The sequence below is a fragment of the Pseudomonas sp. 02C 26 genome, from assembly GCF_002843585.1.
Taxonomy (GTDB): Bacteria; Pseudomonadota; Gammaproteobacteria; order Pseudomonadales; family Pseudomonadaceae; genus Aquipseudomonas; species Aquipseudomonas shirazensis.
In genome coordinates, this window is sequence record NZ_CP025262.1 from 4,912,597 (window position 1) to 5,100,000 (window position 187,404).

At 62.6% G+C, this 187,404-nt stretch carries 151 protein-coding genes, 1 tRNA gene and 3 rRNA genes (2 of these 155 cut by a window edge); 75 read left to right on the forward strand and 80 right to left on the reverse strand.

Going from position 1 to position 187,404, the window contains the following annotated elements:
* Window positions 1-632: the 3' portion of a TonB-dependent siderophore receptor gene (locus CXQ80_RS22450; protein ID WP_101322527.1), read on the forward strand. The gene continues 1,471 nt to the left of window position 1, outside the view; the window shows 632 of its 2,103 coding nt (coding positions 1,472-2,103); its start codon lies beyond the left edge, outside the window; it ends in the stop codon at window positions 630-632.
* 456 nt (window positions 633-1,088) lie between these two features.
* On the opposite strand, the gene aguA is transcribed toward CXQ80_RS22450, so the two are convergent.
* A complete protein-coding gene (gene aguA / locus CXQ80_RS22460) occupies window positions 1,089-2,195 on the reverse strand; it encodes an agmatine deiminase (RefSeq protein WP_101322529.1) in 1,107 nt (368 codons plus the stop codon).
* 175 nt (window positions 2,196-2,370) lie between these two features.
* Window positions 2,371-5,271: an aminotransferase gene (locus tag CXQ80_RS22465; protein ID WP_101323131.1), complete on the reverse strand. Its 2,901-nt coding sequence runs from the start codon at window positions 5,269-5,271 to the stop codon at window positions 2,371-2,373.
* Between the two features lie 178 nt (window positions 5,272-5,449).
* Between CXQ80_RS22465 and rfbB the strand changes: the two genes are divergently transcribed.
* The 7 genes from rfbB to CXQ80_RS22500 are packed head-to-tail and all read left to right on the forward strand — an operon-like array spanning window position 5,450 to window position 12,521.
* The gene (rfbB, locus tag CXQ80_RS22470; RefSeq protein WP_101322530.1) at window positions 5,450-6,532 is read left to right on the forward strand and encodes a dTDP-glucose 4,6-dehydratase; all 1,083 of its coding nucleotides are present in this window, start codon (window positions 5,450-5,452) and stop codon (window positions 6,530-6,532) included.
* On the forward strand, window positions 6,529-7,404 hold the full coding sequence (gene rfbA / locus CXQ80_RS22475) for a glucose-1-phosphate thymidylyltransferase RfbA (protein WP_101322531.1): 876 nt from the start codon (window positions 6,529-6,531) through the stop codon (window positions 7,402-7,404). The genes rfbB and rfbA overlap by 4 nt, the downstream gene beginning before the upstream one ends.
* Complete coding sequence (gene rfbC, locus CXQ80_RS22480) at window positions 7,401-7,940, forward strand: dTDP-4-dehydrorhamnose 3,5-epimerase (RefSeq protein ID WP_101322532.1); 540 nt, start codon at window positions 7,401-7,403, stop codon at window positions 7,938-7,940. Before rfbA ends, rfbC begins: the two co-directional genes overlap by 4 nt.
* A 5-nt stretch (window positions 7,941-7,945) precedes the next feature.
* The gene (gene rfbD, locus CXQ80_RS22485) at window positions 7,946-8,806 is read left to right on the forward strand and encodes a dTDP-4-dehydrorhamnose reductase (RefSeq protein WP_101323132.1); all 861 of its coding nucleotides are present in this window, start codon (window positions 7,946-7,948) and stop codon (window positions 8,804-8,806) included.
* Window positions 8,807-8,845: 39 nt separating this feature from the next.
* Complete coding sequence (locus CXQ80_RS22490; RefSeq protein WP_101322533.1) at window positions 8,846-10,660, forward strand: ATP-binding protein; 1,815 nt, start codon at window positions 8,846-8,848, stop codon at window positions 10,658-10,660.
* A complete protein-coding gene (locus CXQ80_RS22495) occupies window positions 10,657-12,069 on the forward strand; it encodes a sigma-54 dependent transcriptional regulator (protein WP_101322534.1) in 1,413 nt (470 codons plus the stop codon). The genes CXQ80_RS22490 and CXQ80_RS22495 overlap by 4 nt, the downstream gene beginning before the upstream one ends.
* Window positions 12,066-12,521, forward strand: a complete 456-nt coding sequence (locus tag CXQ80_RS22500) for a YiiD C-terminal domain-containing protein (RefSeq protein ID WP_101322535.1) — start codon at window positions 12,066-12,068, stop codon at window positions 12,519-12,521. The genes CXQ80_RS22495 and CXQ80_RS22500 overlap by 4 nt, the downstream gene beginning before the upstream one ends.
* On the opposite strand, the gene cysQ is transcribed toward CXQ80_RS22500, so the two are convergent.
* A complete protein-coding gene (gene cysQ, locus CXQ80_RS22505; protein WP_101322536.1) occupies window positions 12,510-13,337 on the reverse strand; it encodes a 3'(2'),5'-bisphosphate nucleotidase CysQ in 828 nt (275 codons plus the stop codon). The genes CXQ80_RS22500 and cysQ overlap by 12 nt on opposite strands.
* Entirely contained in the window at window positions 13,334-13,900 is a 567-nt protein-coding gene (gene nudE, locus CXQ80_RS22510; RefSeq protein WP_101322537.1) for an ADP compounds hydrolase NudE, read from the reverse strand. The genes cysQ and nudE overlap by 4 nt, the downstream gene beginning before the upstream one ends.
* A gap of 64 nt (window positions 13,901-13,964) precedes the next feature.
* On the opposite strand from nudE, the gene yrfG reads away from it, so the two are divergent.
* From yrfG to CXQ80_RS22525, 3 genes are all read left to right on the forward strand, one after another.
* Window positions 13,965-14,627 (forward strand): GMP/IMP nucleotidase, encoded by a 663-nt coding sequence (gene yrfG, locus CXQ80_RS22515; protein ID WP_101322538.1) that lies wholly within the window; start codon window positions 13,965-13,967, stop codon window positions 14,625-14,627.
* Window positions 14,628-15,062: 435 nt separating this feature from the next.
* On the forward strand, window positions 15,063-15,326 hold the full coding sequence (locus CXQ80_RS22520; protein WP_101322539.1) for a hypothetical protein: 264 nt from the start codon (window positions 15,063-15,065) through the stop codon (window positions 15,324-15,326).
* Window positions 15,323-15,595, forward strand: a complete 273-nt coding sequence (locus CXQ80_RS22525) for a DUF3077 domain-containing protein (RefSeq protein ID WP_101322540.1) — start codon at window positions 15,323-15,325, stop codon at window positions 15,593-15,595. Before CXQ80_RS22520 ends, CXQ80_RS22525 begins: the two co-directional genes overlap by 4 nt.
* 165 nt (window positions 15,596-15,760) lie before the next feature.
* Here CXQ80_RS22525 and lysM read toward each other — a convergent pair whose 3' ends face one another.
* A complete protein-coding gene (gene lysM, locus CXQ80_RS22530; protein WP_101322541.1) occupies window positions 15,761-16,201 on the reverse strand; it encodes a peptidoglycan-binding protein LysM in 441 nt (146 codons plus the stop codon).
* A gap of 173 nt (window positions 16,202-16,374) precedes the next feature.
* Between lysM and fdhD the strand changes: the two genes are divergently transcribed.
* The 3 genes from fdhD to CXQ80_RS22545 all read left to right on the forward strand — a co-directional run bounded on the left by fdhD (window position 16,375) and on the right by CXQ80_RS22545 (window position 20,255).
* Window positions 16,375-17,214 (forward strand): formate dehydrogenase accessory sulfurtransferase FdhD, encoded by an 840-nt coding sequence (gene fdhD / locus CXQ80_RS22535; protein WP_101323133.1) that lies wholly within the window; start codon window positions 16,375-16,377, stop codon window positions 17,212-17,214.
* Window positions 17,211-19,550, forward strand: coding sequence for an FdhF/YdeP family oxidoreductase (locus tag CXQ80_RS22540; RefSeq protein WP_101322542.1), 2,340 nt, complete (start codon window positions 17,211-17,213; stop codon window positions 19,548-19,550). The genes fdhD and CXQ80_RS22540 overlap by 4 nt, the downstream gene beginning before the upstream one ends.
* Window positions 19,551-19,772: 222 nt before the next feature.
* Entirely contained in the window at window positions 19,773-20,255 is a 483-nt protein-coding gene (locus tag CXQ80_RS22545) for a glycine zipper domain-containing protein (protein ID WP_101322543.1), read from the forward strand.
* Window positions 20,256-20,324: 69 nt separating this feature from the next.
* Here the strand turns inward: CXQ80_RS22545 and CXQ80_RS22550 are convergent, their stop codons facing one another.
* The 4 genes from CXQ80_RS22550 to CXQ80_RS22565 form a co-directional block, all read right to left on the reverse strand.
* Window positions 20,325-20,759 carry a thioesterase family protein gene (locus tag CXQ80_RS22550; RefSeq protein WP_101322544.1) on the reverse strand — a complete coding sequence of 145 codons (435 nt, stop codon included), beginning with the start codon at window positions 20,757-20,759 and terminating at the stop codon, window positions 20,325-20,327.
* A 123-nt stretch (window positions 20,760-20,882) separates the two neighbouring features.
* Window positions 20,883-22,427 carry a phosphoenolpyruvate carboxykinase gene (locus CXQ80_RS22555; RefSeq protein WP_101322545.1) on the reverse strand — a complete coding sequence of 515 codons (1,545 nt, stop codon included), beginning with the start codon at window positions 22,425-22,427 and terminating at the stop codon, window positions 20,883-20,885.
* A 179-nt stretch (window positions 22,428-22,606) separates the two neighbouring features.
* Window positions 22,607-23,509: an Hsp33 family molecular chaperone HslO gene (gene hslO / locus CXQ80_RS22560; RefSeq protein WP_101322546.1), complete on the reverse strand. Its 903-nt coding sequence runs from the start codon at window positions 23,507-23,509 to the stop codon at window positions 22,607-22,609.
* A 101-nt stretch (window positions 23,510-23,610) separates the two neighbouring features.
* A complete protein-coding gene (locus CXQ80_RS22565; RefSeq protein ID WP_101322547.1) occupies window positions 23,611-24,012 on the reverse strand; it encodes an RNA-binding S4 domain-containing protein in 402 nt (133 codons plus the stop codon).
* A gap of 142 nt (window positions 24,013-24,154) precedes the next feature.
* Between CXQ80_RS22565 and CXQ80_RS22570 the strand changes: the two genes are divergently transcribed.
* Both CXQ80_RS22570 and rimK read left to right on the forward strand, forming a co-directional pair.
* The gene (locus CXQ80_RS22570; RefSeq protein ID WP_224785582.1) at window positions 24,155-24,604 is read left to right on the forward strand and encodes an ATP-dependent zinc protease; all 450 of its coding nucleotides are present in this window, start codon (window positions 24,155-24,157) and stop codon (window positions 24,602-24,604) included.
* Window positions 24,601-25,506, forward strand: coding sequence for a 30S ribosomal protein S6--L-glutamate ligase (gene rimK, locus CXQ80_RS22575; protein ID WP_101322549.1), 906 nt, complete (start codon window positions 24,601-24,603; stop codon window positions 25,504-25,506). The genes CXQ80_RS22570 and rimK overlap by 4 nt, the downstream gene beginning before the upstream one ends.
* Before the next feature lie 31 nt (window positions 25,507-25,537).
* Here rimK and CXQ80_RS22580 read toward each other — a convergent pair whose 3' ends face one another.
* Together CXQ80_RS22580 and ompR are read right to left on the reverse strand one after the other, a co-directional pair.
* Entirely contained in the window at window positions 25,538-26,851 is a 1,314-nt protein-coding gene (locus tag CXQ80_RS22580; protein WP_178080802.1) for an ATP-binding protein, read from the reverse strand.
* Between the two features lie 118 nt (window positions 26,852-26,969).
* Entirely contained in the window at window positions 26,970-27,710 is a 741-nt protein-coding gene (gene ompR / locus CXQ80_RS22585) for a two-component system response regulator OmpR (protein WP_101322551.1), read from the reverse strand.
* 230 nt (window positions 27,711-27,940) lie between these two features.
* Between ompR and CXQ80_RS22590 the strand changes: the two genes are divergently transcribed.
* From CXQ80_RS22590 to CXQ80_RS22605, 4 genes are all read left to right on the forward strand, one after another.
* Window positions 27,941-30,265 carry a Tex family protein gene (locus CXQ80_RS22590; RefSeq protein WP_101322552.1) on the forward strand — a complete coding sequence of 775 codons (2,325 nt, stop codon included), beginning with the start codon at window positions 27,941-27,943 and terminating at the stop codon, window positions 30,263-30,265.
* Window positions 30,262-30,648 carry a PaaI family thioesterase gene (locus tag CXQ80_RS22595; protein ID WP_101322553.1) on the forward strand — a complete coding sequence of 129 codons (387 nt, stop codon included), beginning with the start codon at window positions 30,262-30,264 and terminating at the stop codon, window positions 30,646-30,648. Before CXQ80_RS22590 ends, CXQ80_RS22595 begins: the two co-directional genes overlap by 4 nt.
* 153 nt (window positions 30,649-30,801) lie before the next feature.
* Window positions 30,802-32,379 (forward strand): glutamate--cysteine ligase, encoded by a 1,578-nt coding sequence (gshA, locus tag CXQ80_RS22600; RefSeq protein WP_371918888.1) that lies wholly within the window; start codon window positions 30,802-30,804, stop codon window positions 32,377-32,379.
* Window positions 32,379-33,005, forward strand: a complete 627-nt coding sequence (locus CXQ80_RS22605; protein WP_101322555.1) for a TetR/AcrR family transcriptional regulator — start codon at window positions 32,379-32,381, stop codon at window positions 33,003-33,005. Before gshA ends, CXQ80_RS22605 begins: the two co-directional genes overlap by 1 nt.
* A 114-nt stretch (window positions 33,006-33,119) precedes the next feature.
* On the opposite strand, the gene CXQ80_RS22610 is transcribed toward CXQ80_RS22605, so the two are convergent.
* From CXQ80_RS22610 to CXQ80_RS22645, 8 genes are all read right to left on the reverse strand, one after another.
* Window positions 33,120-33,335: a molybdopterin-binding protein gene (locus tag CXQ80_RS22610; RefSeq protein ID WP_101322556.1), complete on the reverse strand. Its 216-nt coding sequence runs from the start codon at window positions 33,333-33,335 to the stop codon at window positions 33,120-33,122.
* 30 nt (window positions 33,336-33,365) lie between these two features.
* Window positions 33,366-34,178, reverse strand: coding sequence for an aliphatic sulfonates ABC transporter ATP-binding protein (gene ssuB / locus CXQ80_RS22615; protein WP_101322557.1), 813 nt, complete (start codon window positions 34,176-34,178; stop codon window positions 33,366-33,368).
* Window positions 34,175-34,972, reverse strand: a complete 798-nt coding sequence (gene ssuC, locus CXQ80_RS22620) for an aliphatic sulfonate ABC transporter permease SsuC (RefSeq protein ID WP_101322558.1) — start codon at window positions 34,970-34,972, stop codon at window positions 34,175-34,177. Before ssuC ends, ssuB begins: the two co-directional genes overlap by 4 nt.
* A gap of 10 nt (window positions 34,973-34,982) precedes the next feature.
* Window positions 34,983-36,131, reverse strand: a complete 1,149-nt coding sequence (ssuD, locus tag CXQ80_RS22625; RefSeq protein WP_101322559.1) for an FMNH2-dependent alkanesulfonate monooxygenase — start codon at window positions 36,129-36,131, stop codon at window positions 34,983-34,985.
* Window positions 36,132-36,191: 60 nt separating this feature from the next.
* Window positions 36,192-37,157, reverse strand: a complete 966-nt coding sequence (locus CXQ80_RS22630) for a sulfonate ABC transporter substrate-binding protein (RefSeq protein WP_101322560.1) — start codon at window positions 37,155-37,157, stop codon at window positions 36,192-36,194.
* An 81-nt stretch (window positions 37,158-37,238) separates the two neighbouring features.
* Window positions 37,239-37,832 carry an NADPH-dependent FMN reductase gene (gene ssuE / locus CXQ80_RS22635; RefSeq protein ID WP_101322561.1) on the reverse strand — a complete coding sequence of 198 codons (594 nt, stop codon included), beginning with the start codon at window positions 37,830-37,832 and terminating at the stop codon, window positions 37,239-37,241.
* Between the two features lie 361 nt (window positions 37,833-38,193).
* Window positions 38,194-38,832, reverse strand: a complete 639-nt coding sequence (locus CXQ80_RS22640; RefSeq protein WP_101322562.1) for a peroxiredoxin — start codon at window positions 38,830-38,832, stop codon at window positions 38,194-38,196.
* Window positions 38,833-38,990: 158 nt separating this feature from the next.
* Entirely contained in the window at window positions 38,991-40,337 is a 1,347-nt protein-coding gene (locus tag CXQ80_RS22645; protein WP_101322563.1) for an OprD family porin, read from the reverse strand.
* A gap of 553 nt (window positions 40,338-40,890) precedes the next feature.
* Between CXQ80_RS22645 and tauA the strand changes: the two genes are divergently transcribed.
* From tauA to tauD, 4 genes are read left to right on the forward strand one after another with little or no spacing between them, the layout of a single operon-like run.
* Window positions 40,891-41,862 carry a taurine ABC transporter substrate-binding protein gene (gene tauA / locus CXQ80_RS22650; RefSeq protein ID WP_101322564.1) on the forward strand — a complete coding sequence of 324 codons (972 nt, stop codon included), beginning with the start codon at window positions 40,891-40,893 and terminating at the stop codon, window positions 41,860-41,862.
* 13 nt (window positions 41,863-41,875) lie between these two features.
* Window positions 41,876-42,670, forward strand: coding sequence for a taurine ABC transporter ATP-binding subunit (gene tauB / locus CXQ80_RS22655; protein WP_101322565.1), 795 nt, complete (start codon window positions 41,876-41,878; stop codon window positions 42,668-42,670).
* Complete coding sequence (gene tauC, locus CXQ80_RS22660) at window positions 42,667-43,497, forward strand: taurine ABC transporter permease TauC (RefSeq protein ID WP_101322566.1); 831 nt, start codon at window positions 42,667-42,669, stop codon at window positions 43,495-43,497. Before tauB ends, tauC begins: the two co-directional genes overlap by 4 nt.
* Window positions 43,498-43,544: 47 nt before the next feature.
* Complete coding sequence (gene tauD / locus CXQ80_RS22665) at window positions 43,545-44,378, forward strand: taurine dioxygenase (RefSeq protein ID WP_101322567.1); 834 nt, start codon at window positions 43,545-43,547, stop codon at window positions 44,376-44,378.
* Window positions 44,379-44,414: 36 nt separating this feature from the next.
* Here tauD and betT read toward each other — a convergent pair whose 3' ends face one another.
* Window positions 44,415-46,418 carry a choline transporter BetT gene (gene betT, locus CXQ80_RS22670; protein WP_101322568.1) on the reverse strand — a complete coding sequence of 668 codons (2,004 nt, stop codon included), beginning with the start codon at window positions 46,416-46,418 and terminating at the stop codon, window positions 44,415-44,417.
* Between the two features lie 207 nt (window positions 46,419-46,625).
* Window positions 46,626-47,558: a serine O-acetyltransferase EpsC gene (gene epsC / locus CXQ80_RS22675; RefSeq protein ID WP_101322569.1), complete on the reverse strand. Its 933-nt coding sequence runs from the start codon at window positions 47,556-47,558 to the stop codon at window positions 46,626-46,628.
* Between the two features lie 247 nt (window positions 47,559-47,805).
* Between epsC and tcyJ the strand changes: the two genes are divergently transcribed.
* The 9 genes from tcyJ (at window position 47,806) to CXQ80_RS22720 (ending at window position 56,933) form a co-directional block, all read left to right on the forward strand.
* On the forward strand, window positions 47,806-48,600 hold the full coding sequence (gene tcyJ / locus CXQ80_RS22680) for a cystine ABC transporter substrate-binding protein (RefSeq protein ID WP_101322570.1): 795 nt from the start codon (window positions 47,806-47,808) through the stop codon (window positions 48,598-48,600).
* Entirely contained in the window at window positions 48,597-49,265 is a 669-nt protein-coding gene (gene tcyL / locus CXQ80_RS22685) for a cystine ABC transporter permease (protein WP_101322571.1), read from the forward strand. Before tcyJ ends, tcyL begins: the two co-directional genes overlap by 4 nt.
* A 2-nt stretch (window positions 49,266-49,267) precedes the next feature.
* Window positions 49,268-50,023 carry an L-cystine ABC transporter ATP-binding protein TcyN gene (tcyN, locus tag CXQ80_RS22690; protein ID WP_101322572.1) on the forward strand — a complete coding sequence of 252 codons (756 nt, stop codon included), beginning with the start codon at window positions 49,268-49,270 and terminating at the stop codon, window positions 50,021-50,023.
* Between the two features lie 417 nt (window positions 50,024-50,440).
* The gene (locus CXQ80_RS22695; RefSeq protein ID WP_101322573.1) at window positions 50,441-51,682 is read left to right on the forward strand and encodes an SfnB family sulfur acquisition oxidoreductase; all 1,242 of its coding nucleotides are present in this window, start codon (window positions 50,441-50,443) and stop codon (window positions 51,680-51,682) included.
* 128 nt (window positions 51,683-51,810) lie between these two features.
* Complete coding sequence (locus tag CXQ80_RS22700) at window positions 51,811-53,001, forward strand: SfnB family sulfur acquisition oxidoreductase (protein ID WP_101322574.1); 1,191 nt, start codon at window positions 51,811-51,813, stop codon at window positions 52,999-53,001.
* Window positions 53,001-54,395, forward strand: a complete 1,395-nt coding sequence (locus CXQ80_RS22705) for an LLM class flavin-dependent oxidoreductase (RefSeq protein WP_101322575.1) — start codon at window positions 53,001-53,003, stop codon at window positions 54,393-54,395. Before CXQ80_RS22700 ends, CXQ80_RS22705 begins: the two co-directional genes overlap by 1 nt.
* Window positions 54,388-55,188, forward strand: coding sequence for a MetQ/NlpA family ABC transporter substrate-binding protein (locus CXQ80_RS22710; protein WP_101322576.1), 801 nt, complete (start codon window positions 54,388-54,390; stop codon window positions 55,186-55,188). Before CXQ80_RS22705 ends, CXQ80_RS22710 begins: the two co-directional genes overlap by 8 nt.
* Window position 55,189: 1 nt before the next feature.
* Complete coding sequence (locus CXQ80_RS22715) at window positions 55,190-56,299, forward strand: methionine ABC transporter ATP-binding protein (RefSeq protein WP_101322577.1); 1,110 nt, start codon at window positions 55,190-55,192, stop codon at window positions 56,297-56,299.
* Window positions 56,289-56,933, forward strand: a complete 645-nt coding sequence (locus CXQ80_RS22720; protein WP_101322578.1) for a methionine ABC transporter permease — start codon at window positions 56,289-56,291, stop codon at window positions 56,931-56,933. Before CXQ80_RS22715 ends, CXQ80_RS22720 begins: the two co-directional genes overlap by 11 nt.
* Window positions 56,934-57,081: 148 nt before the next feature.
* On the opposite strand, the gene dibA is transcribed toward CXQ80_RS22720, so the two are convergent.
* Entirely contained in the window at window positions 57,082-58,977 is a 1,896-nt protein-coding gene (dibA, locus tag CXQ80_RS22725; protein WP_101322579.1) for a phosphodiesterase DibA, read from the reverse strand.
* Window positions 58,978-59,122: 145 nt separating this feature from the next.
* On the opposite strand from dibA, the gene desA reads away from it, so the two are divergent.
* Both desA and CXQ80_RS22735 read left to right on the forward strand, forming a co-directional pair.
* Window positions 59,123-60,304 carry a delta-9 fatty acid desaturase DesA gene (gene desA / locus CXQ80_RS22730; RefSeq protein ID WP_101322580.1) on the forward strand — a complete coding sequence of 394 codons (1,182 nt, stop codon included), beginning with the start codon at window positions 59,123-59,125 and terminating at the stop codon, window positions 60,302-60,304.
* A gap of 139 nt (window positions 60,305-60,443) precedes the next feature.
* Window positions 60,444-61,421: a sensor domain-containing diguanylate cyclase gene (locus CXQ80_RS22735; RefSeq protein ID WP_101322581.1), complete on the forward strand. Its 978-nt coding sequence runs from the start codon at window positions 60,444-60,446 to the stop codon at window positions 61,419-61,421.
* Here CXQ80_RS22735 and CXQ80_RS22740 read toward each other — a convergent pair.
* The 17 genes from CXQ80_RS22740 to CXQ80_RS22820 form a co-directional block, all read right to left on the reverse strand.
* The gene (locus CXQ80_RS22740) at window positions 61,408-61,623 is read right to left on the reverse strand and encodes a DUF3077 domain-containing protein (RefSeq protein ID WP_101323134.1); all 216 of its coding nucleotides are present in this window, start codon (window positions 61,621-61,623) and stop codon (window positions 61,408-61,410) included. The genes CXQ80_RS22735 and CXQ80_RS22740 overlap by 14 nt on opposite strands.
* A gap of 188 nt (window positions 61,624-61,811) precedes the next feature.
* Window positions 61,812-62,051, reverse strand: coding sequence for a hypothetical protein (locus tag CXQ80_RS22745; RefSeq protein ID WP_101322582.1), 240 nt, complete (start codon window positions 62,049-62,051; stop codon window positions 61,812-61,814).
* A gap of 513 nt (window positions 62,052-62,564) precedes the next feature.
* Complete coding sequence (locus CXQ80_RS22750; protein WP_101322583.1) at window positions 62,565-63,155, reverse strand: GAD-like domain-containing protein; 591 nt, start codon at window positions 63,153-63,155, stop codon at window positions 62,565-62,567.
* A 74-nt stretch (window positions 63,156-63,229) separates the two neighbouring features.
* Window positions 63,230-63,532, reverse strand: coding sequence for a hypothetical protein (locus CXQ80_RS22755; RefSeq protein ID WP_101322584.1), 303 nt, complete (start codon window positions 63,530-63,532; stop codon window positions 63,230-63,232).
* Between the two features lie 196 nt (window positions 63,533-63,728).
* Window positions 63,729-64,607 (reverse strand): PoNe immunity protein domain-containing protein, encoded by an 879-nt coding sequence (locus CXQ80_RS22760; RefSeq protein WP_101322585.1) that lies wholly within the window; start codon window positions 64,605-64,607, stop codon window positions 63,729-63,731.
* A gap of 139 nt (window positions 64,608-64,746) precedes the next feature.
* On the reverse strand, window positions 64,747-65,124 hold the full coding sequence (locus CXQ80_RS22765; protein ID WP_256585618.1) for a hypothetical protein: 378 nt from the start codon (window positions 65,122-65,124) through the stop codon (window positions 64,747-64,749).
* A gap of 17 nt (window positions 65,125-65,141) precedes the next feature.
* Window positions 65,142-65,438 (reverse strand): hypothetical protein, encoded by a 297-nt coding sequence (locus CXQ80_RS24880; protein WP_178080803.1) that lies wholly within the window; start codon window positions 65,436-65,438, stop codon window positions 65,142-65,144.
* A 154-nt stretch (window positions 65,439-65,592) separates the two neighbouring features.
* Window positions 65,593-66,258 (reverse strand): hypothetical protein, encoded by a 666-nt coding sequence (locus tag CXQ80_RS22775; RefSeq protein ID WP_101322586.1) that lies wholly within the window; start codon window positions 66,256-66,258, stop codon window positions 65,593-65,595.
* Between the two features lie 357 nt (window positions 66,259-66,615).
* Entirely contained in the window at window positions 66,616-67,233 is a 618-nt protein-coding gene (locus CXQ80_RS22780; RefSeq protein ID WP_101322587.1) for a GAD-like domain-containing protein, read from the reverse strand.
* Window positions 67,230-76,388 (reverse strand): hemagglutinin repeat-containing protein, encoded by a 9,159-nt coding sequence (locus CXQ80_RS22785; RefSeq protein ID WP_101322588.1) that lies wholly within the window; start codon window positions 76,386-76,388, stop codon window positions 67,230-67,232. Before CXQ80_RS22785 ends, CXQ80_RS22780 begins: the two co-directional genes overlap by 4 nt.
* A gap of 16 nt (window positions 76,389-76,404) precedes the next feature.
* A complete protein-coding gene (locus CXQ80_RS22790; RefSeq protein WP_101322589.1) occupies window positions 76,405-76,923 on the reverse strand; it encodes a toxin-activating lysine-acyltransferase in 519 nt (172 codons plus the stop codon).
* Window positions 76,924-76,933: 10 nt separating this feature from the next.
* A complete protein-coding gene (locus CXQ80_RS22795; protein ID WP_101322590.1) occupies window positions 76,934-78,682 on the reverse strand; it encodes a ShlB/FhaC/HecB family hemolysin secretion/activation protein in 1,749 nt (582 codons plus the stop codon).
* Window positions 78,683-78,873: 191 nt separating this feature from the next.
* Window positions 78,874-80,157, reverse strand: a complete 1,284-nt coding sequence (locus tag CXQ80_RS22800) for a response regulator (RefSeq protein WP_101322591.1) — start codon at window positions 80,155-80,157, stop codon at window positions 78,874-78,876.
* Between the two features lie 317 nt (window positions 80,158-80,474).
* The gene (gabT, locus tag CXQ80_RS22805; protein ID WP_101322592.1) at window positions 80,475-81,755 is read right to left on the reverse strand and encodes a 4-aminobutyrate--2-oxoglutarate transaminase; all 1,281 of its coding nucleotides are present in this window, start codon (window positions 81,753-81,755) and stop codon (window positions 80,475-80,477) included.
* Between the two features lie 177 nt (window positions 81,756-81,932).
* Window positions 81,933-83,375: an NADP-dependent succinate-semialdehyde dehydrogenase gene (gabD, locus tag CXQ80_RS22810; protein ID WP_101322593.1), complete on the reverse strand. Its 1,443-nt coding sequence runs from the start codon at window positions 83,373-83,375 to the stop codon at window positions 81,933-81,935.
* Between the two features lie 428 nt (window positions 83,376-83,803).
* A complete protein-coding gene (locus CXQ80_RS22815) occupies window positions 83,804-85,480 on the reverse strand; it encodes an aryl-sulfate sulfotransferase (protein WP_101322594.1) in 1,677 nt (558 codons plus the stop codon).
* A gap of 17 nt (window positions 85,481-85,497) precedes the next feature.
* On the reverse strand, window positions 85,498-87,870 hold the full coding sequence (locus tag CXQ80_RS22820; protein WP_371918889.1) for a TonB-dependent receptor: 2,373 nt from the start codon (window positions 87,868-87,870) through the stop codon (window positions 85,498-85,500).
* A gap of 156 nt (window positions 87,871-88,026) precedes the next feature.
* On the opposite strand from CXQ80_RS22820, the gene CXQ80_RS22825 reads away from it, so the two are divergent.
* The gene (locus CXQ80_RS22825; RefSeq protein WP_101322596.1) at window positions 88,027-88,941 is read left to right on the forward strand and encodes a LysR family transcriptional regulator; all 915 of its coding nucleotides are present in this window, start codon (window positions 88,027-88,029) and stop codon (window positions 88,939-88,941) included.
* A 133-nt stretch (window positions 88,942-89,074) separates the two neighbouring features.
* Here the strand turns inward: CXQ80_RS22825 and CXQ80_RS22830 are convergent, their stop codons facing one another.
* Window positions 89,075-89,980 (reverse strand): TauD/TfdA family dioxygenase, encoded by a 906-nt coding sequence (locus CXQ80_RS22830; RefSeq protein ID WP_101322597.1) that lies wholly within the window; start codon window positions 89,978-89,980, stop codon window positions 89,075-89,077.
* A gap of 41 nt (window positions 89,981-90,021) precedes the next feature.
* The gene (locus tag CXQ80_RS22835; protein WP_101322598.1) at window positions 90,022-91,074 is read right to left on the reverse strand and encodes an ABC transporter substrate-binding protein; all 1,053 of its coding nucleotides are present in this window, start codon (window positions 91,072-91,074) and stop codon (window positions 90,022-90,024) included.
* A 298-nt stretch (window positions 91,075-91,372) separates the two neighbouring features.
* Here CXQ80_RS22835 and CXQ80_RS22840 point away from each other — a divergent pair, with 298 nt between their 5' ends.
* The 4 genes from CXQ80_RS22840 to CXQ80_RS22855 all read left to right on the forward strand — a co-directional run bounded on the left by CXQ80_RS22840 (window position 91,373) and on the right by CXQ80_RS22855 (window position 94,357).
* Window positions 91,373-92,977 carry an ABC transporter permease gene (locus CXQ80_RS22840; protein WP_101322599.1) on the forward strand — a complete coding sequence of 535 codons (1,605 nt, stop codon included), beginning with the start codon at window positions 91,373-91,375 and terminating at the stop codon, window positions 92,975-92,977.
* Entirely contained in the window at window positions 92,974-93,837 is an 864-nt protein-coding gene (locus CXQ80_RS22845; RefSeq protein ID WP_101322600.1) for an ABC transporter ATP-binding protein, read from the forward strand. Before CXQ80_RS22840 ends, CXQ80_RS22845 begins: the two co-directional genes overlap by 4 nt.
* A 119-nt stretch (window positions 93,838-93,956) precedes the next feature.
* Window positions 93,957-94,033: transfer RNA gene (locus CXQ80_RS22850), tRNA-Arg, on the forward strand.
* 42 nt (window positions 94,034-94,075) lie between these two features.
* A complete protein-coding gene (locus CXQ80_RS22855) occupies window positions 94,076-94,357 on the forward strand; it encodes a hypothetical protein (RefSeq protein ID WP_157831770.1) in 282 nt (93 codons plus the stop codon).
* A 17-nt stretch (window positions 94,358-94,374) separates the two neighbouring features.
* On the opposite strand, the gene CXQ80_RS22860 is transcribed toward CXQ80_RS22855, so the two are convergent.
* Both CXQ80_RS22860 and CXQ80_RS22865 read right to left on the reverse strand, forming a co-directional pair.
* Window positions 94,375-94,953 (reverse strand): LppP/LprE family lipoprotein, encoded by a 579-nt coding sequence (locus CXQ80_RS22860; protein WP_101322602.1) that lies wholly within the window; start codon window positions 94,951-94,953, stop codon window positions 94,375-94,377.
* Between the two features lie 35 nt (window positions 94,954-94,988).
* On the reverse strand, window positions 94,989-95,894 hold the full coding sequence (locus tag CXQ80_RS22865) for a hypothetical protein (protein WP_101322603.1): 906 nt from the start codon (window positions 95,892-95,894) through the stop codon (window positions 94,989-94,991).
* Window positions 95,895-96,104: 210 nt separating this feature from the next.
* Here CXQ80_RS22865 and CXQ80_RS22870 point away from each other — a divergent pair, with 210 nt between their 5' ends.
* From CXQ80_RS22870 to CXQ80_RS22930, 13 genes are all read left to right on the forward strand, one after another.
* Entirely contained in the window at window positions 96,105-97,568 is a 1,464-nt protein-coding gene (locus CXQ80_RS22870) for an SrfA family protein (protein ID WP_101322604.1), read from the forward strand.
* A gap of 15 nt (window positions 97,569-97,583) precedes the next feature.
* The gene (locus tag CXQ80_RS22875) at window positions 97,584-100,664 is read left to right on the forward strand and encodes a virulence factor SrfB (RefSeq protein WP_101322605.1); all 3,081 of its coding nucleotides are present in this window, start codon (window positions 97,584-97,586) and stop codon (window positions 100,662-100,664) included.
* Window positions 100,661-103,372 carry a virulence factor SrfC family protein gene (locus CXQ80_RS22880; protein ID WP_101322606.1) on the forward strand — a complete coding sequence of 904 codons (2,712 nt, stop codon included), beginning with the start codon at window positions 100,661-100,663 and terminating at the stop codon, window positions 103,370-103,372. Before CXQ80_RS22875 ends, CXQ80_RS22880 begins: the two co-directional genes overlap by 4 nt.
* Before the next feature lie 5 nt (window positions 103,373-103,377).
* The gene (locus tag CXQ80_RS22885; protein WP_101322607.1) at window positions 103,378-104,418 is read left to right on the forward strand and encodes a hypothetical protein; all 1,041 of its coding nucleotides are present in this window, start codon (window positions 103,378-103,380) and stop codon (window positions 104,416-104,418) included.
* Window positions 104,415-106,373: a vWA domain-containing protein gene (locus CXQ80_RS22890; protein ID WP_101322608.1), complete on the forward strand. Its 1,959-nt coding sequence runs from the start codon at window positions 104,415-104,417 to the stop codon at window positions 106,371-106,373. Before CXQ80_RS22885 ends, CXQ80_RS22890 begins: the two co-directional genes overlap by 4 nt.
* 6 nt (window positions 106,374-106,379) lie before the next feature.
* Window positions 106,380-107,078, forward strand: a complete 699-nt coding sequence (locus tag CXQ80_RS22895) for an ABC transporter ATP-binding protein (protein WP_101322609.1) — start codon at window positions 106,380-106,382, stop codon at window positions 107,076-107,078.
* Window positions 107,062-108,285, forward strand: coding sequence for an ABC transporter permease (locus CXQ80_RS22900; protein ID WP_101322610.1), 1,224 nt, complete (start codon window positions 107,062-107,064; stop codon window positions 108,283-108,285). Before CXQ80_RS22895 ends, CXQ80_RS22900 begins: the two co-directional genes overlap by 17 nt.
* Window positions 108,286-108,376: 91 nt before the next feature.
* Entirely contained in the window at window positions 108,377-109,825 is a 1,449-nt protein-coding gene (locus CXQ80_RS22905) for a formylglycine-generating enzyme family protein (protein WP_262500185.1), read from the forward strand.
* A 20-nt stretch (window positions 109,826-109,845) separates the two neighbouring features.
* A complete protein-coding gene (locus CXQ80_RS22910; RefSeq protein ID WP_371918890.1) occupies window positions 109,846-110,586 on the forward strand; it encodes a hypothetical protein in 741 nt (246 codons plus the stop codon).
* Window positions 110,587-110,596: 10 nt separating this feature from the next.
* Window positions 110,597-111,100 (forward strand): hypothetical protein, encoded by a 504-nt coding sequence (locus CXQ80_RS22915; RefSeq protein WP_101322613.1) that lies wholly within the window; start codon window positions 110,597-110,599, stop codon window positions 111,098-111,100.
* 45 nt (window positions 111,101-111,145) lie between these two features.
* Entirely contained in the window at window positions 111,146-112,375 is a 1,230-nt protein-coding gene (locus CXQ80_RS22920) for a hypothetical protein (protein WP_101322614.1), read from the forward strand.
* Between the two features lie 8 nt (window positions 112,376-112,383).
* Window positions 112,384-113,667 (forward strand): VWA domain-containing protein, encoded by a 1,284-nt coding sequence (locus CXQ80_RS22925; protein ID WP_101322615.1) that lies wholly within the window; start codon window positions 112,384-112,386, stop codon window positions 113,665-113,667.
* Window positions 113,668-113,813: 146 nt separating this feature from the next.
* On the forward strand, window positions 113,814-114,251 hold the full coding sequence (locus tag CXQ80_RS22930) for a CBS domain-containing protein (RefSeq protein ID WP_101322616.1): 438 nt from the start codon (window positions 113,814-113,816) through the stop codon (window positions 114,249-114,251).
* An 8-nt stretch (window positions 114,252-114,259) separates the two neighbouring features.
* Here the strand turns inward: CXQ80_RS22930 and CXQ80_RS22935 are convergent, their stop codons facing one another.
* The 5 genes from CXQ80_RS22935 to CXQ80_RS22955 all read right to left on the reverse strand — a co-directional run bounded on the left by CXQ80_RS22935 (window position 114,260) and on the right by CXQ80_RS22955 (window position 118,591).
* Window positions 114,260-114,898: an NADH:ubiquinone oxidoreductase subunit N gene (locus CXQ80_RS22935; RefSeq protein ID WP_101322617.1), complete on the reverse strand. Its 639-nt coding sequence runs from the start codon at window positions 114,896-114,898 to the stop codon at window positions 114,260-114,262.
* Window positions 114,899-114,968: 70 nt separating this feature from the next.
* Window positions 114,969-115,211: a DUF2789 domain-containing protein gene (locus CXQ80_RS22940; RefSeq protein WP_101322618.1), complete on the reverse strand. Its 243-nt coding sequence runs from the start codon at window positions 115,209-115,211 to the stop codon at window positions 114,969-114,971.
* A gap of 149 nt (window positions 115,212-115,360) precedes the next feature.
* Complete coding sequence (locus tag CXQ80_RS22945) at window positions 115,361-115,993, reverse strand: LysE family transporter (protein WP_101322619.1); 633 nt, start codon at window positions 115,991-115,993, stop codon at window positions 115,361-115,363.
* Between the two features lie 100 nt (window positions 115,994-116,093).
* Entirely contained in the window at window positions 116,094-116,681 is a 588-nt protein-coding gene (locus CXQ80_RS22950) for a mechanosensitive ion channel family protein (RefSeq protein WP_101322620.1), read from the reverse strand.
* Entirely contained in the window at window positions 116,681-118,591 is a 1,911-nt protein-coding gene (locus CXQ80_RS22955) for an ATP-binding cassette domain-containing protein (RefSeq protein WP_101322621.1), read from the reverse strand. The genes CXQ80_RS22950 and CXQ80_RS22955 overlap by 1 nt, the downstream gene beginning before the upstream one ends.
* Window positions 118,592-118,641: 50 nt before the next feature.
* Between CXQ80_RS22955 and CXQ80_RS22960 the strand changes: the two genes are divergently transcribed.
* A complete protein-coding gene (locus CXQ80_RS22960) occupies window positions 118,642-119,124 on the forward strand; it encodes a TIGR02444 family protein (protein WP_101322622.1) in 483 nt (160 codons plus the stop codon).
* Here the strand turns inward: CXQ80_RS22960 and CXQ80_RS22965 are convergent.
* Window positions 119,100-120,089: an AlgP family protein gene (locus CXQ80_RS22965; protein WP_101322623.1), complete on the reverse strand. Its 990-nt coding sequence runs from the start codon at window positions 120,087-120,089 to the stop codon at window positions 119,100-119,102. The two genes, CXQ80_RS22960 and CXQ80_RS22965, sit on opposite strands and share 25 nt — an antisense overlap.
* 188 nt (window positions 120,090-120,277) lie before the next feature.
* On the opposite strand from CXQ80_RS22965, the gene CXQ80_RS22970 reads away from it, so the two are divergent.
* Entirely contained in the window at window positions 120,278-120,916 is a 639-nt protein-coding gene (locus tag CXQ80_RS22970) for an FKBP-type peptidyl-prolyl cis-trans isomerase (protein ID WP_101322624.1), read from the forward strand.
* A gap of 9 nt (window positions 120,917-120,925) precedes the next feature.
* Here the strand turns inward: CXQ80_RS22970 and rsd are convergent, their stop codons facing one another.
* The 7 genes from rsd to CXQ80_RS23000 form a co-directional block, all read right to left on the reverse strand.
* On the reverse strand, window positions 120,926-121,396 hold the full coding sequence (rsd, locus tag CXQ80_RS22975) for a sigma D regulator (protein WP_101322625.1): 471 nt from the start codon (window positions 121,394-121,396) through the stop codon (window positions 120,926-120,928).
* A gap of 228 nt (window positions 121,397-121,624) precedes the next feature.
* On the reverse strand, window positions 121,625-122,131 hold the full coding sequence (locus tag CXQ80_RS22980; RefSeq protein ID WP_101322626.1) for a disulfide bond formation protein B: 507 nt from the start codon (window positions 122,129-122,131) through the stop codon (window positions 121,625-121,627).
* Between the two features lie 222 nt (window positions 122,132-122,353).
* Window positions 122,354-123,592 carry a heme biosynthesis protein HemY gene (locus CXQ80_RS22985; protein ID WP_101322627.1) on the reverse strand — a complete coding sequence of 413 codons (1,239 nt, stop codon included), beginning with the start codon at window positions 123,590-123,592 and terminating at the stop codon, window positions 122,354-122,356.
* Window positions 123,589-124,689, reverse strand: coding sequence for a uroporphyrinogen-III C-methyltransferase (locus CXQ80_RS25105; RefSeq protein ID WP_224785570.1), 1,101 nt, complete (start codon window positions 124,687-124,689; stop codon window positions 123,589-123,591). Before CXQ80_RS25105 ends, CXQ80_RS22985 begins: the two co-directional genes overlap by 4 nt.
* 45 nt (window positions 124,690-124,734) lie before the next feature.
* Window positions 124,735-125,502: a uroporphyrinogen-III synthase gene (locus CXQ80_RS25110; protein ID WP_224785571.1), complete on the reverse strand. Its 768-nt coding sequence runs from the start codon at window positions 125,500-125,502 to the stop codon at window positions 124,735-124,737.
* Window positions 125,499-126,440: a hydroxymethylbilane synthase gene (gene hemC, locus CXQ80_RS22995; RefSeq protein ID WP_101322628.1), complete on the reverse strand. Its 942-nt coding sequence runs from the start codon at window positions 126,438-126,440 to the stop codon at window positions 125,499-125,501. Before hemC ends, CXQ80_RS25110 begins: the two co-directional genes overlap by 4 nt.
* A 127-nt stretch (window positions 126,441-126,567) precedes the next feature.
* Window positions 126,568-127,317: a LytTR family DNA-binding domain-containing protein gene (locus CXQ80_RS23000; RefSeq protein ID WP_101322629.1), complete on the reverse strand. Its 750-nt coding sequence runs from the start codon at window positions 127,315-127,317 to the stop codon at window positions 126,568-126,570.
* A 313-nt stretch (window positions 127,318-127,630) separates the two neighbouring features.
* Here CXQ80_RS23000 and argH point away from each other — a divergent pair, with 313 nt between their 5' ends.
* Complete coding sequence (argH, locus tag CXQ80_RS23005) at window positions 127,631-129,025, forward strand: argininosuccinate lyase (RefSeq protein ID WP_101322630.1); 1,395 nt, start codon at window positions 127,631-127,633, stop codon at window positions 129,023-129,025.
* Window positions 129,026-129,064: 39 nt separating this feature from the next.
* Here the strand turns inward: argH and CXQ80_RS23010 are convergent, their stop codons facing one another.
* A complete protein-coding gene (locus CXQ80_RS23010) occupies window positions 129,065-129,724 on the reverse strand; it encodes a glutathione S-transferase (protein ID WP_101322631.1) in 660 nt (219 codons plus the stop codon).
* 145 nt (window positions 129,725-129,869) lie between these two features.
* Between CXQ80_RS23010 and CXQ80_RS23015 the strand changes: the two genes are divergently transcribed.
* The 3 genes from CXQ80_RS23015 (at window position 129,870) to CXQ80_RS23025 (ending at window position 133,495) form a co-directional block, all read left to right on the forward strand.
* Window positions 129,870-130,169: a hypothetical protein gene (locus CXQ80_RS23015; RefSeq protein WP_101322632.1), complete on the forward strand. Its 300-nt coding sequence runs from the start codon at window positions 129,870-129,872 to the stop codon at window positions 130,167-130,169.
* A gap of 73 nt (window positions 130,170-130,242) precedes the next feature.
* Window positions 130,243-130,488: a TIGR02647 family protein gene (locus CXQ80_RS23020; RefSeq protein WP_101322633.1), complete on the forward strand. Its 246-nt coding sequence runs from the start codon at window positions 130,243-130,245 to the stop codon at window positions 130,486-130,488.
* Window positions 130,489-130,639: 151 nt separating this feature from the next.
* On the forward strand, window positions 130,640-133,495 hold the full coding sequence (locus tag CXQ80_RS23025) for a class I adenylate cyclase (RefSeq protein ID WP_101322634.1): 2,856 nt from the start codon (window positions 130,640-130,642) through the stop codon (window positions 133,493-133,495).
* A gap of 15 nt (window positions 133,496-133,510) precedes the next feature.
* On the opposite strand, the gene rnk is transcribed toward CXQ80_RS23025, so the two are convergent.
* The 3 genes from rnk to cyaY form a co-directional block, all read right to left on the reverse strand.
* Window positions 133,511-133,921, reverse strand: coding sequence for a nucleoside diphosphate kinase regulator (gene rnk, locus CXQ80_RS23030; RefSeq protein ID WP_101322635.1), 411 nt, complete (start codon window positions 133,919-133,921; stop codon window positions 133,511-133,513).
* A 135-nt stretch (window positions 133,922-134,056) separates the two neighbouring features.
* On the reverse strand, window positions 134,057-134,269 hold the full coding sequence (locus CXQ80_RS23035) for a DUF1289 domain-containing protein (RefSeq protein ID WP_101322636.1): 213 nt from the start codon (window positions 134,267-134,269) through the stop codon (window positions 134,057-134,059).
* Between the two features lies 1 nt (window position 134,270).
* Window positions 134,271-134,603: an iron donor protein CyaY gene (cyaY, locus tag CXQ80_RS23040; protein ID WP_101322637.1), complete on the reverse strand. Its 333-nt coding sequence runs from the start codon at window positions 134,601-134,603 to the stop codon at window positions 134,271-134,273.
* A gap of 221 nt (window positions 134,604-134,824) precedes the next feature.
* On the opposite strand from cyaY, the gene CXQ80_RS23045 reads away from it, so the two are divergent.
* From CXQ80_RS23045 to CXQ80_RS23070, 6 genes are read left to right on the forward strand one after another with little or no spacing between them, the layout of a single operon-like run.
* The gene (locus CXQ80_RS23045) at window positions 134,825-135,028 is read left to right on the forward strand and encodes a lipoprotein (protein ID WP_101322638.1); all 204 of its coding nucleotides are present in this window, start codon (window positions 134,825-134,827) and stop codon (window positions 135,026-135,028) included.
* 9 nt (window positions 135,029-135,037) lie between these two features.
* The gene (gene lysA / locus CXQ80_RS23050; RefSeq protein ID WP_101322639.1) at window positions 135,038-136,285 is read left to right on the forward strand and encodes a diaminopimelate decarboxylase; all 1,248 of its coding nucleotides are present in this window, start codon (window positions 135,038-135,040) and stop codon (window positions 136,283-136,285) included.
* 4 nt (window positions 136,286-136,289) lie between these two features.
* Complete coding sequence (dapF, locus tag CXQ80_RS23055; protein ID WP_101322640.1) at window positions 136,290-137,120, forward strand: diaminopimelate epimerase; 831 nt, start codon at window positions 136,290-136,292, stop codon at window positions 137,118-137,120.
* 13 nt (window positions 137,121-137,133) lie between these two features.
* Window positions 137,134-137,844 (forward strand): DUF484 family protein, encoded by a 711-nt coding sequence (locus tag CXQ80_RS23060; protein ID WP_101322641.1) that lies wholly within the window; start codon window positions 137,134-137,136, stop codon window positions 137,842-137,844.
* Entirely contained in the window at window positions 137,844-138,743 is a 900-nt protein-coding gene (gene xerC, locus CXQ80_RS23065) for a tyrosine recombinase XerC (protein ID WP_101322642.1), read from the forward strand. The genes CXQ80_RS23060 and xerC overlap by 1 nt, the downstream gene beginning before the upstream one ends.
* On the forward strand, window positions 138,740-139,435 hold the full coding sequence (locus CXQ80_RS23070; protein ID WP_101322643.1) for an HAD family hydrolase: 696 nt from the start codon (window positions 138,740-138,742) through the stop codon (window positions 139,433-139,435). The genes xerC and CXQ80_RS23070 overlap by 4 nt, the downstream gene beginning before the upstream one ends.
* 54 nt (window positions 139,436-139,489) lie before the next feature.
* Here CXQ80_RS23070 and sutA read toward each other — a convergent pair whose 3' ends face one another.
* The 3 genes from sutA to glnK all read right to left on the reverse strand — a co-directional run bounded on the left by sutA (window position 139,490) and on the right by glnK (window position 141,951).
* Complete coding sequence (sutA, locus tag CXQ80_RS23075; protein ID WP_101322644.1) at window positions 139,490-139,813, reverse strand: transcriptional regulator SutA; 324 nt, start codon at window positions 139,811-139,813, stop codon at window positions 139,490-139,492.
* A 428-nt stretch (window positions 139,814-140,241) separates the two neighbouring features.
* Entirely contained in the window at window positions 140,242-141,564 is a 1,323-nt protein-coding gene (locus CXQ80_RS23080) for an ammonium transporter (RefSeq protein WP_101322645.1), read from the reverse strand.
* Window positions 141,565-141,612: 48 nt separating this feature from the next.
* Window positions 141,613-141,951, reverse strand: coding sequence for a P-II family nitrogen regulator (gene glnK / locus CXQ80_RS23085; protein ID WP_002555808.1), 339 nt, complete (start codon window positions 141,949-141,951; stop codon window positions 141,613-141,615).
* Between the two features lie 404 nt (window positions 141,952-142,355).
* Here glnK and CXQ80_RS23090 point away from each other — a divergent pair, with 404 nt between their 5' ends.
* Together CXQ80_RS23090 and CXQ80_RS23095 are read left to right on the forward strand one after the other, a co-directional pair.
* Window positions 142,356-142,655 (forward strand): accessory factor UbiK family protein, encoded by a 300-nt coding sequence (locus tag CXQ80_RS23090; RefSeq protein ID WP_101322646.1) that lies wholly within the window; start codon window positions 142,356-142,358, stop codon window positions 142,653-142,655.
* 110 nt (window positions 142,656-142,765) lie between these two features.
* A complete protein-coding gene (locus tag CXQ80_RS23095; protein ID WP_101322647.1) occupies window positions 142,766-144,253 on the forward strand; it encodes a YifB family Mg chelatase-like AAA ATPase in 1,488 nt (495 codons plus the stop codon).
* A 20-nt stretch (window positions 144,254-144,273) separates the two neighbouring features.
* On the opposite strand, the gene CXQ80_RS23100 is transcribed toward CXQ80_RS23095, so the two are convergent.
* The 6 genes from CXQ80_RS23100 to CXQ80_RS23125 form a co-directional block, all read right to left on the reverse strand.
* Window positions 144,274-145,692: an efflux transporter outer membrane subunit gene (locus tag CXQ80_RS23100; protein WP_101322648.1), complete on the reverse strand. Its 1,419-nt coding sequence runs from the start codon at window positions 145,690-145,692 to the stop codon at window positions 144,274-144,276.
* A complete protein-coding gene (locus CXQ80_RS23105) occupies window positions 145,689-146,564 on the reverse strand; it encodes an HlyD family secretion protein (protein ID WP_101322649.1) in 876 nt (291 codons plus the stop codon). The genes CXQ80_RS23100 and CXQ80_RS23105 overlap by 4 nt, the downstream gene beginning before the upstream one ends.
* Window positions 146,561-146,773, reverse strand: coding sequence for a DUF1656 domain-containing protein (locus tag CXQ80_RS23110; protein WP_101322650.1), 213 nt, complete (start codon window positions 146,771-146,773; stop codon window positions 146,561-146,563). Before CXQ80_RS23110 ends, CXQ80_RS23105 begins: the two co-directional genes overlap by 4 nt.
* Complete coding sequence (locus tag CXQ80_RS23115) at window positions 146,770-148,857, reverse strand: FUSC family protein (protein ID WP_101322651.1); 2,088 nt, start codon at window positions 148,855-148,857, stop codon at window positions 146,770-146,772. The genes CXQ80_RS23110 and CXQ80_RS23115 overlap by 4 nt, the downstream gene beginning before the upstream one ends.
* Window positions 148,854-149,306: a MarR family winged helix-turn-helix transcriptional regulator gene (locus CXQ80_RS23120; protein ID WP_101322652.1), complete on the reverse strand. Its 453-nt coding sequence runs from the start codon at window positions 149,304-149,306 to the stop codon at window positions 148,854-148,856. The genes CXQ80_RS23115 and CXQ80_RS23120 overlap by 4 nt, the downstream gene beginning before the upstream one ends.
* A 112-nt stretch (window positions 149,307-149,418) precedes the next feature.
* Complete coding sequence (locus tag CXQ80_RS23125; protein WP_101322653.1) at window positions 149,419-150,231, reverse strand: tetratricopeptide repeat protein; 813 nt, start codon at window positions 150,229-150,231, stop codon at window positions 149,419-149,421.
* A gap of 205 nt (window positions 150,232-150,436) precedes the next feature.
* On the opposite strand from CXQ80_RS23125, the gene CXQ80_RS23130 reads away from it, so the two are divergent.
* Window positions 150,437-150,994 carry a WYL domain-containing protein gene (locus CXQ80_RS23130; RefSeq protein ID WP_101322654.1) on the forward strand — a complete coding sequence of 186 codons (558 nt, stop codon included), beginning with the start codon at window positions 150,437-150,439 and terminating at the stop codon, window positions 150,992-150,994.
* Between the two features lie 22 nt (window positions 150,995-151,016).
* On the opposite strand, the gene CXQ80_RS23135 is transcribed toward CXQ80_RS23130, so the two are convergent.
* The 6 genes from CXQ80_RS23135 to CXQ80_RS23160 all read right to left on the reverse strand — a co-directional run bounded on the left by CXQ80_RS23135 (window position 151,017) and on the right by CXQ80_RS23160 (window position 172,552).
* On the reverse strand, window positions 151,017-151,880 hold the full coding sequence (locus CXQ80_RS23135; RefSeq protein WP_101322655.1) for an ABC transporter permease: 864 nt from the start codon (window positions 151,878-151,880) through the stop codon (window positions 151,017-151,019).
* A gap of 13 nt (window positions 151,881-151,893) precedes the next feature.
* Window positions 151,894-152,757: an ABC transporter ATP-binding protein gene (locus CXQ80_RS23140; RefSeq protein ID WP_101322656.1), complete on the reverse strand. Its 864-nt coding sequence runs from the start codon at window positions 152,755-152,757 to the stop codon at window positions 151,894-151,896.
* A gap of 6 nt (window positions 152,758-152,763) precedes the next feature.
* Window positions 152,764-153,783: an ABC transporter substrate-binding protein gene (locus CXQ80_RS23145; protein ID WP_101322657.1), complete on the reverse strand. Its 1,020-nt coding sequence runs from the start codon at window positions 153,781-153,783 to the stop codon at window positions 152,764-152,766.
* 18 nt (window positions 153,784-153,801) lie between these two features.
* Entirely contained in the window at window positions 153,802-154,701 is a 900-nt protein-coding gene (locus CXQ80_RS23150; protein ID WP_101322658.1) for a TauD/TfdA family dioxygenase, read from the reverse strand.
* Between the two features lie 183 nt (window positions 154,702-154,884).
* Window positions 154,885-155,226 (reverse strand): tryptophan synthase subunit beta, encoded by a 342-nt coding sequence (locus tag CXQ80_RS23155; RefSeq protein WP_101323136.1) that lies wholly within the window; start codon window positions 155,224-155,226, stop codon window positions 154,885-154,887.
* 166 nt (window positions 155,227-155,392) lie between these two features.
* Window positions 155,393-172,552: a retention module-containing protein gene (locus tag CXQ80_RS23160; RefSeq protein ID WP_101322659.1), complete on the reverse strand. Its 17,160-nt coding sequence runs from the start codon at window positions 172,550-172,552 to the stop codon at window positions 155,393-155,395.
* Window positions 172,553-173,248: 696 nt separating this feature from the next.
* Between CXQ80_RS23160 and CXQ80_RS23165 the strand changes: the two genes are divergently transcribed.
* From CXQ80_RS23165 to CXQ80_RS23175, 3 genes are all read left to right on the forward strand, one after another.
* The gene (locus CXQ80_RS23165; RefSeq protein ID WP_101322660.1) at window positions 173,249-175,405 is read left to right on the forward strand and encodes a type I secretion system permease/ATPase; all 2,157 of its coding nucleotides are present in this window, start codon (window positions 173,249-173,251) and stop codon (window positions 175,403-175,405) included.
* Window positions 175,395-176,771, forward strand: coding sequence for an HlyD family type I secretion periplasmic adaptor subunit (locus CXQ80_RS23170; RefSeq protein ID WP_101322661.1), 1,377 nt, complete (start codon window positions 175,395-175,397; stop codon window positions 176,769-176,771). The genes CXQ80_RS23165 and CXQ80_RS23170 overlap by 11 nt, the downstream gene beginning before the upstream one ends.
* A gap of 106 nt (window positions 176,772-176,877) precedes the next feature.
* The gene (locus tag CXQ80_RS23175) at window positions 176,878-177,219 is read left to right on the forward strand and encodes a tryptophan synthase subunit beta (protein WP_101322662.1); all 342 of its coding nucleotides are present in this window, start codon (window positions 176,878-176,880) and stop codon (window positions 177,217-177,219) included.
* A 25-nt stretch (window positions 177,220-177,244) separates the two neighbouring features.
* On the opposite strand, the gene lapD is transcribed toward CXQ80_RS23175, so the two are convergent.
* Together lapD and lapG are read right to left on the reverse strand one after the other, a co-directional pair.
* Window positions 177,245-179,191: a cyclic di-GMP receptor LapD gene (gene lapD, locus CXQ80_RS23180; RefSeq protein ID WP_101322663.1), complete on the reverse strand. Its 1,947-nt coding sequence runs from the start codon at window positions 179,189-179,191 to the stop codon at window positions 177,245-177,247.
* A gap of 10 nt (window positions 179,192-179,201) precedes the next feature.
* On the reverse strand, window positions 179,202-179,963 hold the full coding sequence (gene lapG / locus CXQ80_RS23185; RefSeq protein WP_224785603.1) for a cysteine protease LapG: 762 nt from the start codon (window positions 179,961-179,963) through the stop codon (window positions 179,202-179,204).
* A gap of 195 nt (window positions 179,964-180,158) precedes the next feature.
* Between lapG and CXQ80_RS23190 the strand changes: the two genes are divergently transcribed.
* The 4 genes from CXQ80_RS23190 to CXQ80_RS23205 all read left to right on the forward strand — a co-directional run bounded on the left by CXQ80_RS23190 (window position 180,159) and on the right by CXQ80_RS23205 (window position 184,977).
* On the forward strand, window positions 180,159-180,848 hold the full coding sequence (locus tag CXQ80_RS23190) for a GntR family transcriptional regulator (protein ID WP_101322665.1): 690 nt from the start codon (window positions 180,159-180,161) through the stop codon (window positions 180,846-180,848).
* An 81-nt stretch (window positions 180,849-180,929) separates the two neighbouring features.
* Window positions 180,930-181,433, forward strand: coding sequence for a sigma-70 family RNA polymerase sigma factor (locus CXQ80_RS23195; RefSeq protein ID WP_101323137.1), 504 nt, complete (start codon window positions 180,930-180,932; stop codon window positions 181,431-181,433).
* 4 nt (window positions 181,434-181,437) lie between these two features.
* A complete protein-coding gene (locus tag CXQ80_RS23200; protein ID WP_101322666.1) occupies window positions 181,438-182,406 on the forward strand; it encodes a FecR domain-containing protein in 969 nt (322 codons plus the stop codon).
* 201 nt (window positions 182,407-182,607) lie between these two features.
* Window positions 182,608-184,977, forward strand: coding sequence for a TonB-dependent siderophore receptor (locus CXQ80_RS23205; protein ID WP_256585622.1), 2,370 nt, complete (start codon window positions 182,608-182,610; stop codon window positions 184,975-184,977).
* Between the two features lie 152 nt (window positions 184,978-185,129).
* Here the strand turns inward: CXQ80_RS23205 and rrf (CXQ80_RS23210) are convergent.
* The 3 genes from rrf (CXQ80_RS23210) to CXQ80_RS23220 all read right to left on the reverse strand — a co-directional run.
* Window positions 185,130-185,245 (reverse strand): 5S ribosomal RNA (rrf, locus tag CXQ80_RS23210).
* 108 nt (window positions 185,246-185,353) lie between these two features.
* Window positions 185,354-185,469, reverse strand: a 5S ribosomal RNA gene (rrf, locus tag CXQ80_RS23215).
* 126 nt (window positions 185,470-185,595) lie between these two features.
* Window positions 185,596-187,404: ribosomal RNA gene (locus CXQ80_RS23220) — 23S ribosomal RNA — on the reverse strand; it runs 1,084 nt beyond the window's last position.

Here is a 187,404-nt window from a genome sequence, read left to right on the forward strand (position 1 = left end):
GCGGCCTGATCGGCATCACGCCGGGCGCCGCCGGCAATACCAACAAAACCGACCCTGAGCTGAGCCGGCAGAAGGAAATCGGGGTCAAGAGCGACTGGTTCGACGAGCGCCTGAGCACCACCCTGGCCATCTATGAACTGGAGCTGTACAACCGTCGTACCCGCGATGCCGATAACCCTGAACTGTTCCTGCTCAGCGGCCTGCAACGCTCACGCGGCATCGAGCTGACCGCGACCGGCAACATCGTTGGCAACTGGTATGTGCGCGGTGGCATCGGCCTTCAGGATGCGACCATCGTCAAGGACAACAGCAACCAGCAAGGCAACCGCATCAACGATGTAGCCAAGCGCAACGGCAGTCTGTTCATCAGCTGGAAACCGCAACTGGGCTGGTACGCCGAAACCGGCCTGACAATGGTTGGCGAGCGCTTTGCCGACAACCAGAACACCATCCTGCTGCCAGGCTATGGCCGCTGGGACGCGCTGGTCGGCCTGCGCACCACGGACTGGGATGTGCGCGCCGCACTGAACAACCTGACCGACAAGACTTACTACGCCTCCGCCACCAGCGCCGCACAGATCCAGCTGGGCGACCCGCGCAGCCTGGTCGTGACCGGCACCTACAACTTCTGATTCACTCGCCCAATAAAAACGCCACCGCAATCAGCGGTGGCGTTCTTGTTCAACAGCTCGGGAGCACTGCCTGCTCAATGCCAGATGGCTACCAGCGCCTCAAGCTCAGCATCGCTGATCAGTCCTCGTGGATAGCGCTCATGCAACAGACGTCGGGTATCGGTCGTCCTGACCCGCTTGCTTCCATGGTGCTTCAACCACTGCGTCAGCATTTTGAGCGATTGGTGATTTACTGCCGATGGGTGCAAAACCGACTCACTTGCTGCATTCATTTCAACACGTACTCCCTGGGCCCGTGAGCGGCTAACTTACGTTGAGTTTGTGACAGATCGGTTTAAATCTATCTGCTTGAAACACAATGGGAAACGATACAAGAGGTGTGCCATTTACCGCGTCTGCCGTCGGCCGCGCATAAAAAAAGCCCGTCAATCGACGGGCTTCTCTTCTATCAGGGAGTTAGCGCTTATGCGGCGCCGGTTGTTGCTGAGTCAGGCAGTGGATGTTACCGCCACCGAGCAGCAGCTCGCGGCCGGGGATCATCACCACCTCATGGTTGGGGAAGATCTTCGCCAGGATGGCTCTAGCTTCGGCATCTGCCGGGTCATCGAAGCTCGGCGCGATGATGCCGCCGTTGACGATCAGGAAGTTCACGTACGAGCCCGCCAGGCGCTCGGCAGGGCTGCGCTCCTGGCTACCGGCCACCTGGTCGACGCCTGCGCACTCTTCTTCGGTTGCGTAGAGCGGGCCTGGGATCGGCATCTTGTGCACTACAAAGGTGCGGCCTTTGGCGTCACGGGTGTTTTCCAGTACTTCCAATGCGGCGTGGCAGCGCGCGTAGTTGGGGTCGTTGGAATCATCGGTCCAGGCCAGTAACACCTCACCTGGGGCGACGTAACAGCAGAAGTTGTCGACGTGGCCATCGGTCTCGTCGTTGAACAGGCCGTCAGGCAGCCAGACAATGGTGTCCACCGCCAACTGGTCGCGCAGGATCTGTTCGATCTGCTCGCGGCTCAGGTGCGGGTTGCGGTTACGGTTGAGCAGGCACTCTTCGGTGGTGATCAGCGTGCCTTCACCGTCGACGTGGATCGAGCCGCCTTCAAGCACGAAGCCTTCAGTCTGATACCGCTGGCAGCGTTCCATTTCGAGAATTTTGGTGGCGACGTCTTCGTCACGGTTCCACGGTGCATACAAGCCACCATCAAAACCGCCCCAGGCGTTGAAAGCCCAATCGACACCGCGCACTTCGCCGTGGTCGTTGATCACGAAGGTCGGGCCGGTGTCACGCACCCAGGCGTCGTCGTTGCTCAGCTCGACCACGCGGATGTTAGGCAGGTCGAGCTGGCGCCGGGCGTTCTGGTATTGAGCAGCAGACACCCCAACCGTCACCGGCTCAAAGCGAGCGATTGCCTTGGCCAGGGTCACGTGCGCCGCCTGCACCGGCTTGCCACCGAGGCGCCAGTTGTCCGGGCGCTCGGGCCAGATCATCCAGGCCTGGGTCTGTGGCGCCCACTCGGCAGGCATATGGAAGCCATCGGCGCGGGGAGTCGAGGTGAGGGTTTTCATCGGTGTCCTCTGCATTACAGTTGAGGTATGTGCGGGCGTACAGGGTAGCCCGGCAGCACTGAGATCAGTTATAGCCGATAATTATCTGTAATTATAGTAAAGAAGAAGAAAATACAGACGAAGGGCCGTCTCAATAACCGATAACAATCGAGTATTGAGACAGCCCAGTTCGCTGCTAGAGGCCTTCTTGCAGGATGCGATCCACACAATCGACGAAGTAATCGACGCTGGCCCGGGTGGTGCACATCGGTGGTTTGATCTTGAGAATGTTCAGGTAATCGCCGGTTGGCTGCATGAAGATGCCCAGATCGCGCAGGCGATTGCACAAGGTAGTGGTTTCTTCAGTGGCCGGTTCAAGGGTGTGCCGATCACGCACCAGCTCCAGCCCCAGATAGAACCCTGAGCCATGGGTAGCACCCGCCAGCGGATGTTTATCGACCAATGCCTGCAAGCGCGCCTTGAAGTAGCCGCCGACCTTGCGGGTGTTGTCCCACAGGCCCTCCTCCTGCATCACGTCGAGCACGGCCAGGCCGATCCGGCAACTGACCGGGCTGCCGCCGGCGGAAGAGAAGAAGTACCCCTCGGCTTCCAGCGCCTCGGCGATCTCACGACGGGTGATCACCGCACCCAGCGGCTGGCCGTTGCCCATGCCTTTGGCCATGGTGATGATGTCCGGGGCAACACCCTGTTGCTCGAAGCCCCAGAAGTAATCACCGAGGCGGCCATAACCGACCTGCACCTCATCGGCGATGCACACCCCACCACGGGCACGGACCTTGGCGTAGGCCGCGCGCAGGTAGCCCGGCGGCAGCGAAATACCGCCGGCGTTGCCGTACACCGGCTCGCAGATCATTCCCGCCAGCTGACGGCCGCGGGCGTCGAGGTCAGCCAGCTTGGCATCGACGTCACGCAGGTAGTCAGCGGTGCTGTCATCGCCGCGATAGCGACCGCGGAAGGTGTTCGGCGCCTCGACCGGATGCACCCAGTCCGGGCGGGTTTGCAGCGCTTGCGGGTTGTCGGCGATCGAGGTGGAAATCGCATCGGTAGCCACCGACCAGCCGTGATAAGCCTCCAGCACGCTGATCAGGTCACGCCCGCCACTGTAGGCCCAGGCCAGGCGGATGGCGAGGTCGTTGGCCTCGGTGCCGCTGTTGACCAGAAACACCCGATCAAAGCCTTCCGGCGCCAGCGCCAGCAAGCGCTCGGAGAACTCCGCGACAGCGGCGTAGTGGAAGCGCGAGTTAGTGTTGAGCAGCGACCACTGCCGCGCCGACTCGGCGGCCATGCGCGGGTGGCCGTGGCCAAGCACGGCGACGTTGTTGAGCATGTCCAGGTACGAGCGGCCCTGCATGTCGATCAAGTAGTTGCGCCAGCCGCGCTCGATATGCGGCGGCTGTGCGTAGTAGTGTTTCTGCGAGCGGGCGAAGCTGGCATCACGGCGCGCCAGCAGCGCTTGCGCATCGGGCAGCGGCTCGGCGTCGCAGGCAAACCCCAGCAAGGCTTGCGGTGACGGGCACAGCGCCAGCCAGGCGGCTGCCGCTGAAGGCGTGGCGAAGAACGGCGGCTGCACGCTGCTATCGCGGCACAGCTGCACGCTGAGCAGGCTGCCAGTAGTGCCGAGCGTCTCACCCAGATTCAGCGCTTGGCCATCCTCCGGCATGCTCTGCAAGCCTTGCAGCCACAGGCTGAAATGCTCGCTGCGCAGGCAGCCATGGTTGGCGCTCACACGCTGCCATACACCAGCATGCGGCGCTTGCAGCGGGCTGCCCTCAGGTAGCTTCAGCTCGACACCGAGGGCACAGGTGGCCGGCTCGTCGGGACGGTCGATGTGGGTTTGCGACAGCCGATATTGCCCATGCAGGCTGCAAGCCACGCCAGGTTCGGCGGCCAGCACAGCCTGATCAAAACCAGGCTGCTGCCAGTTGCCCGCCTCGCAGTGCCTGCTGAGCACGCCGAGGTCGACGCGGGTGACTGCCTGGCCTGCCAGCGCCGGCAGTAAAGGTGCGCAGTCGGTCAATGCAAGCGCCGGCAATTGCTGGCCAGCGGCTTGCAGAATCGCCGCTTCCATCAATGCTGCTGGCACACGGGTGGCGGTCTCGAAGATCTCCCACTCGTGGGCGATGTTGTCGCGGATGTATTGATTGTCCGGATCGACCGTCAGTTGCTGCTCGCTGCTCAGCACCAGCACCGCAGCACGCATCAACACCAGCGGCCACAGCGCCAGCAACTCGGCCTCGCTGAGCAGATTGACCTCGTGATAGGCGCTGACCACCGGCAGAATCCGCAGCGGATCACCTTCGGCATGGTGCAGTAGCGCAGCACAGGTCACCGACAAGTCAGCGATGCGCCAGGTGCGTACCAGGTCGCCAAAGTCGATCACACCTTGCAACTGCCACTCGCGCTGGGCATCGCGCTGCCAGACCACATTGTCATCGGTGATATCCAGATGCACCGCCTGGCTCGGCAGTTGCGCCTGCACCTTGGCCAACACCTCAACTGCCTGCGCAACCACCGCCTGCAGCTGGGCGCGGCGCGGCGTATCGCCCAGCACCGGCAACAGGTGCTCGATCAACGCCTGGGCATGTTGCGGGTCCCACTGCAGGGTGCGCGCAAGGCCCGGATGGTCGAAGTCGACCAGGGCCAGGTCAACCTTCGCGCACAAGGCGCCGAGCTCGGCCATCAAACTGGCCGGCATATGCTTGAGGCGGGTCAGCGATTGCCCTTCGATATACTCGAGCACGCGCACGCGCAGAGGCTGGCCGTCGACGTCCAGCGTTAGCAGCGTCTCGCCGTTGCGCGCAGCGCGCACACCCGGCACCGGCACGCCCTGCTCGGCCAGATAGGCCAGCGCCGCATGCTGCGCCCGGAGCTCGATCTCGGCATAGCTGCCGTGGCAGGCCTTGAGCACGAAGCGGCCTTGGTCGCTGTCCAGACGCAGGTTCAGGTCCTGTTGGCTGCCCAGCGCCTGCAGGTTGCCGTCGAGGTCAAAATGCGCCCTGAGCAAAGCATGTGCCTGCGCTTCGCTGAGCGAAGGGCTTGGCTGGCTGGAACGCTGAATCAGGGTGCTGAGGGGCATTTTGCGTGTGACCTCGGTTTTTTTGTCGCTTATATCGCCACTGCTGCGGCCGATATACAAGGGGCAGCTGCAAACAAGCCGACAGAACAGCTGCGCAAATCAATGCGCTTGTCAGTACCGGCGGCAATCGACAAGCTACGCTCCATCCGACGTCAACCGGTTTTACAGAGGCAGACTGATGCGCATACTCGTCACCGGCGGTGCCGGCTTTATCGGCTCGGCGCTGATCCGCCACCTGATCACCCACACCGAACACGATGTGCTCAACCTCGACAAGCTGACCTACGCCGGCAACCTTGAGTCGTTGCAGCCGATCGCCAGCAACACCCGTTACGAGTTCGTCCAGGCCGATATCGCCGACCAGCCGCTGGTCAGCGCCGTGCTCGAGCGGTTCCAGCCAGACGCGATCATGCACCTGGCGGCCGAGTCGCACGTGGACCGTTCGATTGACGGCCCGGCAGCGTTCATCCAGACCAACATCGTTGGCACCTACGCCCTGCTCGAGGCCACCCGCGCCTGGTGGAGCAAGCTGCCGGCGGCGCGGCGCGAAGCGTTTCGCTTTCATCACATCTCTACCGACGAGGTCTACGGCGACCTGCACGGTGTCGATGACCTGTTCAGCGAAACCACCCCCTACGCGCCCAGCTCGCCCTATTCGGCCAGCAAGGCGGCGTCCGACCACCTGGTCCGCGCCTGGCAGCGTACCTATGGCCTGCCGGTGCTGCTGACCAACTGCTCGAACAACTACGGCCCGTATCACTTCCCGGAAAAACTGATTCCACTGGTGATCCTCAACGCCCTCGCCGGCAAGCCGCTGCCGGTATATGGCAACGGCCAGCAAGTGCGCGACTGGCTGTTTGTCGAGGATCATGCCCGCGCCTTGCTCACTGTGGTCAGCCAGGGTCAGGTCGGCGAGACCTACAACATCGGTGGCCACAACGAGCAGACCAACCTCGACGTGGTCCGCGCCATCTGCGCCCTGCTCGATGAGCTGGCACCCCAACATCCGGCCGGGGTCAGCCAGTACGCCGACTTGATCACCTTTGTCCAGGACCGCCCAGGCCACGACCTGCGCTATGCCATCGACGCCAGCAAGATCGAGCGCGAACTCGGCTGGGTGCCGGCCGAGACCTTCGCCAGCGGCCTGCGCAAGACCGTGCAGTGGTACCTCGACAACCGCGAGTGGTGCCGTAACGTCCAGGATGGCAGTTACCAGGGCGAGCGGCTGGGCAACACCCAATTCAAGGATCTGATCTCATGACCAAAGGCATTGTCCTGGCGGGCGGCTCCGGCACCCGTCTGCACCCGATCACCCTCGGCGTGTCCAAGCAGCTGCTGCCGATCTACGACAAACCGATGATCTACTACCCGATCTCGGTACTGATGCTCGCCGGCATCCGCGACATCCTGCTGATTTCCACCCCGCAGGACTTGCCGCAGTACCGCCAGCTGTTCGGCGACGGCAGCCAGTTCGGCATCCACCTGAGCTATGCCGAGCAGCCTTCGCCGGATGGCCTCGCCCAGGCGTTCATTATCGGCGAAGAATTCATCGGCAAAGACCCGGTGTGCCTGATCCTCGGCGACAACATCTTCCACGGCCAAGGCTTCAGCGAGCAGCTGCTGCGCGCAGTCAGCCAGCCGTCCGGAGCAACGGTGTTCGGCTACCTGGTGAAAGATCCGGAGCGCTTTGGCGTGGTCGAGTTCGACGAGCAGGGGCGCGCCCTGTCGATCGAAGAAAAACCCGCTGTGGCCAAGTCCAACTACGCCGTCACCGGGCTGTATTTCTACGACAACGATGTGGTCGAGATCGCCAAGGCCGTGCGCCCCTCGGCACGCGGCGAGCTGGAAATCACCGACATCACCAATGCCTACCTGCAACGCGGCGACCTGCGCGTCGAGCGCTTTGGCCGTGGTTTCGCCTGGCTCGACACCGGCACCCACGAGAGCCTGCTGGAAGCGTCGCAATATGTGCAGACCATCGAAAACCGCCAAGGCCTGAAGGTCGCCTGCCTGGAAGAAATCGCCTTCCAGAAGGGCTGGATCTGCCGTGAGCAACTGCTGGCCAAGGCTGAAGGCTTGAAGAAAACCGGCTACGGCCAGTACCTGCGCAAACTGGCTGAAGAGTACCCATGAACGTCATCGCTACCGACATCCCTGATGTATTGATCATCGAGCCAAAGCTGTTTGGCGACAGCCGTGGCTTTTTCTTCGAAAGCTTCAATGAGCGCGCCTTCAAGGAGCAGACCGGGGTCAGCATCAACTTCGTTCAGGACAACCACTCGCGCTCGCAAAAAAACGTGCTGCGCGGCTTGCACTATCAAGTGGAAAACCCACAAGGCAAACTGGTGCGCGTGGTCCAGGGCGAAGTGCTCGACGTTGCGGTAGACGTGCGCGTTGATTCGCCGACGTTTGGCCGCTGGGTGGCCACCCGGTTGAGCGCCGAAAGCCATCGCCAGTTCTGGATTCCACCGGGCCTGGCCCACGGCTTTTTGGTGCTGAGCGACTCGGCCGACTTCCTCTACAAGACCACCGACTACTTCAACCCGACTGCCGAGCGCTGCATCCGCTGGGACGACCCGGACCTGGCAATCGACTGGGGGCTGGTCGAAGCGCCGTTGCTTTCGGCCAAAGACCAGCAAGGGCTGAGCTTTCGTGAGCTGTTCCCATGAAGCCACTGAAGATTCTCATCTGCGGCCACAACGGTCAGGTCGCCCAGGCCCTACAGGCACAATTCAAAGGCCGAGCTGACGTGCACGCCCTGGGTCGCGATCGGCTCGATCTGGCCCGTCCCGAACAGCTGCGCACGCCGCTGCGCGAGCTGGCTCCGGACTTGATCATCAATGCCGCCGCCCACACTGCCGTCGACCAGGCCGAAAGCGAGCCGGAGCTGGCTTTCGCGATCAATGCCCAAGCCCCGCAGGTGCTGGCTGAAGAAGCCGCCCAGCTCGGTGTGCCGTTGATCCACTACTCCACCGATTACGTCTTCGACGGCAGCAAAGCCACGCCCTACACCGAGCAGGACGCGCCCAACCCTTTGGGCGTGTACGGCAGCAGCAAGCTGGCCGGTGAACAGGCGATCACCGCTGTTGGCGGCCAGCACCTGATCCTGCGCACCAGCTGGGTCTACTCGCAGCACGGGCGCAACTTCCTCCTGACCATGCAACGCCTGTTGCAGGAGAAACCGCAACTGCGGGTGGTCGCCGACCAGATCGGCGCGCCCACCTGGGCCGGCACCATTGCCGCCAGCACCCTGGCCTTGTTCGAGCGCTGGCAGGCCGGCGATGCGGGCGCCTGGGGCACTTACCACCTGAGCGCCCAAGGTGAAACCTCGTGGTTCGGCTTTGCCGAGGCGATCGCCGCGCAGCTCAAGGCGCGCGGCCTGCCTTGCGCCGAGCTGATCCCGATCAGCTCCAGTGAGTACCCAACCCCTGCGCAGCGCCCAGCCAATTCGCGGCTGGACTGCTCGCTTCTGGCGCAACAGTGGCACGTCAGCCAGGCGCATTGGCGGGACGCGCTCAACGACTGCCTGAACTAGCGCATAATTGCGCCAGACTCTTTCTGGCGCAGTTGGCACATGATGCACACCCCGACCTCCCCGCGACGCCCCCGCTGGCGCAGCCTGGCCCTTCTGGCAGTGTGCCTGGCGCCGCTGCTGTGGCCGCTGCATCACCTGGCCGAACGCTATTACCAGGACCAGCTCGCCTCGCAGAATCGCCAGACCCTCGACCTGTACGTGGCCAACCTGCTCGGCACCCTGCACCGCTACGAAACCTTGCCGCAGATCCTCGGCGAGCTGCCGGCGCTACGCCAGGCCTTGGCCGATCCGTTCAAGATCGAAGCAATCACCAACGCCAACCGCCTGCTCAAGGACATCACCCGCCAGACCGGCGCCGAGGTGATGTACCTGATGGACGTCAGCGGCAACACCCTGGCCGGCTCCAACTGGGATAAACGCGACAGTTTCGTCGGTCGTAACTTCGCCTTCCGGCCGTATTTCATCGAAGCCATGGAAGGCCGCCTGGGGCGCTTCTTTGGCCAAGGCACGACCTCAGCCAAGCGCGGCTACTTCTTCGCGGCTGCGGTGCGCGATGGCGAGCGGGTGATCGGCGTGCTGGTGGTCAAGGTCGACCTCGACCACACCGAAACGCTCTGGGGCAATACCCCCGAGCAACTGCTGCTGACCGATCAGAACGGCGTAGTGGTGCTGACCTCGCGCCCGGACTGGCGCTTCCGTGCCACCCGCCCGCTGACTCCGGCGGAGCGCTCGGCGATGCTCGCCATCCAGCCCTACCCGACCCAGGCACCGCAGCCGCTCAACCTCAACCCCGAGGCCTGGCTGATCCAGACCCGCGACATCAAGGAAACCGGCTGGCAGGTGAGCATCCTTGCCCCGCACATCCTCATCGACCGCTCGGTGCAGACGGTCATGGCGATTGGCGCCGGCGCACTGCTGGTGTTGATCCTGCTGACCGGTTTGGTGATGCAGCGCCGGCGCCACTATATCGACCGCATCGACCTCGAAGCCCGCGGCCGGCAAGACCTGGAAAACCGCGTGGTGGCCCGGACCGCCGACCTCGAAGGCCTTAATACCCTGCTGAAAAGCGCCGTGCTCGAGCGCGAGAGCGCCCAGCAGGAACTGGTCCGCGCTCAGGACGAGTTGGTCCAGGCCGGCAAGCTGTCGGTGCTCGGCACCATGTCGGCAAGCATCAGCCACGAGCTCAACCAGCCGCTGGCGGCGATCCGCAGCTACGCCGAAAACGCCGAAGTGCTGCTCGACCATGAACGTACCGAAGACGCCCGCGGCAACCTCAAGCTGATCGGCGAGCTGACCGGGCGCATGGCCTCGATCATCGCCCACCTGCGCGCCTTTGCCCGGCGTGATCGCCATGCGCCGGAAAGCGTCGCCCTGCAACCGGCGCTGGACGACGCCCTGGCCCTGCTGGCCAAGCGTCGCCGGGCGATGGCGGTGGAGCTGGTTCGCGACCTGCCGGACGCGCCGCTGTGGGTTCAGGCCGGCGAAACGCGCCTGCGCCAGGTGCTCGGCAACCTGCTCGCCAACGCCCTCGATGCGCTCACCGAAAAAGCCAACCCGCGCAAGCTGTGGCTGAGTGCCGAACGGCGCGACGAGCACGTCTATCTGTACATTCGCGACAACGGCCCAGGCTTTACCCGCCAGGCGCTGGAGCGCGCCAAGGAGCCGTTCTTCACCACCAAGACCCGCACCCAAGGCCTCGGCCTGGGCCTGGCGATCTGCGAGAGCCTGATGCTCGCGCTGGACGGTGAACTGCTGCTCGGCAACCACCCTGAAGGTGGCGCCCTGCTGACCTTGCGCATGCGCGTGGCCAAGCCCGGCGCGACCCTGCCCACTTCGGAGGACCCCTCGGCATGACGCCCGAGACGACACTGATCGACAGCCGTACCCAGGTGATCCTGGTCGACGATGATCCGCACCTGCGTCAGGCCCTGGGCCAGACCCTCGACCTGGCCGGGCTCAAGGTAGTCACCCTGGCCGATGCCCAGGGCCTGGCCGAGCGCATCGAGCCAGACTGGCCGGGCGTCGTCGTCAGCGATATCCGCATGCCCGGGATCGACGGCCTGCAACTGCTCGAGCACCTGCGTGGCCGCGATCAGGAGCTGCCGGTGCTGCTGATCACCGGCCACGGCGACGTGCCGCTGGCGGTGCAGGCGATGCGCGCCGGGGCTTACGACTTCCTTGAAAAACCCTTCGCCAGCGACGCCCTGCTCGACAGCGTGCGCCGCGCCCTGGCTCTGCGCCGGTTGGTGCTGGACAACCGCAGCCTGCGTCTGGCCTTGAGTGATCGCCAGCAACTGTCGACCCGCCTGGTGGGCCAGTCGCCGTCGATGCAGCGCCTGCGCGACCAGATCGGCGCCCTCGCCGGCACCCGCGCCGATGTGCTGATTCTCGGTGAGACCGGTGCCGGCAAAGAGGTCGTCGCCCGCGCCCTGCATGATCTGTCGAGCCGCCGCGATGGCCCGTTTGTGGCAATCAACGCCGGCGCCCTGGCAGAGTCAGTGGTCGAGAGCGAGCTGTTCGGCCACGAGCCCGGCGCGTTCACCGGCGCGCAGAAGCGCCGCATCGGCAAGTTCGAATTCGCCAATGGCGGGACGCTGTTCCTCGACGAGATCGAGAGCATGAGCCTGGATGTGCAGGTGAAACTGCTACGCATGCTGCAGGAGCGGGTGGTCGAACGCCTGGGCGGCAATCAGCTGATCCCGCTGGATATCCGCGTGATCGCCGCCACCAAGGAAGACCTGCGCCAGGCTGCTGACCAGGGCCGGTTCCGTGCTGACCTGTATTACCGGCTGAACGTCGCACCGCTGCGCATCCCTGCACTACGCGAGCGCGGCGACGATATCCTGGTGTTGTTCCAGCACTTCGCCGATGCCGCCAGCCAGCGCCACGGCCTCGCCCCGCACAGCCTGCAACCGGCGCAACGGGCACTGCTGCTGCGCCATGACTGGCCGGGTAACGTCCGTGAGCTGCAGAACGCTGCGGAACGCTTTGCCCTCGGCCTGGAACTGGCCCTCGACGGCCAGCAGCCGCCCGCCACCGCCAGCGCCACGCCGCTGCTCAGCGGCAACCTCAGCGATCAGGTCGAGCAGTTCGAGCGCTCATTGATTGCCGCCGAACTGACCCAGCCACACAGCTCCATGCGCAGCCTCGCCGAAGCGCTGGGCGTGCCGCGCAAAACCCTGCACGACAAGTTGCGCAAGCACGGCCTGAGCTTTGCTGATCATGCCGGCGGCGCTGACGATCACGAGGACTCGCGCCCATGAGCGACGACCGCCGATATCTGCAAGAAGTACTGCACAGCGACATCCCGTTGACCCGCGAGATGGGCCTGCAAGTGCTCAGCTGGCAAGACCAGTGCCTGCAACTGCAGCTGCCGTTGGAGGCCAACGTCAATCACAAGAGCACCATGTTTGGCGGCAGCCTGTACTGCGCGGCGGTGCTGGTGGGTTGGGGCTGGCTGCACCTGCGCTTGCGCGAGGCGGGCATCGATGATGGCCATATCGTCATTCAGGAAGGCCAGATCAGCTATCCGCTGCCGGTCACCGGCGCCGCGGTTGCCCGGTGCCAGCCGCCGCAAGAAAAGGCCTGGGAGCGCTTCGTGACGATGTACCAGCGCCGAGGGCGAGCGCGCCTGACGCTGGACACGGTGGTCAGCAACAGTGGCAGTACTGAGCCCGCCGTCACGTTCAGCGGGCAGTACGTGCTACATCGCTGAAGCGAGCTTGATCAGTGCCTGGCGCCACGGGGCGGCGCTGGGCAAGGCCAGGAAGAATGGGTTGAGCAGCGACTCCCGCGCCGGGTACCGGAACGGCTGGCCGTCCAGGCCGATCACCTCACCGCCAGCGCCTTCGAGCACGCCTTGTGCAGCAGCAGTGTCCCACTGCGAGGTCGGTGCCAGGCGCGGATAACAATCGGCTTCACCCTCTGCCAGCAGGCAGAACTTCAGCGAGCTGCCGACGCTGACCAAGTCCAGCTCACCCACTGCACCGCTCAAGCCAGCCAGCAGCGCTTCCTGCTGTGGGCTGGAATGACGGCGGCTGGCGACCACCGTGAATTGGGCGTCAGCAGGCGGCGCAGTGCGCACCCGGATTGGCGCAGCTGGCGCGTCCTGATCGGCGCGCCAGGCGCCCAGCTCGCGGCCACCGAAGTAGCAGCGGTTGTTGGTCGGCATGCTGACCACGCCAAATACCACTTCGCCCTGCTCGATCAGGGCAATGTTGACGGTGAACTCTTCGCTGCCGGCAATGAATTCCTTGGTCCCGTCCAGCGGATCAACCAGCCACCAGCGGCTCCAGCCGGCACGTTCGGCAAGGGCAATGTCGCAGTCTTCTTCCGACAGCACCGGGATCTGCGGCGCCAGCGTCTGCAAGCCTGCAGCGATGACGTGATGGGCTGCCAGATCGGCAGCGGTGACCGGCGAATCATCCGCCTTGGACATCACCGCCACATCCGCGCGCCAGTGCGGCAGGATCGCTTCGCCGGCAGCCAGCGCCAGCTTGACCACTTCGTGCATCAGTTGTTGATCGTTCATACGCTGAGCAACCCGCGCTGGGTGAGCATGTCACGTACCAGGTACAGCGCCGCCAGGGCGCGGCCTTCGCTGAACTGCGGGTGCATCGCCAGGGCCGACAGCTCGCGCAGGTTTACCTTGTCGACACCCATCGGCTCCGGCTCGTCGCCTTCGAGGCGTTCCTCATAGAGGTCGGTCGCCAGCACCACCTGGATCTTCTGGCTCATGTAGCCCGGCGACAGCGACAGCTCGGTCAAGTGTTCCAGCTGGCGTGCGCCAAAACCGGCTTCTTCCTTGAGCTCGCGGTTGGCCGCCGCCAGCACATCCTCGCCCGGCTCGATCAGGCCCTTGGGCAGCGACAGCTCGTATTCGTCGGTGCCGCCGCAGTATTCCTCGACCAGCACTGCATGCTCGGCGTCGAGCATCGCCACGATCATCACCGCGCCATAGCCATTACCGCGCCCGACCAGCCGTTCGTAGGTCCGCTCGACACCGTTGGAAAAGCGCAGCTCGACGGATTCGACCCGGAACAAACGGCTATTGGCGACGATTTCGCGGCTGAGGACGGTGGGTTTCTGGCGCATGGGGCAGCTCCTTGGCGTGAACGGGTTACTATACCGTGGCTAGCCGACTGATCGAGAGTTTCCCATGCCTGTTCTTCCCTGGTCTGCCATCGACACCGTTCTGCTCGACATGGACGGCACCCTGCTCGACCTGCACTACGACAACCAGTTCTGGCTGCAACACCTGCCCCAGCGCTACGCCGAGCTGCACGGTATCAGCCGGGCGATGGCCGAGCTCGAGCTGCAGCCGCTGTTCGAGCGTAACGCCGGCACGCTGAACTGGTACTGCCTGGACTTCTGGAGCCAGGAGCTGAACCTGCCGATCCGCGAGCTGAAGCAAGAGATCGCCGACCTGATTGCCCTGCGCCCGGATGCCGATACGTTTTTGGCGGCGATTCGCAAAGCGGGCAAGCGTGTAGTGATGATCACCAATGCCCATCGTGATTCGTTGTCGTTGAAGTTGGAGCGGGTGGAGCTGGCGGGGTATTTCGAGCGTTTGATCAGCTCGCATGATTACGGCTATCCCAAGGAAAGCCCGCTGTTCTGGGATGCCTTGCAGGCCGACATCGGTTTCGATCCGGCGCGCAGCTTGTTCATTGATGACACCCTGGCGATTTTGCGCAGTGCGCAGCGGTATGGGGTCGGGCATTTGCTCGCGGTGCGGCAGCCAGACAGCAAGGCAGCGCCGCGGGATACTCAGGAGTTTGCGGCGGTTGATGATTATCGGGAGTTGTTGGCGGGATTGTGAGCAAGGCGCGAGATTGCCGGGGCCGCGCAGGTCGACACGACGCGGTCACTGTAGGAGCGGCCTTGTGTCGCGAAAGGGCCGCAAAGCGGCCCCAATCCACCGATCCAAAGCCGTAAGACATTTCCCAAACTGCAACCAAATGCTTCAAATCGACCTCGCTTCGGAACTATCCTACGCGCCTTGCCGAACCTTCGCTGTTGTCGGGGAAATGGCTCAGGGATAACGTCCTTGGGTTGCCGTTTTCCGGTGACCGGGTGTGAGAACCCGTTGAATGAATCACGCGGCAAGCCGTTATGGCGGCCGTGCGCGGGCGGACTTCGGTCCGGCCGAGTTTTCCTTGATTCCCTCGGTTTCTCACCCCGCGCACGGCTGCCACCCTCGATCCCTGAGAAAGTCGAGCGGCAGCCTCCGTCAATGGAATTGAGGAGTTTTGCCATGAAAAAAATCGTCCCCGACCCACCCACCGCCAGCGTCTTCTACGCCTCCATCCAACCCGACCTGTACCCACCCGACGCCCTCGCCCACGCCAGCGAACTATTGCGCGGAGTTTCAGCAACCCTGGAGCAACACTGCCGCACCCATACCGGTGAGCCAGGTAGCCACTTGCTGATCAATGCCGGCCACTGTACCGATACCGCACGCGGGTTGGTCGAGCACGTATTCCATCGGCTACAGGCACGTCAGGAGGCAAGGGCATGAGCGACCTCCCACGCACAGACGTCACCGTTGGCGTAGAGACGTTTTTCGAGGCAGGCGACAAGCCCTGTCATATTTTTCGGGTGATGCCGGGGGTGCCGTTTGAGCATGCCTATGAGCAGGTGTCGGTATTGCTTGGTTATATCAAGCACCTGGTCCGCGAGGGCGACATGGAAAATGATCACAAGCTGTTGGGGGCAGCGGATTATCTGAGTGCGTTTGCCAAGGCGATCATGGATGACATCGAGATAGCGCGGAACAGGATGCACTGATAGAGGGTGTGATATTCGGGATTTTGGGGGCGCTCTGCGCCCCTTTCGCGACACAAGGCCGCTCCTACATCGACCGCGTCGTCTAGACGTGCGCGGCCCCCTGTAGGAGCGGCCTTGTGTCGCGAAAGGGCTGCAAGGCAGGCCCAATACGCGGACCTGAATTCCTTACTCAGGAATCCGCAAAACCTGCCCCACATAAATCTTGTCCGGATGCGACAACATCGGCTTGTTAGCCTCAAAAATCTTGTTGTACTTGTTCGCGTCACCATAAACCCGCTTGGAGATCGCGCTCAGCGTGTCACCCTTCACTACAGTGACGAAAACAGCCGCCTTAACCACCGGCCCGGTCACGGTAATCTGGTCGTCAACGCTGGCCACACCCTCGATGTTGCCCGCCGCGAGAATGATCTTTTCCTTCTCCTCCTGGCTGGCCACGTCGCCCGTGAGGGTAATCTTGTCCCCATCAACCGTAGCGGTGATATTGGGGTTACCCAGCCCCACCTTGCTCACGTGCTCCTTGATCTGCTCTTCGGCCTTGGCATTGCCAGGCGTGAGCAGGTCGATCAACTTCTCGCCGGCTTCCTTCACGAAACTGAATAGGCTCATTGCGCGCTCCTTGTTGATAAATCCTCGGAACGGCAAGTCTAGGACAGGTTTGCCCAACCCGCCCGGGTGCGACCAATCGACGCGCTCTATCACGGCATAGAACCTTGCGATTAGACGTCGCCGACGCACAAGCCTAGGCTTGTGCACTAATGAGCCAGACGGTACTGCGCCCGATGAACAGCAAACCTCCGGTCTGCGCGGCGTCCACTGCACTGTCCCTGCCTGCCGCCAGCAACAACTACGACTACGTCCAACTCAGCGATGCCGAGCGTGCCAGCACGCCGCTTGCCGAAGAAGTCGCGCTGGCGATCGCCTACAACGGCTTGAGCCAGGCCGTGATGCTGGTCAGCCCGACCGATCTGGAAGATTTTGCCGTCGGTTTCAGTGTCGGCAGCGGCATCGTCGAAAGCACCGATGAAATCTACGACGTAAAGCTTTCTGGCAGTGGCTCGGCGCTGTATGCCGACCTGGAGATTGCCAGCCGGGCGTTCTGGAACCTGAAAAACCAGCGCCGCCAGTTGGCCGGTACCAGTGGCTGCGGCCTGTGCGGTGTCGAGGCGTTGGAGCAAGCGCTGCCAGAACTGGCCAGCCTGCCCGGCGCGCCGCTGCCGCCGGTCGAGTGGCTGCACGACCTGCGCCGGCGCATCGATCAGTTTCAACCGCTGGGCCAGCACTGCGGTGCAGTCCATGCGGCGTTGTTCATGAATAGCCAAGGTGAGCTGTTGCTGGGCCGTGAAGACATCGGCCGGCACAACGCGCTGGACAAGTTGATCGGCGCCTTGCTGCGCGAGCAGATCGACACCCAGGGCGGCCTGGCCATCGTCACCAGCCGCTGCAGCCTGGAACTGATCCAGAAGGTGCTGCGCGCAGGCATCCAGACCCTGGTCAGTTTGTCGGCGCCCACCGGCCTTGCCCTGCAATGGGCGCGCAAGCATCAGCTCAACCTTATTCATTTGCCCAAACACAGTGCACCACGGGTGTTCAGCCCCGTGGCGGAGTCGAAATCGCCGTGACCTCCCATCAGAAGCTTCCGCAAGAACAAACCCCACCTCGCTACAAGCCCTACAACGGCGCCGCCGGCGGCTGGGGTGCGCTGCGCAGTGTGGCCAAGGCCTGGGTCGGCAGCGACAACGCACTGAAGAACATCCGCGCCCTGCTCAAGACCAACCAGAACGGCGGTTTCGACTGCCCGGGCTGTGCCTGGGGCGACTCGCCTGAAAGCGGCATGGTCAAGTTCTGCGAGAACGGCGCCAAGGCAGTCAACTGGGAAGCCACCAAACGCCGTGTCGATGCGGCCTTCTTCGCTCGCCACAGCGTGACCTCGCTGCTTGAGCAGAGCGATTACTGGCTCGAGTACCAGGGTCGCCTGACCGAGCCGATGCTGTACAACCCGGCCAGCGACCGTTACCAGCCGATCGACTGGGACAGCGCCTTCGCCCTGATCGCCCAGCACCTGAACGGCCTCACCAGCCCGGACCAGGCCGAGTTCTACACCTCGGGCCGGGCCAGCAACGAAGCGGCCTACCTGTATCAGCTGTTTGTCCGCGCGTTTGGCACCAACAACTTCCCGGACTGCTCGAACATGTGCCACGAAGCCAGCGGCGTGGCCCTGGGCCAGAGCGTCGGGGTCGGCAAGGGCACGGTGACCTTCGATGATTTCGAGCACGCCGATGCGATCTTCGTCTGGGGCCAGAACCCCGGCACCAACCACCCACGCATGCTCGACCCGCTGCGCGATGCGGTCAAACGCGGCGCACAGGTGATCTGCGTCAACCCGCTCAAGGAGCGTGGCCTGGAGCGCTTCCAGCACCCGCAGAATGCGCTGGAGATGCTCACCAACAGCGACCGCCCAACCAACTCGGCGTATTTCCGCCCGGCCCTGGGCGGCGACATGGCCCTGCTGCGCGGTATGGCCAAGTTCCTCCTGCAGTGGGAGCGCGAGGCCCAGGCCAAGGGCGAGCCGGCGATCTTCGATCATGTGTTCATTGCCGAGCACGGCCACGGCATCAACGAGTACCTGGCGGTGGTCGATGCCACCCCGTGGGATCAGCTGCAGGCACAGTCGGGTCTGGAGCTGGCCGAGATCGAACAGGCTGCGCGCATGTACTGCAAGGGCAAGCGCGTGATCATGTGCTGGGCGATGGGCATCACCCAGCATCGCCACTCGGTGCCGACCATTCAGGAAATGGTCAACGTGATGCTGCTGCGCGGCAACATCGGCCAGCCCGGTGCCGGCCTGTGCCCGGTGCGCGGCCACAGTAACGTGCAGGGCGACCGCACCATGGGCATCAACGAGCGGCCGCCAGCAGCGCTGCTCAATGCCCTGCAACAACGCTTCGCCTTTCCGGTGCCGCGCGCCAACGGCCACAACACCGTCGAGGCGATCCACGCCATGCTCGATGGCCGTTCCAAGGTATTCATCGGCCTGGGTGGCAACTTCGCCCAAGCCACGCCAGACACCGCGCGCACCGCTCAGGCGCTGCGCAACTGCGACCTGACCGTGCAGATCAGTACCAAGCTCAACCGCAGCCATCTGATGCATGGCAAGCAGGCGTTGATCCTGCCGTGCCTGGGCCGTACCGATATCGACATGCAGGCCGATGGCCCGCAGGCGGTCACGGTGGAAGACTCGTTCAGCATGGTCCACGCCTCCAATGGCCAGCTCAAGCCGCTGTCGAAACAGATGCGTTCCGAGCCTGCAGTGATTGCCGGTATTGCCGCCGCAACGCTGGGCAAACGCCCGGTCGACTGGCACTGGCTGGTGGCTGACTACGACCGCATTCGCCAGCTGATCGCCGACACCATCCCCGGTTTTGCCGACTTCAATCAGCGCTTGAAACACCCGGGCGGTTTCTATCTGGGCAACAGCGCTGGCAGCCGCAAGTGGCAAACCGCGAACGGGCGCGCCAATTTCAAGGCCAACCTGCTGCCCGACTCGCTGCTCGATGAGCGCGTACGCGCCAGCGGCCAGTTGCCGGACCTGATCATGCAATCGATGCGCTCGCACGATCAGTACAACACCACCATCTATGGCCTGGATGACCGTTACCGCGGGGTCAAGGCGCAGCGCGACGTGCTGTTCGTCAACGAAGCCGACATCATTCGTCTGGGCTTCGCGCCTGGGCAGAAGGCCGATATCGTGTCGCTGTGGGACGATGGCATCGAGCGCCGGGTACGTGGCTTCACTCTGCTGGCCTACGATATTCCGGCTGGGCAGGCGGCGGCCTACTATCCAGAGGTGAACCCGCTGGTGCCGCTGGAGAGCATTGGCGACGGCAGCCACACGCCGACTTCCAAGTTCATCGCGATCAAGCTGGAACGTGCCAGCGACACCGGTCGAATCCTCTGACGGCATAGCCTCATCGGCTTTCTGGAGACCAAAAAAAGCCCTGTCCGCAATGGTCAGGGCTTTGTCTCAAGTAGCGTATGACAGGCAAAAAACGATTAAGTTTCATATTGAAAACAGTAACTTAGAGAATTGTGTACAACTCGTGTTACTCGTCGGATTTCAATTGCCAGAGTGCTCGCCGAGCCTCAAATTCGCCCTCGTCATCCCTCTGAGGCTCTCTTGATGAAGAAGTACTCCTCGATTCTGTTGTTGTCTTTTGGCTTGCTCAGCGGCGTTGCCATGGCAGGCGGCACAACTGAAGCAGGTATTGGCGGCGCACTGGGTGGGGTACTCGGCTCAGTGGTCGGCCAGCAGCTTGGCGGCAGCACCGGCGGCGCGATTGGCGCAGGCCTGGGCGGCGCAGCCGGCAGTGCGGTCGGTGCCGATAAACGTCAACGCGGTGAAGCCGCAATCGGTGGTGCCTTGGGCGCAGCCGGCGGTAACGTGATTGGCCGCAGCGTAGGCGGCACCAACGGCAGCTACATCGGTGCAGCCGCAGGCGGCGGCGCAGGTGGCGCGCTGGGTAACTACATGGGCAACAAGGCCGATGAAGACGAGCGCGACGACCGTCGTTACCGTCGCGGCTACGATGACCGTCGTCACTACGACCGCGGCCACCACTATGGCCATCGCAAGCACAAGCCGAAACGCCACTGGCGTCACTGACAGCCAAGGGCTTAGCCCAGGCATCAAAAGGCCCCGCCCCTCCCGGTGGGGCCTTTGCATTTGCGCCCTTTAAAGGTTGGGCCGCAGGCCTGCGAGGGTCGCCTGCATGGCCTCAGGCAGCACGGCAGGCTGGCCTGAGCTGCGCTCGATAAACACCTGCACCAGGCTGCCCGCCGCACACGCCTGGGTCTCGCCTGGGCGGAACAGCGCCAAACGGTACTCAACGGTACTGCCAGCCAGCCGCGTCACGCCCAGGCCCACCTCGAGCACATCCGGAAACGCCGGCAAGGCGTAGAAGTCGGCTGCCGAGCTGATCACCAGGCCCGCCAGCGCGCCGTCGCGCAGGTCGAGCTCGGCCTGCTCTACCAGAAATGCCTGGATCGCGGTTTCAAAAAAGCCATGCACAGTAGCGCCAGCGATGTGGCCGTTGACGTCGTTGTCTTGCGGACGGGTGAGGATTGGGTGGAAGTGATTGAAGTCGGAGCGCAGGGGGGATTCGGTCATGGATTACCACACAGGTTGATTACATGAAGCCGCTTCAGTCATCGTAGTGCGCAGACACTTGGCAATCAACGCAAAAAAAAGCCGCCCCTAAGGGCGGCTTCTATCCAGCGTACCGGTTAAAGCTTACAGCTTCGGCCCAGCAGCCTTGATTGCGTCGGAAACTTCAAACTTCTTGAAGTTCTCGATGAACAGCTTGGCCAGACCTTTGGCAGCCTCGTCGTAGGCAGCCTTGTCTTCCCAGTTGGTGCGTGGGTTGAGCAGGTTGGTATCAACACCTTCAACGGCTTTCGGCACGTCGAGGTTGATGATGTCCAGGTGTTCGGTTTCGGCACCCACCAGCGCGCCGCTCTGGATCGCAGCGATCACAGCACGGGTGGTCGGGATGCTGAAGCGCTTGCCAACGCCGTAGCCGCCGCCGGTCCAGCCGGTGTTGACCAGGTAGACCTTGGAGCCGAAGCCGTTGATGCGCTTGATCAGCAGCTCAGCGTATTCGCCAGCAGGACGCGGGAAGAACGGCGCGCCGAAGCAGGTGGAGAAGGTCGACTTGATGCCGCCGCCCGAACCCATCTCAGTCGAACCGACCAGCGCGGTGTAACCCGACAGGAAGTGGTAGGCCGCTTGCTCGTTGTTCAGGATCGACACTGGCGGCAGCACGCCGGTCAGGTCGCAGGTCAGGAAGATAACGGCATTTGGCTCGCCGCCCAGGTTCTTCTCGGAACGCTTGGCAACGTGCTCCAGCGGATAGGCCGCGCGGCTGTTCTGGGTCAGGCTGACATCGGCGTAGTCGGCGTGCTTGGAGGCGTCGTCGATGACCACGTTTTCCAGAACTGCGCCGTGCTTGATGGCTTTCCAGATGACCGGTTCGTTCTTCTCGGACAGGTCGATGCACTTGGCGTAGCAGCCGCCTTCGATGTTGAAGACAACGCCTTCGCCCCAGCCGTGTTCGTCGTCACCGATCAGGTAACGGCTTTCATCGGCCGACAGAGTGGTCTTGCCAGTGCCGGACAGGCCGAAGAACAAGGTGACATCGCCTTCTTCGCCGATGTTGGCTGCGCAGTGCATAGGCAGTACGTCAGCGGCCGGCAGCAGGAAGTTCTGCACCGAGAACATGGCTTTCTTCATTTCGCCGGCGTAACGCATGCCCGCGATCAGCACCTTCTTCTGGGCGAAGTTGATGATCACGCAACCGTCGGAGTTGGTGCCATCGCGCTCAGGCGAGCATTCGAAGTTGGCAACGTTGAGCACTTGCCACTCATCACGACCGGCCGGGTTGTACTGCGCCGGGTTGATGAACAGGCAACGACCGAACAGGTTCTGCCAGGCAGTCTGGGTGGTCATGCGCACTGGCAGGTAGTGCTCGGCGGCAGCACCTACATGAACGTAGGACACAAAATGGTCCTGGGCGTTGTTGAACGCTTCAACGCGAGCCCACAAGGCATCGAACTTGTCGGCCGGGAACTTGCGGTTGATCGGGCCCCAGGCAATTGCCTCGGTGGTGCTGGGTTCGTCGACGATGAAACGGTCAGCTGGCGAACGGCCGGTGCGGTGACCGGTTTTCACGACCAGCGCGCCAGTATCGGCCAGCTCGCCTTCACCGCGGGACAGCGCTTCTTTTACCAGCTCATCGACGCTCAGGTCGGTGTACACGGTGTTGTTGGCTTGCGTCATGAGATACCCCATCCGGCCCGAGGCCGAGTGCTCCAAACGTTTTGTAGTGGTCCGAAAAAAACGACTACAGCGAAAAAAGTGGCCGGATTATGCCAGAAAAGCCCAAAAAAAGTAGACCCCTCCTGTCAGAACTGCGGTTTATCGCAGAACGACAGGAGAATCCACTGCAATTAAACGTTTCAGTGACGTGTTTCTGCTGCGCCGCTTGTGCCGCCGCCAGCAAACAATTGCGTAACGTCGGTCGCATCAAACAGATAACGCTGATTGCAGAACTGGCAATCGACCTCGATTTGGCCACCATGTTCGACTACCAGCTGCTGAGCGTCTTCCTGACCGAGACTGACCAAGGCATTGCCTGAACGTTCCCGTGAGCAGCTGCAGCGGAACTGCAACGGCTGCAGGTCGAACAGGCGCACAGCCTCTTCGTGGTACAGGCGATGGAGCATGGTTTCGTTGTCCAGGCCCAGTAATTCCTCGGCTTTGACAGTGTTCGCCAAAGCCTTGACGTGGTTCCAGCTTTCATCGCGCTCATCGCTGTCTTTCTGACGGTCGGCAGGCAACTGCTGCACCAGCAAGCCACGGGCACGCGAGCCGTCGGCAGCGAGGGTGATGGTGGTGTTGATCTGCTGCGACATGACGAAGTAGTTGGTGAAGCACTCCGACAGGTCCTTGCCGTGCAGGTCGACCATGCCCTGGTAGCGCTGACCGTTGATCGGGTCGACGGTCAAGGCCAGCACGCCGTCTGGCATCAGGTCGGTGAGGGTTGCATCGGCGGCAATCTGGTCCGCCTCATAACGGGCCAGGCCACGGATGTCATGCTCGCTGGAGCATTCGATCATCAGCAACGGCACTGGGCCTTCAGAGCGCGCCTGCAGGATCAACAGGCCGTCGAACTTGAGGGTGCCCACCAGTAGCGCGGCGGCGGCCATCAACTCACCGAGCAGGAGCGCGACCGGCTGCGGGTAGGGGTGCTTGGCCAGCACTTCGGCATAACTGCGCTCCAGCCCGACCATCTCGCCACGCACGTCGCGGTCGTCGAACAGGAAACGTTGAGTGAAATCGGTAGCAGGGAGGTCGCTCATAAGGTTCTGGCTATCTGGAAAAATAATGTCCACATATTAACAGGCCTAGTACGGCCCACGCATGAGGCGCTCCCTGTCTCATCCTCTTACAACAGCACAGATCAGTCGAAGCTGCCGTGCAGCTGGTGGATCTGCCGGCGCTGTTTCTTGTTGGGCCGACCATCGGTCGTCATCCCCAGGGCGCCATCCTTGCGCTGCTGCGCGGCCTGCTCGCGGCGGCGGATGCTCTCTTCGGTTTCGCCATACAGCAGCTGCGCCTCAGGCGCGCCACGGCGTACCACCGACAGCGCCTTGACGACGATGGTGCGCTCGTCAAAGCCGGTACGCAGGACGAACTCGTCGCCCACCCGTGGCTCCTTGCCGGGCTTGCAGCGCTCGCCGCGGCAGTGCACCTTGCCGCTTTCGATGGCCGCCTTGGCCAGGGCGCGGGTCTTGTAGAACCGCGCGGCCCACAGCCATTTGTCCAGGCGTACCTTGTCGTCTTCTTCCGACTTTTGTGCCATCTCTTTACCTCGAATTCTGTCTTTAACCGAACTGTACTACCGTCACTGACGGATGCAAAAATTCTGCGCGGTGCTTAAAGTTCACCACCTTATCCCCAGGGTGTGATTAGTGAAGACATTTGACCATCTGAGTGTGATCGGCCTGCGCGAGTGGGTGGCGCTGCCCGAGCTCGGGCTGGCCGGCCTGCGCGCCAAGATCGACACCGGCGCCAGCACCTCGAGCCTGCACGCCACCGATGTCGAGCCGTTTGAACGCGACGGTGAGCAGTGGGTCCGATTTACTGCACACCTCGGCTCCGTGGTGCAGCTGCGCCATCGCCGCTGTGAAGCCCCACTGGTGACCATGAAAAGCATCAAGAGCTCCAACGGCCATGCCCAGGTCCGCTATGTGATCCGCACGCCGCTGGCGCTGGGAGACCGGGTCTGGGAGGTCGAATTCACCCTGGCCTGTCGCAAGGCCATGCGCTACCGCTTGCTGCTCGGTTCCAAGGCATTGATCCACGGCCAACTGGTGGTGGACCCAAGCTCGAAATACGTTCAGGAAAAACCGGCCTTTCCGGTCAACCCTCTCCCTGTCACAGGTGCTGCATGAAGATCGCTGTGCTGTCGCGGAACCCGCGTCTGTATTCCACCCGCCGCCTGGTTGAAGCCGGTACCCAGCGTGGCCACGAGATGGTTGTGATCGATACCCTGCGTGCCTACATGAACATCGCCAGCCACAAGCCGCAGATCCACTACCGTGGGCGACCGCTGGAGGGCTTTGATGCGGTGATCCCGCGGATCGGCGCGTCCGTTACCTTCTATGGCTGCGCAGTGCTGCGCCAGTTCGAGATGATGGGCGTGAATCCGCTCAACGAATCGGTGGCAATCGCCCGCTCGCGGGACAAGCTGCGCTCGTTGCAACTGCTGTCGCGGCGCGGTATCGGCTTGCCGATTACCGGCTTTGCCCACTCGCCGGACGATATCCCCGACCTGATCCAGATGGTCAACGGCGCGCCCCTGGTGATCAAGGTGCTGGAAGGCACCCAGGGCATTGGTGTGGTGCTGTGCGAGACCACCCAGGCCGCCGAATCGGTGATCGAGGCGTTCATGGGCCTGAAGCAGAACATCATGGTTCAGGAATACATCAAGGAAGCCGGCGGCGCCGATATCCGCTGCTTCGTGGTTGGCGACAAGGTAATTGCCTCGATGAAGCGTCAGGCCAAGCCGGGTGAATTCCGTTCCAACCTGCATCGTGGCGGCGTTGCCAGCCTGATCAAGATCACCCCGGAAGAGCGCATCACCGCCATTCGCGCGGCGAAGGTCATGGGTTTGAGCGTGGCCGGCGTCGACATCCTGCGCTCCAACCACGGCCCACTGGTGATGGAGGTCAACTCATCGCCAGGCCTGGAAGGCATCGAGGTCACCACCAGCAAGGACGTTGCCGGGATGATCATCGAGCACCTGGAGAAGAACGGCGGGCCGAATCAGACCCGCACCAAGGGTAAGGGCTGACATTGTCGGGGCCGCTGAGCGGCCCCGACAATCACACTGCGTTGCGCGGTAGCAGCAAGCCCAACGGCAAACGCACCCGCGCTTCAATGCCGCCGCCAGAGCGATTACGCAACTCGACATTGCCGCCATGCTGCGCCGCAATCCGTTTGACGATGGCCAGGCCCAGCCCCGTACCCTTGCCACCGCGCGCACGGTCGCCCCGGATGAACGGGTTGAAGATGGTTTCCAGCTCCGACTCGTCGATCCCCGCGCCGCGGTCGAGCACGCTCAACACCACATACGGCGCGCTGTCGTCGCCCGATACATAAGCTGCTACTTCAACGCCCTGCCCCGCATGGTGCAAGGCATTGCCGATCAGGTTGCCGAGCATACGCTTGAGCGAAACACGGCGCAGCGGGAACGGCGGAATAGGCTCCAGGCACAAGCGCACGCGTTCTTCCGGCTGGTTGTACGGCGCAACCACCTCACGCACCAGGTCGGAGAAGTCGATTTCTTCCAACGGCTCGTCACGGCCATCACGGATAAACGCCAGAAACTGATCGAGAATCGCGTCCATGTCTTCGATGTCGCGGACCATGTCGTCGGTCAGGTCGTTGTCGTTGTCCATCAGTGACAGCGACAGGCGCAAGCGCGTCAGCGGCGTGCGCAGGTCATGCGAAACCCCCGCCAGCATCAGCTCACGCTCGCGCCCGGCCTGTTCGACGTCTTCAGCCATCTGGTTGAACGAGCGGTACACCTCGGCCATCTCGCTTGGCGTGTCGCTGACCGGCAAGCGCACACTGCGCCCCTGGCCAAGCTGACGCGCGGCAAACACCAGGCGCTTGAGCGGCTGGTTGAGCTGACGGACGAAGATCCACGCCGACGCTGTCGACAGCAAACCAATGGCCAGGAACCAACCGAGTACGTTCCAGATTTTTTGCCCGCGCAACGGGTGCGGGTACAGCGGCACCTTCAGCCAGCCTGGGCCCAGGCTCGGCGCATTGACCCACAGCGCCGGCGGCGCATGCACGCGCAGGCGCACTTCGGTGTCCTCGCCCAGCTCGGCCTGCATCTGCCGCTGATAAATTTCGCTGTACGGCCAGTGCTGTTCGCCTTCCGGCACGCCGGCCCCGGTTACCCGGATCAGGCCGGCCGCTTCGGCGATCTTCTCGCGGTTTTCTTCATCGGCTGCCCAATAGGCGCGCAAGGTCAGGGCCACGCCATGGCTGTACTGACGGTCGACCAGCACGTCTTCGTTCATCAGCAGGTAGACCAGGGTCAGCGCCTTGGAGAACAGCACGACGATAAGCACCAGCCACAGGGTGCGGGCGAAGAAGCTTTGCGGGAACCAAACAGGGGTTTTCATCGAGGACATCTACTGCAGAACAGGCGCGAGCAGGGCCCGCCAGATTGCCGGCTGGCCACAGACGCAAACAGGGCGGCCCGTTCGGGTCGCCCTGCAGCGTAGTGGCAAGCCTGCAGACTCATTTGCCGGAGTTTCCGTCCGGCACGAACACGTAGCCCACGCCCCAGACCGTCTGGATATAGCGCGGCTTGGACGGGTCCGGTTCAATCATGCGGCGCAAGCGCGAGATCTGCACATCGATGGAGCGCTCCAGCGCATCCCACTCGCGGCCACGGGCGAGGTTCATCAGCTTGTCGCGGGTGAGCGGCTCGCGGGCGTGCATGACCAGCGCCTTGAGCACGGCGAATTCGCCGGTGGTGAGCATGTGCACTTCATTGCCACGCTTGAGCTCGCGGGTGGCCAGCGACAGCTCGTAGTCACCGAAGGTCACGGTCTCGTCTTCGCTGCCAGGCGCACCAGGCACCGGCGCCGACTGGCGGCGCAGCACGGCCTTGACCCGCGCCATCAGCTCGTCGGGGTTGAACGGCTTGGCCAGGTAATCGTCGGCGCCCAGTTCCAGGCCCTTGATCCGGCTCAACTCGTCGCCCTTGGCGGTAAGCATGATGATCGGGATCTGGTTGTTCGCTGCGCGCAGGCGGCGGCAGGCAGACAAGCCATCTTCGCCAGGCAGCATCAGGTCGAGTACAACCAGGTTGAACACCTCACGGGCCAGCAGCCGGTCCATCTGTTCGACATTGGGTACTGCCCGGGTGCGGTAGCCCTTGCTGGTGAAAAAACGCTCCAGCAGGCTGCTGAGCCCCGGATCGTCGTCGACGATGAGAATCTTGTCACCTTCAACTGTGTTAGGCGTGCTGGTCATCAATAACTCCTCTGAGATCGCTGCGCATTATGGCGTAGCCATTGCAGCGCGTGCCGTGTGCATTGTTAGCAGATTTTTCCCCGGGCGCCACTTCCACGCGGCCGCCGATGGCGCGGCGCTATCACCGCAAGCCCGGCGCGATGGGTATAATGCGCGCCTTTCACCCAGCGCCGCCGGGCACGAATGCCCACCTGCGGCCTCCAGTATTCACATATTGTCAGGTGGTTTTCATGGACAGCATCAACAGCCGTATTGCCGCAGAACTCGGCGTTCGCCCGCAACAGGTCGAGGCGGCCGTGGCCCTGTTGGACGAAGGCTCGACGGTGCCCTTCATCGCCCGTTACCGCAAGGAAGTCACCGGCAGCCTCGACGACACCCAGCTGCGCCACCTGGATGAGCGCCTGCGCTACCTGCGCGAGCTGGATGACCGTCGCGCGAGCATCCTTGCCAGCATCGACGAGCAAGGCAAGCTGACCCCGGAGCTGGCCCGCGAGATCAAGCTGGCCGACACCAAGACCCGCCTCGAAGACCTGTACCTGCCGTACAAGCAAAAGCGCCGCACCAAGGGCCAGATCGCCCTCGAAGCCGGCCTCGGCGAGCTGGCCGACGGCCTGTTCAACGACCCGCAACTGACCCCGGAAAGCGAAGCCGCGCGCTTCGTTGACGCCGACAAAGGCGTAGCTGACGTCAAGGCCGCGCTGGAAGGCGCCAAGTACATCCTCATGGAGCGCTTCGCCGAAGACGCCGGCCTGCTGGAAAAACTGCGCAACTTCCTCAAGCAGGAAGCCGTACTCAGTGCCCGCCTGGTACCGGGCAAGGAAGAGGAAGGCGCCAAGTTCCGCGATTACTTCGCCCATGACGAGCTGCTGCGCAGCGCGCCGTCGCACCGTGCGCTGGCAATCTTCCGTGGCCGCAACGAAGGCGTACTCAGCGCAGCGCTGAAAGTCGGCGAAGAGCTGCCGGGCACCCTGCACCCGTGCGAGCTGATGATCGGCCAGCACTTCGGCGTGGAAAACCGCGCCCGCCCGGCCGACAAATGGCTCGGCGAAGTGGTGCGCTGGACCTGGAAGGTCAAGCTCTACACCCACCTTGAAACCGACCTGTTCGGCGAGCTGCGTGAAGCCGCCGAGAGCGAAGCGATCAACGTCTTCGCGCATAACCTGCACGACCTGCTGCTCGCCGCCCCGGCAGGCCCACGCGCTACCCTGGGCCTCGACCCGGGCCTGCGTACCGGCTGCAAGGTTGCCGTGGTGGATGCCACCGGCAAACTGCTCGACACCGCCACGGTCTACCCGCACGTGCCACGCAATGACTGGGACCGCACCATCGCCGTGCTGGCCGCACTGTGCGCCAAGCATTCGGTGGAGCTGATCGCGATCGGCAACGGCACCGCCAGCCGCGAAACCGACAAGCTTGCCGCTGAACTGATCAAAAAATACCCAGCATTGAAGATGACCAAGGTGATGGTCTCCGAAGCCGGCGCTTCGGTGTACTCCGCCTCGGAGTTGGCAGCACGCGAGTTCCCGGACCTGGACGTATCGATCCGTGGCGCGGTGTCGATTGCCCGACGCCTGCAGGACCCGCTCGCCGAGCTGGTCAAGATCGACCCGAAATCGATCGGCGTCGGCCAGTACCAGCATGATGTCTCCCAGTTGAAGCTTGCCCGCGGCCTGGACGCGGTAGTGGAAGACTGCGTGAACGCCGTTGGCGTCGACGTCAACACCGCCTCGGTGGCGCTGCTGACGCGCATCTCTGGGCTGAACGCGACCCTGGCGCAGAATATCGTCGCCCACCGCGACGCCAATGGCCCCTTCGCCACCCGCGCAGCACTGAAAAAGGTCAGCCGCCTCGGCGAAAAAACCTTCGAACAGGCCGCCGGCTTCCTCCGTGTGATGAACGGCGACAACCCGCTGGACGCCTCCGCCGTGCACCCGGAAGCCTACCCACTGGTGCAGCGAATTGCCGCCGGCACCGACCGCGACATCCGCTCGCTGATCGGCGACAGCGCCTTTCTCAAGCGCCTCGACCCGAAAAACTTCACCGACGAGACCTTCGGCCTGCCGACCGTCACCGACATCCTGCAAGAGCTGGACAAGCCCGGCCGTGACCCGCGCCCGGAGTTCAAGACCGCCTCGTTCCAGGACGGCGTCGAAGAGCTCAAGGACCTCGAGCCTGGGATGATCCTCGAAGGCGTGGTCACCAACGTCACCAACTTCGGTGCCTTCGTCGATATCGGCGTGCATCAGGATGGCCTGGTGCACATCTCGTCGCTGTCGGAGAAGTTCATCAAGGACCCACGTGAAGCGGTCAAGGCCGGCGATGTGGTCAAGGTCAAGGTGATGGAGGTGGACATCCCGCGCAAACGTATCGCCCTGTCGATGCGCATGGGCGACACCCCGGGCGAGAAGGTCGAAGGCAACCGCGGTGGTGGCCGGGCCAATGGCGGCAACCGCCCGCAGCAGCCAGCGCGCCCGCGTGAAACTGCCACGGCCGCGCCAGCCAACAACGCCATGGCCTCGCTGTTCGCCAACGCCAAGCAGTTGAAGAAGAAATGACCAACCTGCCCAGCGAATACGTCGAAAGCGCCTTCAGCCAGTTGCTTGGCTGCCGCCTGCAGCGCCTTGAAGAGGGTGTTGCGACGGTGGCCCTGACACTGACGCCACAGCTGCGTAATCGCGGCCAGAAGCTGCACGGCGGGGCGATCTTCAGCCTGGTCGACATCGCCATGGGCCTGGCCTGCTCGGCCAGCCATGGCTTTGACCAGCAAAGCGTGACCATCGAATGCAAGATCAACTACATGCGCGCCGTCAGCGACGGCGAGGTGCTATGCACCGCGCGCGTGCTGCACGCGGGCCGGCGCACACTGGTGGTCGACGCCGACGTAGTCCAAGACGACAAGCTGGTTGCGAAAGCTCAGGGAACCTTCGCGGTTCTCTAGCTCACAAAGCGCTATCTGCGGTATTTTTCGGCAGTGTGATGGCACTGCCGAAACCGCGTAACCAGGCGACAACGCCAGTTCCTTTGTCCCTACCCTTGTAGACCGTTATTTCTACCCCCATATTGGGGCGACTGACGCGTGAAGGAATACATCTTGAGCGAACTCCTCAACAGCCGCCTGAGCCTGCTCAGTGCCAATCTCCCCTTGCTCAAGCAGTGCCTGCACGGTATTGAGCGCGAATGCCTGCGCGTGACCGATCAAGGTCGCCTGGCCCAGACCCCGCATCCCGAGGCTCTGGGATCGGCGCTGACCAACGAGCAGATCACCACCGATTATTCAGAATCGCTGCTGGAGTTCATTACTCCGGCCCTGGCCGACCCGGCAGCGGTGCTGGATAACCTCGAAGAGGTGCATCGCTTCGTCCAGTCCAAGGTGGGTAACGAATACCTGTGGAGCCCGTCGATGCCCTGTGCATTGCCGGCCGAAGAGGATATTCCGATCGGCTATTACGGCACCTCCAATATCGGCCAGCTCAAGTATGTCTACCGCAAGGGCCTGGCCCTGCGTTACGGCCGTACCATGCAGTGCATTGCCGGTATTCACTACAACTTCTCGCTGCCCGAGGCCCTCTGGCCTCTGCTGCGCGAAAAGGAAGGCGGCGCCGATAGCGACCGTGACTTCCAGTCGGCGGCGTACATCGCCCTGATTCGTAACTTCCGCCGCTACAGCTGGCTGCTGATGTACCTGTTCGGCGCGTCTCCTGCGCTGGATGCAGGCTTCATGCGTGGCCGTGCGCACCAGCTCGAACAGCTCGACCCCGACACCCTGTACCTGCCCTACGCGACCAGCCTGCGCATGAGCGACCTGGGTTACCAGAGCAACGCCCAGGCCGGCCTGACGCCGTGCTACAACGACCTCGCCAGCTACACCGACAGCCTGCGCAAGGCGGTCGGCACGCCGTACCCGCCGTACGTCGAGATCGGTACGCACAAGGATGGCGAGTGGGTTCAGCTCAACACCAATATCCTGCAGATCGAAAACGAGTACTACTCGAACATCCGCCCCAAGCGCGTGACCTACACCGGCGAGCGGCCGATCCAGGCGCTGGCCTCGCGCGGCGTGCAGTACGTCGAAGTGCGCTGCCTGGACATCAACCCGTTCCTGCCGGTCGGTATCGACCTGCAGCAGTCGCGCTTCCTCGATGCATTCCTGCTGCTGTGCGCGCTGGACGACAGCCCGCAGCTGAGCAACGGCGAATGCGGCCAGTGCACCAGCAACTTCCTCAGCGTGGTCAAGCAAGGCCGCAAGCCGGGCCTGGAGCTGCAGCGCAATGGCCAACCGGTGACGCTCAAGGAGTGGGCCGGCGAGCTGATCGAGCGTATCGCGCCGCTGGCCGCGTTGCTCGATCAAGCCAACGGCGGCGACGCCCACGCCAAAGCGGTTGAAGCGCAGCAGGCCAAGGTCGATGATCCCGAACTGACACCGTCGGCGCAGGTGCTGGCGCGCATGACCGAGCACGATGAGAGCTTTGTCGAATTCTCCATGCGTCAGAGCCGTCTGCATGCCGAAACCTTCCGTGAGCAGCCGTTGAGCCCCGAGCGCCAGCAAGCTTTCGAGACGCTGGCACGTGACTCGCTGGCCGAGCAGGCGCGCCTGGAGCAGGACGAGGTGGGTGACTTCGACCTGTTCGTCGGTGCCTACCAGGCCAGCATCCTGGCCATCAGCAACTGATGACCCGCACGCCCACACCACGCAAGCCGCGCGCCAGCAGCCAGGCCAGGATCGTCACGATCCTGGCGGCAGCCCGCGAGTTGCTTGCGGCGCACGGTGTGGCCGGGCTGTCGATCTACAGCGTGGCTGAACACGCGCAGATCCCGCCGTCGTCGGTGTACCACTTCTTTGCCAGCGTGCCGGCCCTGCTCGAAGCGCTGACGGCAGATGTGCACCGGGCCTTTCGTGAGGCACTGCGCGCGCCGATCGACAGCAGCGCGCTGACCACCTGGCATGACCTGTCGCGGCTGATCGAGCAACGTATGTTGGAGATCTATCAGGAGGATGCCGCAGCGCGGCAGTTGATTCTGGCCCAGCATGGCTTGAGCGAAGTGACCCAGGCGGATCGCAAGCATGATCTGGAGTTGGGCGAGCTGATGCACAAGCTGTTCGATCAGCATTTCCAGCTACCGGCAATGCCGCACGACGTCGATGTGTTTGCCCTGGCGATGGAGCTGAGCGACCGGGTCTATGCCCGTTCGGTGCAGCTGCACGAGCAGATCACCCCGCGCATGGCCGAGGAAGGCAAGCGGGTGTGTGAGGCGTATCTGGGGTTGTATTTGCCGCTGTTCCTGCCTAAACGCTGATAGTTTTGGGGCGCTTTGCGATCCTTCGCGGGCAAGCCCGCTCTCACAACGATCCCTGTGGGAGCGGGCTTGCCCGCGAAGGGCCGCAAAACGGCCCCGACACACCAAACGCCATCACAGCTTGGCGATAGAGACTTCGGTCGATTTGACGAAGGCAATCACTTCACTGCCCACCTGCAATTCCAACTCTTTTACCGAACGCGTGGTGATCACCGAGGTGACCACACCGGAGGCGGTCTGCACGTCGATTTCCGACAATACCGGGCCTTCGAGGATTTCTTTCACAGTGCCTTTGAACTGGTTGCGGACGTTGATCGCTTTGATAGTCATGGTGTGATTCCTTTGTGCTGGTTTCAGGGTTCAGTGAGCCCAACGCAACTGCGTGGGCAAAGGTGCTACAGGGTCCGGCTCGGGCGCAGCGCCCGGTACAGACAAAACTCGGTTGAGAACTTCGCTTTCCAGTGCGGCCAGACGGTGCGAGCCGCGCACCCGGGGCCGCGCCAGCTCGACGTTGAGGTCGAGGCCGACCGCACCGTCTTCGATCAGGATCACCCGGTCGGCCACGGCAACCGCCTCACTGACGTCATGGGTGACCAGCAGCACGGTGAAGCCATGCTGGCGCCACAGGCGTTCGATCAGTTGCTGCATCTCGATCCGGGTCAGCGCATCCAGCGCGCCAAGTGGCTCGTCGAGCAGCAGCAGGCGTGGCTGGTGAATCAGTGCGCGGGCCAGGGCCACACGCTGCTTCTGCCCGCCAGATAACGCCGCTGGCCACTCATTGGCGCGGTCGGCCAGGCCAACGGCTTCCAGTGCGTCCAGCGCCTTTTGCCGCCAGTCGCCCTTGAGGCCGAGGCCGACGTTGTCGATGACCTTTTTCCACGGCAGCAGGCGCGCGTCCTGGAACATCAAGCGGGTTTCTTCGCGGGCCTCGGCCAGCGGCGCAGCGCCGGCCAGCAACTGGCCGCCGGTGGGCTGGTCGAGGCCCGCCAGCAAGCGCAGCAAGGTGCTCTTGCCGCAGCCACTGCGGCCCACGATGGCGACGAACTGCCCGGCCGGAATATGCAGATCAATGCCGCGCAGCACTTCGCGCTGGCCAAAGTTCTTGCGCACACCCTGGGTGGCCAGCGGGATGCCACGCAGCAAGCGCGGCGGTTGTTCCTTGAGCACGGTCATGCGCCCTCCTTCTTGGCCACTTGATAGGCCGGGTGCCAGCGCAGCCAGGCGCGTTCCAGGCCGCGGGCGGCGAGGTCAGCCAGCTTGCCGAGCACGGCGTAGAGCACGATTGCCAGCACCACCACGTCGGTCTGCAGAAACTCCCGGGCGTTCATCGCCAGGTAACCGATACCGGCGTTGGCCGAGATGGTTTCGGCGACGATCAAGGTCAGCCACATGAAGCCCAGAGCAAAGCGCACACCGACCAGAATCGATGGCAGCGCACCCGGCAGGATCACCTGGCGGAACAGGCTGAAGCCGGACAGGCCGTAGCTGCGGGCCATTTCCACCAGGGCCGGGTCAACGTTGCGGATACCGTGGTAGGTGTTCAGGTAGATCGGGAACAGCGTGCCCAGCGCGACCAGAAAGATCTTCGCCGACTCATCGATACCGAACCACAGGATCACCAGTGGGATCAGCGCCAGGTGCGGCACGTTACGAATCATCTGCACCGAGCTGTCGAGCAGGCGTTCACCCCAGTTCGACAGGCCGGTGATAAAGCCCAGCACCAGGCCGATGCTGCCGCCGATGGCAAAACCCAGCCCCGCACGCCAGCCGCTGATGGCCAGGTGAGTCCAGATCTCGCCGCTGCGTACCAGCTCGACACCAGCGCTGACCACTGCGCTGGGGGCGGGCAGGATGCGCGTCGACAGCCAGCCAGCGCTGACCGCCAGTTGCCAGATCGCCAGCAGCAGTACCGGCAGTGCCCAAGGGGCCAGGCGCTGAGCCAGGGTGGATGAGGTTGCACGACTCATGGTCCGGTCCTCAGCTCTGCGACACGGACTTGGGCAGGATGTCGTTGGCGACCATCTCGCCAAACGGGCTGACGTAGCCACCCGCTTTCGGTTGCTCCGGGCGCTGTACATCCAGGTGCGGGAACAGCAGCTCGGCCACGCGGTATGACTCTTCCAGGTGCGGGTAGCCAGAGAAGATGAAGGTGTCGATGCCCAGCGCTGCGTATTCCTTGACCCGCGCTGCCACGGTCGGGCCATCGCCGACCAGCGCGGTGCCAGCACCGCCGCGCACCAGGCCAACCCCGGCCCACAGGTTGGGGCTGACTTCAAGGTTGTCGCGGCTGCCGCCGTGCAGAGCGGCCATGCGTTGCTGGCCAACCGAGTCGAAGCGCGCCAGCGAGGCCTGGGCACGGGCAATGGTGGCGTCGTCCAGGTGCGAGATCAGCTTGTCGGCGGCGGCCCAGGCTTCTTCGTTGGTTTCCCGCACGATCACATGCAGGCGGATGCCGAAGCGCACTTCGCGGCCTTGCGCGGCGGCCTTCTCGCGCACCTGGGCGATCTTCTCGGCCACTGCTGCAGGCGGTTCGCCCCAGGTCAGGTACAGCTCGACCTGCTCGGCAGCCAGGTCCTGCGCGGCCTCCGAAGAGCCGCCGAAGTACAGCGGCGGACGTGGTTGCTGGATCGGTGGGTAGAGCAGCTTGGCGCCCTTGACCTGAATGTGTTTGCCTTCGTAGTCGACGTTTTCGCCTTCGAGCACTTTGCGCCAGATACGGGTGAACTCGACCGAGGCTTCGTAACGCTCCTGGTGGTTGAGGTGCAGGCCATCGCCGGCCAGCTCGTCCGGATCACCGCCAGTGACCAGGTTGAACAGCGCCCGGCCATTGGACAGCCGATCCAGCGTGGCTGCCTGGCGCGCCGCCACGGTCGGCGAAATGATGCCGGGACGCAGCGCGACCAGAAACTTCAGGTTCTGCGTGACCGGGATCAGCGACGCGGCCACCAGCCAAGAGTCTTCGCAGGAGCGTCCGGTCGGGATCAGCACGCCGCCGAAACCAAGGCGGTCCGCCGCCTGGGCAATCTGTTGCAGGTAACCGTGGTCGACCGCACGGGCGCCATCGGAAGTACCCAGGTACTTGCCGTCACCGTGGGTTGGAAGGAACCAGAAAATATTAAGGCTCACTGGAGTTGTCTCCTCAAGGGTGGCTCAAGCCGGAGCGGCGCCCCGGCGCAGGCAGATCAATCAAGGCGCAGTTGCGACCTTGGCCGGGGGTGTCCAGATCACGTCCTTGATGCTCAGCGGCTTGGGGATCAGCTTGAGCGCCTGGAAGGTGTCGGCAATTTTCTGTTGTGCCGCGACCACTTCGGGGGTCAGCGGCGCTGCGCCGTAGCCCTGACGTTTGACCGAGGTCAGGGTGATGTCGGCCGGCAGGCCCAGCAGCGGTGCGACCTGATCGGTGACCTCCTGCGGATTGGCCTGGGACCACTGGCCAACCGCGCGGACTTCTTCGATCAAGGTGTTGATCACCGCCGGGTGCTGGGTCGCATAGTCGCGAGTCGCCAGGTAGAACTGGTGGTTGTCGACCAGGCCCTGGCCGTCACGCAGGGTACGCGCCTGCAGCTGCTTTTCGGCGGCGGCCTGGTACGGGTCCCAGATCACCCAGGCGTCGACGCTGCCACGCTCGAACGCGGCGCGGGCATCTGAGGGCGGCAGGTAAACCGGTTGGATATCGCTGTACTTGAGGCCGGCATCTTCCAGCGCACGCACCAGCAGGTAGTGCACGTTGGAGCCTTTGTTGAGGGCGACTTTCTTGCCCTTGAGGTCTTTTACCGACTGCACCGTGGAGCCCTTCGGCACCAGGATCGCTTCGCTGTGCGGCGCTGGCGGCTCGTAGGCGACGTAGAGCAGATCGGCGCCGGCGGCCTGGGCAAACACCGGCGGCGTTTCGCCAGTGACGCCAAAGTCGATCGAGCCGACGTTGAGCCCTTCAAGCAGCTGCGGGCCGCCGGGGAATTCGGTCCACTGCACCTGAATGCCTTGCTCGGCCAGGCGCTTTTCCAACGTGCCCTTGGCCTTGAGCAGCACCAGCGTGCCGTATTTCTGATAACCGATGCGCAGGCTCTCGGCCTGGGCTTGAGTAATGGCGCCGAAGGATACAGCCGCCGCAAACAGGGCGACCAGACCGCGACGCAAGAAGACTGTGCGCATGGCGCTCTCCAAGACGTATAGGGTTCGGGTTGCACCTGCTTGCCTCGTTGACGGGCGAGTAAGGTGGAAAAACGTGTGGCTTCAGATGCTCCAGCGAGCACTGATCAAGCGTTCATTGAGCACGCCTGGGGCGACCGGTTGTGGCCGGCGAACCAAGGCGCTGTGAAACGTGTCGAGCGAGTCCAGCAGGCGCGCTTCGAGGCTGGCCGCGAGCTGCGCCGGGGCGCTACCTTCGCCATAGGCGATCTGGCTGTCGTCGGCGAAGATCCCCTGCAGGGTCTCTTGCGCCTTGAGTGCCGACAGCACGGGCTTGAGGGCGTAGTCCACCGCCAGCATGTGGGCGATGCTGCCGCCGGTTGCGATTGGCAGCACCACCTTGTGTTCCAGAGCGCGCTCGGGCAGCAGATCGAGCAGGGTTTTCAGGGCGCCGGCAAACGACGCCTTGTACACCGGGGTGGCGACGATAAGGCCATCGGCCTGCGCTACCAGCTGCTGAAAGTGCTGCACCTGCGGGCTGTCGAAGCGCGCATGGAGGAGGTCTTCGGCGGCAAACTCGCGGACCTGAAAGGTCACGACCTCGACCCCACGCTCTTGCAGCCACTGGCGTGAACGCTCCAGCAACACGCCGGAGCGGGAACGGGTACTTGGGCTACCACCTACCGAGACAACCAACATGAGCAACGCTTCCTTCGATTCGTGGCGGGGCCTGTTCAGTAGTGCTCCCGCTTGATGTAAGTGACCTTAACAGCAGTTCGTATATATCTATAAATCATATTTTTTCATTTGTTTATTCTTTTAATGCATATAAAGCCAAGCCTTGCACAATCCTCTGTAGGAGCGGCCTTGTGTCGCGAAAGGGTCGCGTAGCGGCCCCAAGATTTATGCAGCAGCACAGATTGCTGGGGCCGCTACGCAGCCCTTTCGCGACACAAGGCCGCTCCTACAGGGGCCGTGGGGGGGGCGAATAAAAAAGGGCCGCGTGAGCGGCCCGAATATCCCTGCTTGGCTAAGAGCATGTGCAACGAGGATTCTGTATTCAGCGGTTGGGCTGCGGTGTCAGGCGCAGGTAGGGCTTCACGGCGCGGTAGCCTTTGGGGAAGCGTTCCTTGATCTCGGCTTCATCCTTGAGCGAGGGCACGATCACTACCTCGTCGCCGTCCTGCCAGTTGCCTGGCGTGGCGACCTTGTAGTTGTCGGTCAGCTGCAGCGAGTCGATCACCCGCAGGATTTCATTGAAGTTGCGCCCGGTGCTGGCCGGATAGGTAATGGTCAGGCGCACCTTCTTGTTCGGGTCAATGACGAACAGCGAGCGCACGGTGAGGGTGTCGTTGGCGTTGGGGTGGATCAGGTCGTACAGGTCGGAGACCTTGCGATCGGCATCGGCAATGATCGGGAAGTTGACCACGGTGTTCTGGGTTTCATTGATGTCATCGATCCACTTGTGGTGCGAATCGACCGGGTCGACCGACAGCGCGATGGCCTTGACCCCGCGCTTGGCGAAGTCGTCCTTGAGCTTGGCGGTCAGGCCCAGTTCGGTGGTGCACACCGGGGTGAAGTCGGCAGGGTGCGAGAACAGCACGCCCCAGCTATTGCCCAACCACTCGTGGAAGCGAATCTTGCCTTCGCTGGAATCCTGTTCGAAATCGGGGGCGATGTCGCCGAGTTTGAGGCTCATGGTGCGGCTCCTGTGTCTGCGTTATGGGTCCAATGTGCCTGCAATCGAAAGAGATTAAAAAGAATAAATATCGATTTATTTATAACCAGAATGCATTACAAATTGCAGGCATAAAAAAGCCTCGCACTAGGCGAGGCTTTTTGGCGTGCAGCTACGACTTACTTGAAAGCGTAAGTGTAGTTGACGATGAAGCGGGTCTGGTCCTGGTCAGCCAGCGAGCTGGTGCCGGTGCCGCGGTACATACCATGGCGCAGGGTAGCGCCCAGGCCTTTCAGGGTACCTTGCTGGATCACGTAGTCAATCCGGGCATCGCGTTCCCACTCGGAGAAGGTGCCGTTGCCGTTGGCATTGCGGCCATCTTCACCGCGCAGGTACGAAACCGACGCCTTCAGACCCGGCACGCCAAGGCGAGCGAAGTCGTAGGAGTACTGACCGAAGGTGGTGTTTTCACCGGCCTTGGCAAACTGGTTGATCATGCTGTCGGTGAACAGGTAGAAGCTCGCGCCGCCTGCGCCTTCCGGACGGCCATTGCCATCACGTACCGAACCCTGGTTCAACCAGACGAAACCGCCGTCATCGCTGACGCGCTGGTGACCGAGCAAGAAGGCATGACCACCCAGGGTGTAGGTGAACATGGCAGACCAGGTCTTGTTGTCGACCTCGCCCAGGTTCTTGGCGTAGCCACCGTTGTTGTTGAAGTTGTAACCACCGCCGTTGCCGTTTTTACCGTCGCTGCTGCTGTCGAAGTAGCGCAGGTCGGTTTTGAACGACTGGTCGTCAGCGATCTTGAAGACGTGAGTCGCGCCCAGGAAGTGCTGCTTGTAGAAGTCTTCCAGGTTCGAGTAGTAGTACTGCAGGGTCAGGTCTGGGGTGAGCTTGTAGTCCAGACCACCGTAGCGGAACTTGTTGCTGTCAGCGGTAGCACCGTTGACCGACAGACCAGTCCGGTTGCTGGACGCACGGCCCATGGCGTGAGTCATCTGACCGGCGTTGATGGTCAGGTTGTCGATTTCCTTGGAGGAAATGGTGGCACCTTCGAAGGTCTGCGGCAGCAGACGGCCATCGTTGGCAACCAGGATCGGCAAGGCTGGCGACAGCGCGCTACCGAAGTGAGCTTCGGTCTTGGAGAAACGAGCCTTGGCGTTGGCGCCAAAGCGTGCCCATTGCTTCTCGGACGAACCGTCGGAGTCGCTTGGGAAGAAGCTGCTGCCATCAGGGTGGTAGCCCTTGCCGCCGTCAAGGTGGATGCCCCACAGCGCCTGAGCATCTACACCAAAACCAACGGTGCCTTCGGTGAAGCCGGAAATGAAGTCAAGCTTGAAGCCCTGACCCGACTCGCGGTTGTCAGGACGTGGCTTGTTGCCGCCGGCTTCACGGTTGTCGTTGTTGAAGTACATGGTACGCGAGCTGACGGACAGCTTGCTGTCTTCGACGAAGCCAGCAGCACCTGCTTGTTGGGCGAGAACCCCCAGTGCCACGGCCAGAGCCAGGCTTGACTTGTACATGTTTTGCTCCTCTACGTTCTAATTTTTGTATATCAGTGGCGGCGAGGTCTATTGCCTCACTCACCATGGACTGGCGATTTAGTCGCAGAGCGTGACCGTCCAGTCAATCATTTCCGAACGTTTCACGACTAAGGTCTAAGCCACCACCCTGGGCTACAGGATAATGACAATCCTATAAATCCAAAATGACTGTTTTATGAATTGCTAAGACTATTGCGGCATATCATAGGAACCTTTACTACCATTTGCGGTATCGGCAGGGCCCCTTAAGAGCTTTAGGTTATTTGCAAACGTTTGCTCATAACCTTATTTCCTTTTGCTCTAGGCCGGGGGAGCGTAGCAGCGAACGGTCATTACGCCAGCCCGCTCCTACGCCGACCGCGCAACGTGCAGGCAACGCGGTCCCTGTAGGAGCGGCCTTGTGTCGCGAAAGGGGCGCGCAGCGCCCCCAAAAGGCACCTAAGCTAATACCAAAAAGTTATTTATTTGAAGATTCTTAGATCATTTAGTCTCTCGCCATCAACTACCCAGATTGCTGACGAGAGGCAAACCCATGATCCCGCACGCTCCGCTGCGCCTGTTCGCCGCCCTGACCCTCGCCAGCAGCAGCTGGTTGGCCCAGGCCGCTGACCTTACCGTGGCCTACCAGACCACCGTCGACCCAGCCAAGGTTGCCCAAGTCGATGGCGCCTACGAAAAAGCCAGCAAGGCCGATATCGACTGGCGCAAATTCGATAACGGCGCCGACGTGATCACGGCCGTGGCCTCGGGCGATGCACAGATCGGCTACCTCGGCTCCAGCCCGCTGGCCGCAGCCGCGACCCGCAAGCTGCCGGTCGAAACCTTTTTGATCGCCACCCAGATCGGCGCCGGTGAAGCGCTGGTTGCCCGCGACAGCATCAAGACCCCGCAGGACCTGATCGGCAAAAAGGTCGCCGTACCGTTCGTTTCGACCGGCCACTACAGCCTGCTCGCTGCGCTCAAAGCGTGGAACATCGATGCGTCCAAGGTGCAGATCCTCAACCTCGCCCCGCCGGCCATCATCGCCGCCTGGAAGCGTGGCGATATCGACGCGACCTATGTCTGGGACCCAGCGCTGGGCGTCGCCAAGGAGAACGGCAAGGTGCTGATCACCTCCGGTGAGCTGGCACAAAAAGGCGCACCGACCTTCGACGCCTGGATCGTACGCAAAGACTTTGCCGCCAAGCACCCGGACGTAGTCAAGGCCTTCGCCAAGGTCACCCTGGATGCCTACGCCGACTACCGCAAGGACCCGGCAGCCTGGCTGGCCAACCCGGACAACGTCGCCAAACTGGCCAAGCTCTCGGGCGCCAAGAGCAGCGATATCCCGGTGCTGCTGCAAGGCAACGTCTACCCGCTGGCCGCCGACCAGGCCAGCGCTCTCGGCGCGCCGACCACCCAGGCCCTGAGCAACACCGCAGCCTTCCTCAAGGAGCAAGGCAAGGTCGACGCCGTGCTGCCTGACTACGCCCCATACGTCACCGCCAAATACCTGCCCAACTGATCCGGAGCCCGTCATGGCCTTGCTCGAGCTGGAGCGCATCAGCGCACAGTACCCCGGTGCCGACACCCCGGTGCTGGCCGATATCAACCTGAGCCTGGGCCCGCGCCAGCTGCTGGTGGCCCTTGGGCCATCGGGCAGCGGCAAGACCTCGCTGCTCAACCTGATCGCCGGCTTCGTGCCTCCCAGTGCTGGCCGTATCAGCCTCGACGGCGTGCCGGTGCAAGGCCCGAGTGCCGAGCGCGGCGTGGTGTTTCAGGACGACGCCCTGCTGCCCTGGCAAAACGTGCTCGGTAACGTCGCCTTCGGCCTGGAGCTGGCCGGCGTAAGCCGTGCCGAGCGCGAAGCCAAAGCGCGCGAAATGCTCGCACTGGTCGACCTCGCAGGTTTCGCCGAGCGGCGCATCTGGCAGCTTTCGGGCGGCCAGAAGCAGCGCGTCGGCCTGGCCCGCGCCCTGGCCGCCAACCCGCGTGTGCTGTTGATGGACGAGCCGTTCGGCGCCCTCGATGCGTTTACCCGCGAGCAGATGCAGGAGTTGTTGCTGCAGGTGTGGCAACGCACAGCCAAACCAGTATTCCTGATTACCCATGACATCGAAGAAGCGGTGTTTCTCGCCAGCGAACTGGTGCTGCTTGCGCCCAACCCAGGGCGTGTCGTCGAACGGCTGCAACTGGACTTCGGCCAACGCTACGCCGCCGGTGAATCGGCGCGGGCGATCAAGTCCGACCCGCGCTTTATCGAAACCCGCGAACACGTGCTGGCGAGAGTCTTCTCGCAACGCGAAGACGCCCGCCGGGAGCACTCAGCATGAGCACTGTCGAACTGCCGCTGGCCGCCAAACCGGCCAACCTCAAACCGCTGCCGCGCAAACCACTGTCGACCCGCTGGATCAGCGCCCTGACCCTGGCCAGCCTGTTACTGCTGTGGTGGGCGGTCACCGCCGCCGAGCTGGTCGAGCCGCTGTTTCTGCCACCCCCGGCAGACATCCTCGGCAAAGCCTGGGTGCTGCTGACCCAGGGCTACATGGACGCCAGCCTGTGGCAGCACCTGGGCGCAAGCCTTGGGCGGATTGGCCTGGCGCTCGGCGCAGCCATCCTCACGGCGATCCCGATCGGCATTGCCATCGGCTCAAACCGCATTGCCCGGGGCATTTTCGACCCACTGATCGAGTTCTACCGGCCAATTCCGCCGCTGGCCTACCTGCCGCTGATCGTGATCTGGTGCGGCATCGGTGAGCTGTCCAAGGTCCTGCTGATCTACCTGGCGATCTTCGCCCCGATTGCCATCGCCACCGCCACCGGCGTGCGCACCGTCGACCCGGCCAAATTGCGCGCCGCGCAGTCGCTGGGCGCCACCAAGGCCCAGCTGATTCGCCATGTGGTATTGCCCAGCGCCCTGCCCGACATCCTCACCGGCGTGCGTATCGGCCTGGGCGTCGGCTGGTCGACCCTGGTTGCAGCGGAATTGATCGCCGCCACCAGCGGCCTCGGCTTCATGGTCCAGTCAGCGGCGCAGTTTCTGGTCACTGACGTGGTGGTGCTGGGGATCCTGCTGATTGCCCTGATCGCCTTCGCCCTGGAAATGGGCCTGCGCACCCTGCAACGCAAGCTGGTGCCTTGGCACGGCCAGACCCACTGACCACGACTGACCACGCCGGCACTCCGGCGCCCGACAAAGAGACTGCCATGAGCCTGACCATCACTCCGTTAAGCCCGGCCCTCGGCGCGCAGATCACTGGCGTCGACATCAGCCGTGAAATCACAGCCGAACAACGCGACGCCATCGAGCAGGCGCTGCTCAAGCATCAAGTGCTGTTCTTCCGCGAGCAGCCGCTCAACCCGCAGCAGCAAGCCCGCTTCGCCGCACGTTTTGGTGATCTGCATATCCACCCGATCTACCCCAATGTGCCGCAAACGCCACAAGTGCTGATCCTCGATACCGCCGTCACCGACGTGCGCGACAATGCCGTGTGGCACACCGACGTGACCTTCCTACCGACCCCGGCGCTGGGCGCGGTACTGAGTGCCAAGCAGTTGCCGGCCTACGGCGGCGATACCTTGTGGGCCAGTGGCGTAGCGGCATTCGAAGGCTTGTCGGCGCCCCTGCGGACGATGCTCGACGGCCTCACCGCCACCCATGACTTCACCAAGTCATTCCCGCTGGAGCGCTTCGGCACCACCGCCGAAGACCTCGCCCGCTGGGAAGCGACCCGGCGCAACAACCCGCCGCTGACGCACCCGGTGGTGCGTACGCATCCGGTCAGCGGGCGTAAGGCGTTGTTCGTCAATGAAGGGTTTACCACGCGCATCAACGAGCTCAACGAGCAGGAAAGCGAGGCCCTGCTCAAGCTGCTGTTTGCCCATGCGACGCGGCCGGAGTACAGCATCCGCTGGCGCTGGCAGGAAAACGACGTGGCCTTTTGGGACAACCGCGTCACCCAGCATTACGCCGTCGATGACTACCGCCCGCAGCGGCGGGTCATGCACCGCGCCACCATCCTTGGCGACGCGCCGTTCTAGCGCAGGCGAGGGGCTGCCCAGCAGCCCCTCACGCAACTACCTGACCATGTGCAGGAACTGCATGTGCCGTTCGTACTGGTCGAGGATGTCGTTGATGATCTGCTCCTTGCTGTAGCCGACCAGATCGTAATCCTGGCTACCTTCTGACAGATGCACCTCGGCGCGGTAATAGCGACGGTTTTTCAGCTCTTGCGCGCCCAACCCACCCAAGGCGAAGGACGGCGTGAAATAACCGCGCATCTGCACCTGGTAGATGAACGGCTGCTCTTCACCATGGCCGACTTTCAAGCTGACGTTGTCGTGGCTCGGGTCGTCCTGGGTGATCAGCACAAGGCCTTTCTGCTCGAACACCTCGCGCACCTCATTGATCGCCGGGCGCACCACATCATCCATGAAGCGGTACACCTCATCGCGCGATGGGAAGTGCACAGCCTGGCTCAAACGCTGACGCCAGCCGCCGCGACCACGGCGGCTCTGGGCGACCGGTGCCAGTGAGTGCAACTGGGCAATCCGCCGCTGCGACTCTAGGTAGAACGCCTTGTGCAGGCCCCACATCATGCACAGCAGGATCAGCGAGAACGGCAATGAGGTCAGCACCACCGCCGACTTCAGCGAATCGATGCTGCCAGCGAACAGCAAGGCACTGGTGATCAACGCAGTCATCGCTCCCCAGAAGATCCTCAGCCAGTTCGGGCCGTCTTCGTCAGGGCTGCCGCCCTTGGCCGACAAGGTCGACAACACCACGGTGCCGGAGTCGGCCGAGGTGACGAAGAAGACGAAGCTGATGAACACCGTCACGGCGATCACCGCCTTGCTCCACGGATAGGTTTCGAGCAGCAGGTACAGGCTCATCGACGGGTTTTCCAGCGCCGACTGGCCGAGCGCGACCAGGCCGTGGTTGAGCACCTGGTCCATCGCGCTGTTGGCGAAGATCGACATCCACGCCAGGGTGAAACCAAGCGGGATCAACAGCACGCCGAAGACGAATTCACGAATGGTCCGGCCACGGGAAATCCGCGCGATGAACAAGCCCACGAACGGCGCCCAGGCAATCCACCAGGCCCAGTAGAACACTGTCCAGCCACCCAACCAGTCGCGGTTCTCGCCGTAGGCATAGACGTCGAAGCTCTTGCCTGGCAAGGCGCCAAGGTAGTCACCGAGGTTCTGGATCAGGGTATTGAACAAGTGCTGGGTCGGGCCGGCAAACAGTACGAACAGCAGCAAGGCGCAGGCCAGGAACAGGTTGATGTCGGACATCACCCGCACGCCCTTCTCGACCCCGGCCACGGCTACCGCGACTGCGGCGCCCATCATCAGCGTGATCAGCGCGACCTGTACCCATTGGCTGTGCGGGATGCCGAACAGGTAATCGAGGCCGGAGTTGAGGTGCAGCACGCCAAAGCCCATGTCAGCGCCCAGGCCGAACACAGTGGCGATGATGCCGAAGCCATCCACCGCGTAACCGATCGGGCCGTTGATACGCTTGCCGATCAGCGGGTACAGCGCCGAACGCAGCGCCAGCGGCAGGTTGTGCCGGTAGGCGAAGTAGGCCAGCGCCATGCCGACAAAGGCAAACACGCCCCAGCCATGCAGGCCCCAGTGCAGAAACAGCAGCTTCATCGCCTCGCGCCCGGCCTCGGCGGTGCCGCCCTCGCCCTGGGGCGGTTGCAGCATGTGCGTCAGCGGCTCGGAGACGCAGAAGAAGAACAGCGTGATGCTGATACCGGCGGCGAACAGCATGCCGGCCCAGGACAGGTAACTGAACTCGGGTTCGTCATGATCGGCACCGAGTTTGATCTTGCCATAGCCCGACAAGGCGGTGACCACCACGAACACCAGATACAGGGTCATGGCCAGCATGTAGTACCAGCCCACCGTGTTGGCAGCCCAGTTTTGCGCGGCCAGCAACCAGGCACCGGAGGCCTCAGGGTTGACGATCACCACCAGCCCGAAGAGCAGGATAAAACTGGCGGCGAAGTAGAACACCGGGGCGTTCATGCGCATCTTGCTGTCAGCAAGTTCAGGGATGGGAGTACTCATGCAACCTGCACCCCGCTGTGGGAATCAGGCATAGGATTTAACGGGTTCAGCAAAGGCATATCCTCCTGTTGAACACCGGCAGCGACCAGCGTTTTTATGTTGAACAAGCGTTCAAGTTAAACATGGATCGGCCTTCGATGCGACCTGCCCCGCTGAGCGGGGCAGGTATATAGAGGAGCTGACAACGGCTTTTGCTCGGCGCTTTTGCTATTTTTTTGCCTGGCAGTCGAGCTGCAGATTGGCCTGGGTGATGTTGCTGTCGGCCGGCACGCTGCGGGTCAGCCAGACGTTGCCGCCGATGGTCGAGCCCTTGCCGATGGTGATCCGGCCGAGGATGGTTGCGCCGGCATAGATCACCACATCGTCTTCGACGATCGGGTGGCGCGGCTGGCCCTTGTGCAGGCTGCCGGTTTCGTCGGCGGTGAAGCGTTTGGCGCCCAGGGTCACGGCCTGATAGATGCGCACGCGCTCGCCGATGATCGCGGTTTCGCCGATCACCACGCCGGTACCGTGGTCGATGAAGAAGCTCGGGCCAATCCGTGCGCCGGGGTGGATATCGATACCGGTGGCCGAATGCGCCAGCTCCGAGCTGATCCGCGCCAGCAATGGCAAGCCGGCCAGGTACAGGTGGTGAGCCAGGCGGTGGTGGATGATCGCCAGGATTCCTGGGTAGCACAGCAGCACTTCATCCACGCTGCGCGCGGCCGGGTCGCCGTGGTAGGCGGCGAGCACGTCGGTGTCGAGCAGCACGCGCATCTCTGGCAGGGCCGCAGCGAAGCCCTGGATCAGGCGCAAGGCCTCGCTGTCGGCGTTGGCCTGGTCAGTCTGGCTCTGGCGTGCGGCGTAGCGCAGCTCCAGCCGTGCTTGCGCGAGCAGTGCAGTGAGGGCGGTGTCGAGGGTGTGGCCGACGTAGAAATCCTCGCTCTCTTCACGTAGGTCGACCGGGCCCAGGCGCATCGGGAACAAAGCCCCACACAGTTGCTCGAGAATGCGCTGCATTGCTTCACGCGACGGCAGCTCGCGGCCGCCCTTCTCGCCGCTGCTGCGGCCATTTTGCGTGCGCCATTGCTCACGGGCGCCGCGCAGGCCGGTCACGATCGACTGCAACTGCCATTTGCCGGGGGATGATTGTTCGCTCACGATGTGCTCCTGACTGTCGTATAGATCCACTCTACGTCAAATCCAGCCCTTGGAAAAAACAACGCTTTATTCCATCCTGCGCTAAGTCGGGCATAAGCCACGCTGACGGGCTACCCTCAACGCAGCCGGCCAACGGCTCAATGCACAAAAATGGAATAACAAAATACTTTTTTAGTATTTCATGAGCTAAACAGCCCACCCTTATAGTCGCCACCCACTACTTCCACCAAAAGCGCGGGGCCCTGCCATGTCGATCTTTGCCAAACCGCTACTCAATGCCAGCCTTGCCATCGTGCTTGGCACCGGTCTGTTCAGCCAGGCGTTTGCCGGCGAGCAGCTGCAGACTATCAAGGACAAGGGCGTGCTCAACGTCGGCGTCGAAGGCACTTACCCGCCGTTCAGCTTTGTCGATGACAGCGGCAAGCTGTCGGGCTTTGAGGTAGAGCTGTCGGAGCTGATCGCCAAAGAGCTTGGGGTCAAGGCCAAGGTCCAGCCGACCAAATGGGACGGCATCCTCGCGGCGCTGGAGTCCAAGCGCCTGGACGTGGTCGTCAACCAGGTGACCATCTCCGACGAACGCAAGAAGAAGTACGACTTCTCCGAGCCGTACACCGTCTCCGGCATTCAGGCACTGGTGCTGAAGAAGAAAGAAAAAGATCTGAACATCAAGTCTGCAGCTGACCTGGCCGGCAAGAAGGTCGGTGTCGGTCTGGGCACCAACTACGAGCAATGGGTCAAGGCCAACGTGCCGACCGCCGACGTACGCACCTATGAAGACGACCCGACCAAGTTCCAGGACCTGCGCGTGGGCCGCACCGACGCTATCCTGATCGACCGCCTGGCTGCGCTTGAGTATGCCAAAAAAGCCCAGGATACCGTTGCCGCTGGGGACGCCTTCTCGCGTCTCGAGTCGGGCATTGCCCTGCGCAAGGGTGAGCCCGAACTGCTCGCGGCCATCAATCAGGCCCTGGACAAGCTGCGCGCCGACGGCAGCCTGGCCAAGCTGTCCGAGAAGTACTTCGGCGCTGACGTGACTAAATGATTGAAGAAAGCCTGCAACTGGTAGCCGACTCCGCGCCCTTTCTGCTCAAGGGCGCCGGCTACACCATCCTGCTCAGTGTCGGCGGTATGTTCTTTGGCTTGCTGCTGGGCTTTGCCCTGGCGTTGATGCGCTTGTCCAAGGTGCTGCCGCTGGACTGGCTGGCGCGTATTTACGTGTCGTTCTTCCGCGGCACGCCGCTGTTGGTGCAGCTGTTCGTGATCTACTTCGGCCTGCCGCAGATCGGCCTTGAGCTTGACCCGATCCCGGCAGCGCTGATTGGCCTGTCGCTGAACATGGCAGCCTACGTTTGCGAAATCCTGCGGGCGGCGATCTCGTCGATCGAGCGCGGCCAGTGGGAAGCCTGCGCCAGCATCGGCATGACCCGCGCCCAGGCCATGCGCCGGGCGATCCTGCCGCAAGCCATGCGCACCGCCCTGCCGCCGCTGGGCAACAGTTTTATCTCGCTGGTCAAGGACACCGCGCTGGCGGCCACCATTCAGGTGCCGGAGCTGTTCCGCCAGGCGCAGCTGGTAACGGCGCGGACCTTCGAAGTGTTCACCATGTACCTGGCCGTTGCGGTTATCTACTGGATCCTGGCGAGCATCCTCGCCCACTTCCAGAACCGCCTGGAAGCACGGGTCAACCAGCATGACCAGGAGCGTTGAGCATGATCGTAGTTGAAGGCCTGACCAAGCGGTTCAACGGCCAGACCGTACTCGACGGCATCAACCTGACCGTCCAGCCCGGTGAAGTGATCGCCATCATCGGCCCCAGCGGTTCGGGCAAGACTACCTTTCTGCGCTGCCTCAACCTGCTCGAGACCCCCGACGCCGGACGCATCCAGATCGGCGACATCAGCATCGACGCCAACCGCTCGCTGGGTAACCAGCAGAGCGCCATCCGCCGCTTGCGCCAGCAGGCCGGGTTTGTCTTCCAGAACTTCAACCTGTTCCCCCATCGCACGGCGTTGGATAACGTCATCGAAGGGCCGCTGGTGGTCAAGAAGACCCCGCGCGCCACAGCCCTGGAGCTGGGCCGACGTTTGCTGGCCAAGGTCGGCCTGGCCGGCAAAGAAGACGCCTACCCACGACGCTTGTCCGGTGGCCAGCAACAGCGCGTGGCGATTGCTCGGGCGTTGGCCATGGAGCCGGATGTGATCCTGTTCGACGAGCCGACTTCAGCGCTGGACCCGGAACTGGTGGGTGAAGTGCTGGAGACCATTCGTGGCCTGGCCGAAGAGCAGCGCACGATGATCATCGTTACCCACGAGATGAGCTTTGCCCGGGATGTCGCCAATCGGGTGATCTTCTTCGACAAAGGGGTGATTGTTGAGCAGGGTGAGGCCAAGGCGTTGTTTGCCAATCCGAAGGAAGAGCGGACTCGGCAGTTTTTGCGCAAGTTTCTTGGGACTGCCGCCTCCTAGCGCCCTGCCTTTCGCGGCACTGGTCAGAATTGCTGGGGGCGCTGCGCACCCCCGCCCCGGCAAGGCCGCTCCTACAGTGACCGCGCATGTCGATGGTACGCGGTCACTGTAGGAGCGGCCTTGCCGGGGCGCCGGACCGGTCGGAAAGGGCTGCAAAGCAGCCCCGATGTACTAAAACCAGCCGCAGTATTCAAACCCCCGCCGCCCGCCTAAGCACTTCTATCAATATTCCTAAATGATCGTTCTAAATTATTTGATAAGCCTTTAGGGTATATACACCGGACCACCGGACCAGCACATGCGCAGCGCAACCACCAAGCGCCGCCGCCACTTTTTTGTGAGGTCAGGAATGGTCAGGAATGCAATCACCCCAGTGCATAACGCCAGGGCATTGAGTACAGCCAAGGAGCGGTACTAATGTCCAGCCAGGCACAAACCCTTCACGCCAGCGACCTCGACAGCCCGCCAGCACTGCTGCCGGCCAAGGTCCTGCGCAACGACGCCGAAGCCCTGCAAGCCGCCCATGAGCTGGCCGCAGTCGCTCGCGCAAACGCCTCCAAACGCGACCAGCAGCGCAAGCTGCCGTGGGCCGAGATCGAGCTGTTCACCCGCAGCGGGCTGGGCAGCATCAGCATCCCCAAAGCCTTCGGTGGTGCCGACGTGTCCTTTGTCACGGTCGCCGAGGTGTTTCGCGTCATCAGCGCTGCCGACCCGGCGCTGGGGCAGATCCCGCAGAACCAGTTCGGCATGCTGCAACTGCTGCGCCTGACCGCCAGCGAAGCCCAGCAGGCGCTGATTTTCGGCTCGGTGCTGAACGGCTGGCGGATCGGCAATGCCGGCCCCGAGCGCGGCAGCAAAGACACCCTCACCCTGAAGGCGCGGATCAGCCGTGACGGCGACGCCTATCGCATCAGCGGCGAGAAGTTCTATTCCACTGGCGCACTGTTCGCCCACTGGGTTGCGGTCAAGGCGCTGGATGATGAAGGCCGCCAACGCCTGGCTTTTGTCCGCCGTGGCAGCCCGGGCCTGCGCATCGTTGACGACTGGTCAGGCTTTGGCCAGCGCACCACCGCCAGCGGCACCGTGCTGCTCGACCAAGTACCGGTGGAGGCTGAGCTGGTGATCGACAACTGGCGCCAGCGCGATCTGCCCAACATCCAGGGCGCGGCGTCGCAGTTGATTCAGGCAGCCATCGACGCCGGTATCGCCGAAGCAGCTATCGATGACGCGATCAGCTTTGTGCGCGAGAAGTCCCGGCCGTTTATCGACGCCAACGTCGAGCGCGCCAGCGATGACCCTTATGTGATCGCCGACATCGGCCGGCTCAAGCTCGAGCTGCACGCCGCCGAGGCGCTGCTGCGCAAGGCAGCGCGGGTGCTGGACGAGGTCAACGCGGGGGCCATCGATGCTGACGCCGCCGCGCGCGCTTCGATTGCAGTGGCCGAAGCCAAGGTGCTCACCACCGAGATCGCCCTGCAGGCCAGCGAGAAGCTGTTCGAACTGGCCGGCAGCCGCGCCACCCTCGCCGAGTTCAACCTCGACCGGCACTGGCGCAATGCCCGCGTGCACACCCTGCACGACCCGGTGCGCTGGAAATACCACGCTGTGGGCGCCTGGCATCTGAACGGCACCCGGCCTGCCCGACATTCCTGGATTTGAGGGCCTCTGGGGCTGTTTTGCAGCCCTTCGCGGGTAAACCCGCTCCCACAGGTGACTGAGCTGAACCTTGTGGGAGCAGGTTTACCCGCGAAGGGGCGCGAAGCGGCCCCAAGGCCCCGGAGAACACAATGAACGCAACTGTCATCCGCACTGACGGCGAGGCCCTGGCCGTCGCTGACGAACTCGCCAGGCAACTGCGCCGCGACAGCGCCCTGCGCGACCGCGAGCGGCGCCTGCCGCACGCCGAGCTGGAGCTGTTCAGCCGCTCCGGGCTGTGGGCCATCAGCGTGCCCAAAGCCTTTGGTGGCGCCGGCGTGTCGTATGTCACCCTGGCCAAGATCATCGCCCGGATTGCCCAGGCCGACGGCTCGCTGGGGCAGATCCCGCAGAACCACTTCTACGCCCTGGAAGTGCTGCGGGTAAACGGCACGCCCGAGCAACAGCAGCGGCTGTACGCCGAAGTGCTGGCCGGGCGGCGCTTCGGCAACGCCCTGGCCGAACTCGGTACCAAGACCGCCCACGACCGCACCACCCGGCTCAGCCGCGAGGGCGACGGTTATCGCATCAATGGCCGCAAGTTCTACTCCACCGGCGCGCTGTATGCGCAGCGCATCCCCACTTCGGTGATCGATGACGACGGCGTTCAGCGGCTGGCCTTCGTGCCGGCCGATGCGCCGGGCCTGCAAGTGATCGACGACTGGAGCGGCTTTGGCCAGCGCACCACCGGTAGCGGCTCGGTGGTGTTCGATAACGTCTGGGTAGCCGCTGCCGACGTGGTGGCGTTCCAGAGCGCATTCGAGCGGCCGACACCGGTCGGCCCACTGGCGCAGATCCTCCACGCTGCAATCGATACCGGCATCGCCCGCGCTGCCTTCGAAGACGCGCTGCACTTCGTGCGTACCCGCAGCCGGCCATGGGTCGATTCGGGCCACGACAAGGCCGTCGACGACCCGCTGACCCTGAAGAGCTTCGGCCAGCTGTCGATCCGCCTGCATGCCAGCGAAGCACTGCTGGAACGCGCCGGCGAATTCCTCGACCAGGCCGCGGCAGCCACGCCGGAGACAGCCGCCGAGCGAGTGGCCGCAGCCTCGATCGCCGTCGCCGAGGCCCGTGCCATCAGCACCGAAATCGCCCTCGCCGCCGGCACCACGCTGTTCGAGCTGGCCGGCAGCCAGGCCACCCTGGCCGAGCACAACCTCGACCGCCACTGGCGCAACGCCCGCGTGCACACCCTGCACGACCCGGTGCGCTGGAAGTATCACGCCATCGGCAACTACTACCTCAACGACATCAACCCACCGCGGCGGGGGACGATCTGATGAGCAAGCAAATCCTCCTCAACGCCTTCAACATGAACTGCGTCGGCCACATCAACCATGGCCTGTGGACCCACCCACGCGACACCTCGACCCAGTACAAGACGCTGGACTACTGGACCGACCTGGCCAAGCTGCTTGAGCGCGGGTTGTTCGATGGCCTGTTCATCGCCGATATCGTCGGCACCTACGACGTCTATGGCCAGTCGGTCGATGTAACGCTGAAGGAGTCGATCCAGCTGCCGGTCAACGACCCGCTGCTGCTGGTCTCGGCCATGGCTGCCGTCACCCGCCACCTGGGTTTTGGCCTGACCGCCAACCTCACCTACGAGGCGCCGTATCTGTTCGCCCGCCGGCTGTCGACCCTTGACCACCTGAGCAACGGCCGGGTCGGTTGGAACATCGTCACCGGCTACCTCGACAGCGCTGCCCGCGCCATGGGCCTGGAGCAACAGCCCGAGCACGACCGCCGTTACGACCAGGCCGACGAATACCTGCAAGTGCTGTACAAGCTGCTCGAAGGCAGCTGGGATGACGACGCAGTGGTCGCCGACCGCGAGCAGCGGGTCTACGCCCGCCCCGACAAAGTGCGCAAGGTCGAGCACCACGGCGAGTTCTACAAGGTCGAGGGCTACCACCTCTGCGAACCCTCGCCGCAGCGCACGCCGGTGCTATTCCAGGCTGGCAGCTCGCCACGCGGCCTGAGCTTTGCCGGCAACCACGCCGAATGCGTATTCATCAGCGGCCAGGACAAAGCCTCCACCCGTATTCAAGTCGACAAGGTGCGTGCCGCCGCCAAGGCGGCCGGGCGTGATCCGCAGGCAATCAAGGTATTCATGGGCATTACCGTGATCGTCGCCGCCAGCGAAGCCGAAGCCCAGGCCAGGCATGCCGAATATGTGCGCTACGCCAGCCCTGAGGCCGGCGTCGCCCACTTCGCCAGCTCGACCGGGATCGACTTCGCCGCCTTCGAGCTGGACGAGCCGATCGGCTTCGCCAAAGGCAACGCCATCCAGTCCGCGACCCGCCAGTTGCAGGACAGCGCCTGGACCCGCCGCCGCCTGCTCGACCAGCACAGCCTCGGCGGCCGCTACGTGACCCTGATCGGCACCGCCGCGCAGGTCGCCGATGAGCTGATCGCCTGGATCGACGAAACCGGCCTCGACGGCTTCAACCTGACCCGCACCGTAACCCCGGAAAGCTACGAAGACTTCATCGACATGGTCGTCCCCGAACTGCAACGCCGCGGCCGCTACAAGACCGCTTACCAGGACGGCAGCCTGCGCGAAAAACTGTTCGCCAGCGACCTGCCGCACCTGCCTGCCGACCATCCCGGTGCCCGCTACCGCAACAACACCCCAATCCCTGCCCCGACTGGAGCCCTGCACCATGCTTGATAAACTGTTCCGGCCCGTCGCGGCCGCCGTACTGTCACTGGCCATCAGCGCCAACGTGTTCGCTGCCGAGCCGCTTAAAGTCGGCACCACCGCAGCCTTTGCCATTCCCCTTGAAGCCGCTGTCGAAGAGGCGCACAAGCAAGGCCTGGAAGTGAAGCTGATCGAGTTCAGCGACTGGATCGCGCCGAACGTCAGCCTCAACAGCGGCGATATCGACGTCAATTACTTCCAGCACATCCCGTTCCTGGAAAACGCCAAGGCCGCTGCCGGCTTTGACCTGGTGCCGTACAAGCCGGGGATCATCAACAACGTTGGTCTGTACTCGAAAAAGTACAAAAGCTTTGCCGAGCTGCCGACCGGCGCCAGCGTGGCCATCGCCAACGACCCGATCAACAGCGGCCGTGGCTTGCAGCTGCTGGCCAAGGCCGGGCTGATCACGCTCAAACCCGGCGTTGGCTACAAGGCCACCGAAGAAGACATCGTCGCCAACCCGAAAAAACTGAAGATTCTGCAGGTTGAAGCAGTGCAGCTGGTGCGCGCCTACGACGATGCCGATCTGGTCCAGGGCTACCCGGCCTATATCCGCCTGGCGAACACCTTCGATGCCACCTCGGCACTGCTGTTCGACGGCCTGGAAAACAAGGAATACGTGATCCAGTTCGTTATCCGCCCACAGGAAAAGGACGATCCACGCCTGGCCAAGTTCGTCGACATCTACCAGCACTCGCCTGCGGTAAAGGCTGCGTTGGACAAGGCACACGGCAGCCTCTACCAGGCCGGCTGGGAAGGCTGACATGAGCAGCGCCAGCGCCCTCAGGGTGTCCACTGCCCCAGCCGTCCCGGCGCCCGCCCGCGAGCAGGCGTTGCGGCCCGAGGTCAATCAGGCCCATGTGCGCTTCATCGGCCTGGGCAAGACCTACCCCGGCCAGGCCCAGCCTGCTCTGCAAGGTATCGACCTGAACATCCGCCGGGGCGAGATCTTTGGCATCATTGGCCGCAGCGGCGCCGGCAAGTCGTCGCTGCTGCGTACCATCAACCGCCTGGAACAGCCGAGCCAGGGCCGGGTGCTGATCGATCAGGTCGACATCGCCCCGTTCGACGAAGACCGCTTGGTGGCCCTGCGTCGGCGCATCGGCATGATCTTCCAGCACTTCAACCTGATGTCGGCGAAGACCGTGTGGGACAACGTCGAGCTGCCGCTCAAGGTTGCCGGCGTAGCCAAGGCCGAGCGCCAGCAAAAGGTTCGCGCGCTGCTTGATCTGGTCGGCCTGGCCGACAAGCATCAGGTGTACCCGGCGCAACTCTCCGGCGGGCAGAAGCAGCGCGTCGGCATCGCCCGGGCGCTGGTGCATGACCCGGAAATTCTGCTCTGTGATGAAGCCACCTCGGCCCTCGACCCGGAAACCACCGCGTCGATCCTCGAACTGCTGCGCGACATCAACCAGCGTCTCGGCCTGACCGTGGTGCTGATCACCCATGAAATGGCGGTGATCCGCGATATCTGCCAGCGCGTGGTGGTGCTGGAGCGCGGTCAGGTAGTCGAGCAAGGCGAGGTCTGGCAGGTGTTCGGCAGCCCGCAGCATGCAGTGACCCGCACCTTGCTCGCGCCGTTGCAGGGCAAGTTGCCGGCAGCGTTGCAGAGCAGTTTGCTGCCGACTGCAAGCAACCGCGATGCGGCCCTGGTGCTCAAATTGGTGGTGTTTGGCGAGCCGCAGTTATCCGGCTTGTTTGACGACCTTGGCGGTCAGGTCAGCCTGCTCCAGGGCGGCGTCGAAACCATCGGTGAACATGCGCTGGGGCGGTTGATCGTGTCAGTGCGGGGTTCAGCGCATGACACCCATGGCGTACTCGAACGTGCACGGCGTTGGGCAGATGATGTGGAGGTGTTGGGCTATGTGGACTGAGCGATTGCTGCAAGGCTTGTGGGACACCTTGCTGATGGTCGGCGTGTCATCGCTGGTGGCGCTGCTGTTGGGCATCCCGATGGCGGTGCTGCTGGTCACCAGCGACAAGGGCGGGATTTACCAGGCGCCGTTGCTCAACCGGGTGGTGGGCGCTTTCGTTAACCTGTTCCGCTCGATCCCGTTTCTGATTCTGATGGTGGCGCTGATCCCCTTCACCCGGCTGGTGGTTGGCACCACCTATGGCGTGTGGGCTGCCGTGGTGCCGCTGACCATCGCCGCCACGCCGTTCTTTGCGCGGATAGCCGAGGTCAGTTTGCGCGAGGTTGACCATGGCTTGATCGAAGCGGCGCAGGCGATGGGGTGCCGGCGCTGGCATATCGTTTGGCATGTGTTGCTGCCCGAAGCGCTGCCGGGGATTGTTGGCGGGTTCACCATTACCGTGGTAGCGCTGATCAACTCATCGGCCATGGCAGGCGCGATTGGTGCTGGCGGCTTGGGCGATATTGCCTACCGCTATGGCTATCAGCGGTTTGACAGCCAGGTGATGTTGACTGTGATTGCCATGCTGGTGGTGTTGGTGGCGGTGATTCAGTTGGGTGGGGATCGGTTGGCGCGGGGGTTGAATAAGCGGTGACCGGATTGGGCCCGCTGCGCGCGCCTTTCGCGACACAAGGCCGCTCCTACAGGTGACCGCGTCCGGCCAGGCTACGCGGTCCCTGTAGGAGCGGCCTTGCCGGGGCGCCGGACCGGTCGGAAAGGGCTGCAAAGCAGCCCCAAAAATCTCACCCCCACCCCAGATCCGCAGCGGGCACCGGCCGCCCAAACCAGTAGCCCTGCCCTAACTGACACTCCTGCGCCAACAAGAACAGCGCCTGCTCCGCCTGTTCGACCCCTTCGGCATGCACCTGCATGCCCATGCTCCGAGCCAGGGCGATGATCACCCGTACAATCGCCACATCATCCTCATCCTGCGGCAACCCCGAAACGAACCCCTTGTCGATCTTCAGCTTCTGCACTGGCAAGCGCTTGAGCCGCAGCAGCGACGAATAGCCCGTACCGAAATCATCGATGGCCAGGCGCAAGCCCAGCTCGCGCAAGCGATGCAGCTGCTCCAGCGCCACCTCGGGGTCCTCCATCACCGCGCTTTCGGTCACTTCCAACTCCAGCAGCGCCGGGTTCAAGCCGGTGTCGTGCAGCACCTTGGCCACCTGCAGATACAAATCCCGCTGAGCAAACAGCCGGCTGGAGATATTCACCGCAATGAAGTCCAGCAAATGCCCCGCGGCCTGCCATTCGACCATCTGCCGACACGCCTGGCGCAGCACCCAGCCATCGATCTCGGCAATCAGCCCGCTGGCCTCGGCAATCGGGATGAACTCACCCGGCGGCACCAGCTCGCGCTCGGGGTGCTGCCAGCGCACCAGCGCTTCAACTCCAACCATCTTGCCGCTGGCCAGGTCATGCACCGGCTGGAAGAACAGCCGCAGTTCCTCCTGCTCCAGTGCCCGGCGCAGCTCGGTGGCAATTTCCACCCGCTGCTGGGCATGCGCAGTCAGCTCTTCGGTGTACAACGCATAACCACCGCGACCGTTGCTCTTGGCCTTGAACAGCGCGGCATCGGCATTGCGCAGCAGCTGCGCGGCGCTGAGGGCATCGCTGGGGAACAGGCTGATGCCCACGCTCACCCCAATGAACAGGCTGTGCCCCTCGCAACTGAACGGCTCGCGCATCTGCTCGATCAGCGTCTGCGCCAGGGTTGCCGCCTGGCCGACCTGCTGGCAGTTCTCCAGCAGCACGGCGAATTCGTCGCCGCCGAGCCGGGCCAAGGTCAAGCCCTTGTCCAAGGCCGCACGCAGGCGTTCGCCAACCAATTTGAGCAATTGGTCGCCAACCGGGTGGCCAAGGCCATCGTTGATGCTTTGAAAATGATCCAGGTCGAGCAGCAACAGCGCACAGCCGCGCTTGTGGCTCTGCGCCGCGGCCAGGGCCTGCTCGGCGCGATCATTGAACAGCAGCCGGTTGGGCAAGCCGGTCAGCGGGTCGTGGTGGGCGAGGTAAGCCAGCTCCTGCTCGGAATGCTTGATCGCACTGATGTCGCTGAATACCGCCACGTAATGGCTGAGCTCGCCGCTGTCGTCGCGTACGGCGCAAATCGTCTGCCATTGCGGGTAGATTTCGCCGCTTTTGCGCCGGTTCCAGATTTCGCCGCTCCACTGCCCCTGCTCGCGCAAGGTGGCGTAAATCTGCTGATAGAAGTCCGCCCCATGGCGCCCCGACTTGAACTTGCTCGGGCGCTGGCCGAGCACTTCGTCCTGCTGATAGCCGGTAATACGCATGAACGCGCGGTTAACGTGCACGATCAGGCCCTGCCGGTCCGTCACCAGCACGCCCTCCAGGGTGCTGTCGAACACCGCCGCCGCCATGCGCAGGCGCTCGCGGTCCTCACTGCGCAGGCGCGCGCCGATACCGATGAAGTTGAGCAGGCGCGCCCGTGAGATAAAAATCACCAGCGCACTGAGCAGCACCCACACCAGCACATTGATGCAGCGCCCCAGGTACAGCGCCAACGGATCCTCGGACAACTGTTGCAACAGCTGCTCACTGAGCACCAGCCACAGGATCGATAACACCACGTACAGCGCGGCCATGCGCAAGGCGTCGCGAACAGAACCAGTCATGTCGGGTACTAATGCCCTTAAAAAAAATTGGGGCATTATAGGGCCCGAAACATGTCTTGATGCATTCCTGCTCTGGTTTTATTTCCCGGTCAATGGATAATGCAAAGCGCAGTTCCCCCCCGCGTTTCCGAGGGCTTTTACATTTATGTGGTACTACGGCTTACTCGACCTGTCGGCCTGGCAACTGGTCGCGGTCACCCTGCTGATGACCCACGTGACCATCATCAGCGTCACGATCTACCTGCATCGCTATTCGGCGCACCGCTCGCTCGAGCTGAACGCCGGCCTCAAACACTTCTTCCGCTTCTGGCTGTGGTTGACCACGGCGCAGAACACCCGCGAGTGGACCGCCATCCACCGCAAACACCACGCCAAGTGCGAAACCGTCGATGACCCGCACAGCCCGGTCATCAAAGGCCTGAGCACCGTGCTGCGCAAAGGCGCCGAGCTCTACCGCGAAGAGGCGCAAAACCCCGAAACCCTGCGCATCTACGGCAAGAACTGCCCGGATGACTGGATCGAGCGCAACCTCTACTCGCGCTACAAGCTGGGCGGCATTGCCTTGATGGCAGTGCTCGACCTGCTGCTGTTCGGCACCATCGGCATCACCATCTGGGCGATCCAGATGATGTGGATCCCGTTCTGGGCCGCAGGCGTGGTCAACGGTCTTGGCCATGCCGTTGGCTACCGCAACTTCGAGTGCCGCGACGCCGCCACCAACCTGGTGCCGTGGGGCATCATCATTGGCGGCGAAGAGCTGCACAACAATCACCACACCTACCCCAACTCGGCCAAGCTGTCGGTCAAGCGCTGGGAGTTCGACATGGGCTGGGCCTGGATACGGGTGCTGAGCCTGCTGCGCCTGGCCAAGGTGCAACGGGTCGCGCCAATCGCTCACCGCGTCGAGGGCAAGGCCAGCCTGGACATGGACACGGCCATGGCGATCCTCAACAACCGCTTCCAGATCATGGCCCAGTACCGCAAGCTGGTCATCGCGCCGCTGGTCAAGCAGGAGCTGGATGTAGTCGATGCCTCGCTGCGCCACCGCTTCCGCCGCGCCAAGCGCCTGCTCTCGCGGGAAACCAGCCTGCTGCAGGACCGCCACCACGTGCGGATCGAGTCGATGCTCGCCCACAGCCAGGCGCTCAAAACCATCTACGAGAAGCGCCTGGCGCTGCAACAGATCTGGGCGCGAACCAGCGCCAATGGCCACGACATGCTCGCGGCCATGAAAGACTGGGTCCACGAAGCCGAGGCCAGCGGCATCCAATCGCTGCGCGATTTCGCCAGCCAGCTGAAAACCTACTCGCTGCGCCCAACCGCCTGATCCCCGTTGATCGGCATGCCCTGTTCTGGGGCGTGCCGAGCGGAACTTCACCCCACCTCCTTACTCAAATCCGGCACATCGCCCGCGTGGCGGGCCGGATCGTGGCCGCACGCCCTCAGCCGAGAATCGCTCCGTGCACATGGCCAAACACATACAGCCCCGCGACCCGCCACCTGCCGCTGCGCAAACCCTGCTCGCGCTGTTTCATGCGCAAGGTGAAGTGGCGCGCCTGAGCGAGCGCGAGCAGCTGTTCAGTTCCCTGCTCGAAACCGTCAACGCAGTGCTCTGGGCGTTCGACTGGAAAACCCGCCAGGTGCTCTATGTCAGCCCCGCCTTCGAGCGCATCTTCGGCCGCCAGGTCAGCCGGGTGCTGGCGGACTTCAACGAATGGCGCGACAGCATCTACCCCGACGACCTCGAGTACGCCGAGCGCAGCCTGGCCCAGGTGCTGCTGCAGGGCGCTGTGGAAGACCGCGAGTACCGCATCATCAACGCTGCCGGCGAAATCCGCTGGCTGAGCGACAAGTGCTATATCAACCAGCAGCAGAACGGCGACCGCGTGATCGTGGTCGGCATCGCCGAAGACATCACCGAAAAGAAGCAGCTCGAAGGCGAACTGCAGCGTCTGGCCACCACTGACGTGCTGACCCAAAGCAGCAACCGCCGGCACTTCTTCGAGTGCGCCAACCAAGCCTTTACCGCCGCCCGCGAAGACGGCACGCCGTTGTCGTTTCTGCTGCTCGACATCGATGACTTCAAGCTGATCAACGACACCTACGGCCACCAGCAAGGTGACGAGGTGCTGCAGCACATCGCCGACAGCGGCAAGGCCGTACTGCGCCGCGGCGATGTGTTCGGGCGGATTGGTGGTGAAGAGTTTGCTGCCGTGTTCCCCGGCTGCGAGGCCGAGGTCGCCGAGCAGATCGCCGAACGCCTGCAGCGCGAGATCCAGCGCCTGAGCTTCAGCCATGGTCAGGAACGTTTCGGCGTGACCATCAGCCAGGGCCTGACCAGCCTGCACGACGACGACCTCAGCCTGGACAGCCTGTTCGCCCGTGCTGACGCGGCGATGTATCAGGCCAAGCGTCTGGGCAAGAATCAGATTATTTGTGGCTGACCAGAGCCTTGCGCAGTCCCAACTCCATATCGTCGATCAGTGCTTTGGCCAAACCGCTGAGAATGCGCGCCGCACTCCCCGCCTGCCGGTCATTTTCCATCTCTGCCTCGGTGGTCAGATGGCGGATGCAACCGAGCATGACCGACAACTCCGAGAACGCCTGCTCGAACGGCACATCGCCCTGCACGGCAAACAACGCCAGACATTGATCTTGCGCGCCCTCCTGTAGGAGCGGCCTTGCGTCGCGAAAGGCCCGCGAAGCGGGCCCGGCGATATCAGCGGCGGAGCTGAAATCTGGGGCCGCTACGCGACCCTTTCGCGACACAAGGCCGCTCCTACACAGATCGCAGCACATGCTTTCAGCGTTGGTGGATTGAGTGGGTTCGTCCGTCATGGCGCCACCTGCTTGGCCACGGCGTGGTCGATCAAGGCCCGCATCAGCTGGTTGAGGATATCGACGTTTTCCAGCAGGTAACTGTCGACGCCGATGGGCTCGGTGCCGAGGTAAGCTTCGAGGGTGCGGTTCATGCAGTCCATCAACTTGGAAACCTGGGTGAGAGCCTCTTCGCGGCTCAGGTCGCTGATGACTGAGAAGTAGGAAATTGGGGGGTCGGGGACGATCTTTTTCATAGTCGATTTCCAGTACGTAAACGGAAGCGACCACTCGAACCTTTCTCACGGATTTGGGTGGCAGCCGTACACGGGGTGAGAAAACCGAGGTACTGGAAACCCGGCCAGACCGAAGTCTGCCCGCGCACGGCTGCCGTGAAGCATTGCCTAACAGTACTGGTCGGGTTTCTCACACCCGGTCACCAAACCTGGCGACCCCGTGACGTTATCCCTGAGGCATTTCCCCGACAACAGAGCTGCTTCCGCAAGTCGCGTAGGATAATTCCCAAGCTACCCCGATTAGAAGCATTTGGTTTCAAGTTCGGAAACGTCTTACGCAAACACCCGCAAATCTATCGTGTAGGAGCGGCCTTGTGTCGCGAAAGGGGTGCGCAGCGCCCCCAAAAATTCCAGCTCCGCCGCTGCCATCGCCGGGCCAGCTACGCTGGCCTTTCGCGACACAAGGCCGCTCCTACAAAGGCCTTGCCGCCACTGATATCCGCACCCGACATCACAACGCTCGCAGCCATCACCTCACCGACGCAACTGATCCAGAATCATCAGTTGCTCAACCATATTCACCTTCACCATTTGCTCAAGGTCAGCCTTGCCGCCGATGCACAGCGCCGGCTCGAAGGCATACATTTCGTCCTCGGCAACCATCCCCAACTTGGCAAGTGCGCGCTGGAACAGCGGCTTGCCTTGGTTATCATCAAAGTCCAGGCTGTCACGACTGGTAGAACCGAGGAAAATGCCGAGGCTGCGGTCTGGTTGCGGGTTAGGTTTTCGCAGCTGATTCTTCAGCGCAACGATACCGCCAGCCAAACTAGACACCGTGATCTTGCGCTGATAACGCTCGCCCCAGGCATACAGCGAGCCGAACGCATCCCTGGCGATCACGTGGTAATTGTCGATCTCCGCCAGGCCGCTGCCTTGCAACCACTTATCCAGCGTGGCCTTGTACGCATCCGGGTCTACGATCCAGAACAAGCCATCAGCGAAAGAACACCAGCCTTCTTCGCGCCAGTAGCCCAGCAATGCAGGCGGCAGTTTTGACTGGTATTTGTCGATGCTCGCTGCAGGCACCTCACGACGTGAAGTGGCTTCACCAAGGTTGTCGATCATTGACTGGAAAAACTCATCCCGCACCGGTTAAGCCCCCTTGATCCGTTTGCAGATGACGTACCGGCCGCCACCCATCATTCGTATTTGAAGTCTGCCGCAAACTTGCCGGTCTGCAGATCCAGCTTGATCATGCAGCGTGTCCACGGTTTGCCTTGCTCGAACAAATTGTTGCCAGCGAAATACGCCCGCAACTTTATCAACAAGAGGCGGATGTCGTGATCAACCCGCGCAGGTTCAGGCACGAACCACTGCGGCTCACTCCCCTCGGCCTGATAGTCATAAAACAGCTTGGCGTGGTCGCCGGTCGGCGACAGCTCTACCTCAACAGAAACCCACTGAGCCTGCTGGGGCGCGATCGCCGAGAGTATTTCACCCAAGCCCTGGTAAATTCCCTGATCTGTACTCATAAGCCCCCAGAGTGTTCGCTACGTTTCGACCCACTGCCTGCTGGCAAAGTCCGGATGACTCTTCTCCCTAGTCACCAATTCGACTCTGACAAAGACGGCACCTCACCGTAGTCCGGTCTTCCCTTGCGCGTTTGAGCGCACCTTGCAACCAGGCGTGGACCGGTCCTTACCTATCCTCAGCGCCGAAAAACCTGGTCCAAAGGCCGCGCTTTTGGCTGCTATCCTTGGCCACCACCATCACCTCTGCAGCGGGCTCCAGCAGGTCGCGCGGGTAATGCTCGTGGCCACGGCACAGCGAATCGTCCAGACCGAACGCCTTGACGGCAGCAGCCGCCTCAATACACCAGCGGCCAAAGTAAGCACCACCTGCGAAATTCTCGTCGCCATAACGGTACCAGTAAGGATGCTTGAAGGGCGCTGCTTGCTTCTTAGTCCCCGAACGAGCACCGCTGCCAACTTCGGCATACCAATGCGCGACAAATCCCTGAAGGAGCGCGCCTTGCTGGCCAGGAGGCGCATCGACAGCTGCAAGCAACCGAGCATACGGTTTGGGGTAAAGCAGCACAGTACCGATCCGACGTTGCGGGGACCGGGTAGCGATAACGCGGTCGAGCAAAATGTCCTCGCCCTCATTGTCGATCAGCGCCAACAGACGCAGCCACTGCTCGTCGGGGATATCGAGCGTCAACGCCAAGCCGACGAGCCAGAAACACACAATGTAATGATCGTAGTTGACCGCCCACAGGGTGCGGCTTGTCACCTGCTGCGCAGTCCACTGCTCCGCGCCCAAGTGCTGTGATCGCTCCCAGGCGTCAAGCAAACCCGGAAAGTACCCTGCCAGCTCTGCCACCGGCAGGCCCGCAGAATAGCGACGCAGCATCTGATGCCAATGATCCTGGGCCAACTCGAACAGATACTGGGGCGCATAACTCGGGTCGCCGAATGGACGACTTGCAGTGTCCCAGCCGAGGGTGATGGATTCGTCACCAAAAGCGACCCATTCTGACCAATAGGCTGGATCACCCAACGGCGCGCGCTTGCTCATCATTTGCTCCCTAATAATCTGGAAGTGGCCGTCGGGTCCTTTCGCTTCCAGCCATCACCTCACCGACGCAACTGCTCCAGAATCATCAGGTGCGCATCCATGTTCTACCTAAATCGCCTAGAGCTTGTTTCGACCCAGCTTAAAATTTGATAAAGGTAAAGACCTCTCTGAATAAATTTTCAATGCGCGGAGAAGCGCCGAGGTGGGTAAGCGCTTCGCGGGTGGTAATAGGCATGTCATAAGGTTTGAAACCTCGACGAACAGCGATACCGTATAGAGCGTATTCGTCGCTATCTGAATGTTCCCAATGAGGCACGTAGCCAATCACCTTATAGACCTTAAAAATCTCATCTTGAAAACCCATCAGATCATATAGGTAACTTGGCGCATTATTTAGCGACAATGCTTGAGCGCACCATATGTTGAGCTCATCTTTGCTGATAGCAGTGCAGAACAAACATGCAATCACAAAAGCCAGCAGAACATCATTGAAACCATCAACTTTAATAGCATTCACACCCCACCCCATGGCCTTTAGCCGAAGAAATTTCTGTAGGCCGCCTCAACCTTTATCGAGACTTCATCAGGCTTGAAAGTAAGATTCTCCAATGCAGCCACATCAACAGATAACAAGGGATGAGCAACTGCAGGCGACTTCAACCCGCACTGTTGGCGAACCTTAAAAATTGCAAAAACCTCCAAAGGCAGCAAATCAAATGGTGGGCAGGCGTATGAGCTAGGACCATAGCTTTTTAAGCTCTTTAACGTGCTTACAAGCTGTGCCTGATCAACGTCAATGATTACGTGACCATTTTCGGCTTCGAGCTTCATATACCTCACCTTCATCGCACGTAAAATGTTGTAGCGCTTTGGAGGATCCCCTCTTAGCCGTCCTTAGCTGACCATTGATGATCGCAACGAGGTGGCGGTCGCAACCATCCACACCTGCTTTGTTGACGGAGTCGACAATAACTTCTTCCCCGATTCAACGTCGCAACTCTGGCAAAGACAGCACCTCATCGTACTGTGGCCAATCTTCTCTTGCGCGGTTGAGCACACCTTGCATCAACTCGTCAAATTCAGGCACTGGCTGCTCGGGCGGCAGCTGGTCAAAGGGCGCAGCCATCAGTGGATGATCAATCTGCTGGGGATTGGCCAAGCCTTCCCATTGGCGTAGACGCAGTAAGTAGAGGATTTCTACCGGAACGCGCTCCATGTGCCAATCCTGATTGAAATCGTAGGAGTTCTTCTGGCTGTCTCTGCCGGTCTGCCAGGTGTGGCGGTCACAAGCAGCGAGCAGGCCGGGCAACAAATCCTCGGGGTTGGGAGTGCGCCAGTTGGCCAGAAGAGCTTCGTAAATGGGTTCGTCATACGCATAGGCCGGCCACTGGTGTGAAACATCGCCTACCCAATCGGCAAACACACGCAGCATGAAGGGTTGAGCGCGGCGGTGCTGCTCTTCGTACTCGATAACCAACTGATGTCCGCGATTAAGCGCCGCGTGCGTTAGATAGCCCTGATAAATGACGGCATCCTTCCAGCCCAAAATAGCCATCGCTCCCATCATGTTGGCAGCGGTTTGGATGCTGTAGTTTTGTTGGCGGATATGGTTGCCGGGGTGTTGATCGTACTCGTGCGCCCAAAAATACAATTGCCAAATACCTACTTGATAGTAGCGTATCCAGCGAGCCAATTCTTGCAGCCACTGCGGGTTGCTTGGAGCAGTTGCAAGTACTGTATGAAGACTACCCCGCGCCATTCTTTCCGGGGTAGTAGTTGTCGCATTACTTTTATTCGGAACCATCCTTGAGCCACTAGGCCTTGCATCCTCGCGGGTGACGTATTCACGTATCGCGTTGACATAAAACGTGTCATCCGCATGTGGCCCTCTAGTGACGCGGGCACATACGCTCTTGTAAGAAGGCCATTTTGGATTCACACCCATGCGTTCAATTGCATTCATACTCCCCCCGTGGCCGCGCCAAGCTCAGCGCGCTGCCCCAGCAACTCAGCCGTGGCTGAACTGATGCAAGATCATCAAGTGAACGTTCATGTCCAATTTCTGAAGGTTCTCGATCCGCGCCTGCCCCCCCGCGATCAGCACTGGCACGAATCCGTACATTTCGGATTCACTGAGCGGCCCCAGCGTTTGCACTGCACGCTCGAAAAGATAGTTTTCTTCAATATCTTCGAAATCAAAATCATCAGGCTCGGCCATGGCAAAGAAAACACCTAAACTTCGGTCGGGGTCAGGATTCGGCGTCTGAGCCTCATCCTTCATTGCCAGTACCCAATTATCCACGCAAGAGATGGTGACCTTCCGGTTGTAGCGCTGGCCCCACAGATAGAATGTGCCGAAACCCGTGCGGCCGATCACATGATAATCGTCGATATCTGCCAGCTCGCTTCGCTTGATCCACTCGCGCAACATCGGCGTGTATTCATCCGGATCAACCGTCCAGAAGCGGCCGCCGGCATATCCGGCCCAACCTTCTTGCTGCCAGTAGGTCAGCAAACGATCAGGCAGAACTCCGCGATACTTGTCGATGCTCGAGGGCGGCACCTCACGCCGCGAGGTGGCCTCGCCCATGTTTTCGATGAACAGCTCAAAGTACTCGTCTTTCATGGCGTTGGTCCCCTTAGCATTTCCAGCCGGACGTTCATTCTAGCGTCCCCGGCGCCCTTGGCTAAAGCATCGCTGACAGCGCGGTCGAGTGCGTCGACTCGACTCGGCCAGTTACCGCCAATGGTCGAGTTGACCAGGCCGTTACCCATGGTCGTAGGAATGGGTTGGTGATAACCGCCCACAACCATGTCCGGTTCATGCAATGCCGACATAGTAGAGCGGATCTCTTTGGCCTGCGCTTTGGCAAGCGTCGTCGCCTCTTTGACGCTCATGTTTTTGTTCTTGGCAAGCAGACTTTCGGTGATCTTCGCCGCTATATCTTTCTCGAACGCAGTAGCGACACGTCGTTGAGCATCCTTGGCAACTGGGTTGCGGCTATTTTCCTTGTACGCATCGCGAGCCAGCTTGAATTGGTCCACCGTCATGTTGTTGATCGCTTCCTGCTGAGCCTGAAGCTGCTTGTAGTACTCCTTGAGGAACGACTGCTGCTGGGTAGGCGACATGGCTTTGAAACTATCGCTGGTGAATGGGTTGAACGGCGCTACATCGACAACATCAATCCTGGCCGCTGCCTTGCCCGCGTCTTTGCCGAGCTGCCCGGCATAATCGTTTACGTTTTCCACCGGCTTGCCATTGAAGGAGGTTCCTCCATCGGCGTAGTTCTGATTACCTGCTGGCGTTGATGGTTTGCTGGTCCACTCAGGCACGGCTTTGCCTGCCGCAGCCCCTTCGGTCTTGGCCAACTTGGCAGTGTCGACGGCCATTTTCTCCAGGCTGTCGCGGCCCAGCTTGATGCCCACACTGGCCAGTTTGACGCCGCCTTTGGCAACCCCGCCTACTCCGGTGAGAAGCCCACCAACATCCCATACCAGTTCGCCCATGTCGCGGCCCAACTGTTCGGCGTGCTCATCACCACCGACTGTTAGCGCTTCTTCGATGCGGGCGACCTTGGCTTTGAGGTTTTGTTTGACCTCTTCCGGGTAGCCGGCCAAGGCGCTCGGGTCGTCGATCAGGCCGCCGATGGCCTTCACCGTCTCGATCGGGTGCAGAAGCATCTGCGCCAGCCCCGAGATATCGTCAAATCCGGCCTTGATCAAGCCTTGGCCAACGCCACTCTGGGTCAGCAGGTCCTGCTTCTTGCTGATATAGGCCCACTTGGCCAGCACCTTGAGTTCATCAATGCGCCCTTCAGCTTCTTTGAGCTCTTTGCGTGCCTGCACGTACTGCTGGGTCGCCAGCCAGTTGTTATCCACAGCCCCCGAGGCCGCCGCGGTAGCGGTGGCGGCATCGAGGCTGGTGGTGGCGGCGATGCCGGTGACCAGGCTGACGATGAGGTTGCGCTTGGCTTCGCGCTGGCTTTCAGTTTCGGTCGGGCTGGCTTCGGAGAACAGCCCGGTGAGCAGGCTCGACGCCGCCGCGCCGGCCGCGCCACTGCCGCAGCTCTGGCTGCTGGCGGCCGCACCGGCGCAGGCGAGGATGCCGTGCAGGGCAGCGTGCATCGGCGTGCCTTCGACTAGGGTGCCGTCGGCGACCAGGTCACCGAGGTAACCGGCGCCTTGCTGCTGCACGTAGTTGACGACCATGCCTTGCATGAACGCGCCGTTGCCGGCACTGATGTTGCCGCTTGCTGCGGCAACCAGCGCGGTGGTGATCTGCCGGTAGGTGCCGCCGGCGCCCCAGTTGCCGGCCACGCCATCCGCTTCGTTGCGCAGCCTGATGGCCTGGTCGCGCAGGGCCTGACTGAGCTCGGCGTCGCTGGTTTCGAGGGCCTTGGCATCGGCTGCATCGGCCGCGTTGCGCTTGGCGTCGACTTCCTTGGCCTTATTTGCGAGCAGGGTGCCGGCCTCGTTGGCAAAGGCGTTGACGATCTCGAAGCCGGCGCGGATCTGCTCTTCGTCGAAGATCGGCTTGAGCGCGTTGGTGTTGTCGCGGTCACTGGAGACATCGCGATTGAGCCCGGCGAGGGTCTCGTCGACGCTCTGGCCGGTGCGCTCGCGCTGGGCAGCGGCGTCGGTGATGAGGATGCTGCCGCCACTGATGCCGCTGCGGGTCACGCTGCTGGCGCTGTCGCTGGCACTGATGGCAATCGGCAGGCTGGCGCCGATCTGTTTGTCGTTGGTGGGGATCTCGGTGCCGGGGGTAATCGCGCCGCCGGTCTGCACCTTGCCGTCCTGGGACTTGCCGATCTCGCTGTAGCCGCCGCCGATGCTGAAGGTGCTGGCGTCGTACTCGGCTTTGTTGCGGATGTCGCTGGTGGTCAGGCTGGCGGTTTCGAGGCGGTTCTTGCCGTCAGCCACAGCCTTGTCGCTGCTGGCGATGACCGCGCCTTTGAGGTCGGTGTTGCCGCCGACGCGGATGTCGAAGCCGCCGTCGCCGGCCTTGATCCCGGACTGCTCGGTAACGCTGGCGAAGTCCGAGTCCATGTCGGTGCCGCCGAGGTTGGCGCTGCCGCCGCTGACCGTGCTCATGCCGTAGCAGAACGGCGGGATGCACAGGCTGATGCCGACGCCCATGCTCTTCTCGTCGACCTTGAAGGTGTCGGTGTCTTGCAGGCTCTCGATGTTGAGGTCGCCGCCAACGTCTGCCAGCACCTGACGGCCACTGACCACGGCGCCGCGCAGGTTGGTGTCACCGCCGGAGACCAGCGTGGTGGTGTTGCCTGCGGCGATCTGGGTGTTGGTGTGGGTCAGGGTGTCGCCATCGGCGTCGCCGCGGTTGCCGCTGACGCCCAGGTCGAGGGTGAAGCCGTTGCGCGAGCCGCCCAGCGACAGGCCGATGCCGACGCTGGCGCTCATGCCTTTGCTGTCGCTGTCCTGCTTGCTGGTGTTCTGCGCGGCGAGCAGGTCGATGTTGCCGTCGGCGGCGAGGGTGGCGTTGTTGCCGGCGCGCACCTCGCTGCCCTGGACGAGAATGTTGCTGTCACTGCCCGCGCCAGTGGCGCGCAGGCGCACGTCGTTGCCGGCAATGATGGTCGAGCCGGCAGCGGCGTCGCTTTGCTGCACGGTGGTGCTCTGTTGCTGCTTGGTGCCCAGCGACAGGCTGATGTTGATCCCGCCGGCAGCGCCTGGGTCCTGGGCGACTGCAGTGGCGGCGTTATTGACCGCCAGTGCGGTGGTGGCCGCGGCCAGCGCCTGCATGCGGCCGTCTTCGGTCTTGCTCGACGCCTGCTGCATCTGCTGGGTGGTCTGGATCGCGCTGATCACCGGGTTGGTGATGGTCACGGTGAAGCCGGTCTGCTTGAACAGCGTCTCGCGGGTGCGCTCGCTGGTCTCGCGGGCTTCGGTGATGGCGATCTGTTGAGCGAGGATGTCGACGTCGCCTTTCGGCGCGACCACATCACTGCCGACCTGGCGGTACTGGCGCCCGGCTTCGATCATGACATCGCCTTCGGTGCTGCCGATGGTGCTGGCGCGGGCGGTTTCACGGGTGGTGAGGTCTTTGACGCTCTGCTGCTGGGTACCCATGGTCAGGGCGATGCCGCCGCCGCTGAACAGGCCGCTCTTTTTCTCCGACTTGTCGTGGCGTTCGCTGCTGCTTTCGGTGGCCGCTTCGATGTTCACATCGCGCTCGGCGACCAGCACCGTCTGCTGGGTCGAGACCACGTCGCTGCCGCGCACGCTGATATCGCGGCCGGCCTGCAGGTAGGTCTGCTCGCCGCTCAAGGTGGTGCCGCTGGCCTGGGTCTGGCTGACGGTGTCGCGCAAGGTGGTGGTCTTGCTCGACAGCATGCCGTTGCTGCCCTTGAACTTGTGCGCTTCGTCGGCGAACTGGTACTGCTCGGCGGCCGTCAGGTTGATGTCGCGGCGCGCTTCGGCAAGGACCATGCCTTGGTCGCTGGTGACCGTGGCGCCGCGGGCGTTGAGGTCCTGGCCGGCGGTGATGCGCAGGTCACCGTTGGTTTGCACGGTGCTGCCGACTTCGCCGCGGCTGGCTTCGTTGCGCCAGTTGCTGGCATCCCAGCGGATCGCCTGCTGCGAACTTTCGCTGACGGTGCCGAGGTTGACGTCGCGCCCGGCCTGCAACTGGGTAGCGCCGCCCTGGCCGGCGTTGACCACCTGGCTGCCTTGCAGGTTGAGGTCATTGCCGGCGGCGACTTTCATGCTGCCGCCATCACCGCTGACAAACAGCCCGGCGACCCGCGACAGGTTACTGCGGGTGCCTTGCTCGCTGCTGCTGTCGCGGCTCAGCGAGCGGCTGTTGATGTCCTGCCCGGCGTCGATGGCGAGGCTGTCGGTGGCGCCGATCAGGCCGCCGAGGTTGTTCAGGTTGTCGCGGGTCTGCAGGGCGACGTTGTTGCCCTGGATGCGGCCACCGAGGTTGTCGATGTTCTGCGCGGTCAGCGCGACCACGCTGCGCCCGCCGAGGCTGCCGCTGTTGATCAGGTCGCCAGACAGGTCGAGCTTGAGCTGCTGGCCGGCGATCAGCGCGCCATTGCCGTTGATGTCGCCCTCTTGCACGCGCACGTAGACCTGCGGCACCAGTACCTTGCGCGATTCGCCGTTGGCCAGGGTGACGTTGCGCTCGACCAGCCAGACGATGTCGCTGGTCAGCTGGGCCATCTGCTCGGCGCTCAAAGCAACACCCGGCACCAGGTTCCAGTCGCTGGCCAGGGTCACGGCGTTGTCGATCAGGGCGCGGTACTGCGCTTCGTCGTTGGCAAAGCCGTCGAGGAAGCGCCGGCCGGTGAGCTGGGCGATCTGCTCGCGGATCAGCTTCTGCTCGTAGAAGCCGTCGCCAAGGCGTTGCTGCGTCTGCGCCGGGTCGAACTGCAGGCGCTCGAGCATGTAGTCCGACGACAGCCATTTGCGGTAGCTGGTAAAGCGCGCGTCGGTCTCGATCAGGTAGTTACTGGTGCCTGCGGGGTTGGTCTGGAACAGGCTGTTGTTGGGCAGCGCCAGGTTCAGGCCGCCGGTGCGCACCTGGTCGGCAATGCCCTGGCCGTCGTTGAGCTTGACCTCAACTACGGCGCCGACTCGGTACTGCTCGCCGACCTCGGCGTTGACTGCACCCACCGTAGCCACCTGCTGGCCGACCTGGAGCAGCTCGCGACCGCTCAGCTGAGTGCCGCTGCCGTTGACCACGGCGTACTGGCCGTACTCGGTGGGGGTCAGGTCGATGTCCTGGATCAGCGGCGCCGGGCGGTAATCGGTGATTCTGCGGCCCTGGCTGTCACGGCCCTTGCGCTGGATGCGGTAGAAGTTGGTCGCGGTGCCGGCATCGGTGGTCACCCGCTGGCCGTCCACCTCGGTGTTGATCACTTGCGCGGCGCCGGCCTGGAGCAAGCCACCGGCCAGAATCCGGCTCTTGTCGTTGAGTACGCTGTCGCCGCTGAAGGTCAGGTTGCCGCCGGCCAGAATCTGCCCAGGCGCTGAGCTGGCGATACGGGTTTCGACCACGCTGCGGGTGTAGTCGTAGCGATTGAAGTTGTCGCGCACGCCATCCGGGGCAACCAGATGATCGACTTCGTCGCGGTAGACCGAGACCTGATCAGGGCGGTAGCGGTTGGGCGAGCCGGTGATCTGGAATTCCTGCAACTGCTCGCGGCTGACTTCTACGTCGACGGTGCTGAAGTGTTCGTTGGTGTTGCGCAGCTCGCGGATGTTCAGGCTCATGGCGCCCAGCGATTCGACCGTGGCGCTGGCGTTGGCCAGCAGGTCAGCGCGGCCGCTGGCCTGATCGTTACCATCCAGCGTGCCGCCGATGGCGAGGTCGCCGGCACTGAAGATCAGCGCCTGCTCGCGGTTGTCGATACGCTGGCTGCCGATGTCCAGCCGCTCACGGGCGGCGATGACCGCCGCCGGGCCTGCTTCGTCGAGGTTGGCCAGGGTGCGGCTGGCGATGGCCAGACGGTCGCCGTAAATGCGCCCGGTGCCAAGGTTGAACAGCTCATCGGCTTGCAGGCGCACCTGCTGACCGTCGATCAGGCCGCGGTTGTGCAGTTGGCCGTTGACCCGCAGGTCGACCTGGGTGGCGGCCATTTCGCCGCTGGCGGCGTTGTCCAGCGCCTGGCCGCGCACGATCAGCGCTTGCCCGGCGAGCAGTTTGCCGCTGTTGTACAGGGCCCCGCCGATATCGATATCGACCTTGCCGTTGGCTTGCACCTGGCCGCCGAGGCTGAGGTTGCCCTGCTGGCGCAGGATCAGGTCACCGAGGCTGAGCAGGCGGCCACTGCCGCTGAAGTACGCCGCATTGAGCGACAGCAGGCTGCCGCCGAGCAAGGTGCCACTGCCGTTGTCGACGGCCAGGCGGTTCTGCGCCGGGTCGCGATCGGCCAGGCGCAATTCGCTGCCAGCCGAGATCAGGCCGGCGTCGTTGTACAGCGCCTGGGCCAGGCCGAGGTCGATGCCGGCGTCAGCGCGCAGGGCGCCTTGCTGGTTTTCCAGAGTGTCCGCGCGCAGCAGCAGCGACTGGCCTTCGATGCCTTGCTCGTTGCCCTGGCTGGTGCGGTTGTCGAGCTGCGCGGTGGTCAGTCGGGTTTGCCCAGCGCTGCGCAGCAGGCCGCCGCGGTTGTCGATGCGCTCGTTCTGTTCAACGATCAACGCACCTTTGGCCTGCACCTTGCCGCCCTGGTTGTCGAGGCGGTTACCGAGCAACTGCACCTGGCTTTCGCCGGCGATCTGGCCCTGATTGTTGAGGGTGGTGGCTGCCAGCAGCAGGTTGCCCTTGGCGCCGATAAAGCCCTGCTGGTTATCCAGTTGCGCGCTGCGCAGCTCGACTTCGGCCTGGCCGACGATGCCTCTGTCAGCGCCCGAGGCGCTGTTGTGCAGGGCGGCGCTGCCGGTGTCGACGAACAGCCGGCCACCGGCCTGGATCAGCCCGCCGCTGTTGTGCAGCTCGCCGCTGCGCAGGTCGAGCCTGGCCTGTGCATCGAGGGTGCCGCCGTCGTTGTTGACGCTTTGCCCACGGCTGTCGAGCAGCAGCTCGCGGCCACTGATCACGCCCTGGCTGTTGTTCAGGCCAAGCGCGCCGAGTTGAATATCGCCAGCCGCTTCGAGGCGCCCGCTCTGGTTCTGCAGCTGACCGTTGCTGACTTCGACGAACAGCCCGGCCTCGACCGAGCCGAGGGTGCCGCCGCTGTTGTCGAGCTGGCCGGCAATCACTTGCATGGCCTGGGTCGCGGCGAGGGTGCCGGCGATGTTGCTGAGGCTGTCGGCGTTCAGGTTGAGGGTATTGCCAGCGCTGAGCGTGCCGCCGTCGTTGAGCACTTCGCCGGCAGTGACGGTCATGGCGCCGCCAGCAGCCAGGGTGCCGCCACGGTTGTCCAGGCGCTGCGCGTCGCGCACTTGCAGAGTGCCGCCGTGGGTGGCGATCACGGTGCCGCCGCTGGTGTCCAGGTCACGGCTGTCGAGCAACACTTGCCGGCCTTGGGTCTGGCCGTTGGCAAGCTGGGCCTTTTGCGCGCTGATCTGCAGGGCGCCATTACTGGCCAGGGTGCCGCCGTTACCGTCGATTTCGCTGGCGCGGACGTCGAGTTTGCCGCTACCAGCGTGCTCGACCTTGCCTTTGCGGTTGGCCAGGGTGCCTGCGTCGAGGCTGAGCTCGCGGGCGTTGCTGGCGATGCGGCCGTCGCTGTTGTCGAGCTGGCCGGCGACTTTGATGAGGCTTGCTGCGGTGCCGGTCTGGACCAGTTCACCGCCGTTGTTCGAGAGCTTGTCGGCGTTGACCTGCAGGTTGCCGACATTGACCTTGGCGCTGTCGCTGCGCACGGTTGCGCTGGCTTTGGCGTCGAGGCGGCCAGCGCTGTCGATGGTGCTCGAGCTGAGGTCAAGGTCGCCGTTGTTGGCGGTCAGGTTGAGGTTGCCGGCGTAGCTGCGGCTGTGGCTGAGGTCGACCGTATCGCCTTGCAGATCAAGGGCGCCGCTGGCGTGGTTCTGGCCGTGGGCGGCAATCTGCTTAGCCTTGACCGTGAGCGTGGCGTTGCCGCTGGAGGTACCTTGGGCGTCAACGCCGGCTGCCAGCAGCGAGTCGCGGCTGCTGTCGAGTTTGGCCGCGTCGATGTTCAGATTGCCCTGAGCGGCCAGCTCGCCGGTGTTGGTGACCGTGCCCTGGCTGCTGGCGTGCAGGTCGCCTTTGGCGTACAGGCTGCCGCTGTTGTCCACTGCCGTGGCACTGGCCACGCGGGTCGCCCCAGCACTGCTGATGGCGCCCTGGTTGAGCAGCTTGCCGTCGGCGCTGATCACCACGTCACCGGCCATGGCGCCGATCTGCCCGGCGTTGCGTACGCCAACCCCGGCCTCGGTACCGACCAGCTTGATCTTGCCGGCGTACATGCCGCCCAGCTCGGCGACGTCGATGGCCACCTCGGGCTGGGCGCTGTCGTCCTTGGCCAGGGCGGTGGCCTGGGTATTGTCGGCGTTGACCTGATTACGCCCGGTGGTGACCTTGAGGTCGTTGGCCCAGATCCCGGCGTTGACCTCGACGCTGCGCGCGATCAGGTCGGTGTAGTCGCTGTCGCGGGCATCCAGGCCCTTGCCGGTAATGCTCAGGGTGCCGCCTTCGACGCGGTAGCCGGTGATGCGGCCGTTCTCCATCTGCGCGCGGCCGGTGGTCAGGGTCGAGCGGTCGGCATTGATGAAGCCGCAGCCGTCACAGGTGATCCCGGCCGGGTTGGCGATGACCACTTCGGCGCGCTGGCCGGCGACTTCGACGTAGCCACGCAACTGGCTCGGGTTGCTCGAATTGACTTCGTTGAGGATGACCTTGGCACTGCCCCGGCCAAGGTACGGGTTGCCCTCGATCCAGCCGCCCAACTGGGTTTTGCTGTTGCCGACCGCGTTGTTGAGGATCGCGCCACGGCCGTCGACGTCGAACTGGCTGTAGTTGTTGCGCGACACCCCGCCGGCGCTCGGCGCGCGGATGTTGACCTGCGGCGTGCCGTTGGCGCTGTTGATCACCATCGGCTGCTGCCCGCTGGGCGCGCCACGGTCGGCGACGATGCCAGCGGCCCAGGCCGGGGCCACGCTGAGGCTGATCAGCCCAAGCGCGCCCATCAGGGCGTAGCGCAGGCCGTTGAGGCTGGCGACGCAGGGCTTGGCCACCACGCCGCTGCCACTGCTGACGCCGGGCGCCTTGCCGGCGCTGCTGACGGTTTCGGCGACGACCATGAGCAGGCCGCGCGCCTTGTTGAAGATGATGCGATACAGATGCTTGTTCATTGCAAATCCCTTTGCGTCAGGCGTCGGTGGCCAATGGGTGAGCGGCAAACCAGGCGCGCGCCTGCTCCGGGATCACCCCGATGCCATGAAAAGTGTTGACCCTGAGCCCTTGCTCTTCGCCGCGGTGGTGCAACGCACGCGCGCAACGGTCAGTGAACAGGCGCCGCGCCAGCAGGCGGCTGAGGGCGACGCTGTGGCCGAACGGGGTGACCCAGTCGTTGATCCACATGCGCTCGCCGCTGCACCAGTCGGCTTCGTCCAGCTCGATCGGTGAGCGGGTCAGGTAGCGCTGTTCGGCGGCCTCGCTGAGGTTCAGCCAGGAGACGAAAAACACCGGGCGACCGCCCTCGCTGCCCAGCACGAACTGACGGTGCTTGAGCGCCGGCAACAGCAGGCTGGCGAGGCTGTGCAACGGGGCGTCGCGGTGGGCCGTGGAGTGCATCCACAGCCAGGTCGCAGCGCCCAGCGCGGTGGCTTCGTTCCACGGTTCGTCGATCAGGCCTGGGGCGGTGATGTCGAAAGTGTCGATGCGCATGGCAGCCTCCTCAGAACGACAGGGCGACGGTAAACGCGCTGGTGAAGTTGGCGGTTTCAAAGCCATCGGGCTTTTTCAACGGCGTACCCCACGACCAGTCGTAGGAGAGGTTGCGATAACCGCCGCGCACACCGACCACGGCACCGGCCAGGCGCCGGCCGATCAGGTAGTCGGCGGAGTTGCCGCCGACTGCGCCGTAGTCGACCCCGGCGTACAGCTCCTGGCCGCTGCTGCCCAGGGCCAGGCCGAGTTCGTTGCTCAAGGTCCAGCCGCGGTCGGCAGAGAGGATGTTCTCGCCATCGAAACCACGCACCGAATAGCGCGTGCCGATGCTGAAGCGGTCTTGCGGGACCAGTTCGGTGCGGTTCCACTGCGCGCGCCAGCCGCCGATGTAGCGCAGGCGCTGGCCATAGGCGTCGAACGGCACTTGCAGCTGGGCGTCGGCCTGGATGATTTTCGAGCGGGCGGTGCCGTCGCCGAAGGCTTCTTCCGGCGCCTCCAAGGCGCTGTGGGCGCCGGTGCCACGGCGGTAACTCAGGCCAAGGTCAAGGGTCGAAGCGCCGATGAACTCACGATGACCAATGCCCGCCTGCCAACCGGCCATGCGCCGGTGTTGCTGGAGCAGTTCGGTGTCGTCGATGAAGTTTTCCGAAGAGCGCGTCCACAGGCTGCCCCACATCGTGGTCTTGCGCACCGCATCGCGGTACACCAGGCGCGACAGGCGCAGCTCGTTGTTGCGGCTTTCGCCGCGGTAGAGGAAGTCCTGGTTAACCCCGGCCACCGTCTGGTGGTAGTCGTACTCGCTGCTGGTGAACGCCAGTTGCCAGTACCCGAACGGCAGCGAGTAATGCAGGGTGTGCCCTTTCGAGCCTTTGTCGCCGGAGGTGCCGCCGCCCAGGTCGTGGTTGAAGCTGGCGTAGAACAGGTCATTGAGCGACAGCGGGTTGTCCAGCGACAGCGCCACGGCGCCCTGGTATTTGCCGGTGGTCTTGCTGCCGCTGTTGTCCACCGACAGGCTCAGGCGCGCCGGGAAGCGCTGGCGCCAGGCAATGATCACGTCGCTCTCGCCCGGCTTGGCGGTGCTGCTGGCAGCAGGCGCGATGCGGATATCGGCTTCGGCAGTGGGCACCCGCTTGAAGTTTTCCAGCGCTTGTTCGATGTCGCGCAGGTTGAGCAGATCGCCAGGCTTGGCCGGCATCGCGTTCCAGGCGTTGGCGCGCCCGCTGGTGCCCTCGGCAAAGCGCACCTGGCCGATGCGGCCGGGCAGCAGGGTCAGCACCAGAATGCCGCTGTTGAGGTCTTGCGCTTCGGCCAGGACACGGGTGGTGACGTAGCCCTTGGCGATGATCGCGTTCTGCATGCGCTTCATCGTCAGGTTGATGCCGGCACCGCCCAGGCACTGGCCCAGCGCTGGGTCGTCGCTGGGGTTGGCGGCCTGCAGCGCCCACTGGAACTGCTCGGCAGCCTCGCCGATCAGGCGGATATCGTTGATCTTGAAGCAGGGTTTTTCATCCCGCGGCAGGCGTGCCTGGGCCTCGGCCACAGGTGCAGCTTCCAGGCGCACGTCGGGGCGGGTGTCGAGTTGCTCGCGCAGGATTCGCTCGCGCTCGCGTTGGCGCAATTCTTCATCGGCAACGGCTGCCGAAGCTGACTGGCTGACCACCAGACCTGCCAGCAGCAGGCATAGTGGAGGAACAAACGAGGCGAATGAGCGGGCGACAGCAACAGTCACCGCGCCGCGTTGCGCGAGTGGAGGCATGACACGTCCTTGTGAACCGGAAACGGGTAAAGGCCTGGGACAGGGGGGATGTCCTGCAGGCCTGAAATCGAACGGTCTGACGTGTCATTCGCAGAAAAGTTGCGTGATGAAGTAGGAAAAATCAGCACAGCTGAGCGATTTGTGAAACAAATCGCACTCTGAGCGTCGGGTTTTGTCGCGTGGCCCTGTAGTTACTCTTTGCTGACCGTGGCTGCTTCATCGGTCGAAGGCGCCTCGCTGGCGGCAGCCTCCTGGCCTGGCGCGGCGTCGACTCTGCGCAGCCGATTCAGCTCTGGCAGGCCGAGTTTCAACAACCGTGCAGTCTTGTTGCTGGCGACCTTTTCCAGGCCTTGATCTGCCGGCACCCGCGCCAGCTGCCCGGCCAGGCTCATGGCCAGAATCTCCCGCGAATAGACCCCGCCACCCAGGGCATACACCGCCGCAATCAGCTCGCGCAGCGGCAGTGGCAAGCGCCAGCGGGTGCGCAGCGCCGAGCCGAATGGGGCGCCGAATTCGTTGAGCGACAGTTGCACCTGATCTTCATCCAGCTCACCGCCGGCCAGGCGCCACTCCTGCAGGCAACGCAACACCGCTAGGTCGCCCAGACAATGCAGCAGGCCGGCGCAGTAGCAGCGACCTTCATCAACTTCAAGCATGCGCGCCAGGGTGCGGCCGTACTCTGCGGTGTGCAGCGACAAGTCCCAGTAGTGCGCGGCATGCCGGGCCAGCAGTGGGTCGCTCAGCCGCGCGCTGCGCTTGAGAGTCAGGCCGAGCACCAGGTTCATGCTCTGGGTGCTGCCGAGTTTGTTCAGCGCCTGCAGCAAAGTCTGCGCCGGCGCATCGCTGTGCATCGCCGCGCTGTTGGCGGCGGCGATCAATACTGCGGTGATCTGCGGGTCGCTGCGCACCTCTTCTTCAAGCACGCGCAGGTCCAGCCCTTGCGGATTGAGCGCGCGCTTGATGGCTTGCTCGACGTCGGCCAAAAGCGGCCCACCGTCGGCACTGGCGCGGCGCTGCTCAAGATACGCCGGCAGCTTGGCTCCGGGGCTGAGCGGCGGCACCGGGCAGGCGATCTCCTCGCCGGCGCTGGTCAGCAGCACTTCGAGGCGCTTGCGCAGTTTGTCGATGTTGAGCGGTTTGCTCAGGTATTCGGTGGGTTGCAACGGCAGCACTTCACGCACGCTGGCGCTGTCGCTGCGGTTGCTCAGCAAAATGAACGGCAGGCTCGGCGTCTGGCTCTTGCCACGCACTCTGCGCAGCAGGTCGAGGCCGTCAATGTCACCCACCAACTCACGGTCGGCGATGATCAGGTCAGGCTTGCTGGCCAGTGCCGCCAGCGCCTGGGCACCGTCGGCGCAGATCTGCAGGCGGGCGTCGCAGCGCACGCTTAGCAGGGTTTCGCGCAGCATGTCGCGCACCCATGGGTCGCCTTCGGCAATCAAAACGCAAGGCGCGGTGGGGTTTGCAACGCTCATGGGCTACTCCTGAGTAATCGTGTCACGCAATCCGTTGCAGCTTCCAAAACAGGTCCGTGAGGCTAACGATAGCGTCTAGCCCAGCGGATAGGCATTTTTTTTGGCCTTGGGCTGCTTGCGCAGTACCCCTGTAGGAGCGGCCTTGTGTCGCGAAAGGCCAGCGTAGCTGGCCCGGCGATGTCCGCGGCGAAGCTGCAATCTGGGGCCGCTACGCAGCCCTTTCGCGACACAAGGCCGCTCCTACAGGGGGGCGTGTTGGCCTGGGGAGGGGCATAAAAAAACCCGCCTAGGCGGGTTTTTTTCTGACGCGGGTCACATTACGCGAGTTCAGCGAAGCACTCTTCGATGATCGCCAGGCCCTTGTCGAGCAGCGCGTCTTCGGCGGTCAGCGGCACCAGGATGCGCAGGACGTTGCCGTAAGTACCGCACGACAGCAGGATCAGGCCCTTGTCGCGCGCCTTGGCCACGACCTGGTTGACTGCTGCAGCGTTTGGCGTGTGCGAGCCAGCGGCGTCGAACACTTCAACTGCAATCATCGAACCCAGTGCACGCACATCACCGATGATCGGGTGCTTGGCCTGGATCTGGCGCAGGCCAGCGACCAGGTGCTCGCCAACAGCCTTGCTGCGGTCGAGCAGTTTTTCTTCTTCGAACACCTGGATCACGGCCAGGGCCGCGGCGCAGGCGATCGGCGAACCGGCGTAGGTGCCGCCCAGGCCGCCTGGAGCGATGGCGTCCATGTACTCGGCCTTGCCGCACACACCGGCCAGCGGGAAGCCGCCAGCGATGGATTTGGCGAAGGTGGTCAGGTCAGGCGCAACGCCCATCTGTTCCATGGCGAAGAAGGTGCCAGTACGGCCAGCGCCGGTCTGCACTTCGTCGGCGATCAGCAGGATGCCGTGCTGGTCGCACAGGGCGCGCAGGCGCTGCATGAACGGCTTGGTCACCGGGATGAAACCACCTTCGCCCTGAACTGGCTCGATGATGATTGCAGCGATGTCTTTTGGCTCGGCGTCGTTCTTGAAGATGCGTTCGATGGAAGCGATCGAGTCGTCGATGCTCACGCCGTGCAGCTCGTTCGGGAAGATCGCGCGGAAGATGCCGCCTGGCATCAGGCCCATGCCGGCCGAGTACGGTACGACTTTACCGGTCAGACCCAGGGTCATCATGGTACGGCCGTGGTAGCCGCCGGTGAAGGCGATCACGCCAGCACGGCCAGTGGCAGCGCGGGCGATCTTGACGGCGTTTTCAACCGCTTCGGAGCCGGTGGTGACCAGCAGGGTCTTCTTGTCGAAGTCGCCTGGAACCAGCTCGTTGATTTTTTCGCACAGCTCGACGTAAGGCTCGTAGGCCAGCACCTGGAAGCAGGTGTGGCTGACCTTGGTCAGCTGGTGCTGAACAGCGGCAACCACTTTCGGATGCAGGTGGCCGGTGTTGAGTACGGCGATGCCGCCGGCGAAGTCGATCAGTTCGCGGCCTTCAACGTCGATCACGGTAGCGTTCTTCGCGGTGTCGACGAAGATCGGGTGGATCTGGCCAACGCCACGTGGGACGGCGGCGACACGACGTTGCATCAAGGATTCGTTGGTCTTGCTCATAGTGCCCTCAATTGCGCCGACTGATAGCGGCGCTTGGGGGTGGCTGGGTCTGTTCGCGATCAGTATTCGTTGATCGACTGGCGCGAGCGCCCGGGCCACCAGGTCCTGCAATATAAAAAGACCAGCGAGACGTCGCTCTCGCGCCCCGCTGGCAGAGGTAAAAACCTTGCTACTGGATCAGACGCTGATGCACAGGTACTTGATTTCGAGGTAGTCCTCGATGCCGTACTTGGAACCTTCGCGGCCCAGGCCCGAAGCCTTGATGCCGCCGAATGGCGCAACTTCGTTGGAGATCAAGCCGGTGTTGATGCCGACCATGCCGTATTCCAGCGCTTCGGCAACACGGAACACACGGCTCATGTCGCGGGCGTAGAAGTACGAGGCCAGGCCGAATTCGGTGTCGTTGGACATGGCGATGACTTCGGCTTCGTCTTTGAAGCGGAACAGCGGCGCCAGTGGGCCGAAGGTCTCTTCCTTGGCTACGGCCGCAGTTTTCGGCACGTCGACGAGGATGGTCGGTTCGAAGAAGTTGCCTTCGATCAGCTTGCCGCCGGAAAGGATCTTGGCGCCTTTGCTGACTGCGTCCTGGATGTGCTCCTGGACCTTGGCTACAGCCTTGCCGTCGATCAGCGGGCCGGTGGTGGTGCCGTCTTCCAGGCCGTTACCGATCTTGAGCTTGGCCACAGCGGCCTTGAGCTTCTCGGCGAACGCGTCGTAGACACCGTCCTGCACGTAGATACGGTTGGCGCAGACGCAGGTCTGGCCGTTGTTGCGGTACTTGGAGATGATCGCGCCTTCGACTGCCTTGTCCAGGTCAGCGTCGTCGAACACGATGAACGGAGCGTTGCCACCCAGCTCCAGCGAGACTTTTTTGATGTCCTTGGCGCATTCCTGCATCAGCTGACGGCCGATTTCGGTCGAGCCGGTGAAGGACAGCTTGCGCACGATCGAGTTGCCGGTCAGCTCGGTGCCGATGTCGCCGGCGCTGCCGGTGACGACGCTGAACACGCCAGCCGGGATGCCGGCGCGGGTGGCCAGCTCGGCCAGGGCCAGAGCGGAATACGGGGTCTGCGAAGCAGGCTTGAGCACCATGGTGCAGCCAGCGGCCAGGGCCGGGCCGGCTTTACGGGTGATCATCGCGGCCGGGAAGTTCCACGGGGTGATGGCCGCGGTAACGCCGATTGGCTGCTTGATGACGATCAGGCGCTTGTCTGGCTGATGGCCCGGGATGGTGTCGCCATAGACGCGCTTGGCTTCTTCGGCGAACCACTCGATGAAGGAGGCGGCGTAGGCGATTTCGCCCTTGGCTTCAGCCAGCGGCTTGCCTTGCTCGGTGGTCATCAGGCGAGCCAGGTCGTCCTGGTTCTCGATCATCAGCTCGAACCAGCGACGCAGCTTGTTCGAACGCTCTTTGGCAGTCAGGGCACGCCAGGCCGGCAGGGCCTTGTCGGCAGCTTCGATGGCGCGGCGGGTTTCAGCGGCGCCCATCTTTGGCACGGTGCCGATGACTTCACCGGTAGCCGGGTTGGTCACCTGGATGGTCTGGCCGTTGTCCGCATCCAGCCATTCACCGTTGACGAAGGCTTGCTGGCGGAACAACTGAGCGTCTTTGAGCTGCATGTCGGCTTCCCTTGAGCACCGTGAGCGCACGGAGCGAATTATTGATTGTTGAACACGCACCCCAACACGGAAAACGGCCGTTACGGGGCTTGAGCGTTTGAAATCTCAAACGAATCGTAAGGGTCTGTTGGGTCTTGGACAATAGGCTGTTCGAAAAAAAGAACGAGTGGTTGAACACCTCGTCCGATTTTCGCCAGCCTTGCGTGGCCCGCGCAGGGCCCGACAACAGTAGCCCCGTGCGTCGTGAAAGGCCAGCGACGCTGGCGCGGCGGATATTTGCGGAATGGCGCAGTCTTGGTGTAGGAGCGGCCTTGTGTCGCGAAAGGCCCGCAAAGCGGGCCCGGCGATGTCAGTGGCGGAGTTGATAATGTGGGGCCGCTGCGCAGCCCTTCGCGGGTGAACCCGCTCCCACAGGTACTTGTACGCTTTTAGAATGCCTTGTCGAGTTCGATGACCAGCGCGCGGTAGCCGACGCTGCCCGGTTGGCGGCTATTCACTTTCAGCTCGACCAGCACCTCTTGCGTGCCGCGGCGCACTTCGTTGAGGGTGGTGGTGGTGAGTTTGTCCTTGGTGAGGAAGCCGACCGAGGCCGAATAGATGAACTGGGTGTCGGTTTCCGGGCGGTAGGCGACCACCGAGGTGACCGGGCTGTACCACTCGTCTCCGCGCTCCTTGCCGTATTCCCAGACCTGCTCGACAGTGCCTTTGGCTTCATCGATACGGTATTCGACGGCGCGGCTGTAGTTGCCGCTGAGCTTGGTCGCGGCAAAGTCGCGGCCCCAGCCGTTATCGAACACAGTCATCGTGCCTTTGCCGGTGAGCCAGGCGGTGTGCTGGGTCCACGACCAGTCGAAGCCTTCGCTGGCGATCGGCGTCAGCACCTTGTCGCGCAGGCGCTGCGGCCAGCCCTGCGGTGAGGCCAGAATCCACTTCACCTGCTTGTCGCGACCGATCTTAACCACGCCTTGGTGGCGTGCTGAAATGATAATGCTGTCGTCATCTGCGTCGTAGTCGATGGCATTGACGTGGGCCCAGTTGCGCCCGGTGCCGACTCCGGGGATGTCGCCGAACGGCAGGTCGCCCTCGGCCAGTTCATTGGCCAGGTTGCTGTCCTGCCGAGCCACGCCGGCGGGTAATTGCACGGCGGCCTTGCCGAGGGTTTCCAGCAGGTCGCCGCGATACGGGTCGAGGATCTGGTTGAGGTCCCAGAACTCCAGCACATCGCCGGCTTCGTTGACCTCGATGATGTGGTCGCGCACCGAGCGCACGCGCTTGCCGTCAGGGCGGCGATAGTCGCTGGTGCCGACCCGCAGCAGGTAGGTGCCATGGGGTGTTTCGCGAATCTCGTGGGAGAAGTCGGCGAACTTGTCCGGCAGGTTGCGCTGCCACACCTGACGGCCGAGCAGGTCGTACTTGGAGTAGGTCTGGCCTTGGCCCCAGATCAGTTTGCCGTCGCGGGTCTGCTGGAAGCCCATGGTCCCACCGAGGCCATCGCGGCGGTTAGAGTCGTGGATCTGTTCGATGTCCAGATACCAGCGCACGTCGCCATTGCTGTCGGCGATCCAGTTGTTGCCGACCTGGTCCCACTCGGCAGCGCCGCCCAGGGCATTCCATTTCAGGGCACGGCCACCGGGGATATCGCCGAGCAGGTGGTTGAACAGGTACAGGCGCTGCTCGAAGCCCGGCGCGACCTTGACCGGTACTACTTCAGGCAGGGCGGCGGTCTGCTTGGCCACCACCGGCAGGCGCACGGCCGGGGCGTAGATCTGGTACTGCTCGCGGATGCGCTCGCCGTCGAGCTTGTAACTGACCTCGACCTGATTGACGTGGTCCGGGTACAGGCCAAACACCGGGATGCCGCCGTAGGTCCACAGCGAGCGGTCGCTGACGTCGTAGCTGATATCCACGCCGCGCTCGCCACGGCCGCGCACGCGCACATGGGCGGCGCTGATCGCGCGGCCGCCATCGCGGATGATCGCGGTCAGCGGCGCCAGCCGGTACGGGTTGACCACCACGTCGCCGAGCAGCGCTTCGTCACGGTCGGGGACCTTGGCAGTCAGGCAAGCGCCTTCGGGCAGGTCGAGGGTTTCGGTCTTGGCATTCATGGCAAAGCTCCTTGTACTTAGAAGTCGTAACGGGCGGTGGCACCGAAGGTGCGTGGGGTGCCGAGCACGCCGGCATAACCGCCGTTGGCGGAGTTCCACAGGCTGGTGAAGTAGGTTTTGTCGCCGGCGTTTTTCACCCACAGCGACAGGTCGACGACGCCGTCACCTTGGTCCAGGCGCACGCCGGTAGAGAGGTTGACCAGCGCGTAGCTGGGGATCTGGCCGAAGTCGGAGTCATCGATGGTGCCCACCGCCCGCGAGCGGAAGGCGTAGCTGGCGGTGACGTAGGGTTCGATGCGATCCGTCAGTTGCCATTTGTATTGGCCGTTGAAGTTGGCGATGTACTTGGAGGCGCCGACCACTTGATGCCCAGACAAGTCGCAGGTAGCGGTGGCATTGGCCAGGCTCACTTCCGGCGGGCATGGCGCGTCCTTGTAGTCGGTGTAGCGCACGTCGTTCCACGAGCCGTTGAAATTCAGGGTCAGCCCCTGGATCGGCAGCGCCGTGGCTTCGAACTCGACCCCGCGCGAACGCACGCTGCCGGCGTTGGCCAGGTACTGCACGCGGTTGACCTGGTCGTAGACGTTGGCCTGGTAGCCATGCACCTGGGCCCAGAACAGGTTGCTGTTGAGCTGCAGGCGGTTGTCGAACAGGGTGGTCTTGAGCCCGACTTCGGCGTTGTTGACCCGCTCGGTACCGACCAGCAACGAGTCGGTGCCCAGCCTTGGCGCGGCGCCGACGGTAAGGTTGACCCCGCCGGATTTCTCGCCGTGGGTGAGGCTGGCGTAGCCAAGCACGGCATCGCTGAAGCGGTAGCTCAGGCTGAGCAGGCCGGTCGGGCTGAAGCTGTACTGATTGAGGTCGCCCGAGTCGTAGGCGCCGACCCGGCCATTGCGCGCCACAGCGGCCGCACCGGTAACCGCCGCGCCACCGCTGGGCGCAGCGCGGTCGACCCAGGCGCTTTTCTCTTCATAGGTGCCGCGTACGCCGGCGGTGAAGTCGAGGCGGTCGGTCAGGTGCCAGGTGCCCTGGGCGAACAGCGCGTAACTGTCGGTATCGATGTGGCCGTTGCCGATCGTGGTGACGTTGGCCAGCGCGCCCGCCGGGGTGGCGTTCCAGATGTCCGCCTGCGGGCCGTAGTAGTTGAACGATTTGTTGTCCAGGTCCTGCTTGAAGTAGTAGGCACCGAGCACGTAATCGAAGAAGCCGCCGGTCGGCGAGGCCAGGCGAATTTCCTGCGAGTACTGCTTGTCGCGCACCGACACGCCGGCGTTGTAGCTGGCCGCCACGTTGAGGCCGTCGTCGTTGCGCGGGGTGAAGTCCCACCAGCGGTAGGCGCTGATCGAGGTGAGGGTGAAGTCGTTGGGCAGGGTCCAGTTGGCCTCGACCGAGGTGCCGCCCTGGAACACCGTTACCTGCTGATCGGAGTCGAAATTGACCTTGCGGTCCTTGCCCGACACCAGCGTCGCACCGGCCTGGTTGGCCAGGCTTTCATAGCGGTTGACCCCATTGATGGTCGGGCCGGTGCTGTACAGGCTGAGGATGCCGTTGTTGGAGTCCTCTTCGTTGTACTCACCGATCCAGCGCAGGTTGAACGTCTCGTTGGGCTTGAACAGCAACTGGGTACGAAAACCCTGACGCTTGCCGCCATTGAGGTCGTCGCCGTTGTAGACGTTCTTCACATAGCCGTCGTCTTCGGTGCGGTAAGCGCTGATGCGCCCGGCCAGGGTGTCGCTGAGCGGGCCGGAGTAGCTGGCCTGGGTCTGCCAGTAGCCATCTTCGGCCAGCGAGGTCTGCACGCTGCCCTCTGTATGGAAGGTGGGTTTGCGCGTGGTGATGTTGAGCACGCCAGCGGTGGTGTTCTTGCCGAACAAGGTGCCTTGCGGGCCGCGCAGCACTTCCAGTTGCTCGACGTCGAGCAGGTCGAATACGGCCATGCCCGGGCGGCCGAGGTAGACGTTGTCCAGATAGATGCCGACGCTGCCTTCGAGGCCATCGCTGGCCGGGTTGTTGCCCAGGCCTCGGATGGAAATGCTCGACTGGCGTGCATGCACGTAGGAGACGTTGGTACTCGGTACCAGCTGTTGCAGATCCTGCACGCGGTAGATGCGCTGGGTTTCGAGGGTTTCGCTGCTGAGCACACTGATCGGGGTCGGCACGCTTTGCGCGGTTTCTTCGCGGCGGCGGGCGTTGACCGTGACCGTACCGAGTTGGGCACCCGCCTCCACCGCGGGCGTGGCGCCGACGGGCTGGTCAGCAAAACTGCTGTTGGCCGCCGCAAGCAACACCCCGGCGGCAAGCGGCTGCAGGGCAAACAATGTGGCCCGGGCGGGCCAGCGGGAAAGTCGAGACATACGGGTGCTCCTAGAGGCGTGGGCCTTGGCGAGCATTTCCGTTGGCGGAACCGAATCGCGGTCTGGCAGGCTTATATTCTTATTGGATCTATAAATATGTTTAATTCATATTTTGTGGAATAAGTAACACCCTTTATAAGGTTCACAACCCTTCCTGCCAATTGCATTTCACCGAAAGTTTCCATGTAGAAAATGCATATAGATCTGCGCCAACTGCGCCACTTCATCGCCCTGGTCGAGCACCGCAGCTTCGTCGCTGCGGCCGTTGCCGTGAGCCTGTCGCAATCGGCCTTCAGCCGCAGCATTCAGACCCTCGAGCACAACGTCGGCTGTCGCCTGATCGACCGCGCCAGCAAGGAGCTGGCACCGACCCGGCAGGGTTTGCTGGTGCTGGAGCACGCGCGTCGGCTGGTGCATGGCGCGCACAACCTGGCCAACGAGATCAACCAGTTCAACGGCGCGACGACCGGCCTGGTGCGCTTCGGCTCGGGGCCGGCGCCGGCCGGCGGGTTGGTACCGCGGGCGGTGGCGCGGTTCGTTGCCGAATACCCGGCGGCGCGCACCTGTTTTCAGGTGGATAACTGGCAGGCGCTGAACCGCCGGTTGATGGCCGAAGAGATCGAGTTCTTTGTCGCCGACACGCGTCAGTTCGAAGCCGACCCGGACTACCGCGTGCACAAGCTGACGCCGCAGCGCTGGCACTTCTGCTGCCGCGCCGGGCATCCGCTCACGGCTCAAGCCGAGGTGCGCGCGCGGGACCTGTTCGACTATCCGCTGGCGACCACCTTCCGCCCGCCGAACATCCGCAAGATCCTCAGCGACCTCAGTGGCCGGCAAGATTTTTTGCCCAGCGTCGAGTGTGAGCATGGTTACGCGCTGCTCAATGTGGTCGCGCACTCGGACACCATCGGCATCGCCTGCAGCGCCAATCTGCGGCCGTATCAGGGGGAAGGTGGGCTGGTGGCGCTGGAGCTGGTTGACCTCAGCCAGGAGCAGGAAGATGAGTGCTATACACGGTATGGCGTGGTTAGCCGAGTGGGGTATGGTTTGTCGCCGTTGGCGCAGGGGTTGGTCAGGCAGTTGCTTGCCTGTGATAGCGAGACTTGAGTGCTTCAGGTCGATCTTGGGGCCGTTTCACGGCCTTCGCGGGTGAACCCGCTCCCACAGATTTCGGCGGCGCTGCAGAATCCTGTGGGAGCGGGTTCACCCGCGAAGGGCCGCAAAGCGGCCCCCGGCCATATCAGCCCTTGCGAGTAGTGCGGCTCAACTGGCCATCAACCCCCACCGGCACTTCGCCGGCCAAGGTCACCCGGCGCACGATGCGCGGCTGGGTGCCGTAGTCGTCCAGCGCGTAATGCTGGGTGGCGCGGTTGTCCCAGATCGCCACATCGCCGACCTGCCAGCGCCAGCGCACAGTGTTTTCCAGGCGAGTGACATGCCCTTGCAACACAGCGAACAGGTGCGCCGAATCGGCCTGTGAATAACCTTTGATGCGTTTGACGAACTGGCCCAGTTGCAGCACGCGCTCGCCACTGATGGGGTGCACACGCACCACCGGGTGTTCGGTCTCGTAAACGGTCGAGGTGAACACCTTGCGGTGGCGCTCGAGCTTCTCCGGGCTGACATCCGGCTTGGCCGCGGCATAGTCGTATTCGTTGCTGTGCACGGCCCAGAGCTTGTCGGCCAGCTCGCGCAGCGGCTCGGGCAGCTCACGGTAGGCGGCTGCGGTATTGGCCCAGACGGTGTCGCCGCCAGCGGCGGGAGCGACCACGCTGCGCAGGATCGAAGCTTTCGGGTATGCATCGACGAAGGTCACGTCGGTGTGCCAGGCATTGGCCCGCTGGCCTTCGGCGCCGTCAAGCTGGAACAGGTAATGGCTGCCGTCGAGTACTGGCACGGTCGGGTGTGCGACTGGTTCGCCGAGGCGCTTGGCAAAGGCTTCCTGGGCAGCATCGTCGAGGTGATGCTGGGCGCGGAAGAAGATCACTTTGTGTTCCACCAGAGCAGCCTGGATGGCATCGATGCTGGCGGCGTCCAGCTCGGCCGACAGCGCGATGCCGCGAATCTCGGCGCCGATGCGGCCGCCAATCGGCAGGATTTCCAGTGCAGCGGTGTGTGGCGCGGTAGCCAGTGCGGCGTTGCTCATAGCGGTGGTCCTCACGGTCATATGACGAGCGTTGTGATGATTCAGCGGGCGGCCTGGGTGGCCTGGGTCTGTTCCAGGGCAGCGTCGAGGAAGCGTGGCTCGATCCATTCGGAGACCTGGAAGCCGCGGCGGATCAAGCGCTCTTTGGCAGCCAGATCGACGCCTTGCTGGAGTAAGCCGACAAACTCGGCGTCCAGCCGTGGATCGAAGTACTCGGAGAGGTTTTCGTCAGCCAGGTCGCCTTCCAGAATCACCCGCGGATAATTGGCAGTGGTTGCCACCAGCTCGATGTAGGCCTGGCGGTTGTGCTCGTCGCGTAGCCATTGGCTGGCCTGCTCCTGGGCCTTGACCAAACGTGCAGTCAGCTCGGGGTGCTGACGGATGAATTCGCCGGTGCCCAGCAGCACCGCCTGGGTGCTGCCGGCGCCCTTGAGGTCGCGTGAGCTGACCGGCAGCTCGACCAGCCCGCGCTCACGCAGCGAGAGCAGGTTGGACAGGCCCCAGGTGGCGTCGATCTGCTTGGCGGCGATGGCGGCATTGGCGGCGTTGAAATCCAGATTGATCACTTTCAGGTCGCGTTCGGACAAGCCCTGGCTGGCCAACGCGCTGGCGAACGACAGCTGGTTGGCCGTGCCGCGGAACACCGCCACGCGCTTGCCCTTGAGGTCGGCCAGGGTCTTGATGCCCGAGCCCGGCACCACGCCGAGGTAACTCTTGACCCCCCGCACACCAGCCGACAGCACCCGCGTATCGAGGCCATTGGCCTTGCCGATGATCGCTGCCAGGTCGCCGAGGTAGGCGAAGTCGGCCTGGCCGTTGGCCAGCGCTTCGTTGATCACCGGGCCGGCGCCCTTGAAGAAGTGCCAGTCGATTTTGATGCCGTCTTTGGCGAATTCCTTTTCCAGCAGTTGCTGGCTGCGCAGCACGTCGACCACGCCACCGGCGCTGGGCTTGCTGCCGGCGCTGAGGTCGGGCACGGCGATACGGATGCTGTCGACTTCGGCAGCCTGAGCAGTCAGGGCGAAGCTGCTCAGCAGGCCGGCCAGCACGGTCGGCGCGAAGCGGGTGAGTAGGTGACGCAGTGGGGTTTTCATGGCACGGCTCCTTGGCAGGCTGCCACCGGCAAGGGCCGGCGCTTTGGGCAGAAGCTAGGCAAGGATGGTTAGAAGTAACAAAGACTGAATGTGCATGTTTTAGTAACTAAAAGGCATAAATCAGGGTTGGCGGGGTGTGTCGCCGGGGTTGCGGAACGTGCATTTGAAATATGAGTAGAACGCATTGGCTGGGGGGTTCTCGATGCGTGGCCTGCATGCTCTTATGTCTTGAAATTATCTATGCGTAATTTTTTATTCTTTTATTGAATATGTTAATTGCGGTTTGTTGGAGGGCGCGATGGGCGACATTTTGCGACAGGGACGGGGATTGCTGGGGCTGCTGCGCAGCCCTGTTGCGTCCGGCATGGCGCCCCGACATGACCGCTCCGGCCAAGGGTGGCTGGCCTGGATAGTGCCAGTGGGTTTGGCGTCGTTGTGGGTGGTGGCCAGCCGTTGGCATTGGATGAGCGAGCAGATTCTGCCGGGGCCGGCGCTGGTTTGGCAGAGTGCGCTGGAGTTTGGCAGTGCCGAGCTTTGGGGGCACCTGTGGATAAGTTTGCAGCGGCTGCTTTACGGGTTGCTCGCGGGGATTGCCGGCGGATTGCTGCTGGGGACTTGGCTGGGCGCTTCGCGCAGGGCGCAGACGTTGGTGATGCCGACGTTCATCGCACTGGCACAGATCCCGACGCTGGCCTGGATCCCGCTGTTCATGCTGTTTTTCGGCATCGGCGAGCTGCTCAAGCTGGTGGTGCTGATCAAGGCGGTAGTGGTGCCGGTGACCTTGCACACGCTGGTGGGCGTGCGCGATGCACAACCCAAACTGCGGGAAGCCGCAGCGACCTTGCGCCTGCCGGCACATTTGCTGTTCCGTCGGCTGCTGTTGCCGGCTGCCCTGCCGTCGTTTCTGGCGGGAGTGCGGCTGGCGCTGGCGACAGGCTGGACCTCGCTGCTGGCCGTCGAGCTGCTGGCCTCCAGCGAGGGCATCGGCTACCTGATGGTGTGGGGTCGGCAGCTGTTCATGCTCGATCTGGTATTCCTCTGCATCGTACTGATCGGCGCGGTCGGGTTCTTGATGGACCGCAGTTTCAGCAGCCTGGAGCGGCGCCTGCTGTTCTGGCCGCAAGCGGCTACCGGCGAGCAAGGCCGGGCGCAGTTACCACGGGCCTGGCAAGGCTTGTTGTTGCCGCTGGGCCTGCTGGCGCTGTGGCAGGCGGCCAGCAGCTTTGGCTGGGTCGACGACAATATTCTTACTTCGCCACTGGGCGTGCTGGCCAGCCTGCAGGCAGGCATCGCCGATGGCTCGCTGCTGGAGGCGCTGCGCTTGAGTCTGCAGCGGGCACTGAGCGGACTGCTGCTGGGCGGCGGTGCAGGCTTTGCGCTGGGGGTACTGCTGGGTTTGTCGAAACCCGCCGAACGAACCCTCGGGCCGACCCTGTCAGCCCTGCGCCAGGTGGCGATCTTTGCCTGGGTGCCATTGCTCACCGCGTGGTTCGGCCTGGGCGAAGCGGCCAAGCTGGTGTTTGTCGGCCTGGCGGCGTTCTTCCCGCTGTTCATTGCAACCCAGCGCGGCATCGCCAGCCTGTCGCCGCAGTTGGCAGAGGCTGCCCAAGTGATGGGCCTGAACCTGCCCAAGCGCTTGCGCTTGCTGATTTTGCCCGGCGCTGCCCCCGCAATATTTGCCGGCCTGCGCCTGTCGCTGATCTACGCCTGGCTGGGCACCATCGGCGCGGAATACTTCATGCCGTCCGATGGCGGTATCGCCAGCCTGATGCTCGGCGCGCAGCAGCTGTTCCGCATGGACCAGGTGATGGCGGCGATGATCCTGATCGGCCTGATCGGCGCCCTGCTCGGCAACCTTGGACAACGCCTCGAATCGCGCGCCACGCGCTGGAGAACTGCATGAACGCCTTCAACACCTCGACCCTGCACGCCGCCAATCAAGCCGACACCACGCCAGCGCTGGTGAGCTTCGAGCAAGTCGGCAAAACCTTTACCGTCGATGGCCAGGCCTTCGAGGCCATCAACAACTTCAACCTGGCCATCAACGAAGGCGAATTCATTGCCATCGTCGGCGCCTCCGGGTGCGGCAAGTCGACCTTGCTGCGGCTGTTGGTGGGCCTGGATACCGACTACAGCGGCAGCATTCACGTCGATGGCAAGCCGGTGCAGGGCATCGGCGGCGAACGCGGCATTGTCTTTCAGGAGCACCGGCTGTTCCCGTGGCTGACAGTCGAGCAGAACATCGGCCTGGGGCTGGTCAACGAGAAACTGAGCCAGGGCGAACGCGCCCGCCGCGTGCATGAGTTCGTGCAGTTGGTGGGTCTGGTTGGCTTCGAGACGGCGTATCCGCACCAGCTGTCTGGCGGCATGGCCCAGCGTGTGGCAATCGCCCGAGGGCTGGTCGCCAGCCCGCGCATCCTGCTGTTGGACGAGCCGTTTGGCGCACTCGACGCCTTGACCCGACAGCAGTTGCAGGACGAACTGCTGGCGATCCGCGAGCGCTCCGGCATCACCACCTTGCTGGTCACCCATGATGCCGAAGAGGCCACCTATCTGGCGGATCGGGTGGTGGTGCTGGAGCCGCGCCCCGGGCGGATCAAGGCGGTGGTCGAGATAGACCTGCCGCACCCGCGCCAGCGCACCGGGGTGGCGCTGCATGGTTTGCGCGAGCGGGTACTGCATCAGATCACCGGCGACGGCGGTTACTTCAAGCCCGCGTCGCAGCGGGTCGAGGGCTTGCGCCCGGAGTTGATTGCCTTGTGAGGTAAGCACCGCTCCGACATTCGTGCCCGTAGTGCCGCTGGGTATGTTTCACAACGAAAACGGCTACAGATCAAGGCGATGGACGCGCTAGGCCAAGATGGGTATCATTGCGCCGCGTTGCACTCGTAGCTCAGCTGGATAGAGTACTGCCCTCCGAAGGCAGGGGTCGTGGGTTCGAATCCCGCCGAGTGCGCCATATCAAGAAAAAGCCCTGGGACTTGTCCCGGGGCTTTTTCGTTTGTGCGGACCTCGCCTGCCAAGCAGCGACAAGCCATTGCAGGGGCGAACCTGGTTGATGTGGCCTGAGGGCTGCCCGTACCGGCAGTCGCTGCAACGCTGGCTGACGCCGCACGGGCTAGAGGTGAACATCACCAGCATTGCCAGCTACGGCATCAGCGGCTTCAGCTTCGCCGACCTGGCGCCAGTGCAGAACTACTTCATCTGCAACAAGCACACTGGCAGCCACCCTGCCAAAGACAGCTTTGCGGCGCTGCTTGGGGCTGAATATCACTTAGCTTGAGCGAAGCGCACCAAGCGTCAACCCGCTGACTTAACCGTATCCGGCAGCTCGGCAAAGGCTGCACCATTCCACTGATACTTGACCACACTCTCCTGGCTCGGGCAGCAGCGTGGATCTTCGTCGCTGTGAGTCAACACGGTCACGCCGATCAGGTTCGGGCCGAGCAGCTGCAGGTCGGTGGCGCCGCCGAGGATGGTCTTGCCTTTGGCGCTCCAGCTGTTGCCATCACGGTACAGCGCCGCAAGGGTCTGGAACGAGCCATTGCCACCGCCCTGGCCTTCGATGGTGTAAAGCACCACGGCATCTTCGACGCCATCTCCATCGAGATCCACTTCCAGTACCTGACGGCCTTCGTCGTATTCACTGCCGCCGTCGGTTGCGATTTCGTCCGCAACCATCTGGTCGATGGCGGCCTTTAGCGCCGCTTCATCGGCTTCTGCCGTTTGTACGCTCGGCTGCGCTGGCGCAGCGGCTGCAGTGCTCTGCCCTGATGCCTGCGCATCGGGCTTGAGCGCAGCCTGCTTGGACTCGTTCCCCGCATCGCAACCTACCAAGGCCAGGATGCCAATCGTTGCTACAGCCAATTTCAGCTTCATGCCGTTTTCCTTGTGTGACGAGCCACCTCGGCCAATCAATCCTGTTCTGCTTCGATCACTTGCCCATTACGGCGGTCGCCGTGCACTGCCATGTAGCGCACCAGTTGACCAATCCGCAGGTCGAGTGCCTGCAACAGCCGGTTGCGGGTGTCGTTGACTTCACGCTGATTGAAGAACCCCGGCGCCTGGGTGTAGAGGTCGAACGCCTGGTTGATCTGCGCCGGGGTGAGGACGGTGAAGTTTTCCCCGGCATTGTGGTTGTACAGCGCGACCAGGGTGCCGTTCTGGTTGCCGGCGTTATGCACGAACAGCAGGCTGACGTGCTGGCCGGGGCGGATGCGCACCTGGGTATTGTTGAGCTGGAAGCACGACTCTTTGCCGTTTTCCAGGCGCACCCAGAACTCATGCTCCTGCACGTTGTGGGTGCTCACCTGCATGCTCGACGAACTGCTGCCAGTCGAGCCGGTGCCCTGCCACATCGTGCCGCCAGTGGTGCGGTGCGAGTGGTAGGCGTCGAGGTGGGTCTGGTTGCGCTTCTGGCTGTCGAGCACTTCACCATTGAAGACAAAGAACCCCAACTGGCGCTCGAAGTGGTTGAACGGCTCTTCGATGAAGTTGACGTCGTCGGGCGCCAGGGTGATGTCGTACATGGTGCGGATCATTTCGGCGCGAGCGGCCTTGTCGCGCTTGGCCTGCTCTTGCAACTGGGCGCGGCGCAGCTTGGCGTCGTCGATGGCCTTGAGCGCCTGGGCCTTGAGAATCGGGGTTTTCTCCTGGGCGTAGACGGTGGCCTTGTCGCTGGCCTGCTTGAGGATCGGCGCAGCTTTTTGCCCGGCCTCGACAGCCAGGTCACGGGCTTTGTCCAGCGCCTGGGCGGCTTTGGCAGCCAGCTCGGGGTTGGCGTCGTAGGCCTTTTTCTTCAGGTCATCCCAGAGACTCATCGTGGTCACGCTCCATTGTGCAAGGGCAGATCAGCCGGTACCGCTGACCGGGTGCGGGCAGTTTAACCGCAAGCCGGGGCAATGACGTCAAAAAGCCATCTAACTTAAATTGACGGCTAAATGACTTTGCAAGTAGTGTTGCGCGGCTATTCAGTATCAAGGTGTGATTACTGAAACGGATCGATACAAGACTAGGTAGGGTCTACAAGGATGCGCGGAGTATTGCTACGCAGTGGTAAGAGTGAAAACTTTACCGCTTTGGGAGAGACTGGCCAGCCGGTCTATCGTGCCGCTTTGCAGCTGCGCGAGGCGATCCGCCGCAAGTACCCGGAGCATCCGCACCTGGTCGAGCACCTGGCCATCCCGCAGCCGGACGCCCTGGGCAGCACCCTTGACTGGTACAGCGAGCGCCCGGGCGATGTGATCCCTTGGAGCAGCGCTACCGAAGAAGAGCGAGCGCCTGCCCGAGCCCAGCTCGAAGTACTGCAGCTGCGCATCAATGACCTGAGCAACAGCATGCTCGGCCTGGATGCCAACGGCGCGCCGTTGCCCGGCGCCCGCAATGCCGTGCAGGGCGACAACACAGTGTTCGGCAAGCTGCTGACCTGTGTGGTGCCGTTTCCCGACGAAAACTTCGTGTATCTGGTGGATGGCCGCCCGGTCCTGACCTTCTGGGGCTTTATCCATGCCGGCGCCGAGCGCAGCCGCCAGCCCTTGCATTGCCTGTATCCGCGTGCCGCCAAAGCCGCCGAGCCAGTGATCGCACCGCCACCCGTGCCACCGATTGCTCCTGCGCCAGTACCGCCGGTTGCGCCGCCAGTGCCGGTTGCCGCCGCGCCGTGGTGGCGCCGGCTGGGTTGGTGGTGGCTGCTGCCATTTTTGCTGCTGTTGCTGCTGCTGTTCGGCCTGCGCAGCTGCTGGCCGGGCCTGAATGTGCCGGGCCTGCAGCTGCCTGACCTGAATCCGAAAGCGCCAGTGATCGACACTGGAACTCACAGCGGCAGCGGCACTGGCAACCTGGGTACTGGCACCGGTCAAGTGCCGGGCACCGGTGCTGGCCTGCCAGACGCTGGCGGCACTGGCCCAGGGGCCGGCAATCCAGATGCAACGCCACCTGCACCCGAGCCAACACCTGAACCGCCAGTGCCGGGCGATACCACCGCGCCTGAGCTCGCCCCGGAGCCTGCGCCTGAGCCTGAACCCGCCCCAGCGCCAGCGCCGGAACCTGCGCCTGCACCCGAGCCAGGCCCGAGCACGACGCCACCCGAACTGCCAACAGAACCTACTGCGCCCGCTCCCCAGGCGAACCTGCTCAGCATTCCGCCTGACGCCGCCGAAGGCACCGCCAGCTTCCTCAATGGCGACTGGGCCGGTGCCGGCATCCAGGAAGTCGGCACCAGCAAGCCGCTGCGCCTGAAGTACGACTTCAAGGACGGCAAAGGCAATGCCACCGTCAGCCGCTCCGATGGCGTGCGCTGCCAGGCACCGGTTTCGGCGGCCATGAATCAAGGTCAGCTGTCGATCACCAGTGCCGGCCAAGCCGCCTGTGCTGACGGCAGCAGCTACGACCTGCCCCAGGTCAATTGCAAGCCAGGCGCATCCGGCCCGGCTGACTGCGCCGGCAACTATGGCGCCGACGCCTTCCCGATGCTGATGAAACAAGCCGGCCAATAATACGAGACGCAGAAGATGTTGCCCGAAATCACCCAGTTCGAAGAAACGGTCACGCTGGTCAGCGATACCGGCATTCAATTCATGGATTTCGCCCTGCGTCTCGGCCCGGACGGCGAGCAAGCGGGCAAGTTCGTCCAGCTCAACAACGGCATGGTGCCTACGCGCCTGCTGTGGTCGCGCGAGTACAAGGACTTCTACGAGCCGGAGCCGGACAAGGTCGTCCAGGTCGAATTCGACAGCAGCGACGACAACCACTTCCGCGTCGCCATGGAAGAAAGCCTGAAGCTGTTCGATGGCGTCTGGCTGCCGTTGCCGTTCCTGCGCTTCATGGCCCCGCATCGGTTTGACGAAGGCCCCAACAACTGGTCGCGGATGCGCCTGGTCAAGCTGGCCGAGCCGGACCTGGACGGCAATACCCATCGCCTGACTCTGGCCTTCGATACGCGCATCATGGCCGCAGTGGCCGGTGCTCATTACCTGGCGCCGAACGAAGAAGACGTGCGCTCCGGGGTCGATTTCAAGCTGGCCTGCAGCGCCCGTGAATACGGCTGGTTCCTGACCCACGGCTGGATCCGCGAGTGGCTTGCCGAGCTGTATGGCGAAGCCCGCGCCGAGTGGACCCGCGAGCGCCTTGAACGTGATCTGCAGGGCAACCGTCACCTGGCCCACTACCTCAACCTGCTGAGCCTGTTGCGTCGGCCGGTGCCGGCTGAGCAGAGCGTCGAGAAGCCCAAGGTCGAAATCCCGGAAATCAAGGTTGTCGCCAACGAGATTCAGGGTGTGGTGCAGCCAATCCCGGTCGACTTGGTACTCGATGTGGGCAACTCGCGCACCTGCGGCATCCTCATCGAGGACCACGGCCAGGCAGGCTCCGGTATGCGTCACAACTACGTGCTCGAACTGCGCGACCTGAGCGAGCCGGAGAAGGTCTACAACGAAGCCTTCGAAAGCCGCGTCGAGTTCACCCAGGCCTACTTCGGCAAGGATAATTTCTCGGTCAAGAGCGGCCGCCACAATGCCTTCCAGTGGCCGACCATCGCCCGCGTCGGTGGCGAAGCCGGACGCCTGGCCAGCCGCCGCCGCGGTACCGAAGGCTCGACCGGGCTGTCCAGCCCCAAGCGTTACCTGTGGGATGAAAAGGCCTACGGCCATGGCTGGCGCTTCAATACCTCCTACGTCAAGAGCGACAAGGAGCCGCTGGCCACCGCCGCACCGTTCGCGCACCTGATCAACGACCTCGGCCAGGCCCTGTACCTGCCGCCGAAGAACGACATGCCGGTGTTCACCCCGCGCTATTCGCGCAGCAACCTGATGACCTTCATGCTGGCCGAAGTGGTCACCCAGGCGCTGGCCCAGATCAACAGCCCGGCGCAGCGTTCGCGCCAGGGCCACGCGCGCGTGCCGCGCCGCCTCAACAGCATCACCCTGACCGTGCCGCCAGGCATGCCTCAAGCCGAGCGCAGCATCCTCAGCAACCGCATGTACGAAGCCGTCGGCCTGGTCTGGAAGAGCTTTGGCTGGCATGCCGGCGAGAGCAACCCGTTCAAGGACAAGAGCATCGTCCCGCGCACGCCGCTGCCAAGCATCCGCGTCGATTGGGATGAAGCCAGCTGCGGCCAGCTGGTGTACCTGTACAACGAGGTCAACGAGAACTTCGCCGGTCATCCGGAAGAATTCTTCGCCGCCCTCGCCCGCCCGGACAAGCAGGAAGCCGAGCAGATCACCCTGGCCACGATCGATATCGGCGGCGGCACCACTGACCTGGTGATCACCGACTACCGCCTCGACCGTGGCAACAACGGCGGCGCCGGGGCCAACGCGCACATCGTGCCGAACCAGCGTTTCCGCGATGGTTTCAAGGTGGCTGGCGACGACATCCTCCTCGACGTGATCCAGGAGTTCATCCTGCCGTCGTTCCGCAAGGCCCTGCAGGGCGCTGGCGTGAGTGCGCCGGACGCGATGATGTCGCGCCTGTGCGGCAACGGTGATGCCTCGGCGCAAGAGCGCATCCTGCGTCAGCAGCTCAACCTGCAGATCTTCGTGCCGCTGGGTCTGGCCCTGCTCAAGGCGTACGAGAACTACGACCCGGCGCAACCGCAGGACGTCGTCGAGCAGACCTGGCAAGAGGTGCTGGGCACTGCCGTGATCAACGACAGCGTGCTCGAGTTCGTCAATGCCGCAGTGCGCCGCGAAGTCGGCCGCGAAGGCACGCTGGAGCTGCTGCAGACGCCGATCACGTTTGACCTCGAGCAGGTCCATGCGGCCTTCATCGGCGGCCAGATCAACATCACCCGGATCCTCGCCGAGCTGTGCGAAGTGATCTCGCACTACCCTTGCGACATGCTCCTGCTGACCGGCCGACCGTCGCGCCTGCCGGGCATTCAGGCGTTCATCCGCCAGCGCCTGCCGCTGCCGCCAGGGCGCATCCTGCCGCTGCAGAACTACCGCACCGGCGGCTGGTACCCGTTCCACCGCAACGGCCTGATCGATGACCCGAAGAGCACCGCTTCGGTCGGCGCGATGATCTGCCTGCTGTGCTCCAAGCACAGCGTGCCGAACTTCTATTTCCGCACCGTCGAGCTCAAGCCGTACTCGATCATCAAGCACTTCGGCCAGATCGACACCGCCGGCACCATCAAGCATGCCGACGTGCTCTACCACAACCTGCAGTCGGCCAAAGGCCGGATCGAACTGCCGATTGTTGGCGAAGGCGAGCAGCGCGGCACACCGTGGCTGGAAATGCGCGGCGACATGCACCTGGGCTATCGGCAGTTGTCGGCCGAGCGCTGGTCGGCCTCGCCGCTGTACACCTTGCGCTTCACCCCGCGCGGCAGCAGCGCGTTCTCCAAGGCACTCGGCAAGGGCGGCGAAGCGCCGGTACTGCGCGTGCGCCTGGAGGTCGAGGAGCCGTCGGACCAACTGCTGGAGCAGGGTTTGATCAGCGACAAGCTGATCATCTGCGACCTGCAATCGAATATTCAGGATGCCGATTTCGATTACGACCGGGATCTGGAGCTTGCCCTCAATACCATGCCAACCATGAGCTTGAGTGACAGCGACTATTGGCTCGACAGCGGGAACGTCAAAGGAAAATGAGCGACCTTACGCCGAAGCAACAACAGTTGATGAACGCCTGGGGCGCTGTCCATGAAGGCGCCGGCCAGGCCCTGTCGTGGATCGACCAGGTGCGTGGCAACGCCGCCAGCGTGGAAGCCGAGGCCGATGGCCTGAGCCTGCGTCTGCGCCAGGCGCGCAACCGCGCCAAGGACCTGCGCAAGGCCGCGTCGACGCCAATGGTGATCGGCTTCTTCGGCCTGTCCCAGGCGGGCAAGTCGTACCTGATCTCGGCCCTGGCGGCAGATCAGCGCGGCCGGCTTGAAACCGACTTTGGTGGCAAGACCCTGGACTTCATCGAGCACATCAACCCGACCGGGTTGGGCAAGGAAGCCACCGGCCTGGTTACCCGCTTCAGCCGCCTGGCCAAGCCCAGCCCGGATGCCAACTACCCGGTCGAGCTGAAGCTGTTCAGCGAAGTTGAAGTGGCGAAGATTCTCGCCAACGCCTGGTTCGAGGATTTCGATCAGGAAAAGCTCGACTACAGCTTCACCGACGATAGCCTGCAAGCGCTGCTCAAAGGCTTCGAAGGCCGCGAGCAGGAGCAACTGCATCCCGGCGTCAACGGTGACGACGTGGTCGCCTTGTGGGACTACCTCAAGGGCAACTACGAAAAATCGGTACGCAAGCTCGATGACCACTACTGGCCACGAGCAATCAAGCTCGCGCCGCACCTGAGCTATCGCCAGCGCGCCAAGCTGTTCTCGGTGCTGTGGGGCGAGCAGCCAGCGCTCACCGAAGTGTATGAACTGCTGGTCGGCGGCCTGCACAAGCTGGGCTTCCCCGACACCGTCTATGCGCCTTTGAGCGTGTTGGTGAAGGACGACAACGGCAGCTACACGCCGACCAACAGCATCATGAACGTGGATATTCTTGGCCGTCTCGGCACCAGCCGCGATTTGCCGGTAAGCGTGCTGCCACTGCACGGCGACAAGGTCCAGGGCAGTGTCGGCCTGACCGTCGCCCAGCTCGCCGCGCTGACTGCCGAGATGACCTTCCGCCTGATCAACAGCCCCAAGGACCCGGTGGTCGAAGCGGTCGATCTGCTCGACTTCCCTGGCTACCGGACCCGGCAAAAGCTGCTGCGCCTGGAAGACGCTGCCAGCCCGGACGCAGTCGAAGAGGTCAACCCGGCCTCCAGCCTGATCCTGCGCGGCAAGGTCGCCTACCTGTTCGAGCGCTACACCGACGCCCAGCAGATGAATGGCCTGGTGCTGTGCACCAGCTCGTTCAAGCAGAGTGAAGTGGTCAGCGTCGGCCCGGTGCTGACCCGCTGGATCCACAAGACCCAGGGCGCCACGCCAAAAGAACGCGGCCAGCGCACTCCGGGCCTGATCTGGGCGCTGACCATGCTCGACGGTTTCATCGGCAACACCCTCGGCCTCAGCGAAGGGCAGCTGCCTGAAGGCTGCGAGAACATGATGAAGCTGACCATGATCGAGCGTTTCGGCGCTCAGGAATGGATGAAAGAGTGGGCCGACAGGCCGTTCAACAACACCTACCTGGTGCGCAAGCCGCGCCTGGACACCGCGTTCATCGAGCGCGACAGCGGCAGCGGCGAAGAAACCCACTTCAACGAGCGCCACGAGTTGCGCCTGCAGCAGCTGCAGCAGTGCTTTGCGCAAAGCCCCTCGGTGCAGCGCCATATCAAAGACCCGGCCGATGCCTGGCAAGCCATGCTCGCCCTCAACGACGGTGGCATCAGCCGCTTCAGCGCCAGCTTCCAAGGCATCAGCGACATCGACTTCAAGCTGACGCGCATCGACGAACAGCTGCGCCAGTGCCGCGCCGATCTGCTCGAACACGGCCTGCATGCATGGCGCGAAGAGGACTTCGAGCAGCTGCTGAACAAGAAGCGCGAGAAGACCCAATATCTGGTCGACAACCTCGGTGCCGATCCGGACGCGATCAGCGAGCTGATCAACGCCCTGCAATTGCCCGATGAAGAACTGCGCGAGCTGTACCTGGGCGGCGTGTATGACATCGACGGTATCGATGGCGAGGCAGAGCCCGAGCCGGAAAGTGCCGCCAAGGCGCCGGCCAACAAAGCCCCGGCGATCAATTTCGGCAACCTGTTTGCCAGCCCCGCAGCCGCGCCCGCTGCAGTCACCGCGGCCAAGCCGCTGGCCCAGCGCTTGAACTCGGAACAACGCTTTGCCCGCGCCGCACTTAAAGCGTGGATCCGCCACATGCGCGAGCTGGGCACGCAGACCTTGCGCCTGAACAGCATGCGCATCAGCCGCGAACTGGCCGACGCCTTGACCGAAGAGCTGATCAGCGCCGTGCGCCGACCGGCCTTCCTCGCACAGCTCGACCAGGCCGTGACCCGGCGCATCCTCGGTGGCGCCCGGCGCGACCAATTGGTGCAGCGCCAGGTGATGAACGTGCAGCTGTTGATGCGCGACTTCCTGTCCTGGTTCGGCCTGCTTGCGCAGCCACTCAGCCAGCGCCCGAATTGTCTGATCGGCGAGCGCCAGCCAGTGTTCGGCTTCTACCAGAACGTGGCCCTAGGCGAACTGCCGGAGCTGCCGGCGCAGCCGTCACACCAGGAGCAGCGCTTCCTCGTCGACTGGCTGTCGGGCCTGGCCTGGCTGACCCAGGAAAACGCCAAGAACGGCGCCGACCCGGAAATTACCACCGAGCAACGCCGCCAGTTGGCGGTGTTGCTGAACACCTTTGAAGCGAGCTGACTGTAATGGGTATCAGAGTTGATGTGCTGCCACTGACCGTGAACACGCCGGGCCATGCCGTGCTGCGGATCACCGGCTGGGAGGGCGCGAGTGACGGCCTGGAGCTGTCCCTGCAGAGCAGCCAGACCCACGAGTTCCTCCACCCCGGCGCACGCTGGGGCAACGTCGCCCATGGTTTCAAGCTCGATGCCTTGCAGCCGGTGGACGGCGCGCCGGGCCTGGAAACGCGCATTGGTCCTGAGCTGATCGACCCCTTGCTGGAAGCCAGCGGCACCGCCAACTTCCGCGTGGAGCTGAGCGATCCGCAGCAAGGCCAGAGCGACATGGGCATGCTGCGCATCAACAACGAGGTACTGCCGTCGACTTCGGGTGCACCACAGCAGACTCCGCCCCCGCTGCCGGTTCCACCCGCACCTGAGCCGATCGCGCCAGCGCCAGTCAGCGTGCCTGAAGAACCTGTAACCACAGCCGTTGAACCGGAGCCGACCCCAGAGCCGGTAATCAATATCAGCAAGCCGATCTCCCCTGCTCCGGCCAAGACCGGCAACCGCTGGCTGCTGCCGCTGTTGCTGGTGGTTTTGTTGCTGCTCGCCGCAGGCGGCGCCTGGTGGTGGTTCAACAAACAACCAACCGCACCGGTCGAAGCACCGAAGCCCGAGCCCAAGACCGAACAGCCAGCGCCCCCTGCGCCCACTGCCGCCCTGCCCTGCACCCTGGAAAGCATGCAGAGCGAAGGCGAGATCCCGTTCGTCCAGGCCTGCATCCAGAACGCCCCAGGCTCGGCCGCGCTGCTGGAAGTGATCAACCAGGCCAAGGCCAGCAACCACTGCGGCGTTGCCCAGCGGCTTTACGCCAACCGCGCCCAGGGCGGCGACATCGAAATCGCCAGTGCCTATGCCCGCGAGTACGACCCCAAGTACCACCAGCCCAGCGAATGCTTCAAGGCGCCAGACAACGCCACCGCAGCCTACTGGTACGAGACCATTCTCGGTTTCGATGAGAACAACGCCGAAGCCAAGCAACGCTTCGAGGAGCTCAAACCATGAGCCTGCGCAGCCTTGGCGCCGCCCTGCTGGCCTTGAGCCTGAGCCCGGTGCTGCACGCGGCCGACAAGCCGCTGCTGCAAGAGGGCAAGAAAACCCTGTTCCAGCGCGTGCTGACCACCCCCGGCTGCAAGCTCAGCGATGCCGCCGGCGCGGCGCCGGGCAGCGCCCAGCCGACCTTCAGCCGCTTTTATGTGTACGAGCGCGCGGCGGTGGACAACCGCCAGTGGCTGCGCGTCGGCCCGGATACCCAGGGCAAGAGCATCGGCTGGCTGCCGGGTGACTGCACTGTCGAATGGAAAATGCAGCTGACCCTGGCCTTCACCAACCCGGCCAACCGCGACCGGCTGATGTTCTTCAAAGACCGCAGCCAGCTCGAAGGCATCCTCGATGCGCCCGACCCGGTCAGCAAGGTGGCGCCATTGCGCGCCCAGCTCAAGAACGGCAAGGAAGCGCCTGGGGTATTGGCCCAGGAGCCGGAGTACTTCGTCGACCTGCAGAAAAACTTCTACCTGCTGCCGGTCCTGAGCGGCGAAGAAGTGATGACTGAAGAAGGCTTCCGCACGCGCATCCTCAACGTCGCCTCGGTGAGCAAGGCCGACGCGGCCAGCAGCGCGGCACCTGCGGCCGGCAGTGCTGCCAGCCAGGCTGCCGCCAACACCCAGATGAAAGCGTTCAGCGCGGCGGTAGTATTCGTCATCGACTCGACCATTTCGATGGACCCGTACATCGACCGCACCCGCGAAGCGATCAAGCGTGTCTACGCCCAGATCGAGAAGGAGAACCTCGGCCAGCAGGTCAAGTTCGGCCTGATCGCCTACCGTTCCAGCACCCAGGCAGTGCCGGGCCTGGAGTACGTCAGCAAGATGTACGCCGACCCCAACACGGTCAAGGACGGTGCCGACTTCCTCAGCAAGGTGGCGGACCTGAAGCAGGCCAAGGTCTCCAGCAAGGTCTTCGATGAAGACGCCTATGCCGGGGTCATGCATGCGGTCGACAAGGTCGACTGGAGCCAGTTTGGCGCGCGCTACGTGGTGCTGATCACCGATGCCGGCGCGCTGGATGGCGGCGACAAACTGTCCAGCACCGGCCTTGGCGCCGAGCAGGTCAAGATCGAAGCCAGCAACCCTGGCGTTGCTCTGTACACCTTGCACCTGAAGACCCCAAGCGGGGCCAAGAACCACGGCAGCGCCGAAGCGCAGTACCGCGCCCTGTCGACCTACCCCGGCACCAACACCTCGCTGTACTACCCGGTCAATGCCGGTGATGTCGACGAGTTCGGCCGCAAGGTCGACAGCCTCGCTGGCGCCATCACCCAGCAGGTCCGTTCGGCGTACATGGGCGAAGACGCCGTTGGCAGCGCCACCAATGCCAAGGCCAGCCCCGCCGAGCAGAAAATGCTCGAAGACGCCGCGCTGATTGGCCACGCGATGCAGCTGGCGTACCTGGGCAAGGCCAGCGGCACCCAGGCGCCGCCGGTGTTCGAGGCGTGGATCAGCGACCGTGACCCGATCAAGCAGAACGTGCCCACCACCGATGTGCGGGTGCTGCTGACCAAGGCGCAGCTGAGCGACCTCAGCGACGTGCTCAAGCAGATCCTCGACGCCGCCAACGAAGGCATGATCTCGCCCAGCGAGATGTTCACCCGCCTGCGCGCCGTGGCCGCAACCATGGGCGCCGACCCTAACCAGCTCAAGCAAGACGCCCGCGTGGCCGACCTCGGTGTGCTCGGCGAGTACCTCGATGGCCTGCCGTACCAGAGCGAAGTGCTCAACCTCGATGAAGAAACCTGGAAAGGCTGGGACGGCCTGGCCCAGGAGAAATTCATCCGCAACCTGAGCACCAAGCTGCGCCACTACCAGCGTTACAACGCCGATGTTGACCGCTGGGTGGCGCTGGCCCCGGGCGCCGACAGCCGCGACAACGTCTACCCGGTTCCTCTGGAAATGATGCCCTGACCACTTATGCTCGAGATCAAGGGATTGCGTGTGGTCCGCGGCCAGGGACCACAGTCACACGCCGTGCGCCTGGATGCGCTGCAGTTGCGCGCGGGCGAGGTGTGGGCGGTAAACGGCGAGAGCGGCTGCGGCAAGAGCACGCTGCTCGAAGCCATCGGCCTGCTGCTCAAGCCTGAGCGACTGGACTGCTACCGGCTCGGCAGCGAGCAGCACGACGTTGCTCGGCTGCTGGCCAGCGAGCAGCACGCGGCCTTGGCTGCACTGCGCTCGCGCGAGCTGGGTTTCGTCCTGCAGAGCGGCGGCTTGCTGCCGTTTCTCAGCGTGCGCGACAACATCCTCTTGCCGCGCCGTCTGCTCGGTCTGGACGCGCACAGCCATGCGGTCGACAAAGCCGTCGCAGCGCTGAGCCTGACGCCATTGCTGGACAAACTGCCGCAGGCACTGTCGATCGGTGAGCGCCAGCGGGTCGCCTGCGTGCGCGCCATCGCCCACGAACCGCGGGTGCTGCTGGCCGACGAACCAACCGCCGCGCTTGACCCACACAACGCGCAGCGGCTGTTCGAGTTGCTGCTGGAGCTGGTTGCCGAACTGGGCCTGAGCGCCTTGCTGGTGTCGCACGACTGGGCGCTGGTCGAGCGCTTTGGCCTGCCGCGTCTGGGCGCGATCAATGGCCAGGGGGAGACCCGTTTTGAACCCTTGGTATAAGCGCCTGGCGCTGCTGGTCAGGCTGTCGCTGGCCGACCTCTGGCATGACCGCAACGTGTCGCTGTGCATGGCCGCGTCGCTGGTGGCGGTGATCGCGCCGTTGCTGTTGCTGTTCGGCCTCAAGCATGGGGTAGTCAGCCAATTGCAGCAGGAGCTGCTCAGCGACCCGCGCAACCTCGAAGTGAAGATGCTCAGCAGCGGCCATTACGACCAGGCCTGGCTGCAACGCCTGCAACAACGGCCCGAGGTTGGCTTTGCGATTGGCCAGACCCGCTCGCTGAATACCCAGGCCGACCTGCTTGGCGAGCGTGGGCGCTTTGTCGACAACGTCGAAGTGATCCCCACCGCAGCCAACGACCCGCTGCTGGCCAGCGAATTCAGCGCACTGCAAGCCGATCAACTGATCCTCAGCGAGCGCGCGGCACAGCGCCTCGAAGCCAAGGTCGGCGACAGCGTGCGCCTGCGCGTCAGTCGCCGCCTCAACGAAGTCAATGAACGTGGCGAGCGCACTCTGCGCGTGCAGGCGATTGTCGCCGCTGTGCGCTTTGCCCGCCCGGCGGCGTTCGTCAGCCCTGAGCTGCTGCTGGATCTTGAGCATTACCGCGACGGCTATCTGGTGCCTGCGTTGGGCGCCGGCAGCGGCCAGTCGCTGGAGGCGGTCGGAGTCGGCTATGCCCGTGCGCGGGTCTATGCACGCGATATCGACAGCGTCGCGCCGCTGGAGCAGTGGCTCAATCAACAGCGCATCGAGACCAGCAGCCGGCTGGCTGAAATCGACAGCGTCAAAGCCATCAACCATGTGCTGGGGCTGATCTTCGGAGTCATCGCCGGCGCTGCCCTGATCGGCTGCATTGCCTCGTTGGTGGGGGCGTTTCTGGCCAACATAGACCGCAAACGCCGCGACCTGGCGGTGCTGCGCCTGCTCGGCTTCACCAGCAGCGCGGTGGCCGTCTACGTGGTGCTGCAAGCGCTGCTGCTGAGCCTGACCGGGTTTGTCGGCGGGCTGGCCTGTTATTACCTGGGCAGCCTGCTGTTCGACCAGTTGCTCGGCAGCAGCCAGGCGACCGGCGCCTTTATTTGCCATATCACTGTCTGGCATGGCCTGGTGGCCCTGCTGCTGGCCTTGCTGGTCGCTGGCCTGGTTGCCTTGATCGGCGCCGTGCGGGCGATACGGATCCAACCTGCGGAGAGTCTGCGTGAACTGTAAAACCTTTGCTCGCCTGGCCCTGGCGCCCCTCGCGCTTGGCTTCGCCCTGGACGCCGCAGCAGCGAGCTGGGACGAGAAATTCTACAACCCCATGGCCGATGCCGACGATGTCGTGCTGCCGATGCCGTGTGACGGCGCGATGGTGTTTCGCAAGGTGCTGATCCCGGTGGTCGGGCCGCTCGACGACTACCCGATCAACATCGGCGCCGACAGTGCCGAGTACGGTTATGTCGAGCAGACCCGACCAGCCTTCATCGCCGGCAGCTTCACCAGCGCCAAGGGCGACAAGTCGCGCTATTACCTGCTGGCCAAGTACGAGATGACCCAGCTGCAATACCGCGCCCTGACCGACGAAACCTGCCCGACACCGTCCAACAAACAGCGCCTGCCGGTGGTCTCGATCAGCTGGCTGGACGCCTTGCAGGCCGCCGACAAGTACAACCGCTGGTTGCGCGCCAATGCTGCCGACAAGCTGCCCCGCGAAGACGGCGCGCAGGGCTTCGTGCGCCTGCCGACCGAAGTCGAGTGGGAGTTTGCCGCACGCGGTGGATTGCAGGTCAGCACCGCCGAATTTCGCGACATTCGCTACCCGATGGCTGACGGCCTGAACGCCCACGAATGGTTTGCCGGTGCGCAATCGGCCAACGGCCAGCTGCAGTTGAGCGGCCTGCTCAAGCCCAATCCGCTGGGCCTGCATGACATGCTCGGCAACGCCAGCGAGATGATGTTCGAACCGTTCCGCCTGAACAAACTCGACCGCCAGCACGGCCAGGCCGGCGGCTATGTCGTGCGTGGTGGCAACTACCTGACCAGCGAAGCCGAGCTGCGCACTGCCCTGCGTCAGGAAGAGCCCTACTACAACGCCGAAGGCGCGGTGACCAAGAAAACCAACGGCATGCGCCTGGCGCTGGTGTCGCCGACCCTGACCTCACGCGAACGGGTCAAGGCCATCGAGAAGAGCTGGAGCAGCCTCGGTAACGACCAGCCGGCCGCCGACAGCAAGGACAAAGGCACGGTCAAGGCCCTCGAAGCGCTGGCCTCCAGCGTGCAGGACGAGGCCCTCAAGGGTCAGTTGAAAACCGTCGAAAACCAGCTGCGCGCGAGCAACCAGCAGCAACAGGAAGCCCGCGACCAGGCCATCCGCGCCAGCCTCAACCTGGGTGCGTTCCTTTGCACCAAGATGCTCGACGACGGCCAGTACCTGGACTTCCTGCAGAAAAACTACGCCGCCAACTGCAAGGCCGGCGAAGAAGACCCAACCTGCGGCATGCGCAAGAGCAAGCTCGACGAGCAAAGCGCGCGCCTGCACAAGCTCAGCCGTTACTACGCAAGCTCGCTGGTCGAATCCGGCTCGCTGTATGGCAAGAGCCTGCTCGAAGCGCAGGTGCCGGTGCTCGAAGGGGTGCTTACCGCCAACAACAATCTCAAGGAACTGACGCCGTACCTGCGCGCCCATTGGGCCAACCAGGTGTCGTTCCTCAAGTCGCAGAAAATTGATACCAACGCCTGGCTGAACAGCTGCAAAGCCGTCGCCCACTGACACCACAAGGAAGCGTAATCGTGATGCACAGCAAAACCGCTCGTAGCAGCTCCTGGATGAGCCTGATGATGGCCGCCTGCCTGGTCCTGACCGGCTGCGCCAGCACCGGCAGCTCGATGCTTGGTGACAGCGGCGGCGGCAAGGCCGACCCGCGCCTGACCTCGGGCGCCGACGCCAAATTCTTCAGCACTTCGGGATACCAGGCCTGCGCCGTGGCCGCCGGTGCCGGCGTGCTCGCCTGCGTACTGTCCAACTCGGGCAACAAGGCTGCCTGCGCGGTGATCGCCGGGGTTGCCGCTTGCGGTGTGGCCATGGGCGCCAACTACTACCTCGACCAGCGCCGCACGCAGTACGCCGACACTACCCAGCGGCTGAACGCGATGACCGGCGAAGTGCAGAAAGAAAACGCCAAGGTGGTCGAGCGCAGCAACACCCTGCAGCGGGTGATTGCCGACGACAAACAGCAGATTGCCGACATCCAGAAGAGCATCAAGGCCAAGACTCTCGACAAGGCCAAGGCGCAGCAGGAGATCGCCAATGTCGATACCAACATCGGCCTGATGCGCAAAGACCTGGGCAACATGAAAAGCCGCGTCACCGAGTTCGAGAAGGTCGCCAAACTCGAGCGTGACGGTGGTGCCAGCCCGGCCGAAGTGCAAAAGGTCGAGGCCGAGATCGCCAAGATGAACAACAAAGTCGTCGCCCTGCAGCAGGAAGTCGACGGCCTCTACAACCAGCGCTCCGCGATCACCCTCGGTTAAGGAACAGCCCATGTCACTTCGTCATTGCCTGGGCCTTGCCCTGCTCGCCAGCCTCGGCGGTTGCGCCACCACTGCCTCGCAGTGCAACGCTACCGACAATAGCGCCAGCCTGGTCAGCAAGCTCAATTGCGACTACGGCGGCGGCTATGCCGAAGGCGTGCGCAACAGCGAGCAGCAGTTGGTCACCGCGCAGGAGCAGAACCGCCAGTTCAATCAGGTGTTCAGCGAGCTCAGCGCCCTGCAGAGCTCGACCCGCCAGGACCTGGCCGGCCAGCAACGCCAGCAGGCCAACCTGGAGAAATCCCTGAACGGGCTGCTGGCCACGCTCAAGAGCCGCCATGGCAACAAGCAGGAGGTGCAGCAGCAGATCGCCAGCCTCGAGCAACAGCTGAAGAACCGCCAGGCGGCGCCAATGCAGAACGCCAGCAGCGCGCAGGTCGAAGCGCGCAAGCAGGAGCTCAAGGCCCTGCAGCAACAGGTCAGCCGTTTACAGCTGAGCCTGGGTTACGAGTAAGCCCTTCGGCAGCTACGGCTGCCGATCCTTTTTCAGGATATCCACATGCAGCGGGTCACCCGCGATACCCGACCCGCGCAGGACGATCCGCGGGTGTTGGAACAGGCCATGGCGATCATCGTCAGGCACTTCCCGGCCAGCATCGCTCATCTCTACGCCACCCCGCGCACCGGCCAGGACGGTGTGCGTGAATGGTGGTCGCCGCTGGAAGGCCAGCCGCAGCGCTATCACGACCTCGCCAGCGAGCAGCAGACCAACTTGCTGCGCGTCTATGACCAGCGCCAGGACGCCCTGCGCCAGTTGGTCGGCGAGCTGAAGGAACGTGGCCAGGAGCAGGAGGCGAGCGTGCTGCGCGCGCTGATCGGCCCGGCCAACCTTGAGCACCTGTACAGCGTCAATGGCGAGCCACTGCTGGTGCGCTGGGCACAGCCGGCGCCGGTCAAGCCAGCACCGGTGGCGGCAGCGCCAGTGCCCGCACCGCGCCCGCGCCGCTGGATCTGGTTGCCGTGGTTCCTGCTGCCCTTGCTCGGCCTGTTGCTGCTGGCCCTGGCCTTGTGGTTAGGCTGGCCGTACCTGCAACGCTGGTATGAACAGCGCGAGCCGGCCAAATTTGCCTGCATGAAAGACGATCAGGCGCTGCCCCCGGAGTTCTCGGTGGTGCTGGATACCTCCGGTTCGATGCTACTGAGCGTCGCAGCGACGGCGGAGGACGAGCAGTGGTTCTTCCAGAACATCGCCGACCCCGCCATCGACCAGGCGCGAGTCGCCGAGGTTACCCGCGCGCCGGTACGCATCGATGTCGCCAAGCAGAGCCTCAAGCAGATGGTCGATGATCTGCACCCGGCCATCGACACGCGCTTCATCACCTTCGACGGCTGCCGAGCGCCGCTCGACCATGGCCTGTTCACCCCGGCCCAGCGCCCCGCGCTGATCAGCGGCATAGAGGGCCTGGTGCCGAACGACGGCACCGCCTTGAGCGCCAGCCTCGAGCTTGCCGCAAAAAGCATGAACGGCCGCGACCGCGATGGCGTGATCGTAATGTTCGTCGACGGCGCCGATGGCTGTGGCGAGGATGTCTGTGCAGTCGCTCAGCGCATCGCCCAGGAGCAGCCGCGGCTGCGGGTCAATCTGGTCAATATCAGCAACAACAGCCTGGCCAACTGCATTGCCGACAGCACCGGCGGCCGGGTCTACAGCGGCGATAACGCCGTGCAAGTGGCGGCCGCGCTGAAACAGGCGAGCCAGGAAGTTTCCAGCAGCAACAACTGCAACTAGGACGATCGATGCAACGGGTAAACCGCGACAGCCACGCCAGCCAGGACGCCGCCGCTGCACTCGAGCAGCGGGTAGCGTTGATCCGCCAGCACTTCCCGCCGGCCATTGCTCACCTATATGCCATTCCCCGCCAGGGGCGTGATGGTGTGCTGGAGTGGTGGTCGCCGCTGGAAGGCCAGCCGCATGTGTATGCCGAGCTGGGCCGCGACCAGCAGGCAGCGCTGCTACAACGCTATGAAGAGCGCCAGGCCGCAGTCGGTCAGTTGGCCAACGAGCTGCAGCAGCGTGGTCAGACCCAGGCAGCAGGCGCCTTGCGCAGCCTGATCGCGCCGCCTGATCTGGGCAACCTCTACAGCATCAACGGCGAACCGCTAGTGATCCGCTGGGGGCAGGCCGTGCCGGTGGCCGCGCCACCGCCGCCGCCACCGCCTGCACCAGCACCCAAGCCGGCGCCGCCCGCAGCCAGGCCGGCACCGCAGCCCAGGCCTGCGCCACCGCCCAAGGCCGTACCTGCGCGGCGCCTGCGGCTGTGGCCATGGCTGCTGTTCGGCCTGCTGCTGGCGTTGCTCTATGCGCTGTGGTTGAACTGGCCAATGCTGTGGGCGCGCTGGCAGGCCGATCACAGCGCCATGTGCACGCCGGGCGCTGGCTTTCAGGCTTCGGAGTTCGCCGTGGTGCTGGACACCTCCGGCTCGATGAACGAACGCATCCGCGTCAAGCGCGCAGACGACCCGTGGTACATCAGCCTGCTGGCGAAGATCCCGGTGGTCGAGCAGTTTCTGCCGTCGGGCAAGGCCCCGCCGACGACCCGCCTGAACGTGGCCAAGACGGCCCTGGGCGCGGTCATCGAAGACCTCGACCCGAAGGTGGCGATGCGCCTGGTGACCTTCAATGGCTGCAAGTCGCCCGTCGATCATGGCGTGTTCGCACGTGACCAGCGCGCAGATCTGATCGACCGTATCGCCACGCTCAACGCACGCGGCGGCACTGCGCTCGGGGTCAGCCTGGAGGCGGCAGCGGCCAGCATGGACGGGCGTGAGCGCGACGGCGTCATCGTGATGTTCGTCGACGGCCGCGACAGCTGTGGCACCAGCATCTGCAAGGTCTCCGAGCAGATCGCCCAGAACCAGCCACGGCTGCGGATCAACATCGTCAACATCAGTGCCAGCACCGGTTCCAACTGCGCTGCCAGCAATACCGGTGGCCGGGTGTATACCGCTGATGATGCAGCTGCGGTGGCCGCCGCGTTGGAACAAGCCAGCCGCGAAGTCTCGCAGGGCAACGGCTGCTGAAGCGCAAACGGGCGCACGCCGTGCGCCCGTTTGCAGCCATGACGTTTTTCAATCGACTCCATGCCGTTTTCCGCGTTGCCGTGCAAGGCGCCTTGGCGGATGCTTTATTTACCTGAGCATCCCCCCATTCGCGCACCGAGGCCTGCATGAAAACCGTCGACGAAATCCTCAAGAGCAAGGCACAACACCAGACCGTCTACACCATCGGCCCAACCGAGTCGGTGCTGGCGGCGCTGAAGCTGCTCGCGGAAAAAAACATCGGTGCCTTGCCGGTGGTTGAAGACGGGCGCGTGGTGGGCATCGTCAGCGAACGTGACTATGCGCGCAAGCTGATGCTCAAAGGCCGCTCGTCGCCGTTCACTACAGTGGCCGAGATCATGACCGCAGCGGTGATCACGGTTGAGCCCAAAACCAAGCTCGATGAGTGCATGCAACTGATGACCGACCGCCATCTGCGCCACCTGCCGGTGGTCAGCGAGGGCAAGCTACTCGGCTTGCTGTCGATCGGCGACCTGGTCAAGGAAACCATTACCGAGCAGGCCAACCTGATCAGCCAGCTGCAACAGTACATTCGCGGCGAGTGAAGGTTGTTTCAGTGATAGGCGCTTTCCAGCTCGTCCAGCTGATGGTCGAAGCTGCGCAGGCGCGCTGACCAGGTGTACACCAGCACTTCCAGATCACGGTTGAGCACTGCCGTGCCGCCCTTGCCGGCCACCGGCCCGTCGCCCAGATCCAGCTGGTAGCGCTCACGGGCCATGGCCGTAGCCACGCTGGAAAGGTCGCGGGCAAATGCCAGCCAGTGCTGGTGCGGGTCGTGGATTTCACGGTCGAGCTCGCGGCATTGGCACTTCAGCGCATCCAGGCTTTGCTCCAGCGGCGTGCCCTTGAGCTCGCCCATGACCTCTTCGAAGGTGCGCCCGGAGTGCCAGTAACTGCCCCAGAAATAGCGGTCGAACACGGTTTCGACCCGGCGCAGGGCAACTTTGGTGTTCCAGATGGTGACCAGGGTATGGCCTTGGCTGAGTTCGCGCCTGTTCAGCTGCAAGTGCTGCCAGGCGATCCAGGCCAGCCCGCAGAGCGCCGCTGCCGCGGTGACCGCAGCAGCGGCGTACAGAAACTGTACGGCCTGGTTCAGCTGATGGGTGTGCCGGATACCGTAGAAGTAGCCGGTGGTCAGGGTGCCGAGGATTGCCAGGAGGCACCAGAAACCGGCTGCATAGGGATCTTTCATCACGCTATCCCCTTGTTGTTTTACCTCAGCATAGCAACGCCACTTCACCCATCAGGTGCCGCTCGGCGCTTTATTTGCGGGGGCGACGCAGGGCTTCGTTGAGTTGATCAAAGGGGATTGCCCAGTCGGCGTCCTCAAGCACCGCTTCTTTGAGGAATGCGCGCTGCGAGTCGCTCCAGAACGGCGCATCGACCAGCTTGATTTCGTTTTTCAGCGGCGAGTGCGAGGTGATGAACTGGTCGATGCTCTGCGCATCGTGGTCCAGCCCCAGTTGCATGAACAGTTCGGCAAACTGATGAGTCGGTGCTTCCATGGGTGCCTCCTCGCCAAGCTGGCCGTCGACGACGCCGGCCTGGCGCTGGTTGAGTGAGAGATGAGGTGGCCGCAGCCACCTTGCTCAAAGATAGACACCAGCCAGGCCACTCAAGGTCGAAGCAATTTGCACTTTTTATCCGACAAGCGTCACAGCGGCGCCCGGCGCAGTGTGGCGAGGAAAGCTGCAGCGCCGACAAACAACCCGGCAAAGGTACGGTTCAGGCGCTTCTGCTGTTTAGGCGTGCGCAGCAGCCGCAGCACCCGCGAGGCCAGCCCGGTGTAACCAGCCATCACCAGCAGGTCGACGCAGACCATGGTCGCGGCAATCGTCAGGTACTGCGGCAGCAGCGCCTGATGCGGGTCGATGAACTGCGGTAGCACGGCGAGCATGAACACCAGTGCCTTGGGGTTGCTGACATTGACCAGCAAACCACGGAACACCAGGCTCAGCGGCTTGCCGATCGGCCGTATCGGCGACTCGGCGCTCATATCCATGGGCAGCGCGCGCCATTGCTTGTAGGCGAGGTACACGAGGTAGAACACGCCGAACCACTTGATCACCTGAAACGCCGTAGACGAGGCGGCGAGGATGGCGCCGACGCCGGCTGCAATGATCGCGATCTGCAGCAACAGACCGAGTTGCAGGCCCAGGGCGTTCCAGTAACCGCGCCAGAAACCGTACTGCAGGCCGCTGGACATCGAGGCAATCGCCCCCGCCCCCGGCGACAGGCTGATCACCCAGCACGCGGCAAAGAACGCCAACCACGTTTCCATCGACATGTAGCACCTCATAGCGGATATGTTGCAAAACATTAAGCTAAGAGGTTGGCGGCGAAATCACCAGCGTTTTTTTGTGGGTTTGCAGCAGGTGCGGCTAACGTCAGTCAGCCTGGACAGCAACATCCTTGGCCACACCCGGCACCTCGCTGCCACGCCAGCGCCGTACGCACTTCTGGAAGAACTGGCTATTCGGCACCTGCACCAGCGCGCCGCCGGCATCGGGCATTTCCATCAGGGTGGTGAACAGCAGGTTGATCGCAATCACTCGGCCCTTCACGCCCGGCTTGTCGAGGGTTTCCACCAGCTCGACGACGTCACCGATACGAAACGGGCCGACAGTAAAGATCAGCACGGCGCAGAGCAGGTTGGACAACACGCTCCACATGGCGAAGAACGCCACCGCCGCTACGGCGACAAACCCTGAAAGCGCGGTCCAGAGCACGGTGGCCGAGACGCCAAGACGCTCCAGCACAAACAGCAGAGCACTGCCCATGATCAGCCAGCGCAGGCCGCCACGTACCGGTACCAGCAATTCTGGTGGCAGTGGATAGCGTTCGCCCAGCCGGCTCAGGCAACGGCCGACAAAACGTTGCAGGATGAACGCTGCGGCGAGGATCAGCAGAATCTGCGCGCCTAGCCACAGCGAGTCCATCCATTGCCCCGGCAGCAGGCCGTGCAGGTCTTCCATCAGGACAACGCCTCAAGTTCGGCCTGCATGCTTTCGAGCAGCTCAAGTGCCTCCATCCAGGCTTCTTCAAGCTCGGCTTCGCGCTGCTTGAGTTTGCTCTGACGGCCGAGCAGGTCACGCAGAGCATCCTTGCGCGATTGCTCGTAAAGGCCGCTGTCGGCCAGGGCCGTGTCGATCTCGGCCAGCTGACTGTGCACCTGGCCCAGCTCGGCTTCGAGCTTGTCGGCAGCGCGCTTGTGCGGTGCCAGTTGCTGGCGCAGGGCTGCGGCGGCCTGACGCTGGGCCTTTTTGTCGGTCTTGTCCGGGTTGACCGGGGTGCTGCTGACCGGCGCGTTACGCTGGCGGTAGTCGATCAGCCAGCGGCTGTAGTCATCAAGGTCACCGTCGAAGGTATCGACCTTGCCGTCGGCAACCAGCAGGAAGTCGTCGGTGGTGCTCTTGAGCAGGTGACGATCGTGAGAGACCACCACCACTGCCCCGCTGAACTCCTGCAAAGCCATGGTCAGCGCCAGGCGCATTTCCAGGTCGAGGTGGTTGGTCGGTTCGTCGAGCAGCAGCAGGTTGGGCCGTTCCCAGGCGATCAGGGCCAGGGCCAGCCGGGCTTTTTCACCACCGGAGAAGTTCACCACCGGCTCCTCGGCACGCGGGCCGTGGAAGTCGAAGCCGCCGAGGAAGTCGCGCAGGGTTTGCTCGCGCTCGGTCGGGGCAATCCGCTGCAGGTGCAGCAGCGGGCTGGCCTTGTCGTCCAGCGAGTCCAGCTGATGCTGGGCGAAATAGCCAACCGAAAGGTTCTCACCGCGCACCAGGCGCCCGCCCAGCGGCTGCAGTTCGCCGGCAAGGTTCTTGATCAGGGTCGACTTGCCGGCACCGTTGGGCCCGAGCAGGCCGATCCGCGCACCCGGCGTGAGCTGCAGCTTGACCTTCTCCAGCACGGCGGTGTCGCCGTAACCCAGACGGCCTTCGGAAAGGTCGAGCAAGGGGCTGGAGATTTTTTGCGATTCGCGGAAGACGAAGTCGAACGGCGAGTCGACGTGCGCTGCCGACAGCTCTTCCATGCGTTCCAGGGCCTTGATCCGGCTCTGCGCCTGACGGGCCTTGGTCGCTTGCGCCTTGAAGCGGGCGATGTACTTTTCCATGTGCGCGCGCTGCGCCTGCTGCTTCTCGTAGGCCTGTTGCTGCTGGGCCAGACGTTCGGCGCGGGTGCGTTCGAAGGCGCTGTAGCCACCCTTGTACAGGGTCAGCTTGCGCTGCTCGACGTGGAGCACGTGGTCGACCACCGAATCGAGGAAGTCGCGATCGTGGGAGATCAGCAGCAGCGTGCCCGGGTAGCCCTTGAGCCAGTCTTCCAGCCAGAGGATGGCGTCCAGGTCCAAGTGGTTGGTCGGCTCGTCGAGCAGCAGCAGGTCGGACGGGCACATCAGGGCCTGCGCCAGGTTCAGGCGCATCCGCCAGCCACCGGAGAAGTCGCCGACGCGGCGGTCCATCTGCTCGTTGCTGAAGCCAAGGCCGGCCAGCAACTTGCGTGCACGGGCATCGGCGGTATAACCGTCGGCGCCCTCCAGTTCGCTGTGCAAGCGGGCCAGCGCAGTGCCGTCGTGGGCTTGCTCGGCCACTGCCAGCTCGGCCTGGACCTGACGCAGGCGCAGGTCGCCATCGAGCACATAGTCGACTGCCACGCGCTCGAGGGTATCGACCTCCTGACGCATGTGCGCGATGCGCCAGTCGCCGGGCAGCTGGCAATCGCCGCCGTCGGGCGTGAGCTCGCCGCGCAGCAAGGCGAACAGGCTGGATTTGCCGGCGCCGTTGGCACCGATGAGGCCGGCTTTATGACCGGCGTGCAGCGTCATCTCGGCGCTATCTAGCAGGCGCTGCGGACCACGCTGTAAAGTGAGGTTGGTTAGTCTGATCATGATGGTCGCGGAGTCTACCAGCTTCCTCGGCCGCTAGCGCGAGTGGAACCATGCACACCGACCTGTGGAATTATGCCCTGGCCCTGTACGCCCGGCCCGAAGTTGAAGCGGCTTGCCTGCAACTGCAGGAGGACGGCGCCGACGTGTGCCTGCTGCTCTGCGCAAGCTGGCTGCATGCGCGCCGGGCACGCGTCAGCGATGAGCGCGTGTGCGCCCTGCTGGGGTTAGCTGAGCCGTGGCGAATCGAGGTGGTCCAACCACTGCGCACGCTGCGTCAGCAATGGCGTATGGCAGCGCAGGGCGATGCCGCGCTGGCACTGTTGCGGGAGCAGTTGAAGGGCTTGGAACTACAGGCTGAAAGAACCTTGCTCGAGCGTTTGCAGGCGTGCTCGCAGCAATGGCCCGCAGGCTCGGACGAGACCGCGGACGATTGGCTGGTCCGGCTGGCGCCGGACCTGTGCCGCGACCACGGCGCGCTGGATCAATTGCGCGCCGCAGCGTCAGCCCTTCAGGACGCCGAAGACGGCGACTGAGCTGGGGTGTTGGCCGCTCCAGCAGGCGTTGCCGCTGGTGCTGCCGAGTTGGTGCTGGTTGCTGCGGTGCTGGCTTTGGCGTCGTCTGTTTTCGCAGCGGCTGGCTTGGCGGCAGCTGGCTTGGCAGCCGGTTTGGTTGCTGCGGCCTTGGCCGGTGCTTTGGCAACGACGGGTTTGCCTGCAGCGGCTTTAGCTGGTGCCTTGCTGACTGCGGGCTTGGCAGCAGCAGGTTTGGCTGCAGCCTTGGCGGCAACGGGTTTGGCAGCGGCAGGTTTGGCTGGCGCTTTGGCAGCCGCCGGTTTGGCAGCGGCAGTCCTCGCTGGGGCTTTGCTGGCAGTGGGCTTGGCAGCTACTTTGGCCGGTGCTTTGGCAACGGCAGGCTTGGCTGCAGCGGCCTTGGCTGGTGCCTTGCTGGCAGCCGGCTTGGCGACAGCTTTAACAGGCGCTTTGGCAGCAGCTGGCTTGGCGGCGGGTTTGACCGCAGCGACTTTGGCTGGAGCTTTGCTGGCAGTGGTCTTGCCGGCTGCTTTGGCTGGCGCCTTGTTGGCAGCAGGTTCGGCAACAGTGCGTTGCTCGAGGGCCTTGGCGGCTGCTTCACGGACCTTGCCTACGCCTTGAGCGATTTTCAGGCTCTGCTGCGCATCGCGCTTGAGCTGCTGGATGTAGATGCGGGTCTGCGATTGACGCTCTTTGAGCGAGTCGAGCACTTCTTCAAGTTCGCTGGCAGCCTTGTGCGCCTTGTTCTGCGCCTTGGCTTTTCCAGCCTGGGCAGCGTCTTGCAGTTTCAGCCGCGAACCGTGCAGTTTTTCCTGCGCCTTGCCGCGTTGTTTTTCCAACTTTGCCAACAGTTTCTCTGCATCCGCCAGCGCTTGCGAGCAGGCATCTTCCAGATGTTCGAGCAGGCTACCGGAAAGTTGCTGGAGCAGGTGCAACGGCGTACTTACTGGCTTCTTCTTGGCCGACATGGTTTACCTCCTGGCTGATGAGATTGCGGCTCATACTATGCTTCTGCTGCTACCGCCGCTAGGGCATCTTGACAGTATTGCTGGGGCCGCGTTGCATGCCTGGGCAAAGTTGTTATGGTGCAGCTCGAGCAAGTGTAGTTGGCCCTTGTTCGGCTGTTGCTACTTGGCCATCGCGTCCGGAGTCGATCGTGTCCCGTTATCTTCTGCTCAGCCTCTGCCTGCTCGCGCCATTGAGTGTTGCCGCGCCGGCCAGCAATACCGATCAGGATATGGCCTACAGCCTGGGCGCGAGCCTCGGTGAGCGGCTGCGTCAGGAGGTCCCTGACCTGCAACTGGAAGCCCTGGTCGAAGGCCTGCGCCAGGCCTACCAAGGCAAGCCGCTGCGGCTCGATCAAGCACAGATGCAAAGCCTGCTCGAGCAGCATGAAACCGAGGCCCAGGGCAGCCAGGCACAAGCGGCTGAAATCCGCTTCATGGCCAATGAACGCGGCCGAGCCGGCACCCATGAGTTACCTGAAGGAATTCTTTACAGCGAGTTACAGGCAGGCACTGGCGCGCAGCCCAAGCCCGGCGGCAAGGTGCAAGTGCGCTACGTAGGACGTCTGCCGGATGGCTCGGTGTTCGACCAGAACCAGCAACCGCAGTGGTTCAGTCTGGACTCGGTGATCGAAGGCTGGCAGGCGGCGCTGCCAAAAATGAAGGCGGGAGCCAAATGGCGTTTGGTGATCCCTTCGGCGCAGGCTTACGGCGCCGACGGGGCGGGCGACCTGATCGCACCCTACACCCCGTTGGTATTTGAAATCGAATTGCTGGCAGTGGCCGACTGATCGAGGCGATCAGGCCTGCAGTGCAGCTTCCTGTTTGTGTGCGGTGTGCAGCACTTCGATCAGGCAGTCTTCCAGCTCGAAGCGTTCGCGCAGATGGCCGCCCAGTGCTTGCAGGGTCTGGGCGAAGCGCTCAGGGTCGTTGCACTCGGCCTTGTCACAGTGATCGTTGAAGTCCAGCGCGATCTGGGTGATGTCGGTGATGCGTGGGGTCATGTCTTCGGCCAGCGCCAGGGCGCGCTTGTCGTCGAAGGCCTTGGCCTCGCTGAGCAGCTGCTCGAACACTTCGAAATGCCAAGCCGATACATAGTCGACCAACACGCCGCAGAAATCACGGCTCTGCGCCTTGTCAGCGAAGGCTGGCTTGGCGTCGCGCAGTGCGCGGAAAGCCACCACCAGCTCCTGGCGTTCCAGCAGCCAGCGATCGATCAGCTTGTGGACCCCGCCCCAGCGTTCCTGGGCATTCTGGCAACTATCGAGCATGGCAGTTCTTCCCTTCTGGGTAGATGCCGCTGCACCTCGTTGCGCAAAGGTGCGCGACAAAGGGACGTCAGCAGTACGGCATCGAGCAGTTGTGTTTTCAGTGTCCGTGCTGGGAGATTATTCCCGCACGTGCTACCCATCAAGGTACGCATCGGACAAAGTTCATACAAGCGTTTCATCCCTTGATAGCGCGCCGCCGGTCGAACCATGCGCCAAGCTTGCGCTGGATCAATGTTGGGCGAGGCGGCGCAAACGATCAGCCACCAGCCGCGACAGCGGCAGCGCTGCCAGCAGCAGGAAGGCCAGCAGGCTCCACTCGGGCAAGGTCAGGTCGAGAAAGCTCCAGGACAACGCGCCGCAGTCAGGGCCACCCTTGAGCAGGGTTTCCAACGCTTGCCGCCACGGCTGCTCAAACACCGTCGGCAGCGGCTGCAGGCAGGCGCCATGAGCAAACTCCGAGCCCTGCAGCCAGACCTGCCGCGCCGCCAACAGCGCGCCGCTGGCGGAGCAGGCCAATGCCAGCATCGTGTAGACCAGCCAACCGAGACGCTGCGGGGCATGCACCAGCGCAACCAGGCAGACCAGCGCATACAGGCCCAGCAGCAGGCGCTGGCCGGAACACAGCGAGCAGGGCAGCAACCCCAGGTTTCTTTCGAGGGCGAAAGCGGCAAACAGGATCGCCAGCGAGGCCAGCAAGCCTGGGAAAAATAGAGTACGAAAACGGGCCAGCGGCATGGCGATGGGGTCCCGGAGGAGTCAATGACGTGGCTTGAGACGGTAGAGGAAATGGGCACTTTGTTTCAAGGCAATACAGTCGGGACAAGTCTCTGATTGCTGAGGAAAGTTTACCGATTGCTGTGGGAAATTTCCGAAGGAGGTCATCGCAAATTGACTTCACCGCTTCAGATTAGATACCAGCCCTTGGGCCTGCGCGGCTTGCGCAGACCCAAGGGTCGGTCAAGCTCGGGCGCCGTCTGGCAACGGCAGCGCCAGCAGGCGCTCGTCGAGCAGGCCAAGGCCTTCCTGGAACAATTGGTTGCTGCGTTCGGTTTCACCCAGGCTCGCCAGCAACCGCGCCAGCTCGGCACAGGTTTCCGGGTTGCGCTCAAAACGCAGGCTGCTCTCAAGATAATCGCGCGCCTTGCCCCATAGGCGGTTCTGCAGGCTCAAGCGGCCTAGGGTCAACAGCAGGCTCGGGTCCTGAGCGTGCTCTTTGAGCCAGCCTTCGGCGGTTTGCAGCTGGCGCGCTGGGTCATCACCACGGATCAGCCCGTACAGCCGGGCCAGATGGCTTTCGTACTGGCGTTTGAGTGCCGCACGCAAGACCTGCTCGGCTTCGCCCTGAGCGCCGACCTGACGCAGCTGTTCAGCGTAGGCGAGCACCAACTGCGGCTCCTGGCGCTGCGCGGCGGTCAGCTGCTGCCAGGCGCGTTCCAGCGCCTGCCGGGCGGCTACCGCATCATCACCACGTGTCGCGGCGATGCTCAGGTTCTGGCCCCAGGCACGCTGCTCCAGTGCAGCCAACTCAGTGGCTGGCAATACCTTGCCCTTGCGCAGGTCAGGCAGCAGCCGAATCAGCGCCGGCCAGTCGCCACGCTGCAGGTGCAACTGCTGCAGCAGGCGCAGCACCTGACCGTTATGCGGGTGGCGCTGTTGCATCGCCAGCAGGGTTTCGAGGGCACCGTCGCTGTCGCCGCGATTCATCTGCAGTTGGGCGTGGGTCAATGCCACCGCCAGTTCGGCCTGGGGTTGACGCTCGAGCGCGCGCTCCAGCAGGTTGTCGCTTTCTTCAGTGCGGCCCAGCTCGTTCGCCGCGCGGGCGGCGCCGAGGTAATACAACAGCGGCTGGCGCTCGGCTTCAGCGGCGCGGTGCAGGTGACGCTGCGCGCTGGCCCAACGACCTTCGGCCAGGTCCAGTTGGCCCTGTTCGATGGCGATGCGCGTGCGCCGGCGGCGATTGCGCCGCGACCATGGGTTGACCACCCCGGTCGAACTCAGGATCAGGCCAAGCACGTAGCGCAACAGCCACAGCACTACGATCAGGCCGATCAAGCCACCCAAGGCGGCCCACAGACCGGACTGATAGCGGAAGCTGCCGTAGGACACCATCACGTAGCCGCTGTGCTTGGCCACGGCGATGCCCAGCGCTGCGGCAACCACGATTGCCAGCACCGCGAGCAGATAGACTCGCTTCATGGCTTGCCCCCTTCGGCGTTGGCCGGCAGGTGGCGGCGCTGAATGTAGGCCTGTACCGCCGCCAGGCTTTCGCTGAGGTCAGGGGTGACCACCGACACTGGCTGCTCGGCCAGGGCGTTGAGGCTGTCGAGCATGGCCTTGCTTTGCGGGTTGTCGGCGTTGAAGTTGGCCAGCAGTACGCTGCGAGCATCATCCAGCGCCTGGGTATAAACCTTGGCTTCGCCGTTCAGGGCCGCCCATTGGGCCTGCTCGATGGTCAGGCTCAGGGCCAGGCGCAGTTGATTCAGCGACTGCCCAGCCAGCAGTGGGCGAACATTGTTGTCGGCATCGAATTCGATCTGGAAGTACTTGGATATCTCGGCCCACCAGCGCGACCAGCGACTGCTGGCATCGCCATCCGCAGTCAGCGCGCCCATGGCGTCTGCGCTGCTGTCGAATTCAGGCGACTGGGCACTGAGCTGCTGCACCTGCTCACGCTGCGCCGCCAGCTTGAGGAACAGGCCAGTGCGGTCTGGCTGCTGGGTGCTGTTGAGTGTGGCCAGGCTGCGGGCCAGCTGCTCGCGGGCGGCGAATGAACCTGGGTCGCTCTGTTCGCGGAGAATCTCGTCGGCACCTTCTACCAGCGCTTTGGCGCTGGTCACATCCTGCAGTGCAGACAAGCGCAAGGTCGCCAGGCGCAGCAGGTGCTCGGCTTCGGCCAGGCGCCATTCCTTGCGGCTTTCGCCCATTACCGTATCGAGCCGCTGGCTCAAGCGCTGCTGGTCGCCCTGCAACTGCGCCACCAGGCGCCGGCGGTCCTCCAGCTCGCTGGCCGGCGGCAAGCTGGCAAGTTGTGCGCTGATCTGCTGATCGCGCTGTTGCAACGCTGCGGTCTGCTCGCTGAAGGTTTCCATGCGCTGGCTTTGACCCAGCTCATTGCCCTGCAGTTGGCGCACTTGCCAGACACCCCAGCCGCCTACCGCAACACCGGCTGCGCCGAGCAGCAGGGCAACGACGGCAATGCCATTGCCTGAGCGCTTGGCCGGCGGGCTGACAGGGGTTTGCGGCGCGTCGAGCACCGAAGGCTGTTCATTCTGCGACAAGACAGTTTCGCTCACGTATCCATCCTTTGCATGGGGGCGCGTCGCTCTGAGCTTAGCGCCTTAAGAGGCAGGTGCAGCGCTGCGCTGCACAGCTGCCAGCAAGGCCGCGGCACTGGCGCCACGGCAATCCACAATCTGTTGTGCACCCAGCGCGCGGGCCTGCTCGGCTACGCGCGGGCTCGGCACGAACAACGGCAAGCGCGCCAGGCGCGGCCAATCGGCGTCTGCCAACTGGCGCAAATGTTCAAGACCCTGCCCACTGCTGACCACCAAGCCGTTTAAGCGTTCCCGATCGACCCGCTCGCGCAGGGTATCGGGCGGGTAATCCGGCAGGCAGCGACGATACAGTTGCAGATAATCGACACTAGCACCTAGCTCGGCAAGACGCTCTGCCAGCAGTTCACGACCCCCTACCCCGCGGACAATCAGGACACGCGGCGTAGGAACGGCGACAGCCTTGCGCAACTCGGGCAAGCCAAGCAAGGCCTCACTGTCGTCTCCCTGGGAAGGGAATGTCACCAAAAGCCCGGCGTTCTGCAATACCTGCGCAGTGGCCTCACCGACGCTGAACCAGGCGTTGGACGGCGGCACCAGGCCGGCTTTGGCCAAGTTGGCCAGCAGCAAGCGCGCAGCGGGCTTGCTCACCACGATGAATGCCTGGTAATTCGCCAGCTGGCTCAGCAGCTGGCGTTGCGCGTCATCCACAGTGACCGGCTCGATCGCCAGCAAGGGCAGGCTGCTGCTGGCGATGCCGGCGGCCGCCAAGGTCTGCGCCAGTGCCGCACAGTCCTCTTCAGGCCGGGTCAGCAGCAGGCGCCAGCCGCTCACGGATGGCCGGCCTCGCCATAGACTTCCTTGAGGATCGCCTCGGCGCCCTGCTCAAGCAGGTCTTTGGCAACCTGAACGCCAAGCGCTTCGGCATGCAGCCGCGGCGCCCGTGCTTCGGCTGCCAGCAGCAGCCCGCCGCTGGGTTGGCCAACCAGCCCGCGCAGCCACAACTGCTCGCCTTCAAGCACGGCGTAGCAGGCGATCGGCACCTGGCAACCGCCGTTGAGGTGCTTGTTCAAGGCACGTTCGGCCACCACTCGGTCGGCGGTGTCGACATGGTGCAGCGGCGCCAGCAGGGCGTGGATTTCGCTGTCGGCGCTGCGGCACTCGATGCCGACTGCGCCCTGGCCACCGGCCGGCAGGCTGTCGTCGACACTGATGCTGGCGCTGATGCGGTCTTCGAAGCCGAGGCGGATCAGGCCCGCCGCGGCCAGAATGATCGCGTCATATTCACCGGCATCAAGCTTGGCCAGACGGGTATTGACGTTACCGCGCAGGAAGCGAATTTGCAGATCCGGTCGGCGCGCCAGCAACTGCGCCTGGCGGCGCAGGCTGGAGGTGCCGACGATGCTGCCTGCAGGCAATGCGTCAAGGCTTGCGTAGGTATTGGAAACGAAGGCATCGCGCGGGTCTTCACGCTCACAGATGCAGTACAGGCCCAGGCCTTCAGGAAAGTCCATGGGCACGTCTTTCATCGAATGCACGGCGATGTCGGCTTCGTTCTCGAGCAGGGCGGTTTCCAGCTCTTTGACGAACAGGCCCTTGCCGCCGATCTTCGCCAGCGGCGCGTCGAGCAGCTTGTCGCCACGGCTGACCATCGGCACCAGGCTGACGATCAGGCCTGGATGAGCCTGCTCCAGACGTGCTTTGACGTACTCGGCCTGCCACAGGGCAAGGGCACTTTTACGGGTGGCAATGCGGATTTCGCGAGTGGACATGAAACGCCCCGATGCAGAGAAATGCTGCCGATGATAGCAGCTACTCGGGGCCTGCCTGCAGACTCAGGTCAGCAATCGGTGGTGCCGCGCCAGTGCGCGCGAGCGCAGCGGCGCCAAGGGCGAGCGATCAGTGCAAGCCCTGCATCATCTTGCGCACGCCTGCTACATGGCGGCGGCTGACGATCAATGCATCCTCGCCCATGCCCTTGAGGTAGAGCTGGAAATGCCCCAGCGGCGTACGCTGCAGCTTCTCGATACGTTCCCGGGCAACCAGCGCGTTGCGGTGGATGCGCACGAAACGCTCGCCGAACTCGTCTTCCAGCGCTTTGAGCGGCTCATCCAGCAGCACTTCACCGGCCTCATGGCGCAAGGTCACGTATTTGTGGTCGGCAATGAAGTAGATCACCTGTGACAGCGGGATCAGCTCGATGCCTTTGCGGGTGCGCGCACTGATGTGGTTGCGCGGGTTGCCGCCGTCTTCAGTGGCTGGCCGGGTCAGCGCCGCCAGCAGCGCGCGGTTGGGTTTTTCTGCCTTGCGCAGGGCATCGCGCAGGGCTTGCGGCTGCACCGGCTTGCTGACATGGCTGAGGGTGCTGTCCTTGAACGCTTCGCTGCCGTATTCGTCATCACCGGTGCAGAACACCACCGCTGGCGGCGCTTCGCGCTCGCACAGGCGAGCAGCCACCTGCAGGCCGTCCAGGCCGGGCATGCCGATATCAAGCAGGACCACGTCAGGCTTGAGGCTGTCGATCAAGGCAAGAGCTTCCTCGCCATTGGTGGCGCTGGGCTCCAGTACCGTGTAGCCCTCCTGCCCGCCGAGCAAGCGGCTGAGGTCTTCGCGGGCTTTGGGTTCGTCATCAACGATCAGGACATTCATAGTTGCGCTGGATTCCTGAATGAGTCTCGCACAAGTAATAAGCGTAAACCGGGCTCGGTAGTCCGACGCCGCAGTCACGCTCTAGACCCATGCAATGGCCAAAGATTCACTGGTCTGACAGATTCAGCGCCAGCCTATTGTCAAACTGTAGACGCTTCGTGGAACGCTGCCGTTCAATCGGTAAATATCCTTTGCAGTAACTTCGCCGGTTGATTTCCTGCTGTTTCTAGCGACCGATGCCCTGCGGCGGGCAGTGCAACCCTGTTATTATCGGCGCCACTTTTTATCGTTCACGCCTTCAACGAGTGAATCCATGAGCACTGACAAGACCAATCAGTCCTGGGGCGGCCGCTTCAGTGAACCCGTCGACGCCTTCGTCGCCCGCTTCACCGCTTCGGTCGACTTCGACAAGCGCCTGTACCGCCACGACATCATGGGTTCGATTGCCCACGCGACCATGCTGGCGCAGGTCGGCGTACTCAGCGACGCCGAGCGCGACACCATCATCGACGGCCTGAAGACCATTCAGACCGAGATCGAGGCCGGCAACTTCGACTGGCGCGTCGACCTTGAAGACGTGCACATGAACATCGAAGCGCGCCTGACTGATCGCATCGGTGTCACCGGCAAAAAACTGCACACCGGACGCAGCCGCAACGATCAGGTCGCCACCGACATCCGCCTGTGGCTGCGTGACGAAATCGACCTGATCCTAGGCGAAATCACACGCCTGCAGAAGGGCCTGCTGGAGCAGGCAGAGCGTGAAGCCGAGACCATCATGCCCGGCTTCACCCACCTGCAGACCGCGCAGCCAGTGACCTTCGGCCACCACCTGCTGGCCTGGTTCGAAATGCTCAGCCGTGACTACGAGCGCCTGGTCGACTGCCGCAAGCGCACCAACCGCATGCCTCTGGGCAGCGCCGCGCTGGCTGGCACCACCTACCCGATCGACCGCGAGCTGACCTGCAAGCTGCTGGGCTTCGAAGCGGTTGCCGGCAACTCGCTGGACGGCGTTTCCGATCGCGACTTCGCCATCGAATTCTGCGCCGCGGCCAGCGTGGCGATGATGCACCTGTCGCGCTTCTCCGAAGAGCTGGTGCTGTGGACCAGCGCCCAGTTCCAGTTCATTGATCTGCCGGATCGCTTCTGCACCGGCAGCTCGATCATGCCGCAAAAGAAAAACCCCGACGTACCTGAGCTGGTGCGCGGCAAGAGCGGCCGTGTGTTCGGCGCCCTGATGGGCCTGCTGACCTTGATGAAAGGCCAGCCACTGGCCTACAACAAGGACAACCAGGAAGACAAGGAACCGTTGTTCGACGCCGCCGACACCCTGCGCGATTCGCTGCGGGCGTTTGCCGACATGATCCCGGCAATCAAACCGCGTCACGCGATCATGCGCGAAGCGGCCCTGCGCGGTTTCTCCACCGCGACCGACCTGGCCGATTACCTGGTACGCCGTGGCCTGCCGTTCCGTGATTGCCACGAGATCGTCGGCCACGCCGTGAAGTACGGCGTCGACAGCGGCAAAGACCTGGCCGAAATGAGCCTTGAAGAGCTGCGCCGCTTCAGCGATCAGATCGAACAGGATGTGTTTGCCGTGCTGACCCTGGAAGGCTCGGTTAATGCACGTAATCACATTGGTGGGACTGCACCTGCCCAGGTGCGTGCGGCCGTGGTCCGTGGCCAGGCGTTGTTGGCTTCGCGCTAAGCGTCATGGCGGGCTGCCCGGCAGCCCGCCTTTTCACCCTCATTTGCGTTTGCTGATCATCTCCAGGAATGCCGGCATCGCCGCTTCCTTGTCTGCACGAATTTTCGCCATGTGCGGGTTCTCGCCAAGCAACTCCAGCAGCGCCCTCGCCTGCGGGAAGTCCTCGAGAAAGTCCAGATTCAATACCTTCTTGCCGACCGCGCAGGCAAGGTCGACCGAAAACACGTACATCAAGTCAGCCAGGGTCATCTGCTCACCGGCAACGTACGGCGCGAACTTGCCATTGCGCTTGAGCGTGGCAAAGCCTGCCAGCAGCTCGGTGCGGGCGCGCTCCTTGATCAGCGGCTCGACGGCCTGGCCGAAGAACGCTTCGGCGTAGCAGGTACGCGCCGGCAACTCGATGTACAGCTCGATTTCCTTGACCAGCTCGCGCACCTTGGCCTGGCCGAAGGCATCAGCCGGCAGCAGGGCTTTGCCCGGCTGAGTCTGCTCGATGTAGTCGAGCATCACGCTGGTTTCGCTGATAAAGCCATGCTCGGTCTCCAGCACCGGCACCTTGCCGCGCGGGCTGATGGCCAGCACTTGTGGGGTCTGGCCGGAAACGAACGGCACCTCTTCGAACGGCAGGGCTTTTTCCAGCAACGCCAGCTTGACCATGTTGTAGTAGTTGCTGACAGGGAATCCGTAGAGCTTGAGCATTGCGACAGCCTCCAGGCCGTGAGGGGATGGCCCGGCTGTTATAACCACTCCCTTACGCCATGACCAGCGTCATGCATGGCATAGATGGCCAGGCATTGCCGGCGCGGGCATGGCAAACTAGCCCCCTCACTACAGGAGCACTGCCATGAGCGAACCCCAAGACATCGACAACGAAGATGAAGAAGCCTTCGCCGAAGCTACCCTGACCCAGGCCATCGAAAACCAGATTGAAAGCGGCGAGCCGCCGGCGGCCCTGGCGACTTTCAACAAGCTGAAGCTGGTTGGCTATGAGCGCGAAGATATTCTCAACCTGATGGCCCATGTACTGGCCTTCGAGATTGACGCCATGCTCGATGCCGACCGCCCGTTCGATACCGAGTGGTATGAAACGGCACTGCGCGCCCTGCCGGAGCTGCCACCTGAGGCGGATCAAGGCAACGCTTGAAAAGTCTGTCTACACTCCATGATCAAGCACCCGCAGTGGTGCCTAAATCCTTGTCTGGAAGTCAGGAGTTGCCATGTCGCTTACCCCCGAACTGATCGCCGAGCTGGAAGTCCTTGCGCTGTTCAATCTCGATAGCAGCCAGGAAGGCATCCAGGTCCACCAATCCGCTTCGCCAGATAAAGTCGCTGCTGCCAAGCGCCTCTTTGACAAGCAACTGACCGACCAGCCCGATGGTGGTTATCTGACCAGCCTGGGCCGTGACGCGGCGCAGAGCGTGCAGATTGTGCTGAACATTCTCAAAGCCCCAGAAACCGCCTGAAGCCTTCGCGCCTGTTCGCGGGCCAGGTTGCTGGTCGCGAACAGGCCAACCGCCTTGCTATTAATTTGGCGTCAAAAAACCATAAATTACCCGCTATTGCCCCTTGCTCAGGCTAAACTCGGCACTGCCCTGGCCTGCCCCTGAGTGCGCAATGAACCACCCTCATGAAATCCGCCCAGACCTGGACGACGGTATCGACCGCAAAGTCCTGGCCACGCTGCGCGCGCGCTTCATGCAGATCAATAAGGGCCGCCTCGGGCGTGCACGGGAGGGCTTGTCAACGCGCCAGCAGCAGGTGCTGACGCTGTTGCCGCTGTTGTTTCATGTCAATCACCCGCTGTTGCCCGGGTATGTCTCCGGCACCACTCCAGCCGGGGTGTGCAGGTATGAGCCGGATGCCGAGCTGATTGCCGAGGGCCAGCGCCTGGCGCGCTCGTTCAGCTACAAACCGCGGCTGGGCAATGCGCCGCTACCGATTCAGGGCCTGTACCTGATGGGCAGCCTGGGCACCTTGGCCCAGGCCGAACAGAGCGACATGGATGTGTGGGTCTGCCACGCCGCCGGCCTGGCCGAGTGGGCGCTGGCCGAGCTCAGGCGCAAATGCCAGTTGCTCGAAGCGTGGGCGGCGAGCCTCGGCGCCGAGGCGCATTTCTTTCTGATCGAACCGCAGGCCTTTACCGTCGGTGAGCGCGATGGCCAGCTCAGCTCAGACGACTGCGGTACTACCCAGCACTACCTGCTGCTCGACGAGTTCTACCGCACCGCGATCTGGCTGGCCGGGCGCACGCCACTGTGGTGGCTGGTGCCGGTGTATGAAGAGCACAACTATCAGGCCTACACGCAAACCCTGCTGAGCAAGCGCTTTATCCGCACCGATCATGACCTCGACCTCGGCCACCTGGCGCATATCCCGGTCGGCGAGTTTGTCGGCGCCGGCCTGTGGCAGTTGTTCAAAGGCATCGACTCACCTTACAAATCGCTGCTCAAGCTGCTGTTGACCGAAGCCTACGCCAGCGAGCATCCACAGGTGCGCTGCCTGAGTCTGGAGTTCAAGCAGGCGGTGTTTGCCAACCAGCTCGACCTCGATGCGCTGGACCCGTACGTGATGGTCTATCGGCGCATCGAGCAGTATTTGCTACGCCGCGGCGATGTCGCGCGGCTGGAGCTGGTACGGCGCAGCTTGTATCTGAAGGTCAACAAAAAGCTCAGCGGCCGCTCGCGCAACGGCGGCTGGCAACGCCAGCTATTGGCTCGCCTGGTTCGCGAATGGGGCTGGGACGAGCGCCAGCTGGCGCTGCTCGACAGCCGCAGCCAGTGGAAGGTGCGCCAGGTCGCGCTCGAGCGCCGGGCGCTGGTGGCCGAGCTCAATCACAGCTATCGCTTCCTCAATCAGTTCGCCCGTGAACAGCAGGCCAGCAGCCGCGCCGACCAACGCGACCTGAACGTGCTCGGCCGACGCCTTTACGCCGCCTTCGAGCGCCGTGCCGGCAAGATCGAAGTGATCAACCCGGGGATTGCCCCAGACCTTGCCGAAGACACACTGACGTTGGTCCATGCAAGCAATCGCAAGGAGCCTGGCGCGTTCCACTGGAGCCTGTACCAGGGCAACCTGAGCGTGGATGAGCTGGACCACTCCAGCCCGCTCAAGCGCTGCCGCGAACTGCTCGAGCTGCTGACCTGGGCGCACCGCAACGGCGTGATCGACAGCAGCACCCGGCTGGCCCTGCATCCGGGCGCCAGCGACCTGAGCGAGTTCGAGCTGTTCAACCTGCTCGGCAGCCTGCAACAGAGTATTGCCCTGCCCTTGGAGCCCGTCAGCGAGTTGCGCCTGCTGCAGCCAAGTGTGGCGGACGAGGTCCTGTTGCTGGTCAATGTCGGCGTCGACCCGCTGCGCCATCAGCGTGAACTGAACATCCTCATGACCACCGCCCGCACCGACTCGCTGAGTTACGCCGGCGTACGCGAGAACCTGGTGCTGACCCTCGATCAGATCACCTTGAACAGCTGGAACGAGGTGCTGGTCCAGCGCTATGACGGCGAACATGCGCTGATGCGTTGCCTGCGTGACTTTCTCAACACCCCGGGCCAGCGCCAGCAACCGCCACGGCTGCAGGTGCGCAGCTTCTGTCACAACCGCGCCCAGGCCATCGCGCAGCGGGTCGAGGATGTGTTCGCCACGGCTCGCGCGTTGCTCCAGCAGCGGCTGAACTACCGCTACCTGGTACAGATCGCACAGGACACCCATGTGCTTGAGCTACAGCCTGGTGAAGTCAACCTGGTCACCGTGACCAACCACGAGCAACTGCTGGCTTATCTGGGCGAGGAGCGCAGCGAGTACAGCCCGCTGCACCTGGACGACAACGCGCTGGACGATGAAGATCTGGTATGGGTTCTGCCCCAAGGCCAGCCGCAGTGCATCCAGGTGTTCTACCGCCTGCTCGACGGCTGGGCCGACCTGTACGTGCTGGATGAATTCAATGCCCTGTGGCAGCAGCGCCTGCCGCTGGAAGATGAGGCGCACCTGTTGCTGCCGTTGCAGCGTTTTCTGCAATCGCTGGGCATGCGCCGCGATGCCCGGCTGCCGCTGACCAGTCTGCAACAGGGCTCATTGGATATTCTCTACTACCAGCTACTGCCTGCAGGCCTGGGCAAGGTGCGCAGCCTGGAGTCACGCCAGGCACCGAGCGACAATGGCAGCCAGCCCTATTACGAGGTGCAGGCGATCGTACAGAGCGCGATCGGCGATGAGGTGCATATCACCCTGTACTGCGATCAGCAGGAATATTCGCAGCTTGAATACGGCGATCAGTTGTACGCCGTGGTGGCGCGGCAGATCCTCGGCCAGCGGCGCAGTGCCGGGCGTTATCGCTGCTATATCACCGATCTGGATTTGTCCGATCTGCTCACCGATGAGCAGGGCTCGACATGCCTGCATCTGAGATACAAGCGCGAGCTGGAGCAGGCGCTGAATGACGGCGTCGAGCAGTTGCAGGCCTCACTGCAGTGAGGCCCGCGTGACCTCTCAGAGGTCGAAGTCGCCTGCAGCTTCTGGCTGATACTCGACCGCCAGCAAGGTCAGCTTGAGGGTCTTGCCACCCGGCGCCGGCCAGTCGATCTGGTCACCTACCGACAGGCCGAGCAAAGCACAGCCAATCGGCGCCAGGATCGATACCTTGCCTTCACCGCTGACGTCTTTCGGGTAGACCAGAGTCAGGTGGTAGTCCTTGCCGCTGGCCTCTTCGCGGCAGTGCACCCGCGAATTCATGGTCACTACACCGGCCGGGACCTCCTCGTGACCGACTACCTTCTCGGCGCGGTCGAGCTCGTCCTGCAAGGCGGCGACACCCGGCGCGTTCTCATCGAGGCTATCGATCAGGCGCTCGAGACGTTGCACGTCCAGGCGGGTGAGGATGAGGGAAGGTTTGCGGCTCATGTTCCAGTCAGACTCCATGTTCAACAGACAATTTGCGGCGCACGAATAAAGCAAAACCCCGCCCAAGGGCGGGGTTTGTGCAGGCATTCGGCAGCGCCGACGCAGAGTCCGACAGTATCACAGCCGGGCGAATACTCAAGCCCGGGCGCGCAGGGCCTCGGCTTCCCGGCAGATCTGCCGGCGGCGTTCGTCGTCGGCAGAGCGCCACTCGCGGATGTGCTCGACATGGCGCTGGCAACCGGTGCAGACCCGTTCGGCATCCAGTCGGCAAACATTGATGCAGGGCGATTTCACCGCTGGGCTGACGTTACTGTAAAGCGGCTTGGGCGGCCGCGGCTGCTCGCTCATGTCAGATCTCGTCGAAGTCCAGCTTCTCGCCAACGTGCCCCCAGACGATGCGCTCAAGCATCTCGCCGAGCAGCTCCTCAGTCTTTTCGCAGGTCCATTTACCGCTTTCTTCGTCATAGTCGAAGTGGAAACCGCCAGACTTGTCTGCCAGCCACAACTGGCGCAGCGGCTCCTGCCGGCTGAAGATCAGCTGGCTGCCGTTTTCGAACTTGATGGTGAGTACGCCGGCGGAGTTTTCCATGTCCAGATCAAGATCGGCTTCATCGAACAGGTCTTCCAGCGCCTGTTGGGTGGCATCGACCAGGTCGTGAAAACGCGCTTCGCTCAAACTCATTGCAAGAACCTCGAAATTGGCTGCATACAGGCAAGCCGGGGAAGATACGGACGCTGGCGCAAGAATGCAAAGCCTCAGACCATCTGCCAATGTTGCAAGGATAACGCAGCAGCGGCCCCGCCAGCGTTGCTTACCGCCAGGCGGACCGGCCCTTGCATAGGCAATCAGGCAGGCGCTGGGTATACTCGGGCGCAATACTGCTTATTTCAAGGATTTCACCAATGAAGCGCCTGATTTCCTCCCTCGCGGCGCTGGTCGCGGTTGCCTGCCTCGTTTCGGCCTGCGGTCAGAAAGGCCCCCTGTTCCTGCCTGAAGACGGCAAGGACGGCAAGGCCAACAAGTCGCACCAGCACCAGCACGCTCAGCCCTCGCCGCAGCCAGCGCCGCAGCAAGAGCAAGACCCAGAGCAGCCGCCAGCGCAGTAAGGAAATCCAATGGACGCTTTCAACTACCGCGACGGCCAGCTGTTCGCGGAAGGCGTGGCCCTGTCGGCCATTGCTGAACAGTTCGGCACCCCGACCTACGTCTACTCGCGTGCCCACATCGAGGCGCAGTACCGCAGCTATGCCGATGCCCTGCAAGGCGTCGAGCACCTGGTGTGCTTTGCGGTCAAGGCCAACTCCAACATTGGTGTGCTGAATGTGCTGGCCCGTCTGGGCGCAGGTTTCGACATCGTCTCCGGCGGCGAGCTGGAGCGCGTGCTGGCCGCTGGCGGGCGCGCCGACCGCGTGGTCTTCTCCGGCGTCGGCAAGACCCGCGAAGACATGCGCCGTGCGCTGGAAGTGGGCGTGCACTGCTTCAACGTCGAGTCCACCGATGAGCTCGAGCGCCTGCAGGTCGTGGCTGCCGAGATGGGCAAAGTGGCGCCGGTGTCGCTGCGGGTCAACCCGGATGTCGATGCTGGCACCCACCCGTACATCTCCACCGGCCTCAAGGAAAACAAGTTCGGTATCGCCATTGCCGATGCCGAAGGAGTCTATGTGCGCGCCGCACAGTTGCCGAACCTGGAAGTGGTCGGCGTCGACTGCCATATCGGCTCGCAGCTGACCACGCTGGAGCCGTTCCTCGATGCCCTCGACCGCCTGCTGGTACTGGTCGACCGCCTCGGCGAGTGTGGCATCCTGTTGCGCCACCTGGACCTGGGCGGCGGTATCGGTGTGCGTTACTGCGACGAACAGCCGCCATCGGCCGGTGAATACGTCAAGGCCATCCGCGAGCGCGTTGGCGATCGCGACCTGGCCCTGGTGTTCGAGCCCGGCCGCTACATCGTGGCCAACGCCGGCGTCCTGCTGACCCGCGTCGAGTACCTCAAGCACACCGAGCACAAAGACTTCGCTGTGGTCGATGCAGCCATGAACGACCTGATCCGCCCGGCCCTGTACCAGGCCTGGATGGGTGTCAGTGCCGTGCAGCCGCGTGCCGGTGATGGTCGTGCCTACGATATCGTCGGGCCGATCTGCGAGACCGGCGACTTCCTCGCCAAGGACCGCACGCTGAACCTGGCCGAGGGCGATCTGCTGGCCGTCGAGTCGGCGGGCGCCTATGGTTTTGTCATGAGCTCGAACTACAACACCCGCGGTCGTTGCGCCGAGGTGCTGGTCGACGCTGACCAGGCCTTCGAAGTGCGCCGTCGCGAGACCGTCGCCGAACTGTTCGCCGGCGAAAGCCTGCTGCCGGAGTGAACCCATGCTGCTGCGTTTTACCAAAATGCACGGCCTGGGCAACGACTTCATGGTCCTCGACCTGGTCAGCCAGCACGCGCACATCCAGCCCAAGCACGCCAAGCAATGGGGTGATCGGCACACCGGTATCGGTTTCGACCAGTTGCTGATCGTCGAAGCACCGAACAATCCGGACGTGGACTTCCGCTACCGGATCTTCAATGCCGATGGCTCCGAGGTCGAGCAGTGCGGCAACGGTGCGCGCTGCTTTGCGCGCTTCGTGCTGGACAAGCGTCTGACCGCGAAAAAGCTCATCCGCGTCGAAACCAAAGGCGGCATCATCGAGCTGGACGTGCGCAACGACGGCCAGATCTGCGTCGACATGGGCCCGCCGCGGCTGGACCCGGAGCAGATCCCGTTCCAGGCTGCCGAGCAGGCGCTGAGCTACGCGCTGGAAGTCGACGGCCAGAACTACTCGATTGCCGCCGTTTCGATGGGCAACCCTCACTCCGTGCTGCGCGTCGACGATGTCCTGACCGCACCGGTGCACGAGCTGGGGCCGAAGATCGAACACCACCCGCGCTTCCCGCAGCGGGTCAACGCCGGCTTTATCCAGATTGTCGACCGCCACCGCGCCAACCTGCGAGTATGGGAACGTGGCGCCGGTGAAACCCAAGCCTGCGGTACCGGCGCCTGCGCCGCTGCGGTGGCCGCTATCAGCCAGGGCTGGATGGATTCGCCCGTGTCCATCGACCTGCCAGGCGGGCGCCTGAGCATCGAGTGGGCAGGCCCCGGCCAACCGGTATTGATGACCGGCCCTGCCGTGCGCGTCTATGAAGGACAGGTTCGCCTCTAACCGAGTAAGCGCCATGACCGATCAGCCACAGGTTTTACCCGAACAGGCCACCGACCTCGATGCCGAGGCGGTGGTTGCCTACCTGCGTGCGCACCCGGCGTTTTTTGCCGAGCACGACGAACTGCTGCTCGAACAGCAGATCCCGCACCAGCGCGGCGACAGCGTGTCGCTGGTGGAGCGCCAGCTGAAGCTGTTGCGCGACCGCAATATCGAGATGCGCCATCGCTTGTCGCAACTGATGGACGTCGCCCGCGACAACGACCGGCTGTTCGACAAGACCCGCCGGCTGATCCTCGACCTGCTCGATGCCAGCAGCCTGGAAGAAGTGGTGATGGCCGTCGAAGACAGCCTGCGCCAAGAATTCAAAGTGCCCTTCGTCAGCCTGATCCTGTTTGGTGAAAACGCCACACCGGTCGGCCGCTGGGTCAGCAATGCCGAGGCGCAACAGGCCATCGGCGCCCTGCTGGGCAGCGGCAAGACGGTCAGCGGCAACCTGCGTGAGCACGAGCTGGCGTTCCTGTTTGGCGAAGAGCAACGCAAGGACGTCGGCTCCAGCGCGGTGGCCACCCTGGAATATCAGGGCCTGCATGGCGTGCTGGCGATCGGCAGCCACGACCCGCAGCACTACAAGAGCAGCGTCGGTACGTTGTTCCTCAGCTACATCGCTGAAGTGCTTGGCCGGGTGGTTCCACGGCTCACCCAGACCCTGCGACCGGTGCGCTGATGGAGCGCCAGCTGGAGGCTTATTGCGCGCATCTGCGCAATGAGCGCCAGGTATCGCCGCACACCCAGCAAGCGTACCGTCGCGACCTGGAGAAAGTCCTCGAATACTGCGGTGCCCAAGGCATTACCAACTGGGGCGCACTGCACATCCAGCAACTGCGCCAGTTGGTTGCCCGCCAGCATCATCACGGGCAGTCCTCGCGCAGCATCGCCCGGCTGCTCTCGGCGGTGCGCGGGCTGTACCGCTACCTGAACCGCGAAGGCCTCTGCGAGCACGACCCGGCCAATGGCCTGGCGCCGCCCAAGGGCGAGCGCCGCCTGCCCAAGGCGTTGGATGCCGACCGCGCTTTGCAACTGCTGGACGGTGGCGTCGACGACGACTTCATTGCCCGCCGCGACCAGGCCATTCTCGAGCTGTTCTATTCCTCCGGTTTGCGCTTGTCTGAGCTGACCAACCTCGATCTCGAGCACCTCGACCTCGCCGACGGCCTGGTGCAGGTGCAGGGCAAGGGCAGCAAGACCCGCGTGCTGCCGGTCGGCCGCAAGGCCCGCGAGGCGCTGCAGGAGTGGCTCAAGCTACGCGGCATCAGCGCGCCGCAGGACAACGCGGTGTTTGTCAGCCGCCAGGGCCGGCGACTCGGCCCGCGGGCCATTCAGTTACGGGTCAAGGCGGCCGGGGAGCGCGAGCTGGGCCAGCACCTGCACCCGCACATGCTTCGCCATTCCTTCGCCAGCCATATGCTGGAATCGTCCCAGGATCTGCGGGCGGTGCAGGAGATGCTCGGCCATGCCGACATCAGCACCACGCAGATCTATACCCACCTGGACTTCCAGCACCTGGCAGCGGTCTACGACAGCGCCCATCCCCGGGCCAAACGCAGCAAGGGCAACGACTCATGAGCATCCAGCTGATCACCTTCGACCTCGACGATACCTTGTGGGACACCGCGCCAGTGATCCTCAGCGCCGAGACCGTGCTGCGCGACTGGCTCGAAGCCAACGCCCCGCGCCTGGGCGGCGTGGCAGTCGAGCACCTGTACGCCATCCGTGAACGCCTGGTGCAAGCCGAGCCCGGCCTGAAGCACCGCATCAGCGCCCTGCGTCGGCGCGTACTCAACCACGCCCTGCGTGACGTCGGCTACAGCGACCAGCAAGCGCAGCAATTGGCCAACGAAGGCTTCGAGGTGTTTTTACACGCGCGTAATCAGGTCGAGGTGTTCCCTGAAGTGCAGCCGGTGCTGGAGATCCTGCGCCAGCGCTACACCCTGGGTGTGGTCACCAATGGCAACGCCGACGTCGCCCGCATTGGCCTGGCCGATTACTTCAAGTTTGCCCTGTGCGCCGAGGACCTTGGCATCGGCAAGCCGGACCCGGCGCCGTTTCTTGAGGCCTTGAAGCGCGGTGATGCGCCGGCTGAAGCCGCAGTGCACGTTGGCGATCACCCTGGCGACGATATCGCCGGGGCCCAGCGGGCCGGCCTGCGCGCGGTATGGTTCAACCCGCAGGGTAAGGCCTGGACCGGCGATAAAGCGCCTGATGCGCAGATTCAGCGGCTGTCGCAGCTGCCTGACGTACTCGCCCGCTGGCGCTGAACAGCAGCCACAAAAAAGCCCGCAGCGACGGCGGGCTTTTTTGCAGACAACCACTCAGATAGGGCGGCTGCCGTACTTGTTGTCGGGCTTCTTGGGCGGATCGGCGACCACATTGGCCTCCACTTCCTGCACCTTGCCACCGCGATTCAAGAACTCTTCCATGGCACGGGCCAGGGCGTCGCGCTCTTTCTGCTTGGCCTCCATGCTCGGCATGTCGTCTACCGTCACGGCAGCCTTGGACTTGCCTTTGGCAGCAGGTACCGGGGTGTCGTCGCCAGCGTCTTCGACGCCGTCATCGGCAGCAGCCTCAAGACCTTCATCAGCCTCGTCTTCGTCGCCTACTTCGAGGTCGTCAGTTTCCAGATCGTCGTCGCTCATGTTCTACCTCATGGCTTGCGAAAAGCAGGTTGGTTATAGACCAGTGTTGCCGTAGACCGGCAGCCACCAGTGAAAATTCAACTGGCCGTGGGTTTGGCCACTGCCCTTGAGCATGCGCTGCTGGATGAGCAGCGCTACCCTGCAGGCCCTGCTGCTGGCAGAGCCTGACGAAATCCCTGAGCCGGTGCTGGCCATACGATATTGGCAAGCCTAGCAAAGGCTGGAAGAAGCGCGAGATTAACTCTTCAGCACTCTCCGGCGCGCATTCTAGCGTGCTCGCAGAAAAAGCAAAGCTCCATAAACGCACTGCAGGTTGTAAGTTTTTGGCATCCGTCGCGAACGTAACGGATAAACCGTTTGCTCTGCACGAAACTGCGAAATTCAGACAAAAAAATGCCCGGCGAACCGGGCAATTTTTTTCGTCGTGATTACAGGTTGTAGCCACGCTCGTTGTGTTGCGCCAGGTCGAGGCCGACCGACTCTTCTTCTTCGGTGACCCGCAGGCCCATCACCATATCCAGCACCTTGAGGATGATGTAGGTGACGATAGCGGTGTAGACCACGGTGAAGATTACGCCCTTGGCCTGAATCCAGAACTGCGCGCCGATGTCGTCCACCGCGCCGAAGCCGCCCAGAGCCGGTGCCGCGAAGATACCGGTGAGCAAGGCGCCGACGATGCCGCCGATACCGTGTACACCGAATGCATCCAGGGAGTCGTCATAGCCCAGCTTGCGCTTGAGGCTGGTGGCGCAGAAGTAGCAGATCACACCCGAGGCCAGGCCGATCACCAGAGCGCCCATCGGGCCCACGGTGCCGGCTGCCGGGGTAATTGCCACCAGGCCTGCCACTACACCCGAAGCGATGCCGAGTGCGCTTGGTTTGCCGTGGAAGATCCACTCGGCGAACATCCAGCCCAGCGCCGCAGCGGCGGTGGCGATCTGGGTGACCAGCATGGCCATGCCGGCGGTGCCGTTGGCAGCTGCGGCGGAGCCTGCGTTGAAGCCGAACCAGCCGATCCACAGCATGGCTGCGCCGATCAGGGTGTAGCCCAGGTTGTGCGGTGCCATTGGCGTGGTTGGGTAGCCTTTACGCTTGCCCAGCACCAAGCAGCAGACCAGGCCCGCGATACCGGCGTTGATGTGCACCACGGTGCCACCAGCGAAGTCGAGTACGCCCCAGTCCCACATCAGTGCGCCGTCGCCGCTCCAGACCATGTGCGCGATAGGCGCATAGACCAGGGTGAACCACACTGCCATGAAGATCAGCATCGCCGAGAACTTCATCCGCTCGGCGAAGGCACCGACGATCAGCGCGGGAGTGATGATGGCGAAGGTCATCTGGAAGGTGATGAACACTGCTTCCGGGAAGGCCGCCGTCAGGCTGGCTGGGGTCACGCCGTTGAGGAAGGCTTTGGAGAAGCCGCCCACGAACGAGCTGAAGTTGAGCACGCCTTTTTCCATACCGGTGGTATCGAAGGCCAGGCTATAGCCGTACACCATCCACAGGATGCTGATCAGGCCGGTGATGGCGAAGCACTGCATCATCACCGAAAGCACGTTCTTGGAGCGGACCATGCCGCCGTAGAACAGGGCCAGACCAGGAATGGTCATGAACAGTACCAACGCCGTCGCAGTGAGCATCCATGCGGTGTCGCCGGAGTTCAGCGTAGGGACAGCTTCCTCGGCCAGCGCGAGGCCTGGCATTGCGAGGGACAATAGGGCGCCTAGCCCTGCGATCTGACGCAGAGTCATGTTGTTTTCTCCTGGGGCGTTGGGTTTGGTGAGGCTTTGTTGTGTCGCTTAGATCGCGTCGGTATCGGTTTCGCCGGTACGGATGCGGATCGCCTGCTCCAGATTGACTACGAAAATCTTGCCGTCACCGATCTTGCCGGTGTTGGCGGCCTTGGTGATGGCCTCGATTACCCGGTCCAGATCCTTGTCGTCGATGGCGACGTCGATCTTCACTTTGGGCAGGAAGTCGACCACGTATTCAGCACCGCGATACAGCTCGGTGTGGCCCTTCTGCCGACCGAAGCCTTTGACTTCAGTGACGGTGATGCCCTGCACGCCGATTTCCGACAGCGACTCGCGAACGTCGTCCAGTTTGAACGGCTTGATGATGGCAGTGACTAGCTTCATGAAACTCTCCCGATTTGGTGGACTTGCCCCAGGAAAACAAACCCGTCTCAAGTCTAAGCGCAGTGCTCGGCTTTGTAACGCATCGTTGGCATGGCTCGGCGTCGATCTCGCAAGTGACGCTGAACAAACGCCTCGCGGCGCGGCCTGCGCACTGCCTGGTCACAAGGACCCGCATCAGTGCATGGCTCGTGAAGGTCATTGCAGAAACCTTGCCAAAACCTGGAAATGCTCGGGAAACAGCGAGTTGCGTGGAATGTTCAGATTGGGCCAGTCGCCATCAGTGAAAACCTGCACGGTTTTGGTGCGCAAGTTATCTCCTGAATGCGCGAAAAGCGTGCGGCAAAGGGCCTTTATACCGGCGTGCTACACTTGGGCTCTTTTTTCGATCAAGCGGACAGCCCACCATGCTCGCGCCCAAAGCATTTCTAGACGCCCTCAGCGACCAGGCCTCGCGCCTGTTCAGCGGTGACACCGCCCAGCCCCGCGCTGAACTGGAAAGCCAGTTCAAGGTGCTCATGCAGGGCGCCTTCAGCAAGCTCGACCTGGTCAGCCGGGAAGAATTCGACAGCCAGATGGTCGTGCTTGCACGCACCCGTGCGCGGCTTGAGGCGCTGGAGAAGCAGGTTGCTGAGCTGGATGCACGGATGAGTGCGGCGCCAGCGGCGCAGGCGGCTGAACCGGCGGCGGATCAAGCGGCTTCCTAAAGGCTCCCTGCAAAACCCCGAAGCACTCTTCCCGAAGCAGCCACCCAACACCCCGCTACGCTGATGACGTGCCGCAGGACGCGGCGTTCATCAGCGACTACGGAGTGTCCATGTCCCTCGCCCTTGTTCACAGCCGCGCCCAGGTCGGCGTCGAGGCGCCTGCCGTCAGTGTCGAGACCCATCTCGCCAATGGCCTGCCTACGCTGACGCTGGTCGGCCTGCCGGAAACCACCGTCAAAGAGAGCAAGGACCGGGTGCGCAGCGCCATCGTCAACTCGGGCCTGAACTACCCCGCCAGGCGCATTACCCAGAGCCTCGCCCCTGCCGACCTGCCCAAGGACGGCGGGCGCTACGACCTGGCCATTGCCCTGGGCATCCTGGCGGCCGATGCGCAGGTGCCGGTTGCCCAGCTAAGCGAGATCGAGTGCCTGGGCGAGTTGGCCTTGTCCGGTGCCGTGCGGACGGTGCAGGGGGTCCTGCCTGCAGCGCTGGCGGCACGCGATGCCGGCCGGGCACTGGTGGTGCCGCGGGACAATGCCGAGGAGGCGAGCCTGGCCAGTGGATTGGTGGTGTACGCGGTTGCCCATCTACAGGAGCTGGTCGCCCACCTCAACGGCCAGGTGCCGTTGGCGCCTTATGCGGCCAATGGGTTGGTGCTGCAGAGCAAGCCTTACCCGGATTTGAGCGAAGTGCAGGGCCAGGTGGCGGCCAAACGGGCGCTGCTGCTGGCGGCGGCGGGTGCCCACAATCTGCTGTTTACTGGCCCGCCAGGCACCGGCAAGACCTTGCTTGCGAGCCGCCTGCCTGGCTTGCTGCCGCCGCTGGATGAACATGAGGCGCTGGAGGTGGCGGCGATTCAATCGGTGAGCGGGCGCACGCCGTTGAGCAGTTGGCCGCAGCGGCCGTTCCGACATCCGCATCACTCGGCCTCCGGGCCGGCCCTGGTCGGTGGCGGCAGTCGGCCACAGCCGGGGGAGATTACCCTCGCCCACCATGGTGTGCTGTTTCTCGATGAGCTGCCGGAGTTCGAGCGGCGGGTGCTGGAGGTGTTGCGCGAGCCACTGGAGAGCGGCGAGATCGTGGTGGCGCGGGCCAAGGACAAAGTGCGCTTCCCTGCCCGCTTTCAGTTGGTGGCAGCGATGAACCCGTGCCCCTGCGGCTATCTAGGTGACCCCACCGGCCGCTGTCGCTGCAGTACCGAGCTGATCCAGCGTTACCGCAACAAGTTGTCCGGGCCGCTGCTAGATCGGATTGACCTGCATCTGACCGTAGCCCGCGAGAGCACGGTGCTGACCAACCAGCCCAGCGGCGAAACCAGTGCCGGCGTCGCTGCTGTGGTGGCCGAGGCCCGCGAGCGCCAACAACGCCGGCAGGGCTGTGCCAATGCGTTTCTCGACCTCAATGGCCTGCGCCGTTATTGCGGTTTGAGTGCAGAGGACCAGAGCTGGCTGGAGAACGCCTGCGAGCGCCTGACCTTGTCGCTGCGCGCGGCCCATCGGCTGCTCAAGGTAGCGCGGACCTTGGCTGATCTGGAGCAGTTGGACAGCATAGGCCGCGCCCATCTGGCTGAGGCGTTGCAGTACCGGCCAGGTTCGTAGATCAGCTCAGCGTGCCGGCATCACTTGCCGGCTGGGTCTTTCCAGCCACCACCCAACGCCAGAAACACGCTGATCTGCCCCATCGCCACCTGGCTGTTGGCCGCGGCCAGCTGCCCGCGCATGTCGGTGTAGGTGCGGGTCGCCTGCAGGTCCGCCAGGAACGACTCGCGCCCGGCCTGGAAGTAGCGGTGAGTCTGCTCGGCCGCTTGCTGGGCCGAACGTTCCGCCTCGGCCAACGCATCACGGCGGTCGAGCAGTGCGCTGTACTGCGCCAGCCGGGTCTGGGTTTCGCGGATGGCGTTGAGCACCACCCCGTCGAAGTGCGCCAGCGCTGCTTGCGTCGAGGCCTCGGCCTCGCGAATACGGGCACGGGTGCCGTTGGTGGGGACGGTCCAACTGACCAGCGGGCCAAAGCCCCAGCGGTTGGTAGACGGCTCGCCGAGGTTGTCGAGGATGCCGATGGTGCCGACCTGAGCGCCAATGCTGATGTTGGGGTACAACGCGCCCGTGGCGACACCAATGCTCGCCGTGGCGGCTGCCAACTGGCGTTCGGCCTGGCGCACGTCGGGGCGGCGTTTGAGCAGTGCAGCGCCATCACCCACCGGGATCAACTGGGCCAGATGCGGCAGCTCGGCGCAGTCGGCAGTGCCTGCCGGCAGTTGCTCGACCGGTTTCGCCAGCAGCGCCGCCAGGGTGTACAGGCCGGTCTCGCGTTCAGCCTGAAAACGCGGCAACTCAGCGCTCAACGACTTGAGCTGGGTTTGCGAGCGAGTGACCTGGGTTTCATCACCACGGCCGGCATCACGCAGGCGCTGGGTCAGTTGCACGCCTTGCTGTTGCAGGTCCAGCGACTGGCGAGCGATGTGCAGCTCTTCGTTGGCCGAGCACACCTGCGTGTAAGCCTTGACCACGTCGGCCACCAAAGTGATGCGGGCAGTGTCGGCGGCGGCCTGGACGGCGTCGGCGTTGGCCTGGGCGGCTTCGGTGCCGCGCTTGAAGGTGCCCCACAGGTCGAACTGGTAGGAGGCGCTGATGATCGCTTCGCCGATGTTTGCGACCGGGACTTTTTCCGGTTGCAGGAAGGCTTCGCCAGACTCCTGCAGGCGTTGCGCAGCAAGCTTGCCGGAACCCCCAAAGCCGCCCTGCGATTCAGCGACCTCAAGCTGGGCGCGGGCCTTGGCGATGTTGGCTGCCGCCACGCGCAGTTCGCTGTTGCTGGCCAGGGCCTGGCGTACCAGCTGGTTCAGACGCGGGTCCTGGTACAGCTGCCACCAGTCCTCCGGCACCGGTGCCGAGACCACGCTGTCGGCGTCCTGGCGCAGGGCGCCGTTAAGGTCGCTGCGCTGGACCGCAGCGTCCTCTGGTACCTGATAGTCGGGGCCGACCATCTGGCAGGCGCCGAGTGACAGGCTCAGGCCAAGCAGCAACAGGCGTTTCATGGGCGCTGGCCCTCGAGGATAGTCACTGTGGCCGTGCGCCCGGCGATCATGCGGAAGTCGGCTGGCACCTGATCGAAGGCAATCCGCACCGGGATGCGCTGGGCCAGGCGTACCCAGCTGAACGCCGGGTTGACGTTGGGCAGCAGGTTGGCGCCGCTGCTACGGTCACGGTCTTCGATGCCGGCGGCAAAGCTTTCGACGTGGCCACGCAGGCGGGTGCCGTCACCCATCACGCGGATGTCGACGGCATCGCCGATATGGATGCCGCCGAGCTTGGTCTCTTCGAAATAACCATCGACGTGGTACGAGCCGCTATCGACCACCGACAGCACTGCGCGGCCGGCGGTAACGAACTCATGGGCACGCGGGGCGCGGTCGTTGAGGTAGCCGTCGACCGGGCTGCGCACTACCGAGCGATCAAGGTTGAGTTGCGCGCTGTCGACCGCGACCTGAGCCTGATTGACCGCCGAGCGGGCGCGGGCTTCGCGCGATTGGCTTTCTTCCAGTTGCTCGGCCGCGACCAGATTGCCCAGCTTTTTATTGCGCCGGGTTTCGCGGGTGGCCTGGGCGAGGGTTTCCTGACGCTCGCTCAGGGTCGCCTGGGCGTGGCGCAGGGCCAGGCTGAAGCGGTCCTGGTCGATGCTGAAGAGCACGTCGCCGCGCTTGATCACCTGGTTGTCGCGCACCTCGACGCGCTGGATCAGCCCGGACACATCGGGAGCGATCTGGATCACGTCGGCGCGGATGTGGCCGTCGCGGGTCCACGGGGCGAACATGTAGTACACCACCATCTGCCAGATCAGCACGGCGGCAAAGGTCACTACCAGCAGGGTCAGGACCACACGGCCCAGGGTCAACAAAGGTTTTTTCATGGCAGCATCAGGCTTCGGCAAAAGTGGTCTACCGCGCCAAGCAGCACGGCATACAGGGCAACGTTGAACAACGCCCGGTGCCAGACCAGGCGGTAGAAATGCAGGCGCACCAGCACAGCGTGCACGCCAAGAAACAGCAGGTAGGTGCCGATCATCATCACCAGTAGCGTGGGCAGGAACACCCCGCTGATATCCAGTTCACCAATCACAGCGGGGCTCCATCGATGCCATCAGGCAGTTGCGCGGGGGCACTGGGCTCAAGCATCACCTCGACACCCGGCAGCAAGGCCAGGCGCAGGCCGCTCAAGGCGTGCAGCAAATGCACGCGGGCATCGCCACGGTCGTGCAGATCGTCCAGCGCCAGGCTTTGCCGGGCCCGTTCCATGTTGCGCAGCAGGGCTGGCGGCGCATGCAGGCGTTCGCCGGCGCGCAGGCACTGGGCGTAGTGGGCGCCGACTTCTTCGATCACCGTTTGCAGCGCCTCGCGTGCTTGCAGGCCAGTCCGCGGCAGGTAGGCCTGTAAGTCCAGCAGGTTCAGGCCCACGCGCAGGTCACGCAGGGCCACGCCGCTGTCCTGGCCAGTCTGCGACAGCCGCGGCAGGTGTTGCATGAGGCGGTCGAGCATCTGCACACCGACTTTGCGCTGCTCAGCCAGCGGCGCTGGCTGGGTGATTTCGACGATGTCGCGCCAGGCAAAACGGGTCAGCCGTTTGGCCGCCAGCTCGACGCCGAACGGGCGCATCAGCAAGGTCCAGATAAACGCGAACAGCAAGCCCACCGGGCCTGCCAGGTTGGCATTGAGGAAGGTGAAGAAGTCGGCATCGTAGGCACCCTGGATGCTGATAAAGGTCGCGGTGTTGACGATAGTCAGCAAGGTGCCGAGGTAGAAGCGCGGCTGCACGGTGAGGGTGCCGACGCAGATGAACGGCACGGCGAAAGCCAGCACCAGCATCGGGAAGTCGTGCAGGTTGGGCAGGATCAGGAACAAGTACAGGCTGGAGAAGATCACCGACAGCATAGTCCAGAAGAAGAACCGGTAGATCTGCGGCGCGGGGTCGTCCATGGCGGCGAAGAAGCTGCAGGCGACCGCGGCGAGGATCACTGCGCTGGCGCCGTCGTGCCAGCCCAGGCCAATCCACAATGCGCAGGCGACGATGATCGCAGTAACCGTAGAGAACACCGAGTAGAGCATCAGCCCACGGTCGAAAAACGGCGTCAGCCGGCCCAGCCGCCAATGCCGGTACACCGCCCGCCAGGGCGTGGCGTCATCAGCGCGCAAAGCATGTTGCAGGGCGCAGCAGTCCTGCCACAGGTCGACCCATTCGGTCAGTCGGTAAAGCGCGTTGGAGAGCAGTAGTTCGGGCCGCTGATCGAGCGCGGCAGCGCTTGGTTGCCGGGATTCGAGTTTGTCTCTGAGGGTGCGCCAGCGCAGCACCGAAGCATCCTCGGCGCTGCCTTGCAGCCAATCGCGAGCCTCGGCCAGCAGCGGCTGAATCAGGTTGAACTGCGCCGGCGCGCGGCCTTCAAGGGCGCGCAGGGCGTCGTCGAGGGCATCGATGACCGGCAGCAGGTGGATCATCCGGCCACGCAGTTCGCGGGCATTCTTCAAGGTATGCGGGCCGGCGCCTTCGTGACCGAGCTGGCCGATCATCAGCTCGAGGCTGTTGAAGGTGGCAACCATCGAGGCGCGCAGGGCGGCGACATTGTCGACCGCGACATCACGGGCCAGGTAGCTGTCGCTGTAGCGGATCGCTTCGGCGAACCAATTGCCGGTCGAACCGACCACCACCGGCGCCAGCCGCCGCGGCCAGAAGATCGCGCCCACCACCGCTGCGCAAACGATGCCCAGGCAGATCTCCTGGGCCCGCGACGAGGCGACGTCGAACACCGCCAGCGGGTCGTCGACTACCGCCAGAGCAATCATCGGCAAGGTATAGCCCGCCAGCATCAGCACGTAGTTGTTGGCGGTGCGCAGGTTCAGCGAGAGGAACAGCAAGGTCCCTGTCCACAGGGCGATGGCCCCCGACAGCAACAACGGCGACTGTACCAGCGGCGGTACCAGCAGGATCGCCCCGCCTGCGCCGAGCAGCGTGCCGAGGGCGCGGTACAGGGCCTTGGAGCTGGTGGGGCCAACGAAAGGGCTGGAGACGATGTACACCGTAGCCATCGCCCAGTACGGGCGCGGCAGCTGCATCAGCAGGGCGATGTACAGGGCGATCATCGACGCGGCAAAGGTGCGCACGCCGTAGAACCAGTCGCGGGCGGGCGGCATCGAGCTGAAGAAGCCGTTCATGCCAGGCCCTCAATGGGCCCTTGAGCGGCGGCTTCGAAGGCCCGGATCACTCGCAGCGAGGCCTCCAGATCAGCCTGGCTGATGCCCTTGAGGATGTCACGCCGCAGACGCACCAACTCGCCTTCGATCGACTCGGCGAGTACCCGGCCCTCGGCAGACAGGCTCAGCGCCTTGGCCCGGCGATCGAGCGGATCTTCACTGCGACAGACCAGCCCGGCTCGGCACAGCTGGTCGAGCAGGCGCACCAGTGACGGGCTCTCCAGGCCGGCAGCGTTGGCCACCGCAACCTGATGCACGCCATCGCCCAGGCGCACGATCATCAGCAGCGGCACCGCGCAGGCTTCGGAAATACCATAGCTGGTCAGGGCTGTATGGCAGATACGCCGCCAGTGGCGTGCGCCAACCACCATGCCGCTGCTGACTTGCAGGTGCAGTGAATCGAGTGTCATGGAGTAACCGGAAATATATTCATAGTTTGCTAACTATCAATATACGCCCTGCCCCACCCCCCGCGTCAACCGCCGGCGATGAGCTGCGAGGATGAAAGGTTATTCATGCACTTCAGCGCTGAACCTGGTCTTCAAGCTTCATGGTCAAGGCCAGGTTGCTGCCCATCTGGATCGCCTGATCACGCCAACCCCTGTAGCGGGCCATGTTGCGGCTGCTGAAATGCACCGCCAGCTCTTCTGCTGCCTGCATCACCCCGGCGGCTGCCGCCAGCTCCAGCCAGTACAGGGCGGCCTTGATATCGGCCTCGACATACAACCCATGCAGAAAACGATGGCCGACCTCAAACCGACAGCGTGCCTCGCCCAGTTTGGCCCCGCGCATGAACCAGCGCAGCGCCTCGACCGGGTCAACCATCCATTCCTGCTCGGCGTCGCAGACTTCCTCTTCGAACAGGTCGCCCAACGCTGCGGCAGCGTGCAGCAGGCCGCCCTCGAATGCCTGGCGATAGCATTCGGCGGCTTGCTCGTAACACACCGCCACGCCTTTGCCGAAGTAGTGCTGCTGGCCAAGATTGAACCAGGCGGCAGCATTGCCCTGCAGCGCGGCCATGCGCAGCAGATGCCCAGCCAGGAGCGTATCTGCCAGCCAGTACTTGCCGTTGAGCCAGATCCAGCCAAGGTCGTTCAGTGCAGCGATGTTGCCCGCCAGCGCGAGCCGGCGCAGGTCGGCATACACCGCCTGCAGGTCGACGGCTTCATCCAGGCGATTGACCAGGCCAGGGCGCTCGCCCAACTGCCCGCAGTAGCTGGGTAGACCGACACCGGTGAACAGCTGCTGACGCTGGCGCGGAGGAATCGGCACAGGGATTATCCGCGCCGGTAAAAGACGCGCGAGCAGCGAATGGATATTGCTGGCAGCAGACATGTTCATCCTCATTGAACGCTTCACAACCCAACCACAGCCGTGGTGAGGCGTGATTCTGCGGCATGCTACGACGAAACCTGTCGCGAACGATCCGAACCCAGGCAACCAAATGCAGGTTCATTGATCTGAGCGAGGTGTGGCTAATTGCCATGCGCGCCCTGTGCCGCCATTCTGGTGCGGCAAGCCTAGACAAGGACGTTTACCTTTGCCGTTCGCCACTACTCGCGCCACCCTCAGCCGTCAATGGGCCCTGCTACGTCAGCTGCCTAGCCGCTCGCCCGGCATTACCAGCGCCGAGTTGGTCTGGGGGTTGCGTGACGTCGGCTTTATCGTCAGCAAGCGCACGGTCGAGCGCGATCTCAACGAGCTTGCGTTGATCTTCCCCCTTGAGCGCAATGACAAGAGCATCCCGTTTGGCTGGCACTGGTCAGCGGCAGCGGTAAGCGAGCTGCGCGGCAATTTCGATTTGCAGGCGTACCTGCGCGGGGATGCGCTGCAGCCGGTGCAGGGTGATGGCATTGAGCTGCAGGCGTGGATCAGCGATCTGCTCGCTCGGCAGTTGCGTGACGCGCCGTTGACCCCGGACATGCAGTTGACCGCGCTGGAACACGGCCACCGCCTGCGTGCGACGGTCAGCGACGGCTGGCCGCTGCGCTGGTGGCTGCTGAGTCAGGGCGACAGCCTGGTGGTCGAGCTGCCGCAGTCACTGCGTGAGGAAATCGGGCGTACCTTGAGCAGCGCTGCGGCTCAATATCAGGACTGAGCCACAGCGCCCGGCGCAGCCCTTAGCGTTGCATCCCCCAGCGACGCACGGTAACGCGCTCCAGCGTGTTGAACACCAGCCCCTCGACCAGCAAGCCGATCAAGATCACCACCGCCAGCCCGGCAAACACCTTGTCGGTGTACAGCTCGTTGCGGTTCTGGAAAATATACCAACCCAATCCGCCCTTGCCGCTGCTGGCGCCGAATACCAGCTCGGCAGCGATCAGCGTGCGCCAGGCGAACGCCCAGCCAATCTTCAAGCCAGACAGGATCGACGGCAGCGCTGCGGGCACGAGGATGTGCACGACCAGGCGCAGGCCGCGCAGGCCGTAGTTGCGCCCGGCCATGCGCAGGGTTTCGGATACACCCATGAAGCCTGCGTAGGTGTTGAGAGCCAGTGCCCACAGTACCGAGTGCACCAACACGAAGATCAGGCTGTTGTCGCCCAGGCCGAACCACAGCAGGGCCAATGGCAGCAGAGCGATTGCCGGCAGCGGGTTGAACATCGAGGTCAGGCTGCTGAGCAGGTCGCGGCCAAACTGGGTCGATACGGCGAGACTGGTCAGGCCGAAGGCCAGCACGATGCCCAACAGATAGCCCTTGAGCAGTACCACCAACGAGACGCCGACCTTTTCAGGCAGTTCGCCGCTGAGCAGAGAATCCCACAGTGCCGCAGCCGTCTGCAGGAAGCTGGGCAGCAGCAGGTCGTTGTCGGTATAGCGGGCTGCCAGCTCCCAGGCGACTGCCAGCACCAGCAGAATCACTGTCTTGCGCAGCCAGCCTTGCTGCCACAAGCGTTGGCTTAACGGTAACTGCCTTTGCAGCGGCACACTGAGCAAAGGCTCCAGCTGCACTTCATATTCCTGGCGAACAGGTGTCGTGGTCATGCCCTGTCTCCCCTCAGTAGGCGATGCGAATGTCGTTGAAGCCCAGCTCGGCGCTGTGGTCAGGCTCTGATGCCTCGTCGAACAGCAGCCGGTGAATACGCCTGGCACTGGCCTGGAAGTCGCTGGCGCCCAGGCTGCCCAGGTGGTACTGGTGGCTGTGCACCTCAGCGCGAACTCGCCCTGGATGCGGCGACAGCAACAAGATGCGGTTGCCGACGATCAGTGCTTCCTCGATTGAATGGGTGACGAACAAGAGGGTGAAACGCACCTCCTCCCACAGCAGCAACAGTTCTTCCTGCATCTTGCGTCGGGTGAGGGCATCGAGTGCAGCGAACGGCTCGTCCATCAACAGGATCTTCGGCTGGGTTGCCAGCGCGCGGGCAATCGCCACTCGCGCTTTCATGCCTCCCGAGAGTGTGTGCGGGTAGGCATCGGCAAACGCAGCCAGGCCAACTTTGTCCAGGTAGTGCAAAGCCCGCTGCTCGGCCTCGTTGCGTTTGAGCTGACCGGATACCAGCAGCGGGAACATGACGTTCTGCTTCACCGTCTTCCAGGGTGGCAGTTGATCAAACTCCTGAAACACCACGATGCGATCAGCACCTGGGCCGCGCACCGCTTCGCCCTGCAGACGGATCTGTCCTTCGCTGGGTTCGATAAAGCCGGCAACTGCCTTGAGCAGGGTCGACTTGCCGCAGCCGGAGGGCCCAAGCAGAACGAAACGATCCGCCTGGTCGACCTCGAAGCTGACCTGGTGGGTGGCGCGCACTACCTGCTGCGCGGTGCGGTATTCAAGGCTCACGTTATCCACAGTCAGCAATGCCGGCGTAGCGACATGGCTCGGTTTGCTGGCCGCGTGGCCTGGCAATTGGGCGGTCATTGGCGATCAGCTCCCCTGCAGAGGACGAGCGTCCTCGAAGAAATAGTCCTGCCAGGATGCGGGCTTGTTCTTGATCGCGCCGACCCGGTAGAGGAATTCGGCCAACGGGTAGGTGTTTTTCGGCGTGATGGTGAACTCGTACTGCGGGTTGTCGATCAGTCGGATCAGCGCGTCGCGGTCGATCTTGGCCTTGGTCACGCGGATATAGGTATCGGCTGCGGCGGCCTTGTCGTGCTGAGCAAACTCGGCGGCTTCGGCCAGTGCGGCGACAAAGGCTTTGTAGGTTTTCGGGTTGTCGTTGCGGAATTTTTCGGTGGCGAACAGCAGAGTCGGCGAGTTAGGCCCAAGCAAGTCATAACTGTTGAGCACAATGTGCACGTTCTTGTTGGCCAGCACCTGGTCCTGGAAGGGTGGGTTGGAGAAATGCCCGTTCAGTTCGGTGCCGCCGGCCAGCAGGGCTGCGGTGGCATCGGGATGCGGTACCGCGAGGGTGTATTTGTCGAGGCGGTTGTATTCCTTGTCACCCCACTGCTTGGCGGCAGCGTACTGGAGGAAACGCGACTGGACTGACACCCCTACGGCCGGCACCGCGATGCGGTCTTTCTCGGAGAGGTCGGCGATGGTTTTGACATTCGGATTGCTGCTGACCAGGTAATAGGGGAAGTTGCCCAGCGACGCCACGGCCTTGACGTTCTGCCGGCCTTTGGTCCGATCCCAGACCGTCAGCAGTGGGCCGACGCCGGCGCCGGCGATATCCACCGATCCGGACAACAATGCGTCGTTGATCGCCGCCCCCCCTGATAACTGTGCCCAGTCGACCTTGATGTCGAGGCCTTCTTCCTTGCCGTGCTTTTCGATCAGTTGCTGGTCACGCACTACGTTGAGCAGCAGATAGACGATACCGAACTGCTCGGCGATGCGAATCTTGCCTTCGGCATGTGCCGCGACCGGCGCTGCCAGGGTGCCAACGGCCAGGGTCGCGCCCAAGGTGATGCTCGCCGCCAGGCGGCTGATGGATTTGCGCATGGTGAATTCTCTCGGTCGTCAGAACGGGGCATCGCCCTGGATGGTGGTGCGGAAAAGTTTGCGCCGCAGGTGTGCTGGGCAGCCGGCGGCCAGATGGATCAGCGAGCGGTTGTCCCAGAACACCAGATCATGCGGCTGCCACTGATGGCGGTAGATGTTCTGTTCAAGAACACTCAGGGCGTACAGCTGCTGCAGCACATCACGGCTCTCGTCTGCCGGCAGGCCAACGATGCGGGTGGTGAAGCCTTCGCTGACGAACAGCGCCTTGCGGTGGTTTTCCGGATGGGTGCGTACGACCGGGTGGATCACCTCCTGAACCTGCGCGAGCTGCTCGGCAGTAAGGGTCGGGCGCCAGTTGCCTTCAAACTTGGTCTCGGCATACCGCGCTGTATACGAATGCGCGGCATCACGGCCGGAGATGACCTTGCGCAGGGCATCGGGCACGGCGTCCCAGGCTTTGTGCATATCAGCGAACAGGGTATCGCCGCCCTCGCTAGGCAATTCCTGGGCGTGCAGCATCGAGCCGAGGCTGGGCAGTTCTTTATAGGAAAGATCGGAGTGCCAGAATTTACCCGCATCGCCCAAGCCAACGTTTTGGCCGTTTTCGACAATGTTGGAAACGATCAGGATCTCTGGATGACCCGGCAGCAGGAACTGTTTGAGCACATGGATCTGCAGCTCGCCGAAGCGTCGGCTGAACGCAATCTGTTGTTCGGGAACGATGCGCTGGTCACGGAAAACCAGCACGTGATGGTCGAGGTGAGCGCGATGGATACGCTGGAAGTCTTCGCTGTTGACCGGCTGAGCCAGGTTCAGGCCGATGACTTCGGCACCGACTGCACCGGCAAATGGACGAACCTCGAAAGATTGCGAGGGTGCGCTGTCGTTGCTCGACAAGGCGCTGGAGACGGCTGGCATGTGTCACTCCTACATAGTGCGCGATGCAAAAGGCGCGCAACGATCAGAAACGCACGGGGGACTCCCGTGTGGATTCACATCGTGCGGCGCGCCGATTGGTCGGCAGGTACGCAGTGGAGTGACTATAAAGTCATAAGAACATTATTTTAAATACCGTTAGTGCATATACATATGAACGGCTGCTCAGATCAAACCGCCTTCAGGCTCTTCTTCGATCAGGTTACTCAATCCACCCAATGCACGCCGTGCGCTGGAGCGGCTGAGCAGCTTGGCCTGAGCGCCGGCCGGCAGGTCGGTAATGCTCAGCACGCCTTTGTTGGTGAGCACTTCGATCAAGTCCTCGAGCACCCGGATCATGTCCAGATCGCTCTGTTTGAGCTGGTTGAGGCTGTTGCCGACAACATCGTCGGCCAGCCAATGCAGGACCTCGACGTGGTCACCCGGCAGGGTTTCGGTATGGCCTTCAAAAGCCTTGGCGTCGACCCGCGACAGGCGCCCATCGGCGTCGCGCTGCACGTAATACAGGCTGTGATCCGTTGTCACGGTGAATCCTTCTGGTTGCGATAGGGGCAGGATAACGCTTGAGGTAACCCAACACGACTCCGGCCTCGTTGCAGGCAAGCTGCGACGAGGCCGGAATCGAATCAGTGCACAACGCCAGTTGCAGTTGCCTGCTGCTGGCGGGTGAACATCAGCCGTTGTGGTTGTCGATCTTGATCAGCGGATCGGCACCGCTGATCAGCGAGTTGATGGAGCTGTTCGACCAGTTGACGCCCTGCACGGTGATAGTGGTATCGACGTGATTGGTGCCATCTTGAACGTTGAGCTTGCCATCGCTGCTGATCTGCAGAACGGTGTCACCTTGCACGGTGGTCATCTTCAGATAGTTGTCGATGGTGCTGCCCTTCTCGCCCTGGAGCAGTTCGCTGAGGTCGATGCGGTCGCCTTCGGACGCCTTGAAGTCGGTGATCACATCGTTGCCGGTGTGACCCGCTTTCCAGACGAACAGGTCGGCACCGCTGCCGCCGGTGAGGATGTCGTTACCCTTGCCGCCGATCAGCGTGTCGTTGCCGGCACCGCCGAAGATGTTGTCGTTACCGTCGCCGCCCAGCAGGGTGTCATTGCCGCTGGTCCACGCCGGTGCCGCCAGGCCAGCTGCGCCTGGGCCGGTACCTTGAATGGTCACGTACAGGTGCGCGGTGTCGGTATCGCCGTCCGGCTGGGTCAGCTTGTAATCGAACTGATCCATGTGGCCGACGCCGTCTTTGCTCGCAGTCGGGGTGTAGGTGTACGAGCCGTCCTTGGCGATCACCAGGCTGCCGTACTGACCGTTGACGGTGGTGCCGCCAGTCGGGACATCGACCCAGGCGCCGTTGACCTTGATTGCCAGGGTCGAGACTTCGCCATCGGTGCCCCACGAGTCGTTGGCAGCTACAGTGCCGGTGACCGGGGTTGCAGTCCATTCCACTACTGGCGCGCCAGGTACGGTGACTTTGAAGTCATCGAAGCTGACATTGGCGCTGCCGGTGTAGAAGCTGCTGGTGTCGTCATGCACGGTCAGCTGTACGCGGTACTGAGCGTTTGCTTCGAGCGGATCGGTGGTGATGGTGGAGCTGCCGTTGGCGATCGAACCGCCTCCGGCCACGGTCCAGTTGACGCCATCGGTGCTCTTGAACAGCGTCCAGGCCGCAGTGTCTTTCTCGGTCGAAAGCCAGTAATTCACTGTCGACAGCGAAGCTACCGCCTTGAACGACATCGTCTCGCCGCCCACTGCTTTGTACAGCGGGGTCAGGATCGAGGCATCGCCGTTGCTATTACCGTTGCGATCCGTCAGCACGAGGGTCGGATTGCTGCCGCTGCTGACACTGGCATCCGCCGTGGTGCCGACCACCGAACTCACCTGCCAGCGGCCGGTGTCGGCTGCCGGGTTAGGCGTGTCGCGATCGACTGCGTTCTCGAACCGCCACTGGCTCTTCTCGCCGCTTGTGAAGCTGGCCAAGGTAACGTCGGTTGGCGCGCCCATGACCGTTTTCGAGGTCAGGGTAGCGGTCACGTCGTCGTTGCCAGCGATTGGGTCGCTGCGGTCGTTGACAGTCAGGGTCAGCGACGAGGACGCGGTGTTGCCAGCAGCATCCTTGACCGTGAACTTGACCACTGCCGACAGCGAATCGGCCGTGTCGAAGTTGTCCTTGCCCGAGAAGGTGTAACTGCCATCGGACTTGATCACTACCTTGCCGACATTGCCCAGGTCGAGGGTCTTGGAGTCGGTGGCACTGGTGAACGAGTAAGTAACGCCGTTGTACTCAACCGACGTCAGCTTCCAGCCGTTGCTGGCCCAGCCAGCGGTACCGCTGGTGGCGTTGTCGGTGACGTTGCCGGACACCGCGCTGCCGCCAACGCTACCCACCAGCGCCTGAGTCAGGGCGCTGAGCGAGGTATCGACGACCAGTACGTGGTTGTCATTCACACCTTGAGTGATGGAACCGGCGGTTTCACCTGGCTTCCAGCCGATCGGCTCGAGGTAGTTCTTGTCGGTATTGCTCAGCCCGCCGAAGCCCACAGCGAAGGAGTCATTGAAGCCTTTCTGGTCAAGGAAGTTGATCCAGTTGTTTTCATTGGCGCCCTGGCCGCTGGTAGGCGCGCCGTCGGACATGAAGATGTTGACCAGCTTGTTGCCGCCCGGCGGCGGCGCTGTGTAGTTATTGATAACCGTGTTCAGCGCTGTGTTGTAGTAGGTCTGGGTGCCGGCCTTGAGGGCGTCGATGGCCGCGTAGGCGTCATCCAGATTGGTGAACCAGCCGCCGTCTTTACCGGAACTGTGGAAGGTGGCACTGGAGCCGAACGACACGATAAACACCGAATGCACGGTACCGGAGTCGAACAGGTTCTTGACCGCTTCCTTGAGCATCTGCAGGCGCGAGGTATACGGCCCGCTACCATCCGGGTCGCTGCCGCCGTCGCCGTTGCCCTTCGGCCCCATACTGCCCGAGCGGTCGAGGACCAGGACCACATCAGCGCCACCTCCGGTGCCGCTCTCGATGATCGAAGCGCTGCCAGGCGCGGTGATGACCGGGCCTTTGTCGTTATCGATGATGGTGCCAGTGGCGACGTTCTGGCTGCCCACTGCGAGGTTCTCGAACACCTGATTGGTGTCGTTGACCTGCTTGATGGTGGCGGTCAGCGTCTCGCTGCTTTCGATCTTGGTGTCGTCGAAGGTCTTGACGTTGAACTCGACGCTGCTCTTGCCGCCATTGATGGTCACGCTGGTTGGCAGCGTACCTTCAATGTCGCTGGCATCAGCATTGCCGGACCATTCCAGGTTGACCGAAACCGACTTGCCGGTTGGCACACTGATCGAGTTGCCCGACTTGTCGACCAGCTCGACCTTGTAGGTCAGGTTGCCGCCTTCGTTGACCGAACCGGTACCGACCATGCTGATCTTGGCGTAGACGGTATCGATGGTGTCGGCGATATCGGCAATCGCGGTTGCGCCGGTTTCGATCTTCTCGTAGTTGCCACCGGTGCCGCTGACCACGGTCGCAACCAGCTTGCTGGCGTCTTTGAAGACGTCTTCGGTGTTCGGGTTAGGTACGCTCAGCGTGCCTTGGCCTTGGCTGTTGATCGAGACGTTGTAGTTGCTGGCGCCGACTTTGACGACCAGTACCACTGGGTCGCTGCCAGCCTGCGGCGGCTTGCTCATCTGGAAGTTGAAGATGACGTCGGCGTCAGCTTCAGTCGCAGCTTGCGGCGTGATGATTACGCTGACAGGGGTTTCGGTGTCAGCAATTTGTGCAGTGCCAGTCGCGCCGGTTTCGATCTTCTCGAAGTTACCGCCGGTGCCGCCGGTGACGGTGGCGACCAACTGGCTGGCGTCCTTGTACACGTCTTCGCTGTTCGGGTTCGGGACCTGGATGGAGCCCTTGCCGTTGCTGTCGATGTTGACGGTGTAGTCGCTGCTGCCGATGCGCACGTTCAGGACGACTGGCGCGCTGCCGGCTTGCGGCTTGTCGCTCAGTTCGAAGTTGAAGGTAACGTTGGCATCAGCCTCGGTAGCCGGAACGCCGGTGACCTTGACGGTGACTGGGGTCTCGGTGTCAGCGATTTGCGCTGTGCCGGTCGCGCCAGTGGCGATCTTCTCGAAGTTGCCGCCGGTGCCGCCGGTGACGGTGGCGACCAACTGGCTGGCGTCCTTGTAAACGTCTTCGCTGTTCGGGTTCGGGACCTGAATGGAGCCCTTGCCGTTGCTGTCGATGTTGACGGTGTAGTCAGTGCTGCCAATGCGCACATTCAGAACGACTGGCGCACTGCCGGCTTGCGGCTTGTCGCTCAGCTCGAAGTTGAAGGTAACGTTGGCATCAGCTTCGGTGGCCGGAACGCCAGTGACCTTAACGGTGACAGGGGTCTCGGTGTCAGCGATTTGTGCTGTGCCGGTCGCGCCAGTGGCGATCTTCTCGAAGTTGCCGCCGGTGCCGCCAGTAACAGTGGCGACCAGTTGGCTCGCGTCTTTATAGACGTCCTCGCTGTTCGGGTTAGGAACCTGGATCGAGCCTTTACCGTTGCTGTCGATGTTGACGGTGTAGTCGCTGCTGCCGATGCGCACGTTCAGGACGACTGGCGCACTGCCGGCCTGCGGCTTGTTGCTCAGTTCGAAGTTGAAGGTGACGTTAGCGTCGCCTTCTTTCGCAGGCACGCCGGTCACTGCAACAGTCACTGGAGTTTCGGTATCCGAGATCACCGCAGCACCAGTACCGCCGGTTGCGATCTTCTCAAAGTTACCGCCAGTGCCGCCGGTGACAGTTGCAACCAGTTCGCTAGCGTCTTTGTAGACGTCTTCGCCGTTCGGGTTAGGAACCTGGATGGAGCCCTTGCCGTTGCTGTCGATGTTGACGGTGTAGTCGGTGCTGCCGATGCGCACGTTCAGAACGACTGGGTCGCTGCCGGCCTGAGGCTTGTTGCTCAGTTCGAAGTTGAAGGTGACGTTGGCATCAGCTTCGGTAGCCGGAACGCCGGTGACCTTGACGGTGACTGGGGTCTCGGTGTCAGCGATTTGTGCTGTGCCGGTCGCGCCGGTGGCAATCTTCTCGAAGTTACCGCCGGTGCCGCCGGTGACAGTGGCGACCAGCTGGCTGGCGTCCTTGTACACGTCTTCGCTGTTCGGGTTCGGGACCTGGATCGAGCCTTTACCGTTGCTGTCGATATTGACGGTGTAGTCGGTGCTGCCGATGCGCACGTTCAGAACGACTGGGTCGCTGCCGGCCTGAGGCTTGTTGCTCAGTTCGAAGTTGAAGGTGACGTTGGCATCAGCCTCGGTAGCCGGAACGCCGGTGACCTTGACGGTGACTGGGGTCTCGGTGTCAGCGATTTGCGCTGTGCCGGTCGCGCCAGTGGCGATCTTCTCGAAGTTGCCGCCAGTGCCGCCAGTAACAGTGGCGACGAGTTGGCTCGCGTCTTTATAGACGTCCTCGCTGTTCGGGTTAGGAACCTGGATCGAACCCTTGCCGTTGCTGTCGATGTTGACGGTGTAGTCGGTGCTGCCGATGCGTACGGTCAGGACAACTGGAGCACTACCAGCTTGTGGCCTGTCGCTCAGTTCGAAGTTGAAAGTGACGTTAGCGTCGCCTTCTTTCGCAGGCACGCCGATCACTGCAACAGTCACTGGAGTTTCGGTATCCGCGATCACCGCAGCACCAGTACCGCCGGTTGCGATCTTCTCAAAGTTACCGCCAGTGCCGCCGGTGACAGTTGCAACCAGTTCGCTAGCGTCTTTGTAGACGTCTTCGCCGTTCGGGTTAGGAACCTGGATCGAACCCTTGCCGTCAGCGTCGATGTTGACGGTGTAGTCGGTGCTGCCGATGCGTACGTTCAGGACGACCGGATCGCTGCCAGCCTGGGGTTTGTTACTCAGCTCGAAGTTGAAGGTGACGTTGGCATCGCCTTCTTTCGCCGGTACGCCGGTGACTGTCACAGTCGTGGTATCGATGGTGTCTTCGACGGTAACAGTGGTGGTCGCGCCGGTCAGATCGACGGCTTCGAAGTTACCGCCGTTGACGGCAGTGACGGTCGCAGTGACTTCGCTACCGTCTTTGTAGACGTCTTCAACGTTGGTGTTCGGGACCTGGAGAGTGCCCTTGCCATCAGCGCCAACGTTGACGGTGTAGTTAGTGCCACCGACATTTACAGTCAGAGTCGTGGTGCTGCCTGCCTGCGGCGGGTTGCTCAGCTGGAAGTTGAAGGTCAGGTTCGCATCACCCTCCTTCGCAGCTTCAGCAGTGACGGCCACAGTAGTGGTATCGATGGTGTCTTCGACGGCAACAGTGGTGGTCGCGTCAGTCAGGTCGACGGCTTCGAAGTTACCGCCATTGACTGCGGTCACGGTTGCAGTGACTTCACTGCCGTCTTTGTAGACGTCTTCGATGTTGGTGTTAGGGACCTCGAGGGTGCCCTTGCCATCGGCGCCAACGTTGACGGTGTAGTTAGTGCCACCGACATTTACAGTCAGAGTCGTGGTGCTGCCAGCCTGCGGCGGGTTGCTCAACTGGAAGTTGAAGGTGAGGTTCGCATCCCCTTCTTTCGCAGCTTCAGCAGTGACGGCCACAGTCGTGGTATCGATGGTGTCTTCGACGGCAACAGTGGTGGTCGCGCCGGTCAGATCGACGGCTTCGAAGTTACCGCCATTGACTGCGGTCACGGTTGCAGTGACTTCACTGCCGTCTTTGTAGACATCTTCGATGTTGGTGTTAGGGACCTCGAGGGTGCCCTTGCCATCGGCGCCAACGTTGACGGTGTAGTTAGTGCCACCGACATTTACAGTCAGAGTCGTGGTGCTGCCAGCCTGCGGCGGGTTGCTCAACTGGAAGTTGAAGGTGAGGTTCGCATCCCCTTCTTTCGCAGCTTCAGCAGTGACGGCCACAGTCGTGGTATCGATGGTGTCTTCGACGGCAACAGTGGTGGTCGCGCCGGTCAGATCGACGGCTTCGAAGTTACCGCCATTGACGGCAGTAACGGTCGCAGTGACTTCGCTACCGTCTTTGTAGACATCTTCAACGTTGGTGTTCGGGACTGACAAGGTGCCCTTGCCATCAGCGCCAACGTTGACGGTGTAGTTAGTGCCACCGACATTTACAGTCAGAGTCGTGGTGCTGCCTGCCTGCGGCGGATTGCTCAACTGGAAGTTGAAGGTGAGGTTGGCATCCCCTTCTTTCGCAGCTTCAGCAGTGACGGCCACAGTCGTGGTATCGATGGTGTCTTCGACAGCGACAGTGGTAGTCGCGCCGGTCAGATCGACGGCTTCGAAGTTACCGCCATTGACCGCAGTGACAGTCGCGGTGACTTCGCTGCCATCTTTGTACACGTCTTCAACGTTGGTATTCGGGACCGACAAGGTACCCTTGCCATCAGCGCCAACTGTGACGGTGTAATCAGTGCCACCGACATTTACAGTCAGAGTTGTAGTGCTGCCAGCCTGCGGCGGGTTGCTCAACTGGAAGTTGAAGGTGAGGTTTGCGTCACCTTCCTTCGCAGCTTCGGCAGTGACGGCCACAGTGGTGGTGTCGATGGTGTCTTCGACAGCAACGGTAGTGGTCGCGCCAGTCAGATCGACGGCTTCGAAATTGCCGCCATTGACCGCAGTGACAGTCGCGGTGACTTCGCTACCGTCTTTGTAGACATCTTCAACGTTGGTGTTCGGGACTTGGAGAGTGCCCTTGCCATCAGCGCCAACAGTTACCGTGTAATCAGTGCCACCGACGTTAACGGTCAAGGTAGCAGTGGTACCCGCCTGCGGCGGGTTGCTCAGCTGGAAGTTGAAGGTGAGGTTCGCATCACCTTCTTTCGCAGCTTCAGCAGTGACGGCCACAGTCGTGGTATCGATGGTGTCTTCGACGGCAACAGTGGTGGTCGCGCCAGTCAGATCGACGGCTTCGAAGTTGCCGCCATTGACCGCAGTGACGGTCGCAGTGACTTCACTGCCGTCTTTGTAGACATCTTCAACGTTGGTATTCGGGACCGACAAGGTGCCCTTGCCATCGGCGCCAACGTTGACGGTGTAGTTAGTGCCACCGACATTTACAGTCAGAGTCGTGGTGCTGCCAGCCTGCGGCGGGTTGCTCAACTGGAAGTTGAAGGTGAGGTTTGCGTCACCTTCCTTCGCAGCTTCAGCAGTGACGGCCACAGTCGTGGTATCGATGGTGTCTTCGACGGCAACAGTGGTGGTCGCGCCAGTCAGATCGACGGCTTCGAAGTTACCGCCATTGACAGCAGTGACGGTCGCAGTGACTTCGCTGCCATCTTTGTACACGTCTTCAACGTTGGTATTCGGGACCGACAAGGTACCCTTGCCATCAGCGCCAACTGTGACGGTGTAATCAGTACCACCGACATTTACAGTCAGAGTCGTGGTGCTGCCAGCCTGCGGCGGATTGCTGAGCTGGAAGTTGAAGGTGAGATTCGCATCACCTTCTTTCGCAGCTTCAGCAGTGACGGCCACAGTCGTGGTATCGATGGTGTCTTCGACAGCGACAGTGGTAGTCGCGCCGGTCAGATCGACGGCTTCGAAGTTACCGCCATTGACCGCAGTGACGGTCGCAGTGACTTCACTGCCGTCTTTGTAGACGTCTTCGATGTTGGTGTTAGGGACCTCGAGGGTGCCCTTGCCATCAGCGCCAACTGTGACCGTGTAATCAGTGCCACCGACATTTACAGTCAGGGTCGTGGTGCTGCCAACCTGCGGCGGATTGCTGAGCTGGAAGTTGAAGGTGAGGTTGGCATCACCTTCCTTCGCAGCTTCGGCAGTGACGGCCACAGTCGTGGTATCGATGGTGTCTTCGACAGCAACAGTGGTAGTCGCGCCAGTCAGATCGACGGCTTCGAAGTTGCCGCCATTGACCGCAGTGACGGTCGCAGTGACTTCACTGCCGTCCTTGTAGACGTCTTCAACGTTGGTATTCGGGACCTGGAGAGTGCCCTTGCCATCGGCGCCAACAGTGACGGTGTAATCAGTACCACCGACGTTGACGGTCAAGGTAGCAGTGGTACCCGCCTGTGGCGGGTTGCTCAGCTGGAAGTTGAAGGTGAGGTTCGCATCACCTTCTTTCGCAGCTTCAGCAGTGACGGCCACAGTCGTGGTGTCGATGGTGTCTTCGACAGCGACAGTGGTGGTCGCGCCGGTCAGATCGACGGCTTCGAAATTGCCACCATTGACCGCGGTCACGGTCGCAGTGACTTCGCTGCCGTCTTTGTAGACGTCTTCGATGTTGGTGTTAGGGACCTGGAGAGTGCCCTTGCCATCGGCGCCAACAGTGACGGTGTAATCAGTACCACCGACATTTACAGTCAGAGTCGTGGTGCTGCCAGCCTGCGGCGGGTTGCTCAACTGGAAGTTGAAGGTGAGGTTCGCATCACCTTCTTTCGCAGCTTCAGCAGTGACGGCCACAGTCGTGGTGTCGATGGTGTCTTCGACAGCGACAGTGGTGGTCGCGCCGGTCAGATCGACGGCTTCGAAATTGCCACCATTGACCGCAGTGACAGTCGCGGTGACTTCGCTACCGTCTTTGTACACGTCTTCAACGTTGGTATTCGGGACCGACAAGGTGCCCTTGCCATCGGCGCCAACGTTGACGGTGTAGTTAGTGCCACCGACATTTACAGTCAGAGTCGTGGTGCTGCCAGCCTGCGGCGGATTGCTGAGCTGGAAGTTGAAGGTGAGGTTCGCATCACCCTCCTTCGCTGCTTCGGCAGTAACAGCCACAGTGGTGGTGTCGATGGTGTCTTCGACAGCAACGGTGGTGGTCGCGCCAGTCAGATCGACGGCTTCGAAGTTGCCGCCATTGACCGCAGTGACGGTCGCAGTGACTTCACTACCGTCTTTGTAGGCGTCTTCAACGTTGGTATTCGGAACCAGCAGAGTACCTTTGCCGGAAGCATCGATATCAACGGTGTAGTTTGTGCCACCGACATTTACAGTCAGAGTCGTGGTGCTGCCAGCCTGCGGCGGGTTGCTCAACTGGAAGTTGAAGGTGAGGTTTGCGTCACCTTCCTTCGCAGCTTCGGCAGTGACGGCCACAGTGGTGGTGTCGATGGTGTCTTCGACAGCAACGGTAGTGGTCGCGCCAGTCAGATCGACGGCTTCGAAATTGCCGCCATTGACCGCAGTGACAGTCGCGGTGACTTCGCTACCGTCTTTGTAGACGTCTTCAACGTTGGTGTTCGGGACCTGGAGAGTGCCCTTGCCATCGGCGCCAACAGTTACCGTGTAATCAGTGCCACCGACGTTAACGGTCAAGGTAGCCGTGGTACCCGCCTGCGGCGGATTGCTCAGTTGGAAGTTGAAGGTGAGGTTGGCATCACCCTCCTTCGCTGCTTCGGCAGTAACAGCCACGGTGGTGGTGTCGATGGTGTCTTCGACAGCAACGGTGGTGGTCGCGCCAGTCAGATCGACGGCTTCGAAGTTACCGCCGTTGACCGCGGTTACAGTCGCGGTGACTTCGCTACCGTCTTTGTAGACGTCTTCAACGTTGGTATTCGGAACCTGGAGAGTGCCCTTGCCATCGGCGCCCACAGTGACGGTGTAATCAGTGCCACCGACGTTAACGGTCAAGGTAGCAGTGGTACCTGCCTGCGGTGGGTTGCTCAGCTGGAAGTTGAAGGTGAGGTTCGCATCACCCTCCTTCGCGGCTTCGGCAGTGACGGCCACGGTAGTGGTATCGATGGTGTCTTCGACAGCAACGGTGGTCGTCGCGCCAGTCAGATCGACGGCTTCGAAGTTACCGCCATTGACGGCAGTAACGGTCGCAGTGACTTCACTGCCGTCTTTGTAGACGTCTTCGATGTTGGTGTTAGGGACCTCGAGGGTGCCCTTGCCATCGGCGCCAACTGTGACGGTGTAATCAGTACCACCGACGTTGACGGTCAAGGTAGCCGTGGTACCCGCCTGCGGCGGATTGCTCAGCTGGAAGTTGAAGGTGAGGTTCGCGTCGCCTTCTTTCGCAGCTTCCGCAGTGACGGCCACAGTCGTGGTATCGATGGTGTCTTCGACAGCAACGGTGGTCGTCGCGCCAGTCAGATCGACGGCTTCGAAGTTACCGCCATTGACGGCAGTAACGGTCGCAGTGACTTCGCTACCGTCTTTGTAGACATCTTCAACGTTGGTGTTCGGGACTGACAAGGTGCCCTTGCCATCAGCGCCAACGTTGACGGTGTAGTTAGTGCCACCGACATTTACAGTCAGAGTCGTGGTGCTGCCTGCCTGCGGCGGATTGCTCAACTGGAAGTTGAAGGTGAGGTTTGCGTCACCTTCCTTCGCAGCTTCGGCAGTGACGGCCACAGTCGTGGTATCGATGGTGTCTTCGACGGCAACAGTGGTGGTCGCGCCGGTCAGATCGACGGCTTCGAAGTTACCGCCATTGACGGCGGTGACGGTCGCAGTGACTTCGCTACCGTCTTTGTAGACGTCTTCGATATTGGTGTTAGGTACCTGGAGCGTGCCCTTGCCATCAGCGCCAACGTTGACGGTGTAGTTAGTGCCACCGACATTTACAGTCAGAGTCGTGGTGCTGCCTGCCTGCGGCGGATTGCTCAACTGGAAGTTGAAGGTGAGGTTGGCATCACCCTCCTTCGCAGCTTCAGCAGTGACGGCCACAGTAGTGGTATCGATGGTGTCTTCGACGGCAACAGTGGTGGTCGCGTCAGTCAGGTCGACGGCTTCGAAGTTACCGCCATTGACTGCGGTCACGGTTGCAGTGACTTCACTGCCGTCTTTGTAGACGTCTTCGATGTTGGTGTTAGGGACCTCGAGGGTGCCCTTGCCATCGGCGCCAACGTTGACGGTGTAGTTAGTGCCACCGACATTTACAGTCAGAGTCGTGGTGCTGCCAGCCTGCGGCGGGTTGCTCAACTGGAAGTTGAAGGTGAGGTTCGCATCCCCTTCTTTCGCAGCTTCAGCAGTGACGGCCACAGTCGTGGTATCGATGGTGTCTTCGACGGCAACAGTGGTGGTCGCGCCGGTCAGATCGACGGCTTCGAAGTTACCGCCATTGACTGCGGTCACGGTTGCAGTGACTTCACTGCCGTCTTTGTAGACGTCTTCGATGTTGGTGTTAGGGACCTCGAGGGTGCCCTTGCCATCGGCGCCAACGTTGACGGTGTAGTTAGTGCCACCGACATTTACAGTCAGAGTCGTGGTGCTGCCAGCCTGCGGCGGGTTGCTCAACTGGAAGTTGAAGGTGAGGTTCGCATCCCCTTCTTTCGCAGCTTCAGCAGTGACGGCCACAGTCGTGGTATCGATGGTGTCTTCGACGGCAACAGTGGTGGTCGCGCCGGTCAGATCGACGGCTTCGAAGTTACCGCCATTGACGGCAGTAACGGTCGCAGTGACTTCGCTACCGTCTTTGTAGACATCTTCAACGTTGGTGTTCGGGACTGACAAGGTGCCCTTGCCATCAGCGCCAACGTTGACGGTGTAGTTAGTGCCACCGACATTTACAGTCAGAGTCGTGGTGCTGCCTGCCTGCGGCGGATTGCTCAACTGGAAGTTGAAGGTGAGGTTGGCATCCCCTTCTTTCGCAGCTTCAGCAGTGACGGCCACAGTCGTGGTATCGATGGTGTCTTCGACAGCGACAGTGGTAGTCGCGCCGGTCAGATCGACGGCTTCGAAGTTACCGCCATTGACCGCAGTGACAGTCGCGGTGACTTCGCTGCCATCTTTGTACACGTCTTCAACGTTGGTATTCGGGACCGACAAGGTACCCTTGCCATCAGCGCCAACTGTGACGGTGTAATCAGTGCCACCGACGTTAACGGTCAAGGTAGCAGTGGTACCCGCCTGTGGCGGGTTGCTCAGCTGGAAGTTGAAGGTGAGGTTCGCATCACCTTCTTTCGCAGCTTCAGCAGTGACGGCCACAGTCGTGGTGTCGATGGTGTCTTCGACAGCGACAGTGGTGGTCGCGCCGGTCAGATCGACGGCTTCGAAATTGCCACCATTGACCGCGGTAACGGTCGCAGTGACTTCGCTGCCGTCTTTGTAGACGTCTTCGATGTTGGTGTTAGGGACCTCGAGGGTGCCCTTGCCATCGGCGCCAACGTTGACGGTGTAGTTAGTGCCACCGACATTTACAGTCAGAGTCGTGGTGCTGCCAGCCTGCGGCGGGTTGCTCAACTGGAAGTTGAAGGTGAGGTTTGCGTCACCTTCCTTCGCAGCTTCCGCAGTGACGGCCACAGTGGTGGTGTCGATGGTGTCTTCGACGGCAACGGTAGTGGTCGCGCCGGTCAGATCGACGGCTTCGAAATTGCCACCATTGACCGCGGTCACGGTCGCAGTGACTTCGCTGCCGTCTTTGTACACGTCTTCAACGTTGGTATTCGGGACCGACAAGGTGCCCTTGCCATCGGCGCCAACGTTGACGGTGTAGTTAGTGCCGCCGACATTTACAGTCAGAGTCGTGGTGCTGCCTGCCTGAGGCGGGTTGCTCAGCTGGAAGTTGAAGGTGAGGTTGGCATCACCTTCCTTCGCAGCTTCGGCAGTGACGGCCACAGTCGTGGTGTCGATGGTGTCTTCGACAGCAACGGTAGTGGTCGCGCCAGTCAGATCGACGGCTTCGAAATTGCCGCCATTGACCGCAGTGACAGTCGCGGTGACTTCGCTACCGTCTTTGTACACGTCTTCAACGTTGGTATTCGGGACCGACAAGGTGCCCTTGCCATCGGCGCCAACGTTGACGGTGTAGTTAGTGCCACCGACATTTACAGTCAGAGTCGTGGTGCTGCCAGCCTGCGGCGGGTTGCTCAACTGGAAGTTGAAGGTGAGGTTTGCATCACCTTCTTTAGCTGGCACCGCGGTCACGGCAACAGTCGTGGTGTCGATAGTGTCTTCGACGGTGACGGTGGTGGTTGCACCACTCAGGTCAACAGCCTCGTAGTTGCCGCCGCTCACTTCAGTAACGGTTGCAGTGACCTGGCTTGGATCGATGTAAACATCTGCGCCGTTGGTGTTAGGCACCAGCAAGGTGCCTTTACCCGACGCATCGATATCAACGGTGTAATTGGTGCCACCGACATTAACGGTCAGGGTGGTGCTGCTGCCAGCCTGAGGCGGGTTGCTCAGCTGGAAGTTGAACGTCAGGTTGGCATCACCTTCCTTCGCCGGTACAGCTGTTACAGCAACAGTGGTGGTGTCGATGGTGTCTTCGACGGTGACGGTGGTGGTTGCACCACTCAGGTCAACTGCCTCGAAGTTACCGCCGTTCACTTCTGTGACGGTCGCGGTGACTTTGCTTGGGTCGATGTAGACGTCAGCACCGTTGGTGTTTGGTACCAGCAAGGTACCTTTGCCCGACGCATCGATATCAACGGTGTAATTGGTGCCACCGACATTAACGGTCAGGGTGGTGCTGCTGCCAGCCTGAGGCGGGTTGCTCAGCTGGAAGTTGAACGTCAGGTTGGCATCACCTTCCTTCGCCGGTACAGCTGTTACAGCAACAGTGGTGGTGTCGATGGTGTCTTCGACGGTGACGGTGGTGGTTGCACCACTCAGGTCAACTGCCTCGAAGTTACCGCCGTTCACTTCTGTGACGGTCGCAGTGACTTTGCTTGGGTCAATGTAGACATCAGCGCCGTTGGTGTTTGGCACCAGTAAGGTGCCTTTGCCCGAAGCGTCGATATCAACGGTGTAATTGGTGCCACCGACGTTCACGGTCAGTGTGGTGGTGCTGCCGGCTTGAGGCGGATTGCTCAGCTGGAAGTTGAACGTCAGGTTGGCGTCACCTTCTTTCGCCGGCACAGCTGTTACAGCAACGGTCGTAGTGTCGATGGTGTCTTCGACAGTGACCGTGGTGGTTGCGCCAGCCAGGTCTACAGCCACGAAGTTACCGCCGTTCACCTCGGTGACAGTTGCGGTGACTTTACTTGGATCAATGTAGACGTCAGCGCCGTTGGTATTTGGTACCAGCAAGGTACCTTTACCAGACGCATCGATATCGACGGTGTAATTGGTGCCACCGACGTTAACGGTGATCGTGGTGGGGCTGCCGGCTTGAGGTGGATTGCTCAGCTGGAAGTTGAAGGTGAGATTCGCATCACCTTCTTTCGCTGGCTCAGCCGAGACTACAACAGTGGTGGTTTGGATGATGTCTTCGACAGTTACTGTAGCCGTAGCTCCGGAGAGGTCAACGGCCTCAAAATTACCGCCCCTCACTTCAGTGACGGTCGCGGTCACTTGGCTAGGGTCGATGTATGCGTCGGCGGCGTTGGTGTTGGGCACCAGCAAGGTGCCTTTGCCGGATGCGTCTACATTAACGGTGTAGATCGTGCCACCAACGTTAACGGTCAGGCTAGTGGCACTGCCCGCTTGCGGCGGATTGCTCAGCTGGAAGTTGAAGGTGAGGTTGGCATCACCCTCCTTAGCTGGCTCGGCAGTAACAGCCACCGTCGTGGTGTCGATGGTGTCCTGGACAGCAACCGTGGTGGTCGCGCCAGTCAGGTCGACGGCTTCGAAGTTGCCGCCGTTCACAGCAGTGACGGTTGCAGTGACTTCGCTGCCGTCTTTGTAAACGTCTTCAACGTTGGTGTTCGGCACCTGAAGAGTGCCCTTGCCATCGGCGCCAATGCTGACGGTGTAGTTAGTGCCACCGACGTTGACGGTCAGCGTCGTGGTGCTGCCGGCCTGAGGCGGGTTGCTCAGCTGGAAGTTGAAGGTGAGATTCGCGTCACCCTCCTTCGCTGGCTCGGCAGTAACAGCCACGGTCGTGGTGTCGATCGTGTCCTGGACAGCAACCGTGGTGGTCGCGCCAGTCAGGTCGACGGCTTCGAAGTTGCCACCGTTCACAGCAGTGACGGTTGCAGTGACTTCGCTGCCGTCTTTGTAAACGTCTTCAACATTGGTGTTCGGCACCTGAAGGGTGCCCTTGCCATCGGCACCAATGCTGACGGTGTAGTTAGTGCCACCGACGTTGACGGTCAGCGTCGTGGTGCTGCCGGCCTGAGGCGGATTGCTCAGCTGGAAGTTGAAGGTGAGATTCGCGTCACCCTCCTTCGCTGGCTCGGCAGTAACAGCCACGGTCGTGGTGTCGATCGTGTCCTGGACAGCAACCGTGGTGGTCGCGCCAGTCAGATCAACGGCTTCAAAGTTACCGCCATTGACCGCAGTGACAGTTGCAGTGACTTCGCTGCCGTCTTTGTAAACGTCTTCAACATTGGTGTTCGGCACCTGAAGGGTGCCCTTGCCATCGGCGCCAATGCTGACGGTGTAGTTAGTGCCACCGACGTTCACGGTCAGCGTCGTGCTGCTGCCGGCCTGAGGCGGGTTGCTCAGCTGGAAGTTGAAGGTGAGATTCGCGTCACCCTCCTTCGCTGGCTCGGCAGTAACAGCCACAGTCGTGGTGTCGATGGTGTCCTGGACAGCAACAGTGGTGGTCGCGCCAGTCAGGTCGACGGCTTCGAAGTTGCCGCCGTTCACAGCAGTGACGGTTGCAGTGACTTCGCTGCCGTCTTTGTAAACGTCTTCAACGTTGGTGTTTGGCACCAGCAAGGTGCCTTTACCCGAAGCATCGATATCAACGGTGTAGTTAGTGCCACCAACGTTAACGGTGAGAGTCGTGGTGCTGCCGGCTTGCGGCGGGTTGCTCAGCTGGAAATTGAAGGTGAGGTTGGTATCGCCTTCCTTTGCTGGCACCGCGGTCACGGCAACAGTCGTGGTGTCGATAGTGTCTTCGACAGTGACAGTGGTGGTCGCGCCCGCCAGGTCGACGGCCTCGAAGTTGCCACCATTTACGCCGGTCACAGTTGCGGTGACCGAAGACGGATCGATGTAGACATCGCTGCCGTTGGTATTCGGGATCACCAGCGTGCCTTTACCGCTGGCATCAACGGTAACGGTGTAGTTGGTACCGCCCACATTCACGGTCAAGGTGGTCGGGCTACCGGCCTGGGGCGGGTTGCTCAACTGGAAGTTGAAGGTGAGGTTAGGGTCGCCTTCCTTCGCAGGCTGGGCGGTCACCGATACCGTTGTGGTGTCAATGGTGTCGACGATCTGAGTGACCGCCGGGGTTAGGTTCGGCACAACGACCAAACCACCACCGGTGGTGCCGGTGATGGTGACGGAAATCTCGCTGCCGTCGATGTAAGGGGTATCGTTAGGCGCGATCGGGACATTGACAGAGCCGGTGGTCTGGCCTGCACCGATGATGATGACCTGGCCATTGGAGAGAGTAACGGTCAGGTCGGTCAGCGGCGGTTGGCCAACGGTCGCGGTGTAAACGATGACGCCACCCGCCTCGGTGATCGAAGGCGTAGCCGTCAGTGTCACCCCGGTGGTAACCGGCGTGGTCACCGGCGGAGTTACGCCAGGATCAGTCGTGGTGCCATCGTTGACATTGGTATCGACAGCGCCTGGCTCCAGGTCGGCGGCAAGCGTCTGGAAGCCGATCGGGCCAGTCGGGAAACCAATAGTCGGGTCGACCGCGCCTGCAGTCTCCTCAAGCATCACAAAGGAGTGACCGCCGCCAGCCGCGCCGCCATTACCGGCTGCAGTCGGGCCCGCCGCCGTTGCTTCAAGCTCGGTGGTCGGGTCGGCGCCAGCGGCGATGGCTTGCTGCAGTTCTTCGACCGAGGGCGCTGCCTGTGCGGTGGCCTGGCTCAGATCGGCGCTGCTGTCCGGAGCGTCCGCACTCCATTGCGAGTCACGGCCCAGGTCGAGCATGCGGCCATCGGCCAGCTCCAGAGTTACCGCGCCACCTGGGCCGGTCAGGACTTGCTCGCCCGCCATCAGACGGTCGCCTTCAATCAGAACGCGACGAAAGCCCTCTGGGGATACCGCGATGACCTGGCCAACAATGCTTTTGACGATGGCAACAACACTGCTCATTGGACTCTCCGGATCTAGCCATTCTGTTGGCTTCATGCCTAGCAGACGAAAATTGCTGCTAATGCTGAGTAACTATGAATATAACTTTTTGACGTCAAATATATGTCTATTACTTTTAGCTATTAAGCATATGCCAAAGTATTGACCGAAACTGCGTCATCCTAAACAATCACGCGGGTAATGTCACATTGATATTTTCACCGCCCGTCAGCTGCTTCAAGCCCCCCTCTCAAAAAGCGCTTAGCCCCCGAATTACGAAGCCTTGGAGCCTGACGGGTAACAGGGAAAGACACCCCTGCAGATGATTTGGAACAAGCTTTGCAAACAATCAAAAAATAAAAAAAGAGCCATTGTTTTGACTGCTATAAGGTGCTGACGATTACAAGCACTGGTCATGCCAGATTCACACCTGAATCGGCTGAAAAAATGCATTACCCAACAGCCAAAAATGAAAGATTTCCAGTCTTCAGCCGATAGCACGTAAAGGGTGCTGAACCGCTAACCCACTGGCAAACCGACTGTTTTCAAGCGAAACATGGGTCAGCGCTGTAGTCACCAGCACGCCGTATTGAAGCCACGGGGTGGTCGCGCCCATGGCCATCAGTGCAAAATGACATCAAACCGCATGTGCACCGCCCGGCCGAGAGCCAAGGTGGGCATCGTCCCAAACACCGCAAGGTCTGAAGAGAGCGCCGCGTGGAATCCGAAGTCAGTCGAGTCCAACTCAGTCACGATCCACGCAGCCAGCATGACGATCCTCTACTGGATAGCCTGCTGACCCTGTGTGTCCTGCACCAGAAGCCAGCCAGCCGGGCGATGTTGACCACCGGGCTGCCCTTGCCGTCCCAGCGCCTGAACGCCGAGCTGCTGCCGCGCGCCGCCGCTAGGGCCGGCCTGCAAGGGCGCCTGTTGCAACGCAAGCTGGAGCAGATCCCGGCCATTGCCATGCCAGCCATGTTGCTGCTCAACGAAGGGCGCAGTGCAGTTCTACTGGGCTGGGAAAACGACGACACTGCGCGTCTGCTGCTCAGCGAGAGCGACGGTGGCGAAGTCCTGGTCAGCCGCGAGGCGCTACTGGGTGACTACAGTGGCAAGGTCTTCTTTGCCCAGCCACAGCACAAATTCGACGTTACCCACGGCAACCTGATCCCGCGTACCCGCTCGTGGTTCCGCGACACGCTGCTACGCAGCAAGTGGCTGTACATCGATGCAATCGCCGCCAGCCTGGTGATCAACATCATCGCTCTGGCTGCACCGTTGTTCGTGATGAACGTCTACGACCGGGTCGTACCCAACCAGGCCACCTCGACCTTGTGGGTGCTGGCCATCGGCATTGCCGGTGCCTACGTGTTCGACCTGGTGCTCAAGTTGCTGCGCAGCCTGTGCCTGGACCTGGCCGGCAAGAAAACCGACTTGATCGTGTCGGCCACGCTGTTCGAGCGCATCGTTGGCATGTCGATGAAGCACCGCCCGGCACGGGTGGGCAGCTTCGCCCAGAACATCCACGAGTTTCAGAGCCTGCGTGACTTCCTCGCCTCGCTGACCCTGACCAGCCTGATCGACCTGCCGTTCACCATTCTGATCCTGATCGTCATCGCCATGCTCGGCGGCCACCTGGTGTGGATCCCGATCATTGCCTTCCCGCTGGCATTGGGCATTGGCTATGCGCTGCAGAAGCCTTTGATGTCGACCATGGAGCGGACCATGGCGCTAGCCTCCGAGCGCCAGTCGAGCCTGATCGAAACCCTCGCCGGCCTCGATGCGGTCAAGGTCAACAATGCCGAGAGCGAGCGCCAGTACATGTGGGAGCAGACCCTGGGCACCCTTAGCCGCCTCGAGCTGCGGGTCAAGGTGCTGTCGGGCCTGGCAATGAATATCACCATGCTGATCCAGCAACTGGCAGGCGTGGCGCTGATCTGCGTGGGCGTCTACCAGATCATCGATGGCAACCTGAGCATGGGCGGCCTGGTGGCCTGCTACATGCTCAGCGGCCGTGCACTGGGCCCGCTGGGCCAGCTCAACGGCTTGCTGGCACGTTATCAGCAGGCCAGGGTAACCATGGTCGCTACCGACCAGATGATGGACCTGCCGCAGGAGCGCAATTTCGAAGAGCGCCCGCTGAGCCGCCAGGTACTGCAGGGCTCGATCGAGTTCCGCGGGGTCGACTTCACCTACCCGAACCAGCAGAACCAGGCGCTCAAGGGCATCAACCTGAACATCCGCCCGGGCGAGAAAATCGGCATCATCGGCCGCAGCGGCTCGGGCAAGAGCTCGCTGGCCAAGCTGATCGTCGGCCTCTACGAAGCAGACAACGGTTCGCTGCTGGTCGATGGCGTGGACATCCGCCAGATCGACGTCAGCGAGCTGCGCCACAACATCGGTTACGTGCCGCAGGATATCCAGCTGCTGGCCGGCACCCTGCGCGACAACCTGGTCAGCGGTGCGCGCTATGTCGAGGACGAACTGATCCTGCAGGCGGCTGAGCTGTCCGGGGTGCACGAATTCGCCAGGCTGCACCCGGACGGTTACGAGCTGCAGGTTGGCGAGCGCGGGCAGAACCTGTCCGGCGGCCAGCGGCAGAACGTCACACTGGGCCGGGCATTGCTGCTCAACCCGCAGATCCTGCTGCTCGACGAGCCGACCAGCGCCATGGACAACACTGGCGAAGAGCGCCTCAAGCAGCGCTTGCAGGCGGTTATCGAACACAAGACCGTGGTTCTGGTCACCCACCGCGCCTCGCTGCTGTCGCTGGTCGACCGGCTGATCGTGATCGACCGTGGACAAGTAGTTGCCGACGGCCCGAAAGCCTCGGTCATGGATGCGCTGAAAAAGGGGCAGATCAGTGTCGCGTAAGTTGGATATAAACGGCTTCAAAGATAGCTTGCGCCGCTACTTCAAAGGTTCGGAGTCGTTGGCCGGCGCGCCTTTGCCAGAAGTGCGCAAGTCGCTGGTCGAGGATGCACCGCGGGTGGTGCGCATGACCATCTGGGGGGTGATCGCGTTTTTCCTGTTCCTGATCCTCTGGGCCAGCTTTGCCCACATCGATGAAGTGACCCGCGGTGAAGGCAAGGCCATCCCGTCGTCCAAGCTGCAGAAGATCCAGAACCTGGAAGGCGGCATCGTTTCCGAGATCTTCGCCAAGGAAGGGCAGATCGTCGAGATCGGCCAACCTTTGCTGCGTCTGGACGAGACCCGCTTCGCCTCCAACGTCGGCGAGACCGAAGCCGACCGCCTGGCCATGGCCATGCGGGTCGAGCGCTTGAACGCCGAGATCGAAGACCGTGCGCTGCAGATCGACGATGTTCTGCGCAAAGCCGCACCGCAACAGGCGAGCAACGAAGAGTCGCTGTTCCAGAGCCGCCGCCAGCAATTGCGCGATGAAATCGGCGGTCTCGAGCAGCAATTGGTCCAGCGCCAGCAAGAGCTGCGCGAGTTCACCTCCAAGCGTGCCCAGTACGCCAACAGCCTGCAGCTGCTGCGTCAGGAGATCGGCATGTCCGAGCCTTTGGTGGCCCAGGGTGCAGTGTCTCAGGTCGAGGTGCTGCGTCTGCGCCGCTCGGAAGTCGAGGTTCGCGGCCAGTTGGACGCCACCACGCTGGCGATACCGCGCGCTGAAGCGGCGATCAAGGAAGTGCAGAGCAAGATCGAAGAGACCCGGGGCAAGTTCCGCAGTGACGCGCTGACTCAGCTGAACGAGGCGCGCACCGAGCTGAGCAAGGCTACCGCCACCAGCAAGGCCCTGGATGACCGTGTCAACCGGACTCTGGTGACCTCGCCAGTGCGTGGCATCGTCAAGCAGCTGCTGGTCAATACCATCGGCGGCGTGATCCAGCCTGGCAGCGATATCGTCGAGATCGTGCCGCTGGACGATACCCTGGTGGTCGAGGCGAAGATCCTGCCCAAGGACATCGCCTTCCTCCACCCGGGCCAGGAAGCCACGGTCAAGTTCACCGCCTACGACTACACCGTATACGGCGGGCTCAAGGCCAAGCTGGAGCAGATCGGCGCCGACACCATCACCGATGAAGACAAGAAGACTACCTACTACCTGATCCGCCTGCGTACCGATCGCAGCCATCTGGGTACCGACGAGAAGCCGCTGTTGATCATCCCGGGGATGGTTGCCACGGTCGACATCATGACCGGCAAGAAAACCATCATGAGCTACCTGCTCAAACCGATTGTCAAAGCTCGTGCAGAGGCGTTGCGCGAGCGCTGATCGGTAGCCGCAACAACGCAGGCCCACGCGAGCAGTTAGCTCAAGTGGGCCTTGTTGCCTATGCTGGCTAGTCAGGGCAGGGATTCAGGATAACCGGAGGCAGATCATGTTCTACGTGCAACGCGACGAAAAGGGCCAGCTGTTGCGGGTGGAAGCCGCCGAGTTCGAGCAGTACAACGAAATGGTCCCTGCCGACAGCGCCGAAATTCAGGAATGGTTTGCTGACGATCAGGTTGAAAACAGCCTGAAGCAGCTCAAACAGAGCGACCTGGACATGATCCGTGTGCTCGAAGACCTGATCGAAGTACTGACCACCAAGGGCGTACTCAGCATCACCGACCTGCCGGCAGGCGCGCAGTCCAAGCTGCTCAACCGCTCCACAGCGCGCAAGTCGCTGGGCAGCCTGAACAGCCTGATCGACGATGACGACACCAGCGGCTTGATCTGAGGGGGCCAGCAGCGGCCCCGGTCAGTCATCGCCAGGGCGCGGGCTCACCCACCAGTTGCCCCTGAATACCCTGCACGCCCATCTCGCGCAGTACCTGCAACTCACCCTCGGTTTCGACCCGCTCGGCAATCAGCGGCAGGTCGATGCTGTGCGCCGCACGCTGAATGGCCTCGATGAACAGGCGTTTGTGCTGCTCGCGGTCGATGCTGCGGATATAGCTGCCGTCGATCTTCAGATAGGCCAGGCCCAGATGGGCAAGGTTGCCGATCATGCTGAAACGACCACCGAAGCGTTGCAGCGCCAGGCCGAAGCCCAGTGCATGCAGGCGGCGGGTCAACTGCTCCAGGGCGGCCTGATCGGGCAATTGCTCTTCAGCCAGTTCAAAGGTCAGGCGCGGCCCCAGGGCACGATGCTGGGCCAGCAGATCAAACACCCGCTGCAGCGTTTGCGGGTCGGCCAGGGTTGCAGCCGACAGGCTCAGCGACAGCGACTCCTGATGACCTTGCACATGCTTGAGGACTTTCTCCAGCACCAGCAGGTCAAGCCGTGGCACCCAACCGAAGCGCTCCAGCCACGGCAGGAAGCGGCCCGCCGCCAGCGCCTCGCCCTGCTCGTCATGCAGCCGCGAGATCACTTTGTAATGGAGGATCTGTGCAGGCGCCTCGCTGGCGACCACGGGCTGGAAGTACAGCTCGAACTGGCCGCCGCTCAGGGCCTGATCCAACCGCGCATGCCAGGCATGATGGCTGTCTGCAGCCTGAGCAGCGACGCCCTGCTCCAGGCACACCCAACCGGGTGCCGGCTGACTTTCGGCACGGGCCAATGCTTCGTCGGCAAGTTTCAGCAGCGCCTGCGGCGCATCACCGGGGCTGTAGGGCGCCAGGCCAATGCAGGCGACTGGGTCGACGTCACTGGCCCCTGTTTCGTGCAGGCTGTGCAGGGTAGCTTCCAGCGCCTGGGCAAGCTGGACCGCTTCTTCGTGGACCATGCCCGGAGCCAGCACAGCGAACTCACCGCCGCGGCTACGGGTGATCAGGTCATTGGTCTGCGGGAAGCTGGCACAGGTGCGGCGTAGCTGCTCACCTACTGCCTGCAGCAACTGGTCGGTGCGCTGGCCGCCCATGCGTGCGTTGAGGCCGGCCAGGTCCATTACCCGCAGCAACAGCAGGTAACCGGCGCGGGCTTCTTCCATATTGCTGACGCGGGCTGCCAGTTGCATCTCGAAGTAGCGCCGGTTGGCCAGCCCGGTCAGGCTGTCCTGGTAAGACTCGGCCCGCAGCTTGTCGCTGCGCTCGGCCTGTTCGGTGAACAGCGCCTTGAGCTTCTCGACCATCTGGTTCATCGCCTGCACCACGCGGCGCAGCTCGGGGGTGCGCGGCAGCTCGGGCAGGCTGAGGAATTCGCGCCGGGCGATCGCATGCGACTGCTCGACCATGTAATCCAGCGGGCGCAGTTGCCGGCGCAGCAGCAATGCGCCAAGCACTGCACTCACCGCGCCACACAGCAACAGCCAGCCCAGGCTGCCCAGCGCGCTCTGCCACAGCTTGGCCAGGGCAAACATCGGGTGGCTGATCACTTCGACTCGCGCCGCCTGCTGCCAGCCACGACTGACGATCGCGTCACCTCCCGCAGGCTCCAGGCCGATCATGCCGATGAACCAGGCCGGGACACCGCCGCGGTCAGGCTCGGCGTGGCGCTCGACCAACACCGCATTGGACTGCAGGTCGACCACCTTGATGCTGGAGTAATAGCCACTGTCGAAAATCGAGCTGACCATCAGCTCGACCATCGCCGGGTCGTCGATATTCGGCGTCAGCGACAAGGCCAGGGCGGTCGCCGCATCCTGAGCATGGGAACGCAGCTGGTTCACATACTGGCTGCGTGAGCTTTCCAGGCTGACCATGAAGCTGCCGCTGAAGGCAACGACGAGGAACAAGCAAATGGCTAGCAGCAATTGTTTGAACAGTGACATCGGTGCTCCTTCAGTAGACCGGCTCCGCCGGGAAGCCTTCGGCCTGCATTTTTTTCAGCAAATCCTGCCAGCGTGACAGGCGCTTGGTATCACCGACCTTCTTGTTGCCCGCCGCGCCTGTCAGCCACAGCCCTTCACCGTTGAAGGAATACACCGGCAACAGGTCGGTACGCTGGCTGGCCGGCTTGATCGCATCCATCAGGCTGTCCAGTACCAGCGGCTGCGCCTGTGGGTTGGCATAGTAGGTCAGTACCATGTGCGCGCGGTTCTGGCGTAATGCCTTGACGTAGGTAATGCGCAGCTTGTCACTGGCAATGCCCATACGCCGCAGGCTGAAGTACTTGGCGATGGCGTAGTCTTCGCAATCGCCAGCGCCTTTGAGCAGAGACTGGATCGGGGTAGCCCAGTAATCGACCTCATGCCACAGGTCGATATCCTCGGTGTAGCGCAACTGCTGGTTGAAGAAGCGGTTGACCACTTGCAGACGCTCCAGCTCACTGCCCTGCTGTTGCGTCGCCAGCAGGTTCTGCCAGGCATCGATGCGTTCCTTGCCTGCACCTAGCGGCCCATATAGCTTTTGCGCCCGCTGGCTGATCTGAGCAAAGTCCCAATCCGCATGCAAGCCGCCCAGCAGCATGCATGCCAGCAAGGCAGCAAGGCCGAGCCGACGCATGACAACACTGAGCATGCTGGGTATCGCCACTGCGAAGACCTGTGCAGACCAATCGGGAGCCGCGATGGTGCGGCCTGTGGCGGGAAAAGACAATGGCACCTTGCAATCACTGCGTGCTGAATCAATAACAGCCCGAACGTCGCACCGGCTTCCCCTCGGCATGGACTTCCTTCACCATAGCCGCCTCCCGCAAAACGGGCGGCAAAACTGTTTTGTCACCCTGGTTTGACACCCCTCCAGCAAGCCCCTAACTTGATTGGATCCAATACCGCCAGTTGTAGAGGCAGACTCCCCGTGGCCGAAAAAATCAAACTGTTGTCTGCCGTGCTTGGCACTGAGCAAGTCCCGGCACATCTGGCTCGCAGTGTCATTGAAGAACGCTTGCGTAGCGCGATCATCGACGGGCGCCTGCCTCCTGGCACTGCCGTGCGCCAGCAAGAGCTGGCGACACTGTTCGGCGTCAGCCGGATGCCCGTGCGCGAGGCGCTGCGCCAACTCGAAGCGCAGGGTTTGCTGCAAGTGGTTATGCACAAGGGTGCGGTGGTTGCGCCGCTGATCGGTGAGGATGCCGTCGACAGCTACGCCCTGCGTGTGCTGCTTGAGTCGGAAGCGCTGCGCCAGTCGGTTCCGCTGCTGGAGGCTACCGATATCGCCCTCGCCCGCAGCTACATCGAGCAACTGGAAAAACAGACCGGACACGCCGAGATCGGCCGCCTCAATCGTTTGTTGCACATGAGCCTGTACTGCAAGGCACACAATCAGAAACTACTGCGCTTGATCGACAGCGAGCTCAATGAAGAAGAACGCTTCCTGCGCTTTCACCTGTCTGCGATGGGCTTGGGCAAACTCACTCAGGATGATCACAACGCGTTGGTCGATGCAGCCAGTGAAAAGCGGGTGGATGACGCGGTCGAGATCCTCGCCGAGCATTTGAATAAAGGCGCCCGTACCATTCGCCGCTACCTGGATGCTCAGAGCAGCTGACATTGCGGTTGCAAAATCAGCGCTGACCGCAAACAATGAGACTAATTATCATTCATGCAGCAGTGCTGGCGGCGTATCTTCATGTCTTCTCACGACTCCGTGCACACGCTCTACAGCGAACATCACGGCTGGTTGCACAATTGGCTCCGGAGCAAGCTGGGTAACGCTGCCGATGCCGCTGACCTGGCGCAAGATACCTTCGTGCGCCTGCTCCAGCGCCGCGACCAGTTGCAGCTGAATACCCCACGAGCCTTTCTGCGCACAGTCGCCCGCGGCCTGGTCATCGACCATTGGCGCCGCGAAGAACTGGCTCGCGCCTACTGCGAGGCGCTGTCGCATTTGCCCGAAGCGCAGGCACCTTCGGCAGAAACTCGCGAGCTGCTGCTGGAGTTGCTCGAGCGTATCGCGCGCATGCTCGACGGTCTCAAACCGAAGGTACGCCGTGCGTTTCTGCTGGCCCAATGCGAAGGCCTCAGCCACAAGGCGATTGCCGAGCAGATGGGCATCTCGCTGCGCTCGGTCGAGCGTTATATCGCCGATGCGCTCTACCACTGCTATCAACTGCGCTTTGAGAACGAGCTATAGATCGATGAGCGCTGCGCAGCCTTCGGCAACCGTCGTCAAACAAGCGATCCAGTGGATGCTGCGGCTGCGCGAAAGCGGGCCAGATCAGCGTTTGCAGCGCAAGTGTGAACAATGGCGCGAGGCCCACCCGGAACATGAGCGCGCCTGGCAGCGAGTGCTCAGCCTGCACCAGGATCTCGACCTGCGCGCCATCCCCGGCGCAGGCCTGGCGCTGCATACACTAGAAACCAGCGAGCGCCGCCTGCATCGGCGCCAGACCCTGAAACTACTGGGGGGAGCTGCGCTGATTGGCTCCGCGAGCTGGTTGAGCAAGGACCTGCAATTGCTGACTGACTGGCGTTCCGACTACAGCACTGGCACTGGCGAGCGGCGCAGCGTCACCCTGCCGGACGGCTCGCTGCTGCAACTCAACACACGCAGCGCTGCCGACCTTGCCTTTGATGCCCGCCAGCGCTTGATTCGCCTCAACCACGGCGAGCTGATGCTGACCTGCAGCGACGCTCAAGCCAACGGCCGACCGCTGCTGGTGCAAACGCGCGACGCTTTGCTTGAAGGCGTGAATGGTCGTTTTACGGTGCGTCAGCGTGATGACTGTACACAGGTGAGTGTCAGCGCCGGCCAAGTAGCGCTGCATGGCCCTGGCCCATCTGCTCTGCACTGGCTGGGCAGCGGCCAGCACTGGTCGATAGACGCGCATGGGCCCCGCGTGGTCGAGCAGCCCGACATGGACGCGGCCGCCTGGGCTGACGGCCTCATCGTGACTGGCAACATGCGCCTGGCGGACTTCGTCGCCGAGGTGGCCCGCTATCGACCCGGGTTCCTCAGTTGTAGCGACGACGTGGCCGATCTGCGCTTGTCCGGCGTGTACCGCCTGGCAGACACCGATGCGTTGCTTGAGCTACTGCCGCAGACGCTGCCGGTGCGCCTGCATCAACGCACCCGCTGGTGGGTGCGGCTGGAGCGGGCAGCCTGACGCCAATTTTTTTGGCGGGAAGCGCTGACACGTCCGGCTTGGACAGTAAGCACCATCAACTGCCCTTAATCAGCCTACGGATCCCTCATGCCCGGCCAGCGTTCACCACACCGCATCAACGAGAATGATTTTCGACCTGTCTTGAATTCAGCCCTTCTAGGCAGAGCCATACGCGCCGCCTTGTTCGGCACTGCATTGGGCATGGCCGCTGTCGCGCCCCTGAGCCAGGCAGCAGAAACCGCCAGTGCCTCCCAGCAGTACAGCATCGCCGCGGGCAACCTCGATGATGTGCTCAATCAGTTCGCTCGCCAGGCTGGTATAACACTGTCGAGCACCCCGCAATTGACTGCCGAGCTGCAGTCACCTGGCCTGCAAGGCGCGTACTCGACCAACCAGGCATTGCGCCAGTTGCTCAACGGCACGGGCCTGCAAGCTGACAGCAGCGATGGCAGCCGCTACGTACTGCGCGAGCAAGCCGCAGACGCTGCGCTGGCCTTGCCTGACACCGATGTACGCGGTTTCGCCCTCGGCAACGCGCTAGGCAGCATGGAGGGCTACAACGCCACCCACAGCCAGATCGCCACCAAGACCAGTACGCCTATTCTGGAGACCACCCAGTCGGTGTCAGTGGTTACCCGCCAGCAAATGGACGACCAGGGCTCGCAGACGGTTGCCCAGGCCATGCGCTACACGCCCGGGGTGCTGACCAACCCATATGGCGCCACCCACCGCTATGACTATGTGGCCATGCGCGGCTTCAACGATGGCTCGGTGGATAACATCTATGTCGACGGCTTGAAGTCGATGGGTGATAACGGCACCTATAGCACGATGCAGGTCGATCCGTATTTCCTCGAGCGTATCGATATCCTCAAAGGGCCATCCTCGGTCCTCTACGGCCGCAGCTCGCCAGGCGGGCTGGTTGCGCTGACCACCAAGAAACCGACCTTCGAGGCCTTCCACCAGGTTCAGGCAACCGTCGGCACCCAAGGCCAGCGCGGCATGGGCTTTGACTTGAGCGGGCCGCTGGATGACGACAAGCGCATTGCCTATCGCCTGACCGGCCTTGCTGATTCGGCTGACACCCAGTTCGACCACAACAAGGAAGAACGCTACGCCATCGCCCCAGCGATCAGCATCGACTTCAGCGAGGATACTTCGCTGACCTTGCAGGCCTACCTGCAGAAAGATCCCAACGGCGGCTACCACGGCGGCCTGCCTGCTTCTGGCGTGCTGCACAAGCGCAATGGTCAGCGGCTGTCAGATCACTTCTTCGAGGGTGAGCCGGGCATCGACAACTATGAACGCACCCAGCAGTCGTTCAGTTATCAGCTGGAGCACCGCTTCAACGATGTGTTCACCGCTCGACAGAACTTCCGCTACCAGGATTCCGACGTGTCGATGGATCAAGTCTACTTCGCCGGTTGGGGCGCGACCGACAGCAACATCATGAACCGGGCCTACACCGGCGGCGACGAGCGCCTGCATTCGTTCATCATCGACAACATGCTGCAGGCGGAATTCTTCACCGGGGCGGCCAAGCACACCGTGCTGCTGGGTACCGACTATCAGCGGCGTAAAGCCGACGTAGCCTGGCGCTATGGGAGCGTCGACAGCCTGAATGCGGCCAACCCGCAGTACGGCAACGGCAACTTGCAGATACTGGGTGAAAACAACTACACGCGGCGCCTGCAGCAGACCGGTGTGTACTTGCAGGACCTGGTCGAGCTCGACCAGTGGCGCTTTTCACTGGGGCTGCGCCAGGACTGGGTCAAGGTCTCCGAAGAAAACCGTGACAGCGACACCCGGGTCAGTGACGACCGTTCAAGCTTCACTACGCGCGCAGGCATGCTCTACCTGTTTGAAAACGGTATCGCTCCGTATGTGAGCTATTCCGAGTCGTTCAACCCCAATACCGTTTCTGATCAGAACGGCCGGCCTCTGGCGCCGACCGAGGGCACCCAGTGGGAAGCCGGGGTCAAGTATCAGCCGCCGGGTAGCGACAACCTGTTCACGGCCTCGGTGTTCCGTATTGAACAGGAAAACCTCGCGTCCAAACAGCCCAACGAGGAGTTCTACCGGGCAGTAGGCCAGGTGCGCTCACAAGGCCTGGAACTGGAAGCGCATGTGCAGGTGACCGATAACCTGAAGCTGCTGGGTGGCTACACCTTCACCGACATCGAGTACGCCAAGTCGATGCCTAGCCTGGCTGCGGCAACTGTAGACAACAAGGGCAACTCGCCGACGCAGGCGCCCAAGCAGATGCTCTCGCTGTGGGCCGACTACGACTTCCGCCAGGGCGCTCTGGATGGGCTTAGACTGGGCGGCGGCGTGCGCTATGTGGGGTACAGTTGGGTAGATGCTGAAAACAGCATGAAGGTGCCCTCCTACACCTTGTTCGACGCTTCCATCGGTTACGACCTGGGCAAGGTCGGCCTCAAGGGTGTAGATCTGCGCCTTAACGCCAACAACCTGACCAATGAGAGCTACATCGCTTCGTGTGCCAGCCTGAGCTACTGCTACATGGGTGAGGAACGCAATGTCAGCGCTACCGTCAGCTATCAGTTCTGACCGCACTGGCTGAAAGCCAAAAGGCCCGCTCCTGGATTCAGGAGCGGGCCTTTTTATTGGGCTGTTGTCTTGGCCGGGGCCTGACAGCAAAGCAGTCCGCCGAGAAAGACAAAGCCCCTGTCAGCAACGCTGACAGGGGCTTTCGATTTGAATCTTGACGATGACCTACTCTCACATGGGGAGACCCCACACTACCATCGGCGATGCATCGTTTCACTGCTGAGTTCGGGATGGGATCAGGTGGTTCCAATGCTCTATTGTCGTCAAGAAATTCTGTGTGCCGAACCGTCGGTAGACGTGTCAGCGAAACTTGAGTCTCTCTACTTAAAGACAAAACCCCTACCTGCTCGCGCAGATAGGGGTTTTGCGAAATGAATCTTGACGATGACCTACTCTCACATGGGGAGACCCCACACTACCATCGGCGATGCATCGTTTCACTACTGAGTTCGGGATGGGATCAGGTGGTTCCAATGCTCTATTGTCGTCAAGAAATTCTGTAGCCAGAACGTCCAGATGAACGGCCCAGCAAATTCGGATATGTGATGTTTGTGTACGAATCTTCAGCGTTTCGTCTTCACCACCGCAACCTGCATGAGCAAATTGCTTGGGTGTTATATGGTCAAGCCTCACGGGCAATTAGTATTGGTTAGCTCAACGCCTCACAGCGCTTACACACCCAACCTATCAACGTCGTAGTCTTCGACGGCCCTTCAGGGGATTCTAGATCCCAGTGAGATCTCATCTTGAGGCAAGTTTCCCGCTTAGATGCTTTCAGCGGTTATCTCTTCCGAACATAGCTACCCGGCAATGCCACTGGCGTGACAACCGGAACACCAGAGGTTCGTCCACTCCGGTCCTCTCGTACTAGGAGCAGCCCCTCTCAAATCTCAAACGTCCACGGCAGATAGGGACCGAACTGTCTCACGACGTTCTAAACCCAGCTCGCGTACCACTTTAAATGGCGAACAGCCATACCCTTGGGACCGGCTTCAGCCCCAGGATGTGATGAGCCGACATCGAGGTGCCAAACACCGCCGTCGATATGAACTCTTGGGCGGTATCAGCCTGTTATCCCCGGAGTACCTTTTATCCGTTGAGCGATGGCCCTTCCATACAGAACCACCGGATCACTAAGACCTACTTTCGTACCTGCTCGACGTGTGGGTCTCGCAGTCAAGCGCGCTTTTGCCTTTATACTCTACGACCGATTTCCGACCGGTCTGAGCGCACCTTCGTACTCCTCCGTTACTCTTTGGGAGGAGACCGCCCCAGTCAAACTACCCACCATACACTGTCCTCGATCCGGATAACGGACCTGAGTTAGAACCTCAAAGTTGCCAGGGTGGTATTTCAAGGATGGCTCCATGAGAACTGGCGTCCCCACTTCAAAGCCTCCCACCTATCCTACACAAGCAAATTCAAAGTCCAGTGCAAAGCTATAGTAAAGGTTCACGGGGTCTTTCCGTCTAGCCGCGGATACACTGCATCTTCACAGCGATTTCAATTTCACTGAGTCTCGGGTGGAGACAGCGCCGCCATCGTTACGCCATTCGTGCAGGTCGGAACTTACCCGACAAGGAATTTCGCTACCTTAGGACCGTTATAGTTACGGCCGCCGTTTACCGGGGCTTCGATCAAGAGCTTCGCTTGCGCTAACCCCATCAATTAACCTTCCGGCACCGGGCAGGCGTCACACCCTATACGTCCACTTTCGTGTTTGCAGAGTGCTGTGTTTTTAATAAACAGTCGCAGCGGCCTGGTATCTTCGACCGGCAAAAGCTTACGGGGTAAACCCTTCACCTTCGCCGGCGCACCTTCTCCCGAAGTTACGGTGCCATTTTGCCTAGTTCCTTCACCCGAGTTCTCTCAAGCGCCTTGGTATTCTCTACCTAACCACCTGTGTCGGTTTGGGGTACGGTTCCCGATTGTCTGAAGCTTAGGAGCTTTTCTTGGAAGCATGGCATCAACCACTTCGTCGCCTAAAGGCAACTCGTCATCAGCTCTCGGCCTTGAGATCCCGGATTTGCCTAAGATCTCAGCCTACCACCTTAAACTTGGACTACCAACGCCAAGCTGGCCTAGCCTTCTCCGTCCCTCCATCGCAACAATCGGAAGTACAGGAATATTAACCTGTTTTCCATCGACTACGCTTTTCAGCCTCGCCTTAGGGACCGACTAACCCTGCGTCGATTAACGTTGCGCAGGAAACCTTGGTCTTTCGGCGTGCAAGTTTTTCACTCGCATTGTCGTTACTCATGTCAGCATTCGCACTTCTGATACCTCCAGCAAGCTTCTCAACTCACCTTCACAGGCTTACAGAACGCTCCTCTACCGCATCACCAAAAGGTGATACCCGTAGCTTCGGTGCATGGTTTGAGCCCCGTTACATCTTCCGCGCAGGCCGACTCGACTAGTGAGCTATTA

Bases quoted from the DNA above. Each gene is read 5' to 3' on its own strand.
- rfbB (WP_101322530.1), top strand. From the start codon at position 5,450: ATGCGCATACTCGTCACCGGCGGTGCCGGCTTTATCGGCTCGGCGCTG.
- rsd (WP_101322625.1), bottom strand. From the start codon at position 121,396: ATGCTCGATAGTTGCCAGAATGCCCAGGAACGCTGGGGCGGGGTCCAC.
- CXQ80_RS22555 (WP_101322545.1), bottom strand. From the start codon at position 22,427: ATGACGCAAGCCAACAACACCGTGTACACCGACCTGAGCGTCGATGAG.
- CXQ80_RS23195 (WP_101323137.1), top strand. From the start codon at position 180,930: ATGTCTTCTCACGACTCCGTGCACACGCTCTACAGCGAACATCACGGC.
- CXQ80_RS23020 (WP_101322633.1), top strand. From the start codon at position 130,243: ATGTCGCTTACCCCCGAACTGATCGCCGAGCTGGAAGTCCTTGCGCTG.
- CXQ80_RS22750 (WP_101322583.1), bottom strand. From the start codon at position 63,155: ATGATCGACAACCTTGGTGAAGCCACTTCACGTCGTGAGGTGCCTGCA.
- CXQ80_RS23000 (WP_101322629.1), bottom strand. From the start codon at position 127,317: ATGAATGTCCTGATCGTTGATGACGAACCCAAAGCCCGCGAAGACCTC.
- CXQ80_RS22495 (WP_101322534.1), top strand. From the start codon at position 10,657: ATGACGCCCGAGACGACACTGATCGACAGCCGTACCCAGGTGATCCTG.
- tauD (WP_101322567.1), top strand. From the start codon at position 43,545: ATGAGCCTGACCATCACTCCGTTAAGCCCGGCCCTCGGCGCGCAGATC.
- CXQ80_RS22790 (WP_101322589.1), bottom strand. From the start codon at position 76,923: ATGCGCATCGACACTTTCGACATCACCGCCCCAGGCCTGATCGACGAA.
- rfbA (WP_101322531.1), top strand. From the start codon at position 6,529: ATGACCAAAGGCATTGTCCTGGCGGGCGGCTCCGGCACCCGTCTGCAC.
- sutA (WP_101322644.1), bottom strand. From the start codon at position 139,813: ATGAGCGACGACGATCTGGAAACTGACGACCTCGAAGTAGGCGACGAA.
- CXQ80_RS23045 (WP_101322638.1), top strand. From the start codon at position 134,825: ATGAAGCGCCTGATTTCCTCCCTCGCGGCGCTGGTCGCGGTTGCCTGC.
- CXQ80_RS22490 (WP_101322533.1), top strand. From the start codon at position 8,846: ATGATGCACACCCCGACCTCCCCGCGACGCCCCCGCTGGCGCAGCCTG.
- dibA (WP_101322579.1), bottom strand. From the start codon at position 58,977: ATGACTGGTTCTGTTCGCGACGCCTTGCGCATGGCCGCGCTGTACGTG.
- CXQ80_RS22865 (WP_101322603.1), bottom strand. From the start codon at position 95,894: ATGAGTCTCTGGGATGACCTGAAGAAAAAGGCCTACGACGCCAACCCC.
- CXQ80_RS23200 (WP_101322666.1), top strand. From the start codon at position 181,438: ATGAGCGCTGCGCAGCCTTCGGCAACCGTCGTCAAACAAGCGATCCAG.
- CXQ80_RS23150 (WP_101322658.1), bottom strand. From the start codon at position 154,701: ATGCCAGCCGTCTCCAGCGCCTTGTCGAGCAACGACAGCGCACCCTCG.
- ssuB (WP_101322557.1), bottom strand. From the start codon at position 34,178: ATGACCGTGCTCAAGGAACAACCGCCGCGCTTGCTGCGTGGCATCCCG.
- CXQ80_RS23090 (WP_101322646.1), top strand. From the start codon at position 142,356: ATGCTCGCGCCCAAAGCATTTCTAGACGCCCTCAGCGACCAGGCCTCG.
- hslO (WP_101322546.1), bottom strand. From the start codon at position 23,509: ATGAGCGACCTCCCTGCTACCGATTTCACTCAACGTTTCCTGTTCGAC.
- lysM (WP_101322541.1), bottom strand. From the start codon at position 16,201: ATGAGCCTATTCAGTTTCGTGAAGGAAGCCGGCGAGAAGTTGATCGAC.
- CXQ80_RS22795 (WP_101322590.1), bottom strand. From the start codon at position 78,682: ATGCCTCCACTCGCGCAACGCGGCGCGGTGACTGTTGCTGTCGCCCGC.
- CXQ80_RS22695 (WP_101322573.1), top strand. From the start codon at position 50,441: ATGTCCAGCCAGGCACAAACCCTTCACGCCAGCGACCTCGACAGCCCG.
- CXQ80_RS22800 (WP_101322591.1), bottom strand. From the start codon at position 80,157: ATGAGCGTTGCAAACCCCACCGCGCCTTGCGTTTTGATTGCCGAAGGC.
- CXQ80_RS22780 (WP_101322587.1), bottom strand. From the start codon at position 67,233: ATGAAAGACGAGTACTTTGAGCTGTTCATCGAAAACATGGGCGAGGCC.
- dapF (WP_101322640.1), top strand. From the start codon at position 136,290: ATGCTGCTGCGTTTTACCAAAATGCACGGCCTGGGCAACGACTTCATG.
- CXQ80_RS22950 (WP_101322620.1), bottom strand. From the start codon at position 116,681: ATGGAAGACCTGCACGGCCTGCTGCCGGGGCAATGGATGGACTCGCTG.
- CXQ80_RS23105 (WP_101322649.1), bottom strand. From the start codon at position 146,564: ATGAAAAAACCTTTGTTGACCCTGGGCCGTGTGGTCCTGACCCTGCTG.
- tauB (WP_101322565.1), top strand. From the start codon at position 41,876: ATGGCCTTGCTCGAGCTGGAGCGCATCAGCGCACAGTACCCCGGTGCC.
- CXQ80_RS22720 (WP_101322578.1), top strand. From the start codon at position 56,289: ATGTGGACTGAGCGATTGCTGCAAGGCTTGTGGGACACCTTGCTGATG.
- fdhD (WP_101323133.1), top strand. From the start codon at position 16,375: ATGAACAGCAAACCTCCGGTCTGCGCGGCGTCCACTGCACTGTCCCTG.
- CXQ80_RS23160 (WP_101322659.1), bottom strand. From the start codon at position 172,552: ATGAGCAGTGTTGTTGCCATCGTCAAAAGCATTGTTGGCCAGGTCATC.
- CXQ80_RS23115 (WP_101322651.1), bottom strand. From the start codon at position 148,857: ATGAACGGCTTCTTCAGCTCGATGCCGCCCGCCCGCGACTGGTTCTAC.
- CXQ80_RS22580 (WP_178080802.1), bottom strand. From the start codon at position 26,851: ATGAAAACCCCTGTTTGGTTCCCGCAAAGCTTCTTCGCCCGCACCCTG.
- CXQ80_RS22945 (WP_101322619.1), bottom strand. From the start codon at position 115,993: ATGTCGATGGAAACGTGGTTGGCGTTCTTTGCCGCGTGCTGGGTGATC.
- CXQ80_RS23175 (WP_101322662.1), top strand. From the start codon at position 176,878: ATGTTCTACGTGCAACGCGACGAAAAGGGCCAGCTGTTGCGGGTGGAA.
- tcyN (WP_101322572.1), top strand. From the start codon at position 49,268: ATGATCGTAGTTGAAGGCCTGACCAAGCGGTTCAACGGCCAGACCGTA.
- ssuC (WP_101322558.1), bottom strand. From the start codon at position 34,972: ATGAGTCGTGCAACCTCATCCACCCTGGCTCAGCGCCTGGCCCCTTGG.
- lysA (WP_101322639.1), top strand. From the start codon at position 135,038: ATGGACGCTTTCAACTACCGCGACGGCCAGCTGTTCGCGGAAGGCGTG.
- yrfG (WP_101322538.1), top strand. From the start codon at position 13,965: ATGCCTGTTCTTCCCTGGTCTGCCATCGACACCGTTCTGCTCGACATG.
- CXQ80_RS22705 (WP_101322575.1), top strand. From the start codon at position 53,001: ATGAGCAAGCAAATCCTCCTCAACGCCTTCAACATGAACTGCGTCGGC.
- desA (WP_101322580.1), top strand. From the start codon at position 59,123: ATGTGGTACTACGGCTTACTCGACCTGTCGGCCTGGCAACTGGTCGCG.
- argH (WP_101322630.1), top strand. From the start codon at position 127,631: ATGAGCACTGACAAGACCAATCAGTCCTGGGGCGGCCGCTTCAGTGAA.
- CXQ80_RS22525 (WP_101322540.1), top strand. From the start codon at position 15,323: ATGAGCGACCTCCCACGCACAGACGTCACCGTTGGCGTAGAGACGTTT.
- aguA (WP_101322529.1), bottom strand. From the start codon at position 2,195: ATGAAAACCCTCACCTCGACTCCCCGCGCCGATGGCTTCCATATGCCT.
- hemC (WP_101322628.1), bottom strand. From the start codon at position 126,440: ATGTCCACTCGCGAAATCCGCATTGCCACCCGTAAAAGTGCCCTTGCC.
- ssuE (WP_101322561.1), bottom strand. From the start codon at position 37,832: ATGTTGGTTGTCTCGGTAGGTGGTAGCCCAAGTACCCGTTCCCGCTCC.
- CXQ80_RS22965 (WP_101322623.1), bottom strand. From the start codon at position 120,089: ATGTCGGCCAAGAAGAAGCCAGTAAGTACGCCGTTGCACCTGCTCCAG.
- CXQ80_RS22960 (WP_101322622.1), top strand. From the start codon at position 118,642: ATGCACACCGACCTGTGGAATTATGCCCTGGCCCTGTACGCCCGGCCC.
- betT (WP_101322568.1), bottom strand. From the start codon at position 46,418: ATGAGTACTCCCATCCCTGAACTTGCTGACAGCAAGATGCGCATGAAC.
- CXQ80_RS22985 (WP_101322627.1), bottom strand. From the start codon at position 123,592: ATGAAGCGAGTCTATCTGCTCGCGGTGCTGGCAATCGTGGTTGCCGCA.
- CXQ80_RS23080 (WP_101322645.1), bottom strand. From the start codon at position 141,564: ATGACTCTGCGTCAGATCGCAGGGCTAGGCGCCCTATTGTCCCTCGCA.
- CXQ80_RS22785 (WP_101322588.1), bottom strand. From the start codon at position 76,388: ATGAACAAGCATCTGTATCGCATCATCTTCAACAAGGCGCGCGGCCTG.
- CXQ80_RS22545 (WP_101322543.1), top strand. From the start codon at position 19,773: ATGAAGAAGTACTCCTCGATTCTGTTGTTGTCTTTTGGCTTGCTCAGC.
- CXQ80_RS22605 (WP_101322555.1), top strand. From the start codon at position 32,379: ATGACCCGCACGCCCACACCACGCAAGCCGCGCGCCAGCAGCCAGGCC.
- rimK (WP_101322549.1), top strand. From the start codon at position 24,601: ATGAAGATCGCTGTGCTGTCGCGGAACCCGCGTCTGTATTCCACCCGC.
- CXQ80_RS23095 (WP_101322647.1), top strand. From the start codon at position 142,766: ATGTCCCTCGCCCTTGTTCACAGCCGCGCCCAGGTCGGCGTCGAGGCG.
- CXQ80_RS23010 (WP_101322631.1), bottom strand. From the start codon at position 129,724: ATGCTCAAGCTCTACGGATTCCCTGTCAGCAACTACTACAACATGGTC.
- CXQ80_RS23135 (WP_101322655.1), bottom strand. From the start codon at position 151,880: ATGACCACGACACCTGTTCGCCAGGAATATGAAGTGCAGCTGGAGCCT.
- CXQ80_RS22875 (WP_101322605.1), top strand. From the start codon at position 97,584: ATGTTGCCCGAAATCACCCAGTTCGAAGAAACGGTCACGCTGGTCAGC.
- CXQ80_RS22895 (WP_101322609.1), top strand. From the start codon at position 106,380: ATGCTCGAGATCAAGGGATTGCGTGTGGTCCGCGGCCAGGGACCACAG.
- CXQ80_RS23145 (WP_101322657.1), bottom strand. From the start codon at position 153,783: ATGCGCAAATCCATCAGCCGCCTGGCGGCGAGCATCACCTTGGGCGCG.
- gabT (WP_101322592.1), bottom strand. From the start codon at position 81,755: ATGAGCAAGACCAACGAATCCTTGATGCAACGTCGTGTCGCCGCCGTC.
- CXQ80_RS23025 (WP_101322634.1), top strand. From the start codon at position 130,640: ATGAACCACCCTCATGAAATCCGCCCAGACCTGGACGACGGTATCGAC.
- CXQ80_RS22595 (WP_101322553.1), top strand. From the start codon at position 30,262: ATGACCAACCTGCCCAGCGAATACGTCGAAAGCGCCTTCAGCCAGTTG.
- CXQ80_RS22710 (WP_101322576.1), top strand. From the start codon at position 54,388: ATGCTTGATAAACTGTTCCGGCCCGTCGCGGCCGCCGTACTGTCACTG.
- CXQ80_RS22465 (WP_101323131.1), bottom strand. From the start codon at position 5,271: ATGCCCCTCAGCACCCTGATTCAGCGTTCCAGCCAGCCAAGCCCTTCG.
- xerC (WP_101322642.1), top strand. From the start codon at position 137,844: ATGGAGCGCCAGCTGGAGGCTTATTGCGCGCATCTGCGCAATGAGCGC.
- tauA (WP_101322564.1), top strand. From the start codon at position 40,891: ATGATCCCGCACGCTCCGCTGCGCCTGTTCGCCGCCCTGACCCTCGCC.
- CXQ80_RS23125 (WP_101322653.1), bottom strand. From the start codon at position 150,231: ATGTCTGCTGCCAGCAATATCCATTCGCTGCTCGCGCGTCTTTTACCG.
- CXQ80_RS22940 (WP_101322618.1), bottom strand. From the start codon at position 115,211: ATGGAAGCACCGACTCATCAGTTTGCCGAACTGTTCATGCAACTGGGG.
- CXQ80_RS22825 (WP_101322596.1), top strand. From the start codon at position 88,027: ATGCATATAGATCTGCGCCAACTGCGCCACTTCATCGCCCTGGTCGAG.
- CXQ80_RS23070 (WP_101322643.1), top strand. From the start codon at position 138,740: ATGAGCATCCAGCTGATCACCTTCGACCTCGACGATACCTTGTGGGAC.
- CXQ80_RS22520 (WP_101322539.1), top strand. From the start codon at position 15,063: ATGAAAAAAATCGTCCCCGACCCACCCACCGCCAGCGTCTTCTACGCC.
- CXQ80_RS22905 (WP_262500185.1), top strand. From the start codon at position 108,377: ATGGCCGATGCCGACGATGTCGTGCTGCCGATGCCGTGTGACGGCGCG.
- CXQ80_RS22815 (WP_101322594.1), bottom strand. From the start codon at position 85,480: ATGAATGCCAAGACCGAAACCCTCGACCTGCCCGAAGGCGCTTGCCTG.
- CXQ80_RS22955 (WP_101322621.1), bottom strand. From the start codon at position 118,591: ATGATCAGACTAACCAACCTCACTTTACAGCGTGGTCCGCAGCGCCTG.
- CXQ80_RS22610 (WP_101322556.1), bottom strand. From the start codon at position 33,335: ATGACTATCAAAGCGATCAACGTCCGCAACCAGTTCAAAGGCACTGTG.
- CXQ80_RS22890 (WP_101322608.1), top strand. From the start codon at position 104,415: ATGAGCCTGCGCAGCCTTGGCGCCGCCCTGCTGGCCTTGAGCCTGAGC.
- tcyJ (WP_101322570.1), top strand. From the start codon at position 47,806: ATGTCGATCTTTGCCAAACCGCTACTCAATGCCAGCCTTGCCATCGTG.
- CXQ80_RS24880 (WP_178080803.1), bottom strand. From the start codon at position 65,438: ATGAAGCTCGAAGCCGAAAATGGTCACGTAATCATTGACGTTGATCAG.
- CXQ80_RS22500 (WP_101322535.1), top strand. From the start codon at position 12,066: ATGAGCGACGACCGCCGATATCTGCAAGAAGTACTGCACAGCGACATC.
- CXQ80_RS22845 (WP_101322600.1), top strand. From the start codon at position 92,974: ATGAACGCCTTCAACACCTCGACCCTGCACGCCGCCAATCAAGCCGAC.
- CXQ80_RS22590 (WP_101322552.1), top strand. From the start codon at position 27,941: ATGGACAGCATCAACAGCCGTATTGCCGCAGAACTCGGCGTTCGCCCG.
- CXQ80_RS22715 (WP_101322577.1), top strand. From the start codon at position 55,190: ATGAGCAGCGCCAGCGCCCTCAGGGTGTCCACTGCCCCAGCCGTCCCG.
- CXQ80_RS22700 (WP_101322574.1), top strand. From the start codon at position 51,811: ATGAACGCAACTGTCATCCGCACTGACGGCGAGGCCCTGGCCGTCGCT.
- CXQ80_RS22930 (WP_101322616.1), top strand. From the start codon at position 113,814: ATGAAAACCGTCGACGAAATCCTCAAGAGCAAGGCACAACACCAGACC.
- CXQ80_RS23205 (WP_256585622.1), top strand. From the start codon at position 182,608: ATGGCCGCTGTCGCGCCCCTGAGCCAGGCAGCAGAAACCGCCAGTGCC.
- CXQ80_RS22745 (WP_101322582.1), bottom strand. From the start codon at position 62,051: ATGAAAAAGATCGTCCCCGACCCCCCAATTTCCTACTTCTCAGTCATC.
- CXQ80_RS23015 (WP_101322632.1), top strand. From the start codon at position 129,870: ATGAGCGAACCCCAAGACATCGACAACGAAGATGAAGAAGCCTTCGCC.
- CXQ80_RS22980 (WP_101322626.1), bottom strand. From the start codon at position 122,131: ATGCCGCTGGCCCGTTTTCGTACTCTATTTTTCCCAGGCTTGCTGGCC.
- CXQ80_RS22840 (WP_101322599.1), top strand. From the start codon at position 91,373: ATGGGCGACATTTTGCGACAGGGACGGGGATTGCTGGGGCTGCTGCGC.
- CXQ80_RS22630 (WP_101322560.1), bottom strand. From the start codon at position 37,157: ATGCGCACAGTCTTCTTGCGTCGCGGTCTGGTCGCCCTGTTTGCGGCG.
- CXQ80_RS22820 (WP_371918889.1), bottom strand. From the start codon at position 87,870: ATGCTCGCCAAGGCCCACGCCTCTAGGAGCACCCGTATGTCTCGACTT.
- CXQ80_RS22835 (WP_101322598.1), bottom strand. From the start codon at position 91,074: ATGAAAACCCCACTGCGTCACCTACTCACCCGCTTCGCGCCGACCGTG.
- CXQ80_RS23120 (WP_101322652.1), bottom strand. From the start codon at position 149,306: ATGACACTCGATTCACTGCACCTGCAAGTCAGCAGCGGCATGGTGGTT.
- CXQ80_RS23100 (WP_101322648.1), bottom strand. From the start codon at position 145,692: ATGAAACGCCTGTTGCTGCTTGGCCTGAGCCTGTCACTCGGCGCCTGC.
- CXQ80_RS22640 (WP_101322562.1), bottom strand. From the start codon at position 38,832: ATGAGCCTCAAACTCGGCGACATCGCCCCCGATTTCGAACAGGATTCC.
- nudE (WP_101322537.1), bottom strand. From the start codon at position 13,900: ATGCGCCAGAAACCCACCGTCCTCAGCCGCGAAATCGTCGCCAATAGC.
- CXQ80_RS23035 (WP_101322636.1), bottom strand. From the start codon at position 134,269: ATGAGCGAGCAGCCGCGGCCGCCCAAGCCGCTTTACAGTAACGTCAGC.
- cyaY (WP_101322637.1), bottom strand. From the start codon at position 134,603: ATGAGTTTGAGCGAAGCGCGTTTTCACGACCTGGTCGATGCCACCCAA.
- CXQ80_RS22870 (WP_101322604.1), top strand. From the start codon at position 96,105: ATGCGCGGAGTATTGCTACGCAGTGGTAAGAGTGAAAACTTTACCGCT.
- CXQ80_RS23140 (WP_101322656.1), bottom strand. From the start codon at position 152,757: ATGACCGCCCAATTGCCAGGCCACGCGGCCAGCAAACCGAGCCATGTC.
- CXQ80_RS22760 (WP_101322585.1), bottom strand. From the start codon at position 64,607: ATGAGCAAGCGCGCGCCGTTGGGTGATCCAGCCTATTGGTCAGAATGG.
- gabD (WP_101322593.1), bottom strand. From the start codon at position 83,375: ATGCAGCTCAAAGACGCTCAGTTGTTCCGCCAGCAAGCCTTCGTCAAC.
- CXQ80_RS22830 (WP_101322597.1), bottom strand. From the start codon at position 89,980: ATGAGCAACGCCGCACTGGCTACCGCGCCACACACCGCTGCACTGGAA.
- CXQ80_RS22880 (WP_101322606.1), top strand. From the start codon at position 100,661: ATGAGCGACCTTACGCCGAAGCAACAACAGTTGATGAACGCCTGGGGC.
- CXQ80_RS22920 (WP_101322614.1), top strand. From the start codon at position 111,146: ATGCAGCGGGTCACCCGCGATACCCGACCCGCGCAGGACGATCCGCGG.
- ompR (WP_101322551.1), bottom strand. From the start codon at position 27,710: ATGACCAGCACGCCTAACACAGTTGAAGGTGACAAGATTCTCATCGTC.
- rfbC (WP_101322532.1), top strand. From the start codon at position 7,401: ATGAACGTCATCGCTACCGACATCCCTGATGTATTGATCATCGAGCCA.
- cysQ (WP_101322536.1), bottom strand. From the start codon at position 13,337: ATGAACGATCAACAACTGATGCACGAAGTGGTCAAGCTGGCGCTGGCT.
- tauC (WP_101322566.1), top strand. From the start codon at position 42,667: ATGAGCACTGTCGAACTGCCGCTGGCCGCCAAACCGGCCAACCTCAAA.
- rnk (WP_101322635.1), bottom strand. From the start codon at position 133,921: ATGAGCCGCAAACCTTCCCTCATCCTCACCCGCCTGGACGTGCAACGT.
- CXQ80_RS22550 (WP_101322544.1), bottom strand. From the start codon at position 20,759: ATGACCGAATCCCCCCTGCGCTCCGACTTCAATCACTTCCACCCAATC.
- CXQ80_RS22925 (WP_101322615.1), top strand. From the start codon at position 112,384: ATGCAACGGGTAAACCGCGACAGCCACGCCAGCCAGGACGCCGCCGCT.
- CXQ80_RS22935 (WP_101322617.1), bottom strand. From the start codon at position 114,898: ATGAAAGATCCCTATGCAGCCGGTTTCTGGTGCCTCCTGGCAATCCTC.
- CXQ80_RS23060 (WP_101322641.1), top strand. From the start codon at position 137,134: ATGACCGATCAGCCACAGGTTTTACCCGAACAGGCCACCGACCTCGAT.
- CXQ80_RS22735 (WP_101322581.1), top strand. From the start codon at position 60,444: ATGGCCAAACACATACAGCCCCGCGACCCGCCACCTGCCGCTGCGCAA.
- CXQ80_RS22645 (WP_101322563.1), bottom strand. From the start codon at position 40,337: ATGTACAAGTCAAGCCTGGCTCTGGCCGTGGCACTGGGGGTTCTCGCC.
- CXQ80_RS22915 (WP_101322613.1), top strand. From the start codon at position 110,597: ATGTCACTTCGTCATTGCCTGGGCCTTGCCCTGCTCGCCAGCCTCGGC.
- CXQ80_RS22565 (WP_101322547.1), bottom strand. From the start codon at position 24,012: ATGGCACAAAAGTCGGAAGAAGACGACAAGGTACGCCTGGACAAATGG.
- tcyL (WP_101322571.1), top strand. From the start codon at position 48,597: ATGATTGAAGAAAGCCTGCAACTGGTAGCCGACTCCGCGCCCTTTCTG.
- CXQ80_RS22885 (WP_101322607.1), top strand. From the start codon at position 103,378: ATGGGTATCAGAGTTGATGTGCTGCCACTGACCGTGAACACGCCGGGC.
- glnK (WP_002555808.1), bottom strand. From the start codon at position 141,951: ATGAAGCTAGTCACTGCCATCATCAAGCCGTTCAAACTGGACGACGTT.
- lapD (WP_101322663.1), bottom strand. From the start codon at position 179,191: ATGTCACTGTTCAAACAATTGCTGCTAGCCATTTGCTTGTTCCTCGTC.
- CXQ80_RS22860 (WP_101322602.1), bottom strand. From the start codon at position 94,953: ATGAAGCTGAAATTGGCTGTAGCAACGATTGGCATCCTGGCCTTGGTA.